Below are 225,968 nucleotides of genomic sequence, written 5' to 3' on the forward strand. Positions count from 1 at the left end.
TGCGCGCGCTCGCCGCGGCCCGGCGCAGCCTGCGCAGCCAGCTCTTCGCCTCCGCCTGCTACGTCAGCGGCGGGCTCGGCGGGGCGGCCGCGGCCGGCACGGTCGGCTCGGCCTGGGGCGTCGCCACCGCGACCGCCTGCGGCTCGGCCGTGTGGTGGCTGCAACTGCGCTCCGCCCTGCGCGAGCGCCACCAGAACCCCATCCCCGAAGTGAGGACCTCATGACCGCCCAACCCAGGCTGAGCATCGGCCTGCCCGTGTACAACGGCGAGGAGTATCTCGCCGAGTCGCTCGACGCCCTGCTCGGCCAGACCTATGAGGACTTCGAGCTGGTCATCTCCGACAACGCCTCGACCGACGGGACCCAGGAGATCTGCCGCAAGTACGCCGCGCGGGACCCGCGCATCCGCTACATCCGGCTGCCGAAGAACATCGGCGCCGCACCCAACCACAACTACGTCTTCACCCAGTGCCGCGGCGAGCTGTTCAAGTGGGCCTCGCACGACGACCTTTACGCCCGCAACCTGCTGCGACGCTGCGTCGAGGCGCTGGACGAGCGGCCGGACATCGTCCTCGCGCACTCCGGCCAGGCGGTCATCGACGAAGACGGGCAGGTGAAGGTCCCGTACGAGTACGGGATAGCCACCGACTCGCCGCGCGCACCGGAGCGCTTCCGCAGCTTCCTGTTCGAGCCCGGTGGCGACGACTTCTACGGGGTGATGCGGGCCGACGTGCTGCGGCGGGTGAAGCCGCACGACAGCTACCACCACGCGGACCGCACGTTCGTCGCCGAGATAGTCCTGCACGGACCCTTCCACCAGGTGCCGGAGCTGCTGTACTTCCGCCGCGACCACCCCACCCGCGCCGAGCGGGCGAACCCCGGCAAGCGCTCCCGGTGCGTCAACCTGGACCCGCGCCGGGCAGGCCTGCTGCACCCGACGCCCCGGCTGCTCGCCGAGTACGTCTGGGGCTTCGTCGCGGCGATCCGGCGGGCGCCGTTGTCCGCGGCCGACCGGCGCGCGTGCTATATCCATCTGGCCGCGTGGATGACCAGCCGGGTCCGGCCGGGCGCCGGCGAGCGGGTCGAGGACCGCGCCCCGGTCGACCCGGCCAAGCTGACGGTCTCCGTCGACGCCCTCGTCGCCGGGCGCGAGGGGCGGCAGGCGTGAACACCTCGACGCGGGTGGGGGTGTTCGGCCTGCTCGGCTCCGGCAACCTCGGCAACGACGGGTCGCTGGAGGCCGTGCTCGGGTACCTCCGCGCCGAGCACCCGGAGGCGGTCGTGGACGCGCTGTGCGGCGGACCCGAGGTCGTCGCGACCCGGTACCGGATCCCCGCGACGCGGCTGCACTGGTACCGCGGGGAGTACCGGACCGCGTCACGTGCGGGCGCGGTCGCGGCCAAGGGTCTGGGCAAACTCGTCGACGCCGTCCGCACCGCCGCGTGGGTGCGCCAACACGACGTGGTGATCGTGCCGGGCATGGGCGTCCTTGAAGCGACGCTGCCGCTGCGGCCGTGGGGCTTCCCGTATTCGCTGTTCCTGCTCTGCGCATCCGGCCGGCTGTTCGGCACCCGGGTTGCGCTGGTCGGCGTCGGCGCCGCCCCGATCGGCGACCGGCCGACCCGGGCCCTGGTGCGCTGGTCGGCACGGCTTGCCACCTACCGCTCGTACCGGGACGCCCTGTCCCGTGACGCGATGCGGGCGATGGGCGTAAACACCGCGCGCGACAAGGTCTACCCGGACCTCGCGTTCGCCCTGCCGACGCTCCCCGCGACCGGCCCCTCGGACCCGCCGGGGCCGGTGTGCGTCGGCGTCATGGACTTCCACGGCGGCAACGGCGACCGCGCCCGTGCCGAGGAGATCCACCGGCGCTACCTGGATGGGACAACTCGCTTCGTCCGCGCGCTGGTTGAGGACGGCAGGCCGGTCCGGCTGCTTACCGGCGACGCGTGCGATGCGACGGTGGTCGCCGCGATCCTCGACGCGGTGGACTCGCCGCTGGTCACCGCCTCCGAGGCGGCCTCGCTTGCCGACCTGATGAAGGAGATGGCGGCCGCCGACACCGTGGTGGCGACCCGGTACCACAACCTGGTCTGCGCGCTGAAGGTCGGCACGCCGACGCTCGCCCTCAGCTACGCGGCGAAGAGCGACGCGCTCATGGACCGGATGGGCCTTGGCGCGTACTGCCACCCGGCCCGCGAGGTCGACGCCGACCGGCTGCTCGAACAGTTCCGGGCGCTGGAGCAGCAATCAGCGCAGCTGCGGGAGGCCCTCGCCGAGCGGAACCTGGTCGCCACCCGGCAACTGGAGCAGCAGTTCAGCGACTTGACCGCCGCCCTGTTCCCGGCGAACGACCCCACACATGCCCACGCTCGGCAGGAGGCTGTATGAAAGCGACCGAAGTCCCGGAGATCGCCGGCGCGTACCTCTTCGAGCCGACGCCGTACGCCGACGAGCGTGGCTTCTTCTGCCGTACGTTCGACGCCGACGTGGTCCGATCGGTGGGCCTCGACCCGAGCGCCTTCATCCAGGACAGCGTGTCCCGCTCGGTCCGGGGCGTGCTGCGCGGCCTGCACCTGCGTTCCGGCGCGGGCGAGGCCAAGCTGGTGCGGTGCTCGTACGGGAGGATCTTCGACGTCGTCGTGGACCTGCGGGCGGACTCACCGACGTATCGCAACGTGGCCTCGTTCGAGCTGTCCGGCGAGACGCAGGTGACCCTGTACATCCCGGCGGGATGCGCGCACGGCTTCCAGGCGCTGACCGAGACCGCTGACACCTCGTACCGGATCGACCGCCCGCACGATCCGGCCGAGGACGTGACGATCGCCTTCGACGACCCGGAGCTCGCCATTGGCTGGCCGCTGCCGCCCACCTTGATGTCCCAGCGGGACCGGGAGGCGCCGAGCCTCGCCGAGGTCCTGAAGCAAAGGCCCTGAAGCAACAGTTCTTAAGAACAAGGAGAGTTGAGGTCGGCGTGGACCCCAAAGACACCGAAGACACCGAAGAGTTCCGCCTTCCTCGGTCGCGACAGGCGAACGAGCGGCTGCACGCCGTCATCCCCGGTGGCGCGCACACCTACGCCAAGGGCGACGACCAGTACCCCGAGAACCTGGCCCCGGTCATCAGCCACGGCCGCGGTGCCCACGTGTGGGACGTCGACGGCAACCGCTACATCGAGTACGGCTCCGGCCTGCGGTCGGTCAGCCTCGGCCACGCCCACCCGCGCGTGATCGAAGCGGTGCGGCGGGAACTCGACCGCGGCAGCAACTTCGTCCGGCCGTCCATCGTGGAGGCCGAGGCGGCGGAACGCTTTCTGGCCACGGTGCCGACCGCCGAGATGGTGAAGTTCGCGAAGAACGGCTCCGATGCCACCACCGCCGCGGTACGCCTCGCCCGCGCCGCCACCGGGCGCGCACGGGTGGCCATCTGCGCCGACCATCCGTTCTTCTCCACCGACGACTGGTTCATCGGCACCACGCCGATGTCCGCCGGTATTCCGGCGGCGACCAACGAACTCACCGTGGCGTTCCCTTACGGGGACCTGGCCGCCACGGAGGAGTTGCTGACCCGGTATCAGGACGAGGTCGCCTGCCTGATCCTCGAACCCGCCACCCACACCGAGCCCCCGCCCGGATACCTCACCGGCTTGCGTGAACTGGCCGACCGGCACGGCTGCGTACTGGTCTTCGACGAGATGATCACCGGCTTCCGCTGGTCCGAGGCGGGCGCCCAGGGCCTGTACGGCGTCGTCCCCGACCTCTCCACGTTCGGCAAGGCGCTGGGCAACGGGTTCGCCGTCTCCGCGCTTGCCGGGCGCCGTGAGTTGATGGAGCGGGGCGGGCTGCGTCACTCCGACGAGCGGGTGTTCCTGCTGTCCACCACGCACGGTGCGGAAACGCACTCCCTGGCAGCCGCGATGGCCGTGCAGACCACATACGTCGAGGAGGGCATCACCGCGCGGCTGCACGCCCTCGGCGAGCGGTTGGCCGCCGGTGTCCGCGACGCCGCAGCCGCCATGGGTGTCGGCGACCACATCGTCGTCCGGGGCCGCGCCAGCAACCTGGTCTTCGCCACGCTCGACGAGAAGGGGCAGCCGTCGCAGCAGTACCGCACCCTGTTCCTGCGCCGGCTCCTCACGGGCGGGATCCTCGCCCCGTCGTTCGTGGTGAGCAGCGCACTCGACGACGCGGACATCGATCACACCGTCGATGTGGTGGCCCAGGCATGTGCGGTGTACCGCAAGGCACTTGACGCCGGTGACCCCACCCCCTGGGTGGGCGGGCGACCGGTGAAGCCCGTATTCCGCCCCCGGGCGTGACGTGACGTCAGCGACGCTCCGACCGAACCATGTTGGCCCGCTGGTCGGCCGTCCGGTCGACCAGCCACGCGGTCGCCGGTACCACCGCCAGCGCGGTGCACCAGCCGCCGAGGACGTCGGTCGGATAGTGGGCGCCAAGGGCGACCTGCGCCCAGCCCATGGCGGCGCCGGCAACCAGCGCGGCGGCGAGCACGAGTAAGGTGCTGGCCGTCCTGCCGAGGCCGAGCCGGGCGGTCGCGGGCAGCGCCACCACGAGGGCGAGCGCGGTGAAGAAGGCGGTGTGCCCGCTCGGGTAGGACAGGTTGCCGTCGCCGTGGATGGTGCGTCCCACCAGGTGTTTGAGCAGCGTCGCCGTGCCCACGGCCATGGCGACCCCGGCAACGACGAGCACCGCTGCGCGAGGACGCCGAAGCAGGAGGCAGCCCGCCACGACGGCCGCGACCAGCATCGTCGATCCGGCGGGCTCCCCCAAGAAGTCCAAGGCCAGAGCGACGCGCCGCCACGGCGGTCGCACACTGTCCGCGGTCGGCTCGATGATCCACCTGTCCACCCTGCCGGGCTGGTCGTGACCGGCGTACAGGACACCGAGTAGCGCCACGACCAGCGTGGCGAGGGTCGCGATCACCCCGAACCACGCGCGCAACGATGGGGGCAGCACCGCGGGCACCCGCCGACCGGTCATACGCCCACCGCGTCCGGTCGGCGTGCGGTGGCTTGCCGTGATCGGCTCCCACGCGCAGGTCGGAACCGACAGCGCCAACTCCCCACCAACGAGCCCCCCGTCGTATCCGACTTGACCAGCACGGGAGCCATCAGCCTGTGGTGCAGCCCCGAACTCGCCAGCCTGTCCATCGCTCTGGCCAAGAGCATCACACTCAGTCTCTCCTTGTCACCCGAACCAACAACGCGGTCGTGCAAACCGCCGTCGGATGCCACTGCGGGCGGTGGCCGTGGAGTCGGTGGCGGGCCTGGACTACCTTGATCCCCATGGGTGACGACCAGATATTCCAGGAAGAGCCGCCCACGGCCATCGCCGCGCTCGCGGCGGAGCGCCGTCTGGGGGACAGAGTCCGAACGTTCGCCACCAGGCAGGGTTGGACGTACAAGAAGTGGCGCGACTGGCGGCTGTACCTTCACACCGAGGGTCTGGTCGTGACGGCGCCCAACGGCTTCCAAGCCGCCTTCGACTGGCAGAGCACGGCGGTCGTGGTGTACCGCAGGAACGTCAACGGCGGTGTGCGGGACGCCCGTTACACACTGATCCCGCCGGGCGGTGCCGCCGTGAACATCGGGCCGGGCGCGCACGCCATGATGAACCGTCACAAGGAGATGTTCGGGATCACCTCCTTGGTGACCGGCGCGCCGTTCCGGTACCCGGGCGACTGGGGCGACTACATCCAGCGCAACATCACCAAGGCGCAGTTGCGGGGTGTCGTCGAGGCCATCCAGTACGGCGAGACGGTGGACTTCGGCGCCATCCAGGCCGACCGGCACGGCCTGCGGGGCAAGAAGGGCTCGGCCGCCTGGGCGGACATCGCCGAACTGTCCCTGCACGACGGCCGGGTGAACTTCGTCGGCGCCGACAAGAAGGACGTACTGAACACCGAATACCTGCACTACATACTCAACGCCGACCTGTTCCTGAACCTGTGCCACAACTTGAAGGGCCGCCGCCTCTGACGGGTACTGAGGCGGCGCCTACAGCACGGAGCGGAGGAAGTCGAGGATCTCCGTCCGGGCGGCCTCGGCCTGCTGCTCCACGCCCGGCAGGGTGAGGAACGCGTGCCTCGCTCCGGGATATTCGGTCAGCCGCACGGATGTCCCGGCCGCGCGCAGTCGCTCGGCGTAGCGGCGGCCGTGGTCGGCGAGAGCGTCCTGGGTCGGTACCACCACGAGTGCCGGGGCCAGCCCGTTCAGATCGTCGGCGTAGAGCGGCGAGAGCGCGCGGGCGTCGGTTCCCGGGGGAACCGAGAGCCGCTGGACCAGGCGCAGTAGCGGCTCGGCGTGGGTCGGGCTGTGCCCGTACTCGACCATCGAGGCATGGTCGAACATCGTCCCGGTCACATCGACAGCGGGGTTGACCAGCACCTGCGCCCGCAGGCGCAGGCCCGCCTCCCTGGCCCGGATCGCTGTCAGGGCGGTGATCAACGCGCCGCAGCTTTCGCCGAAGACGGCGGTCCGCGCCGGGTCGATGCCCCACTGCGCCGCATGCCGCACCACGTGCTGAAGCACGTCCCAGCCGTCATCGGCGGCCGCCGACAGTGGAGATCGCTGGTCGAGGAGGCGGTGTTCGACCGAGACGACGACCGCGGGCAGTTGGGTGGCGAGGTGACTGCTGGTCCAGTCGCACTGCACCGCTGTGCCCACGAAGCCGCCTCCGTGCACATGGAGCACGAGGGGCAGATCGGCCCGGCCGACCCCTTCGCCGCCGTACTCGGCCGCCGGCCGGTACACCCGGACCGGCAGCTCGCGGCCGGGCAGCGCTATCTCCTGCCACTCGATCACGGCGTCCGGGTCCGGATGCCCGAGGATCGCCCGCGCCGCACTGGACGCCCGGAAACGGTTCTCCGCCTCGCGGTAGGCGGTCAGTTCCTCGGCCGTGATCGCCAGCCAGTCCGGCTCCGCCGGGCGCTGGGCGGCAGTGTCCTCGCTCATGTCTCCTTCTCTCTTCCACGGCCGGATGCCGGGGATGTCGTGGTGGTCATGCGTACGGGGGCGTACGGCTCAACCAGGGGTGCTGCCCCAGGAGTTGGGTCTCTCGGCAGGCTTGCGACCCCATTATGCACGCAGTGCGTGCAACAGCAAGCGCATGGGTTACGCTGGCTCCGGACGAGAGGGGCGAGATGACTGGCCGAAGGCGTTGGTCGACCGAGGAGATCCTGGACGCGGCGACGGAGTTGCTGCGCACGAGCGACGCCGAGTCGTTCAGCGTGCGCAAGCTCGCCGCAGCGCTCGGGACCGATTCCTCCAGCCTCTACCGGCACTTCCGCAACAAGACGGAACTGCTGCGGGCGGTCGCCGACCGGATCCTTCTGGCCGCCATGGACGGCCATCGCCCCGAGGGCGACTGGAAGCAGCGAGTCACCGCCCTGGCCCTGCGCCTGCGCGAGGCCTTCGGCGAGCAACCCCAACTCGCCGCGATCTGGGGACGCTATGCGTCCAGCGGCACCGGGTCCCGGTTGGTCATGGAGGAACTGCTGCAGGCCCTGCGAGCGTCAGGCCTGCCCGACGAGGAGATCCCGGCGCGCTACCACCGGATCGTGATCCTCCTCGCCGCATTGATCGCTTCCGACGCCGGGGTCAGCACCCTCGCTCCCGAAGAGTACGAACAGGGCGTGGAACTGTTCCGCGTCGCGGTACTGGGCGCGGACCCCGAACGCTTCCCCGCCCTGGCCCACTTCGCCCGCGACGTCCGCCCCCTCGGGGCAGACCGCCGCGCCGCGTTCGAAGACATCCTCGCCGCGCAACTCGCCCACATCGAGACTCAGATCCCCTGAATTCCCCAGCCGGCTCCCTGGCCCTGATCTCGTGGCGCTGGGGCACCATCGACCTGTTTCTCTCGGTCCGGGAGGCGGGTTCAGCGGGAGAGGGAGACGGCGAAGGGCTTGAAGCCGTGTCGGCGCAGGATGTGGGGCACGACCAGGATCATGGCCTCGGTGGCTCGGGCTGTGCTGATGCCTCCGAGGTCTTCGATCCATGCGGGCTGCCAGCCCAGGTCGGTGAGCAGGCCGGTGACGGTCTTCTTCGCGTTCTCGTCGTCGCCCGAGACATAGACGGTCGGCGGGGTGGCCAGCGTTTCGGGAGCGGTCATGACCATGAACAGCATCGTGTTGAGGGTCTTGACCACATGGGTGTCGGGGAGTGCGCGCTGAAGCTTCTCGGCGAGGCTGCTGCCGGGATAGCACAGGTCGCCGGGCAGGCCGTCGTCGGCGTCGCGGGTGGCGTTGGAGACATCGATGAGGATTTTTCCGGAGAGCTCGGTGCGCAGGCCGGTGAGGCGGTCCAGGGAGCTGTCGCCGGGTGTCGCGTTGATCACGATGTCCGCGGTGTGGGCGGTGGTGCGCTGGTCGGCGAAGGCGATCCGCGGGTCGACCCCGGCGGCGCGGGCGGCGGTGTCTTCCGAGCCCCGGCTGCCGAGGGTGACGTGGTGTCCCGCGGCGAAGAGCTTGCCGGCGAGGTTGGCCCCGACGCGGCCGGTGCCCAGGATGCCGATGTTGGTCATGAGACAGAACTCCTTGCGGTATCAGGTTTGCGGTATCAGGTGGGACGTGCGGGGCGTCCGGTCAGGCGATCGGCGACAGGACCTTGAGGGCGGCGGCATGGAGGCCGGGGGCGGCGGCCAGGAAGTCGCGGCTGCCCGTGTTCCAGGCTTCGCCCGCCAGGTCGGTGACGGTTCCTCCGGCTTCGGAGACCAGCAGGGCGCCGGCGACCAGGCCGGAGCGGACGTCGGAGAACTGCCAGAACGCGTCCATGCGTCCGGCGGCGACGTGGATGAGCTGCATGGTGGCGGGCACGGACACGCGCACGACCAGGCCGTTGATGAGCATGGCGGTGACGGAGTCACCGATCCGCCGGAAGGTTCGCTCGTCCTCGCCGGGCTTGGCCTGACCGGTGCCGATGAGCGCGGCGCCCAGATCGGTCTTGGCGGACACCTTCAGGGGCTGGCCGTTGAGGCGGGCACCGCCGCCGGCGACGGCGGTGTAGGTGTCGCCGGTCAGCGGCAGGTGGACAACAGTGAGCACCGGCTGGTTGTCGCGGACCAGGGTGGCGGTGACGGCCCAGTCGTCCATGCCGTGGACGTGGTTGATGTTGCCTTCGGCGGGGTCGACGACCCACCATTCCCCGGGCGGGAGCGCGCCGCCGGCCAGCTCGTCCTCGGCCCACTGCGACCCCTGCCGGGCCCGCAGCAGCGGTTCGCGCAGCACGTCCAGCACCGCGTCGTCGTTGGCGTGGATCTCGTCGACGACCTCGTCGAGGCTCACGCCTCGGGCGTGCGGGGTGTAGCGGTCGCGCAGCGTGACGCCGGCGGCCTTCACCGCGGCGGTCACCTCGGACATGAGCGTCGTACCGGCGTCGAAAGGCATGGGTGTAGCCATGGTGGACTCCCTGAGTTCTGTCGAAGCGGGCGGTCTGTCTCGCCCCCGCACTTCGAAGTTAGGCGGCCCATCGATTAACAACAAGTGCATGCTTTGCACTTGTAGAGTTACTGCCATGCAACTGGATCTGAATCTGCTCACAGCTCTGGACGCACTGCTGGAAGAGGGCAGTGTCGCCGGCGCCGCAGCCCGCCTCCACGTCACCTCACCGGCGATGAGCCGCTCCCTCGGCCGCATCCGCAAGGCCACCGGTGACCAGATCCTGGTCCGCACCGGCCGCAGCATGCTCCCCACCACCCGCGCGCTGGCCATGCGTGCCGAGGTCCACGCCCTCGTACAGCAGGCACACCGCCTTCTGTCCGCGGAGCAAGAACTCGACCTGGCAGCTCTGGACCGGGTGTTCACCGTGCGCTGGCACGACGCGCTGACTGCCGCCTGCGGCACCGCCCTGACCACGGCCGTCCACCACCAGGCCCCCGGCGTCCGACTGCGCCTGTCCGCCGAACCCGGCACGGACGGCCCCGAACTGCGCCGGGGTGAGATCGACCTCGAATCCAGCTCCAGCCAGCCGGCACTCCCTGACATCCGCCACCGTCTCGTCGGTAGGGACCGGCTGATCGTCGCCGTCCGCCCGGGCCACCCGCTCACCGAAACCCCGATGAGCCTGGAGCGCTACGCGGCCGCCGAACACCTCACCGTTTCGCGGCGCGGAAGTCTGCGCGACCCGGTCGACGAAGCCCTGGCCAAGCGCGGCCTGGACCGGCGCGTCGTCGCCGCCGGGCCCACGGCCGCCTTCGCGCTGCAACTCGCCCTCGACAGCGATCTGGTGGTGACCCTTCCCGACGCGGTCACCCGCGCGGCCCGGCACCAACTCGGCCTGACCACGCTGCCGCTGCCACTGCCGTTGCCCGATGTCCCGTTGTACCTGCTGTGGCACCAGCGCTACGACGACGACCGCGCCCACGCCTGGCTGCGCGAGCTGGCCACCGAAACCGTCCAGGCAGTGTTCGCACGACCAGACGCCTGATTGTCACAGCAACCCACCACCGATCTCCTGACCCGCCTCCAGCCGCCCCTGCATGCGTACGAAGACGTCTGCGAAGGGGCACCGTCCAGGCACTGGTGATCAACCCATGACAATCACCGGATCGAGTGGCCAGACCCCCAAGAGTGGTTCAAACGCAAGAGCGCAGCACTGGGGCCCGGCAGCATGGGCAAGCTCGATCCGATGCTCGTACCTTTGGAGGTTTGATGCGTGCAGGTGTCGTCGTCGCAGCGCACCCCGGTGTGGAGGATCTCGCCGTGCGGGCCGAGGAGTTGGGCTTGCACAGCTTCTGGGTCAACGACACCCCCATGGTCCACGGTGACCCCTTCGTTGCCCTGAGCCTGTGCGCGAAAGCCACCCGTCACATCAAGCTCGGTATCGGCGTGACCTCACCGGCGCTGCGCTCGGCCCCGGCCGCCGCGAGCGGGTTCGCCAGCCTCAACACCCTGGCACCGGGCAGGATCATCTGCGGGGTGGGCACCGGGAACACCGCCCGGCGCACCCTGGGCATGCCGCCGACCACGGCGGCTGCGCTGGAGAACTTCACCGCAACGCTGCAGGACCTGTGTGCCGGGCGCTCAACCGCGTACCGCGAAGGTGACCGAGTTCGCGACATCCGGTTCCTGCACACCGGCGCGCACGTGAACACCACCGATCCGGTCGAGTTCGTCGTGGCCGCGCTCGGGCCCAAAGCCGCCGCCGTCGCCGGCCGCCGCGGCGCCGGCCTCATCTCCTTCGGCCTGCTCGACCCCACCGCCTGGCACGCACTGCACGACGCCCGCCGCCAAGCCGCCCACGGCACACTCCACGGCCCCGACTCCCCCGCGCACTCCTACGTGGTCACCGCGCTCCACCTGCTGCGCGACAACGAGGACGCCCACGGCGACGCCGCCCGGGACGCGACAGGTCACCTCGTCCTGTCGCTGCTGGACTACGCCGCCGACACACCCGCCTTCGCCGGGCAACTAGGCCCCGACCAACGCGAGGCGGTGCGAGAACTCCTCGACCGGCGTGGCACCACCGCCACCGCGCCGGACCGGTACACCAAGCTCTACCCCAACTACCTCGGACGCATCGCACCACAGGACCGGGACCTGGTCCTGCCCTCGCTGATGAACACCCTGGCCCTCGTCGGCACCCGCGACGACCTCCGCACCCGCATCACCACCCTGGAACAGGCAGGCATCGACGAACTCCTCATCCAACCGGTGATCGACCCACCCACCGAGATGACCCAACTCACCGAACTCCTCACCTGAACGCCTGCCTACGAAGGGACGGCTTCAGCTGGGCTCTGGCAGCGATCACGGGGAGCTGTCACGGTCGGTGATGTGTGGGTCTGTCTGTGACTTCACAGCATTCCAAGGTCTATGGCCGGTGGACTTGGTCGTGTCGCGTGCTCGATGATCGGTTGGTGGAGAGAAATATCGATCTTGATCGAGCGGCTGCGCAGATTGTTGCTCGTCGGCAAGGATGGACGGCCGGTGGTCTCGTGACCGGTCCGCTCACCTGGCGGGATGAGGCTGGGGCATGGCCGCAGACGCTCGAAGAGGATCGTTCACGGGTGGCAGATCCCGACTCGGTCGGAGTCTGCATTACGGGTCCGGTGGATGCCGAGCTCTCTGTGGTGCTGTTCCGAGGCGGTTGGGCTGACGTGGACTTCCTTGCGGGACTTGCTGACGCGGTCGTGAGCGAGGCCCCAGACGTCACCTCGCCCCAGGTGTTCGGAGAGCTCCTCGACGACTACGTGTCCCGGACGTTCGGCGTGTCGAGTTCGGGTCCTTCCTCAGCGCCGTGAAGGCTGTCGCCACTCGCAAGCAGCGCCAGTGATATGGCGTCCGGGTCTCGGCTGTTGCCCGGGCGTGCTGCCGCCCATCGGACGCTCCCTCAAGTCTGTCGGGATCAGGCTGACCGGGTAAGGGACGTGAATTTCCCTCGCAGGACTTGCTGTTCGCGGGCATTGGGGTGGTCGTCGACGTCGCCGTGTGCGGCATCGGGGTGACGAACGTACGAGCTCGGGGCCGAGCCCACGGGGGGGGTGTCCGAGCTGCGGGCACCGGTCGGCTCGCATCCACGATCGGTACCCCCGGCCGTCTCGTGGACCCCGACGACCTGGCCACCCTCAGCCCGCTGATCACGCGCACCATACGCCGCTTCGGCGACTGGAACTTGGACCTCACCCCGCCCAAGTACGTCGTCGCGACGAGGTTGGACCTGGCCCCGGAGCGCTGTTCCCCACCACGCCGGTGTGACGCCTCGGCGGCCTGGCTAGGCTGAACGCATGACCGATGCGGAGGGACGGGTCGAGCCGTCCGGGGTGTGGGCCACGGCTGTGGGCGTGGCTCGGGTGAGGGCGATGGAGACGGCACGTGAGCAGCCGCTGTTCCGGGACCCGCTGGCGCTGGCCTTCGCCACGGCCGGCGGGAGAGGCCCCGGGACGCCGCCGCCCCCGCGCGCGGACGAGGTGGCGCGGCGCCGCTGGCTCGGCGTGGCCTTCTCGATCGTCATCCGGACGAAGTTCCTGGACGACCTGCTGGACCGGGCGGTCGCGTCCGGCGTCCGGCAGGTGGTGCTGCTCGGAGCCGGGATGGACAGCAGGGCCTTCCGGATGGACTGGCCTGCGGGGACCCGGCTGTTCGAGGTCGACACGGCCGAACCGCTGGGCTTCAAGGCCTCGGTGCTGCGTCAGGAGCGGGCCGTTCCGCGCTGCGAGCGGATCACCGTACCGGTCGACCTGCGCGAGGACTGGCCCCGCGCTCTGGCCGCGGCCGGGCACGATCCGGCGCAGGCGACGGTGTGGATCGCCGAGGGACTGCTGATCTATCTGCCCCAGGACGCGGTGCAGTCGCTGCTCGAACGGATCGGCGCGCTGTCCTCCGCAGGCAGCAGGATGGGCCTGACACTGGGCTCGCCCGGTGTGATCGAACGCTTCCGCGGGGACGCCGCTCCAGGGTCGGCGGCGTCGATGTGGGTCTCGGAGATGCCGGAGGACCCGGTCGGCTGGCTGGACGGCCTCGGCTGGGAGGCGGAGACCTTCACCCTGCGTGAGCGAGCCGAGGCCTACGGCCGTCCGGTGCTCACCCCGCAGCAGCAGGACGAGGGCACCGGCGGGCTGGTCTCGGCGGTGCGCGCGGCGCGCTGAGCACCTGGAGCTGACCGCGCACGTACGCCTTGAGGTCGTGGACGACGCGGACTGGGACGACGAGGAGCACCGCGCAGGGGACAGGAGCCCGTTCCACTATCGGCAGATCGTCGGACAGGCCGTCAGCCTCGCCGCCGCGCTGTCGTCGTTTACCGAGCGCGCCCGACACGCCCCGCGCCGCCTCCGCACCACCACCCGGCCCTGACTCCTGCCCCAGAGCCGGGGCTCAGCGCACCGGGAAGCCGAACGAGTAACCCTGATCCTTGAGCCAGGGAAGGATGCGGCGCAGGGCCGCGACGGTCTGGGTGCGGTCACCGCCCGCGTCGTGGAAGAGGATTGTCGGTCCGAGGTGCAGCTCCCGCTCGACGGTGGCCACGATGGCGTTCGTACCCGGGCGCTCGAAGTCCTTGGAGTCCACGTTCCAGCCCAGCGGTCGCATGCCCCGGGAAGCGGCGAGGTCGCGGCTGTAGGGGGTGAAGGCGCCACCGGGCGCCCGGTAGTACATCGGGCGTATGCCTCCGGACGCCTCGGTGATCATGCGTTCGGCGTCGAGTATCTCCTGCGACTGGTAGGCCTCGGGCTTCTTGTCCATGGTGGTGTCGTGCGACACCGAGTGGTCGCACAGCCGGTGCCCGGCGGCGACCACCTCCTTCACCAGGTCCGGGTGGGCCTGCGCCTGCGTCCCCACCATGCAGAACGTGGCCTTCACCCCGTACTCCCGCAGCACGTCGAGCACTTGAGGGGTCCAGCGGGGGTCGGGGCCGTCGTCGATGGTGATGTTGACGCCGCGCGTCCCCGCGTCCGAGGTGTGCACGATGGTCGCTTCGACCCGCTGGACGTCACTGCCCGGCGTGGCCGACGCGGCCGCCTTCGGTGACGAGTCGCCCGCGGCACCGGCCTGCGCCGTCCACACCGAGGCACCCGTGGCGAGCACCGCCACCCCGAGCGCCGACCCGACCACCTTGCCGTACCAGCCCCGCCCGCCACTGTGCCGTGCCATGTCCGCCCCTTACCTACAGTCCCTCGCCGATCCCCGGTCACCCTGTGACCACCTGGCAGGACGAGGGACGGAGGCCCAGGGATGCCTCTGTTACCGATCACGGACAATTTCGGTAGAGATCGCGGACAACTCTCCGCGAGCAGCGGCCGGAACCGGGCCAGTTGGCCCGATCCCGCCCCCGGCAACGCCCCTCCCCTCGACGGACACCCAGGCAGTACGCCCTACTCCGGCGCCTGAAAGCCGCCGATCTTCTGCTCAAGCAGTTCGGCCAGCCGCAGCGGGGTGCGGTCCTCGTACATCGGCCCGATGAGCTGCACTCCCACCGGCAGACCCTCGGGCGACCTGCCCGTCGGTATGGCGGTGGCGGGCAGACCGGGCATGGTGGCCACACCGGCCCAGACGAGCTGGTCGAAGTACGGGTACTCGACGCCGTCGATGTCGATCCGGCGTTCCCTCGGGTCGGGGTTGTGGTCGTGCGGGAACGCGGGAGTCGGCGTGATCGGGCACACCACGGCGTCGAACTCGGCGAACAGCTGCCGCCAGCCGTGGCGGTGGCGCTCGCGACGGTTGTTCGCCTCGATCCAGTCGCGGTGACTGAACACCATGGCACGCAGCATTGCCGCATCGAGACTCTGGTCGTCGGCGCTCAGTTGGGCGGCGCTGGTCCGCAGCTGCTCGTACGCTTCGACGGGAAAGCGTGCGACGGAGCCCGAGAACAGCAACTGCCGGTAGAGCATCGCGGATTCGGTCAGATCGGGCAGCAGCGGACTGTGCCGCTCGACGCGGGCGCCTCCGTCGACCAGCGCGTCGGCCACTCGGTTCACGCCCGCCCGCACAGCGGACCCGGTCGGAATGAACGGATGCTCGTCGAGGACCAGGACCCGGAAGTCGTCGAGCCGCTCGTGGCGCGCGGGCGGCAGCCTCAAGTCGTACGCCGCACCGTGTGTCAGCGGGTCCGGTCCGGCCATGACGTCGAGCAAGAGCGTGAGGTCGCGGGCACTGCGCGCCATCGGGCCGACGACGGCGAGGTCGGAGTCGACCGGCAGTGCCGGCGCGGGCGGCGGAACCATACCGCGCACCGCCGCGAGCCCGAGCGTCGGCTTGTGCGCGTAGACACCACAGAAGTGTGCGGGGGTGCGCAACGAACCAGCGAGGTCGGAGCCGATGGACAGCGCGCCGAATCCGGACGCCAGGGCCGCCGCCGATCCGCCGGACGATCCGCCCGACGTACGGGCGTGATCCCAGGGGTTGTTGGTGGTGCCATGGATCTCGTTGAAGCTCTGTATGTCCTGCAACCCCAGGGGCACATTCGTCTTGCCGAGCACCACCGCGCCCGCGGCCTTGAGCCGCGACACCTGCACCGCGTCCTCGGCCGGCATGAAGTCCCGGTGTTGCGGCATGCCCCAAGTCGTGGGCAGCCCTGCGATGTTGTACGACTCCTTGACCGTCACCGGAATGCCGAGCAGCGGCCGGTCCTCACCACGGGCGCGCGCCTGGTCGGCGTCGCGCGCGGCGGCCCGTGCACGGTCGAAGTCCGGCACACAGATCGCGTTGATCTCCTTGTCGTCCCGCTCGATACGGGCGATCGCCTCGTCGGTGAGTTCCACCGAGGTCACTTCACCGGCACGCAAGTCAGCCGCAAGTTCTTCGGCCGTCGAATATGTCCGCTCCATGAATCCGACCGTATCGGCCTGCCGAAGAGGGCACGAAATACCGCTTCACACAACGCCGGTGCCCCCGCCATATGGATTTTGCGATCCTGCGTCGCCGCATCGCGGAGGCACACCCGCGCTGTTCCGCCGGCGGTGAACTCCGGCCCGATCGGGCTCGACGATCACTACCCTCCCGTCTCATGACAACGATCACCACGCGCACGGTCGAATACCCGGCCGACGACCTCACGATGATCGGGCACCTCGCGCTCCCGGCCGGTGTCGACCGCCGGCCCGCGGTGCTGCTCGGACCAGAGGGCACAGGGCTCAGCGACGTCGAGCGCCGCCGGGCCGATGCGCTCGCCGAGCTGGGATACGTGGCGCTGGCCTTCGACCTCCACGGCGGGCGCTATCTGGGCGACCCCGAGGAGATGCTGGCCCGTTGCATGCCACTGCTCGCCGACCCCGACCGGATGCGGGGCATCGGCCACGCGGCGCTCGACGTGTTGCGCGCCGAACCGCGGACCGCCCCCGACCGGATCGCCGCCGTCGGTTACGGCACCGGGGGCGCGATCGCGCTGGAACTCGGGCGCGACGGCGTCGACCTGCGCGCGATCGGGACGGTCAACGCACTGACCACGGGCCGACCGGGCGAGGCCGCGCACATCCGTTGCCCGGTGTGGGCCGGGGTCGGATCGGAGGACCCGATCATGCCGCCCGCCCAACGGGAGGCGTTCACCGCCGAGATGCAGGCCGCAGGCGTCGACTGGCGCCTCGCGGTGTACGGCGGCGCACTGCACGCCTTCCACCACCCGCCGGTCGACCACACCGTGCGCCCCGGCGTCGGCCACCATCCACGGCACGCGCAGCGAGCCTGGCGCGACATCGTCGACCTGCTCGCCGAGTGCCTGCCCATAACGGAGTGATCCCCCCTGGCGTATCCCCACCCCACCGCCCCAAGCCCCTCGCGCAGCCCTATCGTTGGCTGATGCGCGCACACCATATTGACCGCCCAGCCGATCTCGACGTAGTACGTGAGTCCTATGACCGGGTGGCCGACAACTACGCCCACATGGTCCTGACGACGGGTATGGGCGACATCCGTACCCACCCATGGCTCAAGGCGTCGATCGACGCCTTCGCCGACACCGTGGGCGAGCTCGGGCCTGTCCTCGACGTCGGCTGCGGACCCGGAACGGTGACCGGCTACCTTGCCGAGCGCGGACTCGACGTATCCGGGGTGGATCTCTCCCCTCGGATGATCGAGAACGCGCGCCGTCTCCATCCGCAGTGCCGCTTCAGCGTCGCCTCCGCCACCGACCTCGACCTGGCCGAAGCGTCACTCGGCGGCGTGCTCGGGTGGTGGTCACTGTTCAACCTCCCCCGTGACGTCCTTCCGCAGGTTCTCGCCATGTTCGCGCGCGCGTTGAAGCCGGGCGGACACTTCATCACCGCGACGCACGTCGGCGACGAAGACCTGGTGCGCACCGAGGCCTACGGAGAGGTACCCGTTCGCTGGACGACACACAAATGGCGGCCGGAACAACTCGTGGACCTGATCGAGCAGGCCGGACTGCGCCCGGTCGCCGAACTGCGGCTCCCCGCCGATGAGCAGACCGGGCCTGGTGTGGTCGTCATGGCCAAGCGACCCGGCTGAGTCCCACGGGACGGCCTCGCCCTGCTGAGCAGGGCGGGCCGCGTACCCAACCGGCTACCGGGTCACCACTCCCGCCGGGACGGGACCGTAACCGGCGGGCCGGGTGGTGAAGGTGCCCCGGCCCTGGGTGCGGCTGCGCAGCCGCGACGCGTAGCCGAACAGCTCCGCCAACGGCACGCTCGCGGTGATGACCGCCGTGCCCGCCCGTGCGGACGATCCGCCGACCCGGCCGCGCCGGGCCGCCAGATCGCCGAGCACCCCGCCCACAGCACTGTCGGGCACGGTGACGGTGACCTCGATCACCGGTTCCAGGAGCACCATCGCACTGGCGCGCAGGGCTTCGCGCAGCGCTAGGCGGCCCGCGGTCCGGAACGCCATCTCCGAGGAGTCCTTGGGGTGGGTGGCCCCGTCGGACAGCGTGACCCGCACCCCGGTCACCGGATGTCCGCCGAGGGGACCCGCGGCGAGGGCGTCACGGCAACCGGCCTCGACCGCGCGGATGTACTCCTGCGGCACCCGGCCACCCGTGACGGTCGAGCGGAACTCGAACCCTTCCACGCCGGTGCCGCTGTCCACGGCGTCGGCCGCTCGTTCCAACGGCTCCACATCGATCACGACATGCGCGAACTGGCCCGCTCCTCCTTCCTGTTTGACATGCCGGTACAGCAGTCCGGACACCCCGCGCCCGACCGTCTCGCGGTAGGCGACCTGCGGACGCCCGACCCCGACCTCCAGTCCCTCGTGGCTGCGGCGGATCTTCTCCACCGCCACCTCCAGGTGCAGCTCACCCATCCCCGACAGCACCGTCTGACCGGTCTCGGGATCGGTGCGCACAGTCAGCGAAGGATCCTCCACCACCAACTGCGCCAGCGCCGAGGCCAGTCGGTCGGTGTCGAGGCTGCGGCGGGCCTCGACCGCCACCGAGACCACCGGGTCCGCGACCGTCGGCGGCTCGAAGACCAGTGGATGCGCCGGTGCGCACAAAGTGGCCCCGGCGCGGGCCGACTTGAGCCCGATCACGGCGACGATGTCCCCGGCCCGCGCCCGGTCCACCTCGGTGTTCCGGTCGGCCTGTACGCGCAGGATCCGGCCGATGCGCTCGGTGCGCCGAGCGGTCGCGTCCAGCACCGTGTCCCCCCTTCGTATCGTTCCCGCGTACACCCGCACGTAGGTGAGACGTCCGGTGGCGGTCGCGTTCACCTTGAACACCAGGCCCGCGAAGGGCTCGTCCGGGTCGGCGGTCCGCTCCCGCACCTCGCCGTCCAGGGTGCCCCGCACCGGCGGCATGTCCACCGGCGAGGGGAGATAGGCGACGACGGCGTCCAGGAGCGGCTCGATCCCCCGGTTGCGGTACGCCGATCCGCACAGCACGACAACTCCCTCGCCGCTCGCGGTGAGGTCGCGCAGCGCCGCGACCAACGTTGCCTGCGTCAGTTCCGTACGGGCGCAGAACTCCTCCAGCGCGACCGGGTGGAGCTCCGCCACCGACTCCTCCAGCAGTCGGCGCCGCCGCAGCGCCTCCTCCCGCAGGGGTTCGGGCACCGGCCCCTCCTGGTAACCGTCGCCGTCCGCACCCCAGTTCAGCGCGCGCATCCGCAGCAGATCCACCACTCCGGTGAACCCGTCCTCCCGGCCGATCGGCAGCTGCACGACGAGCGGAACCGTGTGCAGCCGGTCCCGGATCGACGCGACCGCCGTGTCCAGGTCGGCTCCGGCGCGGTCCAGCTTGTTGACGAACGCGATCCGGGGCACGCGGTGCCGGTCCGCCTGGCGCCACACCGACTCACTCTGCGGTTCGACGCCCGCCACGGCGTCGAACACCGCGATCGCGCCGTCGAGCACCCGCAGGGAGCGCTCCACCTCGTCGGAGAAGTCGACATGGCCGGGGGTGTCGATCAGGTTGATCCGATGGCCGTCCCATTCACAACTCACCGCCGCGGCGAAGATGGTGATACCGCGGTCGCGCTCCTGAGAGTCGAAGTCGGTGACGGTGGTGCCGTCGTGGACCTCACCCCGCTTGTGAGTGGTACCGGTCGCGAAGAGGACGCGTTCGGTGACGGTGGTCTTGCCCGCGTCGACATGGGCGAGGATGCCGAGGTTTCGTACGACGGCGAGCGCGGGGACATGGTGGGATCGGAGGTCGAGGTTGGTACGCACGGCCCGAGGCCTTTCGGAATGCTGAACACGGTGGAAATGGGCAGCGCGATTCCCGGACGTGTTGTGCCCCAAGTCTTAGACGGGGCAAGATTTTTGACGTAACGTCAGGTGTGTTTACGTCAGGCTGGCGCCGGACCACCGGCTCTGCCGGGTGAGTCCCGTGTGGGCAGGGGTCAGACGTACGTCGCGGGCATCCGGTGGCGGCCGCGCAGCCGGCACCGGGAACGCGTGGACACCAGGATCACGTCGTACCGCGACCGGGGAACAGCGACGGCGATGCGCTCACACATGCCGGGCTCCCCTCATTCGTCGACGTGCGGCCCCCGGGACTCCGTGGCCATGTGAGGCGAGTGTAGGGAGCGGGAGGCGGTTGCCGACACCGGTTTATTCGGCACAGCGGCTGTGCGAGGGCCGGATACGCCTCTGGTGCCGACGGTCGGGGCGCCGGACCGGCGAGGGCATGCAGGACGGCAAGAGTGCTGGTCAGGTGGTCCGAGGCGGCCGTTAGGGTGATCCGACAGATCATTTGAGAAAGGCCACGTGTGACCACGTCACGTCCCCACACCCTGTTCTCCTTCGGCACGCTGATGGACGAGCAGGTCCAGACCGCGCTCTTCGGCCATGCCGTGCCCACGTCTCCCGCGTCGCTGACCGGATACACCACCAGGCCCCTCCCGATCACCGACCCGTCCGTGATCGCCACCAGCGGCCTCGACGTACACCTGACCCTTCGGCGCAAGTACGGCACCGTGGTCGAGGGGGCGGTGCTGCACCTCACCGACGAGGACCTCGCCGCGGCCGATGCGTACGAAGTCGACGACTACGCTCGCCGACGGGTACGGCTCTCCTCCGGCGAGAGCGCCTGGGCCTACCTCGATGCCGACCCGCTGCGCTCGGCAGCGCGCATCGTGGTGGTCGGCGACAGCATCGCCTACGGACGCTGTGACCCGCGCGGCGGATGGACTGCCCGCCTGGCGGCGGACCACATCGCCGCGAACGAGGCCGAACACCGCGTCTTCAACCTGGCCATACCCGGCAGCACCCTGCGCGACGTCACCGAGCAGACCCCCGGGCTGCTGGCCGCCCGCCTGCCCGACACGCTCCTGGTCGCCGCCGGTATCAACGACTCCGCCCTGCCCGTCGCCGCCGCACAGACCGGTGATGACGCACTGGCGTACGTCGCAGACCGGCTCGGCGCGCTTGCCGCCACGGCCTTCAGCCACAACGCACGGCTCGTCGTCGCCGGACCCATCTGGCTCGATGAAGAACGCACCCGCGACTACGAGGGCCTGCGTTTCACCGAGGAGCGGGCGCTGGCCCTGCGTGAGGCCGCACGGTCCTGGTGCGAGGAGAACCACGTCGACTTCCTCGACCTGTGGGAGCCCCTGCGCAAGCGCACCGACCTGCTCGTCGACGGCCTGCACCCCAACCCCGAAGGCCACCGGGTGCTCCATCAGCACCTCGACACGCTCGGCCGCTGAACCGGAAGTGCCCCTCGATGGGCGCGCGGGGTGACCGGCGCCGCGCCGGTCACCCCACCGCCTGAAACCCCGACGTCCTACCGTAGAAGGCCGACTCCGCCTCTGGTCACCGGGCAGGAGTGGCGCGAGTGGTTTCGGGCAGATGCTGGTCGAGGATCCTCCGCAGCCGGTCGGTCCCGTCCGGCTTGTGCAGCGCGCGCTTGGGCACGAAGGTCATGCACCTCTTGTCGGCGGAGATCACCACGAACAGATGGGTGGTTTCCCGGTAGTAGGAGAACTTGGGCCAGCCGGAGCACCGGCGATCGTGCTGCGTGGACACGGTAAATCCGGTGGCGTCCACGATGACCCAACGCTGTCCCCCCGCTTGGGCACGCCGGTGGGCCTGGCGGGCCTGCAGGCGTGGCGCGATCACCAGAACGAACGTGAGGAATACCGCGCCGAACAACAGGGAGAACCAGTCCAGCTGGCCCTGGGGGTCGACCCGTAGGCCCAGCGCCACGAGGAGCAACCCGATACCGGTGAGGATCCACTTGCGGGGATGTGCTGCGCGGGCGGGGAGATCATTCCGTTCCGGCGCGATGCCCTGACAGTTCTGACGGTTCGACTGCACTCGGCAAGGCCCTCACCGCGCACGAGGCCTCCTCATGCACATTTCCTGTCAACATGCACGAACGGGCCAGGCGTTGTCGGTGCATGTCACATATTCCGCTGGCACCTTCCGCGGCAGCGGCACGACAGAGCACGCCCAAATCCGGACATACGGCCCCGGATACCCGACCCCTCCACCACTCCCACCCTCCACGCCACGGCGGCAAGCGGAGATGAAACCAGCCAATTTCATTCACCATTCATTAAATTCTCAACCCCCGTGACCTTGATCACCGCACAGATACCTGGCGACTACATCGATCGAAGGTAATGTTTCTTTCGTCAGATCGAACGGATAACAGATCCGCCGGTGACAGGAAGCAGAGCAGCCTGCCGCCCGCAGATATTTTCCGAAATGGACAGTCGACGCCCTGCCGAGCGGCCGGCTGTGTGCGGCCCAAAAGCGAAGCGTCCCGCGGAGGAATTAATGTTCGATGTACTCACGGATCTCCACGCGCTTTATCAGGAGCATGGGATCACGACGGGCAAGCTCTACCAGGAATCGATGCAGAACGCCCTGGGACCTCAGCTCGCCTATGCCACGCCGGCGATGTACGGAGTCACGGCGACGGTTCTGTCCAGCAGGCGGATGGTCGCCTACAATCTGACGCAGAACGCGATCGACGAGGCCAAGGGCGCCGCACGGATCCAGATCATCGCCGACCGGTATGCCGACCCCGAGTTCCACAAGAAGATGACCCGGCACGTGGGCGAGGAACTGAAGCATTCCAAGCAGTTCAAGGCCCTGGTGCAGGCGACCGGCTACGAGACGCTCGACGAGTACATCGAGAAGCAGATCGCGGAAGAGGTCCTCGACTTCGAGGACGGACTGAAGCCTTTCATCTGCCGGGTGCACTCGATCGAACTCAGGTCCTGGACCGTTCTGCGCATATATCAGCAGATCCTGCGGGAACGCCGATTCCCCGACCTTTCCGACGACGCACTCCCGGTCCTTGAGAACATCATGGCCGACGAGATCAACCACGTCGTCTACACCGGGGAGCAGATAGACCTCTGGCTGCGCGAGGACCCTGCGCTGCAAACAGTCTTCGACGAGTGCCTTGAGCACACCAACAGGGAGACCTGGCAGGACATCTCGTCGATGACCGCATGGCTGGCGACGAACTTCGAAGTCGTCTTCGGCGACTCCGACGTCAGCGCTGCGGATGTACCGAAGTCACGTTTCCTCGTGGGTGAGCTCACCCCCGACGTAACGCTGACCTGAAATGTATCCACGAAAGTGATGGGAGAACACCATGGCTACGCGTGACCAGCTCAAGAAGCGTCTCGAAGACGTTCTCGGTACCCGACTGAACATTGAGGGCATGGAGCCGCCGCGTCTTGTCCGCGCCAACTCCGCTTTCTCGAAGCGTCAGGCCAAGGACAGCCAGATCGTCGAAATCGACAAGTAGTCGAGGCATGGCCGGAAACTGATCCGACCGTGAGAGACAGCGCCCGTGCGACAGCGGAAAACGGCTGCCGCACGGGCGCCCACGTACTCTTTTCTGCTTACTTGCGTGCATGCTACGCTCAGATGTGGACAGCTATCTAGAGACTTTTCTGGACAATCTGTACGTCCAGGGAAAGCAACACGACGCGCAGTACGAGGACCGGCTGCTCCGGTTACGGAACGTGGAACCCGAATCGGCCCGATTGCTCCACTTTCTCGTGCGCGCGACCGGCGCACGCACCGCTCTGGAGATCGGGACGTCCAACGGACATTCCACCGCCTGGATCGCAGCCGCTCTGCCGGCCGCCGGAGGGCATCTGACGAGCGTGGAAATCCTGCCGGAGCGTTCGAGAGCAGCCGCCGAGAATCTGACGGAAGCGGGACTTCGCGACCGGGTCGAACTGCTCGTCGAGGACGCCTCCAAAACATTGGCCCGCAGCCCCGCAGACCACTGGGACTTCGTGTTTCTCGACGCCGAGCGAAAATACTACCCGGCGTATTGGCCGGAACTGCGGAGAACGATCCGGCCGGGCGGCATCCTCGCGGTCGACAACGTACTTTCCCATGCCGCGCAGGTGCGTGAATTCATCGAACTGGTGCAAGGGGACCCGGACATGACCACTACGACCGTTCCCACGGGCGCCGGGGTGCTGCTCGTACTGAAAGACGGGGCGGCCGCCGCGTGACCGAGCGCTTCGCCTTCTGCGAGACCGCCCTGTCGGGCACCGGCCTGCGGGCCATGGAGGCCGTCCGGGCCGACGGCGGCGAGGTGGTCTTCCTCGCCCGCGACCCCGAGTACTACCGGTCGCGTCACAGCCCCTTTCCGCCCGACACGGGACTGGTCGACCACACGGTCGTCTGTGACACCAACGAGGTGGACGCCGTCGTGGCGGCACTGTCGGGGCTCGATGTGACAGCGGTGATCTCCACGGGTGAGCACCATGTCCGGGTCGCCGCCGAGGCCGCCGCGCGGATCGGCGCGAGCGGGCTCGCACCGTCCGCCGCCGAGGCCTGCCGCGACAAGGCCACCACGTACGAGCGCGCCGCCGCCCGGGGAGTGCGGGTCCCCGCGCATCGGCGGGTGACCGAGGCCCGGCACGCCGAGACGGCGGTGCGCGGCCTGAGCGGCCCCTGGGTGGTCAAGCCGGCCGATGGAACGGGCAGTTCGGGTGTCGTCCTGTGCGACACCGACGCCGCCGTGGCCGCCGCCGTACGCGACGGCCTGCGCGAGCGGACCAACGCCCGCGGCCAGCGCCGTACGGGCGGCATGGTGGTCAGCGAGTACGTCGAGGGGCCCGAGTACAGCGTCGAACTGGTCGCGGCCGACGGGCGTTTCGCGGTGGTCGGTGTCACCGCGAAACGGCTGGGTCCCCACCCCCACTTCGTCGAGCTCGGCCATCTCTTCCCCGCCCCGCTCAACGGCGAAGAGGCGTCGGAACTTGCGCGTTTCGCCACCGGCGCGGCCGCCGCGGTCGGATTCGACACCGGTGTCGCCCACGTCGAGCTGCGGTGCGGGCGCTCGGGACCGGTGCTGATCGAGATCAACGCCCGGCCGCCCGGCGACCACATCACCGATCTGGTGACCTCGGCCACCGGCCTCGACCTGTGCCGCCTGCTGGTCCAAGCCCACCGGCCCGGTGACGGGGCGATCGCGGAGGTGGAGGAGGCGGTGACAGGGGCACGCGGCGCGGCGGCGATCTCGTATCTGCCGGTCGGCCGCCCGGGCCTGTTCGACACCATTGAGGGAAGTGACGCGGCCGAACGTGTCCCCGGGGTGCGGGAGGTGCGCTGCCTGGTGGGCCGGAACACCGTTCTCGGCGCGTCCACCGACAGCCACAGCCGGCTGGCCTACGCACTCGCCGCCGCGGGGTCACCCGCCGAGGCGCAGCGGGCGGCGGACACCGCCCTCGGCATGCTCCGCCCCGTCTACACGGACGAGTGCTCCCCCGCCGTCGGCCCCGGGGAGCGGAACCGGTGAGAGCACCACGCATGTTACGGGGGCTGCCGAGGGAGTTCTGGGTCCAGTGGTGGGGAACGCTGCTCAACCGGCTGGCCACGTTCGTCCAGCCGTTCCTCGTTCTCTACCTCACGACGTCGAGAGGGCTGAGCGTTCCGCAGGCGGGCATGGTCGCCGCGGTGTGGGGAGCCGGGGTGATCGGCGGAGCGGTGGTCGGAGGGTGGTCCGCGGACCGCATCGGGCCCCGCGCCACCGTCCTTGGGGGGATGTGTCTGTCCGCCGCCGCACTCGTGGGCCTGGGGACTGCCCGCGGGCTCCCCTTCCTGCTGGCGGCGGCACTGCTGGCGGGCGTGACCTCCAACATCTACCGGCCCGCCGCGGACGCGTTGGTCGCCGACATCGTCGCCCCCGCCGACCGCACCCGTGCCTTCGGTCTGACGTTCTGGGCCATCAACGCCGGGTTCTCGGTCTCCGCGGCCCTCGGCGGCTACCTGGCGTCCCTGGGCTACGGACTGCTGTTCGCGGTCGACGCGGCCACCTGTCTGGCCTGCGGTGTCCTCATGTACGTGGGTCTCCCCGAGCCCCAGCGCGCGGTGCGGCCGACCCGGCGCTCCGGCGGGTACCGCATGGTCTTCTCCCACACCACCGTGGTCGCCCTGCTGTTGCTGACGGCCGGATACGCACTGGTCTACGAGCAGGCGTACGTCGCCCTTCCGTTGGCGGTACGGGACGCCGGTCTGCCCACCGCGGCGTACGGAGCGGTCATCGCGGTCAACGGCGTGTTCATCATCCTCTTCCAACCGTGGATCAGCTCCGTGGTGGGGCGGTACCCACGGGGACGGGTCATGGCCGCTGCCACGCTGCTGCTCGGGACGGGCCTCGCCTGCACGGGTCTGGCCGACACCGTGTGGGAGTTCGGGGCGACGGTGGTGCTCTGGTCGCTCGGGGAGAGCGCGATGGCGGGGAACACCCAGGCCGTCGTGGCCGACCTGTCGTCCCCGGAAGCACGCGGCGCCTACCAGGGCGCTTTCACGATGGCGCGTTCCTGCTCCATGCTCTTCGGCCCGATGATCGGCGCCGCCGTCTACGCGGGACCCGGTCCCGGGGTGCTCTGGGGCGGCTGCCTCGTCACCGGCGTCCTCGTGGCGGCGGGCTTCCCCCTCGTGATGCGCCGGGCGAAGGCCGCCACCGTGCCCGAGGCGGCGGACCGTGTCGGGGTCGCCGGGGGCTGAGCCTTACGGCTGCCCAGCTGGTGTGGAGAGTGCGACGGGTGCGGGACGGTCTTGGCGGACCGTCCCGCGAACGTGTGCCCACGCCGCACGAAGTGGCGACGCACCGAGAAGTCGACGGCGGCGAGCGGCTCCCGACTTCTCAGAGAGCCCTGTCGACTCGATGGCCCGTGCACACCTTCGGCACGCTCTCCTTCACCCCGAGCAACCGGTAGTAGTTCGCCCCGAGGGCGATGTCGCGGAACGCCTCGTCGTTGAGCGCCTTGTTGATGCGGCTGGTGGCCTCAAGCTCCTGCTCATAGACCTGATAGTCCTTGTTCCGCGACGCCACGAAGTCGGTCCCGGGGATGGCTCTGGTGGGATACCGGTCGAGGAACGCGGCGTACTTCTCCCGGCCCCCTGGCTTGCTGAAGTAGTTGTCCTCCAGCACCCGCCAGCTGAGGTCCACCATGAGGTTGGGGTGCTCGTCGAGCAGCTTCTTCATGATCCCGATATGTCGATCGGAGTCCATCGTGGTCAGCTCCTTCGACAGCCCCATGTGCGCCCACACGACCTTGTTCCGCGGATAGAGCCTGAGCGTCTCCTCCATCAGGTGGAGGTACTTCGTCGGCTCCTTGTCGCTGCCGAGATCCGAGTGGATGGTGATCGGGATTCCACGGTCCCGCAGCACCTTCATCATCGGCGCCCAGTTCTTGATGTTCTCGGTCGTCGAGGGCTGATGACGGTTGGGGAACAACGCTTGCTTGACGAGGTTGACCTCGCCGGCCCACCGGAAGACTCCGGGAAACTCCTTGTCGTACAAGGCGATTCCGGACGGAATGGTCTCCGGGCGGTTCAGATCCATGAAGGTCATGGAGACGGTGAGTTCCGCGTCCTCGGACTTGTCCGCCACATAGTTCTCGGCGTTGACGAAGTCGTTCTTCATGCTCGGTACGACGGGAGTGCCGGGACAGTCCAGGTAGTACGTACAGCCGGAGCTCACCGGCAGCATCTGCCCGATGCCGAACATGCTCGCGTGCCGGACACCGCTCTTGTGCAGATAGCCGGTGAGTTCCTCGAAGGGGATCGCCTGGCCGCCGAACGGACGGAAGTGCAGATGGCTGTCGACCTGCGAGGTATACGGCTCTCTCGCCCGGTCGAAACAACCCGACTCCGCCACGGCCGAACCCGCCCCGGCGGGCGACGCTACGACCGCGACCGCCGTCAGCACAGCTCCGGCGATGCCGAGGCGCCTGGTGATGCGTAGTGTGTCGATGAGAACTCCCGTTGCCACATGCCCTGTTGAAAAGCCAAAGCCACGGCCGCCGGTTGACTCTCCGATCACCGGGCCCCCTGGACCGTGCCCACAGAGTGGACCGTGCAGCCCCACGCTCGATCACAACCACCCGATCGGGTCACCGGCAGGCGCCAGCCCTTCCCGTACGAACCGGTTGGCGGCAGTCCCCAAAGTCGCCCGACCTGCTCAATGAGAAGGCCGGTCTGGGGCTGACCGAGCGCGCAGAGCATCACGGCTGACTCGGCTGCTCTGCACGCAGCCCGGAGCTGGATGACGCCCCGGCGCCCCGGCCAGCTCCGTCCGGAGTCCGTCGACTTTTCAGGTTTCCGCCCTCGCGATGTCACACACCAGCGCTGCCGCGTGTCAGCGAGATGTGGGGGCGCGCAGCGATGCCGAGCCCCCTTCGCTCCGCAACATCCGCTGAACCAACACCGCACAGGAGTATCCGATGCCCATGACCTACGTCATCGTCGCCGTCCTCACCGCAGCCTGGGTCGGCTTCTCCGGTTTCTCCCTGCTGCGCCGGGCCGACTTCGTGACACAGCCGCTGGTCCAGTACGGCATACCGCGCACCTGGTGGACCCCGCTCGGCCTCGCCAAGGCAGCGGGCGCCACAGGCCTGCTGGTCGGTCTGGCGCTCCCCGCGGTCGGTATCGCGGCCGGAGTAGCCCTGGTGCTGTACTTCCTCGGCGCCGTCGTCGCCGTGCTGCGGGCACGCTCCTACGCGACCGTCGTCTTCCCCCTCCTCTACCTCGCGCCGGTCGTGGCCACCCTGAGCCTCGGCTGAGCCGCCTGACCCTCCACAGCAGGTCGAACTTCCCATAGCGTCGTGAAGTTCGGAGCGGCAACTTCTCCGGAGCGGCAACCCCGCGCCTGGTCGCACGTCGTACAGGGCAAGGGGGGTTCACCCCAGTCCCCACCGCATCAATCGGCCGCGGCCTGCTCGGGCAGGCTGCGCCGCCCCCCTCGTACGCGAAGCACCAAGAAAGGCGAAACGATGCCAGCCACACACCAGGTTTTCCCGGGCAGAATTGCCGCCGCGGCCGCCTTCCTGCTCAGTGCGGCCACGGCGGCGCTACTGCTGCCGACCACGGCCCTGGCCGCGGAGCCGGAGACCATCACCACGCATTCCGGCGCCACCACGCAACAAGAGCGCCAGCAGATCGACGCCTACTGGACCCCCGCACGTATGAAGCTGGCAGGTGCCCTGGTCCCCGAGGCCACCCCGCTGCCCGAGGACGACAACACGCCCGACGATCCGCAGCCGCTGCCCGCCGGTACGCCTGACCCGGGCGCCACTTGGCGGCACGGAGGCGCGGTGGACAAGAGCGTCGGACGGCTCTTCTTCACCTTCTCCGACGGCTACGACGGCAGCTGCACCGCGACGGTCGTCAACAGCGCGAACCGCAGCACCGTCGTCACCGCCGCGCACTGCCTGCGAAGTGTCGGGGCCCCCACCGCCGACGGCACCTGGAACCGCCACCTGTATTTCGTGCCCGGCTACCGCAACGGTACGAAGCCTCTCGGCGGCTTCAGTATCAAGTCCATGGTCACGTCCTCCCGTTGGAATACCGACCCGGCCAAGACGACATCGGAGGACATCGCAGTCGCTGGTCACGACGCGGCGTTCCTCGTCGCCAACCCCTCGGCCGAGGGACGGCGGATCGCGGACGTCACAGGAAGCCAGAACATCGCCTTCACCCAGCCGGTCCAGGACGAGTTCATCGACACCTTCGGCTACCCGAAGGGCAAACTCAACGACCCCACCGCCCCCTACGCCGGATCACGAATGATCCACTGCGCCGGACCCGCCCGGCCGGGCCCCAAAGCGCCCCTGCTGTGGGGCGAGCGCTGCGACATGTCCAGCGGAGCGAGCGGCGGCCCCCACTTCGCCCGGTTCAACCCCCGCAGCGGCATCGGCACCGTCGTCGGCGTCACCACGACCACCCACGAACTCGCAGGCGGCCCCGCACCCACCCTCTACGCCACACGCCTGGGTGACAGCGCCCACCGCCTCTACCGCTGGGCACAGACTCAAACACCCTGACCACAAGCGCCCGCCCCCTTGTGCGAACGCTTCCCTTCCGCCCAACTACCAAGCGGCGCAATCGAATTCATCCACACTGCCCAGCAGATGCCTTGTTCCACAACGGTGACATTGTCCAGGCAACGACCGTTGCGTCCAGGCTCTCTTCCCTTACGAACGTCCGCCGGACCGGTCGAGAGCCTGACCATTCTCAACCAGTCCGGCGGTGACCAGAGCGACCACAGGAGAGGGAAGCCATGATCATGCGTAATCGGCGTGCGGCACTGCGAGGGACGGTCGTCGGCACGGCGGCGGCCGCCACGATCGCCCTGGCGGCGGGGGGCGCCTGGGCGAAGTCGGACATCACGTTCACGGCCGGCCCGCACACCGCACGCCTCGGCTCGGCCATCCACCTCACCGGGCACGGCGGGGATGACAACTCCACCTACAACCGGTTCTGCGTGCAGCAGCGCTCGGGCTCCGGCGGGTGGGTGACCCTGCGGTGCTCGCACGGCGGCTACCACGGTGGCGGCAAACTGGACTTCACGGTGCGCGCGGCGCATCGAGGCCAGTGGCAGTACCGCGCCGTGCTCACCGAGGCATCCTCGCCGACGTCCAAGCACATCCGGGTACACCAGATCTCTCAGGTCAAGACGGTTCAGGTGCGCTGACCACCCGGCCACCCCGCCCGCATCACGCCGGAGAAGGTGGTGCGGGCGACCCCGCCGGGCGCGAGGCTCCTGGCGCTCTCGGGTCCCACGACGTCCATGCCCCCCTGCTCCCGAACCTCAGCCCCGCCCGGGCGTCTTGGGATAGGGGGCGGACAGGAAATCGGCGTCCTGGCGCACCAGACCGCGCGGCAGCCAGTACACCGCCTTATGCCGAGCAGCGCCATGGCCCGCGCGTACACGTGCCAGGCGTGGTAGCCGGAGAACCGGTTCATGGTGTGCACGCCGTTGTCGCCCGGCGCCCGGCGCGGGTCGTAGAGCGCGCCCTGCCCGAACTAGGCGAACGCGCCGACGAGACGGGGGGCGCGGCGCCGGTGGAACTGGTCGAAGACGCCGAGCTGCGCGCGCGACATCAGACGCAGCGGCTCGGCGACGGGTGCCGCCCAGTCTCGGAAGGTCCCCGGGTAGCCCGGCTGACGCTACCGGGCGAGCCCGGCGTCGAGGACCGAGCGTACGGTCGGGACCCTGCGGAGGGGAGGGCTCCGGCCCACCTACGTCACTTCTTGCTCAGGAGTCACCGAGGGAACCGATGAGCGGGTCGACCGGCCGCTCGAAGAACGTCTCCAGCACCACGGTCGCCTGGGTGCCGCTGACCCCGTCGATGGCGTAGAGGCGGCGCAGTACGTCCTGGAGTTGAACGGTGGTCGCGGTCCTCACCTTCACCAGCACGGAAGAACTGCCCGCGATGATGTGCGCCTCCAGGATCTCGGGGAGCGCGGCGAACGCCTCGGCCGAGTCCCCCATCCAGGAGGTCGAGTCCACCATCACGTACGCCAGGACTCCGCTACCCACCGCCGCCGGGTCGACGTCGGCGATCGTGCGGCGGATGACACCGCGCTCGCGCAGCTTGCGTACGCGCTCATGGGCGGCCCCGGCGGACAGGCCGACGGCCTCGCCCAGCGCGGCGTAGGACTGGGTGGCGTCCTGCTGAAGCTGCGCCAGCAGGGCCCGGTCAATGTGATCCACAACTCTCCATCCTGAACAACCTTGCAATGACCGTACCTCATCTTGCAATCTCTGCATCAAGCCGAAGATCATTCGGTTCCGATGATGGAGGGGGTCCGATGGCCGGCGAAAGCCCTGCGCTGTACGAGATGTTCGACGAGCGGTTCCGCAGCGGGCGGTGCATGAACGGTGACAGCGCCCTGGAGCTTCTGCACGCCGGCAGCCGCTGGGCGGAGGGGCCCCTCTATCTGCCCGCCTGGCGCCAGCTCGTCTGGAGTGACATCCCCAACGACCGGATGCTGCGCTGGGACGAGGAGAGCGGAGCGGTCGAGGTGTTCCGGCGCGCCGCCGGGCACACCAACGGCAACACCCTCGACCGCCAAGGCCGTCTCATCACGTGCGAGCAGGGCAACCGCCGGGTGACCCGGACGGAACACGACGGCACGATCACCGTCCTGGCCGACCGATGGCAGGGCAAGCGCCTGAACAGCCCCAACGACGCGACGGTGAAGTCCGACGGGTCCATCTGGTTCTCCGACCCCGACTTCGGCATCACCAGCGACTACGAGGGCCACCGCGCGGAGAGCGAGATCGGCGCCAACAACGTCTACCGCGTCGATCCCGACGACGGCGAGGTCCGCCTCGTCGCCGACTGCTTCGGAGCCCCCAACGGACTGGTCTTCTCCGCCGACGAGAGGCAGCTCTTCGTCTCCGACACCCGGGCGGGGTTTATCCGTGTCTTCGATGTACGCGAGGACGGCACGCTCTCGGACGGCGAGGTTTTCGCCGAAGCCGCGGGGCGGGAGAACGCACGCTTCGACAACCTCCGCTTCGACGACGGCGGCCGGCTCTGGGTGGCCGCGATGAACGACGGCGTGCACTGCTACGACCCCGACGGCACGCTGATCGGGCGGCTCGTCGTCCCCGAGACGGTCGCCAACATCTGCTGGGGCGGCGCCAAGCGCAACCGGCTCTTCATCGCCGCGCGGACCAGTCTCTACTCGGTCGTGATGGGCGTCACCGGCACCCACCCGACGGGCTCGGGCCGCAGGCCGGTGGCACTCACGGACGTGTGACGGGACCCCCGTGTCGGAGGGTTGCCGCACGCATCCGCACCGTCACCTGTACTTGCCGCGGATGCCCCAGAAGTCCTTGAGCAGCCCGTCGCTGTCGTGCGTACGTGCCCGTACGGATCGGCGCAACGGTGCCACGAAACCGGGCTGGCCAGTAGTGGAAACACAAGAGCGCCCGGCCGGGATGTCCCGGCCGAGCGCTCTCGTATACGTACTATCCGCTGGTGGCTCAGTACCAGTGGTGGGCCTGCCAGAAGTTCCACGCGCCGACGGGGCTGCCGTAGCGGGAGTTCATGTAGTCCAGGCCCCACTTGATCTGGGTGGCGGGGTTGGTCTTCCAGTCCGCACCGGCAGAGGCCATCTTCGAGGCCGGCAGAGCCTGGACCAGGCCGTAGGCGCCCGAGGAGGCGTTCGTGGCGGTGTGGTCCCAGCCGCTCTCGCGGGAAACGATGTTGTTGAAGGCCGCGAACTGCGCCGGGTCCTTGATCATCTGCTGGGCGATCGCCTTCTCGCTCTGCGGGGCCGCCTGGGCGGGAACCGTCGCGAGCAGGGAACCGGCGGCACCAAGGGCGACGACAGCACCAGCAAGAGTCTTCTTCGAAGCGGCGATGCGGCGGATGACGGAGTAGGACACGAACGGGCCTTTCGCAGGGGACGAGGACGGTCGCGGCATGCCGAAGGCATGCGTGAGCCACTCACGCGAGGGAGAGGGGTTCGTCTGCGGCGGGCGGAGTGCCCGTGCCGCTTGGCGACTCATCCAGTTCTACCGACGCACCGCCGGTCTGGCAACGACCCCTCCTACTAGGGGGTCTCGCAGCGGGGGCACACCGACCGCCGGTCGGCCAGCGAGGTATTTCTGCAGGTGAGAGGCGGTTTGAGTAGCGGGAATCCGGGTTGTCAGGGGCTACTAAACCCATACGTATGTGACGTGGGCCCTATGGGGCGAGTCACCCCCACACCGCCCAAATGTCACACGGAGTAGCACGTTGTTCTCTTTGGTGGTGAGGGTGAAACGACGGGATCGCTCTCGAATCGAAGGAGATGAGCGGACTGAATGTTGCTTTTCATGCCCACCGCAGTCGCTCTCAGTGACACGGAGCCCCTCAGTCCTGGCCGTCTCCACGTATGGAAGGGCGGCCGCGTGTCCAAGCCGGTGTATGGAGCGCACCCGCCGGGGCACTCGACGAGCGCACCCACGTCGCCGCGCGCGAAAACCAGTGGAACAGCGCCGCTGTGCGCCCTTACTGTGCTGCCGAGCCAAGTCGTCTAGGCAAGGACGTCCCTTGTACACCCTGTGAGACCTCCCGAGTGCTGATTGGTCGCGCGTCGCGCATATGCGCCGCGCTGCTTTTTGCTGCGGACTTCTCACTGAAACCGGTGTACTTCTGTGCTCAAAAACTGGGTGGTCATACCCACCTGCCTGCCGCTCGTCCTCCGCCGTTGCCATACCTGCGCGTCCGAGCGCTTCCGGGCGAACGGCAAGTTCCGTGTCAACGCACACCACAAGCTCCTCGACGCCTGGCTCCTCGTGCTCTGCACCTCGTGCGGGGACACCGCGAAGCTCTCCGTCCTGGAGCGGGTGAACGTGCGCTCCGTACGACCTGAGCTGCTGGACCGGCTGCACGACAACGACCTTGGCCTGACAGCCGAGTTGTTGCAGGACCCGGTCGTGCGGCGCCGTAATCGCATCGCCCTCGACTGGGCGGGCGCCTGGCGCCTCGACACCGGCGAACCGGATCACCTGGACCGCGAGGCGATCGACGTCTCGGTCCGCTTCGCGGCGCGGATCCCTGTCCGACCGGTGCGACTGATCGCTGAAGGCTTCGGTCTTTCACGGGCCGAGGTCGAGGGACTGATCACGGAGGGGAATCTCGTCTCGGCAGTCCGGCTGAGCTCCAAGCTCTCCGACGACTTCACCTTCACGCTCAAGCGCTGAGCCCTCCTCAGGACCAGGGCCCGTCCGGCACCAACCACCGGACGGGCCCTGGCCAACCGGCTCGGCGGAAGCGACAGTGGAGGCCGCGTTCGCACGCCGCCCGGGAACCCTCGTGGTCATCGCCCACCGCATCAGCTCGGCCCGCCGCGCCGAGCGCATCCTCGTACTCGACGGCGACAAGGCCCAGTTGGGCACGCACGATCAACTGGTGCGCACGTCCGCCCTCTACGCGAACCTCGTCGGCCACTGGGGCCCTGACGGAACCAAAAGTTCAACTCGGCGTCAATGCAAGGGTGTTGAAAGAGCTGGAGAGCTCTATTGACAGGCGTAACCAGGCATCCAAGACTTCCCGCAGTCGCGGATCCCCCGCGCCGTCGAACTCACGGAGGAACAGATGGTGAAGGTTTTCGGGCGCTACGCCCGCTACGCGATCAGCACGATGACCGCCGCTGTCTTCACGAGCGGCTGACATCCTGCACGGGTGATTGTCACTGACTGAACCCGAGCGGGTGGCCGGTACGTCACCGGCCACCCGTGCGATGCGCAGAGAGGCCGACGCGTGTGTTCGGAACCATGATCCGGCAGATCCGGTACGGCGCACAGATGCTGCGCGGCGGGCGGCTGAACGTGAGCGGTCTGCAGGCCACCGTCGCCGATCTGCGGGCGACCATCGAGGAGTTCGGCGAGCCGGGTGAGGAAGCCGCCGTGATGCTGCCGGGCGGCACGGAGCCGGATCCGGAGATCCAGCGGACGATGGCCGACCGAAGACTGAAACTGACGGTACGGCACGCCGCCGCTCACGTTCCGTACTACCGCCACCTTTTCGCCGAGCTGGGTCTCGACCCCCGTGACATCTCCCTAGACACGCTCGCGCTCCTCCCGCCGACGCCGAAATCGGCGCTGCGCGCCGCGTCGTCGGCCTTCGTCTCCGAGCGCTCCGAGCCGGTGCTGCTGGCCCAGACCACGGGGACGACCGGCACCCCGACGAGTGTGTGGTTCTCGCAGTACGAACTCGAACTCGCCGCCGCCCTGTCGGCCATGTCGTTCCTGATGGGCTCCGCCCTGCGCAGCAGGCACATCGTGCTGAGCACGATCAGCTCCCGGGCGACCCTGGCCAAACTCAACGTCCAGCGCGCGCTGGCGATGGTCGGCGCAGGGTTCATCGCCATGGGGACGGTGGACCCCGCGATCATCATCGACCGGCTCGCCACCCCCATGCGGCTGCCGGGCAAGGAACCCCAGGTCACTCATCTGATCGTGACCGCCTCAGGCCTCGGCGGCCTCGTACAGATCGCGGAACGCGACGGCTGGGACCCCGCCGACTTCGGTCTGCGGCAGATCCTCGTCGGGGGCGAGGTGCTCAGCAACCCGCTGCGCCGCCGCGCCGAGGAGGTGTTCGGGGCGCAGGTCACCGACACGTACTCGATGACCGAGACGATGCCGACCGCGGGGCTGGCCTGCGAGGAAGGGCACCTCCACCTCGCGGCCGAACAGGCCCACATCGAGGTGCTCGACCCGGTGACCCACACCCCGGCCGGGGCCGGCGAGGCCGGCACCCTGGTCGTGACGCCGTACACGCAGTACCGCGACACCACTCTCCTGCTGCGCTACGACACGGGCGATCTCGTCCGCCGCCTGCCGGGCACCGAGCTCCCCACCTGCTCCTTGCGCGGTATGCCGGCCACCTCGCGGATCCTCGGCCGGCACAGCAGCGGCCCCCCGCAGCTGACCCCTCGTGCCGTGCTCGACCGTCTCCAGGCCGAACGGGAGCTTCCGCTGCCGACCCGGTACGCGGTGTCGGGGAACCCGGACGGCCCCCGGCTGTACGTGGTCGCCGACCACCCGTCGGCGGCTTTGCTGGCCCGGATCGAGGAACGCCTCGACGATCTCCCGCTGAGCGGCGTCGTCCTGGTGGAGGATCCCGCCGAACTTCCCGAACCGTGCCGGGTCAGGGCCGACCTGCGCGAGCACAGTTTCGAGCTTCCGTCCCCGCGCCGCCACCCGGTACGGAGTGCTCCATGAGCAAGCTCGCCCAGGCCCTCACCCTGCTGGCCGCACTGGCAGCCGTCATCTCACTCGCCGCGCTGTACCTGCAACGCGTCCGCATGCCGCGCCCCCCGGTCGGCCGCTTCGTCCGCTCGGACATCGCGGTGATGACCGTCACCCTGGTATCGATGCCACTGGTCTACCTGCACCTGCCGCGGGTCCTGGTGGCCTGTGCGTTCGGAGCGGTCTTCCTGGGAGCGTGTTCACTGGCCCTCACCCCGGTCATGGGCGGACGGCGCAGCGCGGCCGTGACGCTGGCCCTCGGTGCGTTCATCCTCACCGCCCATCTGGCGGGATGGGTGCCCGCGCGGATCGCCGCGGGTGATCTGCTGCTGGCTCTCGCGGTGATCGCGGTCAGCAACCTGTGGGCCCAGACCGGCATGACCGCCGGCCAGGTCGCGGCCCTGGCCGCTCTCCTGGCACCGTACGACCTGCTGGCCACCGGGCTGACCTCGGTCACCGAGCACCTCGTGCACCACTTCGCGGGCATGCCGCTCGGCCCGATGCTCGCCGTCAACAACGGCACCTCGCCCATCGGGGCGGGGCTCGGTGACTGCCTGATGCTGGCGCTGTGGCCGCTCGTCGCCGCCAAGGCCTTCGGGCGAGCGGCCGGCTGGTACGGCGCGATCATCGGACTGTCCGTGGTGTCCGTGGTGCTCGCGGGAGCCGTCGGAGGCTGGGTCCACGGCGGTGTACCGCTCCTCACCGGGCTCGGCCCGTGCATCGTCGCGCAGTACGCCTACTGGCGAACTCGCCGGGGACCCGAGCGCCGGACCGTCGACTGGCGCGGCACTGGCGCCATGGAGCCGCCCGCCGACCCGTTCCAAGGCCAGGACGCGGCCGTCGCCCTGGCGATCGCCGACCGGCACCCCGACGGTGGATGGCTGGCCGTGAGCGACGGCCGTGTCGTCGGCCACGCCCCGTCCCCCGGCGGCGCACGCCGCTCGGCCCGCGAAGCGGGGCATACCGCGGTACCGGTGGTCGTCGCCGTGCGCCCACCCGGCGCGGCATCAGGTTGAACTACTGCATCCGGGGAGGCCCGGTGGCCGGTGATTACGGGACTCGGGTCAGCACACCCTGCTCGTCCATGGTGTAGACGCCCATGCCCACCCCGCCGAAGATCTGGTTTTTGAGCCACCGCTTCGACAGCTTGTGCAGATTGGTGTGCTGGCGTTCCCACGGCATGCTGTGGCCGGCACAGGCCACCTTGATCAGCATCTTGCCGGAGCCGGGGATGGCTTCGTACAGCGCGGGGACGGAGAACGTCAGCAGGGGGTCGGAGTTGGTCGAATTCGCCGTCAGGTCATGCTCCCCGTACACGATGCACACCTGCGGGCCTGATCCGCTCCCCAGGAGGCTCGAACCCACGGTGGTGTTGTTCCAGCCCCACCAAAGTGCGTTCCTGAAGCGGTTGACGCCTTCCGGGTAGGCGGGCGGGTTTCCCCAGGTGCGGCCGATCGGGTCGTTGTCCATGAGCGCGTCCCACACCACGTCGACCATGGCGGATTCGCGCTGGCCGTCGCACAACGTCTCCTTGTCCCAGGTGTCCACCAAGCCCTTCCTCGTGAGCAGGTTCGTGGGGAAGCCGGGTGCGGGCAGCGTGGTGGGCGGGTCGGTCCTGCCCGCGGGCGGAAAAATGGGCGCCAGCAGGAAAAGGTCCCGCACCACGTCGGAGTGCTTCGCCGCGTACGGCCCCATCGTGAACGCCGCCGCGGACCAGCCGATGAACGAGATACCGGCTTCGACACCGCGCAGTTGGAGGATGTACTCGACGACGGTATTGAGCTCGTCCCAGTCGCTCTGCGCGTTGTTCAGCTGGAACGGGTAGCTCGGGGTGCGCTTGCCGGCCAGCGGGTTGGGTTTGAGGAGCGACTCGTGCAGGGCGGGGTTGACGTTGCACGGGTCTTCCATCCTGGGGCGCGGCGACCTGCCGGAACCCTGGAGATCCATCACGAACACGTCATAACCGGCCTCGGCCAGCGCATCGGCCCAGCCATACGTCTTGTACTGGAGATCGAACCCGGCCAGCGCCGGAATACTCCTGCCGTGCAACATGAGCACGGCCCTGCGGCTGCCGGCCCCCAACGGCGTGCCATTGCGCTCCCGCACGAACAGCTCGACGTACTGGCCCTTGTTCGCGGGCACGGTCGAGATGTGCGGCACCGCATGGTCGATGAGGGTGATGGTCATGCCGTGCGCCTTCCGTCGGCCTCGATCCGGGACCCAAGCCCCGACCATGCCAGCATCGAAAAGATGCCCGCCCCCCGCCACCGCACGACCCCGAGCCTGCCCCATTGGGTGGGTCATGCGGTGTCCGACGGAAGTCGAAGCCGCGCCAGAAGGGCCCGTGCGGCGGTCAGTGCGCCTTCCTGTTGCACACGACCTGCCCGCCGCGTGGCCACGTACCGAAACCCGTGGTCGGGTACGTCTCCGGCGCCGTCAGCGCGACTTCGATACTGCGCGCCTCACCCCGATTGCACCAGGGGCTTACGAGCCGTCAGATCATCAGCAGGAGTCGTGTGTGTGCCACGAGCTTCCGGTTCACGCTGGTGCTCTGCACGAAAATCGTGAAGTCGTCGTTGTGGTCCGGCTTCACGCGGGCTTCCGCGTCCGGCAGGCCGAGCAGGGCTCGGGCCTCCGGCCCCGTGTACACCCGGTCCGTCTTCTTCTCCAGCACAGCGATCTGCTTGCGCGCCTGGATCTTCTCCGACTTGCTCAGTTGGTAGAACGCGCAACCCGTACGGTACGTGTGCCCGCACTCGATGACCCAGTCACGTATCGCCGCGTCCCGCGCCACCGGGATCAGTTGGTATTGGGACGGATCCACCGGAGTGAGACCGGCGGCCTCGATGGTGTCCTTGTTGACCGCCTCGGCACCCGTGGAGAACACCGCCCGCGATCCCCGGATGCCCTGGGCGCGGCCCACCATGAAGTTCTCGGTGGCCTGCTGGATGACCTGCCCGGCCTCCTCCAGACCCCGGGTGCTGGTGGCGTCCCAGATGGCGATGTTGTCCTTGGGGAAACCGCACTGCATGGCCTCGCGCTTGCCCATCTGGTCCGGCACCAGGACGGCCAGCGTCCAGTTGTCCTGCTGGGTCTCGATCATCTCGGCGACGGCCTTCACCAGTGCGCGCGGATCCCTGCTCGGGGCGTCCGGGCTGCGATGGCTCGCGTTCTCCTGCCCGTCGGTCAGCACGAACGTCAGGAAGCTGTGGTCACCGTACAGTTGAGCCGTCTGCGCCAGCTCCCGCTGCGACTTCAGCGCGGCCGCCAGCAGAGCCGTCATCCCACCGACCCGGTACAACTGCTTCAAGGACGGCATCCGCAGCACGTCCTTGTCGTAGATGACGCACTCCACCTTGTCCGCGAAGACGTACACCGTTACGCGGGTCTCCTGCTCCAACTCCCTGGACCGGCGGGCGAGATAGGCGATCTGCTGGTCGGCGACTTCGACGACCTTGCTGCTCAGGTGCGACATCGACGAGCTGGCATCCAGCACGAGAGCGACGTGGTTGATGTAGTTCTGGCTTCCGGACATGACAGGTCCCCCCTCTTTCCGACCGACTTGATACTTCGATCCTCCCACCCACCACTGACAATCGATCTTGACGACCGACATCCCCGCCGGGCTGCCATCGTTCACCCGTTCGGCTCGGTTGGCGGCCCGCGAACCGGGTACAGAACGCCCCGTCCCACCCCGCGCAACCCCCGGAGGCACCCGTGCCCGACATGAGCGGCCCCTACAAACCCGGCACCCCCTGCTGGATCGACCTGATGGTCCCCGACCAGCAGGCCGCCCTCGACTTCTACTGCGACCTCTTCGGCTGGCAGGGCGAGATCGGCCCGCCGGAGACCGGCGGCTACTCGGTGTGCGAGCTCAAGGGCAAGCCCGTCGCCGGGATCATGAAGGCGATGAACCCGGACGGCACCCTGCCCGACCCGATGCCGCCGACCGTGTGGACAACGTACCTGGCCACCGACTCCGTCGACGCCACCCTCAAAGCCGTCACCGACGCCGGCGGCTCGGTCATGATGGGCGCGCAGGACGTCATGGACCTCGGCCGGATGGCCGTCATCACCGACCCGACCGGCGCGGTCGTCGGTCTGTGGCAGGCCGGCACCTTCGACGGCGCGGGCATCGTCAACGAGCACGGCGCGCTCATCTGGAACGAGCTGAACACCGGCGACACCAGCGCGGCCGCCGACTTCTACGGGTCCGTCCTCCCGCTCGAAGCCGCGCCCACACAGATGCCCGGCGCCGAGGGGTACATCGAGTTCAAGGTCGACGGGCGCTCGATCGGCGGGATGATGGACCTCGCCGCCCTCCCGCCGGGCGTGCCGCCGCACTGGATGCCGTACTTCTGCGTGGACGACGTCGACAGCATCCAGGCCGCCGCCGTGCATGCGGGCGGATCGGTCCGCGCCCCGGCGTTCGACATGGCCGCGGGCCGCATGGCCGTCCTCGCGGACCCACAGGGCGGCGGCTTCGCCGTAATCAAGGCCCACGCGCCGGAACAACCCGCGTAACCCCGCAGACCCGGCTGCCGGACTCGTCCCCGCCGCCGTCCCGGAGCGTACGGCCCCGGGACGGCGGCGGCTGCCGCGCCTCCGTGCTCTCTCAGCCGACGTGAAGGATCCGCAGGCGATCGAGGTCCGCCGGATCTCGGTCAACTACCTGGACGGGTGCCCACGCCCATTGCCACACGCTGATGCCCGGCGTGCGGGAGAAGCGGATCGGCCCCCGGGTGCCTTCGACCGCGACGCGCGGCCAGGACTCGGCGATGCGCGCCCGGTCGACGCCCTGGGAACGCAGTACATCGGCGAGAACGGTGATCGTGTCGTAGCCCTCGAAGGCGACGAACGAGGGTGCTTGGGCCAGCCGCTCGCGCAGGGCCGTCTCGACGCGTACGCCGAGTGGGCCAAGGCGCTGGGGCAGATAGCGCAGGAAGGGGATCGCGGCGCCGTCGTCGCCCAGCAGCGCCGTCCATTCGGCGAACTCCGGCTGCCCGGCCGGAGCACCGATCAGGATCTCCGCGAGGCGCTGGTCGCCGCGGACGGCCTGGACGATCGGTACGGCTGGCTCCGGGTGGCCGACCAGAAGGAGGAGGGCTGTGGCGCGTTGGTCAACTAGTGCGTCGCACACGGCCGTTGGGGTGAGCGCGCGCATGTCGAGGTCGATGACGGTGCCGCCGCGTGGAGCGAGGTGGTCCCGCAGTATGCGGGTCCCGGATGCCCAGTAGACACTCGGATCGGCTGCCACGGCGATGCGGCGGTGGCCCGCGCCGAGGAGGAAGTCCGCGTAGATCTGCCAGCCGTGGGACTGTGCCGGGGCGAGGCGCGCGACCCATTGGGTCGGCTGTTCGGTGAGCGCGTCGAGAACCGCCGACGAGCAGAGGAACGGCAGGCCGAGTGCGTCGGCCCTGGCGGCGGCCGCGCGGGCGACGACGCTGTGGTACTCCCCCGCTATGGCGGCCACGCCCAGGCGGGCCAGTTCGTCCACGGCCGCCGCGGCCCTCACTGGATCAGCCGCGGTGTCCCGGACCACCAACTCAAGCGGTCTTCCGCCGATCCCGCCGGTGTCATTGACATCGCCGACGGCCAGCTCAAGTCCGGCGAGCAGGTGTCGGCCCGCCTCGACCCAGCCGGGCCGAGTCAGCGGAACGAGAGCGCCGATCCGGACCGATGATCCGTCAGGCCACTCCGCTCCAGGTGGCGATGGCAGCGTATGCATACGGTGGCGTCTCCCTCTCGCTCTCGGGTATGACCGCCGTCAGTAGGTGGGCGGGTCGTCGTGCAGCAGCCGCTGGAAGAGGTGGTGGTCGCGCCAAGCGCCGTTGATGTGCAGGTACTTGGGCGCCATGCCGTACTGCTCGAATCCCGCCTTGGCGAGCACTCGCTGCGAGGCGGTGTTGTCGACCAGGGTGCTCGCCTCCACACGGTGCAGCCCGAGCTCGTCGCGGGCGATGCGACAGACCTCCTGCACGGCGGCCGTCGCCAGTCCCCGGCCCGCCCACTCCTGGTCCACCCAGTAGCCGAGGCCTCCGCTACGGAACGGGCCGAGGGCGATGCTGCCGAGGTTGATGCCCCCGACGGGCGCGCCGGTTGTCGTGTCGATCAGTACGTACGGCCGTACGCGCCCGGCCTCACGCTCCGCGAGCAGTCCGCCGATCCTGTCGAGCTGGCCGTGCTCGGTGTAGAACTCCTCGGGCCGGTACGGCTCGAAGGGCCGCATGGACCCGCGGTTGCGGCGCAACGTCTCCGCCAGACCTGCCGCGTCCGCGAGTGTGACCTCGCGCATCTCCACCCCGTTGATCACCATCCGGGCAGCATACTGACCGGGGCCTGCGGGCCCTTTCCGGGGCTGGCCCGGCGCCGGCCGTGGTGGGGCCGCCACGCCCGTTCCTGACGGGGCCGGTCCCTCTGCCCCGCCCGTTTCGTACGCTGGCTGCATGCGCATGCGCCCCACTCTGAGCTGGACCCCCGACGCGAGCCTGCCGCCCGGCACCACCGATCTGGGACCGGTCGCCGACGCGCTGGGCACCGGCGGTGTGCTGGTGCTCAGCGGAGCCGGTCTCTCCACGGAGTCGGGCATCCCCGACTACCGGGGCGAGGGCGGCAGCCTCAGCCGGCACACGCCCATGACCTACCAGGACTTCACCGGTGGCGCCCAGGCCCGGCGCCGGTACTGGGCCCGCAGTCACCTCGGCTGGCGCACCTTCGGCCGCGCCCGGCCCAACGCCGGGCACCGTGCCGTGGCCGCGTTCGCGCGGCACGGCCTGCTCAGCGGTGTGATCACCCAGAACGTCGACGGTCTGCACCAGGCCGCGGGCAGCGACGGCGTGGTGGAACTCCACGGAAGCCTCGACCGGGTCGTATGCCTCTCGTGCGGCGACTTCAGCCCGCGCCGTGAGCTCGCCCGGCGGCTGGAGGAGGCCAACGCGGGCTTCGCGCCGGTCGCCGGAGGAATCAACCCCGACGGCGACGCCGACCTCACCGACGACCAGGTCGGGGACTTCCACGTGGTGCCCTGCACCGTCTGCGGCGGCATCCTCAAACCGGACGTGGTGTTCTTCGGTGAATCCGTTCCGCCCCAGCGGGTCGCGCACTGCCGCACGCTGGTGGGCGAGGCGACCTCCGTGCTGGTCCTGGGCTCCTCGCTCACCGTGATGTCCGGGCTGCGTTTCGTACGCCAGGCCGCCCAGGCCGGGACACCGGTGGTGATCGTCAACCGGGACCCGACCCGCGGCGACCAGCACGCCGTCACCCGGGTCGCGCTCCCCCTGGGAACAGCCCTCACCACCGTCGCCGAGCACCTGGGCATCCCGGCGGACGACCCGGCGACGGTCTGACCCTGGCTACAGGGCCTCACTGGAGGCCGACGAGGTACGCGTCCAGGACGTCGTGGGCCGTCTCCGGGGTGAGGTGGCCGATGAGGACGTGGGTGGTGAGGCCGTCCGCGAGGGCGAGCAGGGTGCGGGCCGCGCGGCGGGCGTCCGGCTCGTCGGCCAGGGCGGCCGCCTCCGCCATCAGAGTCGTGAACATGTCCTCCAGCGCCGCGTAGTTGGCCCGCAGGATCGCGGCGAGGGGTTCGCTGACAGCCGCCTGCGCGAGGAAGGCGAGCCAGACGCGGGCCTCGGCCCGATGCTCCGCCCGTAGCAGCGATACCTCGGCCGCCGCGTGGCCCAGTGTGGTGCCGGCGGACTGCGCGGGGCTGCGCAGGCGCCGGGCCCGTACGCGGTCGGCGACGCGTTCGCCCACGTATCCGAGGGCGAAGACGAGCATCTCCTCCTTGGTGCGGAAGCAGCGTTGGACCGCGCCCATCGACACCTGCGCCCGCGCGGCGACATCGCGCAGCGTGACGCCCTCCAGGCCCTTCTCGTCGGCCAGTCTGCACACGGCCTCGGCGATGACCTGCCGCCGCGCCTCGTGGTCCACCTGCTTCGGCACCCGGCCCGCCTTCCCTTGACCCGCCATATTCCGATGCGCTCGCATCGGATCCCAGTCTACTATTCCGATGCGCTTGCATCGGAACGGCCGTCGCGGCGTGAGGAGAGGAACGGACATGGTCATGCGAACGCCCCGGCGGGAGAACCTGTGGCAGCTGTCGGCCACGGAGCAGGCGGCCGCTGTACGCGGAGGCGAGGTCTCGGCCGGCGAGCTCGTCGACAGTCATCTGGAGCGCATCGCCGAGGTCAACCCGCGCGTCAACGCCGTCACCCAGCTGCTGGCGGACCGCGCCCGCGAGGCCGCCGTCGCCACCGACCGCGCCCGCGCCGCCGGACAGCCGCTGGGGCCGCTCGCGGGCGTGCCGTTCACCGTGAAGGAGACCACGCCCATCGAGGGCGTACCGACGACGTTCGGCTCGCCGCGCTTCCGCGACCTGGTCGCCACCGCCGACGCCCCGCCCGTGGCCCGGCTGCGCGCGGCCGGGGCCATCCCCATAGGGCACAGCAACATGCCCACCCTCGTCCTCGCCGGCATGCACACCCGCAGCGAGCTCTACGGCGACACGCTCAACCCCTGGGACGCCTCCCGCACCCCGGGCGGCTCCAGCGGCGGCGACGCGGTGGCCGTCGCGACCGGCATGGCCGCGCTCGGCCTCGGCAACGACTCCGGCGGCTCGATCCGCGTCCCCGCCCAGTTCTGCGGGGTGACCGGCCTCAAGCCGACCCCCGGGCGCTTCCCCGCCGACCGCCGGGTCATCGGCCCCCAGGACCCCGGACCTGCATCCCAACTCCTCGTCACCGACGGCCCGTTGGCCCGCACCGTGGCCGACCTCCGACTCGCGTACGAGGCACTGGCCGGCACCGACCCGCGCGACCCGTGGGCGGTGCCCGTACCCGCGTACGGCGAACCCCTCGCCGCACCGGCGACGGTGGCGGTCGTCACCGATCCGGGCGGGCACGGGGTCCATCCGTCGATCGCCGCCGCTGTGGCCGTGGCCGCCGAGGCGCTGGCCGACGCCGGGTACACGGTCCGCGAGGTGGCGGACGTGCCACGGCTCGACGAGACCCTGGAGGCGTACATGGGCATTACGCTCGCCGAGTTCGCGCCGAACTGGCCGGTCGTCCGCACCCTGCTGGGTGAGGGCGGCGATCGCTACATCGCGATGGTGATGGCGGACGCCTCCCCCGCGACCGCCGACGAGGTGATGCGGCTGATGGGGACGTGGCTGGGCATCCGCCGCTCATGGGCCGAGTTCCTGGACGCCCATCCGCTGCTGCTGGGGCCGGTGTTCACCGAACCGCCGGTCGAGCCGGGGCTGGAGTCCCGCGACCGGGCGGGCCGCGACCGGGTCGCGTCGGCGATGCGGCTGTGCACGGCGACGAGCTTCGCGGGGCTGCCCGCCGTCGCCGTGCCCACCGGCCTGGCCGACGGACTCCCCGCCGGGGTGCAACTCGTCGGCCGGCCCTTCCGCGAGGACCTATGCCTGGCGGCGGCCGCCGAGATCGAGTCCCGGGTGGGGGTGCTGACACCGGTCTCGTAGGGCTTCGCGACGCCGCACGCCCGACGGAAGCCCTGCTACCGGGGCTTCCGTACGGCGAACTCGTTGCCGTCGGGGTCGAGCAGCAGCGTCCGGCCGCCGTCGCCCTCGCCTGTGTCGATGCGCGTCGCGCCGAGCGCGATCAGGCGGTCTACCTCTGTCTCCCAGGAGGCGTCGGCAGGGAGTGCCAGCTCGAAGTACAGCCTGTTCGTGCCCGTCTTCGGCGCCACCGGAGGACCACCCCACGTGATCTTCGTGCCACCGTCGGGCGATTGGATCGCGGTCTCCTGGTCCTGGTCCCAGACCAGCGGCCACCGCAGCGCCTCGCTCCAGAAGTAACCGACTTCCCGCGTACCGTCGCAGGACAGTGCTCCGATGAAGCCGGTGTCGGCGAGGAACTTGTTGCCCGCCTCGATGACGCAGAACTCGTTGCCGTCCGGATCGGCGAGCACCACATGCCCCTCTTCCGGGAGTTGGCCCACGTCGATGTGTTTCCCGCCGAGTTCCAGCGCCCTGGCCACCGTCTGCTGCTGACCCTCCGGGGAGGTGCTCGTCAAGTCGAAGTGCGCCTGGTTCTGACCGGTCTTCGGCTCCTGGCTCGGCAGGAAACGGATGCGGAACCCGGCGGCATCAGGGGGCAGGATCGCGACATCGTCTTCCGGCCCGTCGGCCAACTCCCAGCCCAGGACCCCGGACCAGAACCGTGCGAGGTCCGACGGCCGGGTCGCGTTGAAGCAGATCGCGAACAGATGACTGGTCATACCCCGTGCATCTCCGTTCCACTGACGATCGATGCGGTGCCCCCCGACCCGCCCTGCGAGCGGAGCCTAGGGGTGGCCGTGCGGCACCCGCATCCGAATTTCCGCTGTGGTGCATCGCGACAGGGCCCCGGCCGACGGTGTCGTCGGCCGGGGCCCTGTCACAGCTCCGCTGCGTCAGCCGTCGTTCTCCGCCGACGGGATGTACGCGCCCGGCACATCCTTGGGCGCGTAGATCTTGTTCTCGCCGGGATACGGCTTCGTCCACCCGTGCGTCTCGTACCACGTGAAGTGGTTCATCTGCTCAGGGTTCGCGAAGTCGGGCCTGGCGTCCGGTCCGGTGAGCCGCTGGTGCGACTTCCAGGTCTCCCATTGCGCCGCGAGCTGCTGCTTGTCCGCCGGCACCTTCGCCGACGGCACGACCGCCGCGCGCGGATTCTGCGCCGCCGCCTTGTCCTCGCCGCAGGTGGGTGGGGTCGTCAGACCCGCCGTCAGCGAGGTGCGGTTGGGCAGCGCGGTGAACGGGGTGAAGTCCGGCTTGCTGGTGAACGCCGCGGCCATCGGACTGGCCGCGCTGTCCTTCTGGTTCATCGGGTGGGTCCCGAGGATCTGCTCGATGGTGCGGATCATCGTGATCTGCGAGTAGTAGTGGCTGTCGACGGCGCCGTGCTTGGCCCAGGGGCTGATGATCTGGATCGGGGCACGGTGGCCGTCGACGTGGTCGAGGCCGTTCTGGGAGTCGTCCTCGACCACGAAGATCGCGGAGTCCTTCCAGTACGGGCTGTGCGAGATCGTGTCGACGAGCCGGCCGGTGGCGAGGTCGTTGTCCGCGACCTGGGCGGCCGCACTCGGCGGTCCACCGGTGTGGTCGCTGGAGAGCCAGAACATGTTCAGGTTCGCCGGACCGTGCTTCTCGAAGTCACGCTTCCAGATCTCGTACCGGTAGATGTCCGGGACGCTGGTGTCGAACTTCGCGAAGCCGGGCACCGACACGGCGTTGAGCGACGGGATCGGCGAGGACGAGGTCAGGGGGTAGGCGGTGTCCTGCCCGGTCGACCGCATGTTCTTGGTGTCGCAGTACAGGTTCTGCCAGCTCGCGTCCGCCGGCTTGGTCAGGAACTGGTGGAACTCTCCGAAGTCCCGTACGGACTTGCCTGCGGCCTGGGCACCGGTCCACAGGAAACCGGTCCGCTGGTGGCCGAGGGCGTCGTCCTCGGTGTCGTAGCTGCGCTCGTACTCACCGGCCTGCGACTCGGTGTACTCCGGGTCGTCGGCCTGCATCAGCCAGTTGTGTCCCTCGGCGGAGTTCGTGCCGATGTCATACGTGTTGTCGTACAGCCCGAACTGCCGTGCCAGCGCATGCTGGTTGGGCGTCACGTTCTCGCCGAACTCGGTCAGTGCAGGGTCGCCGTTGCCCTGCGGCATGTCACCGTAGACCTGGTCGTAGGTCCGGTTCTCCTTGACGATCAGGAAGACGTGCTTGATCGTCGACGGGTCGCCGAGCCGCACGGGAACGGGCACCGGCTGCGCGTGGCCCTTGCCCGCCGCGACCGAGCCGGCGGTCCAGCCGTTCTGCTGGAAGACCTTGGCCGTCTCGGACTTGATGACGCTGTCCTTGGGCAGCAGGAACCGCTGCAGGCTCGATGTCGTGTCGTGGGTGCCGTGTCCGGCGCTGTTGGCCGGGCGTCGGGCGTCGATGCCACGGGTGTTGGAGACCCACACCTCGTTGCCGACGGTGGCGATCTGCGCGGGGAAGTAGTCCGTGGGGAGCAGCCCGACGTAGCTGACCGGCTCCTGCGGAGTGGTGTACCGGTAGACGGCGACGGCGTTGGCGCGGCCCAGCGTCACCAGCAGGCGGCCGTCGCGGGAGAACGTCACCGCGTTGGGCTCGTAACCCACGGACGCCTCGGGCCACGGCTTGGTGGAGATGGTCTGGACGACCTTGTTCTTCGCGGTGTCGATGACCGAGACGTCATTGGTGGAGGTGTTGGCGACGAACAGCGCGCCCTTCCTGGCGTACAGGGCGGTGGGGTGCAGACCGACGTCGATGCTCGCGACGGCGGCGGTCGGGTGCGCCAGATCGATGACGCTGACCGTGCCGGTGGTGGTGGCCGCGGTCACCGGGTCGGCGGGCACCGGGGTGTTGTACGAGTTGATCGTGGTGTCGCCGGGCTTCGCCGGGCGCCCGCCCTCGTTGCTGACGTACAGCTTGGAGCCGACCTTGACGATGTCGCGCGGGGCGTTGCCCACGGTCCAGCTCTGCTGGACGGCGCCGGTCGTGGCGTTGAGGGCGACCACCCGGTTCTGGCCGTTGACCGCCGCGTACACGGTGGAGCTGTCGGGCGAGAACGCCGCCGCGCCCACCAGCGCGTGCTTGAGCCCGTCCGCCGGGATCTTGACGGACACGGGGGTGGCGAGGCTGCCGTCCGGTTTCACCGTGAACTTGGTGTAGCCGTCGGTCTGACCCAGCCAGAGCTGCTTGCCGTCAGGCGAGTACGTCGGGCCTTCCTGGCCCACGTCGTTGCCGCTGATGCGCAGATCCGCCGAGGCGGAGTCGCCGATGAGCTGCTGGACCTTCCCCTTCTTCAGGTTCACGATGTCCAGCGCCATCCCGCCGTCGGCGACCGAGGCCGCGAGGTGGGTGCCGTCCGGGCTGACCGTGGACGACATGATCTTGCCGTTGTTGATGACGAGACGGCTTCCGTACGGGGCGATGTACTGGTCGCTGGAGACGACCTGGCCCTGACGGGTGACCTGGCCGACCTGATCCGTGCCGAACTGCGTCGTCTGGGCGAAGGCGGTGCCGGCGAGTGCGAGGGCGACAGCGGCGATGCCCGCCGTTGCCAGGGGTGTTCGGCGGCCGACGCGTCTGCCGATGCGTTTGCCGACAGAGCCGGAGCGCCCCTTCTCGGCACTCCGACGACGGCGGGTGACCTGCATGGACTCATCCCTTCGGGGTGGCGGAGAGCAGCTCGACATTGCCGTCGAACTGCCAGAGGGGGTTCGGCGCGTCCCCGGTCGCGGTCCGCACCAGGAAGTAGCCGTTCACTTCCTTCGGCCCGTCGCCGTCGGCCACGAACCGCCCGTCCGCGGCGACGTCGAGTTGGTAAATGGCCTGTCCGGTGGTCGCGATGCCGGGGAGGTGCCAGGAGACGACACAGCGCCAGTCGTTGCCCGGCCCATGGGCGCCGGAACTGACGTTGCCCTTGGTGCACGCCGCCGTGGCCTTCAGCTGCGCCTCGGTGACGGCGGGACGGTTGAGCTGCTCGGTCTGGGTGCGATAGAGGTGGGCGAATGCCGCGGCCACCGAGCGCTGTACCTTCTCCTGCTCGATGCCGGAGCCGGTGGCCGTCGTGGCCGCGGCGACGACGGCCACCGTCCCGGCGAGCAGCCCGGCGAACGGCAGGACCGCGACGCCGAGCGCGCGGCGCCCCGGCCCGTCGTGCGCCGGGTTGGTGAAGTCGCGCCGTACGAAGAGGAGATAGGCCAGCGCGGTCGCGGTCGCGGCCCACAGCAGGGCGACCGCGACGCCGATCAGGAGCGGGCCACCCTGCACCGGGCTGGTGAACAGACCGTTCCAGGCGATGAACGCGTAGCCGGGCAGGGCGAGGCGTGCGGCTACGGGCAGCGGCAGTATCTGGGCGAGTTGCATCGCCAGCGCGACGAGCACCGGCAGCAGCAGCCCCATCGGGGAGCGGCCGAGGGCGACGGACCCGAGCAGCCCGATCGCGGCGAGGGCCAGGGTCGGGGCCAGCACACAGAGCCAGGCGAGCAGCACCTTCCCCGCGGCGTCCGACGAAGTCACCGTGTGCCCGTCGAGGCCGACCAGCGGATGATCGCCGACCGCCGCGAGCCCGCCGACCGTACTGGAACAGGCAAGTCCCACCACGAGCAGCACGATGACGGTGAGACCGGCCAGCGCCTTCGCCGCGAAGATCCGCCGGGGCGAGCGCACCGCCACCAGGAGGTGGCGCCAGGTGCCGAGCCGGTCCTCGGAGGCGAACACGTCACCGGCGACCACCGAGGTCAGCAGCGGGAGCGCCCAACTCCCCGAGAAGCCGAGCGTCACCAGCGGTCCGGCCCACCCGGTCGCGTGCATCCAGCGCCCGAAGAGCGTGTCCGTGGGCAGCGTGCTCTGCTGGGCCACCGCGGCGACGAAGACGCCCGGCACGATCCAGCAGGCGAGAACCAGCAGGCGTACGCGCCACTGCGAGACGAGCTTGACCAGCTCGAAGCGGTACGCGCGCACCACCGGGACGCGGCGAGCACCGGGAACAGGATGGGCGGCGACAGCCACGGTCATCGTCCGGCCTCCTGCGGCTCGGTCCGCGACTCTTGTTGTCCTTCGACGGTCGGTTGCTCGATGAAGGATTCGGTGAGGGACAGAAACGCCGTTTCGAGCGGCGAGGCCACGGGCGCGAGCTCGCGCAACGCGATGCCCGCATGGACGAGCCGCCTCACCAACTCGTCGAGGGCGGGCACCAGAGCACGCACCACGAGCACGCCGGGGTCGTACCGCCTCTCGACGTCGTCGACGGTCCGTACCCCGTCCGTCTCGGCCGCCAGCCGACGAGCGGTGTGCGGGTCGGAGGTGAGCAGCCGGTAGTCGAGTTCACGGTTCTCGGCGGCCAGCTTGCCGAGCGGGCCGGAGAAGACGACCCTGCCGGTGGCGAGGATGGTGACCTCGGAACACAGTGCCTCGACGTCGTCCATGCGGTGGCTGGAGAGCACGACACCGGTGCCGTTGGCCGCGAGCCGGGTGAGGACACCGTGTACGTGTCTCGTGCCGGCCGGGTCGAGGCCGTTGGCCGGTTCGTCGAGTACGAGCAGTCGGGGCCTGGTGAGCAGTGCGGCGGCGAGTCCGAGCCGCTGGCGCATGCCGAGCGAGAAGCCGCGGGCCCGGTCGTCGGCGACATCGGTGAGCCCGACCTCGTCGAGCACGGCGTCGATCCCCGCTGTGCGCGCGTCGTGGCCGCGCAGGGTGGCCAGCGCGGCGAGGTTCTGCCTGGCGGTGAGCGAGGGGTAGAGACCGGGCCCGTCCACGAAGCCGGCGACACCGTCGGGCGCGGCGAGCCCCCGCCCGACCCGCGTCCCCAGGATCTCCAGGCGGCCGCTGTCGGCGACGGCCAGTCCCAGCAGGAGCCCGAGCAAGGTCGTCTTGCCCGCGCCGTTCGGTCCGACCAGGCCGTGGATCTGACCCTGCGCCACATCCAGATCGACGCTGTCGAGCGCGATCACGTCGCCGAAGCACTTCGTGATCCCACGAGCCTGGAGCGCCAGCAGTGTGTCCATGAGCCCCTTCTTCCGGGAGTACCCCCAACAGAACATAGGGACGGCACACGACGCGGGCAGGGGCTGCCGGTTGAAGGACGAGGGAACGGAAGGCGACCGTCATCTGACGCGCCGACAGCGAACGGGCTCGTGAGCCGGTCCAGGCAAGCCCACTCCCCACTCACGGGGTGTACACGGCATCGCTTCCGTACAGCTGCCGGGTGAACGCGGACACATAGGTGTGCCGGTCCGAGCCGTCCAGGTTGTACGTCAAGTAGACACCGTAGCCCCCGCTGACGGTCCGCCTGGCCAGGCTCGCCGCAGTGCTCGACGACGTCGATCCGAAGTCGATGGCGGCCGGTGACAGGTTGGCCTTCGGCAGGGCGATGCCGGGCACACCCCAGGTGCCGTAGTACGGGTTCCAGGCGTAGGTGAACTTCGACGAGATGTCCACGCCGCCGTAGGACAGCCTCGTCGCCGACGGGCCGATGTTGTAGAGCGAGATCAGCTTGTTCGGCATGTTCTCGCGCAGCGCGGAGACCAGGTACACGAACGAGCTGTCGTTGGGCTGCCCGGTGCCGTTGTTGCCGTATTCGGCGTACTCGTCGTCGAAGTCGATGCCGTCGAGTCCGTACGTGCTCACGGCGTCGGACAGCTGCTTGGCGAACGTCGAAGCGGCCGCGCCGGAGGGGAAGTTGGCGAACCCGGCGCCCTGGTGGTTGCCGAGCACCGACAGCATGACCTTGATGCCCTTCGCCTGCAGCGGGCGGATCTGGGTCGCCGCGTTGTCGAGGACGCGCTGCACGTTCGGGTTGAAGTACAGGTACGCCGACTTCGTGGCGGTGTCGTAGTTGATGTTGGCGGCGAACACCACGGCGATGTCGAAGACGTTGCCGCCGCCGTTGGCCAGGCTGTACTTGCCGACGTTGAGCATGCTGTCGCTGTTCACCTCGATGTAGGCCACCGAGGTCGGCCCCCGCTTCTTCGCCGCGGGTGCCCCCGCCGCGGAAGTGGTCGCCGTCGCGCCGACCGCCAGTGCGGCGGCTGCCAGGAGTGCGAGTGCGGTCACCCGTTCTGTGCTGCGGCGTGATGTGCGCATTGCCTATCAGCCTCCCGTCGCATGGCGTGGGCGCCCACTCCGGCCCGACCGGAGCGTGACATACCACGGACCGGCCTGGAAAGGGTGCCTCGCCACCTCGCCCGCCCGCGCAGAGCGGACGGGCGAGGTGGAGCGAGCAGGATCGGCTGCGTCTGAGGACCTCAGTAGGCCGTGGTGACCGTGACGCCGCTGAACGCCGTCTGCGCGTACAGGCTGATGTACCGGTATCCGGCCGTGGTGTTGGTGACGGTGATGCTTTCGGTGTTCCCGGTGTTCGTCGAGCGGGCGGTGTACGCCGACGGGGTCGCCCAGTTGTCGGGGTTGTAGTAGAGGTCGGCGTTGCCCGTACCTCCGGCGGTCGTGACGTGCAGGGTCACGGTGCCGGCCGGCAGGTAGAGGTACAGGTAGTCCAGGTCGCCCGCGTTGGCCGAGCGGCCGGAGCGCGAGCAGTTCTGGCCCAGGGCGCGGGTGTCGGCGCCGGTGCAGGCCGGCAGGGCACCGCTGAGGGTCACGGACTTGGTGGCGGTGGAGGTCAGGCCCTTGGCGTCGGTCACGGTCAGGGTGATCGTGTACGTGCCGGGGGCGGTGTAGGTCTTGGACGGGTTGGTCGCGGTGGACGTGGTGCCGTCGCCGAAGTTCCACGAGCGCGCGGTGATCGTGCCGGCGGTGTCGGTGGACTTGTCGGTGAGGTTCACCGTCAGGCCGTTGACGGCGGCGTCGAAGGCCGCGGTCGGGCCGTTGCCCGTGGCGCCGCAGGCTCCGGCGGCACACGCGTCGAGCCAGCTGTTGAAGTCGGCGTCGTAGCGGGTGCCGATGCCGGTGTTGTAGACCGCGTATCCACCGGCGTAGTCACCGGTGCGGAACTTGGCCAGCATGTTCTGCACGTCGGCGGGGTGCTTCTCGACCATGTAGCGGGTGGCCAGGTAGCCCCACGGATACGTGCGGGTCAGATCCGAGTTGGCGTAGGTGCTCTGCCACAGGGTGCTCAGTGCGTAGGTGTGCTGGGCGGCGTCGGCGATGGCCTCGGTGTCGGGCAGGCCGCGGTAGCTGTAGGAGACGTACTCGGCGAAGCCCTCGATCCACCAGATGTCCGGGACGGCCTGTCCGGCGTTGAAGTCGCCGGCCATGTCGTAGCGGCCGTCGAGGTAGTGCGTGTACTCGTGGTTGAGGTTCCAGATGTCGCCGGGGAAGCCGTCGCCCACGCTCTTCACGTACGAGAGGAAGCGGGCCTGGTTGGCCGGGTCGGAGGGGTTGCCCTCCAGGTACTCTCCCCCGTTGTTGGTGCTGTTGCCGAAGATCCAGCCGGAGTACGTCTGGTAGTCCTTGGGGCTGGCGAACGTCACGATCTCGATGTTCGCGTTGTGGTCGTCGGCGACCGGGCCGTTGTCCTTGACGATGGAGTGGAAGTACGCGTCCTGGCCCTGGAGGCTGGTGCAGGCCGCGGTGAGGGCCGCGTTGGTCAGGGACTGGGCGCGGAAGGTGTGGGCGGCGTCGCAGTGGTACGTGATCGGCAGCGCGGCGGTCGTGAGCTGGCCGACGAAGTCGCAGGTCCCGTAGGACGAGCACTGGGCCTTGTCGTACGCGTCGGTCATCGCGGCGACCCCTACCCACAGGGGCGCGGTCGCACCGGTGATGGCCGAGTCGCCGAGCAGCCCCTTGACCAGCGGCCTGACCTTGGCCTGCAGCGCCGGGGTGTCGAGGAAGCGCGCGGTCTCGGTCCCGGCGTTGGAGTCGAGGTAGAACCAGTTGTCGTTCAGCTTGGCCAGGTGGTTGTGCGCGAACGTGCTCAGCGTGTCGATGATGCTCGGATCGGCGGTCACCGCCGTGATGAACGCGGGGTTCCAGTGGCCGCGGAAGATCGGGGTGAACACGTCGTTGACGGCGGTGTCCATGCTCCAGTACGCGTCGTAGGAGCTGTTGTAGCCGTTGAGCACCTTCTGATACGTCTTCAGATAGCGGGCCTGCTCGTTGGCGCTGTCCGTCAGGATGATGACCTCGCCCATGACGTCACCGTTGGCGGAGCTGACGTCCATGAAGTGCGAGGACACGAAGAAGGTGTCCAGCGCGGCCTCGGTCGCCGAGGCGAGGGTCGCGCCGTACGGCCCGACGTCGGAGGCGTGGTTGTACTGCACGTAGTAACCGGCGCGCAGGAACAGCACGAGCTGTGCCACCTGGGTGGAGTTGTCCCCGGGGTATGTCCGCGCCGTGTTCTGGAACGCGTTGGCGATGGTGACCATCTGCGCTTCACTGAACACGTTGTGGGCGTCGGTGCCGGTCACGGCGAACAGCGTGTTGACGCAGTCCAAGGTCGACGCCTGCACGAAGGCGACCAGGGCCGATCCGCTGCGGCTGCCGAAGTCGGCCGGGGTGCAGGAGGCCGCGGTCAGGCCCTTCCCATGGCTCGGCTTCGACGGGGCGGTGCGGGACGGGACCGGGTTCTGCGGAGGCCGGTGCGTGGCGTCGACCGGGGTGCGGCGTTCGTCCGCGCGGTCGGACACGGCCGCGGCCGAGCCGACCGGCGGCGGGGCAGTGTGTGCCTTGGGCTGGGCCGCTCCGCCATTCACGGGTCGCGGGGCCGACCCTCGGTGATCGTCCGCAGCGGCGCGGCCCGCCTGCGCGAACATGGCTATCGACAGGCACAGGGCGAGCGCGAGTATGAGCAGGCCGCCGAGTCTTCCTCTTGGCCGTATTGGTCGTACTGGTGGGGTGTTCACGTGCCGCCTCCCAGCGGAGTGAAAGCCGCGCTGCGACGCGCGGCGGTGGGGGATCCCGCAGGCTGCCCGGCCCGCCCGGCCCGCCGCCCCTGTACGTACGGGCGTGTCCGGGCAGGCTCCGATGACCCGCGGGCCGTGCTGATCCGTTGGCTTGAACGCGACTTGCGGTGGTCGCAGCCGTAAAATTGCACATGTCACATGGCTTGTGAAGGGAGCGCGGGTAAACCGGCGGCAATACCTGGCAGTTGGGGTCCCGCCGAGGCTGCCCGGGGCAGCTGTGAGGAGGGGACCAGAGGGGAGGAACGGGGCGAGGGCTGTCAGATGGGGCCAGCCGTGAAAGGCTCGGCGGATGGACTACGCGTGCGATGCCCCACCCGTTGACCGTGAGCTCGTGGACTTCGCCGTTCGCCTGGCCGGCCGTGCCGGGCAGATGTCGGCGCGAGGCTTCTTCAGTGAGGGCTGGCACGGTCATCTCAAGGAAGACGGCAGCGAGTTCACCGACATCGACGTGGCGGTCGAGGAACTCATCAGGGACGAGTTGAGCCTCCACGTGCCGGACGACGGGGTCTTCGGAGAGGAGGGAGGCGCGACCAGCGGGTCATCAGGACGGCGATGGATCATCGACCCCATCAACGGCACGAAGTACTTCACGCACCGGGTACCGCTGTTCTCGAACGATCTCGCCTACGAGGACGAGCACGGGCCTGCCATCGGCGTGATCAACATGCCCATGCGTCAGCAGATGATCGTGGCGGGTCGCGGTCTGGGCTGCTGGGTGCTGCCCGGTCCGGACCCGGATCTGCGGACGGGCCACCGCGCTCGGGTCACGGAGCGGACCAGCCTGGGCGGGGCGTGGACGCTGATGCACAATCCGGCCGGATGGCCGGAAGAACTCCTTTCCGCCCTCCACCGCCGGGTCCTCCTGGTGCCCTCAACAGGCATGATCGCGGCCCTTGTGACAGGCCGCGCCGATGCGGGCATCATCGCCGGCCCGCCGATGGGCTACGAAGACGTCGCCCCCATGCCGGTCATCGTCACGGAGGCAGGCGGCCGGGTGACCGACCTGGGCGGGGCGTCCGTACTGGAGGGCGACATGTCGGTGCTGGTCACCAACGGCGGACTGCACGACGAGTTCCTGCAACTGGTGAAGGGCTTGCCACGCAGTCGCGACTATCGGGCCCTCTTGCACGGTGATTAGCAACTTCGGCATTCTCTGAGGTCTGCGGCGCTCACATCAAGATGCGTACATACACCCGGTCTCTGATGGTGCCTCAACTCCGAACGGAGTGGTGACGCCCACCACCCAATGCCCGTCGAATGTGTCTCTCCCGAGGACCATACGACTGCACGCAGGGCGGTCTCACCACCCGCGGTACGCGTGCGCGGCCCGCCACCACGACCGTGCTGACCGAGTGAACGCGATCGCCGGAACCCCCACCGGACCTGCGCTCCCCGCCCCGCTCGACGGCACGACCTACACCGACAGCGGCCTGGCCTCCACCTATACCGTCGCCCCCGTCGACAACTCCGTTACGGTCGGCCTCCGTTCAGCCCCTGTGACGGCTACGACCACGACAGCGACAACGCCCCTGGCGAACTGCTGGACCACGGACAACGTCTCACACAACCTGGCCGGGCGGTCGTACTTCGTCGGCGACAAGGGTTACGCGATCGGCACCGGGCAGTACACGGGCCCCACACCCCCGACGGAGCCGTACCGCACTGCTGACGAGAGAGCGGGTCCGCGCTCTCCGCATCGGCGCTTCCGGGCGCTTGCGTCGAGATCGAGATGGCGGTCAAATACTGAAGGTGACTGCCATTGGTGGGCGCGGCTCCCCATGCGCCGGGGCCGAAGAGTGCTCAAACCCTCTCGAAGAGCTTTCGCTCGACCAGCTGCATCAGCGCGGGAGCATGAAGTGGCGCACGTATCCGGCGGATGTCCTGCCCCTGTGGGTGGCGGAGATGGACGTCCCCCTCGCGCGGCCGGTCGTCGACGCGCTGCGCGAGGCCATCGACGCCGGTGACACCGGATACCCCGCCGGAACCGAGTTCGCCGAGTCGGTGGCCGGTTTCGCCTCGCGCCGCTGGAAATGGGACGGGACGGCGGTCGACCGGACCGCCGTCGTCCCGGACGTGATGATGGGCGCGGTCCAGGTGCTGCGGCTGATCACCGACCCCGGCGACCCGGTCATCGTCAACTCCCCGGTGTACGCGCCCTTCTACGCCTTCGTCACTCATGACGACCGCCGGATCTTGGAGGCACCGCTCGGGCCCGATCTCCGCATCGACCTCGACACGCTCGACGAGACGTTCCGGCGCACCCGGCAGCAGAGTGGCAAGGGCAAGATCGCCTATCTCCTCAGCAGTCCGCACAACCCCACCGGCACGGTTCACACCGCCGGGGAGCTCGCCGCCGTGGCGGAGTCGGCCCGACGGTACGGAGTCCGTGTCGTCGCCGACGAGATCCACGCGCCACTCGTACTGCCGGGCGCCGACTTCACGCCCTACCTCAGCATGCCCGGTGCCGAGGACGCCTTCTCGCTCATGTCGGCGAGCAAGGGCTGGAACCTCGCCGGAATCAAGGCGGCGCTCGCCATCGCCGGGCCCGAGGCCGCTGCCGATCTGCGCCGGATGCCCGAGGAGGTCCACCACGGCGCCAGCCACCTGGGCGTCATCGCCCATACGGCGGCCTTTCGCCACGGGGAGAAGTGGCTCGACGCGTTGCTGGCAGGGCTCGACGCGAACCGAGCCCTGCTGGGTCGGCTCATCGCCGCGCACCTGCCCGGGATCGGCTACGCCAGGCCGGAGGGAACGTATATGGCCTGGCTCGACTGCCGGTCCCTCGGCCTCGCCCCGGAAGTGGGCTCCACGGACCTCGCCGTCGTCACCGACCTGGCGGGCCCCGCACGGCTGTTCCTGGAGCACTCCAAGGTGGCTCTCTCCTCCGGCCACATCTTCGGAACGGGAGGAGCCGGGCACGTCCGGCTGAATTTCGCCACCTCACAGTCCGTCCTCACCGAAGCGATCACCCGAATGGGACGCACCGTCGCCCACCACACGCGCTAGCCGAACAGGCCCCGCCTCGTCATGGTGTGGCACTGGCCGAAGGGTCGATCCGCTGGAGCATCTGTTCCATGACGGGGATGGGCAACTCCGGGTGCTGGGCGGCTGTTTGTGCGGTGTCGGTGTCCCGCAGCAGCCGGATCAACACCCCGGCGGGCAGTCCGGGATACCGGGCGGCCGCGTCGCGTACGCGCTCGCGCGGGTCGTCGAGCAGCCGAACGGCCGACTCGGGTGTCAGCCGTGGGTCGGACGCGGCCCGGTGCCGTACTTCCTCATCGCTGTCCCGGCTGAACCTCTCCACCAGCTCGGCCGTCGACTCCGGGTCGTCCAGGGCCAGTTGACGTATCCGCGCGTTCGGGTCGTCGGCGTAGCGGAGCAGGTTGCTACGGGGGAAGTTGGGGTGGCCGTGCGGGCGGTCGGGATTGCTGAGGCTGCCGGTCCACCACCGCCATACCCGCAGCAGCATGTCGGCGGGCGCGTCGTCACAGGACTCCGCGAGGAAGAGCTGGACGACGCGGTCGTCGTCGCGGGCGAGGAGTTCGACGACGTCCGGCGGCAGGTGCCGGGCCCGGGCGACGCTTCTGCGTACGAGGGGGTGGGAGGAGGCGGCCAAGCGGCGCATGGCGCCGGGATCCTCGTGCAGTGCCATGACCCAGTCAAGTGGGTAGGAGTGAACGCGCGGGTCGAAGTCGACGGGGATGGCCGCCCGCTGCTCCTCGGTGAGGTCGGAGCGTCGGGCCACCACGGAACGGACGGTCGCGTCGGGGTCCCGGGCGAGGAGGCCGACCAGGTCCGGGTCCAGATGTGGGTTGCCGGCGAGGGCGCGGCGCTGGGCCGGTTCGCCGTGGTGGGCCAGGTGTTCGGCGAGGTCGCGCTCCAGGCGGCAGGTGTCCACCGCGCGGTCTTTGAGTCCTTCGGTCTCGAAGACCGACCGGGGCATCGGGTGCTCCTGGTGGTACTGGAACAGCGCCTCGACGCGAACCTTGCCGGAGGGGTCGTGGAGAAGTTCGCGCCGAGCCGGAGTGTCCAGATGAGGCCAGGCCCTAGGGCAGGCGGAGGCCCGTACGGACGCGTCGTCGTCAGCGGCCAGGGCGGTCACCATAGGTAGGGGCAGTCCGTGCAGGCGAGCCGCCTCCTTACGGATGTGGGCGCGGGAATCGGCGGCGAGCTGCTCGTACGCGGTGTCGGTGAGCTCGGCGCGCCGATCCGCCGCGAGCAGCGTGAAGATCCAGCGGTGCCGGGGTTCCTGCTCGCCCAGGATCAGACGAGCCCACTGCTCCGGCGTGAGATACGGCTGGGCTTCGGCCAGCAACTGCCGCACTTTGCGGTCCGGGTGGACGATGGCCGCCTCGACGACCGCTGGCGGCAGACGGCGCCACAGGAGGTAATGCGACAGCCCCAGGAGACGGGCGCGCAGCTCATCGGGGGTGGCCGGGTTGAGTGCCAGCCCGTGCGCCCACATCTCACGCACCCTCTCCGACGGCCCCGGCCCCTGGAACAGCGACGCCCAAGCGGCTGCCGCCTCGTGCGGGCTCTCCTGGCACGCCGCCCGAGCGGCTGCCTCCTGCCACTCTCGGACGCGGTCCACGGCGATCAGCCGGACCTCGCCTTCTCCCGTGGTCACCCCCAGCAACGTGTCCCCGTCGATGGAGAGGGTGACGAACTCCGGCTGCCCGGGCCGCTCGCCCAGCACCCCGGCGAGGTCCCACTGATCCATGAGCCGCACCCGCGTCCAGCTCCTGGCCACGCAGCCTGTCCCGTTGCCCGCGACGTCGACGAGGAAGACACCGTTTTCACCGAGGATCCCGCTCGCGGCCGCGAGTCGGTGCCACTGGGCGTTGAGCTCGGCGACCAGGTCAGGTCGGTCTGCCCTCACCTTCACGGTCGGCGTCGCTTCACCGGCGACGACCGGGCTCCACGCGGCCCGGGGCGGCAGTACGTCCTCGGTCTTGCCGTCCCCCACGATGTGCAGCCCGGCATGCCGCAGCAACTCCCTGAACTTGTCTCTCCCACCCGTCATGAGAGCTCATCCTGCCCGAGTCTGTTCCCTGTCGGGTCGGCGCCGTCGCCCAGGATCTCGCGCCGGACGGGGTCGACCGCGACCGGCCCGGCCTGCTCGGGTCGGCGCGTGCGGACCGGGGTGAACAGCGCCAGCACCGCGGTGAGCAGACAGCACGCTCCGGCTGTAAGACACACCGCGCCCGTGCCGTACCGCTGCGCGGCCCAGGTGAGGACGGCCGCGCCGATGGGGGCCGCCGAGTAGTGGATGGTCCAGAAGGCCGAGGTGACGCGGCCGAGCAGGTGGTCCGGGGTCACTTCCTGCCGCAGCGACATCGAGCAGGTCCCCGACACACTGACGCATCCGAGGAACACGGCGCTCAGGGCCGCGATGCCCGCCACGCTCGCGGCCGAGCCGATCGCCGCCAGGGCGAGCCCGCAGACCGCGACGCCGCCGGTCCAGGTCACGCCGAAGCCGAGCCGGTGGCGGATCGGGGCGACGAACAGCGCCCCGACGACGGTGCCCAGAGCGCCCACCGCGAAGACGGTGCCGACCGCGCCGTCGCCCTGGCCGAGGTCGTGCTTGAGGTGATAGATGATCAAGTCGTTGAGGCCGAGCGTCAGAAAGCTGAAGACCGACAGCAGAATTGTCAGGCTCCGCAGCACCGGATGCCGCCGCAGGAACGACACCCCGGCGGCGAACTCCTTGCCCATCGACTCCCGCCGCGGGCCCTCCGCCGCGTCACCGGACGGCTCCGCGCGGTCCTTGAACCGTACGAAGTGCAGACAGGCGGCCGACACCCCGAAGCTCACCGCGTCGACGGCGACGGCCGCCGCCGGGCCCAGCCAGGCCGCCACCACACCCGCGAGCAGCGGCCCGACGACCCCGGCCGCGGCGGCCGTCGCGTTCAGCCTCCCGTTGGCCTCCGTGATGCGGTCGCCCGGCACGAGCGCCCGTACGGCGGTGACATACGTGACGGAGAACAGCATTCCGACGGCCTCGGCCAGCGGAAGGACCACGTACAGCAGCCAGATCTGCGGGCCGAGCGCCCACGCCAGCGGTATCAGCGCGTACAGCACCAGACGGACCAGATCACACACGATCAGGAGCTTCCTGCGGTCCAGCCGGTCGACCACGACCCCGGCGAACACCCCCGCGCCGACCGCGGCCGCGCCCGCCGCGCCGGTCAGCAGACCCATCTGCGCGACCGAACCCGTCGCGTGCAGCACCAGCAGCGGCAGAGCGATCAGAGCGAACGAGTCACCGACGACGGAAAGCGTCTGCGCGGCCCAGAAGACGCCGAAGTCACGGTCGCGCCACAGCGAACGCGAGCAGGCCGACGGGGGCTCGTCACCGGGGAGTTGAGGCATTCGGGGAGGGTAATACGCGACGTGCGCGAAGTCCCGGCATTTTCCCCCGCCGACGACTGTCGTGGATCCGAAGTCGCTCGGTGGGGCCGGGGCGTTGTCAGACCCGTGTGCGAGCGTGGGGGTATCGGGACTCGTACGGAGCCCTTCGGATCACTGTTGGAGGGGGCACGGTGACAGTGCAGGATGACGGCTGGACCGGTATGGGCTGGGACTGGACGAACCACGACGACATCCGTCAGCGCCTCGACCAGGGCGCCGACCCGGAGGCATGGAGCGGGGGGCGGCCCCTGCACCGTGCGGCGGTGCTCGGCTCTGCGGAGGTTGTCGGGGAGCTGGCCCGGCGGGTGGCGGACGTGGACGCGCTGGAGAACGGCGTAACGGCGTTGTGGGAGGCCGTCGTTGCCAGGCAGCCGGACAACGCACGGGCCCTTGTCGCCGCCGGGGCCGATCCGTGGCGACCGTCGATCGCGGGCTGGTCGCCGGGGCGGCTGAGCCTGGCCGGGCCGACGCCAAGGCTGTTCACCGTGCCGGCCGGTGAGCGCCTGACCGATACGGAGCGCGCGGCGGCCGAGGAGGCCGCGCGGCTCATCGGCGCACTGGGCAGCTTCTACTACGAGGGCACGGGTCTGGCCTGTGTGGCCGGGATCGACGCGGCCGAAGCGATACGCCGCCTGGAGGCGACGCCGGCGCAGGACGAGGTTGTCGACGAGGTGTTGGAGGATCCGTACGCGTACGAGATGGACGAGATCCTGCCGATCGTCGGTGTGACGTCCGTGCCGGGTGGCTGTGTCGTGACCCAGCCGTGGGGGTACGCGCCGCAGATGCCGGGCGTGCTGACCCGGCTGTCCGCCGGGACCGTCTGCTACGGCCTGTACGCCAACCCCAAGAGCGGCAACCAGGGCAGCATCGCCCGCGACGGGTCCATAGACGGCTGGGATCTGCACCCGGGCGGTGGTCCCGATGTGGGCGACTCCCGCGAGGCGGTCCTTGCCTCCTACCTCTACCAGTACAACGCGGTGGCCTTCTCATGCTCCTTCGCAGGGCTGCGCCTGACCGATGCCCGCGCGGTCATCGGACCGCCCGATCTGTGGGTCCAGCTGCCACCCCACGACTACTGGAGCCACTGACCGGCGAGTGGCGGGCGACGGCGCCCCAGCCGCTCTCCAGGAGGTCGAAGACACGCGTGACGGCCTGGCGGGGATCCGCGCAGCCGCGAGCGGCACGGGGCGCCTCCAGGGCGAAGTGGGCCAGGGCGGCGCAGATCGGGTCGTCGGCCGGAAGTCCGCTCTCCTCGGCGATCACACGCGCGAGGGCGTTTTCATGGCGCAGCCACATGCCCTGGGCGTAGTCACGCAGGGCAGGGGTGCTGTCCACGAGTTCCGTGAACGCGCTGAAGTCGGCGTCGCTGTCCACGGCTGCGATGCGGTGGCGCAAGGCGTGTTCGCGCAGGGCCGCCGGGATCGACTGGCCTGCGGGTCGATCGACCACGGCGGCGAGCAGGCGGGCTTCCTGGTGGGCGTCTTCGTCGAAGACGAGGGCTTCTTTGACCGGGAAGTGCTTGAACAGGGTCGTGGTGGACACATCAGCGGCGTCCGCGATCTCGCGGATGCCGACCTGCTCGTATCCGCGCTCAAGGAAGAGCCGCAGAGCGGCCTCGGCCAGGGCTCGGCGGGTGGCGGCCTTCTTGCGTTCGCGACGGCCCTCCGGGGCCTTCCCCGCGGCGGCGGTCGTGGTGGTCTCGCTCATACAAGGACCGTACACCCTTGGGTTGCTCAACTTCAAAAGTTGAGTCGTTGCACTTATTGAGCCGGTGTGCTCTTCTGGAATGGCGGCAGCCCGGCACAGTCCGGCCCTTCCGCGTCCTCTCCCTCTGCCCCGAAAGGCTCGATCAGCCATGCCCACTCCCCGCATCGCGATCATCGGCGCCGGCCCCGGCGGTCTGACCTGCGCCCGCATCCTCCAGCAGCACGGCATCACCGCGGCCGTCTACGACCTGGACGCCTCCCGTAGCGTGCGCAACCAGGGCGGCACCCTCGACATGCACCCCGACTCCGGCCAGCACGCCCTGCGCGAGGCCGGCCTCTGGCACGACTTCCTCGCGCAGGCCCGCCCCGAAGGTCAGCAGATGCGCCTGGTCAGCCGCGACGGCCGCATCCTGTTCGACGCGATGCCCCCGGAGGCCGACACCACCGAGGGCAACCCCGAGATCGACCGCGGACAGCTCCGCGACCTCCTCCTCGACTCCCTCAAGCCCGACACCGTGCGCTGGGGGCACAAGCTCACCCGCGCCGAACCCCTCGGCGACGGCACCCACCGCCTGCACTTCGCCGACGGCAGCACCACCGACGTCGACCTCGTCGTCGGAGCGGACGGCGCCTGGTCCAAGGTCCGCCCCCTGCTCTCCGACGCGACCCCCCGCTACACCGGCGTCACCTTCGTCGAGACCGGCCTCGACGACGCGGACGCCCGCCACCCCCGCCTGGCCGAACTCACCGGCAACGGCACGATGATGGCGCTCGACGACAACCAGGGCTTCGTCGCCCAGCGCAACAGCGGCGGCCACATCCGCATCTACATCGGCATGCGCACCGCACAGGACTGGCACGAGCAGGCGGGTCTCGCCCTGACCGACACCGCCGCGGTCCGCGAGGCACTCCTCAAGAAGTTCACCGGCTGGAGCCCCGACCTGCTGGGCTTCATCACGGACACCGACACCGGCTACACCAACCGGCCCCTGTTCGCCCTGCCCGTCCCCCACACCTGGACCCACACCCCCGGCGTCACCCTCCTCGGCGACGCCGCCCACCTCATGTCCCCCTTCTCCGGCATGGGCGCCAACCTGGCCATGCTCGACGGCGCCGACCTCGCCTACACCCTCATCGAAGCCCCCACCGTCGACGACGCCCTCCGCGCCTACGAAACCGTCATGCTGCCCCGCTCCGCCGAGGCAGCCGAAGGAGCCGCGGAAGGCATCAACGGCGCCTTCTCCCCCGACAGCGCCACCCAGACCCTCGCCCACATGACCCAGCGCCACTGAGAAGTCGCCTACGCAGGGGCGCCGTTGGGTTCTCGTGCGGGGCGGGTACTCCTCCCCCGCCCGCGCATCCGACGCTTTGCGTGGGCGCGGCATCAAAGACGGCCAGGCATGACACGGGCTCAGGGGCGGGCGGCCGCGACCAGGGCGTCGGTCGTCACCACCCGGGCGAAGCCCCCGCCGTGCAGCGAGACGGCACTCGCCCTGGCCAGTTCGTCGGCGGTCAGGCGCCAGCCGTTCGGGCCGGTCAGGTCGAAGGTGTGGGTGGCGTCGAGGGCGACCAGCACGTCGTACCCCAGGTTGCCGCCCATACGAGCCGTGGTCTCCACGCACATGTTGGTCTGGATGCCCGTCAGCACGACCTGGGTGATGCCTGCCGCCTTGAGCCAGTCGCCAAGGTCGGGGGTGCCGTAGAACGCCGAGTTCACGGACTTGGTGACGAGCAGCTCCGGCGCGCTGCCCTTGCCACGCCGCTCCTCGACGTATTCCTTGAAGGCGTTGCCCTCGTATCCGGGCCGCAGCGGCGAGCCGGGCTCGACGGAGTCGTGGCGTACGAAGACGACGGGCCGGCCGGTGTCCTGCCAGGACGCGATCAGGGATGCGATGTTCTCGTCGGCGGCCGGGTTGTTGCGCGGGCCCCAGAACTCCGACTCGTCGAAGCCCTTCTGCACGTCCACCACTACCAACGCCGCGTTCTGTGTGATCTCCATACCTACGATCCTGCCGCCCCGCGGGTCCGGCTCACAGGAGACGGAAAGACAGCGATCGATGATTTACTGCCAGCATGACCCGACCGGCACCGGCCCATCGCATCGCCCTGCTCGCCTTCCCCGGCATCCGGGCCTTCGACGTCTCGGTGATCACCGAGGTGTGGGGTGCGGACCGCACCGACCGCGGGGTGCCCGCGTTCGAGCTGCGCCGGGTTGCCGTCGGCCCCGATCCAGTGCCGATGCGTGGCGGGCTCGCGCTCACCCCGGACCGCACCCTCGCCTGGTTGCCCCGTGCCGAGCTGATCCTGGTGCCGGGTCTGGACGACCACGTCACCCCGGCGCCCGAGCCGATGCTCGCGGCGCTGCGCCGCGCCCACGCCCGGGGCACCACCATCGCCGCGCTGTGCGGCGGCGCGTTCGCCCTCGCGCAGGCGGGGCTCCTTGACGGCCGCCGGGCGCTGACCCACTGGGCGCTGGCCGACCTGCTGCGCGCCGGGCACCCACGGGTGCGGGTCGAGGCGGACGCCCTGTTCGTGGAGGACGGCAATCTGTGGACATCAGCCGGCACCGCCGCCGGCATCGACCTGTGTCTGCACCTGGTGCGCACCGCACACGGCGCGGAGGCGGCCGCGGCGATCGCCCGCTCCATGGTCACCGCACCGTTCCGGACCGGCACCCAGGCCCAGTTCATCGAGCATCCGACCCCACACGCCGACCGCGATCTGGACGCGCTGGCCGAGGTGCGCGCCTTTGCCCTGGCGCACCTGCACGAGCCGCTCACCGTGGCCGCGCTCGCCGCCCGCGCCGGAATGTCCCCGCGCTCGTTCGCCCGGCACTTCGCGTCGGCCACCGGGACCACCCCGCTGCGCTGGCTGCTCGGCCACCGCATCGCGGCGGCGCAGAAGCTCCTCGAACGGACCGACCTCCCCATGCCGGAGATCGCCCGCCGGTCCGGTTTCGGCAGCGAGGTCACCATGCGCCAGCACTTCGCGTCGCACCTCGCCACCAGCCCACACGCCTACCGGACGTCGTTCGCCGCACCGGGCACGCGCGGCTGAGATCCGTATCGCTCGGGATGGTGGGGGCGCGCGGCTTGACCGGTAAGGCCCTCCGCTTCTTCCCCCGGGTGCTTGCACCCTTTCCTGCAGGGCCGCAGAGAAGGGGGGTCGCCTCGTGCGCATCGCCGAAACCAGGAACAAGTCAATTGTTTCCCGGCATCGATCCCTGAGCGAGCTGCCGATGTTCGGTGACTACGTCCCCGAGGAGCGCTGAGAATGAGTACCTATCGAGTGGTGCAAGTGGCCGCCGCGAACGGCCCGTTCGAGCTCACCGAAGGGGAGGTGGTGCAGCCTGGTTTCGGCCAGGTCAGGATCGCGGTGGAGGCGTGCGGTGTCTGCCACACCGACGCCCTGTTCGTGAGCGGCGCGATTCCGGGCATATCGTTCCCCGAAGTACCGGGGCACGAGATCGCGGGCCACATCGAGGAGTTGGGCGAAGGCGCGCGGGACCAGGGCTGGCAGGTCGGCGACCGGGTCGCGGTCGGCTGGTTCGGAGGCAGCTGCGGACACTGCAGGCCGTGCCGGGAAGGCGACTTCATCGTCTGCCGAAACCTGAAGGTCCCGGGATGGGCGTACGACGGAGGGTTCGGCGAAAAGGTGATCGCGCCGGTCGACGCCCTGGCCCGCATCCCCGACGCGCTCGCGGCGGCCGATGCCGGACCCATGGCCTGCGCGGGCGTGACCGTCTTCAACGCCCTGCGCCGCAGCGCCGCCCGGCCCGGAGATCTCGTCGCGGTGCTCGGTCTGGGCGGCCTCGGACATCTCGGCGTGCAGTACGCCACCGCGATGGGATACGAGACCGTGGCGATCGCCCGCGGCCCCGAGAAGGCCGGCTTCGCCAAGCAACTCGGCGCCCACCACTACATCGACAGCACCTCCGCCACCCCGGTCGCCGAGGCGCTGCAGTCCCTCGGCGGCGCCAGGGCCGTACTGGCCACGGCCGGCAACTCCGACGCCATCACCGCCACCGTGAACGGCCTGGCCCCGCGCGGGGAACTGGTGGTCATCGGAGCGGACACCACCCCTCTGGACATCAACCCGAACCAGCTGCTCACAGGTCTCCCCGTCATCCGGGGCCACGCGAGCGGCACCGCGCAGGACGTGCAGGACACCATGGCCTTCAGTGTCCTGCACAACATCCGCCCCATGACCGAGACAGTGCCACTGGACCGCGCCGAGGAGGCGTACCGGAAGATGCTGGCCGGCAGGGCCCGCTTCCGGATGGTCCTCACGACCGGCTGACACCCACTCGTCACCACGGGATGGGCTGCGGGCCCAGAGGCAGGGCGGGCGGTATCAGACCTTGACCTGGTTCGGTATATGTCTCACACCGTCAGACGCGAAGTGGAACAACCGTCCCCGCTCACTACCGCTGTCCCCCCACCCTCAGTGAGGCCACCCCCACCAGCGGCCCCGTCACCGGCAAATGCGGCTGCACGGGCGGGCGGGGCACGCTAGAACTGACTCATGGACGACGAGCAGCGTTTGCCCGGCGGCAGGACAGTGGGAGCGGTGCGCCGCGGTGACGCGGTCCACCGGCCCGTCCAGCCGTGGACGCCCGCCGTGCACGCGCTGCTGCGCCATCTGGAGGCGGTCGGGTGGGAAGGCGCGCCTCGGGTCCTGGGAATGGACGAGCAAGGGCGTGAGGTCCTGACCCACCTCGACGGCGAGACGGCGGGCGAGGACCTGCCCTGGCCCGCCTGGGTGTACTCGGACACCGCGCTGGAGGACGTCGGCCGGTGGGCCCGGAGGCTGCACGATGCGACCCGGTCCTTCGTCCCGCCACCGGATGCGCGCTGGCTCGCCGGGCAGACGTGGCGGCCCGGCCTGGTCATCGGCCACCATGACGCCGCCCCGTGGAACGCGGTCTGGCGCGACGGGAGCCTGGCGGGCTTCTTCGACTGGGACACCGCCGGCCCGTCATCGCGTGAGTTCGACCTGGCCTTCATGGCGTTGACGTGGGTTCCCCTGCACGCGCGCGGGTTTGCCGAGCGGACCGGCTTCACCGCCTTCGAAGACCGCTCCCGACGGCTGCACCTCCTGCTCGACGCGTACGAGTACGAAGGCGACCGCTCGGCCTTCGGAACCGTGGTCGCCGCGCGGGCCAGGACCAACGCCGAGGTCATCCGCCGCATGGCCGCCGACGGCGACCCGGTCTACGTCGCGCTGGAGCCGGTTGCCGCCGAGCTGGACCAGGCCGCCCGTGAAGTCGCCGCACTGCCCGCCACCTTCTGGCTGCGCCCGGACCGAGGCTCCAGCACGTTCCATGGACCAGATGACGGGCCCGAGTAAGCGATCAGGATGCGGTGCAGTCGACCGAATCGAGGAGTGCGAGCTCTTCCTCCGTCAGATGCAGGGCGCCCGCCGCCAGGTTGTCGAGGAGGTGGTCCGGGTTGCCCGTTCCCGGGATGGCCAGGACGTGTTTGCCCTGGTGCAGGGTCCAGGCCAGGCGTATCTGCGAGGGTGACACTCCGTGCGTACGGGCGACGGTGAGGACCTGCTCGTGCTCGGTGTGGACGGCACCCGCTTCGCGTCCCGCGCCGGCGATGGCGAAGAAGGGCACGAACGCGATGTCGTGTGCGGCGCATGAGCGGAGCATCTCCGCGCCGCCGCGCGCGTCGATGCCGTAGCGGTTCTGGACACACACCACCGGTGCGATCGCCCGGGCCTGGGCCAGGTGCGCGGGGCGGGCGTTGGAGAGGCCGAGGTGGCGGACGAGTCCGGCGTCACGCAACTCGGCGAGGGCCCCGAAGTCCTCACTGATCGAGTCCTGGCCCATGACCCGCAGGTTGACCACGTCGAGGTGGTCGCGGCCGAGCTGACGCAGGTTCTCCTCCACCTGGCCGCGCAGCTGGTCGGGCCGCGCCCGGTCGGTCCACTCGCCGCACGCGTCCCGTACGGGCCCGACCTTGGTGGCGATGACCAGGTCGTCCGCGTACGGGGCCAACGCCGAGTTGATCAGCTCGTTGGCGGAGCGCAGCCGGGAGAAGTAGAACGCCGCGGTGTCGATGTGATTGACGCCGAGGTCGACCGCCCGGCGCAGTACGGCGATCACCTGGCCGCGATCGCGCGGGGTGCCCTGGTGGAAGGCGGCGCTGCCGGTCAGGCGCATGGCACCGAAACCGATCCGGTTGACGGTGAGGTCTCCGAGCAACCATGTGCCTGCGGCCCCCGCACGGACTGTCTCCGACGTCATCTTTTGCATCCACTCCTCTGGAACAACCCTCGCCCCGTGACGGTTTGAAGCGCGGCAGGGGTGGAGTATGCCCAGGTCAGAGTGGCGACGAGAAGGCATCACGTGGCAGAGGAATGTCACAGTGAAACCGGGAATCCTCGCATGGCACACCGGGTTGTTGATGATGACGCTTCATCAGGAGCCAAGGCCGTTCAGAGCACGCTGCCCGGCCCGCATGGCCAAGGAGTGGTTGAGACGGAACAGTGGCCGTGCCAGGGGCATCCAGCGTCGCAGTGCGGCCTTGCGGACCACGACGTGCTCGGTGAAGTGGGCCATGCAGCCGTGCGGTTCGCCTGGCTCCACGGCCCAGCGGACGCTGCCCGTGATGTCACCGTCGAGCGTCGCTTCCAGGACGCGCTCGATCGAGTCCTCGACGACCGCCGTCAGACGGGTCGTCAGTGAGTAGGGAAGGGTGGACCTGATGACCAACTCGCATTCCCGTTCGCCGGCCCGCCTCACGGAACGGATGCTCGGCCACCACGTGGCGTAGTCCCCGACGTCGGCGAGTTTCGCGTACATCGCGTCCGGCGGGAGCGGTGCCTTCCAGCGGCCGGTGAGGCGGATGTCGTGACGGTTCACACGGTCCTCCCGTTCGGCAGTGGGACACGAGGAGCGGGCAGGTGGCTGCGGGTCCGGGCGAAGAATGCGACCGTGCCGAGCAGCCACATCGCGAGGAACCAGGCGGGGCCGAGCAGCAGATGACCGTACGGAGTGTCCGTGGACGTGAACCCGGCCGTGAAACCGACCTGTGTGGGGCCGTATGAGGGAAGGAACTGGAGCCCGCCCCTGTCCGCCGCCCGGTTGCTGATGGGGTTCTGCAGCATGGTGTCGAGCAGGCTGGCCATGATGATGACGAAGAGACCGGCCAGTTCGTTGCGCAGGAACGCGCCGAGCAGGATGCCGATTCCGCCGTAGCTGAGGGCGGCGGTGAACAGGCCGAGGGCGAGGACGAGGAGCCGGACCGGATCCCAGTACCAGCACACCACGGCGGTGGCGTACGCGGCGATGAGTGCGGACGCGGTGGTCATCGCGATGACCTTGGCCACCAGGAGACAGGCGCGTGAGTATCCGGCGAGCGCGAGTCTGCGGTCGAAGGCGAGGGCTTTGAAGGTGGTCATGAACATCATGAACCCGACGATGAGCGTCACCGTGTTGATGGCCCCGGACACCATGGTCAGGTGATTGCCATTGACGGTCACGGTGCGTCCGGTCGCACGCAGCACGAAGCTCACGGGTTCGGGGGTGACGAACCAGTGCTCCAGCGTCAGCCAGAGCGGGATGTAGACGACGATCAGCACAAGAGCCAGCCGATTGCGGGCGTGTTCGAGCAGCGCGAAGCCGACGCCCGTGCGGAACGCTTCCCACACCCGGCTCACCGCACGGCTCCCCGAGCGCCGACCGGGCGGCCCTCCTCGTGCCACAGCGTCGTCACGCCGTCCCGCAACCGGTGGACGACGTCGAGGCGTTGGGTGTCCCAGGCCAGGTGCGACACCACGAGGATGCAGCGGCCCCGGTCGCGCAGCCGGGCCGCGACGTCCCAGAACTGCACGTACGTCTCCCAGTCGAAGCCCTGGTACGGCTCGTCGAGCAGCAGCACGTGAGGGTCGTGCAGGAGCGCCAGGGTGAGGTTCAGTTTCTGCCGGGTTCCTCCGCTGAGCTGCTCCACGCGCGTATGCCGGTACTCGGCGAAGTGCAACTCCTCCAACAGCTCCTCGGCGCGGCCGGTGCCCTCCAGCCGGTAGGCGGTCCGGAACCAGCGCAGATGCTGGTCGACGGTGAGCGCGTCGTTGAGCACCGCCTCCTGCGGGCAGTACCCCAGCGAACCGTGGCGCTCCACTTCGCCCGCGTCGGCGGCGATCTGCCCGCACAGCACGCGCAGCAGGGTGCTCTTGCCCGAGCCGTTCTCCCCCACGACCCCCGTCAGAGTGCCCGGTTCGAGGCGGAACGAGACCCCCTTCAGGACGCGCCGTGACCGGTAGGCCTTGTGTACGTCGTGCACGCGCAGGGTGTACGGGGTGGGCGGCACGGTGGGTCTCCTCCTCGTGCGCGGGACGGCGCGCGGGTTCGTGCAGGGCTGTCCCGTTTCGTACAGAGCTCTTCCGTGTTTTCCGTGTCAACGTCTGCGGCGCGACAGACAGTCGATGAGCGCCTGCCATTGCTGCCGGACGCTTTCCGGGTTGCCCACCTCGTCCAGTGCGGCGAGGGCCGACGCCACGTGGTGGCCTGCCGCCTCCTTGGCCAGCTCACGGCATCCCGTCGCCTCCAACAGGCGCATGACTTCTGGGATTTGGGCCGGGGACAGCGGTGCCGAGTCGAGCAGGTCGGCGACGCGCAGGCCGTCGGCGGTGCCCGAGCCGGCGGCGAGGACCAGCGGCAGCGTCTTCTTGCCGCGGAGCAGATCCGCGCCGACGGGTTTTCCGGTGAGCGAGCTGTCACCCCACAGACCGAGCACGTCGTCGAAGATCTGGAACGCCACGCCGAGGTCGCTTCCCGCCGCCCGCAGGGCGCGCACCATGTGCGGCGGCGCGTCCGCCAGCACGGCGCCGAGGGCCGCGGCACAGCCGAAGAGCGCACCGGTCTTGCCGCGCGCCATCCGCACGTACTGGCTCTGGGACGTCTCCCGCGGCGGCCGGTGTTCCAGGGCGAGGTCCTCCGCCTGGCCGTACACCATCTGCTCCGCGGCGACGGCGAGCTCTTCCGTGGCCGCGTGGGCACCCGGCACCTGGGCCCGGACGACCGTGGCCACGGCCTGGACGATGAGCGCGTCCCCGGCGAGCACGGCGGCGCCGGTGCCGAATCGGGCCCATGCGGCGGTTTTGCCCCGCCGCTCGGCGTCGCCGTCCATGACGTCGTCGTGGAGCAGGGAGAGCTGATGCACGAGTTCCACGGCCGTACCGGCCACGGCGGCGAACCGCTCCGGCGCGCCGACGGAGCGGACCGACAGCAGGGCGAGCGCCGCCCGGACCCGCTTGCCCGCCCGGGACACCGGCGCCGGGGAGTCGCCGGTGTCCCACCCCAGGTGGTAGCGGCACACCGTGGCCACGGACGGGTGCAACCGGTCCACGGCCGCGCGCAGCGTGGGCTCGACGAGCTCCGTCCCACGCTGCAGGAGCTCCTCGCCTTCCGCCCTGGTCCCGGACCCGTCCAGCAGGCCGACGCCGTGCGGCGGAATATGTGTCATCGAACCCTTGCCCCGTCCAGTGGTCCCTCGTGATCGCCTCGGCCCCTCGGCTCGCATAACGACGGCGACGATCACGGGTTGCGGCCCGGGGCGGCAGGATCGGGTCATCCCACGATCACCACACACGCGATGACGGCAGGGTCACCCGTTCGAGGGGGCCGGGTGGCTCCCGAGGGGAGGGTGGCCAAGAGTGGGCCGGGAGTGGGGGTGACTTGGAGCCCGTCTACTGATGAGGAGGCGCGTCATGCGCCGTTGCGCCACCGTCGTCGCGATCGCCCTGTGCGGGGCAGTCGCCGCGGGAACCACGGGACCTGCCTTTGCGGCCGCCACGCCCGAGCCCCCGCCCACAGGCGGGAATTCGCTGAGGCAGGACCGCCGGGACGGCGACGACGACAAGACCGAGCTGGCGACGTGGATGGCCGAGCTGGACAAGCTCATCGCGGACGAGAAGAAGGACATGGAGGCGGACGTCAAGGACGCCAAGAAAGACGCCGAGGAAGCCAAGGACGACGCGCAGAAAGAGATCGCGGAATTCAAGAAGGAGATCGACGCACTCCGGAAGGAGTTTGCCGACCTGATCAAGCAGCTGACGCCGAACGCGGCGGTACCGCCGAAGCCCTGAACCCCGAGCCCGCACGCCGCGGCCTGACCGCCCGCAGGTCTGGTACGTCAGGAGACTGCAGATATGGGCGTGTCCGGTGAGTCCCGGCGGACCTGTTGGGCATCGTCTACTCGTACGGCGGTGAGCCAGACGGGTCGGAGGCGGCATGTCCTCTGGGGATGCGGGAGAGCGGGGAGCGATGTTGAGGGTGCGGCGGTGGGTGGCTGGTCTGGCCGCGACGGTTGCTGTCACGGGCGCTGCCACGGCGGTCGCCATGGTTCCGGCGCAGGGATCTGCTGCGCATACGCAACGGGCGACAGTGGCGATGGACGGGGGACGGCAGTCCTCGGGAGGTGCCCGGCTCCCGCTGGCGATCGCTCATCGGGCCGGTACCGCGGACTTCCCGGAGAACACCGTGCGGGCGATCGACGGAGCGCTGGCCCACAAGGTGGACATGATGTGGCTGAGTGTGCAGGTGAGCCGGGATGGTGTCCCTGTTCTCTACCGGCCCGCCGACCTCGCCGCGCTCACCGACGGCTCGGGCAGCGTCGCGGACATGGACGCCGCGGAACTCACGCGTCTGAACGCCGGCTACCAGTTCAAGAACACTGCGGGCGAGTATCCCTACCGGGAGCATCCCACCCCGATGCCCACGCTGGAGGAGGCTCTGCGGCGTATCCCGCAGCGGATGGGCGTACTGCTGGACATGAAGTCGCCCGACCCCCACACCCTGGCGCCCGCGATCGCCAAAACACTCGACGCTCTGCAGAGCGAGGGACGCGGGGAGTGGCAGCGGGTGCGTTTCTACTCCACCGAGAAGCGCAACCTCGATGCCATCGCCACCTACCCCCGGGCGCAGCTGTTCGAGGAACGTGACACCACCCGCACACGCCTGGTCACCTCACGTCTGACCGGCGACTGCGTCGATGCACCCCGGTCGGGAACATGGGCCGCGTTCGAGTTGCGCCGTGATGTGACGGTGACGGAGAAGTTCACCCTGGGCGAGGGCCGCAGCCCCGTCAAGGCCCTGATGTGGGACCGAACCACCTCGGCCTGCTTCCACACCCACCCCTCGGTCAAGACCGTACTGATCGGCATCGACACCAAGAACGACTACGCAACCGCCACGAGACTGGGCGCCTACGCCGTCCTGGCCGACTCCCCCGAGCGAATGATGAGGATCAAGAACGAGGCGGCGGCGGCACCTCGCTGACGCGTCGGCAACACACCCGAGTTCACCAACAGGCCTACCGTCGGCAAACGCGTTTCGGCCACGCCAGCGCTGGGGTGATCTCGCTCTACCGCCGGCGCCCGCTTACGAAGGCGGCCCGCGGATCCTCGATGCGGACCTGCCCTGGGGGGGACAACGGGTCGATGAATACAGCCGGTTGGGGCACCTCCAGCAGGAGGTCTGGTGCAGCGCCGCGTTGATCCTTCGGGGGTTCATGCGGCCTTGAGTGGGCTGACGTCGTAGGTCCAGCGGTGGGGGCTTGGCGTCGTGTTCGTCGTAGGCCATGACTAAAGTGGCGCTCGACGATGCCGGTGAAGGGAACCCCACGCCGCACGACATAGTCCCGGCGGATGACTCCGGTACCTCGCGGGGGCTACGAACGACACACATCTATGGGCTGATTCGATACGGAGCCGCGGAACCTAGCGTCGATCTCATGAAACGCAATCGCCGTATCAGCGCCGTCGCGGCGCTGGCGCTCGCCGCCCTCGTCACCGGAACCGGCGCCGGGTTCGCCGCCACGACCACACCGTCGGCCACACCGGTGGCCACGCACGCGTTCGACACCGCACCGGCCACGGCCACCGCGCCCACGCGGTCCTTCCACGGCACGCTCCCCGCGCCGACCGGCCCCTACGCCGCCGGCGAGGACGTCATCCACCTCACCGACACGAGCCGCCCCGACCCGTGGGTGCCGTCATCCGGCCCCCGCCAACTGACCGTCACGATGGTCTACCCGGCCGTCCCCGGGACCGGGACTCGGGCCCCTTACATGACCCTCGGCGAGGCAGCCGGAGTCCTCCAGCACCGGAAGATACAGGCGAGCTCCGGCATCACCCCCCAGACCCTTTCCAGCGTCACCACTCACGCCTTCGACGACGCGCGGCCGCAGCACGGCAAGTATCCGCTGGTGGTCCTCTCAGCCGCGGCCGAGAACCCGCGCATGACGCTCACCTCGCTCGCGACCGACCTGGCCAGTCACGGCTACGTCGTCGCACTCGTCGGCCACACCTACGAAGACAGCGGCGAGACGCTGGCGAACGGCCAGACGCCGCCGTGCGCGATCTGCGATCACCCGGAGCAGATCGACTTCAACTTCGAATCCGCCAGCCGCGCGCGGGACGTGTCCTTCGTGATCGACCAGTTGACGCATGGCAATACCGCGTGGCGCCTGGCACACCTCATCGACAAGCACGAGATCGGCATGGCCGGACACTCCCTCGGCGGAGCTGCGGCCGCCGCCACGATGATCGCCGACCCGCGCGTACGGGCCGGAGTGGACATGGACGGCGCCTTCTTCCCGGCCCCGATGCCCGGCCAGATCAACCGGCCGTTCCTCATGCTGGGTCGAGCCGACCACTCGCCCGGCGACCACGACACCACATGGGAGCAGGCATGGGCCGCCCTCGGCGGCTACAAGAAGTGGCTGACGGTCTCCGGCGCCGACCACTTCAGCTTCGCCGACCAAGACGTGCTTCAGGAGCAGGCCGGCTTCCCGACGCCGCCCCTCTCCCCGGAACGCGGGGTGGCGATCACCCGCGAGTACGTGACAGCGTTCTTCGACCAGACGCTGAAGGGGATCCACAGTCCGCTGCTGGACGGCCCCTCGCCGAACAATCCGGAAGTACTCTTCCAGCACTAGTGCAGCGCCGCGTTGATCGAGCAATAGTCGATACCTGTGGATGTCGAAGCGCCCCGCCAGGTGCAGGCGGGGCGCTGGGTCGTGCGAAGAGGCTCAGATAGCCCAGAGGGTCGGGCCGTCCTGCCCCCTGCTCGCCTCGGTCGGGTAGATGTAGGCGTAGTCGATGTTGCACGGCATGTACCAGCCGGCGTTGTTGTAGCCGGACTGGGTTATGTCGTTCCAGTTGACCCTGTAGGTGTGCCCGCAGTAGTCGTGCGCCACAGCGTAGAAGCGTTCGTCGGTGGTGGCGTTGCCGTTGCCGACAACCCAATAGACATGGTTGGTGCCGGAATCGCAGATGTAGTACTCGGCCCCGTAATAGCTGTGATACGTCTGCGTGCACCCGCCGATGACGGCGGCACTCGCGGTGCCTGCGGTGCCGACCACTCCGGCGGCTGCCAGTCCGAGCGCGGCGACCGTGCCGGCGATACTCTTGAGACGCATGCGTTTCCCCCTTCTCGGCAGGCCACGGGCGCGGCCCAGCAGGATGCTAGCGGCGGTGAGTGGTCTGCACTAGCGATGCACGCGTTCGTCCCGTTCGGCGGCCAACTCGGCTATGTATTGGCCGACTTCCGTCCCCAGCGCGGCGAGCATGCGCCTGGCGCCGGCTCGACGAGCTCAAACACCATGGCGAGGGCTGCGGCGCAGGATCCCGCGCCCTCGGTGACCTTGGTGCGGAGTCCGACCGTGGCGAAGGTGGACTCGATGGGGTTGGTGGTCCGCAGGTGGATCCAGTGCTCGGCGGGGTAGTCGATCCAGCCCACTCCCCCGCCGCGCTCTGCCTAGTTCACCGTCAACTCCGCCACTCCCGGGTGCGTCTTGGCCTCCGCGTCACCGCGCACCGTGACCCGTACGTACCGTGCGAGTCGCACATCGCCGGCCACCGCGCGCTGCCAGTGCCGCCCGTCGAGGGAGAGCTCGATGCTGTAGGCGGTGGGCTTGGTGGTGGTCCACGTGGGGGTGACCTTCTTGATGGGGACGGGCCTGGTGAGGTCCGTCGTCAGTTGGCCGCTTGCGCCGTCCGGGACCCAGGCCGTGGCCGTGTTGCCGTCGACGGCGGCGTTCGCGTACATGCCGGGTTGTTCGGACGAGGCCGTGGCGGTGGTGCAGCGGGCCGCGTTGGTGGTGGGGGTGAGATCGGGGCGTCGGGTCTTGAGGACGGCCGGGGCGTTCTTGCTGACGATCTGCTCGCCCTGCGGGGTGTCGAGCGTCATCGGCGCGCCGGCGGTGAGGCGCACGGTGGTGCGGTGGGCGCCGAGTTCGATGTCGTAGGTGCGGCCCTGCCAGGTCAGGCCGTGCAGGGTGACGCCGCGGTCGAGCTGCGGGGGCAGCATCGGGTCCAGGTGCAGGCGGCCTTCGCGCATCCGCATACCCGTCAGGCCGTTGGTGAAGACCTGGAGGAAGCCGCCCTTGCCGGTGAGGAAGTCGTGCGCGGGCGAGCCCGCCAGGGGGTCCTGGGCGCCCGCCTTGTCGCCGCGGGCCTCCGAGAACTGGCCGAAGGGGCCGCGTACGAACGGCTTGATGGAACGCTCCAGGTAGGTGTACGTGGAGCAGCCCGGCTCGCCGATTCCGGCGGCGTCGATGGCGTGCACCGAGTCCGTCATGGCCGGGCCGTCGGGGTCGGTGCGCTGAGCGTAGTAGTCGAGGGTGGCGGCGTCGGCGCCCTTGGGCATGGGCCACTCCAGCGGGTACATCAGCAGGACCGTGTCGGCCTGTTTGATGGTGCTGCCCTTGTAACCGTCGTACTGCTGGAAGACCTTGCTCTTCGCGTCGTACGGGATCCGGATGCGGTCGGCGATCGCGTTCCACTCCGCCGGGGCCCGCTTACCGAGCAGTTCGGCGGCGCGGGTGGCGTGGCGCAGGGCGGTGGCGGCGCCGGCGTTGGTGAAGACCGCGTCGTCGACGCCGTTGCTGTACTCGTCCGGCCCGGCCGTGTTCTTGATCGAGTAGCTGCCGTCCGTGTTGCGGCTGACGCGGCCCGCCCAGAACTCGGCGATGCCCTGCAGCACCGGCCAGCCGCGTTCGCGCAGCCACCGCGTGTCGTTGGTGGCCAGGTAGTACTGCCAGGTGGCCAGGGAGATGTCGGACTGGAGGTGGATCTGGGTGCGGCAGTGCGGCGGGTCGACGCTGTGGCACTCCTGCGCCAGATCGCCCGAACTTCCGCTGTTCCAGGGGTAGAAGAGCCCTTGATAGCCGAGTTTGCGGGCGTTCTCGCGTGCCCCCGCGAGGGTCCGGTAGCGGTAGTCGACCACGGTCTTGGCGAGTTCGGGCCGGGTGGCGAGCAGGCCCGGGTACATCCAGGTCTCGGCGTCCCAGAAGACGAGGCCCGCGTAGTTGTCGCTGGTCAGGCCCGTCGGAGCGATGCTGTTGGCCGCGCCTTCACGGGTGTTGGAGAGCAGCCCGTACTGCGCGGACCGCACCCACGACTGCATCTCGGGCTGCCCGGCCACTTCGATGTCGCTGCGCCACAGCCGCGACCAGGCGGCGGTGTGCGAGCGCAGCAGGGCATCCCAGCCACGGTCCGCGGCACGCTGCGAGGTGGCGGTGGCGTCCCGGCGCGGTGCGCGCGAGGTCAGCGCCGTGTCTACGCCGACGTACTTGGCGAAGTCGTACGACTGCCCGCTCCGGACCGCAAGAGTGAGACCCTGATGAGTCGTCATATCCTTTGTCTGCTTGGCCTGTTGGGCCTTGGCGGCATGCGCTCCGCGTCCGGCGCGCAGGGTGGAGACAACGGCTCCGTCCACGTTCGTGCCGTCCGTACGGAACGCCACATCCATGCTCGGCGCGACCTGCCCGCCACTGCGGTTCCCGCTGGTCCGGTCACCGCCGCCGGTCTGCTGCATACGCCGCGCGCCGCGGCCGTCCAGGACGTCGGTGACGGCCGCCTCGCCGCTCCAGTGCGGCGTCATGGTCATACGTACGGCGCCGACGTGCGGGTTGACGCGGTCGGCGAGTACCTCGTACACGAGGTCGGTCCGGCGGCCGTCGGCGGCGGTCCAGGTCAGCGACGTACGCACCACGCCGCAGTAGAGGGACAGCGACTGGCTGTAGTGGGAGATCCGGCTGGGCGACGTCGAAGAGTTGAAGGTATCGCCGTGCGCTCCACCCGTGGTGACGGTGAGTCCGGTCCAGGTGGGCAGCGCCGCGACGGCCTGCCGGTCCCCGGCGGTCTGCTTGTTGTGCGCGTACAGGCCGGACACGAAGGAGCCGTCGTAGCGCGGGGTGAACAGCGGCCAGCCGGTCTTGGCCGTGCTGTCGGCGTATCCGGCACCGTTGGGCGGCACGCGCTGGCCCAGGTAGCCGTTGGCCACGAAGGCATGGTGGGTATCCGCCGCATCGATACGGGTGGTGCCGAGGGTCCAGCCGTCGCTGTCGCGGCAGTTCGCGGTCGTGGCGGCGGTGTTCCGCGCCGGCTGCGAGGCCGCCGACGGCACGGAGGTGACGAGCGCTCCGGCCAGCAGCACCGCGGTCAGCCGGGCGGCACGCGGCCGCACACCGAGGGAGTACGTCATTGTTCTCCGTCACTCTGGTTCGCCTGCGAGGGTCCAGGGACCATAAATTTCCTGAACGATCCACGTCAATAGCTAGGCATTATTAATCAAGTTCCGAATACATGAGGTCTGCGACGTGGGCTTGGTGGCGTAACCGCCCTGTGGCCCGAAGGTGAGAGGTACGGGTGAGAAGAACGGGGTGGTGAGAGCAGCGCACTGCCTCACCACCCCGCCGATTGCGGCGTTTAAGCCTCAGGCCAGCATGTTCTCGATGAGCTCGGCGGCGCGCGAGGTGCCGCCTTCGGCCCGCACGTCGACGCGCAGCTGCGCCGAGCGCCGAGCGACCTCGGCGTCGGTGACCAGGTCGTTCAGGGCCGTCCGCAGGGTCTCGGCGGTGGCCTGCGCGGTGTCGATGCGGCGGGCCACGCCGAGTTCCACGAGCCGGTCGGCGTTCATGAACTGGTCGGCGGCCTGCGGCACGGCGATCATCGGGACGCCTGCCAGCAGTCCTTCGCTGCAGCCGCCCATGCCGGCGTGGGTGACGAAGGCGTCCGCCTGCGCCAGGATCGCCCGCTGCGGGACCCACGAGTGCACCTCGACGTTGGACGGTATGTCGCCGAGTTCCCGCAGGTCGGTGTACTTGCCGATCGTGAGTACGACGTGCCAGCCGGGCAGGTTGCCGTAGGCCGCCAGGCACTGGCGGTAGAACTCCGGTTGCCGGGTGAACGCCGACCCGAGGGAGATCAGCAGTACGTTCTCCGCGTCCGCCGGACGGGTCCAACCATCCCCTCCCGCAGGCATGTCGAAGCACGGCCCGACGAAGGTCACCGTGTCGGTGTCGACCTTGTCGGCGTGAGGCTGCATCGCCCGGGTGATCAGCGCGAGGGCCCGGGCGGGAGGGCCGCGGAAGTCGTCCACGTCGGTGGTCGAGGCCCCGCAGTCGGCGAGCCACTGGGCGAACTTCGCCTGGAAGGCGTCGGCGCCCGGCAGTTGGCGCAGGTAGGCCGCGACGTCCTGGGCGTAGCCGTCCCAGCCCACGAACGTCGGGGACAACTGCATGACGGGCCGCTCCTGCGATTCGGCGAGAGCGCGCGCGGCGTACGCGCCGATGTCGTACAGGTACAGGTCCGCCGGGTCGTGGTCGTAGGCGGCACGCAGCTGCGGAAGTGCCTGGACGGCGTCGTCGAGGAAGAGTCCCATCGCGGCGATGGGGTCGTCGGGCCAGTTGTTGTCGGCGACCGGCAGCACAGAGGTGCAGGGGACGAATTCGGCGCCGGTGGCCGTGATCAGATCGGCCACCGCCGGGTCGTTGGCGTACGTCACCCGATGGCCGCGGGCCACCAGCTCGCGGATGACCTCAAGGCTCGGCAGGACGTGACTGACGATGGGGATGCCGACCATCGCGATATGGGCACGGCGACGGAGCACGGAAGGCATGGAGGACACCGAGGATCAACTCACTTCAGGTCTACGGCGAAAGGGACACGGCAAGCCGACGCGTCGACCGCTCCGAATGGCTCGGTCGTCGGCGCGCACATGGGCATGCGGGAGGGAGGCCGGGGCACCTGCCCCGACGGTGTCAGCCGTAGATCTGAAGGAAGTGCATGGCCGCGACTCTAGCCAGCCCTACACGTGCGCGCACCTCGATTTCGGCCCTTCAGGCGTCTCCGGGCGCGGCGGCTTCGAGGTCGGTGATGCTGCCCGACATGATCGTCCGTACGTGCTCGGTGATGTGCTCCGCCGGCCAGTCCCACCAGGCCACGGCCAGCAGCCGGGCGATGTCCTGGTCGTCGTAGCGGGTGCGGATGAGGCGGGCCGGGTTGCCGCCGACGATCCCGTAGTCGGGCACGTCGCCGGTGACCACCGCGCCGGAGGCGATGATCGCGCCGTGTCCGATCCGTACACCGGGCATGACCGTCGTGCCGTGGCCGAACCAGACGTCGTTGCCGACGACGGTGTCCCCTCGGTTGGGCAGGCCGGTGAGCAGGTCGAAGTGCTCGGACCAGGAGCCGCCCATGGTGGGGAAGGGGAAGGTCGAGGGGCCGTCCATACGGTGGTTGGCGCCGTTCATGAGGAAACGTACGCCCGTCCCCAGCGCGCAGAACCTGCCGATGATCAGCTTCTCCGGCCCGTAGTGGTAGAGCACGTTGCGCGTCTCGAACGCGGTCGCGTCGTCCGGGTCGTCGTAGTAGGAGTACTCCCCGACCTCGATCAGCGGGGACTTCACCAGCGGCTTGAGCAGCACCACCCGCGGCTGCTCGGGCATCGGATGCAGGACCGTCGGGTCGGCAGGCACGGGCATGGCGCGTTCCTTCTGGGGTGCGTGTCGGTATCCGCTCCATGGTCGCGGCAACGCGCTCGCCGGAACATCGATTTTGCTCGGGACCGGGCCCATTCGCCGGCGCGAACACCCCGTGGGCCCTCTGTGAGATACCAGTGAAGTGTCTGTGTAAGGTGCGATATCTGCGGCGCGGTACAGACCAATCGCGCCCTTTCGCGACCAGCCGGGGGGCTAGTTCATGAAGTTCGTCCAGCGGCGTGCGTTCCAGCGCGCACTCGCCGCCGCCATCGCCACGGCGATGGCCACCACCGCCGGGACCGCGTTCGCCGCCGGGAACCCGGCCGACGCCAAGGAGCAGCGCGCCGAGGCCGAGGCCCAGCACCGGACGCACGGCCCCAAGGGTCTTGCCGCCCCGCGCGCCGCCGCGCAGGGCCGGGTGGAGACGCCCACGTTCGCCATGACCGCCGTCGACAAGCGGACCGGCAACCTGTACCTGTACTTCCCGAACCGTCAGGGTGGCTTCGACGCCCGCTACGACGTCGGGGTCGACTACAGCTTCGCCGCGTTCGAGGCCGACGTCGACAACGACAAGGACGGCCACAGCGAGAGCACCTGGCACATCGACAAGAACGGCCAGCTGACCTACACCTACCACACGTCGGAATTCGACCTGGGCAACAAGACCATCGGTGGGGGCTGGCAGATCTACGACAAGGTCCTCTCCCCCGGCAACCTCGCCGGTGCGGGTGAGGCCGACATCATCGCCCGCGACAAGGCGGGGGTGCTGTGGCTCTACCTGGGCTACTCCGACGGCCGGGTCACCGCCCGTACGAAGATCGGCGGTGGCTGGGGCCAGTACACCGAGATCGCGGGGCAGGGCGACCTGAACGGCGACGGGCTCACGGACATCGTCGCCCGCGACAAGGACGGCGTGCTCTGGCTGTACACCGGAACCGGAGACCGCAACGACCCGTTCAACCGGCGTACCAAGATCGGCGGCGGCTGGAACGCGTACAACCGGATCCTGTCGGTGGGCGACCTCGACGGCGACGGCCGCTCCGACCTCGTCGCCCGCGCCAACAACGGCGACCTGTACCGCTACTCCGGCAACGGTGACAGCAGCGACCCGTTCGACAACCGCGTCAAGATCGGCTGGGGCTACAACATCTACAACCTGCTCTGACCGGACAGGGGTGGCCCGCGGGGCGCCGACGGCCGGTCTGACCGGCCCGGTGCGCCCCGCGGGCACCGCGTTCCCAGAGCGCTCATACTGCCGGCTGGGTAACGTCGTCATAGACCCACTTGGGAGACGGATCGCGTCTCGGACCTGCAGGCCTGGGCCTCTCAAGAGCACAGTTACGAGGTCCCGGAGTGGATCACACTCCCGGTCACAGGGGGGTGCGAGGCGTATCTGGCGTGGGTGGTCGACCAGTCGACGCCGCAGGCTTCCGCGTAGCGCCGCGCGCTGCGAAATGCTCAAGCGGCTGGTGACTTCGACCGGTCAGGGTGACGTTTCCCGGTCGCTGCCGCGCTCGCAGAGGTACGTCTCCAACTCGGCGGCCCCGGACATCATCGCCCGCCCCCGGGCGGAGAGTCGGCCGCGCCAGTCGTCGAGTGCGGCCTCCAGCGGTTCCAGGCCGCCGGCCGCCCGTACCTGGGCGATCAGCGGGGCGATCTGCTCCAACAGGTAGCCGCCGCGCCTGAGTTGGTGGGCCAGTCGAGCGTCCCGTACGTCGACCTCGTCGTAGACGCGGTACCCGGTCCGCGGGTCGCGGCGCGGGCGCACCAGTCCCGCGTGCTCCCATTTGCGCAACGTCGCGGGCCGGATGCCGAGCTTCTCCGCCAGCGGCCCGATGAAAGTGCGCTCGGGCCCGGACCCGGTGTCGGGGTGGGGCGCCGCCTGACCCTCCAGGTCACTGAGCGCGCGCTCCACGGCCTGGAGGGTCCGGCGGTCGTCGAGGAGTTGGGCGTGGCTCTCGTCGATGAGACGGAACGCCTCATCCACCGCGTCCTGGTTCACCGCCCGCATGATCGACGTCGCCGTCGGGTGACCGTGGCCGGGCAGCAGCGCGAGGAACGCGCGCAGGGCCCGGGCGTGCAGCGGCGTATAGGTGCGGTAGCCGTGGGGTGTGCGACCGGCGGCCGGAAGGATGCCGGCCTCCTCGTAGTTCCTGACCGCCTGCGTGGACAGACCATGAACGCGCGCCAGATCAACCGGCCTCAGCCGCTCACCACTTTGAAGGTTTCGTCCCACGTTTTCGACAATAGCGGGGCGACAGCATGAAAAGTTTCAAGCGAAGGTTCAACGATACCGTTGAAGGTATGGCGACTGACATCAAAGACACCGCCCATTCCGTTGAGGCTGCCGCCGTCATGAGGCTGTTCCGGACCCGGCCGCGGTTGCTCGCCCTGGGTGAGCCCACCCACGGCGAGGACACGTTGCTCGAACTGCGCAACGAACTGTTCCGGCACCTTGTCGAGCAGGAGGGGTACCGGACCATCGCGATCGAGAGCGACTGCATGATGGGCCTGGTCGTGGACGACTACGTCACCTCGGGCACGGGCACCCTCGACGACGTCATGGAGCGCGGCTTCAGCCACGCGTGGTTCAACGCGTCCGCGCCCAATCGCGAGCTGGTGCGCTGGATGCGCGCGTACAACGAAGGCCGGCCCGCGTCCGAGCGGCTCCGCTTCGCCGGGTTCGACGGCCCGCTGGAGATGACCGAGGCCGCGAGCCCCCGACAGGCCCTCACCGCACTCCACGGCTACCTCTCGGCCCGGGTGGACGCGGACCTGCTCCCCTGCACCGCACAAACCCTCGACCGTCTGCTCGGCGCCGACGACCGGTGGACCAACCCCTCCGCGATGATGGACCCGGCCCAGTCCGTGGGGCAGTCGGCCGAGGCCGGTCAACTGCGGCTGCTCGCCGACGATCTGGTGGCGCTGCTCGACGAGCAGACGCCCCACCTGATCATGACGACTTCGCGGGACGACTGGCGTCGTGCGCGTCTGTACGGGCGCACCGCCACCGGCCTGCTGCGTTACCACCACTGGATGGCCGACACCTCACCGGCCCGTATGACGCGGCTGGTGGGCCTGCGGGGCCAGATGATGGCCGACAACCTCCTCGCCCTCGCCGAACGGGGCCCGGCGCTGGTCCACGCCCACAACGGCCATCTCCAGCGGCACAAGAGCACGATGCGGATGGGCGGGATGCCGCTGGAGTGGTGGAGCGCCGGCGCGATCGTGAGCGCCCACCTGGGCGAGGGGTTTGCCTTCCTGGCCACGGCCCTGGGCACGATCCGGCACCAGGGAGTGGACACACCACCGCCGGACACCGTCGAAGGCCTCCTGTACGCGCTCCCGGCGGACCACTGCGTCATCGACGCCCACCAGCTGGCCACCACCCTCGCCGACACAAGGCCCGCGCCCCGCGTATCTCCCTGGTTCGGCTACGCCCCGCTCGACCCGGCCCACCTGACGGACACCGACGGGATCGTGTTCGTCAAGGACGTCCCGCAGACATAGCGCTTGCGGTGGGGCAACCGGTGGCGCTCGGTGTGACCGGTCGATTCAACCGGCGGGACTCGCCGCCTGAGCCCGGGGTTGAGGACCATCGGAACGAAACCCGGCGCGAGGGCGTGTCCGGTGCTACCGGTGGTGGGGCGGGTGTGGTGGCGGGGTCGGGATGGTGGCGATGCCGGGTGCGGTCTCGGGCCAGACCAGCAGGAGGGGGCAGGGGGCGTGGTCGACGATGAAGCGGCTGGCGGGGCCGAGGCTGCGGGGTCCGAGGTGGGTGCGGTCGCCGTCGCGGGCGAGGATGAGCAGCTCGGCGCCTTCGGCGGCGGCGACGACTTCCCGCTCGATGCGGCCGGTGCGCTCGGTCCGGGTGCACTCGCGGCCCAGGCGCTGCGCGGCGTCGGTCAGGAGCCGGCCGGCGGAGGCGGCCGCCAGCTGTTCGACGCGGATGCCGGGGTCGCGTTCGGGGTGGCCGCGGCCGAGCAGCCCGGCGAACGCACCGTGCGCCGCGCCCGGGACGTCGGCCGGGGTGACATGGAGCAGGACGACGTCTGCGCCCTCGGGCACGTGGGCGCGGGCGGCGTCCACGCAGGCGGGCCAGGTGCCCTCGACGATCCAGACCACCACAGCCATCCGGTCAGCCTCCTCCGATCGCGGTCAGCGATACCCACAGTGCCAGTACCGCGGCGCCCAGGCTGGCCGGTACGGCATACAGGCCGAGCCGGGTGAACTCCTTCAGCTCCACCTCGGCGTCGTGCGCGTGCACGATGCGCCGCCACAGCAGGGTGGCCAGCGAACCGGCGTAGGTGAGGTTCGGCCCGATGTTCACCCCGAGCAGCACCGCGAGAACGGCGCCGGGCCCGGACGGGGCGGTCAGCGGCAGCAGCACCAGCACCGCGGGCAGGTTGTTGATCACGTTGGCCAGGACGGCGGCCAGCGCCGCGATGCCCAGCAGCGCGGCCAGGCCGGTGCCGCCGGGGATCAGGCGGCCCAGGGCCGTGTCGAGACCGTTGTCGACGACGGCGCGGACCACGATGCCCAGGGCCAGGACGAAGGCGAGGAACGGCACCGCACTCGCGCGCACGATGGCGGTGGGAGTGGTGCGGCGCTTGGCCAGGGCGCGGACGGCGAGGACGGCGGCGCCCGCGAGCGCCGCCCAGGCGGGATCGATGCCGAGCGCGGAGGTGAGGACGAACCCGGCCAGCGTGCACGCCACGGCGGCCAGGGCGAACACCGGCATCTCGCGCGGCTCCGCGGTGGCCGGCGCGGAGGCGCCGGCGTCCAGGTCGGTGGCGAAGAACCGGAGGAAGACGACGTACTCGACGCCGATGGCCACCAGCCAGGGCAGCACCATCAGGGCGGCGAAGCGGGTGAAGCTCAGCCCGCTCGCGGCGAACGCCAGCAGGTTGGTCAGGTTGGAGACCGGCAGCAGCACGGAGGCGGTGTTCGACAGGTGCGTGCAGGCGTACACGTGCGGCCGGGACCGGGCCCCGAGCCGGGCGGCGGTGGCGAACACCACCGGGGTCAGCAGCACGATGGTGGCGTCCAGGCTGAGCACCGCGGTGATCACCGAGGCAAGGGCGAACACCTGCACCAGCAGGCGGCGCGGCCGTCCCGCCGCGGTGCGCGCCATCCACGCCCCACACGCGTGGAACAGTCCCTCGTCGTCGCAGAGCTGGGCCAGGACCAGCACGGCCGCCAGGAACCCGATCACCGGACCCAGCCGGGCGGCCTCGTCGGCGGCGTGGTCGAGTGAGATCGCCCCGGTGGCGATGACGAGGCCGGCGGCCGGGACGGCGACGACGGCCTCCGGCCAGCCGAACGGGCGGATGACCGCGCACGCCAGCACGACCACAAGAAGAACGGCGGAGAGTGCCTCCGCCAGCGCAGTGTTCACCGCGCTATCTTCTCCGACCGGGCCGTTCGCGACCGGGGCCGGTCGGCCGGGGAATCGCCGCGGTCTCCTCGGCTTCGCCCGGCGCCCGGTACAGGGAGGCGGCAGCGGGAAGCTCAGCCCGTCGCCTGCCCTGACCAACGAACCTGCCGGTGACCCGTGTTGGAGTCACCTCCTGCCGACTCCCTGGTGGTCAACGGTCTTGGTGCGGTGTCCGGGGCCCCCGGGCCGGCGGTGACCCGGCCGAGGTTGCTCAGGGCGCACTCCGCCTGGCCCTGCTGCCGGACGACGGCCCCACCGGTGGTTTCTTATCCTGGGACGGAACGCCCGTGCCCTGGTGATGGCGAGACCTCGTTGATGGGCGGCGTCACTCCGCGATGAGTCGGGCTAGCGCGCCACGCGGTAGCGGAGGTGGACGACTTTCGAGCTGAACGTGCGGGTCTCCACGAGTTCGAGATCCACCCGGCGCTCATGCCGGGGAAAGTACGGAATGCCGCCGCCGACCAGCACCGGGTAGACCCTGGGCCGGTACTCGTCGATCAGGCCCAACGCGGCCGCCTCGGCGGCGAGGGTCGCGCCGCCGATCGCGATGTCGCCCTCCCCCGGCTCGGCTCGCAACCGCTCGATCTCCCGCGCCAGGCCGCCGGAGGCCAGGCGGGCGTTGCCCTGCACCGCCGACAGCGTGGTGGAGAACACCACCTTGGGAAGCGGCTTCCAGATCGCGGCCCACTCAAGCATCGAGTCGTCGAGCGATGGATCCTGGTCGGCGGTCTCCCAGTACAGCATCGTCTCGTACAGCCGACGTCCCATCAGATGGACGCCGACCTCTCGGATCTCGTCGGTGGCGAAGCGGAAGATCTCCTCGTCGGGCGCCGTCCAGTTGAAGCCGCCGTCCGGCCCGACGATGTAGCCGTCGAGTGAGATACCCATCGAATAGGTCACGCTGCGCATCGAAAGTCCTCCTTGCTTACGGGTTCGACAGTACGACCGCCAAACGCCGCAGGACTCATCTCGGCTCGCCGGATCCGAAGTTCCACACCAGGAAGCCCATCCACCCCGAGCCGAAGGACGCGCCGCCGAACACACTGGGTGCCCGTCTCGGGGCAACCGGATGACACGTCGCCGGTTCGCGTCGCATGCGAACAATACGTCCCCGTCACCTTCCCCCCACACTCGACACGAACTCGATCAAACGTGCGATCGAGCGCGCCTGAGCAGGGCCACTGCTCCCTCGGGAAGGAACCCACGCGTGTTCAAGAGAATCGCGCTGCTGGCCGCAGCGCTCGGGCTGCTCGCCGTACCGATCACAGGGACGGCGTACGCGCAACCCGCCAGTCCGGGACAGACGTCCGTGGCGGCCGCCGCTCCGCTCACGGCCCATCCCCCGGTGTCCCCGGCCGCAGTCACCGCACTGAAGGGCATGACCCCGGTGGCCCCGGCGGACCTCGCCAAGTTGCTAGCCAAGGCTTCCGGTTCCGCCATGGCACCCACGCTGCGGACCGACGGCGTCTACGACCACATCACCAACTACAACAGCAACCAGTGTCTGGCCGTGCCCGGCGGGAGCACCGCCCAGGGCACCGGGCTCATCCAGTGGCCGTGCGGCAATTGGCGCGACCACTTCTGGTCCGTGCAGTACCAGTTCACGTCCGGCGGCTTCTACTGGTACCACGTCGTGAACCTCAACAGCGGGCAGTGCCTGGCCGTGCCCGGCGGCAGCACGGCGCAGGGCACCCAGGTCATCCAGTGGCCGTGCGGCAAGTGGGCCGACCACTACTGGGCGTTCGCCACGGACAGGGCCGGCGTCACACACATCGCCAACGGCAACAGCGGACAGTGCCTGGCCATACCCGGCGGCAGCACGGCACAGGGCACCAAGGTCATCCAGTGGCCGTGCGGCCAGTGGAACGACCACTACTGGTACTGATCAGCCCCACCTACGACCTTCGGGCCCGCGCCCGAAGGCCGTCAATGCGGCGAGTGCGCGCGATGAGTTTTCGCCGACCCGGGAGTCACCCCATGTACAGGCGCATTCCGCTTCGTACGTGAAAGGCAGAGCCATGGGCAAACTCATCGTTACCGCGTTCGTCACCCTGGACGGTGTCATGCAGGCCCCTGGCGGGCCGGGTGAGGACGTCGACGCGGGCTTCGAGCACGGCGGCTGGCTGGTGCCGTACGCCGACGACGACTTCGGGAGCCTCATGACGAGGATCTTCGAGGAGACCGCCGACCATCTCCTGCTCGGCCGCAGGACGTACGACCTCTTCGCGTCCTACTGGCCGCTGGTCACCGACGAGAACAACCCCATCGCCGTGAAGCTCAACGCGATGCCCAAGTACGTCGCCTCGCGCACCCCGCGCACACTGGAGTGGCACAACTCCCATCTGCTGGAGGGCGAGGCCGCGGAGTCGATCGCCCGGCTCAAGGGGGAGCTCGGCGGCGTGATCATGACGCAGGGCAGCAGCGACCTCATCAGCACCCTCCAGCAGCACGATCTCGTCGATGAGTACCGACTGCTCGTCAGCCCCGTGATCCTCGGCACCGGCAAACGGCTCTTCAGCGGGGGCGCCACCCCGGTGGCCTGGACGCTCACCGAATCCCGTGCCACCGGCTCGGGCATGCAGTACTGCGCGTACGAACGGGCAGGGAAGCCCGAGTACGGATCCTTCGCGCTGGAAGAGCAGGAGTGAGGAGGCCCCACGCGGAGCCTGGCATCCCAGTTGCCCTCCCCACTGGGCGATCTGCGACAGCCGCCTTGGCCGCGCCGGTCGTGACTGCCAGACTGCGCCGGTGAACATTCGGGGGGATGGGCGGGTCGGTCCGCAACAACCGTTCGTGTTGAGGCCGTTCGCGTTACAGCCGGTCGCGTTGGTGGCGGCTGTTCTCGCCGCGGTATTGGTCGCGCTGTCCGGGCGGTACGGCTTTCATCGCGACGAGCTCTACTTCCTGCTCGCAGGCCGCCATCCGGCCTGGGGCTACGTCGACGAACCGCCGCTGACACCATTGCTCGCCCGGGCCGGTAGCGCCGTCTTCGGCGCGAGCCCGACGGGTCTGCGGGTCGTCCCGGCGCTGCTCTCCGCATGCTCCGTGGTGCTGACCGCCCTGCTGGCCCGGGAGCTGGGGGCCGGCCGTGGCGGGCAGATCTTCGCAGCCGGGTGCTGCGCCTGCTCCGGGTACGTCCTGGCCATCGGCCACTTGCTGTCCACCAGCACCCTCGATCTGACCGCCGAGCTGGGCGTCCTGCTCCTGACGCTGCGGCTGCTGCGGACCCGGGACGGCCGCTGGTGGCCGGCCCTGGGCGTGGCGGTCGGGGTGACGCTGCTGAACAAGCAGCTCGTCCTGTCCTTGCTCCTCGCCCTGCTGCTGGGTCTGCTGCTGGACCGCCCCTGGCGTGAACTCGCGCGGCGTCCCCGGCCCGGCAGCGCACGGCTGCTGCTCGGACCGCTGCTCGCACTGTTCCTCGCGCTCCTCATCACCGCACCCACACTCTGGTGGCAGGCCACGCACGGCTGGCCCGAGCTGAAGGTGGCCCGGGTTCTCAGCCACATCAGCGGCGTGTCGGGACGGCTGCTCTTCCTGCCGCTCCAACTGCTCCAGTTCTCCCCGGTCCTCGTTCCCGTCGCGATCGTGGGCCTGCGGGGGCTGCTGCGCGATGACGAGCTCCGCTGGGCCCGGCCGCTGGCGCTCGCCTACCCGGTGCTCTGCGTCCTGGTGCTCATCGGCGGCGGCAAACCGTACTACCCGCTCCCGCTGCTGCTCGCCGTGACGGCGGCCGGCTGCGAACCCGTCGTCCGCCGTGCGCGCCGGTCCTGGCGAACCCTCACACCCCTGCTTCTCCTCGCGGCGGCCACCAGCGCACTGGCCGCCCTGCCCGTACTGCCGGTCCCGGCGGTCGCCGTCACCAACGCCGTCGACATCGACCAGGGCGAGCAGGTCGGCTGGCCCCGATTCACCCGTACCATCGCGACCGCCTGGACCGCGATCCCCGCAGCACAGCGCACCCACGCCGTCCTGCTCACCTCGAACTACGGCGAGGCAGGCGCGCTCGCCCGCTACGGACCCGCCTACGGGCTTCCCACCGTGTACTCCGGTCACATGAGCCTGTACGACTGGGGCCCACCCCCGGACAGTCACGACGGCCCCGTCCTGCTGGTGGAGCAGGCCAACGGCCACCAACTGGAACAGCACTTCACCAACTGCCGCACCGTGGGCCGGATCGACAACGGCCACGGCATCAGCAACGAGGAGCAGCACGCGAAGGTCGTGCTGTGCGATGGCGCCCACCAGCGGTGGTCCGCGCTCTGGCCGTCATTGCGCCAATACTGACCCGCCGTCATCCATGCGGTCAGGCGGGCGGCCGGATCGACAGTGCGTGGTGGAAGACGTCGCGTGGGTCCCAACGGGCCTTGATCTGTTGGAGGCGTGGGTAGTTGTCCTTGTAGTAGAGGGTGTGCCAGGGGACGCCGGAGGTGTTCCACGTGGGGTCGGCGAGGTCGGTGTCGGGGTAGTTGATGTATGAGCCGTCACTCACCGCGCCGGGTACGGGGACGCCACCCGTGTCGGCGTACACATCGCGGTAGAAGTTACGGACCCAGGCGAGGTTGGTGGCGTCGGCGGACTCGGCGGACCAGATCGTCTGGTAGACGGCCTTCATGATCACGTCGCGTTGGGCGACGGCGGTGGCGTTGGACGGTACGGCGCCGACTTGGCCGCCGTATCCGACGAGGAGCATGCCACCGCCCGGCGTGCCCGTACTGTTGGTCAAGTTCCGGTAGATGGCCGCGAGTTGTGCGCCGGTGAACGAGCGACGCAGATAGCCTGCCTTGATCTTGTAGCGGCGGGTGCCGACGTTGCCGGGCTCGCCGGTGCCCGGCCAGGTGGTCGGGTGCAGCCAGGGCATCGTCAACGGGGTCACCTTGCCCGCCAGACCCGTATCCGCCGTCACCGCTTTCACGAAATCGGTGACCATCCCCGCGGCGTTGGGGATGTCCGCGTCGATCTGAACGGTCATCAGGAAGCCGCCCGCGCTGTGGTGGGTCGGGATGAGGATCGCGTACAGACCGGCGTACGGCGAGTCGGGCGCGCTATGACGTTCATGCCAGGTTCCGAAGTTGTGCAGCAGCCTGGTGAACGCCCGCTGGGTCATCTGCTCGTCCCAGGCCCAGTTGACCAGGACCGCGAGTTGTTCGCGCGGTGCGGACGGCAGGAGCTTGGACGGGTCACTTCCGCTCGCCCCGGGTGAACGCAGCCAGTACCGGGTGACCACCCCGAAGTTCCCGCCGCCCGCGCCCGTGTGCGCCCAGAACAGGTCGCGGTGCGGGTCGTCCGGCTCCCGCGTCGCCACCACGGCGCGGGCGGTGCCCTCCCGGTCGACCACCACCACCTCCACGCCGTACAGGTGGTCCACCACCGATCCGTACCGGCGCGACAGCGGTCCGTACCCGCCACCGGCGAAGTGCCCGCCCGCGCCCACCTCCGGGCAGCCGCCCGCGGGGATGGTCACGCCCCAGCCCTTGAACAGTGTGCGGTAGACGTGCCCGAGCGTGGCTCCCGGCTGCACCGAGAACGCGCCGCGCGCCGCGTCGTAACCGACCGCGTCCATGGGTGACAGGTCCAGCAGCATCCGCACGGCCAGGTCGGCGGTGAAGTTCTCGAAGCAGTGCCCGCCACTGCGGACCGCGACGGTGCGTCCGGACCGTACGGCATCCGTCACCGCGCGCACCACCTGCTGGGTCGAACCGACGACACGGATCTCGTCCGGCCGCCCCACGAAGCGGAAGTTGTTGCCGCGCAGGAGGCTGTCATACCGGGTGTCGCCCGGCCGGACCGTCACCGGCCCGAACCCCGTCCCCTCCTCCGTCACCTCCCCGGTATCCGCCGAAGCCGACGGGCCGACGAAACTCGCGGCCGCAGCCACCGCCCCCGCCGCCAGCAGCCCACGCCGACTGGGCAGGTCGAGGTTCGATCTGTTCAACACGACCTCCTGGATTGGTGACGCCCGACAACTCCCCATCACTGCACAGTCCTTGACGGTCCATCATGACCCAGCTCGCGTCCTGACCCAACCCGCAGGGATACGGCGAATAGAGGGCCACCCCTCAGCGGTCGTGACCGCCGGACGTGTCCCCGGCTGGGTGTCCACGGGTCGCGTGATCTGTGTGGTCGTGGCCGGGGTCGGGGGCGCCTCCCATCATGCGGAGCATGGACGGCCCGCCGGTGCGCCAGAAGCGCACCAGGAGCGCGGCGGCCAGGACAAGGAAGGCGATGTTGAGCCAGGTGGTGTAGTTCCAGCTCACACCCTCCATCGGAACCTTCGCGTCGGCCTGGTCGGGGATCAGACCGAGGCCGCCGAAGGTGAACTCGACGATGTACCCGGCGACGACCATCGCCACGTAGAAGGTGCCGAGCAGGAAGGCGGCGGTCCTGGCGCCGTAGTACTTCCGGTAGATGTTGAGGATCGGCAGGATCAGCAGGTCGGCGAAGATGAAGGCGACCACACCGCCGAAGCTGATGCCGCCCTTCCAGAGCACCACCGCCAGCGGCACGTTGCCGATGGAGCACACGAAGGAGGCCATCGCCACCAGCGGGCCGACGATCGGGCCCCACAGCTTGGCGGCGAGGGGGTGGCCGTCGAAGAAGAAGGTGCGCCAGAAGGAGTCGGGAACCCAGGCGGCGATGGCGCCCGCGATGAGCAGGCCGACGATCAGGTCGCGTACGATCGCCGCCCACTCCATGACGAAGACGTGGCTGGTGGCGGTGAAGCCGTCGCGCGAGAACAGGCGCCGGACGAAGGAACCCTCGCCGTGAACGGACATGTCCATCGCGGCGTGCCCCTCCATCGACCCGGCCAGGCCCCGTTCGGCCTGCTCGCGGGCGGCCCGCAGGAGTCCGTCGCGCAGGAAGAGCCGGAACAGTACCGCCAACAGGACGATCATGATGGGGCCGCCGACGAATTCGGCGGCGGTGAACTGCCAGCCCATCAACAGGGCCAGGATCACGCCGAGTTCGACGACCAGGTTGGTGGAGGCGATCTCGAAGGCCATCGCGGCGGTGAAGTTCGCGCCCTTGCGGAACAGCGAGCGGGCCAGCGCCACGGCCGCGTACGAGCAGGACGAGGACGCCGCGCCCAGTCCGGCGGCGACGGCCAGGGTGCGGGGCCGGTCATCGCCCAGGAGCGAGACCACGGTGGATTTACGGACGACGGCCTGAACGACGGCGGACAGGGCGAAGCCCAGAATCAGGGCCCAGGTGATCTCCCAGGTCATGGATCCGGTGATCGACAGTGCGTGCAGTACGGCGTGCATCTGTGAAGCCTTCCCGGCGAAGGTGAGGCGCGCGGCCGACGGACACGCCGTCTTTCGGGTACGGGTCCGTCCGGCCCGGAATTGCGGGGCGCCGCCGTTGCGGGCGGCGCCCCGCCGGGGATCAGCCGACGCGCAGCGTCAGGGCGGCGGTGTGGAGCTTGCCGCCGGTCCGGAACTGCAGGAACAGCCGCCAGTTTCCTGCGGTGGGCAGTTCGGCGTGGAAGGACAGGTCCGGACCGCCGTTGTCGCCGGTCACCTTGGTGGTCGGGTGCAGATGGGCGAACGCGGCGTCGCCTTCGTGGAAGGCGGTCAGGTGCGCGTACGTGTCCAGGTACGGCTGGAGGTCGGTGACGGGCTTGCCGTCCTTGGCGATCGACACGGTCAGCGGGTGCGCCATGCCCGCCATGAGTTCGCCCTTGACGGTGACGGTGTACCCGTCGACCTCCGTGCTGGTGGCCGGTGCGGGCAGCGGGGTCTTCGCGGCGTCGCCGGGCACCGTGACGGTGCGCGAGAGCACGAAGTCCTTGCCCTTCGCGGTGCCCGTGTTCGGAGTGAAGGAGGTGAACATGCGCCACGAGCCCGGGGCCAGGGCGGACAGGTCCGCGCTCCAGGTGCCGTCGGCGGCCATGGTCGGGTGGAGGTGCTGGAAGCCGGTCAGGTCGGAGCGGACGGCGTAGAAGTGCATCCGCTTGGTCTGGTCGACGGCGAAGTCGGTGACCGCCTTGCCGTCCGGGCCGGTCACCGTGAAGCGGTACGGGGCCTGCTTGCCGCCCGGCAGCGTGGTGTCCTTCGAGGTGAGGCGGTAGCCGTCCTTACTGTCGGACAGGCCGTTGCCGGACGCCATGTGATCCATGCCGGGCATGTCGCCCATCGACGGCGACCCGCTGGGCGAGGACGACGCGGAGGACTTGCTGCCGTGGTCCATGCCCGGCATGGACGACGAGTCACTGGAGGAGCCGCAGGCGGCCAGCGTCAGCGCGAGTGAGGCTGCGGCAGCTGCCATGGCGATCGCGCGGCGGCGCGCGGTGAAACGGGAAGCGGAGAACATGGCTGGGGTCTTTCCGGTGAGCGCACCACACCGGTGGCGCGCGGAGACAGTGAGGGCACGTCTGCCGGTCCCGGCCGATGACCGGGGTCCGACGTGCGCCTGTCACGTCCGCGCGATGCACACCCGCAGCAGATGATCCCTTCCGCCGGTCGGTGGCCCGCGCCGCCGACTTCCACTGCCTGCCCGCAGCCGGGCCAGCACCCACGCGATCAACAAGGTGATGGCGGCTACGGCCATGAGACCCGGCGCAGGCAGGGAGATCCGCTCCTGCGCTGGGGTCGATACGCAGAGCGCGCCGTGCATCGCCATGCCTTCGGCGGCCTGGACGGTCGGCCCCGGACGATGCGTGGCCAGTACGTGGGCCATCGGGGAGGCGTCATGGCCGGTGGCCATCGGCGCCGGGGCGGTCATGGAGCCGTGGCAGCCCTCGGCGGCACTCGCCGGGGCGCCATGCATGAGAAACAGCCCGAACAGCACCGCGCACACCGCCAGCAGCCGGGCAATGCCCCGCCCGCTCGCCGGTCCGCTGCGCACGTCCCGTCCCCTTTCGTCGCCAATGCCCTGGGCGCATCGCCAGCGCCCGTCACACACTATACCCAGGGAGGGTATCTCTCGCTTCGCGTGCGGCTCTCGGTCAGTCCGCGGACAACGCGGGCACCACGCTCGCGGCCCCCGGCTCCTCCTCGCTCGGCGAATCGCCATCGCCGGAGTCCCGGCGCAGCACAGCGGTGGCGATGTCCAGGAAGTCCGCTGCGGGGCCGGAGCAGTTGGTCTCGGGTACTGCCAGGCAGGTCTCGACGGGCAGGCCGTCGGTGACCGTCAGGTAGACGAGGTCGGGGCGGGAGTACGAGTGCGCGATGCTGGCAGGGATGAGCGCGATCCCTTGGCCGGAGGCGATGAGCTCGAACTTCTCATCCAGCGAGAACGTCCGCCGTGCCCTGACATCGAGGATCGGCTCGCCGTCGAGGTCGGCCGAGGTGAGGGCGCTGCGGCCGGCCAGCGGATGCGCCACCGGCAGGCACGCGACTTTGGTCTCATGACCGATGGGGACGGTGCGCAGCCCCGAGTCGTCGAAGGGGCGTCGGAGGTATCCCACGTGCGCGCGACCGTCACGGAGCGGCGCGTCCCGTTCCGACCAGGGCAGCGGAAGGACATCGATCTCGACGTTCGGATTGCTCACCGTGAACTCCCGGATCGCGTCCGACACGTGCAGGCCGGACGAGAAGGCTACGACCAGCCGCTGCTCGCCCCGCCGGGCCTCGTGCACGCGCCGCAGCGCCACGTCCACCACCGTGGTGATTCTTGACGCCTCGTCATACAGCTTCTTCCCCGCAGCGGTCAGCTCGACGCTGCGCGTGGACCGCGTGAACAGCGGGCACCCCAGCTCCTGTTCGAACGCGCGGATCTGCCGGCTGAGGACCGGCTGAGCGATGAACAGCGCCTGAGCCGCCCGGCCGAAGTGCCGGTGCTCGGCCACCGCGACGAAGTAGCGGAGCTTTCGCAGATCCAGATCCATGCCGTAACGGTATCAATGCGTTCCGAAGGGTATTGGACGCCCGGGCGGCCCACTCGGAGACTTGCATCACCGGCTCGCACGTTGACGCCGAGGCTCCCCAACCACACCACCAGACAGCCGTGTTGCTCTTCGATGCAACCTTCCACCGACGGCCATGAACGACGCTTCACCACAGTCCTGACGCCCTGACCATGCAAGGAATCACATGAACGACACCCGCAGGACCGCCCTCATCATCGGGGCCTCACGGACCCTGGGCCTCGGGCTCGCCGCCGAATACCTCCGGCGCGGCTGGGACGTCATCGGCACCGTCCGAGGCAGCCACCGCACCGGCCTCCACGACCTGGCCGACACATCCGAAGGGCGGCTGACCGTCGAGTCGCTGGAGATGACCGACCCGGAGCAGATCTCCGCACTGCGCGACCGCCTGGCAGGGCGCACTCTCGACCTGCTCTTCGTCAACGCCGCCATCACACGCGGCGACATCCCGATCGGCGACGTCCCGACGGACATGTTCACCGAAGTCATGATCACCAACGCACTCAGCCCGATGCGCGTCGTGGAGTCCCTTCGCCCACTGGTCGCGCCGACCGGGACCATCGGCGTCATGTCCTCCGACCAGGGAAGCATCACCCTGAACACCGAAGGCGGGCAGGACCTGTACCGAGCCAGCAAATCTGCGCTGAACCAGTTCATGCGCGGCTACGCCGCCCGCCACGCCGAGGACACCCGGACGCTGCTGCTCATGGACCCGGGCTGGGTCCGCACCGAACTCGGCGGACCCCACGCAGAGCTCAGCGTGGAGGAGAGCATTCCCGGGGTGGCGGAAACCATCGAACGCCACCGGGGGAAGCCCGGCCTCCAGTTCCTCGATTACCAGGGACACGTCGTGCCCTGGTAGGCCAAGGCCCCGCTACGCGGCGGCGAGCCCTCAGTGCGTGACCCCGTCACGGCGGCCCGTACGTATGCCTTGCCGCAACATCTCCGCCGCCCCCATCTCCCGGTACCTTCGCACCAGTTCAGTCAGCAGCCGCTGCGTCTCGTCTCCGTCCGGCGTATGGATCCACATCTTGGTACCGGGCTCGGCGGCCATCGTGAACCCGTTCGTGATCACGTTCAGCACCTCGCCGTCCACGGTCCAGAACGACTTGCGCCGGGTGTCCGACGCGGCGACCTCGTGTCTCGCCCACATGTCGGCGAAACGCGGACTCGCCTCGGAGAGCCCGCGTACGAACTCCGCCCAGTGCGCATCCCGCAGCCGACGGCCCGACTCCGCCCGCAGCTGGGCCACCATGAACGCGGTCTCCTGCTCCCACTCGACCAGCGGTTGCCGATGCTCCTCGACGGTGAACAGGTGCCACAGGACGTTCCGTTCCGAGGGCGGCAGCAGCACGATCGCCGGGTCGAGCGCCGCGTACGCGTCGTTGAAGGCGAGCACGTCGTAGCGGGCGGACACGACGCTCGCCGGGAACGGGGTCAGCGCGTCCAGAATCGTCTGGATCTCGGGCGGCTGCGGATGTCCCGCCGATGCGGCCGGTGGCACGCTCGGGACATCCGCCAGCCGGTAGAGATGGTCGCGCTCGGTCCGGTCCAGCTTCAGGGTGCGGGCGATCGCGTCGAGCACCTGCACACTCGGGTTGATCCGGCGCCCCTGTTCCAACCAGGTGTACCAGGCGACCCCGATCCCGGAGAGCTGCGCGACCTCCTCCCGGCGGAGCCCCGGCGTACGGCGCCGGATGCCGGGCGATATACCCACGTCCTCCGGGGTGATGCGCTCGCGGCGGACTCTGAGGAAAGCGCCCAGTTCGAGGCGGCGCCGGGCCTCGCCGACGTGGTTTTCAGACTTCACCGCCCCAGTGTGCAGGACGCTGCCGCAGCGGAGCCGGATACCGTCAGTACCGGGATGACTGGATGCCTGGTACCCCCAGGTGAGTATCAGGATCATCGCCGCCATGAGTGAGACGACACAGACCCGGGCTGTCATGGCTCCACCCGGAACCGGCACACCGGCAGCCTCCGGCACCGCCGCACAAGACCGTCGGAACAACCGCATGCTCGGCGTCATGCTGGGCGCGGTCTTCATGGCCCTGCTCGACTCGACGATCGTCAATGTCGCGGCCCCGACCATCCGTACCGACCTCGGCACCACAGGGTCGGCGCTCCAACTGATCGTCTCCGGCTACACCATCGCGTACGCGACGCTCCTCGTGACGGGTGCCCGGCTCGGTGCGCGCAACGGCTTCCGGGCCATGTTCCTGTCCGGCCTCATCACCTTCACCGCGGCCTCGCTCGCCTGCGGCATCGCGCCAAACGCGCCGACCCTGATCGGCGCCCGCGCAGTGCAGGGCGTCGGCGCGGCGGCGATGATGCCGCAGATCTACAGCCTGATCCAGCTCAGGTTCCAAGGGGCCGCGCGCGCCCGGGCGTTGAGCCTGTACGCGGCGACCATCGGCCTGGGCGTGGTCGTCGGCCAGGTCGCGGGCGGACTGCTGGTCAGCGCCGATCTGTTCGGCAGCGGCTGGCGTCCGGTGTTCCTGGTCAATGTGCCGGTCGGCGCGGTACTGGTGATCGCCGGGCTGCGACTGCTCCCCCAGGACAAGCCCGCCCACCCCAAGGGCCTGGACATCGCCGGCCTGCTCACCCTGACGGCGGCACTGCTGCTGCTCGTCGTGCCGCTGGTGATGGGCCGTGAGCAGAACTGGCCGCTGTGGATGCGGATTTCCCTTGTCGCATCCGTCCCCATGCTGATCGTCTTCGCTCTCGTCGAGCGTACGGTCGAGCGCCGTGGCGGTGCGCCACTGGTGCCGGGCCGCGTCCTCAAGACGCCCGGTCTGGTCTCGGGTGCGACCGCGATGTTCTTTGCGATGGCCGGTTACGCGGGATTCCTCTTCTCCTTCTCGCAGCACATGCAGTCGGGGCTGGGCGAGTCCGCGACCCGTACCGGCCTCACCTTCGCGCCGCTCGCCGTCGGTGTCGCGACCGGCAGCCTCACCTGGCAGAAGGTGCCCGGACGCCTGCATAGGACGTTGATCGCCACCGCGTGCGTGGTCGCGGCCGTCGGCTACCTCGGCATCGGCTTCACCATGCGCTCGGGCGGCCACGGCGGCTTCGCCCTGCCGGTACTGCAACTGGTGGTCGGCACCGGCATGGGCTTCATCACCAGCCCGCTGCTGACCGTGTCACTGGCCAGGGTCGCCCCGGCCGACGCGGCCGACGCCAGTGGCGTGCTGACCACCTCGGCCCAGATCGCCCAGGTGCTCGGCATCGCGGTCTACGGCAGCGTCTATCTGAGCACCGCCGACCACCACACACCGAACGCGTCGGCACACGCCATCTTCGTCACGGCGATGCTCATCGTCATCGGGGCCCTGGCCAGCGCTCTCGCGGCGCTGAAGCTGCCGCGCAAACAGATGCCGCAACCCTCTCGGCGGTGACCGGCAACCCAGCCGTCATCGTGCGTCGCGTATCCCGAGAACGTATGTCGCAGTCAGCGCAACGGCACGGTCTTCGTCCTGGGACAGCTCTGCGAGCGCACGTGACGCGGTGGTTCCCGGGATATCCGCGAGTGCCTGCGTCAGGCGTCGACGTGCGGACGGTTCAAGGGGGTTGTGGGCGAGGCAGTCGACGAGACCGGTGGCGATCCGGTCCGCCGACGCGGGACAACTCGCCAACGCGCTCAGCGCATCGGCCGCATCGGCGTCGTGCGTCGCCTCGACGATCATGTCCATGAGCGTCGGGACCGCGTCGGCCACTCCACGTGCGCCGAGCGCCAGAGCCGCATATCTGCGGACCACGATGTCGGGGTTCGCGAGGGCGTCCCGCAGCAGTGCGGTCGCCTCGCCGTTCGGCATCTCGGCGATGGACTGGACGGCACGTTTGCGCACCTCGGCCACCGGCGAGCCGAGGCCCTGCGCCAGCAGCGCCAAGACGTCGTCACCTGATTGCGCCAGCGCCCACCGAAGGGCTCCGGCGACGTTCGGGTCCGTCTCGCTCAACACCGCCTCGACCAGGGCTTCCACAGGTACAGGGACCTCTTGAACCGAGGACAAGGCCGCACGCTGACGCTTCGCGGCGCTCTCCGATCCCAACGCCTGGAGGAGCGCGACAATTTGGAGGACGTCCTCCCAGCCGTCGGGTTCCGCGGCCCCGATCCGACGGAGTCGTGTGAGCAGCGCCGTCTCAGCCGCGATGCGTTCTCGCGTCTGGCGGATGAGGTCGTCGACGAGCTCCGAGGGCGTGAAGCCGGGATCGTCCAGCGCGTACCCGACTTCACGCAGCGACAGCCCCAATGACCGCAGGCTCTCGATGTGGAAGATCCGCCGAATGTCGTCGCCGGAGTACTCCCGATAACCACCCACGGTACGACCCGTCGGTCGCACCAGGCCGAGCGAGTCGTAATGCCTGAGCATGCGGGCGCTGACCCCGGACCGTCGTGCCACGTCACCGATCAACACTGCCCCTCACCCCTCCTGGCCGGTCGTGCCGAGGGCCATGATGCGCTTCGCCTCCTCGATCGCGAACTCGAACCCGGCCTCCGGGTCGCGCAACAGCCGTCCCGTGGCGATCCCGTGCGTACGCACGCGAGGGTCGAGATCCGTCACCGCAGTGCGCAGAGTCGGCAGAATCACCTCACCGAGCGCGATCAGCGCCCGGCTGAGGCTCAACTGCGTCTCACGCTCGCCGCGCCCGAGCTGCGCCGCCAACACACCTGCCAACTCGGCCTCTTCGCCTTCGGGCACGAGCACGACAGCTGCCCGCCAGGCGCTCCGGGCCACCTCGTCGTCGGCGTCGGACAGCAGCTCCCGCGTGATCGCCGGCCACGCCCGCCGATCCCCGATCTTGGACAGCGTGTGCAACGCCTGGCTCCGCGCCTGCGCACGCTCCGAGCGGAGTTCATCGATGAGCTTGGGAACCGCCATTGCTGCTGGGTGGCGGGTGAGTGCCCACGTCAGCATTTCCCGCACATGGAACTCGGGCTCGATCGCGCATCGTTCGATGAGCTTGTCGATATACGCCGGGTCAGGGGCGGTGCCGACCGCCAGCGCAGCCCGCAGCCGTACTGACGAATCGGCGCCCTCCAGTCCCTCAAGAACTCGCAACGTATCGGTGTCCTGTGTCGGCATGGCCATCGGGACCACCTCCTCGGCCACAGTGAAAACCTTGTCACTGTGTCAAGGTCAAGCAGGGCCACACAGCCCCTTGCTTCGAGGGCTTCCAGGACCGCTCCCCTCTGCCCGCCAGGGAGCCCGGGCCGACCGTACGTCGGCCCGGGCGCCCCGGTGGGACTCACAGGTTCAGGGGTTCACCACGCTCCAGCGCTCGGCCTCGATGTCGTTGCACGAGGCGAGCCTGGCGTTGCCGCTCACGCCTGACGGGCCCAGCAGGCACAGGTGGTTGGCCTCGTTGCGGTAGCGGACGGTGCCGTCCGCGTAGGTCTCGGCCAGCCAGCGCTGACCGGCCGCGTCGACGCCACGCGCCTCGTCACACGCCTGCAGCATGGCATCCGTGAGCTCGGTGGCGTGCTCGTCCCGGGAGCCCAGGCACCGGTTGTCGCCGTCCAGGCTCTTGATGCGCACCAGGTTGTCGGCGGAGTCGATCCGCTGGATGTCCCAGCCGTAGTCCTGCCGCTCGTAGGCCAGCCAGTAGATCCACCACCATCCGGGCGGAGTGGGCCGGGTGTAGACCGGGGTGCCGGGCACCGAGCCGGACCGCCGCAGGCGGCCGCCGAACGCCAGGTTCTCCAGGCGTACGTTGCCGGCGGTCGTCGGCCAGTCCTTGGGCAGCGAGGCGGAGGTCTCCCACCACCGCTGGGCGGGGTCCTCCGAGCACGGTTTCACCGTCACCTCCTTGTTGGACGGGGTCAGGCACATCCCGGGGAAGGCCACGTTCTGCCAGCGCTGCGGCCCGCCGCTGTCACCGTTCCACGCCGGGTCGTCCTCAAGGTGGCTGATCGTCCACTGCGACCGCGGATCGGCACAGTCACCAGCGACGACCTGCGAGGACGTGTCCCGGCGGGTACCCGTCGGGGCGGCCATGCAGTGTTTCGTGACGCCGTTCCGCACGTAGTGGGTCTGGGATTCGCCGTCGGTGTACATGCGCCAGATGTCTCTGCCGTCGTTACCGGGACTGGCGACCGCCATCGTGCCGTTCGGGTTCTCCCGCACCGAATCGCCGTTGGACAGGGTCACCCTGGTGGCGTAGGCGCGTGACGGGCCGGTGGGCGCGACAGGCGGTGGTGTCCGCGAGAAGGTCACGGACACGTGGTCGGATCCGGCACCGTTCGAGCGGTGCGCGGTGAAGCCGCCGGGCAGGCCGCTCGTGACCGCGTAATCCAGCTCGCTCGGGCCGCTTGTGCCGATGAACGTCGGCTGCTCGGTGCGCAGCAGGGCCTCGCCGGGGCGCAGGTGCAGCGACTGGCGGGCCTGCTGGTTGTCGCGGTTGAGGATGTTCACGTTGTAGTCGCCGGCCAGGACCCAGTTCCGGCCGCGCTGGTCGCGCCTGGCCATGAAGTTGCGGACCTGGTCGAGCAGTCCGGGCCTGCCCTGGCGTCCGGTCACGTCCTCGCCGCGGGCGTGCGTGTTCCAGTACCAGGTGTTCCCGAACCGCAGACCGAGCAACGGGCGGGCCCGGTAACGGTTGTTGGGGGCGTTCGGGTTCGGGTCGTAATAGGGGTTCTCCAGGACGCGGACCTCATGGGCCTGGGTGTCGGTGACCGTCGCCAGGTTCATCTGGCCGCCGTCCCACGTGTCCTCGTTCGTCGCGCCGATCCTGCGGGGGTCGGTCTGCAGGAAGTACACGAAGCGGTTGGTGTGGTTCGGACCGCCCGCCCACTGCGAGAGCGTGTAGTTACTCGGTTGGGGGTTGCGGCTCGGAACGATCCGTATCTCCCGGTAATTGGTCCGGTGCTCGTCCACCGCCGTAGGCGGCCCGCTGCCGGCTTCCTGCAGCATCACCACCGGGTAGCTCGCGACCAGAGATCGGATCTCCGAAGTCCACCGCGAACCGTTGTCCGCGCCGTGCATGTTGTAAGTGGCGAACGGCGACGTGCCGTCACGTTCCACCGCCTGCGCGGGCGCAGCGGTCAACGGAACGGCCAGCAGGGTCGCCGCCGCGCTCATGACGGCGACCACGGTGGTGATCCACCGCCCTGACCGTCGTCGCGTTCTCGTGGTCCCTAAAGTCTGCGGATGGTTGTCTCTACGTAAATTCAACGATCAAACCTCTCCCATTGCCCCCGCGCCGGGTGGCGCGGGGGGACTGCCCAGCCCGCCGACTGCCCGTGGCGGTCTGTCAGTCAGAGGAGACGGAAGATCGACCTCACGCGGTTCAGAGCCCCATCGGTATCCGGCCTCCCTCCCGCGCCCCGCGTCCCATGCCGGTTGTCACGCAGCCGGCCAGCACGAATGGAACGGCGAAGTCCGTACATGCGCTCGGATCGGCCACTCGACGCCACGCCCCCGGACCGTCCCGACGAAACGCCTCGACCTGGCGATACGCAACGTCGAGCCGAACTCCCAAAAACCGAGCCGACGTTGTCCTTATTCGGGGTCTTGACGAATCGATGCCCCTCCACCGCTGGCCCATTCCGTCCGAAGTCGTCCAAGACGGGCCGAAACCCTGGTGGGACACCCCGGGAACCGGCAAGGCTCATGCCCGAACCACATGTGCCTCCGGCGCACGGCTGGAGGAAGTGACGGGGAGGGGAAACAGCATGAGGATCGGCAAGCGGATCGCGTCCGGCGCGACGGCGCTCGCCCTGGCCGGGGCGGGCGTGATCGGCCTGGGAGCAGGCTCGGCGAGCGCCAACTCGTCGATCTGCACGGGCTATCGCACCACTTACGGGGCTATCGTCCGCTTCTGCGTGTACGCCTCCGGCACCGGTGCGGAGATGGACTGGAACATCGACACCTCACTCGCGTCGACGGACGAGCGGATGTACTTCAATCTCACCTCCAGCTGCTACGGCACCAATGACACCGTGAACGACTTCCAGCAGCGCAGCGGCAGGCTGATCGTGTCGTGCACCCCACCGTTCAAGGGCTCGTCGTACTCGACCGAGTCCGGGCGGCTGACCGGCAGCGCTTCCACACCCTGGATCTACTAGTACTGCAACGGTGTCTGCCGTGACGGGTGGGCAGTTTCGGGTGGTGTGTGGCCGCGTCGCTCGCAGTGGCTGATGCGGGCCTGGAACTGCCGTCGCCGTCGCCAGTGCATCCGTTTCCGCTTTCCCGGTGTCGGGTTCGCGGGCCCGCAGGACGGTGAGGCAGGCGCATGGCGAGGCGCCTCGTCCGCGACGGCGTCCAGCGCTCTCCTGAGTGTCACCCGGCGAAGCGGAGTTCCGCTCGTGGCCGTCGCGGAGAGCGCACTCGGCGGCGGGTTACGCGGCGACGGACAGGTGACTGGTGAGCTGATCGGGTCGGACCCCGGTGCCGGGACCCGGCTCAGCGTCCGCCGCCCGTCCCGCCTCGGTCCAGGACGCCCTCGACCGCAGTGAGGAGCCGCTCCCCCGCACGGTCGACGCTCCCGTTCTGAGCACTGATCTGAGCGCCTTCCATGAGGAAGGTGATCTCCGCGGCGGCCTCTTCGGGGGCCCGCACACCCGCCCTCTCACACATGCCCGTGAGCCGGCGCAGTTGGGTGGCCTTGTGGTCCTCGATCAGTCGGCGGGCCGGGTGTTCCCGGTCGGGCAGGCCCGCGATGGAGTTGACGAACGGACAGCCCCGTCGCGCGATGTCCGGCAACCCCTCGGCGATGAATCGCGTCACGGCGAGGACCTGGGCACGGCCGTCGACGGGGTGCTCGGCCTCCGTCCGGTCGAAGGCGGTCGAGTACCCCGCCGCGACGATTCTCAGCCACTCCTCGATCAGGGCGTCCTTGGTGACGAAGTGCCGGTACAGGGCCATCTTCGTGGTCTTCGCCCGCTCGGCGATGGCCTGGACCCCGACGGCCCGGACGCCCTCGCGCAGGAAGAGCTCCTCGGCGGCGTCGAGGATGCGCTCACGCGGGGGCAGGCGGGCCACTCTCGTGTCCCGGCCGGGCCTTGGGGGGCTGCTCGCCATCTCCGCCTCACTTCGGTCACCGTCGCCGACCTCTCCCCACCGATGCTACGTTACCGACCGACCCCGAACGATACCGATCGGTATCACGCGGGACCGATCGGACCACCGAGAGGACCGAGCGACTTGAAGCTGCACGAATACACCCGGTACGACGCCGTGGGGCTGGCCGGGCTCGTCGCACGAGGAGACGTCACCGCCGCGGAACTCGCCGCCGCGGCCCAGGACGCGATGACCGCCGTCAATCCCCACATCAACGCCGTCGTGGAGAGCTGGCCGGCCGAGGACGCCCCGAGCCCGGGCAGCACAGCACTCGCCGGCGTCCCGTTCCTCATCAAGGATCTGGCCGTGGCCATGAAGGGCAAGCGCGTCGAACTGGGCAGCCGCCTCGCCGCCGGCAATGTGGCAGCGGCGGACTCCTTCCTCATGCGACGGTTCAGGCGGGCCGGCCTGGTGACGCTGGGCCGTACGGCGACCCCCGAATTCGCTTACAGCACCACCACGGAGCCGGTCCTCCACGGAGCGGCCCGCAACCCCTGGGACCTCACCAGGACGCCGGGCGGGTCCAGCGGCGGGTCGGCCGCGGCCGTCGCCGCCGGCATCACCCCCCTCGCCCACGCCACCGACGCGGCCGGCTCGATCCGCGTCCCCGCCGCCAGTACGGGCCTGTTCGGACTCAAACCCACCCGCGGCCGCGTCTCCATGGGCCCGGACGCCGACGAGGTCTTCAACGGCTTGGCCGTGCACGGCGCCCTCAGCCGGACCGTACGCGACAGCGCGACGCTCCTCGACCTGATCCAAGGCCCCGAAAGCGGCGATCCCTACTTCGCGGCACCTCCTCGACGCCCGTACGCCGAGGAGAGCACCCTCGACCCCGGGCGACTGGACATCGGACTGCTCACCACCCCCTGGAACGGACGCGCCGTGGAGCCGGCCGTGCACGAGGCCACCCTCACCGCCGCCCGCCTGCTGGAATCACTCGGCCACCGGGTCGAACCCACCGACGTGAACCTCGGAGTGAGCTGGGAGGAATTCGTCCTCGCCAACGCCCGGCTGTGGACAGCGAACCTGGTGACATGGATCGACGGCTTCGCCGAGGCGTTCGGCCGCCCCGTCGACGAGACGACCGTCGAGCCCGAGATGCTGGCGAGCTACACCTGGGGACGTCGGGTGAGCGGTGCGGAATTCGTGCATGCCCTCGATGTGCGCAACCGGGTCGCCCGGTCGATCGGCGCGTACTTCGACCGTCATGACGTACTGCTGACACCCACCCTTCCCGAACTTCCCGTAGCCATAGGCACCTACCACCACGGCGCGGAGGGGACGGACGGCCGGGGCTGGCTGGAGCACCTGTTCCACAGGTCGCCGTTCACCGCGGCCTTCAACGTCGCCGGCACCCCCGCCATGTCGGTGCCACTGGCGGCCGATCCGGCCACCGGCATGCCCATCGGCATCCAGTTCGCCGCCGGGTACGGGCGCGAGGACGTTCTCTTCCGCCTCGCCGGCCAACTGGAGAGGGCCGCCCCATGGGAGCGGCGCACACCCCCCGTCTGGGTGGGACATGCGACAGGTGGCGCACGTGCGGCGGCGGGCGCCGGCGCGGGGCGCCGTTAGCGCCCGAGCGGCTTCGGCGTCCGTCACCCGGTAGGGGCTACAACACGCGCGGCTCGCTCCTCCTAGCGGTTCGCCGGGATTCGCCGGACGCCCACATCGTCGGCGGTCTACTGTGCGGACACGCCGCGCTGCCCGCCGCGGTCGCATGAGGAGGAAACCTGTGTCATCACCTTGTGACCCCCAGCACGCTCCCGCCGGCGATGTGGGCGGAGCGCTCATGATGGTCGACTCCCGGCTCAAGAGCGTCCACGCCGACAAGGCCGGTACCGACCCCGAACAACAGGCGCTGATCGACCAGTACATCGCGTCCCTGGGTCCCACGGGAGCCGATGACCTGCTGGACGGCGCGTGCACGCTCATCTTCATGTTCATGAAGTGGCTGCGGATGGCTTACGAGGACCACGACAAGGACGTCATCGAGTACGTGGTGCCCAACCTCGTCGCCACGCTGCGCAGGTTGCCCAAGAGCGTCCGCCCCGAGGCCATCCCCACCATGGCCGGACTGGTCGTCGCCGCGGGCACCGACCTGAGCCCCAGTCTGTGGCGCAAACAGTACGGAGACTGGACCGGGTTCGAGATGACTCCCCTGGAAGCCACCACCTTCCTGCTCGCGGAACACATCAACCGCCTCACCGAAGACCCCGACTTCGCCACCCGGATGATCACCGAAGCACTGTCCCGGGCGGACGAGTCCTGACGCCGGCGAGTACGACGAGTCTCAGCGGCAACTCCCGAACCGGGCGACCGAAGGAGCCGGAGCGATGAGCCTCGGGAGCGATGTCCACTACCGGCAACATGTCCTGCCGTACTACCGGGCGTTCGGCTCACGCTTCGGGTATGCGACGCTGCTCGGTCGTACGCGCCACTTCGGCTGGTACGAACCGGGCCACTCCCCCTGGGGATTCACGGCAGCCATGCGGCGCATGGAACTCGTCGTGGCCCGGAAGTTGGCCCTGCCCGCGGCGTCCGAGGTGCTCGATGCCGGGTGCGGGGTCGGCGACACGGCCCGCACGGTCGCCCGGGCGAGCGGGGTGTACGTCACCGGGATCGACGGCATCGAGCCCGACGTCGCCATCGCGCGGCAGCGGTCGGCCCGGGCCCGCGAGTCGGGTGGGCGCACGCGTTTCCTCGTGGCCAACTATCACGCCCTCCCGTTCGCCGACGCCTCCTTCGACGGCGTCTACACGATGGAATCCTTCGTCCACTCCCCCGACCCCCGACAGGGACTCGCCGAGTTCTTCCGCGTCCTGCGCCCTGGCGGAAGGCTGGTGATGTCCGAGTATTCGAGCACTCCCCAGGCCCATCTGCTGCCTAGGGCACGGTCCGCGCTGCTCAGGGTCTGCGAGCTCTCCGGCATGCCGGGCATGCTCACGATGACCCACGGGCACCTGGAGCTCCTTCTCCGGCAGGCCGGATTCGTTGTCGAAGCGGCCTACGACGCGACGGAGAAGGTCCTGCCGATGCTGCGGTGCTTCTCAGTGCTCGGCCGACTGCCGTATACGGTCGCGCGTGGCGTGGGCCGTGGCGACAGCCTGGTCAACGCGATGAGCGGGGTGGAGATGTACCGGCACCAGGAGACTTGGCGCTACAACATCTGCGTCGCCACCAGGCCATGACGTACCTGCGGCGCCCCCTCTCACGGGTGGTGCTGGAACGTGACCTCCGGGTTGGCCGACGACGGGCCGTCGAGCAGGGGCTGGGGACGGCCCTTCAGATGGAGGTCGAAGAAGGCGGCGACGTAAGCGCGGGTGATCTCCGCTGAACGCTCGCCGGAGATGGTCGCGCCCGGGATCGGGATGTTCAACTGCCCGGCGAGGACGGGCAGATCGGTGAAGCTGATGTGATCGGTTCCTGTGACGGTCAGCCAGCGCTTCCAGCCGTCGAGATTCGTCCAGGCCCGGTCCCAGGAGTGGTCCTCGCCAGGGGCGTGCCCGGACTGGGTGCCGAGCAGCAGGAAGGGGCGGTGGTCCAGGCCGGTGGCGGGGATGGGGATGTCGAACGTGCCGTCCATGTCCACCCCGGCGCGCACCCGCTTGTCGGCGGTCATGGCCGAGGCGGCGGCGCTGCCACCGACGGAGTGGCCCGCCATGCCGATACGGTCCCGGTCGATCATCTGGCGGTATCGGCAAGGTGAATGACGACTCGTCAGCTGGTCGATGACGAACGAGACGTCCTTGGCCCGGCTCTGATTCACCACCGGCCACCCGCCCGGGATGTCGTCGCACACGACGCAGCCGAGGGTGCGACCGTCGGGGAAAGTGGTTCCCGAGTCCTCGTAGGTGTGGTTGACCAGCGCGACCACGTATCCACGGCTGGCCAGGTCCTCGGCAAGGCTGGTGAGGGTGGTGCGCGGCATGGTGAAGCCGGGTGAGAGCAGGACCAGGGGGAAGCGGCCGTGCGCCGGGCGGGCGTCGCTCCGCGCCCAGGAGCGGGTGCCGCTGAGCGTCTCGGGCGGGATACCGGCTCCCGGCACCTGCCGCTCAAGCAGCAGCGCCGCCTCCTGGGTGGTCATGTAGGGCGCGGGGTCACCGGTCCCACGCCGCGCGGGGTAGAACAGCGACACCATCAACTGGCGCGGACCGGCGGCAGGAACCCACGGGTCCGGCCGACCCGTGTCCACCAGGTGCAGTGTGCTGAGGCCGACCGCGTGCGCGCCGGTGGGACGAGGGAGCTCCAGCTGCACACCCACGCTCGCCGAGGCAACGGACCGGGTGGTGGCAGGGGCCGGGGGCTCGGCCTGTGCCGTGGCGACCGGCAGAATCATCGGCAGGGCGAGCGCGAGAGCGAGCACGCCGGGTAAGGCGATGCGATGAGTTCGGACCATGACGTCAACGTAGGGCCCGCCGTCTGACGTGACATCAGCACGGCGATGTACCGCAACGGCTCGACTCCCCTAGGGATTTGCCAGGAGGACTCCCTGATGATCGCGATGGCCCCTGGATGATGCTGTTCAGCTCCCTGGCCGACCCATCGTGAGGCGACCGGCCCTTCGCAGGGCGCAACCGTACGCGAGGTCCGGTCAGTCGGCCGGTCAGGCGCGGCAGCGCAGCATCTCCAGCGGCGGGTGCGCGAGGACGTCGGTCCAGAAGTCCTTACCGAACTCACGGATGCCGGCTTCGGACACTTGCAGCGGAACCCACTCCACCTCGCTGAACCCGGTCGCCCGCAGACACTCCTCGTAGACCTCGCGGCGCGGGGCCGAGCTGACGATGCTGATGGGCTGCGGGTCGAGGAGCGCCGTGACCCGTACCTTCGGCCCCGTCTCGATCTCACCGGCCGGCTCACAGCGGAACCCGTACGTCTCCAGGGACGCACAGTCGAACTGGTAGTCGGGCCTCTGGGCAAGCACGAAGAACTCCCCACCCGGCACCAGGCTCCGGTGGATGTTGCGGCACATCCGCTCCATCTCCGCGATGTCCCTTGCGTAGTTGAGGCACTGCACTCCCAGCGCGACATCGAAGCGCCGCTCAACAGACCGCAGTTCGGCCACGTCACCGACCTCGTAGCGCACGCCCAGCGGGTCACGCTGCTCGATGTCCCGCGCGGCGGCGATCATCTCGACGGAGATGTCGACACCGAGGACATCCGTGGCGCCGCGCCGCTTGAACTCCCGGCTGTAGAAACCGGTGCCGCACGCCAGGTCGAGAACCGACTTGCCGCTCACGTCCCCGACCATGCCCAGGAAGCTCGGCACCTCCCCGAAACGCATCAGCGGCAGGGCCTTGAACCCCTCGAATGCCTCACCGATCTCGTCGTACTGCTGCACGCTCACGTGCTACCCCGTCCTGTGGTCCATCCTGTACGCGGCCACACCGACCCTCCGGAACCAGAGCCGCGCCGAGCCGCCGTCGTGGCAGAAAGTCTCCCCCCGCCCTGTCCGGACGCCGTACTGGCAGATGACACAAAGAAGTTGACCGGGTGACCCTCGTATCAACCAACACAGAAAGCCCCCGTTCTGGTCAGCTGGACGAAGAAATGGAGCGCGTCCGCCTCCCGTCCACCGAGACGCCACTGACAAACCGGCTCCACGCGAGGCGTTGACCCCCGCCGTTCACGCCCTGGCCCTGGCAGGCGGAAGGTCAAGCTCTGGCGGCAGGCCTGGGCGTGGGGCTACCGTTGCGGACGGCATCGATGGCGTGGATCAGGGGGTAGGCCGTGGTGACCATGATCGTGTTTTTCGGGTTATTGCTGACGCTGGTGGTGTTCCTGAGTGTCGTGGTGGTGCGGCGGGGCCGCAGCCGTACCGAGAACGCCGACGGGCTTCTCATCGAGCAGCAGCGGCGGATCTACGCGCAGACTGCCCGGACGTCCTTCAACTCCCTTGCCGTCCACAACTCCCCGCCGACCATGAGTGATCAGTACGAACACTGACAGCGCCCGCATCCCCACTACGCTGCATCGTCACGGCGTTCCCACTGCCGGACGTCCTGGCGTGCTGGCCGACATCGTCATCCGTCGAGCGCCCGGGTCTCATCCGGACCGGACTCAACAGCGGTGACCAGCTTGCGCAGCAGGTCGGCGAGTGTCTGCTTCTCCTCTGCCGTCAGCACCGAGAGCAGTGCGCCCTCGTCCTGTTCCTCGGAACTCGCATGGTGCTCGAAGGCGTCGTAGCCGGCGGGGGTGAGTTCTACGCGTACCCGGCGGCGGTCGGCCGGGGCGTTCGTCCGGCTGATCAGTCCGGCCTCCTCAAGCGGCCCGAGCCGTACCGACAGTGCGCCGCGGGTCAGGCCGAGCATGTCCGCGAGCTGTGACGGGCTGGCGGCGTACGGCGGACCGAGGCGGCGCAGCATGAGAAGGATCTTGAACTGACCGTGTTGCAGCCCGTCGGAGTCCAGGGTGTCCCGTCGGGCCTGAGCTGCGTGACGCGCCAGGATCGCCAGCCGGGCGAAGATCGCCTCCTTGACCGGGTCCATCCAGTGGAGTTCCTTCGACCAGAGCGTGACGTGCTGGTCGACCGAGTCCCGCATCCGTACCTCCGAAGTAGTTTTCTTGTGGATACTTTTTCGGATAACTACCTTCCCCGCCATGACAATCACCGCGAAGGACACGAGTACCGACAGCACTGCAACCCCGGTCGGCATCCCGGTGGCCGAGGTCGTCCTGGCGGCTCGTGAGCTGGCCAAGGGCGGCCGGTGGCACACCGCCGCGCGTCTGCTGGATGCGACAACGGCAACGGACATACCGGCGCGCGCCCTGCTCGCTCTGGCGACTGCCGAAGTCGCCCTGGAAGGCGACTGGTTCGGTGGTACCAGCATGGCGGCCGGACGCCTGGCCGCCGCGCAGGAGGTCTTCGAGGTCGGGGACGTTGCTCCCGCCAGCCGCTGGGACCTGGCCTTCCTGCGGCTGAGGCACGAGTACTCCGGCCAGATCGTCGGCGCCGGAGGGTGGCAGTTGGGGCCGGAGGGCAAAGATCCGGAAGTGATCGCGGACCTCCGCCGCCGCGCCGACGATCTGCGCCACCAGGCTCCCGATGAAGTGCGTCGCGGCTGGGCGGAGATGTACCTCGGTCTGATCGCGGACAACCTGTTCGCGGACCGCGACGCCGCACCCGCCCACTACCGGGCCGCGCTCGACGCCGGCGAGGCCGGTGACGACCTGCTCGCCCGCGAGGCGTTGCGCCACCTCGGCGACCATGACCACGACGACGGCGACGACCAGTCGGCGCTGGAGCGCTGGAGGCGGGCGGCCGAACTGGGCGCCCGCGCCGGCGCAGTCCCCGGCACCCTCTCGCAGCAGGTGTTGCTGGCAGTCCTCGCCCGCGACAGCGGCGACCAGGCCGGAGCCACGGCACTGGCACGTGAGACAGCCCGCTGGGCGGGAGCCCTGGGCGCTACACACATCGAGGCCCAGGCCATCGGTTTCCTCGACGGCGCGGACCCAACCGCACCGCCGGAGAACCGCTCCTGACCGCGCCGAGGGGCGTTCAGTCGCGATAGGCGGCAGTCGCAATCTCGACGAACGAGCGGACCAAGGGATTCGTATCGCCCTCGTTCCATGCCACCACCACCTGGCTCGGTGCCATGTCGGTCACTGGGACCACGGTGAGCCCGTCTCCCGGCTCGTGGCCCAGGACGGTCACACCCACCGTGCCGTTCCAGAGGACGGCTTGTCGGCATTCCTGGACGGCGCGTACCACCGGACCCTCACGGGATTCCCCACCGTTCCAGTACAACTGCCAGATGGGGTCGGTGCCTTGAGGGAACAGGAACCATCGGCGGTCGGCCAGGGCGGCGAGGGTCAGGCTGGCGCGGCTGGCCAGCGGATCGTCGGCGCGCAGCAGCGCGCCCACCGGGTCGGCACGCAGTTGACGCACGCTCAGGCCGGTCTCGTTGAACGGCCCGCGGGTCAGGGCGATGTCGACCAGACCGGCGTGCAACCCGCAGGTGGGATCGGTCAGATCGGTCTCGCGGATGCGGACTTCGACGCTCGGGTGCCGCCGATGGAAGGCGTCGGCCAGCCGGGTCGCGCTCGGGTCGGTGCTGTCACCGAGGATACCGATGGTGATGGTCGCAGCGCCGGCCGCAGCGGCCACACGTATACGTACCCGCTCGGCCCGGTCGAGCAGTGCGCGCGCCTCATCGAGCAGCACCGTGCCCACCGCGGTCAGGGTGACACCGGCGGAAGTCCGGTCGAACAGCGCGGCGCCGAGCTCGGTCTCCAACTGCTTGATCGCCCGGCTCAGTGGCGGCTGGCTCATATGCAGCCGGGTGGCGGCCCGGCCGAAATGGAGTTCCTCGGCGACCGCCACGAAGTAGCGCAGCGTGCGTAGTTCCACGCTGCAACGATACCCGTACGGTATCGACGTCGGAGAACGGGTCTTGGACAGTCGCGGTGCTCCGGCAGTGGAATCGGAGCATGACAGACGAACCGAAGGCCAGCGAGCCCACCGTCGACCCCGCCGTATCGGTGGTCGGTCCGGACGACGGTGAGACGATCTTCCTGGGCACCACGCGACTGCGCGTCCTCGAAGACGGCAGCAACACCGGACACCGCCTCGGGCTCGCCGAGTCGGTCCTGGCGCCGCACACCCCCGGACCGCCGCAGCACCGCCACGCCCAGCACGACGAGGGTTTCTACGTCATCTCCGGCACGGTGCGGTTCACGGTCGGGGACAAGGACTACGACGCGACGGCGGGCACGCTCGTGATGGTCCCGCCCGGAGCCCCGCACACGTTCGCCAACACGACCGACCAACCGGCCGTCATGCTCAGCACGTTCACACCGGACCTGTACGTGCAGTATTTCCGGGACCTACGCGACATGATCGCCGCCGGCCAGGCGCTGACTCCCCAGGCGACCATCCAAACGATGAGCCGTTACGCCACCGAGCCCGCCACCGACTTCGCGCAGAACTGAAGGGAGTCACCTGCGGATGTTGGTGTGATGCCTCGCGGCCGCCCGGCCCGGTCTGCGCCGGGCGGCGTTTCTGCTGCTCAGTCTGAGGACGCATGGCACCCTGCCACTACGCGAGGGAAGATCGGGGCATGACGATGATCAGGTTGACGGGGATGCGGCGCGGAATGCTGCCGATGGCGGTACTGGCCGTGCTGGCGGCGGGATGCGGGACGCAGAAGTCCGGGGACGTCGGCGACGCGTACCGCAGTTCGCATCCCACGCCGACCGGGATTTCGACACCGAGCACACCTGCGGACTTCACCTGCCCCGGCGAGAGCCCCATGCCGACGCCGGCCGCGACCGCTTCGGTCACGGCCGCGCCCGGCGATCACTATGCCGAGAACCACGGCTTCAGGGTGCCCTTCGAGTTGCACGGCAAGCACCGTTGCGACGGGCTCGCGGCCATCAAGCGCGTCAAGAGCGCGCTCGAACCGCTGCGCAAGCAGCGTGACTTCGCGCCCGAGCACACCCTCAGCGCGCTCACCGGCCTGGGCTACCCCACGGAGAAGGTGCGGACCTACCAAGACGGTTCGGGCGTCGGCTTCCTCGTCGAGGCCGACCCCTGGCCGGTCTGCGTGGAGGGCACGATGAACGACGCGACCACCCGGGCGGACGCGTTCGGCGGTTACCCCGACCACAGCGGCTGCGAGACCCCGAGCGGTGGCCACTGAGAAATTTGCGTGCCGTCCACTCGGGGGACATGCAGACTCGCCCCATGGCGGACATGCAGGTGTTCCGGGACGCGATCAGTGAATGGGCGAGCGGCGGTTCCGGCGAATCGGCGAGTGAGCTGGCTGGGCGGCTGCGGGTGCGGAGCGCGGTGCTGCTGGAAGGGCCCAGTGATCTCGCGGCCGTTGAGGCGTTGGCCGCACGTCGTGGGCGGGATCTCGCCGACGAGGGGGTGTGCGTCGTGTCGATGGGCGGGGCGATGAGCGTCGGCCGCTACGCCGGCCTCCTCGGGCCGCCCGGCCTCGGCCTGCGCCTGGTGGGGCTGTGTGACGAGAACGAGCAGCCCTTCTACGAGCGCGGCCTGGCGCGGGCAGGGGCGCCGCACGAAGGGTTCTTCGTGTGCGTGAAGGACCTGGAGGACGAGCTCGTCCGCGCACTGGGCACAGGGCGAGTGGAGGAGATCGTCCGGGCCGAGGGCGACCTCCGTGCCTGGCAGACCTTCCTGCACCAGCCCGCACAGCACGGTCGGCCCCGGCACCAGCAGTTGCGGCGCTTCCTCGGGACGAAGAAGGGCCGCAAGATCCGCTACGGCCGCCTCCTCGTCGAGGCCCTCGGCCCCGAACAGGTACCGGCCCCGCTCGACGATCTCCTCAAGAGCCTCTGACCGACGCGCGAGAGGGGCGCACAATTGCCGGGCGCGGGCCAGTAAAGTAGCGAGAGGGAAACAAGGGCGCTTGACTAGGAGATCGCGCTGCGCTGGTGCGCCCCTTTCCAGCGATAGTCAAGGCCTCACCAAGCGTGCTGATGAAATCGTTCCGCTCGTCGCGCACGGGGGGTTGAGTTCATATTCCGCACGAACCTGTGGTCCGGACCTGGTAGGCCGAAACATTCCCCTCTTGGTCCGATTGTCGGATAATCCTATAACGTTCGCCATCCTTGCCAGCCCCACTTGACCTGCGCCTACCTTTGTCCCTGGCCGCCTCCCGACTTCCCGGGCGGTGGTGACGTTCAGTCAGAGGGAACAGAAGGAGTCGTTATGAAGAAGGCGTACGAGGCGCCGACGCTCGTCCGGCTGGGTTCTTTCCGGAAGAACACGGGGCTTCTGGGACGTCACGGAAACGACCGCCTCATTCTCAGCAAGAACTGACGGTCGACGGTACGTCCATTCGACGTCATGACTGACACGCACGCAGGTGCGAGTCCGGGCCGCGGCGACATGCATTTCGCGGTCTTTCCGGACCGCGAGGACACGGCCGCCGCGGCCCGCCTCTTCGCCCGCCCCGGAACTCGTACCCTGCCCTACGCCTCGGGTCGTCCCTGGCTGATCGGCCGGTGGCACGACGACGAGCTCGTGACCGCCCAGGCCGGTCCGGCAGCCCTCGCCGCCATCGGCTGCTGTCCGCTCGACACCACTCAACTACAGCGTCGCGCCGCACAGTTGCGGGACCTCGCCCAGCTCGACGCACTGGCCCGCTCCACTCCCGGCAGCTTCCACCTGGTGGCAGCGCTCGACGGACGGCTCCGGATGTACGGCACCGCCTCCGGACTGCGGCTCGTCTTCCACGCGGAGATCGACGGGGTGTGCGTCGCCGCCACCCGCGCCGACGTACTCGGCGCCGCCCTCGGCCGGGAACCGGACGCGGAGCAGGTGGCGGTCAGGCTGCTGTGGCCGATCCCCCATCCCATGCAGGAGGCACCGCTGTGGCGAGACGTCACCGCCGTGTCCCCGGAGGACGCCCTCGTGGTCGCGGCGGACGGCCGGGCCGCCCGCCACTCGCGCTGGTGGACTCCTCCCGAGCCGGTACGGACGCTCACCGCCGGCGCGGACCTGGCCCGCGACGCACTCGCCGACGCCGTCAACACCCGTACACAGCAAGGCGGCACCGTCAGCTGCGACCTGTCGGGGGGCCTGGACTCCACCTCCGTCTGCTTCCTCGCCGACCGCTCACCCGCCCATGTCGTGGCCAGCACTTGGCCCGGACGCGACCCGGCCGACACCGATCTGCACTGGGCCCGGCAAGCCGCCGAATTCATGCCGGAGGTCGAACACGTCGTCTGGGACGCCGACGCCTCTCCGCTCGTGTACACCGATCTGCTCACCATCGACGACCTGCTCGACGAACCGACCATCGGCGTCATGGACCGCTCACGCGTGCTGCACCATCTGCCCGGTATGGCCGAGCGGGGCAGCCGACTGCATCTCACCGGTATCGGCGGCGACCATGTGGCCTGGTGCTCCGAGGCGTACTACCACCGCCTGCTGCGCACCCGCCCACTGTTCGCCCTGCGGCAGCTGCGGGGCTTCCGTGCCCTGTGGCAGTGGCCGCTCGGTGGCACGGCGCACGTCCTGAGCGATTCACGGCCGTACGGGAAGTGGCTGGCGGAGACAGTCGGACGGCTGCGCGATCCCCTTCCCGCGACCGTCGCCGGCGCGCTGGGCTGGGGCGGGGAGCCGCGCCTGTTCGACTGGGTGACACCCGAGGGCGAGTGGCTGGCCGCTCGGGCGCTGCGCGCGGCGGCCCAGGACGCTCAGCCGCTCCACCGTGATCGCGGTATGCACGCCGATCTCGAACAGATCCGCTCCTGCACCCGCATCATCCGCCAGTGGGACGTGATGGCCGCCAAGGCCGGTGTGCCGATGGCGTCGCCGTTCCTGGACGACCGTGTCATCGAGGCGTTCCTCGCGGTACGGCCCAGTGAGCGTGTGTCGCCCTGGCAGTACAAACCCCTGCTGGGCGCCGCCATGCAGGGCGTCGTACCGGACGTATGTCTGCGGCGCAGCAACAAGGCCGCCGCATCCATGGACGCCTCCAACGGGCTGCGCGAGCACCGCGCCGATCTGCTGGCTCTGTGGGAGGACTCACGACTGGAACGCCTCGGCCTGGTGAACGGCGACGCGCTGCGCGGCCTCGCCCGGCGACCCGCGACGCCCGGACTCCAGCACGCCATCCTCTACTCCACGATCGCCACCGAGGTATGGCTGCGCGGTCTGCCGCGCGGCGCGAAGGCCGGGGCGACCACCTCCACCTGACCCTTGAGCGAAAGGTACGTACACCATGGCACTGCGGTTCGGCCCCGACGTCTCCACCGCGCACACCGACTACGGAACCGTCCTCCTCGATGAACGCAGCGGCCAGTACTGGGAGTTGAACCCCACCGCCACGCTGATCATCGAGACGCTGCTCGCGGGCAAGGACGAGGCGGCGGCCACGGACGCGCTCGTCGTGGAGTTCGACATCGACCGCGAGCGGGCGCAGCGGGACGTCACCGAGCTGGTCTCCGAACTGCGCGCCTCTGGACTCGCCGCATGACCACACCCAGCGCGCTGGAGCGCCCCGCCGGTGTGCCCTTCGCCCGGCGACTGGGCGCCCGACTGGTCCTGCTGCCCGCCGTCGCCCTCTCCTTCCTGCCGCCGCGCCGCATCCGCGCCATCCTCAACCTCGTCCGCCGTGGCGCCGCGCCCGCGACGGCCGTCCAGGCGAAGAACGCCCGCGACGCGATGTGCGCCGTGAGCCTGCTCTGCGCCGCCCCGCGCGGCTGCCTGCCCCGCTCCCTGGGCGCCGCACTCCTGTGCCGGCTTGGCGGCAGCTGGCCCACGTGGTGCACGGGGGCGCGGGTCGTACCGCCCTTCACCGCCCATGCCTGGATCGAGGCGGACGGCCGCCCCGTAGACGAAGGAGTGCCCGACGACTACTTCACCCGGCTGATGGCGGTCACCCCGGTGGGCCGGCCCGCTCGATGACCCGGTCCGACGGGGAGGCCCCCGACCGTACGACCCGGGGCGCGGTCGCCGCCATGTTCCGGCTCACCGCCGGACACCGGGGCGCCATGGCGCTGGCCACGGTGCTCACCCTGGTGGGCTCCGCCCTGGGGCTGGCCCAGCCACTCGTCGCCAAACGCATCGTGGACGCGAGCGGCGCGGGCCGGACGTTCTGGTCGCTGCTGGCGCTGCTCGGCGCGCTGTTCACCGTCGAGGCGGTGACCGGGGCCATCGGCCGGTTCCTGCTGGAACGGATGGGTGAGGGCATCGTGTGCCGGCTGCGGCACGGCCTGGTCAGGCATCTGCTCCGGCTGGAGATGAAGGAGTACGACCGGCATCGCACCGGCGACCTCATCTCCCGGGTCACCGCCGACACCACCCTGATGCGGGAGGTGGTGGCCCAGGCGCTGGTCGACCTGGGGACGGGGGCCGTCGTATCAGCGGGCGCGATCGCCCTGATGATGTGGCTGGATCCGCTGCTGCTGCTTCTGGTCGCCCTCACGGTGGCCGCGGCCGCGGTGATCGTGGCCTCTCTGCTCAAGGGCATCAGGGCCGCGTCCGAACGCATCCAGAACTCGGTCGGCGCCATCGCCGCCGAACTGGAGCGCGCACTGGGCGCGTTGCCCATGGTCCGGGTGCACCGGGCGGAGGAGCGCGAGGCGGCGCGGATCGGCGAGCGGATCGACCAGGCGTACAGCGCGGGGGTACGGACCGCTCAGCTGGCCTCGGTGATGAGCCCCGCCGTCGAACTGGCCGTCCAGGGCTCCTTCTTGCTCGTCCTGGTCATCGGCGGTCTGCGCGTGAACAGCCACACGGGCTCGCTCGGCGACCTGGTCGCCTTCCTGCTGTACGCCTCGTATCTGGTCCTGCCCTTGTCGTCGGTCTTCCGGGCCGTCGGTCTCATCCAGCGCGGTATGGGTGCCTACCAACGGGTGGCGGAGGCACACGACCTCCCGACGGAACCGGAGCAGCCCACCACCACCTGCTCGATCGCACACACCCGGCCCGCGTCGCAGCCGACGGCAGCACTCGCCCTGCGGGACGTCCACTTCGGTTACGAGCCGGACCGGCCCGTACTGCGCGGCGTCTCCTTCACCGTCCCCCATCGTCAGCAAGTCGCCCTGGTCGGACGGTCAGGAGCGGGCAAGAGCACCCTCTTCGCGCTGGTGGCACGGTTCTACGAACCGGATGAGGGAACCCTCCTGTTCGACGGCCGGCCCACGACCGAGCTGAGCCGCGACCGGTGCCGGGCGCGTATCGCCGTCGTCGACCAGAACACCCACGTCGTGCACGGTTCCCTGCGCGACAACGTCACGTACGCCGTACCAGACGCCAGCGACACCGAGATCGGCCGCGTCATCGAACTCGCCCAGCTGGAAGGGGTCGTCCGGCGTCTGCCCGGCGGTCTGTCGGGCGTGCTCGGCGAGCGTGGCGCGACGCTCTCCGCAGGGGAACGGCAGCGAGTCGCCCTGGCCCGCGCGCTGCTGGCCCGCCCCTCTCTGCTCCTGCTCGATGAACCGACCTCACACCTCGACGCCATCAACGAGGCAGCACTCACCACGGTCATGCGGGATGCCGCCCAGGAGTGCGCCCTTCTGGTGATCGCGCATCGCCTGTCCACCGTCCGGCATGCCGACCGGATCGTCGTCCTGGAAGGCGGCCGAGCCATCGCCTGCGGGCGCCACGAAGAACTGCTCACCACCAGCCCTGCCTACCGCAAACTCGCCGCCGGCCAAACTCTCACACCCGGAGCCGCGTTGCCTTCCACCGCCTGCCGATGCTGGCCACGCCCGGAAAGGAGTGGCCAGCATCAGTGAGCCGGGTGCAAACAGATTCACCCTGCCGGGAATCCGATGCCCGCCCGGAAAACGGCGGTATCCGTGAGTGGATAATCAGTGAAAATTGCCATCCCGGGCGACCAGCCCGTCACATCGTCACAGAATTTCGATGGAGTTGACCTTCGGCGGACGGTTCGGGAAGGTGATCTCGTGCCACCGCTCGATCTTCACCGAATCACCGTTGGCGTCGTAGTAGATCAAGTCGTTGTTCCCCGTGGAGATCTTGTCGACCCACCACCCGCCGAAATCGGTCCTCCCCTTGTTCGCGTAGCAGTCCACACTGTCTCGCCCATTGCTGTGCGACCAGATCTTCAGGAAGTTTTCCCCACCGCGGCAGGCGACGTGGTCAATGGCGAAAGCGTTACCGGTCGGCATGGCCATGGTGATCGCGGCAGTTGCGGCGAACGCCACGGCCGCGGAACGCGCGACCTTCTTTGTTTTTGAGATCACAAGTTCTCCTAAACTCGAATATCGAATCGGGAGTTCACTTCGCGACGACCGCGCGGGCGGCGTGATGCTGAACACGCATCACCATGCCCCCGTAATGCGGCCATCGCGTCGTCTCGCGCTTGCACAACGACGATCCTATAAAGCGGCTGTACAGGGCAATCTGTTTAGTGCCGCCCGGCCGAAATGCGCCCCCGAATGTCCAGATCTGGGTACATGTCAGGGAGTTGACAGGTTTAAGCCCGCGCCAACTCCGCTTCCTGTCACCCCTGTCGAGCAGGATGGCGCCGGGGTCGGGGCCGAGCCCGGCCGCCTCGGCCCGTCCAGCATCTTGACCGAGGACGACGCCGGAGTCCTTCCAGCTCGGTGAGCTTCACCCGTAGTTGCGCAGTTCGGGCCAGATCGTGCCCCAGGGGCGGAGGGGGTCAATGCAGACGTAGACGTGGCCGCCGGATTCGATGGTGTGGGTGCCGCCGAGGGTGGGGAGGGTGGCGACGGTATGGACGGTACGGAAGTACTGGCGGAGGTGGGTCTCGTATCCGGGTGCGTGGTCGGGGCCGGGGGCGATGGCCACCACGGTTGTGGCGTTCGGGTTGCCGGGGCCCCACCACCAGTCGGTGTTCTGGGAGCTGACGGCGGTGGGCAGTCCGGTTCCGCGGCCCAGTTCGTTGATGGCGCCGGCCTCGCTGTAGTCCGCGGCGAAGATGACGGCGTTCGCGCGCTGCTCGGCCGGAAGTCCGTTCCACACCTGCCGTACGGTGCCGACCAGTTGGGGCCATCCCTGGGTCTCCCCGGAGATCGGGCTGATGCCGTAGGTCCAGGCCGTGGCGGAGGCCGGCAGCACCGGGAGGACGACCACGGCTGACAGCGTGGCCGAGACGGCGGTTCCGATCATCAGGTCGCGCAGCCGCCCCGGGCGGGCGTGCAGCCAGCCGTCGAGGTCAACCGCGCCGGCCGCCAGCAGGCACACGTACAGTCCGGCCAGGTAATAGACCTGCGCTCCGGTCGTCGCGGCGAACAGGACGAACAGGACGGCGTAGGCGATCACCAGGCAGCGCCACAGCGGTCGGCCGGAGCGCCACAGGAACCGCAGGCCCGCCAGCCACAACAGCGTCATCGCCAGGCAGGACATACCGAGTTGTCCCACGATCCACGTGAGGATGTTGGCCGGGCCGCCGTGTTCGCGGTTGAGCGCGTGGGTCATCTCGAACATGGCCCAGCCGTGGTGAGCCTGCCACCACAGGTCGGGCAACACCGCCAGAGCGGCGATCGCCGCGCCCGCGAGCAGCCGGCGGTCGGCCGCGGTCCGCCGGGCCGGGCCGAGCAGCACCGCGGTCAGCAGGACGGCTGCGAAGATCGCCGCGAGGTGGTTGAACTCCGCGCCGACGCCGACCAGCGCTCCGGCGGCGATCCACCACCGCGTGTCGCCGGTGCGGCCGATCCGCACGACCACGCAGGCGATTGCCGCCCAGGCCAGCAGTTCGAACGAGGTCGTGTTGGCGACGTGCGCGCTGCCCAGGAGCACGGGCATGGTACCCGTGGCGATCGCCGCGAGCAGCTGCGCGCGTCGCGTGCCGCCGAACTCCCGTGCGGTCAGGGCACCCACGACCACCGTGCCTGCGGCGGCCAGCGCCGGCCACAGCCGCAGTCCCGCCTCCGAGACCCCGAAGAGGGACAGCGAGAGCCTGGCCATCAGCGGCGCCAGTACCGGCTGGTCCACGTAACTTGCCTGCAGGTGCCGGGCGCAGTCGAGGAAGTACAGCTCGTCGCGGTGGAAGCCGTAGCGCTGGGACAGCGCCATCAGCAGCGCGAGGACCGTCCCCGCGACGGCGAACACCCGCCGGTCCAGCGGTGCGATCCGCCCGCCGTCCTCCCCGGCCCGCGCCTCATGTCCCGCGTCCACCAGCCCTGCCGCGCTCATATGCTCGTCTTCCGGATCGTGGCGAAGCCGCTGACGAGCAGTACGGCGCAGGCAAGGGCGAGGACGCTGGTGAGGCCGGTGGCGGTGCCGAGGTGGTGGCCGATGTCCGTCCAGGAGTGCGTCCAGGTCGCGACGAGCGCGGCGAGCGCCAGTGTGCCGAGCTGTGCCGCGCCGAAGGCCGTGATGCCGGGCAGCCCGGCGCGGCGGTGGATCAGGCCGTAGCACATCCCGTAGGCGAACATCAGGAGGAGCGTGAGCGTCGCCGTGAGCCAGCACAGGTACCAGGGGCCGTCGAGCAGGTGGGAGACGCCGAAGTAGTCCATGGCGATGCCCCAGCCGCCGGTCGCGCCTTCCAGGGCCCGGCCGATCGCGATGACCAGTCCGAAGCAGGTGGCCAGGGCGAGGGCCAGCGTGGTGGCGGCGCGGAAGTAGCTACGCCGACTCACGCCGAGGGCGAGGGCGAAGGGCAGCGCCCGGGAGGCCGACTGGGCTCCTACGCCGAGCATGGCGAGCGGGACCGCGATCAGGCCGGCGACCCAGCGGTGGTCGCCGTGGCCGGCCGGGATGAGCCGCAGGATCACCACGTCGAGGACGAAGCTGACGGCAGCCCATGCCCAGGGCAGCACCAGGTAGGTGACGCGGTCGAGGAGCAAGTAGCGGACGACGGTGAGGGTCGGGGTGGGTGGTCGCATCAGGGTGTCCTCGCGAGCAGGTCGGAGCCGTCGTGGTGCTCGGCCGCGAAGGCCGCGAGCTGCTGGAGCGTGACCTGCTCCAGGCGCAGGTGCAGGTGGTGGGCGAGTTCGCGGTCGCGTGCGTCGAGCCGGCCGACCAACACCGCCGTGGTCTGGGCACCCATCGAGCGCCGGTTCAGCGTCGCGCGGCCGGCGATCAGCCGGTCCACGTTGCCGGCCCGGCCGGTGACGGTCGTCGCGGTGCCGCGCAGGTCGTCGGCGGGCGCGTCGAGGACGAGCCGGCCTCGGTCAAGGACCAGGACCCGGTCCAGCAGCTCGGCGGCCTCGTCGATGAGGTGGGTCGAGAGCACGATGCACCGCGGGTGGGCGGTGTAGTCGGCGAGCAGTTGGTCGTAGAAGAGAGCGCGGGCGACCGAGTCCAGGCCCGCGTACGGCTCGTCGAACAGGGTGAGTTCGGCGCGGGCGGCCAGCCCGATGGTGACGCCGAGGGCAGTGCGCATGCCGCGTGAGAGCTTCTTGATCGGCCGGGTCGGCGACAGCTCGTACGCGTCGAGCATCATGCCGGCCAGTTCGGCGTCCCAGTTCGGGTACAGCAGCGACGCAGCCCGGACCGCGTGCCGCACCCGCAGGTCGGGGTAGGTCTGGTCCTCGCGCACCAGGATCATCCGGCGCAGCACCGCGTCGTTCTCCAGCGGCCCGGCCCCGAACACCCGCACGCGTCCGGCGGTGGCGAACTCCTGGCCGGCCAGGATGCGCAGCAGCGTGCTCTTCCCGGCGCCGTTGCGGCCCAGCAGTCCGGTGATGCACGGCGTGCCGATGTCGAAGGTGACATCGGTCAGCGCCTGGTGACCGCGGTAGCGGCGCTCCAGGCCGGTGACCGAGATCGTCGGCGTCACGCCTTCGCCTCCGTCGTCTTTGCTCCCGTCGTCACCTCGACCGAAGCCAACTCCTCGCGCACCAGCCCGAGCAGTTCGTCAAGGCCGATCCCGAGCCTTGCCGCCTCGACCACCAGCGGGCGTAGGTAGCGGTCGGCGAAGTGGCGCCGCCGCTCGTGTACCAGCCGGTCCCGCGCCCCCTTCGCGACGAACATGCCGACGCCCCGTCGCTTCTCCACCAGACCCTGCTCCGCGAGCACGGTGAGGCTGCGCGCCGCCGTGGCCGGGTTGACCTGGTAGAACGCCGCGATTTCGTTGCTGGACGCGACCCGCTCTCCCTCGCCCACCGTTCCGTCGGCGATCTGGTTCGCCAACTCGGCAGCGATCTGGGCGAAGATCGGGCCGTCGCCGTCAAGCAGTGACATCATGCCTCCATTGCTCTACTGGTTCACTACCTTACTCATGAACCAGTACACGAGCGCGCGGGGAGGCGGACGCTTGACCCTCACCCGGCGTGTTGCCGCGTCGTCACTGGTGTGGAGAAGCGCCTGACCGTGGGGCGGTTGGCCGTGCTCGGGGTCCATCTGTTCCGGATCGAGTGTGTGTGACGCTCGGTCAAGTACCAGGACATGCCGGTCCGCGCCTACGCCACCGGCGCGGATCTCCGCCTCGCCGTCGACCGCGCGCTCACGCAACGAGCCAGGGCGGCGGATCAGACCGGGCCTTACATCCAAGATCGCTTAGCTGGATGAGACGCGCTCGACTTCCCTCAGCTGGGTGGCGTCGATGCGGCCGTCCTCCAAGGAGAGGAGCCAGGGCAGCAGTTGTGGAGTGGCGTGCAGCTCGTCGTAGAAGCCGAGATGGAGGTCGGCGAGCTCATCTTCGACAAGCCAGTAGTCGAGCGCGTCGCTCAGATGCAGGTCGGCCGCCTCAGTGCGGGTTTCGGCCCACAGGTCCAGCCAGGGGGCAAGGGTGCCCGCGGTGACCGCGAGTGCTTCCAGGACATCGGTGATATGCCCCGTAATCGGGCGGGAGTGCAGGACGGAGCGCCACCAGGCGTGCCAGACCTCGTCCAGGGCTATTTGTTCCGGCGCCGGCCAGTTGCGCCACCCGGCGGCGAGCAGCCGCGAGGCGACCAGGCCGTGGTCGAGCTGGTCGGCGATGAGGAGGCGGACGATGCGGGGCATCAACCGGCGGTACAGGCCGGGGAAGTTGTCCCAGTGGTCGGGCGTCTTGAGCGCGACGGAGAAGAGCAGCTGGTCCGGCACCCGGTGCACGGGCTCGCCCAGGACTTCGAGATCGGCTTCGGTGTAGCAGTGGGTACAGCCGCCCACCGAGAACGGCAGCCCGGAAAGCGGTGCGGAGGCAACGTCCAGGGCCTCAAGTGCGTCCTGGAGTTGCTGCTGCGGGTTGGTCATGGATGTGCCTGACGAGACTCCGTCCGGACACGCCGGAGAAGAGCGCGACGCTACCACGGGCATGGCTCCACCCAACTACTGGACGACCGTCTCCCCAAGCCGCACGGCAAATCACCAAGACCGCTCAGAAGGAAATCCCAGACAGCTTGGACAACCTCAGCAGCTCGGGGTTGCTGCGGCGATGCAAGGACGAGAGAACCCGGAACACCTCCCGGCCCATCGGATGGATGCGCGCGAACTGGGGGGCCACGGCCCAGGCCATCGACAGGTTTTCCAGGGCTCCGTCACGGTCCCCGATGTCGAGCCGTGCCCGCGCCGCGTTGATGTACGTCGGGGCCACGCGGGTAGGAGGCATCCCTTCCAGGGCGGCCGCTAGGTCATCTGTCAGAGCCAGAGCCTCACGAGGCCTACCGAGATCCACATTGGTGGCCAACCGATGCGTGAACACGTTCTGAGGACCGACCGTCAGGCCGTGTACGTCCAGCTCACGACTCATCCCCTGAGACGTGGCCAGCGCGGACCGAATGTGCCTTCCGCCTCTCGCTTGGCCTCCTTCTTGTCCCTGAGCCTGCCCGCCAAGGTCATTCCTCGAAGGTTGAGGATGCACACGGCAATGTCACGGTCCGTGCTGTCGAGCTTCTGCTGAGCCTCTGCAATGGACCTGTCCACAAGGCTCAGCCCTCGTTCAACGTCACCGAAGTTCAGGTAGGTGCCCGCACGGTCCCGAGCTGCCACAGCCACCCCCAAGGGGTTTGACTTCTCCTCGACTGCCCACCGCTGGCGAGTGACGGCAAGCTCGGCCATGTCCATCCAGCGGTGCCGCGCAGCAAGCCAATAGACGGTGCTGTAGGCGTCTGCCAACACCATCCAGGACTGCGCCGTGTTCACGGCGTACGCGTTCGTCGTAGCGTCCCTGAGCAGTTTCGGAAGCATGGTCAGCAGGCTCGAGACGTCGACCTTCTTCCGGTACCTGTCCGCCGCCCCCATGTCGGCGCTCAGCCTGCTCTCCTCTACTGCCTCGCGACCCGGCAGGTCGTAGTCCCTGATAGCCGCCCGCAGGTCTTCCAAGGGCTGCTTGGCGCCCCGTGTAACAGGGGTCGTCCCCATGACCTCAGCCATGGACAGTCCCATGGGTTTGCCGACGGCAGCCGCGACGGCAGGTGTCAGAGCCCGGTCTCCTACCTCGATCTTGGACAGGAGAGAGACTGAGATGTTCGCTTTCTTAGCCATCTGCGCCTGTGACCAACCGCGTTCCTTTCGGAGCGCTGCCAGGTTCGCGCCGGGGGCGAGATCAGTGCTCATGGGCTCAGTCTTCCTCGCGGATAGGGGTCCTGTCAGCCATCGTCACAGGCGACACGGGTGTCCGCAGGTCCGTTGTGCAAACTCCGTGCAAGTTCCCCTGCACATAGAGGCGTTGACTGGTTGTACGAGCCAGTCAACGACGGAGTGATAAGGCGGGCGGGATGAGACAGGCAGCGGAGTGGAAGCCCGGTGCGGCAGTGTTCGACAGGGGTTCGCAGATGGTCGGGGTCGTCCACGAGCAACGAGGGCCCAAGGTCACCCTGAAGCGACCTTCCGGGCTGAGGTGGGATACCCGTGTCGTAGCCCTCCGTGAAGCGAACGACCGGGAGAAGATTCAGCTCGCAGCCCTCGCGAGGCACAGCCGGAACATGCGTGACCTCGCCGCCTTTAGGGGCAGGGGATGAGCCGGTTACTCGGCAAGTGCAGTGCACCACTCCGACAGCAGTAGGAGGAGACGCACGATGAGCACAGTCGTTCAGACGCGGACCCGTGATCCGCGAATCATCCTCAACGCGGTGCGTGAACGTGTCCCGCAGTTGGTCGCGGACGTGGGCGTGGCCGACCTGTGGGAACGGGAGGTCGCGCTCCTGCTGCGAGACAGCGTGGAAGTTCCCAGCCTCGCTGAGCGCATCCTCGGACAGGGCATCGCGTACCTGATCACCGCCATGGAATGCCCTGGCGTGGACATGGGCGTCGGCAAGACCGTGGACGTAGGTGTCCATCAGCTCATCCTCGACACCCCGCTCTACTTCGCCCTGTGCGAGGAGTACAACGGCGGACGGTACAAGCACCACGCGCCGCTGATCGAGCGCCGCCGGGACGGCACCGTGATGCGCACGGCCGAACTGCTGCGCAAGAACGGCTTCACCGTCGATGCCGAGCTGTGGGCGGTGGACGCGTCCGACTGCTCGCCATGCGACGACAAGGTCCCCGACAGCCACTGACACGGCACTAGAGTGCCCTCGCCCCCAGACTTCGCACGAGGGGCGGGGGCACCCCCTTGCCCGCCCGACACGGAGGAAGTCCCGTTGCCTGCCCAGCACAACATCGACAGCGAACGCGAACTCTGGGACACCTTCGCGGAGAGCACCAAAGACAAGGTGTTCGACGCCGACCCCGTCTTCTGCTGGACGCAGTACTCCGGGCACGGACCGGGCCCCGAACTGCTGGGAGACCCCGCAACCGTGCTGGAGATCGGATGCGGCACGGGGCGAGCACTCGCCTACCTCGCACAGCGAGGGGTGAAGGCAACGGGTGTGGACCTCTCGCCCGTCATGGTCGCCAACACCACTGCGAGGTGGGGTCCGTTGGGGGCACGGTTCGTCTGCGCCGAAGTGCTGGACCATCTGAGCGCCACCACGGACACGTACGACGCCATTTACTCGATCTTCGGGGCCGTGTGGTTCACCGACCCGCAGAAGCTGCTCCCGCTGATCGCCGAACGGCTGAACCCTGGCGGAGTCCTGGCGTTCTCCCACCCCCCGGCCATCCCTGGCGCGTACGGGCCACAGGGCATGTACAAGGGCGGATTCGCCGGGAAGGCGATGTTCACCTACCGCTACAGCTACACGCCCCGCAAGTGGCACAACCTACTGACGAAGGCTGGCTTCACGGGCGCCGAGGTGACGGTTGTCGATGCCCCCGAGCCCGATCACATCGGCACACTCATTGTGCACGCCACCCTGTGAACGGGCCCATGTCCCGTACCTCCTAGCCGCCGTGGCCAGATGGGCACGGTTGTGAGCGCCCGGAGCCGCTTTGAGGGCGGCACGGCGCCGATAGGTGTGCTGTCTCACGAGGTTGGTGCCTGAGGCGGCCGCGGAGGACGTGGAGGACTGGGAAGAGTGGCGGTTTTGCGGGGTGAGCCACCGGTCTCCTAATGTTCAGGCCCATGGCACTGGAATGGGAACAGATCATCGTCGACTCCGCCGACCCCGTCGCTCTCGGGCACTGGTGGGCCGAGGCCCTCGGCTGGGTTGTGGTCGACGAATCCGAGGAAATCATCGAGATCCGGCCTGAGCCGGACCGGATGCCGGGCCTGCTCTTCGTGCCTGTCCCCGAAGGCAAGACGTCGAAGAACCGGCTCCACCCCGACTTCCGCCCCGACGACCAGGAGGCCGAGGTCGCCCGGCTGCTCTCCCTCGGTGCCCGGCGCGTCGACACCGCGCAGGACGGGCAGCACTGGGTGACCCTCCTCGACCCGGAGGGCAACGAGTTCTGCATCCTGAGTGAGCCGAAGAGCTGAGCGCGGACCGGGCAGTTATCCGGGGTCCCGAGCCGGGGCCCCGGCTCTCTGGCTGGTCCGTGCCCCGTACGGACCTGTGCGGGGACGCCCGAAGAGGCGCGATTCCAGGCTGAGGGCATGGAGTTCCCCGTAGATGTGGCGCAGCGCGACCCTCGCGAACACCGTCCGTCTGCGGGCTGCCGCCCGCCACTGGCGCGGTACCAACCTCATACGACAGCACGGTTGGGACGATGCGTCCCCGCCCCGCGTTCTGCCTCCCAGCGAGGGGTGGCAGGCCGTATCAGCTCGTACGGGTCACACACCGCAGCGCCGACCCGGTCACCTCGCACCCCGGGCCGACGAGGACGCAAACCGCCATGAGGGTCGCGGCCGGCCCGGCCCCCGTTGAGGGTGTTCCCCCTCACCGTGACCGGCCGCGAGCTGTCGATGTCCACCCCGTTCGATGGACAAGCTTCTTGATGAGTGCGGCAACGGCGTCTCAGCCCTGGTACTGCTCCCCTTCCCGTGCCCTGCCGAGCTTTCTCGTCAACACGCCTGTCCAGCAACCCATTTGGACAGGTCGGGACACCCTGGGACGGGTTGGGGCGAGCTCGATGGCGAGCGGCGGGTCCGCTACGTATGAGATGTGGTGGGCCTGTGGGCGCGGACGATGGCCGAGTGCATGCCGTCGGCGACCGTGTGGGTGGGGGTGATCTCGATGCCCGTGAAGCCGGCCGCCTCCAGGCCCGCGCGGTATTCGGCGAAGGACAGGGCTCCCGCGATGCAGCCGACGTAGTCGCCGCGCTCCCCACGCTGTTCGACGGTGAGGGTGTCGTCAGCGACGATGTCGGTTACACCGATCCGGCCGCCGGGCTTGAGCACGCGGAAGGTCTCGGCGAAGACGGCGGGCTTGTCGACGGACAGGTTGATCACACAGTTGGAGATCACCACGTCGACGGTGTGCGCGGGCAGCGGGATCGCCTCGATCGTGCCCTTGAGGAACTCGACGTTCGTCGCGCCCGCCTTCGCGGCGTTGGCGACGGCCAGGGCGAGCATCTCGTCGGTCATGTCCAGCCCGTACGCCCTACCGGTGGGGCCGACGCGGCGGGCGGAGAGCAGGACGTCGATGCCACCGCCGGAGCCGAGGTCGAGGACGCGTTCGCCCTCGCGCAGCTCGGCCACGGCGGTCGGATTGCCGCAGCCGAGAGAGGCGGCGACCGCTTCGGCGGGCAGGGTGTCGCGCTCGTCGGCGGCGTACAGGGTCGAGCCGAAGTTCTCGTCGATCTCGACCGGCTGCGGCCCGCAACAGGCGGTGCCACCCTCGGTGACCTTGACAGCAGCAGCCGCGTACCGTCGGCGGACGGTCTCACGCATGCCGTTGGACTGATCGCTCATGGCTCACTCCCCTGAACAGCCTGTATTGAGCTTCATCGATTCAACCTTGCGCCTTGAATCGACAAACGTCAACATAGAAGTATGTCGAAACAAGAGCTTGAGGTGATCGGCCAGGACGCCGCCTGCTGCCCCGGCCTGTCCGTCGCGCCGCTGGGCGAGGACCGGGCGGCCGAGCTGGCGAAGGTGTTCAAGGCTCTGGGCGACCCGGTCCGGCTGCGCCTGATGTCGATGATCGCCTCGCGCGGGGAGGGCGGCGAGGTCTGTGTATGTGAGCTGACCCCGGCCTTCGACCTGTCCCAGCCCACGATCTCCCACCACCTCAAGCTGCTGCGCCAAGCCGGGCTCATCGACTGCGAGCGGCGCGGGACCTGGGTGTACTACTGGGTGCTGCCCGGCGTCCTGGACAATCTCGCAGCGTTCCTGACCGTCCCACAGCCCGCCGGAGCCACCGCGTGACCGCGCCGATCGGCCGCCGCGTCGCCGCCGAGGCGATCGGGACCGGGCTGCTGGTGGCCGTGGTGGTCGGCTCCGGCATCCAGGCCACCGAGCTGTCGCACGACGTCGGCGTGCAGTTGCTCGCCAACTCCCTCGCCACCGTCTTCGGCCTGGGTGTACTGATCGCCTTGCTCGGGCCGGTCTCCGGCGCGCACTTCAACCCGGCCGTCACCCTCGCCGCCTGGTTCACCGGCCGCCGCACTCCGGACGGCCTGACTCTGCGGGACATCGCCGCGTACCTGCCCGCCCAGATCGCGGGTGCGATCGGCGGGGCGGTCCTGGCCGACGCGATGTTCGCCAAGCCGCTGGTCAGGCTCTCCACCCACGACCGGTCCGCCGGCCACTTGTGGCTCGGCGAGGTCGTCGCCACGGCCGGGCTGATCCTGCTGATCTTCGGCCTGACCCGGATCGGCCGTGCCACGCTCGCTCCGGCCGCGGTGGCTTCGTACATCGGGGCCGCCTACTGGTTCACCTCCTCCACATCGTTCGCGAACCCGGCGGTGACCATCGGCCGGGCCTTCACCGACACCTTCGCCGGGATCGCGCCCGCCTCCGTCACCCCGTTCATCGCCGCCCAGTTGCTCGGCGCCGCGCTCGGACTCGCCATCGTGGCCGCGGTATACGGCCCGAACACCGCCCCGGCACACCGTGAGATCGGCGTCCCGCGCAGCGAACCCGAACCCGCAGCCTCCTGACACACCCCCCGAGAAAGACACCCACCATGAGCACTCCCGCCTCGCGCCCGTCGGTGCTGTTCGTCTGCGTCCACAACGCCGGCCGCTCCCAGATGGCAGCCGCCTTCCTCACCCACCTCGCGGGCGACCGCGTCGAGGTCCGCTCCGCAGGCTCCGCCCCCGCCGACACCGTCAATCCGACCGTGGTCGAAGCGATGAACGAGGTCGGCATCGACATCTCCGCCCAGGCCCCGAAGATCCTCACGGCGGAGGCCGTCCAGGCGTCCGACGTCGTGATCACCATGGGATGCGGCGACGCGTGCCCCGTCTTCCCCGGCAAGCGCTACCTCGACTGGCAGCTCGACGACCCGGCCGGACAAGGCGTCGAGGCCGTACGCCCCATCCGCGACGCGATCGAGACACGCGTCCGCGCACTGATCTCGGAAGTGGCGCCCGGCTGACGGCTAGACCCACTCCGCTCGACCACGCTCAGGACAGGATCGACCTGGTGCAGAGGAAACACCCTTCCCAGTGCGGCAGCGCACTGAGGATCCGGTGTTGTACGCATGAGGCCATCGCGCGTTCGTCCGGCCCGGGGAAGACTCCGCCGAGGTGGGTGTCGTCAGCCGGTACGAAGGACTCGACCATGGCCTTGAACTGGTGCAGGTAGTCACGGGCGAAGGGTGGGTCGTAACCCAGCTCGCTCCAGCGATGGCCGCTCAGCGCAAGCGTCGTGGCACGCAGTACGAAGTCCTTCGACCGGGCACGTTCCGCTGGAGTCGTGCCCCATGCGATGTCTTCCAGGTCGAATCCGACAGCCCCTCGGCCCATCACGTTCTGGTCCTGAAGAGTCAGCAGAGACGCGAAGCGGTAGTCCCACACGTCATCGGCGAGATCGGACACCGCCAGCATCAGCACGTCGATGAACACCTCTGTGCCGCCGTTGGACAGGTCCAGGCTCGTGCCGCCACCACCGAATACGTTCCCCACGCGGCCACGGTACGACACCTCGGTCGCATCACTGGACAGAAAGGTCTGCCCGGCGTGGGGCGAATGCCGCTCGGGTGGCGAAGGACCTTGATATGGCGGCCAGTTGGGAGGCCTCGGCGTCCGTTCCCACCTCCCCTCCCTCGGCATCGGCTTCTAGTGGCAGAGGACGGTACCCGGGCTCCGGCGCCAGGACGGGCGAGTCGGCTGTCGTCTTGTCCAGCGCCGCCGCGATGGCCGCCGCCCACTCGGCGGCCGTCACCGGCTCCGGCAGTGTTTCCATACACGGGCGCAGCAGAAGCAGCCCGTCGTGGATTTCGATGACCCGGCGGTAGAGGGCGAAACGCACTGCGCTTGGGGTGAACTGACGGATACGTATACCGTGCCGGGGCGACTGAAGCGCGATCTCCGGGAACTCCCGATGCAGCGCGGACCACAGCGGGTTCAGCGCCCGGTACGTGCGGTACGACCACCACCAGTGCCGCAGCGGAGTCCAGGCGGAGGTGCTGCCTCCGGTGATGGCCAGGGTCGCGCAGAGCAGGCCCAGGACGGTGGAGACGGTGTCCTCGCCGTCGGTCTGGCGCCCGGTGAACAGGGCGAGCCGGATGTCGTCCAGGCCCCACGCCGTCCACACCACGCCCACGGCCACGCCGCCGCAGAACAGCCGCAGCCCGACGCGCTGGACACCTGGCCCGGCGCGTCGGGCTCTGCGCAGGGTCACCCGCACCAGTGCCACCAAGTGCCAGGCCGGGAACAGGGTGATGACCGTGTTGTACGCGGCCAGGAACGGACGCCGACCGACATCGACGAAGAGTTCTCCGGAGGCGTGCTGGAGATCGGCCGCCGAGAAGAGCACCACCATGATGAGGAGGGTCAGCGCGGTGGCGATGGCCTGCCGCCGCACCGATCGGGCGGCCAGCAGGCCCAGGCAGGAGACGGCCAGCATCCGCAGTTGATCGCCCATCAGCATGGGCAGGCCCGGCAGGGCGATGGTGTGCTCGACGGCCCGGGCCGTGGCGGGGGCGAGGACGATGAGGGCGATGCCGAGGCAGAAGACGGAACGGTGGACATACCGCTGGGCGGCGGTCGCCTGACGCTCGCCGCGTACGGTGTTCCACCGGTACGCACCGAACACGCACAGGGCCAGCCCGACGAGGCACTGGAGGAGATCGGTCATGGCCGCCTCCGTCGGGGTGCGGGGCCGAGGAAGGGATCCGGGGGCTGCTCACGAAGATCCCACACCGCACGCTGGATGATCAGCGAGGCCAGTAACTCGGCTTCCTGCTCCTGCGGTTCGGTGTAGACCGTCCGGCCCAGGACCCGGTGCACCAGCTCGTCCGCGAGGTGCGGCGTCAGTTCGGTGGAGAGTGTGCCGTCGTGGCCGCACAGGAGGTGGGACAGCTCGTGCACGAGGATGTGCTGGCGGTGGAGCGGAGAGGTGTCCTCCGCGTAGGCGATGTAGTCGGCCTGGTCCGCACTGACCAGCAGACCGCAGGGCACCCCGGGAGTCCACGGGATCGGCATGAGCTCGATCGGTCTGCCGCGCTGTTCGGCCGCGTCGGCGATGAGCTCGACCGCGTCGAACGGAACGGGGAGTTCCAGTGAGGCGGCGATGCCCCGGCACCGTCGCAGCAGGTTCTTGGCCGCAGCGGATGGGTGGACTGCCCGGTCGGCACCCCAACGGCGGTGTCTCACCGCTCGGTTGACCTGCGACGATCGGCCTCCCGGCGGGCGATGGACTCGATCAGGTCGCGTACGGTGCCGAGTCCGTCGGGGGACAGATTGACCGCGCGCAGGGCGACATCGCGTACACCGGCGTCCCGCATGGCGGAGAGCAGGGCGACCTCCTCGGAGATCCGGGCGCTCTCGGCGTCGTCGAAGAAGTACGCGACCGGCACCTGGAAGAACGTGGCCAGCGCCTCCAGATGCCGCTTGGTGGGGTTGTCCCGGCGGCCCGTACGCAGCTGCCACAGATAGGTGGCCGAGAACGTCTCTCCGCTCGAATCGCGGCAGGCCCGCGCGACGTCCTCGTTGCTGTACGGAGTGCGGTCCGGGCGGCGTACCGCCTGGAAGAGGGCCTCTATTCGCTCGGCCAATGACTGGGTTCCGGCCTCCGGCACTGCCCCACCTCCGTTCTGTAGCGGCATAGTAACCGACCTCCCACCCTCGGCCAGGGGCGAGCCGACGGCAACGACATGAACTGAGATGAATGAACTGGCCAGCTTCTTCACACCAGTTGACACCTGTTGGATCGGTCGGCCAAGCTTCGAAGCGCTTTGGGCGCCTGATCCGATCGAGCCTGACCAACTTCGATCGAGCGCCCCTCCGACGCACGCTCGCGAACGAAGGAGCACCACATGAGACGCACTGTCGCCGCCTTATTCACGGCCCTGCTGGCGATCTTCACCGCTGCCGCCCTGCCCGCCACCGCGCATGCCTCAAGCCCCGGTTCCTGCTCCACCCACTACGAGGGCCCGTACGGCAGCGCCTCGTGCACGGGAGTCGACCCGAGCGTCCAGTGGCGGGCCGTGGTCGGCTGCTTCTACCTCGTCGACGGCCAGCCGTACCCGTTCACGGTGCTCGGCAACGTGATCACCGGCAACGGCACCTCGGTCGGCGGTTGCACGGGCGCCTCCTGGGCGACCAAGCACATCTCGGCCGAGGTCGTGGGCGTGGCCGGCCGCCAGGGCCGTCTGGTGGGCTACGGCGGCAAGTGCATGGACATCGCCAGCGGGAAGACCACGGTCGCCACCCCCGTGCAGATCTACGACTGCAACGGCACCGGCGCCCAGTGGTGGACGCTGGGCAACGACCACAGCGTGCGCGGCCTCGGCATGTGTCTGAACGTGGTGTGGGGGAGCAGCGACAGCCCCAACGGCACCAAGGTGGAGATCTACGACTGTGTGGGCACCCAGGGTGAACAGTGGATCCCCCAGCCGGACGGATCGCTGAAGAACGTCCTCACCGGCAAGTGCCTCGACGACCTCGGATTCAGCACCGCCAACCGCACGCAGCTGGGCATCTGGGACTGCAACGGCCTGGCCAACCAGAAGTGGGCGCTGACTCCCTGACCCTCTGACCTCTGATCAGCCGTTCGACGTGGGGCCGCCTTCTGGGCGGCCCCATACATGCGTTTCCGGACCCGAGCAGTCCGGTCGTCCCAACGGTCCCAGGGACGCTGTAGGGACGCTTGGGACGCCCGAACTCGCGGGCCAGAAGGTTAGCTTGCGGTGACCTCGCAGACCCGTCGCTGTACGCGGGTGCGTCGGTCGCCGACCACCGGAGTCTCGACGGCGTCGTGCGCACGGCACCGGGGTGCCGCCCCCCTCCCCCGGACCGTCGCCGCGACGCGCCGTCTTTCTCCTTCTCACGACGTCCTGACCACGACCTCATGACTCACCATCACGCGTCGCCGTGGCGCGTGCACGTACGAAATCGGAGATCTCCTTGAGACCTCGCAGAACCGCCCGTAAAGCGCGGGTGCCCGTGCTCGCGTCGGCCGGTCTGGCCATGGTGGCCGGGCTGTTGCAGGGCACCATGGCCTGGGCCGGGCAGTCCGATGCCGCCGGAAGTCAGCCCCCGGCGCCGGGTGCTGCCGCGCCCAACACGGTGGCGCCCGAGCAGCGGGGCGATGCCCTCGGCAAGGACTGGAAGAAGTCGACCGACCGCGCCTGGACGACGGCCGGTGACGCCACCGGATTCCACGTGCTGGTCGCGGACGCCAACGCGGGCTACACCTGGCGGACCGTGGCGACGCTGTCGGAGCCGGGCCTCGATACCGATCAGTGGATCGGCAACGCGTGTGTGACCGGCTCGGGCAAGCGGGCCGTGGTGGTCTACGCACCCCGCGCGTTCACCAACCGCGACGACCTCTTCGACCGGGGTGCCTTCACGGCGGTCGTGGACCTGCAGTCGGGGAAGGTGACCAAGCTGGCGCTGAACGCCAGCCTGGCCTACTTCGACCCCGGTTGCGGTGCGGGTGAGACCGCCGTGGTCACACAGGCGAGCGCCGACGGCAACAGCGAGCAGACCCAGTTCCAGACCGTCGACGCCGCCACCGGAAAGATCGTCTCCACTGGGACGGTCGACGGCCAGGCGACCTCCGCGGTCCCGGTCGGCAAGGACGTCATAGCCGCCGCCGGGTCGCACCTCGTCAAGGTCGGCCCGGCGGGCAAGGCGGACGTGGTGGCCACCACGCACGGCACCGCGACGCGACTGCACCCGGACGCCGACGGCAACGTCGCCTTCCTGGAGCCCGCCAAGGGCGGCAAGGTCGACGTCCAGCACCTTCGGGGCCGTACGGTCAAGACCCTGGCCGTCGGCGCCCTCGGGCAGGTCGGTCTGGTGCAGGGCGCGGCCGGCAAGGTCTTCGTGACCGGCAAGTCCACGGCCGCGGGCGACCTGCCCTCGACGATGCGCCGCGTCACCGAGGCACCCGCCCAGGCGGAGCTGTCGACCAACGGCCAACTGGCCGTCGTCCAGGCCGTTCCCCAGCACCTCGCGGACAAGGTGGCCTCGCCGCTGATGCGGGCCAAGGCCCCGGTGGCCGAGGCCGTCGAGATCAAGGCGACGGCGACCGCCACCGACAAGCCGCTGGCCTTCACGGTCGCCACCCAGCAGACCCCGGCCCAGGCCGACACGGGGGCGAAGCCCTCGCCGCTGCTCCCGTTCATCGCGGGCGGCCGCAGCACCGTGAAGAAGGCGCTCGCCGCGTCCGGCGCCAAGGCCGCGGCCTCGGGCGACCCGGCCACCGACCCGGTGGACGGCGACCGTTACTGCGCGGTGCCGCGCAACGACGTGAACACGCAGGTCTACCAGCCCACCCCCAACCAGGTGGAGTGGGCGGCCGACATGGCCATCCGGGGCCTGCTGACCTCGGACCACGCCAACCGGCCCGCCAACTGGCACAACTCGGGGCTGCCGGCCTGGTCGCCGCAGGGCATGTTCCCCTCGCACCCCCTGGTCACCGGCGGCCGGATCCCGGCGCAGGTCATGCTGGGCATCCTGACCCAGGAGTCCAACCTCTGGCAGGCCAGCTCGCACGCCGAGCCGGGTGAGTACGGCAACCCGCTGATCGGCAACTACTACGGCACCAACATCTACGCCGGCACGACGGGGTACGACCCGAAGCGCATCTGGAAGATCAACTGGGACAAGGCCGACTGCGGCTACGGCATCGGCCAGGCCACCGACGGTATGCGCATCGCCGGGCACCCCAAGGAAGGGGAAGTGCTCCTTCCGCCGGACCAGCAGCGGGCCGTCGCCCTGGACTACGCCACCGGTATCGCCTACTCGACGCGCATCCTGCAGGACAAGTGGAACGAACTCCACACCGCCGGTACGCAGATCAAGCTGAACGACGACGACCCGACGCGTCCGGAGAACTGGTTCGCCGCCGTCTGGGACTACAACGCGGGCCTCAACGTGCGGGGCAGCAACCCGGACGACGCGTCGGCCTGGGGACTCGGCTGGGCCAACAACCCCGCCAACCCCAAGTACCCGGCGGACCGCGGCGCGTTCCTCGACAACAACCACTACGCGGACGCCGCGAAGCCGCAGAACTGGGCGTACGAGGAGAAGGTGATGGGCTGGGGCGCGTTCCCCATCGACACCGGCCACTCGTACGACGACAACGGCAACCCGAACAAGGGCAACACGCACGGCTTCTCCTCGGCCTGGTGGTCCAACGCCATGGAGCGCACCTCCTCGGTCAAGCCGCCACTGTCCGCGTTCTGCGACACCACCAACGGGTGTGACTGGGCCAACCCGCCGGTCTGCCACACCGTCTCCTGCTACAACCAGCACTGGTTCCGCCACGACGTCACGTGGAAGAACTGCGGCAGCAAGCCGGCGCCCCCCAGCGGGCTGGCCAATGAGTGCGGCAACGAGTACCTCACGTACAAGACCGTGCGCGGCGAGCCCGGTGACGCCCATCCCAAGCTCGGCCCCTGTGACGCGAACGCCCTGCCCAGCGGCACCGTGATCGTCGACGACGAGCCCGACGGCGCACCGCAGAACCGCTGCGGGTCCCGTGGCTGGTCGAGCAACGGCTCCTTCTCCTGGGAGTTCCGCACGGACGACGAGGGCAAGTACGAGGCCAAGGAGGACCTCCACCAGATCGGCGGCGGCTTCGGCGGCCACTACTGGTTCTCGCACGCGCGTCAGCCCAACAACTGGGACAACTACCTCACCACTAGCGGTACGTGGACGCCCAATCTCGCCGATCACGTCTACAAGGTGCAGGCGTTCGTCCCGTATCCCTCGCACACCACGAAGAGCGCCCACTACGAGGTCACGGCCAAGGACGGCAAGACCCATGAGCGGATCGTCGACCAGTCCAAGGCCAACAACGACTGGGTGACCGTCGGCTACTTCCAGCTGGGTTCCAACGCCAAGGTCTCTCTCACCAACGTCACCGGTGACTCCACCTCCGGTGAGCTGGACGTGGCGTACGACGCGCTCGCGTTCGTCCCCGTGGACGGCACGTACGAGCACCACACCTTCGACGCGGCGGCCATCTTCGAGAGCAACCAGAACCTGGACACCGACACCCCCTGGCTGATGAAGACGCCCATGCGGACGCGTCAGACCATCTACGACTGGGCGCACTCGCGCACGGCCGGCGGTACGACCTTCGACAACCAGTACAAGCTGGTCGGCCTGTCGAACTTCCAGGTCTGCAACGGTACGTACAACGACCTCTGCCTCGGCGGCAACACCTCCGCCGCGATCAAGTCCTGGCAGTCCGACGTGGACGCGGCCGGAACCGACCCGAACGCGCATCCCTCGCAGGCCGACTGGCTCGGCTTCGCGATTCCCGCGCCGCCGTCGACCATCAACGAGCACACCTTCGACGAGGACCGCTCGTACAAGATCAAGACGCACATCGACGCGTCGTACGTGGTCGGCCCGGATGGAAAGATCATCCCGGGGACCGAGGAAGTGGTGGACTCGGGCCGGACCGGCAACACCGAGATCGCCCCGTTCGCCCGTAACTTCATCCAGGCGACGGTCAAGGACTACGGCTCGCTCGGCGTCACCCTGCCCGACCTGTCGTTCGACGCCAAGGACGGCAACGTCACCGGTCAGACCACCCATGTGGCCAACCCGCTGGAGACCGGCCTCACCCCCGGACAGGCCTACCGTTCGGGCCAGCAGCCGACCACCATCGACTCCACCGGCAAGTGCGTGACGACCAAGTTCGTCAGCGGCGGCAGCATCGGTTACCGCCCGCTCGACGAGGCGCCCAACACCGACACCAACATGAACGCCTGGGTGAACAAGCTGAAGAGCCTGGCCGACCAGCGGCAGATCCCGGTCGAGGTCGCGGACACCGCGGGCGACATCTACAGCCTGTTCTTCCGCTCGCCCGCCCTCGACGGCGGCGGCAACCCCCAGGGGTCGCTGTTCAACATGGCGCCGCCGATCTGGCAGAACGTCAGCATGGCCTTCTGCGGTGGCGGCACCGTCAAGCCCACCAGCGCGGCCAACATCGACGACAACCCGACGACAGGGCTCGTGTACCAGAGCTACATGCCCAACCTGTACCTCTACCTCGACGGCCACATGGTCGACGAGACCGGGCAGCCGGCGAACGGGCCCGTGCAGCGCGGTGACTTCAAGTCGTTCTCCAACCTGCCGCTCGGCGACGACCACCACACCGGCTACGGCTCCTGTGGAACCGAGGTCAAGGGCAACGGTGGAAACCCCTGGAGCCTGAAGGCCGTGCCTTCCGGCTTCCCCGGAGGCACCCCCAACATCCCCATGTTCTGCGATGACGGGAGCCACTCCAGCAGCTGATGTCCCGGCCCCGGCCAGGTCCGCGATCGCGGGCCCGGCCGGGGCCTTCGCCCGTGCCCACGAAGGAGGATGCGGACCATGGTGCGACACCTCACGTTGCCAGGGCTGCTGGTGGCGCTACCGCCCCTGCTCTTTCCCCTGGCCGTGACCCTGCCGTCCGGTCTCCCCGCCGACCAGGTGGTCCTCGCCTCGACGATCGGCCTCTTCCCGGCGGTACTCTCCGCCTGGCTGGCGAGCCGGGTGCTCGCCCGGCACAGCCGTCTGCGCCATGCGGCTCTCACCGGGTGCGTCTCGACGTCCCTGTTCGGGTGTCTGATCGTGGGCTCCGTCTATTACGGGTTGGTCTTCGCGCCCTTCCTCGTGCTCCTCTTCGGCCTCCTCGGCCTGCTCAGCCTCCGGGGCACCTGGACCCTGGCCCAGGGCAGAAAACGGGGAGCGGTGAGCGCTTCCCTTCCGCTGTGCCTCATCGCAGCCTTCGGCCTGCATGTGTCCACCGGCGGAGCGGCGGGGAGGCTCGTCCACCTGGTCGGCTGGACGTGCCTGGCCCTCGCCGTCCTGATCTGCTCGCTGACACTGCTGGCGCCCGAAAAGCGCAGCTGACGGACCCGTTTTCTACGGCTCGACGCTGGCGATGGGCGAGCACTCCAACTGCTTCTGGCTCGGTATCGCCCCGCACACCGTGATGGAGCTGGGCGGCGCGTCGTCCGTGACCGCGAGCATCCGGGTGTAGGTGTCCCGGTCCGTCCGGATCGTGGCCTCCTGCTCCAGACCGGTCCGGTCCTTGATCGTGACGACGTCCCCGACGGCACCGTTCTCGATCCGCCCCCACACCGCATGGCAGGCGGGGCTGTACCGCAGCTCGATGTGCATACCGCGCAGCCACGTGTCGTGCGCGGTGTTCGCGTCCCACTGGCAGTCCATGGACTGCGGATCACGGCGCAGACAGGTGTCCCCGGAACACCGCACCTGGACCTTTCCGGCTGCGGGCACCACCTTCCCCTGGCCGGTACCCGACGCCTGGTCGCCGGAGGTGCCGTCGGACGCACCGTGCGAGCCGGATCCCACCCCGCCCCCCAGGGCCAGCACCGCGGCGACCGCACCCATCACCGCGCCCGACGCGATGTAGCCCACGGCCCCCAGCTTGCGTCGCCAGGCGGGCCGGATGACGACCCGGCGCCGGGCGAGCACCGGCGGGATCCACCGGGGTGCGCGGCGCACGGCCGGGTGCGGCTCCTCGGCCGCCTGCGGCGGTTCCGGCGCCTCCGAGGTCTCGGCAACGGGTGCCGATGTCACGGGCTCGGGTACGTACGCCTCGTCGGCGGCCGGTTCCTCGGCCGACGACTGCCCCACCTGTACGAGCAGATCGAGCAACGGTTGCGCGTCCGCCCCGGTGGCGGCCGCGAACTGCTCGACGGCGACCTTCGAAGGCAGTTGCTTCCCGTTCAGGAATCGCTCCCAGGAGGAGCGGCTGTAGTGCGTCCTGTCGGCCAGCTGTCCATAGCTGAACCCGGACTCCTGCTTGATCCGGCGCAGTTCCGCAAAGAGCTGTTCCTGTGTGTACACAGGCGCATTGGTCTGATCGGACATGTGCCTCCCCCGTCATTCACTCGCGGCGGACGGCAACTCCCCTGGCCGTCCGCGCGGACCATAGAGTAACCGGACCGCTGACCGGTTTACGGACGCCTACGACACCCGTCCCACCACGGTCGGACCCGGTCCCGCCCAAGGGCCGACTCCGTCATTTCTCTCTGCCGAACAGCCTTGATTCGCAGGTGCAGTAAGTAGGTGGCCCCCGCATGCGTCGTACGGAATTCCTTTCGGCTGGACGGCTGAGTGCCCAGTGCCACCGGTTCGTTCCGGTCCGGGTGGATTCACCGTTTTGCCTCCCGCAGGTAGAACCGGCGACCCGCCCGTTCCGGCGTTGCGAGCCCCTGGGACGCGTCCCACGGGCGTCCCGGGCCGTCCCGCACCGCACCGGGACGACCACCGGGTCGCCGTGAAGGGGTGGATCGGTCCCGAATATCTGGCAACGCCACGGCCGCCGCCGAGCCCAGGGAAAAGATGCGGCACTTCGGTTGCATATCCGCACATGAAAGTGGTTCTTCCGCCCTCGATGCCACGTTCTCTCCAATCGGCGCGGCAGCCGATCAAGGGGATTCCGCCCGGGAGTTCCGAGGCGCGGCTCCGCGAGGTTCCGTACATGACGGAACACGGCGCGGTGTGTGGATCACCACACTCCCGCGCCGCGCCCGAGCCCGCCGTCAGATGAGGGACGTCCCTGGTCTTCGCGGCGCGGCGTCCCATTGCCCAGGTCAGCGCCGTGCGGAGGGCCGGGACGGTCCGGGACGGCCTCCGGACCTGCCCACGTCGGGCCTATCGTCGTCGAACACCCCGGTCCACGAGCAGCGCGACGAGACGACGTCCGCGCCCGTATGAGGTGCCCTCAGATCACCGCCACGGGCATCACACGCACCCCTGCAGTTAAGGAACTCATCATGGCTATCCCCCTCACCGCCCGCCGGGCCGCGTCCATCGCCGCCGTCCTGGCCGGACTGACGGCCTCGGCCGTACCCGCCCACGCCGCCACCACGACCGCTCCCTCGTGCGCGCGCATCTGTGTGCTGGACGCGCGGAGCGGGGCCCACCCCGACTATGACCGCCTGGTGCTCGACCTGACCAACAACGGCGCGCCCCCGACGGTGCACGCACGTGTCTCTGCCGACGGTTCGTACCACGTCTACGCCAGTGACGACGACAGAAAGCTCGCGATCACCGGCAAGTCGTATCTGTTCGTCGACATCGCCCCGGCCGACGTCACGTCCACCGGTCCCGACGCCTACACCAGCCCCGTCGTGCAGCCCGTCTCCCTGCCCTCCCTCAAGGGAGTTCAGCTGGCGACGGCAGGGGGCTTCGAGATGGACCACACCACGACGTTCGGCCTGTCCCTCGGTGACTACTCCAGCTACAAGGTCTTCACCCTGACCTCGCCGAACCGCGTCGTCGTCGACCTCTACCACTGACCCTTTACGGAGCAGTCACCGATCGGACGACGTGAAGTGCATCTGCGGCAGAACGGGCACGGCTCCCCAGCTGTTGAGCGAGATGTCTCCTGCCTCAACTCTTCCATCTGGGGAGTGCGGGGCCACTTGCGCTGAAGGACCAGTTCCAGAACCGGGCGCTTCCCGCGTCGGGTGCGGCGCGTGATCTAGCGATACGATTGTGATGTACCTCACCTTTGGATGAAGGGTGCGGGGCCATGGGCGTATCCGAAGCGACACCCGTCACGGACAGCGGCCATCCCGGCTTGAGGCGAGAGATCGGCTTTGTCGGGCTGATCTGGGCCTCGGAGGGATCGATCATCGGATCGGGCTGGCTGTTCGGCGCACAGAAAGCGCTGGGAGTGGCCGGACCGGCCGCGATCATCTCCTGGGGAATCGGCAGCGTCGCGATCTTGATCCTGGCGCTGGTGCACGCGGAGCTCGGCGGTATGTATCCGGTCTCCGGCGGAACGGCCCGCTTCCCGCACTACGCGTTCGGCGGGGCCGCCGGAGCGTCGTTCGGATGGTTCTCCTGGCTCCAGGCGGCCACGGTCGCACCCATCGAGGTGCTGGCGATGATCACGTACGGCCAGCACTACTCCTGGGCGAAAGGCTGGCTGAAGGTCAAGGGCGGCCAGGACCTGCTGACCGGTTCCGGGATCGCCGTCGCGATCGTGCTGATGGCGGTCATCACCGCCATCAACTTCCTCAGCATCCGGCTGCTGGCACGTACCAACAGCGCGGCGACCTGGTGGAAGGTCGGCATCCCGCTGCTGACGATCTTCGTGTTCGCCATCATCGCGTTCCACGGAAGCAACTTCACCGCCGCCGACGGCTTCAACCCCTACGGCGCGAAGGGCATCCTGAGCGCGGTCTCCACCAGCGGCATCATCTTCGCGCTGCTGGGTTTCGAGCAGGCCGACCAGCTCGCCGGTGAGAGCGCGAACCCGAAACGCGATATTCCGCGTGCGGTCATCGGCTCCATCGTGATCGGCGCGATCATCTACATCCTGCTGCAGATCGTCTTCCTGGCGGCGCTGCCCGCCTCGCAGGTCCAGGGCACCTGGACCACCGCCGCGTTCAACACCCTGACCGGCCCGTTCGCCCAGCTCGCCACACTCATCAGCCTGGGCTGGCTGGCCACCATCCTCTATCTGGATGCGGTGGTCTCCCCTGCCGGTACGGGCCTGATCTACATCACCGGGTCCTCCCGGGTCTCCTACGGCCTCAGCCGTAACGGCTATGTGCCGCAGGTCTTCGAGAAGACCACCCGGCGCGGTGTCCCCTGGCCCGGCCTCATCGCCGCGTTCGTGACCGGCTGCATCTGCTTCCTGCCGTTCCCGAGCTGGCAGTCGCTGGTCGGACTGATCACCAGCGCCAGCGTACTGATGTACGCCGGTGCGCCGCTGTCCTTCGGCGTCTTCCGCAACCGTCTGCCGAACGCCGACCGTCCGTACCGCCTGCCCGGCGGGTCCTGGATGTCGCCACTGGCCTTCGCCGTCGCCAACCTGCTGATTCTGTGGTCGGGTTGGCAGACGGACTGGAAGCTGGGCGTGGCGATCCTGATCGGTTACGTCATCCTCATCGCCAACCGCGTCTTCAAGATGAACCCGATCCAGCCCCAGCTCGACCTGAAGGCGGCGCAGTGGCTGCCCGTCTATCTGATCGGCATGGGACTCATCGTCTACGCCAGCGACTTCGGCCCGCTGAAACACCCGTGGTTCCCGCTGTGGTGGGACATGGCCGTGGTGGCGGCGTTCAGCCTCGTCATCTACTACTGGGCGCTCGCGGTGGCCCTGCCGACCGAGAAGATCCAGCGGATGATCGACCAGGTCGTCGTTCCGGAGGAAGCCGACATCAAGTGATCGCCGTCGAGGGCCCCACCGGCAGTGCGCCGAAGTGGGGCCCTCGATCTTGGTGAGGTCGCCGGCCTCAGGCAGCGCGCAGTTCGCTCACCGCGTCCTTCGACAGACGGGCACGGACCAGGGCGGCGGCCAGCCGGGCCAGTTCCTCCGTCTCCACCAGCCGCCCCAGACCGCGCGGGGTGTGCGGCAGTCCCAGCGACGCCGCGGTCTCACAGGTCCGGTCGTCGAAGAAGGGACGCAGCTCGGGCCAGACCTGCTGGACCTCCCGGCAGAAGATGTCCGCGCCCACCGGGCCGATCCTGGGGACCTCCTGCAACAGCTCCCGCACCGCGGACGGCTCCCTGTCCGCTTCCTCGCGGAGATTGCGCAGATCGCCCTTCCAGCGGTCGAGTACGAGCTCGGCACCCTCGCCGAGCGCGGTCGCGGTGCTCTCGTCGTACCGGACGTAGTGGGCACGGCCCAGCGCGTCCACCCGGTCCTGCCAGCGGGAATCAGCCATCGCCCGAGGAGTGCGCAGCCCGGCGCCGAAGAGCTCCCTGGCGGCAGCCGTCGCGATGTCCGCCTTGATGCGGATCGAGCAGAGCACGGTGAGCACCAGCAGTTGGTACAGCGGCGCGGGTGTGTCGCGCAGCGTGATGCCCGCCTCGTCGGCGTACGTCCTTCCGTATGCGCGCAGCAGGCGCGAGGTCAGCTCCTGGGTGTTCATCGGGCCTCTCATGCCGCCTTGGCGTGATGGTGGAGCAGCCGGTGGCTCTCGGACAGTTCGTCGCGTTCCTGGACCTCGGTGAGGCGGATGCCGATGTGGTAATCCTGGACCAGCATCCAGCCCAGGAAGCCGGCGGCAACCGTGCACACGACTCCGGCGGAGGCGAGCGCGAGCCCGAGGGTGGCGCTCTTGGCCGGACCGTTCCAGTGGCCGGCGTACACACCGAGGCTGATCGCGAACAGCGCCAGCGCCGTGACGTTCAGACCCGCGTGGGCCAGCCCGACGCTCCTGGCTCCGGACGCGCGCGGCCCCCTTGATCGCGCCGTAATTCCAGGGTCCTCCGGTGCGGGAGTGCACACAACTACGTGACCGCCACCCGCCACGCTCCGTATCCGACCACCTCCGTTCCGGCGCGTCTCCTCCACACCCGCGTGCGCTTCCTCGCCTCCGACCTCAATCGGCGCCGCCATCGCAGACGTACACCAACAGGCAGTCATGGAGCAGGCGTTGAGGGCCGCCGGTCACCTCGGCCGACAGCTCGCCCCTGATACGCACCCACACCTGACTCCGGGGCGACCGCAGCGACGGATCCTTCTCCGTGTCGAAGCTCAACGGCCCGACGAACGCAGCTCGTACGGCGTCCCGAGGGGCTGCGTCACCGTGCCGAACGCCTTGGTCAGCCGCTCCTCGTAGGTCTGCAGGCTCTCCGGGCCCGGCACGGGCGGCGTCGGATCCTGGTGGTCGAGGCCCGGCTCGGGGCGGTGGAATGAGGCGGTCAGGGAGAACACCTCACGGCCGCGCTGGGTCGTACGGATTCGCCGGGTGGCGAACGAGGCGCCGTCCCGCACCCGCTCGACGTGGTGATCGAACGGCACGGTCGGCATGGCAGGCCGGACGAAGAAGCCGTGCACCGAGTGCACCGGCAGCTCACCGGACACCGTGCACCCGGCCGCGGCCAGCGCCTGCGCGGCCGAGTGCCCTCCGTACACCGGGGAGGTCTGCTCCCGGGGAGGGCGCCCGACGAAGCGGTCCTCACCCCCGTCCAGGGCGGCACCGAGATCAAGAAGGCCGAGCAGGTCCGGCGGCGTACGTTCCTGGTCCATGGAGCCCACTTCACCTCGGCGGGACCGAACGGGAGCCAGCATCTCCACCGCGCCCCGGGCCCTCAACCGAACCGCCTTAAGGAGCAGCCGAGTTGACGCCGAGGGGTGAGGGTGCCGGGTTGACCGCGCCGGGGCGGCGGCGCATGCGGGAGCCGGGGCGCCCACACGGAAGGGGGGCGCCCCGGCTCTCACAGGCAGCGGCGTCAGTTGTGGCCGGCGTCGCTCTCGCGCATCATGCGCTCGGCTTCCTCGCGCTGCTCGTCGGCCTGCCGCCGGGCGTCCCCGGTGTTGCCGGAGATCTGCTCCCTGGCCTGCTGGGCCTTCGCCCGGGCCTCGTCGGCCGCCTGCGCCTTGTTCCGGTTCTTGTCAGCCTTGCCCATGGAGATTCACTCCTGATGCGGGTGTGGGGATGGGGGTGGAACTCCTTCACCGTGACACGACCCCTCACCCACCGCACGCCCGACGGTCACGCACCGTGACCCCAGCCGTCAGGCGACGGAAAGCCAGCCTGCGATCACCTGAAGTTGCCAGGTCGCCGGGGGTGTGCAGCGGTGGGATCCTGGAACAGGGACTTATCACCCCCGAGGAGGCACTCATGCGTAAGGTTGCCGACTGCCGGGACTACCCCAGCGAATCCAACTGCAGTCTGACGATTTCCGGCGAGGAAGAGGAAGTCGTCCGGGCGGCCGCCGAGCACGCCGCATCGGTACACGGCCACACGGACAGCCCCGAACTGCGCGAAGAACTGCGGAAGATGCTGAAGGACGAGGTGGCCGTCTAGACAGATCACCCTCGCGTATCCACCTACTTGTGGACCGCCGCCCCGTCCACAGACGCCCGCAGGGTCCGTACGAACTCGGTCGGCTCCGGCCAGTCCTCGTGGGCCGGGCGGCGCTGAGCGAGACCGGGCTCGTCACCCCGGGCCAGCAGCTTCTGGCACTCCTCGCACAGATAGCAACGCCCGGGCAACACGAAGGCCGCCTGCGGGCCGGGAGCGGCGAGCCGATAGCTCCACACCACCTCCGCCCGTCCGCACACCAGGCAGGACTGATCGCCCCAGGTGACCCCGGGCTGCGGGGGGTCCGCGTCAGGACGGTACGAGCCGTGGTGTTCGCTCATCTGGGCCCCACAGAAGAAGGATTCAGCCACCCGTGCCGGTCGCGGGGGCCAGCTTCCAGGTGCCGGAGTAGTTACGGACGTCCCAGCCCCGGTATTTCACGGTCACGACCGGAGAGTACCCGGGCCAGCTGATGTGGTACCCGACCATGGGGAACTTGACCCGGGTGGACTCGTTCACACCGAAGCCGCGGTTCAGGTCGTACGCATACGTGCCCCTGGACGCGTAGACGGGAGCTTCGGAGTGGTGGCCGTCGGCCGTAGCGTCCTTGGTCTCGCACGTCCAGTCCGTGTCGTTGGGGACGTTGACCCCGCAGTAGTAGTCGTAGCTGAACGAGTACGGGTCGCCGGCCCAGTACTGGGTGAACAGGCCCACCGCCCAGCGGCGTGAAGACCCGCCGAACAGGGTCTCCTTCATCTGGATGCGGACCAACGCCTCCACGTTGCAGCGGCCGTTGACACAGCGGTCGAGCTTCGCCACGCCCATGTCGGACCGGTAGTGGTAGTCGTCGATCTTGTTGTTGCCCTGGAGGGTGTAGCCGCGCGGTGTGTCGGTATGGGGTTCGACGACCCGGCCGTCGGTGGTGGTGACACTCCCGTCCGCCGCCGCCCGCGCCGCCTCGCTCCGCGTCGAGCCGTTTCGTGCCGGCGTGGTGGTGACCTGCCCGGTGTCCACCCGGGTGACGAGCGCCGAGCCGTCGCCGAAGCCCATCTCCGTCTGGTAGTACGCCGCCGGGTGGGCGCCGCCGCCCGCCGGGGCCGCGTGCGCGGACGCGGGACCGGCGACGAGCAGTGCCGAACCCATCGCACAGGCGGCTGCCGTGAGTTGCACGGGGCGGGATCTGCGTAACCGAACCATCGATCCTCCTGAGGATCGCGCAGGGGTAGGTGAGGTGCCCGTGGTTCCGCGGCGCATCCTCGCATGGTTGCGCAGGCATGGAAACGTACGTACGGGAACTCGGGCGCCGCGTTCCACTTCAGGCACGCCCTGACGGAAAAACTACGTCGCAAAACGACTTCCACGGACGGGAGTTGGTCCATACGGTCGCCTTCGGCAGTTGTTATGACAACGTCAAGGAGGAACAGCATGAACAGCAACCTTCGTGCGGCGGCCGTCACGGCGGCACTGGTCACCGGGCTCCTCGCAGCCGGCGGCGCCGCCACGGCGGCCGAACGCATCGACTCGCAGCACCTGGCCGCACACCTACAAAAGGCGGTCGCCGCCGAGCAGGAGGGCGGCGCGACGACGACGGGCGGGCCCATCCTGGGTGTGCTCACGAGCCCCGACGCCGCGCACTCCTGACCGGGACGGAGGTGTGCACCGTGGACAACCCCGGTGAGGACCACGTCAATTGGTGCCCCAGTGGGGACGCCGAGCGTCCGGAATCCGTCGTCCTGGGGGTCAGATCCGGGGAGAACGGCCAGGTCGTCTATCTGGCCGAACCGGTGCCGGCATCGGAGATCCTCCCCACCATCCCTGACGGCATCGCACCCAACCGGGTACTCCGCTTCGCCTCGCACTGCGTGTCCGACTGCGCGAACCGGGACGGCGACGCCTGCGGCCTGATCGAGCGCATACGTACGGTGCCGTCGCCGAATACCCCAGCAGCGGTACCCCGGTGCCACCTCCGCCCACACTGCAAGTGGTGGAACCAGACAGGAGTGGAAGCCTGCCACCGCTGCCCCGCCCTGGCCACCCTCAACTCCCCCGACGACGAACTCGCCACGCTCGTCGCGGATCCGTCCACCACCGTGGAGCAGCTGGAGAACTGGATCGCCGCGGCCGAGTGAGCCATGGGCAGGGCGACGCTCATCGAGGTGTTCTGAGCCCGAGGTCGCGCTTGAAAAGCTCGATCACTTCGTAGCAACGGCGATCGACCTCGGCCACCTCCTCCTCAGCACTGGCACCGGCAGCTCCAACATGCGTGCACCTACGAGTTCCGCTCCCGTAGCCCTTCGGCGAACCTGCGTGCCGCCTCCAGATCGGTGGCATCGGGACGTCCCTTCCTGATGCCGCCGACGGGCTTGAACGGGAGCCAGGTGTCCCATGCGCGACACGTGAAGGTGTCGACCACGTCGAAGCCCTTCTGCCCGAGAAGCCCCGCGAGCGGGCGGGTGAAGGGACGCAACCGCACTTCGGGAAGCCCGCTGGTGGCGAACACGAACGCCCTGCCCCGCTCCTCTTTCGGGAGGGACTGGACGAACTCGCGCAGCCGTGGATGGAAGGCCGTCGAGAAGATCCCCGACCCGAATCCCACGAGGTCGCAGGCGGCGAGCTCCGCCCTGTCGATCTGCTCAGGGGCGATCACAGGGGCCTCCAGAACGTTGCCCATGACGTCGGCGATCCTCTTCGTGTTGCCGTGCGACACGGAAACACACACGATCATGGCCTTCATAGCGATGCTCCTCTCACTGCGGACACGTATGGGACAGCGCACGATCCCCGACCGTGACACCGAACGGCTGTGGCCTCCGTCACGTAACGGCTGTGGTGTCGGGATGGTAGAAGTTGACATCAGTGTCACGTTCCCGTCGCCGTGATGGCGTCATGTGAGGTGTGGAATGCGGATCGGTGAGTTGGCCCGGCTCAGCGGTGTGAGCGAGCGTTCCCTGCGCTACTACGAGACACAGGAACTGCTGCGCGCGGAGCGCACCCCCGGCGGCCACCGGGACTACGGCGAGTGGGCGGTCGACCGCGTCGTACGCATCCAGACGCTGTACGCCGCAGGCCTGAACAGCAGGAAGATCGCCCAACTGCTGCCGTGCATGAGGGATGCGGACGGCCGCCCGAACGAGATCGCCACCCCGGAGCTGGTCGACGAGCTGACCGCGGAGCGCGACCGTATCAACCGCCTGATCACCGACCTGGTCCGCTCCCGCGATGTCCTGGACGAAGTGATCGATACGGCGTCGGAGAGCGCGAGCACCGACGCGGCTTCACCCACGCGTTGACGCGGAAAGCTCGCAACACGCTGATGATGCGTGCTTCTTGGGGCGTCCTCAGCTGGCAACTCGGGCCGACGTCCTGGAGCAACCACCCGGGGGTGGCTGAGGATCACGATTCGTACAGTTGCCGAGTTGACCGCTAAGGTGCCAGGTCACGACCGCACCCCGTTCGATCCACGGGCCGGTCAGGGCTCTGCCGCAGTTGGTGGCACCTCCACCGCTGCCGTGCCGGTCTCTGCCTGCCCACGCCCTGCGTATACGGGGGCGGTCCTCACGGCGGGGCAGCCGGCCCCGGCCGACGGGTCAGGAGGAACGAGTGGCACAGATCATCGCCGAGGTCTCGCGGACGTTCAACGAGTTTCTGCTCTTGCCGAACCGGACTCGAACCGACTGCTCGGCTGCGACCGTTGACCTGCGCACACCTCTGGTGCGGCACATCCGGGGCGAGGCGTCAGCGATCGAGCTGCAGTCACCGTTCACGTCCGCGATCATGCAGGCTGTCAGCACGCCTGAACTCGCGATCGCGATCGCCCGCAACGGCGGTCTGAGCTTCCTGCACCACAACCAGTCGATCCAGGACCAGGTCGCGGCCGTCCGCCAGGTGAAGAACTTCAAGGCGGGATTCGTCACCAGCGACACCAACGTCCGCCCCGACGACAGCCTGGGCCTCCTCGTCGACGTCATGCGGCGCACCGGTCACAGCACCGCCGCGGTCACCCACGACGGGACCGCCACCGGCCGCCTGCTCGGCCTGGTGACCTCGCGGGACTTCCACCCCCAGCGCCATGACCTGGACGGACCGGTCAGTGGCCGGATGACCGCGGTCGCCGAACTGGCCCATGCCGGGCCGGACATCACGCTTTCCGAGGCCAACGCGCGGCTGTGGGACGAACGGCTCGACTGCCTCCCGGTGTTGGATGCCGAGGGTCATCTTCAGCATCTGGTGTTCCGTTCCGACTACACGGACAACAAGCGCTTCCCGAACCAGCTCGTGGACGCCGCCAAGCGTCTGCGCGTGGGTGCAGGTATCAACACCCACGACTACGAGGAGCGCGTCCCGGCCCTGCTTGAGGCCGGCGCGGACGCGCTGTGCTTCGATTCGTCCGACGGCTACAGCGACTGGCAGGCGCAGGCCCTGACCTGGGTGAAGAAGCACTATCCGGAGATCCCGGTCGGCGGCGGCAACGTGGTCGACGGCGAAGCGTTCACCTTCCTCGCGGAGGCGGGGGCGGACTTCGTGAAGGTCGGAGTCGGCGGTGGCTCCATCTGCATCACTCGCGACCAGAAGGGCATCGGCCGCGGCCAGGCCAGCGCCGTGCTGGACGTCGCGGCAGCCCGGGACGCCTTCCTGGAACGCACCGGCGAGTACGTGCCGATCTGCTCCGACGGCGGCCTTGTGCACGACTACCACGTGGCCCTGGCGCTGGCGATGGGGGCCGACTTCGTCATGATGGGGCGTTACTTCGCCCGCTTCGACCAGGCGGCCGGCGCGAAGCTGCCCACCCGTGACGGCTTCGTCAAGGAGTACTGGGGCGAGGGCTCGAACCGGGCCCGCAACTGGCAGCGCTACGGCCAGGGCGGTCAGGGGCTGGTCTTCGAGGAAGGCGTGGACGGCTACGTCCCCTACGCGGGCGACCTCAACGAAGGGCTCGCCCTGACCGTCGCCAAGCTCAAGACCACGATGGTCTCGTGCGGCTCCGCCACCCTGCCGGAGTTCCAGTCCACGGCCCGCCTGACCCTCGTCTCGGACCAGAGCTTCCAGGAGAGCCACGCCAACGTCACCCTGCGGGACACCCCGACAACGGCCTCCTGACAAGCTGCCAGGTAGGGGCATGGGCTCGTACAGGTGAGTACGAGCCCATGTAGAGGTGAGTACCCGCGCCCATGCCCCGACGGTGTCCCCCGCATGAGGATTTTGTAGAGCCTCCGATGGAAGGAACACCGTGAACCCCAGCAGCTACGCGACCCTGTACAGCCCCTACCAGCCGCCGCAGCGCCGCCCCCGCCGAGGGCGGACCGTCGTCATTGTGCTGGCCTGCGTGCTGTGGGCCGTCACGTTCGGCTCGCTTGCCTGGATCACACTTCTGGTAGGCATAGTCACACTTTGGGGCGCGGCGGACGGCGCGCCGGTCGGGGACTTCGTACTGACCTACTTCGGGATCATCATCGGTGCCGCCGGCGCGCTCGCCGCGCTGGCCTTCGCTCCCGGCGTCCGCCGCCTGGCCCCGGCGAGCCGTCTGCTTCTGCTGGGCGCCGTGGCATGCCCGGTGCCCGCCTTCTACGCGGCGCTGATCGGCTGACCACGGCTTTGCTGCTCCGCCCGTTGGTTCGAGCTGTTCGGGCGGTACGTGCGCGTGGCTCTTCAGCTGGAACACCGTCGCCCGGTGCGCACGTCCCGCCTGGGAGCTGTTCGTCGCGGCACGGTCGTCGCGGCCCTGGCGCTGTCGTTGACCGCCCTGGGCGGAGGAGTACAGCAGGGCTTCGCCGCCCAGAGTCACACCGGCCCGCACCACGTGAAGGCACAGCGATTTCACGACCAGATGCGTGAGCTAAGGCCGGCGATCGCCTCACCGCCCTGCTGCGGGTGCACATCCTCACCGCGGCCGACATCCGTCATCGAGCAGCTCCCCAACCAGTTCCGCTGACCCGGCAGCGACGGCCGCCGATCTCACCGGCTCGATCAGCGGTGCACCGGCAGCGGCCCACGCTCACTCCCCGCACGAGGCCTGCCGGGTACGGCTGACGATTGTCGGGGGTTCGGCGGTGTGGGCCTCGTCGCCGACTCCCAGAAGGAGATCAGGGCCCGCGCGGTGTCGGCGGGGTTCTCCACGTTGGGAGAGTGCGCGCTCCCGGTGATGACGGCATGGCGGGCACCCAGCCGTGCGGCCATTTCGCGTTGCCAGGGGACGGGCCACGCATAGTCCTCCTGTCCGCAGACGACCATCATCGGCAGTGCCACCGCGGCGAGTTCGTTCACCCGGTCCGGCTCTGTCATGAGTTGACGGCCGGTCACCATCAGCTGCTCGGGGACGGTGTTGATCCAGCGTCGTCGCAGAAAGTCCGCGGTGTGATCGCTCGGGCGATCTCTCTCCTCCAGCTTCTGCATCTCATGCCACAGTTGCTCTTTGCCGAGTACGGGTAGCAACTCGACAAGGAGTTTGATGCGTTTCTGCTGCTCCAGCTGGATCGCGGCCGGGCCCGTACTCATCAGGGTGAGCGAGGCCCACGGGCAGGAGGAGACGGTGGACAGCACGGCTGCGCGAGCCGTGAGTCCGCCCATGGAGTGTCCCAGCAGGTGCAGGGGAGTTTTTGAAGCGGTGGCCTCGGAGATCGCCACACTCATCGCCAGTACGTCGGCAGCCAACTCGCCCTGGGCGTAGGCCTCTTCGCTTCGCGGGCCGGGACTTTCATGCTGACCGCGTCCGTCGACGGCGACGGTATGGATGCCTGCCGCGCTCAACGGTTCGAGCAGCGGTAGAAAGTCCTCTTTGCTGCCCATGAAGCCGGGCAGCATGAGCACGCGACCCATGTGAGGCACGCTGTCGGGCGGCACACACTCCAGGACCGCGAAGGAGCCCCGGCTCGTTTCCATGCGCCGGACGCGGGCGCGAGGCGGCAGTGTGAGGTTGGGTGGTCGACTCATGGCGGGAGACTAGGGGAACGAGGCCGCCCGGCGACAACGTGCCTCCACCGCCCCGCCCCTCATGTCGTCGCTTTAGAACTCCTGGAAGTTTCGGTTGAGGAGCTGCGCCTGAACGTCGACAGGCAGAAGCTGGACGCCCTCGTGGAGCTGATCAGCGCCATCCGGTCCTCCCACGACGAGATCGATGCGTGGCTTGCCGCTGCGGAGAAGGCCTTTCCGGTGATTCAGGACCACGGCTTCGGCTCGACCGGCGCCGAGTGAGGCACGGGCTTCGTCAGGCGCCGCCGGCAGACGATGCAACAGGCGAGCTTGAGGAAGGCTTCATGGGTGTCGTCGCGGATCTCCCACCGGATCAGCAGGCGGCGGAGCCAGTGCAGATAGGCGAATGCGAGCTCCACGACCCAGCGGCGGGAAGGCGTCGCGCTGCGCCTGACGGCCCCGCCGTCCGACGAACTGGCAGTCGAGGCACAGCGGCTCGGCATGCGGCAGAGCCCGCAGCCGAACGAACGGGGCGTCAGCGCATGCCGCCGGAGGCGAGGATGACGTCCCCGGTGATCCAGCGCGCGTCGTCGGAAGCCAGGAACGCCACCAGCGGGCCGTAGTCGTCGGGGGTGCCCGTCCGGCCCAGCGGGGTGTCGGCGATCGCCTGTGCTTCCTGGGCCGAGCCGGGGAATCCCATGGCCCTGGTGCCTTCGGTGTCCGACGGTCCGGGCATGATCGCGTTGACCCGGATGCCGCGCGGGCCGAGCTCCTTTGCCGCAACGATGGTGAACGCGTTGACGGCGCTCTTGGACGCGACATAGAGCGAGGCGTACGACGGGTGGGTGAGAGTGCCGGCCGTCGAGACGTTGATGATCGACGCGTTGTCGATGTCGTCCTGTGCGACCAGGGCCTGGGTGGTGAGGATCGGGCCCAGCAGGTTCGTGGTCATCTCTCGCTGGAACTCCTCTTCGGTGATGCCCGACAGCGGCCCGAAGTTGGCGACGGCCGCGTTGTTCACGAGCACGTCGACCGGCCCGTACTCCTCGCGTGCTCGATCGAACAGGTGGCGCACGTCGTCGCCGCGGGTCACGTCCGCCCGGACCGCGATCGCCCGGCCGCGCTCGGCGGTGATGTCCGCGACGACCCGCTCGGCGCCCTCGGCGTCCTCCCGGTAGTTGACCACGACGGCCGCACCGGTCCCGGCCAGTGCCTTGGCGATCCCCGCGCCGAGTCCCTTCGACGCACCGGTGACGATCGCCGTACGCGCGTTGTTGCTGCTCACAGTGACTCCTCGAACGTTAGTGCTTGCAGGAGTCACCGTAGGAAAGCTGGTCACTGCGAGGAAGTACGTACTTTTTTGTAACCTCATAGCGTGATGGAAACTCAGCAGGTCGCGACGGCCGCCCGACTCCTGGCCCACGACACCTTCGACAACAAGTGCGTACTCAGGCCGATCATGGACCAGACGACAAGCCGCTGGGCGACGCTGATCATCTCGGCCCTCATCGCGGGCCCGCACCGCTTCGCGCAGTTGCACCAACGCGTCGGTGGCATCAGTCAGAAGATGCTGTCGCAGAACCTCAAGGCACTGGCCCGGGCCGGTCTCGTCGACCGCCATGTCGCGCCCACCAATCCGCCCCAGGTCACCTACACCCTGACAGAGCTCGGTGTCAGCCTGGCCGGGCCGCTGACCGAACTCATCCAGTGGTTCGGCCGCCACGGGGACGAACTCCTGGCCGCGCAGGAGGAATACGACACCCAGCAGGCTCCGCCGCGCACGTAACGGCTGCGGCGTGGGCCGGCGTGATTCGGGTGCGGTCGGCTTCGGTGCGCCAGCAGACTGTCGGCATGGATACGTCTTGGCTCGGCGTTGCCGGGGCAGCTGTGGGAGCCGCTGTCACCGGGGTCGTCCAAGCGCAGGTGCAGCGCAGAAGCCAGGTCACCTCCGTGAAAAGTTCAGAGGGTTTCGCAAGGAGCTGTCCGCATTCCTGGCCCTCGCCTCAGTAGATCTGAGTCAGAATCTGCCGACGTCGCCCGGCGGCTGACGCCTGCAACTGGCCCTGACAGAGCCTCTGGACGTGGCGGTGGGCGGTATTTGTCGTGGTCGTAGCCGCGGTCGGCGAAGAGCATGTCGGGGCGCCCGGACACCGGTCTCGTTCCAGGCCGCCAGGCACCGCCAGCAGGTCATGCCCGAGCCGAAGCCGAGCTCCTGCGGCAGATACTCCCACTGGATGCCGGTATGCAGGACGAACAGGATCACACCACTTTCGTTAGAGCCGGGTTAGTGCGCTCACACCACAAGCCCGAGTTCTCGCCGTGCACGGGTGAGGAAGACGCGGACAGGACGTGTGTTGCGGTGGGGTTCAAGGGCAACCGTCAGACCGCGCACATAGCCGCGGGCGCGGTTCGAGTCGACGCGCCGGAGGATGTCGACCGAGCGATGTCCGAGCGCCAGGGCCTCGTCGAGCTCACCGTTCTGCAGGTGGGCTGTGGCGACAACCGACAGCCGCATTCCGACCGAACGGGTGAAGTCGTCGGGTGCCATGGCGGTGGCCTGCTCGTTCCAGGTGAGGCACGCGCGCACATTGCCGAGGTCGCGGTAGACCTCGGCCGCGTCGGATGCCAGTCGGGGGTGGGTCAGGAAATCGATCCACCGTGGGGCGTCGTCCTGTTCCGATGCACGCTCAAGCAGACGTTCCGAGGTGGCCACGGCCGCCGACGCGGAGCGGGCGTCGCCGGCCCTGGCATGCGCACGGGCTTCGACGAGCCGAGTGAAGGCCAGAACCCGGGCCTTCACTCGGCTTCCACCTTCCTCAACAGAACCTTGTGTCAGATCGAGGGCAACGGCAGGGCAGTCTCGGAGGGTTGCCAGCAGCGCCATCGTGGCGAGTATGTAGCAGCTGAGGTCGGTGTCGTCTGCCTGACGGGACCAGCTCAACGCACGGTCGAAGTGGTGGAAGGCAGCACCGTGCCGACCGACGTCGAGCGCGGCCCAACCCGCCAGTCGCGCCAATTCCGCGCTTACGGAACACAGTTCGCGCTCCGTCCCCGAAGTGAGCCGGCCACTGAGCAGCGGCACGGCCCCTTTGTCCAACAGGTGGAGGGCTGAACCCGCTTGTACGCTCCCCCCGCCGTGGCGCGAGTCGTCACGGCGGACGGCCTCCGCGGCCTGCCGTAGAGCCGCCACCTCGCGTCGGCCCACACGGCGCCTCGAACGAGTGGCGGGTGCGCCGGCCAGGGCCGAGAGGGCAATGGAGCCACTTGCTCCTGAAAGCAGTACGCGACGATCCACGATGCCGACCTCCTGTCGGATTGCCGTTCCTCACTACCCATGACAGCGGTCATGCGGCTGCCAAGTACCGCCCCAGTCCGCGTACTTCACGGAGATAGGCCGCGACTTCCTTCTCCCGCGGCCACGGCGTCAGTGATGCGGTGTAGATCTTCAGGTAGTCGAGCCCGCGTACGCTCTGCAGTCGCGAGAACAGCCGTAGGGACTCCCGGCCCAACCGCAGGCTGTGGTCGAGGTCTCCCGACTGTGCGTGAGCGGTCGCAAGTACGGACAGACGGATTCCACGCGATCGTGTGTAGGCGTCTCCTGGCATTTCACCCAGCGCGTGCCATGCGAAAGTCGCCCGTGGAAGTCTCAGGTCCCGAAAGATCTCAGCCGCGTCTGTGATGATCCTCTGTCGGCTGAAGAAATCGATCCAGGGGCGCTCACCGTTGCCTTCGCGCGATCCACGTTCCTGAAGGCGCTCTGCCAACGCCAGGCAACTCGATGCCTGGCGGGCGTCTCCTCCCTTGGCGTGCGCCCGGGCCTCGATCAGCTTGGCGAATCCCAGCACCCTTGGATCCGCGGAAGGAACGCGCTCGAACGCGCCCTGGGCCATGTCGATGGCCTCGGAGGTGAATCCGCGCATCATGGCCTGCATGGCCATGGTGCTGAGGATGTACGAACCCAAATGCACATTGCTTCCGGCCTTGGCCAGGCGCAGTGCCTGGATGTAATGACGCTGCGCCACCTGGTGCTTTCCGGCGTCGAAGGCCGTCCACCCCGCGAGCCGGGCCATTTCACCGGTCACGGAGAACAGTTCACGCCCATCGCGTTCGGTGAACCGGCCGCTGAGCAGGGGCGTCACCCGCTCGTACAGATACGTGGTGAGCGATTGGGACTTCCATGCCGCACCCCCGAATCGGGAGTCCCACAGCCGTGCCGATTCAGCTGCTTCGTGCAACTCCTCGATGTGCGAGGGACCGATCGTGATGCGTCCGGAGGACGAGTCCAGCGGCTCGGACGGATTGACCAGCCATCGTGTCACCGGCTCCGAGAACGCCGAGGCGACGAATGGCGAGGTGGTGAGAAAGTCCCGGCGGTTCAAAGTACTCCAATACGACGAGGCTTCGGCGAGTGCTTCCTGCTGGTTCCTCGGGAAGCGCAGTCCGGAATCCTGGTCGATCCGGCCGCCCCACTCCATGCCGATTTCGTCCAGGCCAACCGGCCGGCCCAACCCTTCCGAGAGTACGGCGCATATATGCCGCGGCACGGGCCACCGCGGCCGAACGCCCCGACGGCACCAGTTCGCGACGGAGGTGTGCGTGTAGTCGCAGGCGATCCCCTGTGATTGGCAGATTTCATTCAGCCGGTGGGCGAGTCTCTTGTGACTGATCCCCGATGCGGTTATCAGACTCTCCAGCTGGGCATTCTGCTGACGTTTGGGGTCCTTCAATTCCGCTACACCCGTCACGTCCGCCACACTCCTTCTGGGCCGACTGCGTCTGAACACCAGGATAGCCACGCGGAGTTGGCATGAGCCGCCCTCACGACATATGAGCCCCCCTGTGAGCCCTGCCCCGACCTCGGCCGCCCCTGGTCCCCTGTCGAAGTGGAAGGCCGTGGAAAGGGGATGCTCGAATGACACGAAAACACCGTGTACGCAGCCGCGTCACGGAAAGCAGGAAGAGCGATTCCGCTCGCTCCCGAAGCCGGTCGGCTCATGGATCCGAGCTGCTGACCGCTCTGCTCTGTGCCTACGTCCCCGTGGTGCAGGAGTTACCTTTCCTGCCCCAACGGGTGGCCGACATCCTGGCCCTGTTCGGCATACTGCTCATGCTTCTCCCCTGCGGAACCGGCCGCTTGCCCGACGGCAGTGAGCAAATCGCTCGTCGGGCGCCCCGGATCCGGCAGCGTCGCCCTCGGGTGAGGCGCGGTTCTCCTGACCGGGTGGGACGCCGTCTTCGTGCAGCACGAGGACGTGCAGGCTCAGTCCCGGCTGCCGGCCGCGTCAGCGGCGTCCCGCGCGGGTCAACGCGGCCTCGGCCTGAGCGGCCATGTTGGCGACGAGATCGGTCGCCGAGGGCAGGTCGTTGATGAGGTCGACGGCCTCGCCCGCCCAGACCGGCCGCGGGGGGATCGCGCCGCGCGCCACGTCGTCCTGGTAGTCCTGACGGGCTTGGGGGTCGGCGGCGAGTTCGGCCTCCCGGCCGCGCCAGCGGTCGAGGTAGGGGTGGCCGAGGGTGCGGGCGAGGTACTTGGACGGCCAGCGGGAACCGCGCGCGATGTCCAACACCCTGCTGAGCTCGGTGTCCTGCCCTCGCCCCTCGACGATCGCCCGGGTGATGGAGGGATCGACCAGGGCCTCGGTGGTGGCCTGGAAGCGGGTGCCGACGAGCGCTCCGGCAGCGCCCAACACCAGAGCCGCCGCCACACCGCGTCCATCGGCGATGCCGCCCGCCGCCAGTACCGGCACCGGATCCACGAGATCCACCACCGCGGGCACGAACGGCAACGTGGACCGCCCGCGCGCGGCTCCGTGCCCGCCGCTCTCGGTTCCCTGCGCCACGATCACATCGGCGCCCAGGTCCGCGGCCTGCCTGGCCTCCTCCAGATCGGTGACCTGGAGGATCAGCAGGGCCCCGGCCCGGCGGACCTGCTCCGCGTACGGGCTCGGGTCACCGAAGGACAGCATCACCGCCCTGGGCCCGTAACTCAGCGCCAACTCCACGGCGGCGAGATCGATCCCCCAGGTCAGGAAGCCGACACCCCACGGCCTACCGGTGTCCGCGACGATCGGCACCTCACGTGCCAGCCACTCCGGATCCCCGTCCCCGCTGCCCAGAATCCCGAACCCGCCACCACGGCAGACGGCTGTGGCCAGCGCACCACCGGCCGAACCACCCATCGGCGCGAGCGCGATCGGGTATCGCACGCCGAACATGTCGGTGAACGCCGTCGACAACACCATCGCCACCCCATCGTCATTCCGTAGGCCTGCGTGCCTGTTCCGCCCGCGCCCCCGCCGAGGCGGGGGCGACATGAGCCTTACGGATGACGATGTCAGACGCGGTCGGCCGCGATGAGGAGGTAGTGGAAGCTGCCCTCGCGGTACGCGGTCAGGAACGGGTCCTCGACGCCGGTGGCGAGGGAGGACTGGGCGCGCAGCTCCCAGTACGGGATCGTGGCGGCCGTGAGATCGACGACGTTCATGGGGACGAGACCGTTGGCGGCCATGGCCTTGAAGTAGGCGCTGCGCGGGTGGATGTTGCACGTGTAGTGCTCGTCGATCCGGCTGACCGCCTTGGAGCGGCCACCGGTCACGTCGTTGTAGCAACCGGTGATGACGACGTAACGACCGCCGAAGGCCAGCTGGCGCGCGTGCTCGGCGAAGAGCTCGAACAGGTCCACGTACATGGTGGACTCGTTGTTCCAGATGCCCTGGAAGGCGCCGGTCGGGAAGCCGGTGTCCAGCATGTTGCGGAAGTGGTAGCGCACCTTGTCGTCCACACCGCGCTTGCGGGCCTCGCCGTTGGCGAAGTCGACCTGGGACTGGGAGATGGACACACCGTCGACCTGGCAGCCGAAGCGCGCGTTGGCCATGATGCTGGAGCCGCCCCGGCCGCAGCCGGCGTCGAGGAGACGGTGCTCGGGGGCGATGGGTCCGAGGTGGTCGAGCAGGACGTCCGCCTGCGCGGACTCCAGCCGGTGCAGCTCCTCGATGATGCGTGCGTCGCGGGTCTCCTGCGGGCCTTCCAGCACCGAGGGGTCGTAATCGCCGATCCCGTAGTGGTGGTGGTAGAGGCCGTCGACGTCGCCCAGGCTCAGGTTGACCGGGTCCTTCTCGTTGTTCCAGTACTCGGCGACGGACTTCTGGTAGGCCGTGCGCAGCACCGGGGCGGTGGAGGAGGTGGGCGTGGTCGTCATATGTGGACTCCTTGCTGCATGCGGGGATGACCGCGTCGGTGATGACAAAAACAAAGTCGGTGATGACACAGGAAGGTGGGCTCAGGCCTCGTTGTAGCGCAGGCTGCCGCTGTGCCATTCGCGGTTGCCGCCGAGCCAGGCCCAGACTCCCGCGAGGAAGCGGCACAGTTGAGGCGATCCGGCGACGGCGAGGGCCGCGGCCTCCGTCTCGAAGGTGCGCACCAGCTCGTCGTGGATCGCCACGCTCCGCTCGACCGCCTCGCGCGGTGAGCACCGCTCTTCCTCGGCGATCACGGTGGGCAGGTTGAACTCCACGCCGGAGGAGTGGTGCTCCTTGGCCATCGAGTACAGGTCGTTGACGAGCGTGCTGGCCGTGGCGGCCATCGTCACGGCCCGGCGGACCCGTGGGTCGCCGTACTCGGAGGCCGTCAGCGGCTGACCACCGACCACGTCGACGAGTGCGATACAGGGCAGGAAGCTGTTGATCTGACGGTGTGCCAGATACTCGCGGACGGTGGGCATATACCCACGCGAGCGCCAGGAGCCCTCCTGCCCGTACCCCACGAACAGCACGGCGACCTCATGGCGGAGCCTTGCCACCTGGGAGGAGTCCGCATACGTGGACAGGTCCCGCAGCCCCGCCCGCAGGGCGACCCGTACGGGGTCGTCGCGCATGTCCTGCTCCCACGCGGACGCGTAACCGCCCGGCAGGTGGGCCGGGTCGAGCGCCGCGTAGGCGAGACCGAGGTGCGAGCCGAGGAGTTCGGGCCGCGACCCCATCGTCTCGTCGTCGCAGTAGTAGTCGTCGGTGGCCCACTCCGCCAGCGCGCACTTGGCCGCGGCGAGGAGCCGCTCCGGGTCGTCGCTGTCGGGGTGGGCCAGCATCATCAGGCGCCCGAAGTCGGCCGCGCGTACCCGGTCGAGGCGCCCGGAGTAGAGCCCGATCTCCTCGGCCCAGTCCACCAGCCGGTCGTTGACCTCCTGGCCGAGCGCCGGGTCGTCCCGTATCGCGGGCGGACAGTACAGCTCGGGGACACCGCCGGCGCGCTCCGCCGGGGCGTCGTCGGCCGGTTTGCGGGCCGCGATACGGGCGGCGGACGTGCCCAGGCCCGTCGGCCCGGTGGGCACGAGGGTGCCCACCGGCCGGAAGGCGGATCCCGGCAGCGCCTGCGGGGCCGAAGGACGGATTCCCTCGCTCTGGGTGAGGAGCGTGGCGACGAGTCGCGCCACCGGGTGGCGAGCCGCGGGCGCGGTCATCCGGGACAGCTGTGACACCGGTTCTTCTTCTCCGTTCGCGCCGTTGACGTCAGGTGGGGGTGCGGTGGACGTCAGGACGGGCTGTGGAAGACCTCGACGTTCTCCAGAACGCCGAGTGCGTCGGGCACGAGAACGGCCGCCGAGTAGTAGGTGCTGACCAGATAGGAGATCAGAGCCTGGTCGTTGATGCCCATGAACCGCACGTTGAGGCCGGGCTCGTACTCGTCGGGGATGCCCGTCTGGCGCAGGCCGACGACGCCTTCCTCGGCCTCGCCCAGGCGCATCGCGAGGATGGCGGAGGTGCCCTCGTCCGAGACGGGTATCTTGCCGCAGGGCAGGATCGGTACGCCGCGCCAGGCGGGCACCGGGTGGCCGTTCATGTCGGCGGTGTCGAACGACAGGCCCCGCTTGTTGCACTCGCGGCCGAAGGCGGAGATGGCCCGGGGGTGCGCGAAGAACGCCTTCGTCCCGCGCCGCATGCTCAGCAGCTCGTCCATGTCGTCCGGAGTGGGCGGACCGGAGTGGGTGGAGATGCGCTGGCTGTAGTCGGCGTTGTGCAGCAGGCCGAACTCGGGGTTGTTGACCAGCTCGGACTCCTGGCGTTCGCGCAGGGCCTCGATGGTGAGCCGCAGCTGCTGCTCGATCTGGTCCATCGGGTCGTTGTAGAGGTCAGCGACCCGGCTGTGCACGCGCAGGATCGTCTGGGCCACGCTCAACTCGTACTCGCGCGGGTCGAGTTCGTAGTCGACGAAGGTCCCCGGGATCACCGGCTCACCGGTGTGGCCGGACGCGAGGGCGATGTTCGCCTCGCCCCTCTTGTTCTGCGGCCGCGTCTTCTCGGCCTGACGCCGCCGGACGTGGTCGCGCAACCCGTCGTGGCGGTCGGCCACTTCCTCGTACGCGGCACGGGGCAGGGCCAGCACCGTACACGCGGTCATCGCGCGCGCCGTGAAGTCCCACTCCCCCGGCTCCTCGGCCACCGCCTGCCCGCCGAAGAACCCGCCGTCGGACAGCACACCACGGCGGGTCTCCTCGCCGTAGCTTCCGGTGCCGACCTTCTCGACCTTGCCGTGCACGATCAGATACACGTGGTCGACGGCCCCGCCCTGTTCGGCGATCAGCTGGCCGGGTCCGTACTGCTGCTGACGGCACCGGTCGGCGAGCGCCCGCAGCGCCCTGTCGTCCTCGAACCCCCGCAGCAGCGGGAGTTCTCCCAGCTCAGCCGGTACGACCCGGACCGCGCTCCCCTCCTGGACGAAGGTGACCCGGCCGTCGCCGACCTCGTACACCAGGCGCCGGTTGACCCGGTACGCGCCGCCCTTCACCTCCACCCAGGGCAGCATGCGCGTCAGCCACCGCGAGCTGATGCCCTGCATCTGCGGGACGCTCTTGGTGGTGGTCGACAGGTTCCGCGCGGCGGCGACACCCAGGCTGAGCTGTGCCCGCCCGGCCGGCCCCTCAAGCTCCTGCCCGTACGCTCCGGTCGACATCCTGGTCCCTCCCATTGGGGCGCATGCGTCAAGAAGGAGCCCCCGGAGTTACCCGATCGGGTGACAAGAGGCTCCTGGGGCGCAAGTGAACCAGCGGGTATTGATGTTGGTCGAGACGGCGGATGACATACCGACGGGTTTACGCCACCGACTGCATGGCCTGTCGCGTCACGCCATCCCGAAATGGAGTGACCAGGGCGCCGGTTATGCTCAATTTACCGATACTTTGATCAAGCTGTTGTGGGTACGGCACGGGGGCGGAGACGGGTGCGCGCGCTGTCGGCGAGGTGGCCGATAATGGACGATCAAGATCCGTTTCCGCCCTCGGTGGAGCGCGCGCGCAACAGCCGTCTCCGGGGTGCTGACCTGCGGCGACATGCAAGGTGACAGGGGCCGCCGCTGGCTGGCCGCGCCGGGTTGGACCGGCCTCGCGGTATGTCGCCGCCTCGTCGACCTCACCGCGTACGACGACCTCCACCACGGCATGGTGCCGCCGACCTGCAACTTCACCCGCCTCGATCAGGACCTCTCGATCAACGTGGTCCACGGCCGCCCGTTCAAACTGGAGGGCGAGCAGGTCGTCGCGGTGAAGAACTCGGCGGGATTCGGCGGCCACAACGTGGCCCTGACCTTCAGGGGAGTCCCGGCGGGGAGGTGTCAGCCTGAGTCCCGGTAACGGGGGCTGCGGCGATGCCGCTCCCGGGCGCCCGCCATCCACGCCATGACCCCGGTCAGATGTCCGGCTGCCGACGCGACGCGAAAGCGACGTGGCTGCGCCTCCGGACGGGGGAAACCCCGCGAAGTCTCTCCACGCGCAAGGGAGAGGTGGAATCCTGGTTTCTCCGGTGTCGGTCGCACGATCCACGGGGGAGCCGCATGGCCGAGGTACGGATCATGGTAGGGAGCGCCGCCGGCGCCACGGCTCTGAGCGGGTGGTTGCTCCGCGATCCGTCGGTGGGTCGTTCGGGCGTCACCATCAGGACCGCGGTTTCCTCCAAGCCACCTGCTCCGGGATCGCCCCCGCCCGCCCCCATGGGTTCCCTGGACACGATCACCGCTGTCGCGGACAGCGCGGTGGGGCTGCTCGGGCTGTTGGTCACCACGGCCGCCTGGCGGCGCCCGCGTGGTGCGCCGACGCCCACCGTACGGATCACCGAGAGCGACGGCACCGTGCTGGAGGGGACGGCCGAGGACGTGCTCCGGGTGCTCCGGGCCCGCAGGGAGCAGGAGCCGTCCGACACATGACGGCTCTGCTGTCCGACCCGGCGGCGTCCCGGGCGGTATTGATCGGCATCCCCACGTATGCCGCAGACGGTCGGCTCGCCCAACTGCCCGCCGTGGAGCGGAATCTCACGGCGCTGCGCGACGCGTTGTGCGACGACGCTGTCTGGGGACTGGCCCCCGCAAGCTGCCAGGTGCTCGGCAGCGAAGCCGACGGAGTCGACGTGATGCGGGCCATCGATACCGCCGTGCACGCGGCCACCGACACGCTGCTCGTCTACTACGCCGGGCACGGGCTGCTGCACCCCGACCGGCCGACCGAGTTGCATCTCGCGCTGCACGACTCCAACGAACACCAGATGTGGCGGGCACTGCCGTACGCGCACATCCGTGACGAGGTGCGTGCGGCACACCGGCGGCACGGGCTCAAGTGCGCCATGGTCCTCGACTGCTGTTTCAGCGGAGCCGCCGTCGAAGGAGGTATGAGTTCCCGCGAGACGCTGTTGAAACAGGCCGCCGACATCGACGGCGTCTGTGTACTGACCTCCAGCGCGGCCACCGAAGTCGCCTACTCGCTCGCCGACGAAGAGTTGTCCGCCTTCACCGGAGCCCTGCTCGGGCTCCTGCGGACGGGGGTGCCCGACGCGGGCCCGGTACTCGACTTCGGGACGGTGCACGCCTGGATGCATCAGACGCTGAGCACCCGCGAACACCCGCAGCACCCCCAGATCGGGGCCCACAACTCGGGTGAGCGTATCGCCGTCTTCCACAACCCGGCGTACGACGACCCGACACCGCAGGACTTGGGCCGCAGCACCGACGCGCCCGGGCCGCTGCCCGCCACGCGGTTGTTCGGCCGGGACCGTGAGCTGCGGGAGTTGACTGCCGAGGCCCTGCGGGGGCCCGGCGTCCTCGTCATCCACGGGCCTCCTGGCGTGGGCAAGTCGGCGCTGGCGGCAGAGCTTTACCGGCGGCTCAGGGCGCATGCAAGTGCCGACTTCCCCCTCGTGCTCCTCGACGATGTCACGGACGCCGCTGAGCTCACCCGGATCGACACGACCGACGTGACCGCGCCCGACGCGCTGGTCGTGGTCACCAGCCGTGCCTCGCTCACCGACGCGATGCCGCAGACGCCGCACCACGTACGCCGGTACGCGCTCGCTCCGCTGGAGATGGCCGACGCGGTGGCGTTGCTCCAGGACATCAGCGGGCTCATCGGGCACGACGGCGAACTCGCCGAGATCGCCGAGTTGTTGAGCTGCTTCCCGCTCGCCCTGCGCCCCATCGCCGCCCGACTGCGCCGTACCCCGCCCGACCTGTTGTTGGACGCCATGCGGGAGTCGGACCGCCCGTTGCAGCACCTGCACTCCGACGACGATCGGGTGCGTACGGCCTTCACGGTGTCGTACGAGGCACTCAACGACCAGCAGAGAGAGGTGCTCCAGCACTGTGCCGGTCACCCCGGTCCGGACTTCGACCGGCGCTCGGCCGCCGCCCTGTGCCAACTGCCGCCGGGCATCTGCGGATTGATGCTGGAAGAGCTCGTCGACGTGGGGCTTCTGCAACGCGCCAACGGCCGCTATGCCTTCCACGACCTCTACCGCAGCTATTCGCGCACCACACCCGAGGCGGAAGTGCTGCGGCGGACCTCGCTGTATCTGCACCTGCGCCGCTGCCTGGGTCCCGTACGCGAGGACGACACACGCACCGCGTGGCGGGCCTCCGCGCTCGGTGAGCTACGCGCGGCGGCACGGGCGGCGCGTGCGGACCGGTGGAACCTCGCGACCGAGCTGAGCTGCGACGTGGCCGACGCCTTGCACGCGGAGCAGCGGACCGAAGAGGCGCGGGAGGAGGCCGAGGCCGCCTTCCGGTACGCGACGGACAGGGGCGAGGGCACCGGGATCGCGCGGGCCCGGGCGGCGCTGGCCCGCCTGGGCGCACAGCCCGGACCCGCACAACCGGCAGATCACGCCCCCTCGGCCACGCGCGAGGACGTGGCCGCCGAACTCGTACGCGCGGCCGAGGCCGCACCCGGTGGCGGGGCCGAGCGCGGTCGCCACCTCATGGCGCTGGCCGAGCGGGCGCTGGCCGCCGATCTCGTCGACGAGGCCATGCGGTTCCAGGCCGAGGCGCGCTCCTGTGTGGAAGCGGCCGACGACGAGGCGCTGTTGGCCGAGTGCCTCGTGGGCGAGGCCGCGTTACGTATATACGCCGGGCAGCATCCGGACGCGGTGGAACCTGCCCGGACGGCGGCACGGTTGCTGGACGACCGGGGCGATCAGGAAGGCGCGGCCCATGCCCACGCGACGGCCGCCGAAGCTCTCCGCAAGGCCGGAACTCTCCTGACGGCCCGTCACCATGCTGCTCTGGCGCTCGAACGCTTCGAAACGGTGGACGACCCGGCCGGGCTCGGTTACGCGTACCGCCTGATCGCCAAGATCGAATGGGCGCTGGGAGACCACGAGCACGCCCGCCGACTCATGCACAAGGCGCACGAACTACGACGTGGCTCCGGCACCGAGGAGGGTCCGTCGACCCAGTCCATCGCGCATCCGTCGTCCCGAGCGATCCGAACGGGCCACCGGAAAAGCCCGGCCGCCATGGAGTCCATTTGCACCGTGGCGGAGCCGCCGGGCGCGTAACCTGCTGCGCAGCGCATGCGGCACGCCCGTTGCGCACACGTCCCATGCCCGGAGCAGGAGTTCAGCCATGTCCTTATTCAGACCCCTGTCCATAACCGGCCCCTCGCGCTCGCGGCGCGCGCGAGCCGCTGTCGTCGGTGCTGTCCTCGCGACCGCCCTCACGCTCGCGGGGTGTCAGGACGGCACCGCCCCCAAGGCCTCGTCCCCTGCCGTGTCTTCCCCGACTCCCGTGTCGTCCTCGGCCGCGCCTGCCGCAGCTCCCGCCGACTCCCCCACCCCGTCGCCGACCCCGAGCCGGACGAGCACGAAACCGCACACCCCGGCGCCCGCCCCGCCGAAGTCGCATACCCCCAAAGCCCCGGCCCCGAGCACGAAACCGACCGGCTCTGGCGACTGCGAGATCGTGTCCAACGCCGGGAACTGCTACAACGCGGGCCAGTTCTGCCGTAAAGCCGATCTGGGCCGGTCCACCCACGCCGCGAACGGGCGCGAGATCTCCTGCCGGATCGTCAGCGGCCGCCCGCACTGGCAGTACTGACAACTCTCGCCACCGTTACATCGACCCCTGGGAGGTCGGGGGCGGGAGGGTGGCCCAGAAGTCGCACTGATGGGCCGCGTCGAAGTCGGTCCGAGGGGTGATCGCGTCGGGGACCAGGGAGAGCGTCAGGTAGGGGTCAGCGGTGGTGGGCGTCCAAGTGGCAGGGTCAGGGGCCCCGTTGGCGGCGAAACGCGACCACAGGGTGGTCATCGTCTGCGACAGCCGGGTCTGCGCCGGGTTCAACTTCACGTCTCCCGCCGGCAGATAGCCGAACAGGTACGGAATCTCGGCGCCGTGGTAGGCACCCAGCGGGAAATCCGGGTGCATGTTGTACAGCATGGGCGCGGACCGGTCGGCGAACTCGTAGGCGTAGACGCGGCCCGGTGCAGCGGTGGCCAGGTGCCGGGCCGCCTCCCGGGTGGGGCAGGCCACGAGGTAGTCGCCGAACGCGGCCCCGAACGCGAGGCGGTAGTCGTTGCCGTACCGCGATGCCGGATACCGCGCGGCGACCTTCGGGCCGTTCGTCTTGAAGAGGTCGGAGAGTACGAGGGGGTAGGTGAGCGCGTTCAGGTGCACCCCGGCTGACTCGACGATCAGGGTATCGATGGTGCCCTCGTCGAGGCCGTTGCCGATCAGCGTCGGCACCTTGGCGTACTCCCCCGCCGCGATGGCCTGTCCAGGCGCTACGGGCAGCACCGGTGTACCGGACACCGGCCACCAGGGGGCCGCGCCGCTGGTGGGTACCTTCAGCAGTTGGGCGGCCGACTTGGCCCGCAGGCACGCCACGATCGCGGGCGCACTGCCCAGGCACCCCGCCCCCGTGGCGAAGGCCCTGCCCGTGGCGGCGGCCTCGGCGGCCGGACGGGACGCCACGCCGCACGGGGCGCTCTGGATGACGGCACGCGCGAACAGGCCCCGCGAACCGGGTGCGGCCAAGTGCCCGCACACGCTCAGGCCGCCCGCCGACTGACCGGCCGCCGTCACGTTGGCGGAGTCTCCACCGAAGGCCGCCGCGTTCGCCCGGGTCCAACGCAGCACCGCCTGCTGGTCCATGAGGCCGTAGTCGCCGGATCCGGTGTCCGGGGCCTCGGCGGTCAGCCCCGGATGGGCCAGGAATCCGAACGCGCCGAGCCGGTAGTTGGCGGTGACCACGACCATGTCGCCGGTGCGGGCCAGCCGGGACGCGTCGTAGTGGGCGCCGCTCCCGGAGACGAACGAGCCGCCGTGGAACCACACCAGGACCGGTTTGCCGCCACTGCCGCCCGGCGGGGTGAAGACGTTCAGATAGAGGCAGTCCTCGTTGGTGACCTCCGGGTTGCCGAGCACCGGCCGGGCCTGCTGGGCGCAGGCACCGGCGAAGTGACTGGCGTCCCGCACTCCGGACCACGCGACGGCGGGCTGTGGCGCTCGCCAGCGCCGCTCCCCCACCGGCGGCGCGGCGAACGGCACACCGAGGAAGGCGCGGCCCCCGTCGCTGACCACTCCGCGTACTGCTCCCGAGTCAGTGGTGACCACCGCCGGGTCGCCCGGTGCCACCTGATCGGGGACTCCGACGGCAGGGGCGAGGAACCCGAAGAGTCCGAGGAGAGCGGGGACGAACAGGCTGCGTGTAAAGGCCATGAGGAGTCTCTACCCGTGGCCGGGCAGGTTGCTTTCGCCCGGAAGGGGGCACACACGACCGATCGTGCACCCTCGCACCCGGTCATCCCGGGAACGGACCCGCCACCGGCGGGAACGACGCCCTGACGACCATGCCGCCGTTCTCGCCCCGGGCCAGCGTGAACTCCCCGCCCAGCTCGGTCGCCCGCTCCCGCATCGACCGGATGCCCACCCCGTCGCCCGTACGGTGTTCCACGATCCCGTACCCGTCGTCGCTGACCTCGATCGTCACCTCCTCCGGCACCACCCGCACACTCAGCACGGCCGCAGTCGCCCTGGAGTGCCGTACGACGTTGTTCAGCGCCTCGCCCCCGATGAGGTAGACGGCCACTTCCACGGCGGCCGGCAGTCCTGGCAGCGGGTCGGGGGCGAAGCGCACATCCACCGGGAGCCGTTGCCCGAACCGGTCCGCGAGCTGCCGCAACGCACCGCACAGCCCGTTGCGGTCCAGGGCGGCCGGTGCCAGGCCGGCGGAGATCCGGCGCAGCTCCGCGATGGCCTGCCCGATGCCCTCGGAGGCCGTATCCAGCGGCTGAGCGGCCTTGGAGTCGTCCGGTACGGCGTAACGCGCGGTGTCGATCTGGAGCCGGGCGCCGGACAGGGCGGGGCCCAGGCTGTCGTGCAGGTCGTGCCGCAGGGTGCGGCGCGCCTGTTCCCGGGTCACCACCATGCGTTCGCGGGCCGCCCGCAGGTCCTCGTAGAGGCGTACGGAGGCGAGCGCGGGGGACGCCTGGTCGGCGAGGAACCGCAGGACCTCCATGTCCTGGCGGTCCAGAGCCCGTTGGCCCGCCCTCGGGGCGACATGCAGATGACCGACGACATTGCCTTCGTACGTCAGGGGGAATCCGTACGAGTCGGACACCGGCTCCCCGGCGGCGGCCAGGGTGCGCGGGCCGCTGCGGGTGTCGACCACCACTTTGGCGCCGGGCAGGTTGAGGGTGGTCACGACGGTGTCGCACAGCAGACGTGGGGCCTGGGCGGGTGGGGCGGCCTGGCTGAGCCGCTGCGAGAGCGCCCGGACCACGTGGTACGGGCGGGCGCGGTCGCCGTAGTAGATGCGGTCCACCACCCGTACGGCCAAACGCGCGCAGGGGTAGAGCAGAGCCCCGGAGGCCAGACCCACCGCGCCCGATACGAGGGCCTGGGTGCTCAGGCCCCCGGGGAGTGCGCGCAGGACCAGCAGGGAGACGACGGTGTACACGGCGATCAGGGCCGCGGTGAGCAGGAGGGAGGCGAGCATCTTGCGGGTGGCGCGGTCCAGTTGGCCGGAGCGGTCGCGGCTGATGCCGTAGATCGCACAGAACGGCCAGAGGAATGCCACCGCGTACGCGTAGGTCCACAGGGCGCCGGTGGGCGGGGCGAGGCGGCCGACGTAGAGGAAGACGAGCCAGATCACATACGGCAGGACGGGAATGATCTGGCGCCGGTCGGGGGTGCGCCACCAGCGCACCGCCATGACGGTGAGGCCGATCAGCAGAAAAACCGTGATGATGTCGAGGACGGGGAGGTGGGAGACGAACGCCGTCCTCACATGCCCCCACGCGCCGCCGCTCAGCGGGTCGGGAAGGCTGTAGTTGCTCGGGGGGTCGGTATACGCGGGCACCAGACTCCACACGGCGGCGAGGACCATGTAGGGCCGCCAGATCCAGTGCCGGGGCAGTTGGCCGCTGGGCAGATACAACGGCAGCACGTAGAAGGTGAAAGCCGCCAGTGCGAAGGAGAGCCGCGAGATGATGGCCAGGGCGATGTCGACGCCGTACGGAGGGCCGGTGGTGGCCGCGAGGAGAAGGACGGCCTCCGAGAAGACGTTGGCCGTCCCTGTCACGACCAGCAACGGGCCCAGGACACTGCGAGGTCGGTGGGCCGTCATGAACGCGCCCAGCAGCACGACTCCGGTGGAGGCCACGGCGGGGACACCGCCGGGAACGATGTACGGGATGAGCTTCGCGTCGTCGAGGTGGGCGAGGGCGAGGACGGCCCAGGTCACGGCGGAGGCGAGGGTCAGCCCGTACGCGACGAAGGCCGGAGTGGAGCGCCCGCCCCGCACGGCTGCCGCATCGTCCATCACAGCGCCTCCTTCAGTCCTCGTCCCCCAGGCCCGCGTCCCGCGCCCTGGCCACGGCCTCGGCGCGGGTGGTCACCTGGAGCTTGTCGAAGATGTGCGTGACGTGGTTGCGGACCGTCTTCTCGGACAGCACCAGTTCGCGGGCGATGCGTCGGTTGTCCAGGCCCCGGGCGATGAGGTCCAGGACCTCCGCCTCGCGCGCGGTGAGCGCCGGGAACAGTTGCTCGGCGTCGTGGCGTCGGCCCTCGACCAGCAGTGAGGTGAGACGGGAGGCGGTCTGCGGGCCGAACACCGCGCCGCCGGCAGCCACCGTACGGACCGCGTGCAGCACCTCCCCCGCACCCGCGCCCTTGACCAGATAGCCACGGGCACCGGCCTGGAGGGCGGCCAGCAGGCTCCCGTCGTCGTCGGACATGGTCAGCATCAGTACCGGCAGCCCGGGATACAGCCCCAGCAGCTGCCGGGTGATGTCGATGCCGGAGGCATCGGGCAGGGACAGGTCCATGACGACGACGTCCGGTTGCTGGCGCGCCACGGCCTCCAGCGCCTCGCCGCCCGTGGCGGCCTCGGAGACGACGTCGGCGCCGCCGGTGCTCTCCAGGGCGGCCTTCAGGCCGCTGCGGAACAACGGATGGTCGTCGACGATCAGGACACGGGGCATGGTGTCGTCCTCGTCTTGTCTCACAGCCCGACGTTAGAGCCTGTCCGGGGCGATCTCTCGTTTTGTTGCTCGCCCCGGACGGGGCTCAGGCCGTGTGGGTACCGGTCATCAGCGCGGCCATGTCCTCCGGCGAGATCCACGACGGCGGGGGCGGCTGGCCCCAGCTGAAGAAGCTCTCGTTGACGTCGAAGACCTCCGGGTCCCACAGCTGGTCGTCGACGATGCAGTCCATGTCGGAGTAGTACTCCGTGAAGTTGCCCGCCGGGTCCTTGAGGTACCAGAAGAAGTTGGACCCGATGTGGTGGCGGCCGAACCCCCAGATATGGCGTTCGGGATGGCCCTCCAGCATGGCCATGGCGCCGCGCCCGATGTCGTCGACGTCGTCGACCTGCCAGGACGTGTGGTGCAGGAAGGGCACGGGCGCCCGCAGAACCAGCAGGTTGTGGTGGTCGGTGGTGCAGCGCAGGAAGGAGCCCGCGTCGCCCAGCGAGTCGCTGACCTTGAAGCCGAGGCCGTCGCCGAAGAACGCGGCCGTCGTGCGGGGATCGGGGGTGCCCAGGACCGCGTGCCCCAGCTTGCTGGGCCGCACCCGGTCGGGGCGCAGGATGCCCGGCGCTCGACCGGCGGTGCGTTCGAAGCGCCCCGGTCCGTTGTACGGGGTGGGAGGCGTCGGCTGCGGAGTGGGGCGCGGCTCCACCTGGAGCACGGCCCGGGCCCCGGTGACGGGGTCGGCCGCGATCAGACTCGGCCCGTCCCCACGGGTGGCGGCGATGCCCATGCGGCGCAGCCGGGTGAAGGCGGCGTCCAGGTCGTCGGTGTCGTCGACACCGACGCGCATCTCGATCAGCCGCCGAGTGGGCGCCCGCACGATCCGCAGCTGGCGGCCACCGTCGCGGGTGGAGAACCACCCGTCGTCGTGCGAACGCAGACCGAGTTCGGTGTAGTACGGCGCTGTCGCGGCGGGGGCGGGGACCCCGATGGTGACGGAGGACAGACGGTGCAGTGACATGGTGGGTCTCCTCGGGCGGTGTCAGGGCAGGACGGCGGCGTCTCTGCCCGCGCGCAGGGCCTGCGCGACGATGGTCAGGGTCGGGTTGACGGCCGCGGACGAGGGGAAGAAACCGCCGTCGACGACGAACAGGTTGCGTACCTCGTGGCTGCGGCAGTACGGGTCGAGGACCGAGTGGGCGGGGTCGTGACCGGCGACGGTCGTGCCGCACTGGTGGCCGGTGTGCTCGATGCCCATGCGGTGGGTCAGGACCAGCGGGTAACCGGCGCGGCGCATCATCCGTGCCCCTTGGCGCACCAGACGCCGGTGGGCCCGGGCGTTGACCGGGTGCCAGTCGAGGGTCATCCCTCCCCCGGACCCGAGCAGCACGCGGTTCTCCGGCCGGGGCAGGTCCTCCGAGATCAGCCACCAGTCGACGCTGCGGTCCGCCAGCTCGCCCAGGACCCGGCGGGGCACGCGCGGGTGCGCGGTCGCCATCGCCGCCGGGTGGACCTTGCCCATCAGCTGGAGGTTGCCCAGCGGATGGGGGGTGTGGTCACCGGCCCGGTAGAAGTCGTTGACGGCGAGAGTCTTCTGGAAGACGGACGGGTTGCGGTGCCGGGGGTCGACGGCCATCAGCATGCTGTTGTGATGCAGCATCAGATTCCGCCCGACCAGACCACTGCCGTTGGACAGCCCATCCGGGTGGGCACTGCTCGCCGAACGGAGCAGCAGCGCCGCCGAGTTGACGGCACCGCACGAGACGACGACAGTGCCCGCGACGATGGTGACGGGGTGGCCGTTCCGGTGCGCCTCGACGGTGGTGACGATGCCCCCGGACGGATCGGTGCACAGCCGCGAGACGTACGTATGCGTGAGCAGCCGGACCGTCGGTGCGCGCAGTGCGGGGCGCAGGGCACGGGTCTCCGCGTCGCTCTTGGCGCCGACCCGGCACGGGAACCCGTCGCAGGTGTCGCAGCGCACACACGTCCCGCCCTCGGCCAGGTCGACGCCGAGTTCCAGGGGATAGGGGTGGAGCCCCTGGGCGCGCAGACGCTGCTCCAGCTCGGCGATACGGGGCGCGTGGGCGACGGGTGGATGGGGGTAGGGGCCGGACCGGGACGGCTCGGTCGGGTCGTGACCGCACTGGCCGTGCACACGGTAGAGCCGCTCGGCCTCGGCGTAGTACGGCTCCAACTCCCCATAATCGAAGGGCCAGGCCGGGGAGGTGCCGTCCAGGTGATCGACCGCGTCGAAGTCGCTCTCGCGCAGCCGGGGCAGACTCGCCCCGTACACCTTGGTGGTGCCGCCGACGTAGTAGTGGGCGGCGGGGGTGAACGCCGTTCCGGCGGTGGTGTGCCAGGTCTCGGCGTTGCGGTAGCGGGCGTCTGCGAACACCGCCTGCGGCGACCAGTTGGCCTCCTCGCGCGGCAGGAAACCGCCGCGCTCGACGACGAGGACACGTGCGCCGGTCCCGGCAAGGGCCCACGCCATGGTCGCTCCCCCGGCGCCGGAGCCGATGACGACGATGTCGGCGTCGTAGCGGGTGGCGTCGTCCCGGACCACCGGCGGGGTGCCCGGTCCCCAGATCCCGGTCATGTCCCTCTCCCTTCGTGCGGGGCCTGCGGCTGATAGAGGCGTACGTCGGTGTGGTCCTGGTAGGGCTGGTGGTCGGGGGCGTGGACGAGTTCGAGGTGCTGGCCCCACGGGGTGGTGAAGTACACCCAGCGGGTGCCGCGAATCGGGCCTTCACCGACCTGTTCCGGCTCGCCGAGCACCCGTACACCCGGCGTGGCGGCGAGGTGACGTATGCAGGCGTCGAAGTCGTCTGTCCAGAAGGCGAGATGGTGGCCGCCCCAGTCGCTGTTGCCGGGCATCCGCTCGCGTCGGCCGGGGCCGGTGTACTCGAAGAGTTCGAGGTTGAGGGTGGGGCCGAGGCGCAGCATCGCGATGTGTGCGGTGGAGCGGGGGTGGACGCCGAGGTGCCGGTGCATCCAGTCGCTGTCGGGGGTGGCGATGGGTCCGGTGCGGTACGCCGTTTCGGCGCCCAGCACCTCGGTGAAGAAGACGACCGCCTCGTCGAGGTCGGGCACGGTGAAGGCGATGTGGTGGACGGCACTGAGGCCGGGGGCGCGCGTCGTAGTGGCTGTGGTCATGTCCGGTCCTTGGTCATGTCGGGGGTACGGGGCGGGAGTTGGCGGGTGACTGCCAGTGGAGTCACGGTCAGGCAGAGCAGTTCGGCGCCGTCCGGCCCGGCCCGCAGGGTGATGTCCTGTGCCGTGCGGGCCAGGATCAGAGCGCCGTCGCCGAGCGCGGTGCCGGTGACCGGGGCGCCGGGCCAGTGGGCGGTGAGCGGGCCGCGCAGGACGTACCAGGCCGCTTCGGTGCCGGACCGGCCGACCAGGTCGTAGTGCACGTGCGGCGCCAGGCTCACCCGGTCGACGGCCTCGCACTCGCTGTGCAGCATGCCGCGCCGGGCCAGGCAGCGGATGCGGATGGGTGTCCGGCCGCCGCTGTGCAGGGTTGCTGTCCGTCGGCTCGCGTTGACGATCACGGCTGCTCCTCTCGCGGGACGTCGAGGACGGCGTGGAAGTACTCCAGTCCGTCGAGACCGGCTTCTACGCGGGCCTCGGTGCCCAGGGGCAGGGTCACGGAGACGCCGGGAGCGAGCGCCACACTCGTCGCGCCGACCCGGGCCGTACCGGCGCCGTCGGTCACGTAGACGGTGTGCTCGACATCGCGGGCGGCGAGCTCGGCCGTTTCGACGGGGAGCAGACGGGTCACACGCACGGTGCGCAGGGGGCCGCTGAGCACGGTGGCGGCGTCCACCGGCCCCGTTCGGTACAGGTCGGCGATGACCGCGTCGGTGTCGGCTGTGTGGTGCATGGCGGTGTCCTTCGGATAGGGCGTATCTGCGGGTATTTCGATGACGAGCCAGGACAGCGGCCGCCGGCCGGTGTTGCGCAGTGCGTGGCGACGGCCGAGCGCGGTGAGAACGGCCGTGCCGGGGCGGACGGGGTGGGCCCGGCCGTCGAGGGTGATCTCGCCGCGCCCCCGCAGGACGAAGTACAGCTCCTCGGTGCGGGAGTGACGGTGTTCCCCGCTGACGCCGCCCGGCGGCAGCCAGGCCCACTCGACCGCTTCCCACCGGCCGTGCAGCCCGGTGCGCCGAGCCAGGCACGTCCAGCGCGAGAGGCCTTCGGCGGCGTGCACTCCGTGTACGTCCGCCGGTTCGTGGACGTCGGCGACGATGACTGCTTCACGCATGACCGTCCTCCTTGTCTGCTGTGTGATACAGCGTCAGACTCAGTGCGGCGTCGGCCAGTTCGCCGGGTGTCACGTCGTCGACGAAGACGGCGTCGCCGATGCCGAGGGGGAGCGGAAGCCGCTGGCTGCCGTCGCGATGGCGGACCGTGTCGGCCAGCGCCTCGCCCAGCACGCCCGGTTCGCACAGCCGATGCCATACGGGCAGGCCGAGCCCACACATCACGTCCAGGATCCGGCGGCGCTCCCGGGGCAGGACCAGGCCGCGCTCTTCGGCGATCACCGTGGTCAGTGCCATGTCGAGGCAGACCGCCTCGCCGTGCAGCAGTTCGGGCAGGGCGCGCATCTCCAGCGTGGGACTGAAGGAGTGGCCGTAGTCGACGACCCGCTCCAGCTCGCTCTCCCACAGGTTGCCCTGCAGTTCCTCCAGCATGCCGTGCACCGCCCGGCCCAGCACCTCCCGTACGACCGGGTCGAGGCCCCGGTCGCCCTGGAAGTGCTCGTCGACCAGTCGGCCGCCGTGGTTCTCCAACAGGCCGAACAGATCACGGTCCTTGATCAGGGCGATCTTGAGGATCTCGGCCATGCCGTTGCTCAGGTGCCGCCGGTCGAGGGTGGCCAGGAAACGTGGGTCCAGGAGCGTCTGAGCGGCGGGGTGATAGGTGCCGAGCCGGTTCTTGTAGGGCCCGAAGTTCACACCGGTCTTCGCACCGACACCCGCGTCGACGAGCCCGATCAGTGTGGTGGGGACCCGTACGTACGGAGTACTGCGGCGGTAGAGGCTGCACGCCAGGCCGACGACGTCCATCAGCACGCCGCCGCCTATGGCGACGACCGGCTCGCTGCGCCGGGCGATGCCGAACCGGTCCATCGCCTCGGTCACCGAGAAGACGGCGTCCATCGTTTTCAGCTGTTCGTGCGCGGTGAGCACATGGATCTCGTAGTCCAGACCGCGGGCCTCCCCGTAAGCGCGGAGGCGGTCGCCGTACAGCTCGTCGACGGTGGTCTCCACTACGAGGAGGCGGCGAGGCGGCACGGGGTCGCCGTCGGGCACTCCCGCGCCCACGAGCGCGGGGTTGCGCGGGTCCAGTACGTCCGGAGTGAAGCCCACCTCGTAGCGGACGGGCTTGGCGGTGCTCACGGTCCAGGAACGGACCGGCTCGCCCGAGGTGAACAGGCCGTGGGGGGAACGGGGGGCCAAGGTGGTCACGAGTGGTCTCCTCACAGAATGCGCGACCCCGGTCGGGGCCGGATCGGAACGTCTTCCACCACGTTCGGACGCCCGGCGCCCCGGGCACATGAGGCGCCGGTCCCGACCGTGTCCCGGCCGGATCCCGGCCGCCGGGGACGGGCCACCAGGCCGTCCGTCGCCCCGCCCAGGGCGGCCCGCAGGACGTCCTCGTCGACCGAGATGACGGTGTGACCGCCGGATACGTGGGGCTCTCCCAGGGCGTCGAGGAGCACCATGCCGACGGTGCCGTTCGCCGTGTGCCGCAGGGCCCTCAGCACGTCCTGCGCGGTGACGGGTGAAGGAAGGAGGCCGGGAGCACCCCAGCGCCCCAGCAGTTCCCGGTGCGCGGCCTCCCCCGCCGCGTCGAGCAGTCCCATCCGGCGGGCGCACCGGGCCGCCACCAGCAGGCCCTGGGCGACGGCGTCGCCGTACCGCAGGGCGCCGACCCCGAGCGTGCGCAGGGCGTCGGCCACCACATGCCCGTACCGGAACACCCCGGCCGGACCGTCCTCCAGCGGGTCGTAGCAGGTGAGAGCGGCACGGACATCGGCGCACAGGGCGATGAACGAGGCAAGCTCGCTCCGGTCGTACCTGTCGTCCGGGCGCAGCCGGGCGCTGACCTGGTCATACGCGGCCGGGCACACCGACAGCACATTCCTGACCAGCGCATACAGCCCGGGCCGCACGGCATTGGGCGCGAGCGTGTCCAGGAACTCCAGCTGCGCACGCACCAGAACCGGCACACGGCGCGGCCCGTCGGGGCCCACCAGCGAGAGTGCGGTGTCCAGTACGGCGGGCAGAGTGGTCGGCAGCAGAAGAGGGCCCCGGCGGGTGTGTGCGGCCGGGCGGGCGGCTGCCTCAAGGACGCTCGTACCGCCGAGAGCGACGATCACGGCGTCGGGAGAGATGTCGCCCGGACCGGACGCCCATGCCAGCTGGGTGGGTGCGGCCGCGCCGAGGTGGTGCAGGACGCGGTCGACATGCGCCGCCGGGACACCACGGTCGGACACGAGCAGGAAACGTTCCGCGTCCAACTGCCGGGCTGTGTCCGTCAGTTCGCACCACGAGGTGGCGCCGGCCCGTACCTGGAGGGGGAAACGGGCCGGACCGGAGCCGATGCTCCGGTCGAGGGCTACGGATGCGGAGGAGGCGCACATGAGGGGACTCGCAGACCGGGCGCTGCCCGAGGGGTGATCGATGCCCCTTCAGCGTCGGTGTGCCCGGGCCCCGTACACATGAGGCGGCGGCCCCGTCTGGGACCCATCGTCGGGTCCCGGATGCCGACGGTACGGGGGCGTGACAGCCGCACGCCGTCGGGTCTTCGCCCAGCCGGTGTGTCATGGCCATCGGCGGCGGGGCGTCACGTCCTCACTCGCGTGTTCCTGATAGGCAGACGCGGTGAGCAACCCCGTATCCGCGCGCCTAGCGGACGACGTCAGCCCTGGCCGGTACGACACCGGGCGCGGCCTCCCGTTCGCCCTGGCCGCCTACGCGTTCACCGTCGCCATGTGCGGCACGACGCTGCCCACTCCTCTCTACGCCTTGTACCAGCAGAAGTTGGGCTTCTCCTCGTTCATGGTGACCGTGATCTTCGCGGTGTACGCCGTCGGTGTCATCGTGGCGCTGCTCCTGCTGGGGCAGCTGTCGGACTCCGTGGGCAGACGGCCGGTTCTGCTGGCCGGGCTGGTGCTGTCGGCGATGAGCGCGGGGTGTTTCCTCTTCGAACGCGGGCTGCCGGAACTGTTCGCGGGCCGAGTGCTGTCGGGGCTGTCGGCCGGGCTGTTCACGGGGACGGCGACCGCCGCCGTGGTGGAACTCGCCCCTCGGCGGTGGGCCGCGTCCGCCACACTGGTCGCCACCGCCGCCAACATGGGCGGCCTGGGCAGCGGCCCGCTGCTCGCCGGTCTGATCGCGCAGTACGCGCCCGACCCGCTCCACCAGGTGTTCCTCCTGGATCTGGTACTCGTGGCGGCGGCCGTGATCGGTGTGCTGCTGATCCCGGAGACGGTACGGGACCGGCACGGCAGGCCGCGTGGCCCCCGGCGGCTGCGCGTACCGCCGTCGGTGCGCCCCGCCTTCGTACCGGCGGCCATGGCCGGATTCGCGGGGTTCGCGACACTGGGCCTGTTCACGTCGGTGGCACCGAGCTTCCTCAAAGAGGTGGTGGGGGTGGGCGATCCGGCGGTGTCCGGCACGGTGGTCTTCCTGGCCTTCGCGGCATCCACGGCCGGTCAGTTACTGATGGGGCGGGTCGGTGTGCACCGGGCGCTGCCGTGGGGATGCGTGGTCCTCGTGGTGGGCATGGCGCTGGTCGCCTCCGCGCTGCTCGCGGCCTCGCTGCCACTGCTGATCGCGGGGGCGCTCACGGCGGGCGCGGGGCAGGGGCTGTCGTTCCGGGCCGGGGTCACCACGGTGAGCCAGCGCAGCCCCGCCGAGCGACGGGCGGAGATCACCTCCGCGTTGTTCGTCGTCTTCTACGTGGCGATCTCGATTCCCGTGGTCGGAGTGGGCATCATGGCGGTCACGCTGGGGCTGCGACAGTCGGGGTTGATCTTCAGCGGATGCGTCGCACTGCTTGCGGCCACCACGGCGGCGCTGCTGTGGCTGCGACCGGTGGAGCCCAGCGCTTGAGGAGGACGAGCAGGTTCCTCCTTTGCCGCGACGCGGAGTAATTCGGTTGACCTGACCACGGGTCAACGCTGCACTGTGGCGGGGCACTACGCGGGGTGGTGCCGGTATCGCTGGAGGCAGCGGCAGCAATGGAGATACGTTCCACGACCGACCAGGACCTCGACGTCTTCGTCGACACACTCCATACCGCGTTCGGGCGCTTCCCGGAGACCCCGGCCGAGGACGGCGGCGGGGTCTTCTGGTCGGCGTTCGAAATGGACCGCAACCTGCTGGCCGTGACGGCGGACGGGCGGCCCGTCGGCACCGCTGGTGCGTACTCCTTCGAGCTCACCCTGCCCGGTGAGATCGTCGTCCCGACCTCCGGGGTCACCGGCGTCGGTGTCCTGCCCTCGCATCGACGCCAGGGCGTGCTCACCGCGATGATGCGGCATCAGCTCACCGAGTTGCGTGCCCGCGGGGAGTACCTCTCCGTACTGCTGGCCGCCGAGGCCGTGATCTACCGCAGGTTCGGCTACGGACCGGCGACCTACACGGCGCGGCTGACGGTGCCGCGCCACCAGGCGACCCTCGCCCTTCCCCGGGCGCGCGGAGCGGCCGACGCCCCGGCGACCGGCTCGATCGAGGTGCTGCGGCGTGCCGAGTGCGGCGAGATCCTGGAAGAGGTCTACGACCGCTACCGCCGCGCCCAGCCCGGCGCGCTGTCCCGGCCGCACCGCTGGTGGTCCTCGGGCGCGGGCCAGCCGCCGATCTCTCCGGCGCCGCGCTACATCGCCGTCCACCGTGACGCCGACGGCGTCCCGGACGGGTACGCCAGCTACTCGCTCGGCGAGTCCCAGACGTTGACCGTCGACGAGACCATCGCCACCGACGACGCCGTGTACGCGGCCCTGGCCCGGTTCCTGCTCGGCCACGACCTGGTCACCCAGGTCGTGTTCAAGCACGTCCCGACCGGGCACCCGCTGCGTTGGCAGTTCGAGGACTTCCGCGCCGGAGAGGTGAGCGGCGACACCGACTGGCTCTGGGTGCGGTTGCTCGACGTGCCGCGTGCGCTGACCGCGCGCGGCTATTTCCTGGACGGCGAGCTCGTCCTCGACGTCGACGACCCGTTCCTCGGCGAACACGGCCGCCACCTGCTGACCGTCAAGGACGGGAAGGCCGACTGCGTCCCGACGGACCGCGAGCCCGACCTGTCCCTGGACGTGAGCGACCTGGGCTCGATCTACCTCGGCGGCACCGCCCCGAGCACGCTCGTACGTGCCGGACACATCCGGGCCCACCGCCCGGGCGCGGCCGCCCTCGCCGACGCCCTCTTCGGCGCCGAGCGCTCCCCGCACTGCCTCCACTGGTTCTGACCGCGAGTTGGTCGTACGGACGCGGGTTCCGCCCGCACGACCGATGAGTTCCGCCTCGCCGCGTCGTCTGCACAGGGGGAACGTCCCCGACGACGAGGAGCGTGCACACCGTGGACCAGGAGAACGTGAGCGCCACCCTGACTTTCGCGGTGTCCGCCGCGCGGGTGTTCGCGGTGCTGGCGGACCCGACGACCCATGCGGCGATCGATGGCACCGGCTGGGTCCAGGAAGCCGCCGACACGGCGCCGCTGACCGAGGTGGGGCAGATCTTCCGGATGGACATGTACCACCCCAACCATCCCGACGGTGACTACCAGACGGTCAACAAGGTCCAGGTGCTCGACCCGCCGCGCACCATCGGCTGGCTGACCGGGCAGGACAAGGGCGACGGTGACCTGGAGTTCGGCGGCTGGGTCTGGCGTTACGATCTCGCGCCGCTCGGCCCGTCCGAGACCGAGGTCACGCTCACCTACGACTGGTCGGCGGTGCCGCAGTACATCCGGGACCGCGGCATCCCGTTCCCGCCCTTCGGCCCCGAGCATCTGACCAACTCGCTGCACCACCTGGCCGGGCTGGTCTCCGGCAGGTGACGCCGTCGACCTGACGCTGTAGAGGAGAGACCGGCAACCCTCAGATCTGGGGGTCCCCCGGTAGACGCCGACCGTGGTGTCGGCGGGTATCTCGCTCTCCCCGTACACCCCCGGCGACGCCTACGCCTCCACCGGCCCGCTGAACCACAACGGTTTGACGTCCGCCTCGCGCCGAACGCGGCTCGTGCACAGGATCCGGCCGACCGGCTGAGTCGGGAAGTGTCCCCGGTCGGCATCCCGGGCAGGCAACTTCTGGTCCCCGCCACGAGGCGGGCGGCATGGGGCAGTTCATCGTGTGGCAGCCGAAAGTGAGGCGGTCCCGTGTTGTACGCATTCGGCTTCGAGCGGGTCGGTGTCGTAGTCGGTGATCTCTACTTCGTCAATCCCGAACCCGAGCCAGGACAGGAGGGTCCCGAGCGGGGAGTCCGTATCGAGCTGCGGATGCTGGAGCCGGGCGAGTTGAAAGGGTCCATCTACTCCGCGCGGCCCATCATGATCGACCGTCCGCTGTGGCGGGGCGACCTGCTGGAGTCCGCGGACGGCCCCTTCGCGACCTTTGACCGGACGCACCATCACCCGAGGTTCCGCGCGTGGGAACCCGGCCTTCGGGTCTTCGTCGAGCAGCTCACCGCAGACCCCTTGGGCTGGGTGGCAGAGCGGCTCTGTGACCTGGACGGGCTGCTCAAGGAGGCGGGAGTGGCCCCGGACGAGGTGGGGCCGGCGGACTCGGTGGACCTGCGTCGTACGGTTCCGCAGATCATGGACGCCATCAACCTGCTCCTTGAGGGGATCCGCGACGGCCGCCTGGCCCAGCCACCGGGTGACGAGCCGGTCACCGAGGCCCGGCGGGGCTGGCTGTAGCTGACGCCGGGTCCGGGTGTCAGTCCACAGTGAGTGGGTGCCCGCCCGCCGCTGATGGGCGGGCAGGCACCCGCGGTGTACGCCGAGACGGGGGACCTCCGCGTAGACCGCCACCGGCGACCGGGCCAGGAGAAAGCCGCTTCGCCGGAGCATGGGGCTCCAACGAGCGTGGCAGCCACCGCCCACGGCACAACAGCACCCCCTCAGCCAACAACTCCCGGACCGTGGCCGACGGGCGACGGGTCCCGCCGATAGGCCCGGTGCCGCGCCCGCTCTCTCGCCGCGCGCGAACTACGGTCGGCACCGCCGACAGACTCCCGGCCGGACGTCTGCGTCGTCACTGCCCGGTTCGCGGCAGATGCTCCTTCGCGTCGTCGTACGCGCCGTCGCCGGCAGGCTCGGCCGGGGCATAGACCAGGTGCAGCACTCCGGTCTGGAACGCCTCGGAGGAGATCAGCCGCAGCGGGATCGGGCTCTCGCCCTCGTCGAACAGCCGCATACCCTTGCGTACCGCGAGAGGGTGCACCAGCAGATGCAGCTCGTCCAACAGCCCGGCGGCCAGCAGTTGGCGGACGACCGAGATCGAGCCGCTGAGGGAGATGTCTCCGCCCGACTCGTTCTTCAAGGCGGTGACGGCGTCGACGAGGTCACCCTCCAACTGCTCCGAGTTCCGCCAGGTGAACTCAAGCTTCCGGTTCGACGCGACGATCTTGCGGGCGCCGCCGAGCGTCTTGGCGAAACCGGCGTCCTCGCCGCCCGCCACCTCCCGCTCCGGCCACGCCCCCGCGAAGCTGTCGTAGGTCTTGCGACCGAACAGCACGGTGTCGGCCGCGCCGAGCATCGCGCCGACCGCCTCGCCCATCTCGTCGTTGAAATAAGGGAAGTGCCACTGGTCGGGGGCCTCCACCACCCCGTCGAGCGAGATGAACAGGCCGGCCGTGATCTTCCTCATGATGTCCCTCCCAGGCGACCGCGCGGTGCGGTCTGCCGCTAGTAAGACGGGGGGAGCGGGAGAAACTCATCGGTGTGCCAAGTGCCGCTCCGGGCGCCGCGCCTGATCACCCCATCCCGAGCACCCCGTCCTCAACCCCTCTGCCACACTCACCCCATGGCTGAGAACGACAGCGACCGCGGCTATCTGCTGGACAACCGACAGTCCGAGGCGGGTGTACGGTTCCGCGCCCTGGGCGAGTTGTTCGACCCGGTGACGTTCCGGCACGTCGACCGGCTCGGGATCGGTGCCGGTATGCGGTGCTGGGAGGTCGGGGCCGGCGGAACGTCCGTACCTCTCGGGCTAGCGGAGCGAGTGGGTCCGACCGGTACGGTGATCGCCACCGACATCGATGTGTCCTGGACGCGGGGTATCGCCGACGGGGTGATCGAGGTGCTGTCCCACGACGTGGCGGCCGATCCCCCGCCGCCCGGCGCCTTCGATCTTGTGCACGCCCGGCTGGTCCTGGTGCATGTCACCGACCGCGCCGAGGCACTGCGCCGGATGGTCCAGGCGCTGCGGCCCGGTGGGTGGCTGCTTCTGGAGGACGCCGACCCCATGTTGCTACCGCTGGTGTGCCCTGACGAGTCGGGTCCCGAACAGCGGCTCGCCAACCGGTTGCGGTCCGGCTTCCGTACGCTGATGGCCGCACGCGGCGCGGACCTCGCGTACGGGCGGACCCTGCCCAGGGTGCTCCGCGAAGCCGGTCTGGCCGATGTGCAGGCCGACGCGTACTTCCCCATCACCTCCCCGGCCTGCGCCGTGCTCGAAGACGCGACGGTGCGACAGGTCCGCCACCATCTGGTCGCGCAAGGCCTCGCGACCGACGAGGAGATCGACAGCCACTTGGCCAACGTCGCCGCCGGCCGACTCGACCTGGCCACCGCCCCGATGATCTCGGCGTGGGGCCGCCGCCCATAACCCTCCTTCCCGGCCGACTCGCGACACGTTCGATTACTGTGATCACTTCATCAGCAGGAGCGACCAGGGAGGGGCGTCGTGCGTACGGCACCGGTGGCTGTGACGAGGGCCGTTACAGGGGTTTTGGCGTGCGTGACGGCAGGTGCCGCCGTGGTCGGCTGCTCCGGGGGCGGTACGGGGAAGGGGCGCTCCGCCGAGGAGTTGCTCCGTGACGCGAACAGCACGATGGGCGCGCTCCGTTCGGTGACCATCGACTCCAAATCCACCGGTGGTACGTGGGGCACCACCTCCAGCCACCACACGACCGACCTCAAACACACCTGCGCGACCAAGACGACCTGGGCCTCGGGCGCCGTCTTCGAGCAGATCCGGATCGGCGACACGGATTACGCCCGCCCGAACGCCGCGTACCTCAAGGCGGCGGGTCACCCGATGACGGGTGCGCGGCAGCAGTCGCGGTGGGTGAAAACCCTCACCAGCGAGGCGACGCCCGGGGACGGACTCGTCGAGTGCACCCGGGAGTTCGCCTCCTTCGGCAAGGCGCGGCAGAGCGACCCGGTCGACGTCGACGGCACCCGCACGATCCCGCTCCAGGTGACGGACGATGCGGACAAGGGCGGAACGTACACCTTCTACGTCGCCGCCGAGGGCAAGCCGTACATCCTCAAGGTCCTCTACAAGGGCGCCAAGCTCCAGAGCACCACGTCGTTCAGCGCCTTCGACAAACCGCTGGACGTACGGGCTCTGGCGGCGACCGAAGTGGTCGACATGGGCTAGCTCGTCGTTCATCCCGACCGGCCCGGCTCACCTGCCAGGCAGCCCGGCCGCAAGATTCTTCTCGGCCAGGGCTTCGATACGCGCTGAGCGCACGGTCTGCGTGACCTTCGGCGGCTGCACTGTGACCGACTCGCCATACCCCTGAAACTGGAAGTCGACGGGTTGAGGCGCGACGGTCGGCATGTCCACGGTGAGCCTCCGCATGTAGGGCGTTCCGTCGGCCTTCACGTAGACGGTCACCGAGTTCCCCTGGCCGCCTTGCCGCAGCGGGACGAGGCGCTCGCCCTGCTCGGTGATTTCCGTGTCGCGGACGGCGCGCCGGCCGGGTGTGGCCATCTGGTCGGCGAGCTGACGCACGGCCGTCAGGGCGCACAGGTCGGCCATGCTTCGGTGAATTCTCCCCTTCGGGCTCAACTCCAGCCATTTACCGCTCAGTTCCTGCTTCAGCTGTACGCCCTCCGGGCTGACGGCGCCGATGTCCAGGAGGTCGTCACTCCAGTTCATCCAGGTGCGGCCGCCGCGCTCGACGGCGACGTGGAAAACCCTGTTCTGGGCCGTGACACGGCAGTTGTCGTCACGATCAACGGAGATGTCGACGCGGCCTCCCATGGCCACTGCGGAGTCGGCCGAGACTCGTACCGACGAAGCCGCCTTGAACAGTTGCAGGGACTGCGACAAAAGCTCACTGTCCGCACGCCGCCCGTTCTCGCCCGCGCTGCTCGCCCCGCCTTCGCAGGCAGTCAGCGTCAGCACCGCCCCTGCCGCGCCGAGTATCGCGAACCGCTTTGCCCTGCTTGTCACTAAAAACCCACTCTTTTTATCAAAATACGTGCGGTTGCAACTGTAGAGGGAGGGCGTTCGGCACAGTCCACGGGGTTCTGGCGGCGGCAGTCGCCCGCGGTGCACGGGGCGCCGTGGGCATGGGTGCGTCAGTACGCGCGCGGCGGGGTGATCAGCACGCCGTTCCGGCACCGCGTACGCGAACTCCAGGCTGCTCCGGCTCACCGTGCGCGGAACAGCGCTGCCCCGCCGTCACCGACTTCGGCCTGACCGTGGACTCCACCGGACAACACGCCTGGTGCGGCGAGCCGGACAACCTCCTCAACGCCGTCAGCCGCCCCACCACGCCCACGGTATGAGGGCTTGGCCGCCTGACCACAGCCGAGAGGCGCGCACGCATTGCTGTCTGGTGCCGTCCTGCCGGAGCGGCGCGCGGCGGCCACTCCCGCACGACGGCGGCTTCCTGGTCACCGCCACCCTCCCGACCGCCACACCCTGACCGACGGCGTCAGCGCGGCCACTTCTCCGGAGTGGAGGGTGTGTCCACCCGGCAGACAGCGGGCGTGCCCGGCCCTGGGGACTTCCCCTCGGCGACCACCCGGACCCCGTCGAGCAGGATGCGGCAGGAGACCACCCCGTCCGCAGCGGGAACCACCTCCACCCGCGCCTCCTTGCCGACGTTCACGAACACCTCGGTGCTCCAAGGGAGTTGTACGGGACCGGTGCTCTCCTGCGCGTACTGCGACTTGTAACGGTCGGGGTTGTGCCCGTACCGCACATCGGTGGCCCGGGGCCCGCCGCCGACCGCAGCTCCTTCGTACGTGAGGAACCAGGCGCTCCCCGCCGTGTGCCCCTTGATCCAGAACGCGATCTCCCGGGACCAGATCAGCCCGACGGCCACCAGGACGGCGAAGCCCAAGCCGATCACGACGAGCAGGACGCCGGCGCGGGAGGTGCGGTGGGGAGGGTGGGGTGCGTGTGCCATGGGGGAACCTCGATCATTCCCGGGAGGGGATTTGTCAGCATTTGCGTACTTTACGCTGACGCTGGTCGGTCGGTGGGCAGGGCCGGTGGTCAGCTACCGCCACCTGCCGCCAGTGCTTCGCGTGCGCGGGCTATGTCCGGGGCGAGGGACTTCGCGTCGGGTACCGGCGGGAGCATGTCGGCGTCGCGGAGTCGCTGGGTGAGCTTGTCCAGGTATTCCTGGCGGTCCTCGCGGGAGTGGCTGGGGCCGTGCAGGGCCGCCTGCCAGGACTCGTCCTTCCAGCGGTCGATGTCGACCTCCTGCTTGATGAACTCCTCGTTGTACTGCCTGGCGCGCTCCACCAGGGCGTCGCGGATCGCGGTGTCGAACCGCTGCCGGATCTGCTGCGGCAGCCCGTCGATCCGCCCCTCGGCGGCGCGCTCGGCGCTGCGCGTCAGCAGCCGCTTGGCCGAATCCGAGGCACCACCGCGCTGGATCTCGGCGATCTTCTCGGCGGTGTTGTGCAGCACCACCGCCTTCTCCGCCTCCAACTGCTGCCGCTCGGCCTGCGCGGCCGAGGCGACCAACTTCGGCAGGCCCTGCTTGCGGAAGTCCGCGAAGGTCTGCCCCCACGCCTCGTCACGCGCCTTCTGGAACACCGTGATCGAGGGAATCTGCGCCTCCTGCCACTTCGCGGTGAAATACCGGGCGCCGTGCAACGTCAGCCCGGCCGGCCACAACGGACTCACCAGCAGCGCGTCGGCCCCGAAACAGGCCGCGGTGTCATCGGCGTCGAACCGGCCGTGGTCGCCGTTGGCCGCGGCCTGCGTGCCACAGCCCACGAACGGGACGATCGCGGTGAGAGCGGCGGCCTTGTCCAGACTGGTGGTGTCCTCGGCGAAGGCGTCGTACACACCCTTCGCCCACAGCGCGCCTCCGGCCACGACCAGCGCTCCCTTGGCCGTCCCGGCGGCCGACTTCAGCCCCGCCCTCAGCTTGACCTTCGCCTCGGGCGACAGTCTCGTGTACTGCCGGATCCGGGCGTGGACATCGGCGGGCGACAAGGTCTTGCCGTCACGCGCGACCACCTTCAGCCCGTACTTGCCCGCCAGTTCCCCAAAAACCTTCTCGACTTGCCCCGCCTCCAGCTCTTCCAACGCCTGACCGCTCGGCTTCTCCTCCGTGGGCGCGGTGGTCCCGCACAGGTTCACGGAACGCTTGGCGCGGCCGCCGGAGCCGCTGGGAGAGCACGGCATACGGGCGGGGACGAAGCCGGGATGGTCCGCGTCGAAGGCGTCGTTGACCTGAAGGCTCTTGATTCGCTTCCCGTCCACCGTGAATTCGCCCCTGGCTATCACGGCCTCGGACCACGTGCCGATCTTTCCGCTCTCGTCCACCTCGGCCACGCGCTCATAGACCTGGGCCGAGTGAATGTTCTGCGGATCGATCTTCCGGAACGCCGCCCACTCCCGCTGGCCGAACTTCTGCCGTACGGAGGGCTTGTCCGCCACACCTTCCCGCTGTGCGGCGTCCTCGACGGAGACCATGTTTCCCTTGGTGGGCTTGATGATGTAGACGATGCCCCGGGAGACCGCGAACTTCCGCACCTTTCCGTCCGCGCCTTGCCGGAATTCATATCCGTAGGCGGCCGGCTGGTTTCCCGTTCCCAGGGCGAACTGCTTGGCGGTCGCCAGGTTCTCCGTGGTGGAGATGTACGGACTGATGTTGCGCTCGCCGCCCTGCAAGTGCCGCTCGATGGAGAAGTCCAGGGACTGGGCCTCATCGGCCAGCCGTGCGTGCATGCCTTCCTTGAAGGCCCGCTCGGGATTCGGCTCGGTATAGCGGTCGGACGACTCATAGGCCGGGTTCTTGGCCAGCGGCTCCTTCGGCCAGAGATTGGCCCCGCGATAGACGAAGTCCGGCAGAGTGCGCGATGCCACCATTTCTTGCATCGCGGGCGGTACGGGTTGGGCCTGGGCCACGGAGAGATCCGCGGCGACGACGACTGAACTCAGGAGCAGGACATGGGTGGTTGCAGCGGTCCAGCGAAGACGCATGACAAACCTTCCGGTCTTCCGGGCGATATCGGATGCCGGGATTTCATCACCCGGCGCCCATGCGCCACACGAGGCCGAAGTCCTCAAACGGAGGACCTACTCCCCGCAACCAACTCGGCCGCCACACCGTCCCCGCGCCGCTCCAGCCGCTACACCATGCGGCCCGGTGCCACATCGTGAAACACCCGGACCGACTGTCACACCGCTGTGCGACACTCGGCGGCATGCTGGGTGTAACCGATCTTCCGACATACCTCATGGGCCTGGTGCTGATCATTCTGGCGCCCGGGCCCAACTCGCTGTACGTGCTCTCCGTCGCGGCCCGGCGTGGAGTACGGACGGGGTATGTCGCGGCGGCGGGGGTATGGACCGGGGACACGGTGCTGATGACGCTCTCCGCGCTCGGGGCGGCGTCGCTGCTGCAGACGACGCCGCTGCTGTTCGCGGTGGTCAAGTACGCCGGTGCCGGGTATCTCTCCTGGATGGCGATCGGCATGCTGCGGCAGGCACTCGGCATGTGGCGTGCCCGCCATGCGTCACCCGGGGCTGATGCGGCCCCCGGCCCCGAGGGCGAGGCCACCGAGGTCGCCGTCGAGCGCCCGTACCGGCGTGCGCTGATGCTCAGCCTCTTCAACCCGAAGGCGATCCTGTTCCTGGTCTCGTTCTTCGTGCAGTTCGTGGACCCCGGGTACGCCTATCCGGCGCTGTCCTTCCTGGTGCTCGGCACACTGCTGCAAACAGCGAGCTTCCTGTACCTGTCCACGCTCATATTCAGCGGCACCCGCCTCTCCGCCGCCTTCCGCCGCCGCAAGCGGCTGTCGGCCGGAGCAACGTCGGCGGCGGGTGTGCTCTTCCTCGGCTTCGCCGCGAAGCTGTCGCTCAGCGGGGTGTGACGGGGGCGGCGGCTACTGCTGGTGCCACCGGTCGTACTGGTCGGAGGGATCGCAGGGCGTCGTCTGCAGAAGGGTGCCGTTGCGCACGCTCGGCGTGGACAGGCAGAGCCCGCTCGACGCGTTCTGCCATACGTCGTACCAGCCCGAGGGCGGCCCGTTGGGGTTGTCCGCGAAGAAGACGTTCCACTGCTGGGTGGGGTCGGCAGCGTTGCAGAACGCCATGACGACCGTTCCCGGCCCGGAGGCGGGCGCCGTGATGCAGCGTCCCGTGTGCTGGTTGGTGAAGGTGAACAGGCCGGTCTGGGTGTTGAACCCTTCGAGCCACTTCTGTTCGGAACCGCCGGTGCACGACCACATCTGGAGCTTCGCGGCGTTTTCGGTCGCGTTGTCGAGACAGTGGCTCGAATTCCAGACGTTGATCGGGCTGAAGCCGTCGGCGTGCGCGGGTGCACCGGTCATGGCGATGACCAGCACCGCGAACACGGCCGTGACGAGCGCGAGCAGGCTGCGTCGTCCGGATCTGGGTCTACTGCGGGTGTCTCGCTCGAAGATCACTGGCGTTTCCTTCCGGGTCAACGTGGTTTCCCAGGGGAAGGTGCTGCGGGCCCATGCGGTGTGGTCGGACACCTGGCGGGCGCAGGACGCACGCTACTCGGGACCGGAGATCCTAGAAAGCGCGAATGCGTACGTCCGCTCCACCGGGCAGCCCTGGGCTCACCAGATCAGGCCGGTGTCCAGACCCGCATGGGTCTGGTGGTGCGACGGCTCGCCGTCAGCGGTGAGCGTGAAGCGGTCGACCTGCAGGTTGCGGACGTGGCAGGCGAGCGTGTCCATCGTGGTTCGCCGGAACAGCACCCCGTGTACCTGCTGAAGGAAACTTCCATGGGACACCACCAGGACTGACCGCGCCGGGAGGGCGAGGACCGCGTGCCGGAAGTACCGGGCGCGCTCGCGGAGTTGAGTAAGTGTCTCGCCTCCGGGCGGGTCAACCGAGTGCCGTACTCCGCCTGCGTCGACGTACGTGATCCGGGTCGCAAAAGCAGCGACTTGCTCCCTGTCCAGACCTTGCAGCACGCCATAGTCGCGCTCGTGACAGCGCGCGTCGATCGCGATGTCGCGTTCCGGCAGGCCCGTGAGAAGAGTCGCGGTATGGATGGCGCGGCGGGCGGGAGAGGACAGGACGACGTCCGCGGACAGTACGCCATGGGCTGTGACGAACCGACGTACGGCGTCGTGCCCTTCGGCGGACAGCGGTTCATCCAGGCGCCCCGTGATGACACCGGCGGTGTTGTGGGCGGTCAGCGAGTGCCGCACGGTGGTGAGCGACCGCACTCCGCCTGCGGTCACAACACCCGTCCACGTAACAGCTCGTTGGTCCGCATCACCGAGCTGAAGTCCTGGTACGGGCCGACCTTGAGGTAGTCCAGATCCCATGCCGCCGCGACATGGCTGATCAAGGGGCTTCCCGTCTCCACGGAGCGGGCCGAGGCGATGAGCGGCAGACCGAGCTCGCGGGCCAGAGAGGCGAACCGGTGCGCCCCGGTCAGGCTGCCGATCTGATCGGGCTTCAGCAACACCCCGTCCACATGTGTCGCTTTGGCCGCCAGCTGTGCGGGGCTGGTGGACGTGAAGTTGTCGCTCAGCAGACCGCAGCGGGAAGGGCGGACGGCGTGGAACGCTGCCCAGCCGTCGATGTCGGTCTCGGCGAGGGGGTCTTCCAGCAGCACGATGTCGAACCGGGCGACCAAGTCGAGCCAGTGGCCGATGAGTTCGTCCCGGTCCAACCGTGCGCCGCTGACCGGCAGCGCGTACTTGTCGCTGTCGAGCCAGTCGCCGGCACTAGCGTCGATCATGATGCCGAAGGTCTCGGCGAGCCCGGCGCGCTCCAGCAGTGTGGTCACCAGCGACAGTGCGGCCTCGTTGGGATCGAGCCCGAGATCGTGCACCGGGTTGCCGCCGACTTCGCGCAGCGGGAAGCCGGTCAGCGCGGCACGGGCGTCGGCGAGCAGGCGGCGGTAGCCGTCGATCGCGGCCACCGGATCGTCGTGCCGGGGAACAAGTAGGAACTCGGTGAAGTCGCTGGTCACGGGGAGGCTGTAGGCGTGAAGACCGCCGTTCAGCAGGTTGAGGAGCAGCTTCGGAGGCCGTCGCGTTCCGGTGGTGACGTTACGGAATCGGGCCTCGAAGAAGGCGGCCGAGAGTGCGTAACAGGCCGTACGGCCCCAGTGGGAACGGTGGTGGTCGAGGACCTCGTCGAAGGAGACCTGACCGAACGCCCCGCCGCTCAACACCCGTTGAGCCTCCGCCACCACACGCTGCGCCTCGCCAGGACTCCCGACCGCACCGGTCTCGTACATACTCGGTGTATCGGCCCGGGGAGCAGCGCCCTGCCCAGTTCGCCCATCGGCGAGGCGGACCGTGAACTCAGGTATCCACTCCAGATGGGTATTCAGAATCATCCGGCAGCCCACACCGGTCACGACGGTTTCCTCGTCCGGAAACGGTGGCACGAGCACGCCGAATCCTCCGCTACAGCCAGCTGATACGGGCACGGTCGAGTCGCTCCCAGTCCGCAGGACGGGCCTGTTTCCCGCTCGCCGCGGTATCGATGAGCCGCTGTACGACGGTCATGATCTCGGGGGTCGCGTCGCACAGGTCGCCCGCGTCGTGCGGGCCGATCTCGTCCACTGCCACGCCCGCCTCGGCCAGCAGGTCCTCGGGGTGGGACAGCTTGCCGGTCAGCCAGCCCACGGGGTCGGCGGTCAGTTCGTCGGTGAAGACGTCGTCGACGGGGCCCCAGCCGTTGAACCGTGGATGGTAGTGCGCACGGTCCAGGCTGCCGGGCGGGCTGGACACGGACTCCAGCAGGTCCGCCCTCCACAGTGGCCGGTGCACCGCGATGGGCGCCGCCCGGTACAACGACCCGCCCCAGTCCCCCGGTTCGAAGAATCGCACCTCGACCCGCACACCGCGCTCCGGCCCCTCCCGTCCTGGCGGCAACGAGGGATCCATCAGATACAGATCGCTCACCGCCACACCGATCCGCTCGAAACCAAACGCGTACAGCACGAGACCTCCGGTGCGGGAGCACGGTGGGCGGGACTGTCCGGGACGGCTACACGGCTACCCACGGCACGACGCCACGAAGCGGGACGGTCACGTCGGCAGTGCTTTCCGGACAGGCCCGGACCACACCCCGGCTCAGAAGACGAAGTAGCTCGTCCCGAACGTGTTCGCCGACTGTCCGGGGTCCACCTCTGCCGTCACCGGACCCTGACAGTTCGGCCCTGCGTGCACCATAACCAGCGAGTTGGTGTAGTTCCGGAGGGAAACCGGCGACGATGTCGCGTAGCAGCCCCGCTGCGGGTTCTGGTGCGGCACACCGTTCACCACCAGGAATCCCGTCGCTGCCTGAGCGGGAACAGCGAGCGCAAGCACACCGGCAGCAGCGAGCATGCCGACCCCCGCGATACGACGACGCATGACTGTCCTCCCAACCGGGGAAGCACAGCCGGAAGCGGCCACTCCCCCACAGACCATGACTGACCCTCACATCCTGCTCTTGCCAGGACGGACACCGCCATCCCTAGAACAGGGGGTAGTACCCGGGGAGTTTCCAAGCTAGTCGTCCCGCTGAGGGGCGGCACCGACGAGCAGCGCGACCAGGCGCACCGCCTGCTCACTGGCATCAGGCGCGTCTGTCCAGCTGGCCATCAGGAGGTGGTGGACGGTTCCGACGAGCGCGAGGGCGATCGAGGGGGTGTCGGTGGCGGCCGGAAGGCGTCCGAGGTGCCGCTCGGCGTCCAGGTAGGCGGTGATCGCGTCCTGGATCGCGGTGAAGCCCGGTGCGCCGGCCTCCAGGGCCCCGCGAATCCGGAAGGAGGCGGCGGGGCGGGTCATGGCCAGGCCGATGACCGCGGGGTCCAGGGAATTCAGGAGTGCCAGCGCGACCGTGGTGAGGTTGTCGGCCACGGTGGCCTGACCCGCTCGGTCAGGAAGCCCGTCGGCCTGTCGTGCGGTACGCGCGAACCGGTCGAGGACCAGCTCAGCGACGAACTCGTCCAGGCCGTCGAAATGCGTGTGCAGCAATCCCTTGGCACACCCCGCCTCGCCAGTGATCGCCCTACTGGTCAGCGCGGCCGGACCTTCACGGGCCAGGACCCGCTCCGCGGCATCGAAGAGCCGCTCGCGAACATCGGGGATCGCTACTCCACGCGGTGACATCGGCCTCGCCTCTCCTGGTATGGCTCATACGGGTGTTACGGCGTCGCGGCCCGCTCCGGCGCACAGGGGATTGCCAGTATGGGCGCGCGCCCATACTGTTTGGGCACACGCCCATACTAGTTCCGGCACGCACCGCATCCACCAGGAGGCCTCGCATGCAACACATCGTCAACACCGACCAGGCACAGGCGTGGAACGGTTACGAGGGCGAGCACTGGGCCCAGAACCAGGACCGCTGGGACGCCGTCAACGCCGGGTTCAACGAGCCCCTGCTCGACGCCGCCGCGATCCAGGAGCGCGACCGCGTCCTGGACATCGGCTGCGGAAACGGGTGCACGACCCGACTGGCCGCCCGCCGGGCCCCCGACGGCCGGGTCCTGGGTCTGGACCTCTCGGCACCGATGCTGGCGCGCGCACGCGAGAGCGCGCAGCGCGAGCAGATCCCCAACGTGGCCTTCGAGGAGGGAGACGCCCAGGTCCACGACTTCGAGCCGGGCGCGTTCGACGTCACGATCAGCCGCTTCGGGGTGATGTTCTTCGCCGACCCCTTCGCCGCGTTCAGCAACATCCGGCGCGCCTTGCGCCCCGGTGGCCGTCTGGCGTTCATCTGCGCGGCCGGGGCCGAGGACAACGAGTGGCTTCAGGCCGTCGCGGCACTGCGCGACATCCTGCCCGTCGGAGAGTTCGGCACACCGGGAAGCCCCGGAATGTTCTCGCTGGCGGACCCGGACCGCACCGGCCAAATCCTGTCCGCCGCCGGGTTCGAGCACATCGATGCCGTGCGCGTCGAGGCGTACGGGACGTGGGGGCGCAACGCCGCCGACGCGGCCTCCTTCCTGCTGACCTCCGGCCCCGGACGCCACCTGACCAGCCAGGTCGCACCAGAGGTCCAGGACCGGGCCCACCGGACGCTCGCCGACATCCTCAGCACCCACGAGGAGAACGGCGCACTGCGACTGCGCGCCCCCGCCTGGCTGATCACTGCCAACTGCCCCAAGTAGGCGGCACTTTCACAGCCGGGACTAGCCCTCCCGCGCCGCCGAGGTGAGCGACATGTCCGCGTAACGATCGCCCGCGACCCGGCCCGCAATCGGCTCCAGGAGTGCCAGCTCCTCGGGGGTCAGCGTGATCCGGGTGGCCGCGGCGTTCTCAAGGAGGCGAGTGCGCTTGCGGGTGCCGGGGATCGGTACGACGGTCAGGCCGTGCACCTGGGCCCGGTGCTGCACCCAGGCCAGGGCGATCTGCGCCGTGGTGGCGCCGTGATCGGCTGCGATCTTGTGCAGAGGCGCAAGCAGAGCCGCGTTCGCCCGTGCGTTGTCGCCGGTGAAGCGCGGCAGCAACTGCCGGAAGTCGCTGCTGGAGAGCTCCGTGCTCGCGTCGGTGAACGCGCCGGTCAGAAAGCCCCTGCCGAGCGGCGAGTACGGCACGAAGGCGACACCGAGTTCGGCGGCGGCGCCCACCGCGCTGCGCTCGACGTCCCGGCTGAAGAGCGACCACTCCGTCTGCAGCGCGGTGATCGGATGCACGGCGTGCGCCTCGCGCAACTCGGCGCCCGTGACCTCGCTCAGACCGAGGTGCTTGACCTTGCCCTCCCGTACGAGTTCGGCCATGGCACCGACCGACTCGGCGAGCGGGACGGCGGGGTCGCGGCGGTGCATGTAGTAGAGGTCGATGACCTCCACGCCCAAGCGGCGCAGGCTCGCTTCTACTGCCTTCTTGATGTACGCGGGATCGTTGCGGATGGCCCGGTAGCTCGGGTCGTCCGCGCGGTACTCGATGCCGAACTTGGTCGCCAGAGTGATCTCGTCCCGGTGCGCGGCGACGAACGGTGCGAGGAACTCCTCGTTGGCGCCCACGCCGTACATGTCGGCGGTGTCGATCAGGGTGACGCCCGCCTCGACGGTCGCCTCCAGGGTGTCGCGGGCCGTCGCGGTGTCCGTCTCCCCGTAGGCGGCGCTGATGCCCATGGCACCGAAGCCCTGGACCCCGACGAGGGGGCCGCCGGTGCCCAGTTCGACCTTGCGGATCTGCTCGATGGTGTTGCTCATGATGGCGCTCAGGCCCTTTCCGGCGCCTGGTGGGCGCCCGTATAAAAGTCGATCTTGGCGTCGAGTACGACGAGGGTGTCCGTCAGCTCCGCGACCCGCACGAGGACATCTCGCCGGGTCTGTTCGAGGATCTGCCGCCGCTCGTCGTAGGTGTCCTCGCCCTGGCGGACCAGCTCCGCGAAGTGCACCATGTCGGCGACCGGCATACCCGTCAGCCGCAGTCTGCGGACGAAGGAGAGCCAGTCCAGGTCCCGGTTGCTGTAGACGCGTTGGCCGGTGTGCGACCGCTCCACGTCCGGCATCAGACCTATCTCCTCGTACCAGCGCAGCGTGGGCGCGCTGAGCCCGGTGTACGCCGCGACCTCGCGGATCGTGTAGCGGTCCTGGCCGTCGGGGCGCGGATGGTCCGACCCCGCGACCACACAGGCGTCCACGGGCGGGGACTTCACGGGGGTGCTGTCGATCGCCGTCATGTCGGCAACGTTAGAACCTTCAAGCGCACTTGAAGCAAGCCCCGCCCATGAAACCCGCACGTCATCCCTTGCTCGCCGCAGGTTCCGGCACCGGAACCACATTCCCCGCCGCGTTGCAGCGGACGGTCCAGATCGTGTCGATCCCCTTCTCGTGGACCCGTACGTCCACATCAGGCGGTTGTCTGCCACCGGGCACCTGGGCGTTGGCGGCGGTGCAGATGATCTGGGTGAGGCCCAGACCGCCGCCGCTCATCTTCGCGACCGGCACCGGAAGGTAGAGATCCACCGCCCCTTCTCCGGCCTTCGCCACCAACTGCCCGTACATCGGCGGCACTTCGGTGATGAGACCACGAGCGCGTTCGGCGTCGTCGGGGCCTTCGAGGAGCAGATCGAGCGCCTGTTGGGGACCGACGGGAGTCGTGGCGTGGCGTGCGACCGCCTGGACGCCGTACGGGCTGACGAAGTAGACCTGCGCCTGGTACGACACGCTCCCCGGCTGCCGCAGACCCGACGCAGGCGCACCGGCCGGGACCGGGCCGGTGGGACTGATGCCGCAGCCCGCCAGACAGGCCGCGAACAACACAGCGGTGAGGCAGGTACGACGCCTCATGATGGCCCCTCCTGTGAGTCCCCCTGCGCGGGGCGGGACGGCAGCGTGACCGTGAACACCGCTCCCCCGCCCGGCAGGTTGGCGGCGGTCAGGGTGCCGTGGTGCAGACGCACGTTCTCCCGCGCGATGGCGAGCCCGAGGCCGCTGCCCTCGGAGCGGGCACGGGCAGTGTCCGCCTTGTAGAAGCGGTCGAAGACGTGCGGCAGGACGTCGTCGGGGATGCCGGGGCCGCGGTCGGCCACCTCGATGACCAGGGTCGCCCCGGTGGCGGACGCCCGGACGGTGACGGGTGCGGCGCCGTGCCGCAGCGCGTTGGCGATCAGGTTGGCCAGGACGACGTCGATCCGGCGCGCGTCGATCCGTATACGTACGTCCTGTGCCGGAAGCTCGGTGGTCACCTCTTCCGGCTCCCGCCAGCCGCGCAGGTCGAGCGTCTTGTGCACGAGCGTACGCAGGCTCACATCGTCCAGATGCAGGGCCGCGGCGCCCGCGTCGAAGCGTGAGATCTCCATCAAGTCCTCGACCATACGGGCGAGTTTGCGGGTCTCGTCGCTGATGAGCTGGACGGCGTCGGCGGTGTCCGGGGGCAGGTCGCCGGAGCGGGCGTCCTCGTCGAGGACGTCGGTGACGGCCGCCATCGCGGCGAGCGGGGTGCGCAGTTCGTGCGAGACGTCGGCGGCGAACCGGCGGGCGTTGGCCTCCATGCGCCGCAGTTCCGCGTCGTCCCGCTCCAGCGCGCTCGCCATGGTGTTGAAGGTGCCGGTCAGTTCGGCGAGTTCATCGCCGCCGGTGACGTCCAACCGTGTGTCGAGGGCGCCCGAGGTGATCTTCTCGGCGGCCGTACGCAACTGTCGTACGGGACGCAGCACCCGGCGGGCGGCGAGCAGCGCGGGAACGACCGCGAGGGCGAGCGCCGGACCTGCTCCCGCCCAGGCGGCGGTGACCAGGGCGGAGATGTCGGCCCGCTCGGCGCGCAGGGAGAGCACGGCGTAGACGACAAGGCCGGACGCCCTCCCCGTTCCCTTGGCTCCCGTGCTCTGGTTGTCGTAGGCGATGGGCATGCCGATGAGCAGCTGGGGGCCCTCGGCCGCCCGGCCGACGCGCTCGTAGAACGTGGCGCGGCTGTCGTGAACCGCTTCGCGCAAGGAGTCGCCGACGGGGCCCGCGGTGCCGATGAGAGGCCCGCCTGCACGGGAGACGGCGGTGTGCCAGCCGCGTGCGCCTCCGGCGCGGTCCAGTTGGAGCGAGAAGTTGCGCAGGTCCGTGTCCGTGGGGTCGGTGGGCAGGTTCGGGGCGAGCGAGTCGATCTGGAGTCGCAGGTCGTGGACGACCGTGTTCTGGGTGCGGTCCAGGATCCCGTTGCGGGCCTGCCGGAAGGTGAGGGCGGCGGTGATCAGCGCGCTGAGCGCGGAGACGACGAGGAACGCGACGATCAGGCGCGTCCGCAGACTGCGGGGAACCGCGAGCTTCATACGGGTACCGGGCCGAAGCGGTAGCCGAACCCCCGCACGGTCTGCACGTACACCGGGTGGCGCGGGTCCTCCTCGATCTTGGCGCGCAACCGCATCACACAGGCGTCGACCAGGCGGGCGTCCCCGTAGTAGCTGTGCTCCCAGACGTCCTCCAGGAGCTGTCGGCGGCTGAAGGTCTGCTGCGGGGCGGCGCTGAGGAAGAGCAGCAGTTTCAGTTCGGAGGGTGCGAGCGGGACATCCTTGCCGTGCTTGCGTACGAGCAGTGCGCCCCGGTCGATCTCCAGGTCGCCCACCACGGTGGGTCCCGCCGGGACGTCCGCGTCGGTCTGGGACGGGGCGACACGGCGCAGGACCGCGCGCATGCGTGCCTCGATGAGCGCACCGCTGGCGGGTTTGACCACGTAGTCGTCGGCGCCGGCCTCAAGGCCGATCACCATGTCCATGTCGTCGCCACGCGCGGACAGGATCACGATGGGGAGCTGGCTGGTCTCGCGGATACGGCGGCACACCTCCAGACCGCTCATGCCGGGCAGCATCAGATCGAGGAGTACGAGGTCCGGCCCGAAGGCGGCCAGCGCCTCCAGACCGTCCTCGCCGGTGCCGACCGCCTCGGTCTCGTGCCCGTGGCGGCGCAGGCCCAGGACGACACCTCGGCGCACGGCCGGATCGTCCTCGATCAGTAGGACGCGCGTCATGAACGGGGTCCCTTTCGCAGCATTTCGCAGGGTGCATTCGGAGTACTTCGCCGAATTGGGTATTTCTATGGAATAGCCTGCGGCTTTCGTTCGCAGGCCGCTCGCGCGGGCTTACCCCAACTGGTCGATGTCGACGGTGCCCGCGCCCGGCACCGGAACCGGGATCGCCGCCCACAGCGCGGCCCCGACGAGAGCCAGCGCCACGATCGTGATCAGCCCCCGGTGTCCCCGCGCCCACCCCGACCGGAACCGGACCGGGTCCTCGACCAGCCGTTTCGTGGCCGCAGCGGCGGCGAGGGACACGGCGATCGCCGCAGCCGTCGCACCCCAGTCGCCCAGCGCGGACAGCCGGGGCAACAGCAGCAGGTATACGGGCCAGTGCCATAGATACAGGCTGTACGACAGCTCGCCCAGGCGGCGTGGCAGGCGGCTGCCCGCGATCCGGGCCGCGCGGGTGCCGGGCACCTGCGCCATCAGGACGATGAGTACGGCCGCAGCCAGTGAGTGCAGGAACAGTCCGCCCTTGAAGAGCATCGGCGCCTTCTCGCCGTCGGTCATCGCCCACGCCACCGCGAGTCCCATCGCCAGGACCAGACAGAGCGCGTCGGCCGCGCGGCGCGGCACCCGGGCGGCGAGGCCCCGTACGGGCGCGGTGGCCGCGAGGGCTCCGAGCAGCAACGCAACCGCCCGGGTGTCGGTGCCCTCGTACGCGCGGGTGGTGTCGATCGCCGCGCCGAGCGAGACCATCAGGGCGCCCGCCGCCACCGCGCCCGCCCCGGCGACTGCGGCCACGACGCGCTGGGCGTGCCGCCCCCGGGCGGCCACGGCCACCACCAGCGGCCAGGCCAGATAAAACTGCCACTCGACGGCGATGCTCCACAGGTGGGCGAAGACGCGGGTGTCGGAGGCGTTCCAGTAGCCGATCTGTTCGGTGATGTAGTGCCAGTTGACCGCCTGGGCCGCGACCCAGGGTGTGTCGTCGAGCGCGAACCGCAGCTGCGTCACGGAACCGAATGCCCAGGTCAGCGCCATGGTGGTCACGACGACACAGACGAGCGCGGGCAGCAGACGGCGGGCCCGGCGGACCCAGAACACACCCGGCGCGATCCGCCCACCGTTCGCCGCATCGCTCAGCAGCAGCCCGGTGATCAGGAACCCGGACAGCACGAAGAAGAGGTCGACGCCCAGGAACCCGCCGCTGAGGTGCCCGGCGTGGAAGAGCAGTACGGCCGCGACCGCGAACCCTCGCAGCCCGTCGAGAGCGGCGATGTGCGCACGGCCCGACCCACCGGTCCGCGCCGCACGGTGCCGGGCCGACACCGCACGACCGCGCACCGGCGCGAGAGCCCCGAGGAGAGAAGCAGGCATGGGAACGCGGGCCCGTCAGCTGCCGCAGTGGAGCTTGCCGTACCGGTCGTCACCGGTCCACGAGCCCTTGGCCCATGTGTCCACGGACGCAGGCGTGAACCCGGCCTGCTTGCCGAGCTCCGCGGTGAACCACTTGGCGAAAGTGGCCGCCCCCTGCTGGCAGTTGTGCACACCGTCCGAGGACCGCAGGGCCTTCTTGGCGGCGGGATCGGTGCCCCACAGCTGGGAGGCGTCGAGGAACACCGCCGCGCCCCCGCTGTTCTTGGCGACCTCCGAGGCCGTCTTGGCGGCGGTACGCATCTGTGCCTCGTGCTGCTTGTACGGGCCGTCGCCGATCGTGACCGGAGGCGACGGCACCATCACCAGCTTGGCCCCGGCGTCCTTGACGGTCTTCACGAGCTTGTCGTAGGCGGTGCGCTGCTGGTCCGCGCTGCCCCAGTCGTACGTGGTGACCTGGTAGGCGACTACGGTGGGGTGGAACGACTTGATGTTCGTGGCCAGCTGCTTCCACGTATCGGCGGAGATCATGCCGGTGATCTCCTCGCCGCTGTCGACGACCGTGCCGCCGCCGTCGGACGAGGAGTCCTTGAACTCCACGCCGCTGGCCTTGAGGGCCGCGCCCAGAGCGGGGGCTTCCGCACCGGCGATCGAGTCGCCGATCCACAGCACCTTCGAACCGGTGCTGGTGTCGTTCTTCGCCTGCGCCTTGGCGCCGGAGTCCCCTCCGGAATCCTTGCCCTGGCCGCCGCAGCCGACCATGGCGACGCCGAGCACAACGGCCGCGGCCACCGTACGCACGGTGTATCGGGACAGACGACGGGACGGGTGGTGCCCGGAACGGGCCGAGTTGTTGCTGTTCATGGCCCCAGCAGACCATCACGTGCACCGCGGATCGCCCGCCGTCATCGTTTGCTCATAAAACGGAGAAGAGGCGCTCATATCTCCGTCGCGCACCCCACCAACGCGATCGGCTGAGCTGGTGTACGACACCGCCGGCGGGCGTCCGTTTCATCCGTTCGGCGAGCGTCCTTCATCTGCTGTCCGCCGGACGTTTCCCTTGCCCCACGGGGTTGTTCTTCTGCCGCTGTGAGCCTTCGGGCGATTCCGAGAGCCCAGCGGTAGGAGAACAGCAGTGAGTCAGCCGGCACGCAGGACAGTCCTCAAAGCCTCGGCTGCGGCAGGAGTGTTGGCGGCCGGTCCGGCCTCCACCCTGCTGTGGACGCAGCCCGCCGTCGCGGACGCGCCGGGCGCCGAGCAGATACACCTGGCCTACGGTGAGGAGCCCTCGCGGGAGATGACCGTCTCCTGGGCGACCGCCGCGTCGGTGCGCCGGCCCCGCCTGCGCCTCGGCCGCCCCGGCGGGGACTTCGGGCGTACGGTACGGGCCGAGACCACCACGTACGTGGACGGCCTCAACCAGGTGGAGACGTACACCCATCGGGTGCGGCTGCGCGGGCTGCGGCCGGACACGGAGTACGTGTACGAGGTGCTGCACGACGGCTCCGCGCCCCGCCGCTCCACCTTCCGCACCGCGCCCGCGCCGGGCCGGGTGCCGTTCCGCTTCACCAGCTTCGGCGACCTCGGGGCCGGTGACCCCAAGTGGAAGAAGTCCGCGGTCAACGGGGCGGTCGCGGTGCGGCAGGTGGAGCGGTTCAACCCGCTCTTCCACCTGCTCAACGGCGACCTGGCGTACGCCAACAACAACCAGGAAACCCAGCCGCAGTGCTGGGACGCCTTCATGAACAACATGTCGGTGTCCGCCGCGAACCGCCCCTGGATGCCGGCGCCCGGCAACCACGAGGTGGAGGCGGGCGGCGGCGACCTCGGATACGCCTCGTACGCCACCCGCTTCGACCTGCCCGACAACCACACCCGTGACTACTGCGGGAACTGGTACAGCTTCCAGGTCGGCTCCGTGCTCTTCGCCGTCCTGGACGGCAACGACCTCGCGGTGGAGGACGACGCGAGCATCGACCCGGCGACCGGGCAGTCCGTCTACATCAGCGGCTACAGCGAGGGTGCCCAACTCCGTTGGTTGGAGCGGACGTTGGCGCGGGCCCGGGCAGGCCGGAACGTCGACTGGATCGTGGTGTCCCTGCACCAGTTCGCGATGTCGTCCTCCGCCGCCAGCCATGGCGGCGACATGGGACTGCGCGAGCAGTTGCTGCCGGTCCTCGACCGGCACGCCGTGGACCTGGTGCTCTGCGGCCACGACCACGACTACGAGCGCACCCACCCCGTACGCGGTACCGACCCGGGCAGCCTGCTGCGCCCGGCCGTCGTCGACGACCGGCCCGACGACATCGACACCTCCAAGGGCACCGTCCACCTCATCCTGGGCGGCGGTGGCACCGCCTCGCACGACGACACGTATCTGACGGACCCGGACGGCGGCGTCCCGGACGCCTTCGTGCGCACCCAGCGCCTCACGTACAAGGCCGACCCGGACGCCAAGGAGAAGGCGACCTGGTCCGCGGTGCGCGACCCCGACCAGACCTACCCGTACGGCGTCGCGGTCTTCGACGTCGATCCGGGATCGCTGATCGGCGGCCGCACCACGATCACCGTCAGCTACTACCACACCCCGACCGCGACGGCGGCGAACCCGGACCCCGCCCCGGTCCTCTTCGACCGCTTCCGCATCCACCGCAGGCGACGGGACACCCACCACGTATACGACTCGGCCTCGCACTGAGCAACCAACCTGGTTCCAGGACGAGTTCGTCGCTCGTGAGACGGGTGTCTCATACCCTCCGGTAGCGGGTGAGGACGCCGGGGCCGACCTGCTCGACGTCCAGGAGCTCCAGGTCGGCCCGGGGGCCTTCGACGGGGAAGAGGCGACGGCCGGCTCCCAGGACGGTGGGGAAGGTCAGCAGCCGGTACTCGTCGACCAGGTCCGCGGCCCGCAACCGGTCCGCGATGCCGAGGCTTCCCAGGACGAGCACGTCCCGCCGCTCGCTCCGGACCGCCTCGACCAGGTCGCCGTCGAGGACCGTCGAGTTGGGCCAGACCGACGTCTCCAGGTCTGTCAGGGTGCGGGAGGCGACCAGTTTCGCCGCGGCGTTCATCCGCCGGGCGAACGGGTCCTCGCGACCGGGCCAGATCTTCGCGAACAGCTGCCAGGTGACGCGTCCGAGCAGCAGCACCCCCTCGTCCAGCGCGGAGCCGAGGCGGAACCTGTCCTCCGTCCCGACCGCCTCCCCTCCGTGCCGGAACATCCAGCCGCCCAGCGGCGTGCCCTGCGACCCGTCCGGGTCGGACACGACCCCGTCCAAGGTGATCAGATCGACGACGATGACACTCATGCGGGTGTTTCCCTTCGGTTGGTGTTCGCCGGTACATACCGGCGGCACCGCCCCGACTCATCGCTCCCGGCGCAATTCGTCCTTACGAATCTCGCGCGGCAGGTCGAAGGCGTCGAAGACACCCGGATCGGCGAACACGATGTTGCGCGCGACCCGCCCCGCGGTGACGGTGAGGACTTGCAGGGTGTTCAGCTCGTACGCGCCGCCGGGCTGCGGGGCGTAAGCGGCGAGCGCGGGCTGCCCGTTGGCGGTCAGCGCCCGCATGGCCCAGCCCGTGCCGCGCAGGGCGAACACCCGCTCCAGGAACCGGCCGTACGCGCCGCTGCCCCGGTACCAGAGCGGCACCGGCGGCATCTCCAGCACCGCGTCGTCGGCCAACAGCCGCACCAGGGCGGGCACATCGGCCGCCTCGAACGCCCGCATGTACCGCTGGACCACCGCACGCACCTCGGGGTCGTCCGGCTCGGTGACCGCATCGGCATCACCTACGTCGGCGAGGACCGCGCGGGCGCGCTGCAGGGCGCTGTTGACCGCCGCGACCGTGGTGCCGAGTTGTTCGGCGACCTCGGCGGCGGAGAAGGCCAGGACATCGCGCAGCACCAGCACCGCCCGCTGCCGCGCCGGCAGATGCTGCACCGCCGCGAGCCACGCGAGCCGCAGGTCGGCCCGCACCTCGGGGTCGAACCGCGCGTCGGGGAACGGTTCCAGCCAGGGCACGTCGAGCGCCGGTGCCAGCGGCGCCCAGGGGTCGTCGCTCGGCGCTCCCAGTCCGGAGGGCAACGGGCGCCGACCGCGCCCCTCCAACGCGGTCAGACACGCGTTGGTCGCGATCCGGTACAGCCAGGTCCGCACCGACGCCCGCGCGGGGTCGTAGCGTTCCCGGGCCTTCCAGGCCCGCAGCAGCGTCTCCTGCACCAGGTCCTCGGCATCGTGGAACGAGCCCAGCATCCGGTAGCAGTACGCCGTCAACTCACCCCGGTACGCCTCGAAGTCCACCAAATCATCATGCCGCAAGCCCGCCTTGGCAGCGCTTGGGACGAGGCCCCGGCACAACGGGCGCACCCAGGCGTGCGCCTCAACTCACCGCACGCCTCACGAGTGCGCCGAGCCGCTCCTCCACCTCGGCCGTCACCTCGGTCAGGGCGAACGCGTTCGCCCACATCGTGCCCTCGTCCAGCTTCGCCTGGTCGCTGAAGCCGAGCGTCGCGTAACGCGTCTTGAACTTCTCCGCGCACTGGAAGAAGCAGACGACCTTGCCGTCAAGGGCGTAGGCGGGCATCCCGTACCAGAGCTTCGGCGCGAGCGTCGGGGCGTTGGCGGCGATGACGGCGTGGACACGCTCGGCCATCACGCGGTCCGAGTCCTGCATCTCGGCGATCTTCGCGAGCACGTCCTGCGCGGCCTGGGCCGCCTTCTCCTCGCGCGAACTGCGGCGCGCCACCGCCTTCAGCTCTTTGGCGTGGTCCTTCATCGCGGCCCGTTCCTCGGGCGTGAAACCCTCGTACGTACTGTCGCCGGTGCTGCTCATGCTGATCTCCCCCGTAAGGATCTGATGTCCGGGATCTTGAGAGGGGACCTTAGCGGGGCCCACTGACAACGGGGTTCATGCGCACCGGTGACCAGCACAAACAGCAGCCCTACGAGATGGCCGGTCGGTACTCAGGGCTGCATCAGCGTGCGCGCGTCGGTGTTCGCGCCGCAGAGCACCACACAGACCTTCTCTCCGAGAACCTGCTGGTCGGCGGTGAGCAGGCCCGCCAGCGCCGTGGCCGCGCCGTGCTCCACCGCGATCCGCCGGTCGTCCCACAGCGCCTGGCGGGCGCGGACGATCTCGCTGTCCGGGACGAGGACGGAGCGGACGCCGTCGTGTTGGGCGGCGGCGAGGGCCATCTGTGAGGTGCGGCGGGCGCCGAGGGAGTCGGCGGCGATCGAGTCGACGGGAACGTCCACCACGCGGCCGGCGTCGATGGCGGCGTTCAGCGCGCGGCAGTTCTCCGGCTCGACCGCGACGGTACGGATCCCGTGGTGACGGGCGGCCGTGGCCACCCCGGCGAAGAGGCCGCCACCACCGACCGCGACGACCACGGTGTCCAGGTCGGGGATCTGCCGGTGGATCTCCTCCAGCAGGGTGCCGGCCCCGGCGGCGATCAGCGGGTGGTCGTACGCGTGGGAGGCGAGCGCACCGGTTGCCGTGGCGAACTCCTCGCACGCCGCGAGCGCCTCCGCGTACTCGGCACCGACCAGACGCACGTCGGCGCCGTAGCCCCGGAGCTTGGCCACCTTCACCGGCGGTGCGATGGTGGGCAGAAACACCGTGGCACGCACACCCTGCTGCTGGGCGGCCCAGGCGCACGCCAGACCGGCGTTGCCGCCCGACGCGATGGTCACCCCGGCCTCGGGCAGGGTGCCCGCGTCACGGTGGGCCTGGATGAAGTTCTGCGCGCCACGGGCCTTGAACGAGCCGGTGTACTGCATGAACTCCAGCGCCAGCCACACCTGGTCGGCAGTGCCGATCGCGCCGTGCTCGACCGCGGCGAGGGTGACGGGGCGGACGCGCCCGGTGATCCGTTCGGTGGCGGCCTTGATGTCGCCGTACGTGAGCTGATGCACTTCGTTGCTCCTGCGCTGCGATGAGGTGCCGACTCTCGATGCTACGGCGTCGGCCATGTGACGCGGCTCACCAGGAAAGGGTGACAGGATGCTGTCGCATACGACTGCGATGGTCGACGGCATGACGATCACCGATGAGGACTGCCTCGCCGAAACCCAGGCGTTCAACAAGGAATTCGAAGCCGCCGCCGCGAGCCGCCCGGCGCGCGAACAGACGCCGGACGCGGCCCTGTTGGCCACACTGCGGCGCAACCGGCTCGCCGGCGACACACCACCGGTAAGGCTGCCGCACGGCCAGGACCGCGTCGTTGCGGGCGGGGTGAAGGTACGTGTCTTCGTGCCCGACCACGTCAACGGCGTGTATCTGCACATACATGGCGGCGGCTGGGCGTTCGGGTCCTCGGACGGGCAGGACGAGAGACTGTGGCAGCTCGCCGAGCGGGCCCGGCTGGCCGTGGTCAGCGTGGAGTACCGCCTCGCGCCGGAACACCCCTTCCCCCCCGGGCCCGACGACTGCGAAGCGGCGGCCCGGTGGCTGGTGGACCACGCCGCTGCCGAGTTCAGCACGCAACGGCTGCTGATCGGGGGTGAATCGGCCGGTGCCCACCTGAGTGTCGTGACGCTGCTGCGCCTTCGTGACCGACATGGCATCACCGGCGCGTTCCGGGCGGCCCACCTGCTGTTCGGCTGCTACGACCTGTCGATGACGCCGAGTCAGCGATCGTTCGGATCGAAGCGGCTGCTGAGCAACACCGAATCCCTGCGGCGGACTTACGAGTTGTTCACGCCCGGCACGGACGCCGAACAACGCCGCGATCCCGAACTCTCACCGCTGTACGCCGACCTTGCCGGTCTGCCGCCCGCCCGGATCGTCGTCGGCACCGAGGATCCGCTGCTGGACGACTCGCTGTTCCTGGCCGGGCGGTGGCAGACGGCAGGCGCGCCTGTACAGCTCGGTCTCGTCGCCGGCGCGATGCACGGCTTCACCTTGTTCCCGCTGACCGTCACCGAGCGGGAACTGCGGCGCCAGTGTGACTTCCTGTCCACTGCGGGACGGTAGCGTCGCCGCCGACGAAGCCTCGGCACTCGCCGTCGCCCTCGCCGCGACCGACGCGTCCGCCCCGTACGCCGGGGCGGCCCGCACGGCGGCCCAGAAGATCGCGGCCTCGGCATCCGGCCCCGCCTCGGCGGCGGCACAGGAACTCGCCGCCCGGATCGTCGCGTTGCCCTCGCCGTCCGACTCCACGGTCCGCACCGCGGTGGAACAGGCCCTCACCACCCACACGGTGCTGCGGCTGTCCTACATCGACGCGGCGGGACACGAAAGCGACCGCGAGGTGGAACCGGCCGGACTGCTCACCGCCGACGGCCGCTGGTACCTCATCGCCTGGTGCCGCACGCGACAGGCCGGCCGGGGCTTCCGACTGGACCGCATCACAGCGGCGACTCCCACCACGGAACCGGCGCACTCCCACGACCTGACCGACCTGCTGCGCGCGTCCGCCGCAGCGGGCGCGGTGCGGCCCACCGCACTGGCTCCGCTCACGTCCTCCGCTTCGAGGAAGGGAAGCAGAAGAAACACCCGCCGCTGAACCGCTAAACCCTCGCTTCCGGCCTCGCCTCGGACGCCACCGCAGCGGCCGTGTCCAGCGGGTCGCGTACGGGGCGGCCGAGGAGGTCCGCGAGGTCAGGGGCGGTGACGTCGAGGAAACCGTGCCGGATGCCGGTCGCGATCGAGGCGAGCATGGGCGGCTGGAACGGCAGCAGACCCGGCGTGTCGTCGAGGAGCCTGCGCCGGTACTCGCCCAGGCCGATGGTCCGATGCCGGACACTGAGCCGATCGGCCACCTGCCCGGCCGTGATCGGCGTACCGACGAGGTCATACGTACGTCCGTGCGCACCGTGTACCCGACCGTCCCGGCCCAGGTCGACTACCGTCTGACCGAGACCAGGACCGGCCTGACCCACCTGGTCAAGGCACTGGCCGACTGGTCCCTCGCCCACCGCGCCGACATCGCCGAGGCACGCAGTGCGTACGACCGAACGCACCCGGACCACGACATCCGCTGACGACAACCGTCAGCCGACGAGAACACGAAGGGCTGTCTCCTGGCGCGATCGCCGGGTCGCGGTCACGGTCATCGGCCGTCGGTGGTCACCGCGGTTGCTGTTCCGCGATGACCGCCCAGTCGTCCGCCCCGTGGCCGTCGGCGACGGCCTGATCGAAGACAGCCCGCAGCAGCTGACCGATCGGGAGCGGAATGTCGTGGTCGATCGCAGCGTCGAGCGCGAGGTGGAGGTCCTTGCGGCCCAGGACTGTGGTGAATCCGGCCGGCTGGTAGCGCTGTTCGGCGATCATCGACCCGTAGCCCGCGTAGACGGCTCCCGGGAAGAGTGTCGAGGTCAGCAGTTCGACGAACTGTCCGGAGTCGACACCGGCGCCCTCCGCGAGGCTGACGGCCTCGCCCAGTGACTGAATTGCGCAGGCGATCAGATAGTTCCCGAGGATCTTCACGATGTTGGCCTGCTCCGGACGGTCGCCGAGTCGCCAGGTGCGCGAGCCGATGACGTCGAAGAACGGCTGCGCGCGGTCGATCAGCCCGTCTTCACCGGCCGCAAGGATGTTGAGTGCTCCGGCTTCGGCGACCGGAACACGGCCGAAGACCGGTGCCGCGACGTACCCGATACCGGACTCGGCGTGCGCCGCGCCGACCCGGCGGGCCAGCCCGGCACTCACCGTGGCGAGGTTGACGTGAACAGTCCCGGCCGGGATCTGGGAGAGGACACCGGAGTCCATGAACGTCTCGGCGACGGCCCGGTCATCGGAGAGGACCGAGAAGACCATCGGCGAGTGCATCGCCTCTGCGACCGAGGCGGCACGACGGGCACCCGCCGCAACCAGTTGCTCCGCCTGTGCGTCGGAGCGGTTCCACACCACGACGTCGTGGCCGGCCTTCAACAGGTTGCGTGCGATGGGTTTCCCCATCGCTCCCAGACCGATGACCGCGATGCTGCTCATGCAGAGACACCTCTTTCACTGAACTGCCTAAGACAGTTCAAGAATGCCATGGAGTTACCATCACGTCGAACCGCCTAAGAGGGTTCTACGGGTGTTGTCGCTCACTGCGGAGGCTGGAAATGACCGAGGACGTACGACGGGTGTTCCGGATGGACAACGAGGTCCTGGCGTTCCGCTTCACTGCCACCGTCAGCGAGAGAGCCAACATGGAGCCGAGAGAGCGGCTGACAAGCTCCGCACGACTGACGATGTGGCTGCAGGCCACAGGGTTCGACGTCACCGGCGTGTCGCCGGACGATCTGGAGGACGCCGTCGAACTCCGTGAGGCGATCTACCGCATCGGGTCGGCGATCGCCGCAGGTGAACAGCCAGATTCAAAGGACGTCCGCACCCTCAACACGGTCGCTGCCGCCGGGCACGCGAAGGCCGCGCTGGAGCACGAACGCGCAGAATGGCACCTGACGGACACGACCCCTGTCGGTGACGCCCTCGGCGTCCTGGCCACGGATGCCATCCGCATCCTCGGGGGCCCCGATCGCGGCCGCATCAAGAACTGCGAAGGCCCCGGATGCGCGGGGCTCTATCTCGACACCAGCCGCGGAGCCAACCGCCGTTGGTGCTCCATGAACACCTGCGGCAACAAGGTCAAGAAGTCACGACTCGCCGCGAGCTGACCCGACGGTGCCGCGCATACCTGTCGGGGGCTGACCCCACGTTCCTCGGCGATCCGGGCGAAGGCGGCGTCCGACGCACCCAAACCACCCGCGCGGCAGATTCCTCCCAGTGGGCTGCGGGGTCCGACTCATTCTCTCAACTCCCTTACCGGCACCACGTTTCCCGGTGGAGACGGTTGGACAGGACCCGGCAGGCCGCAGGTCCACGCGGCTGGTTCTTCGGCGAGGGGGTCTGGTGCGGATCGCGGTGACGTACAACCAGCGGCGTGACGAGGATCCGTATCGGCGGGGGTTCACCCCGGTCGGGACGGTGCGGGCCGTCGTGGACAGCGTGCGGCATCTCGGGCACCGCGCGGTGTTGCGCGAGGTCGGTGCGCCGCTGGACGAGACCGCGCGGTGGCTGCGGCAGGTCGGGCCGGATCTCGTGCTGAACCTTGCGGAGGGGCGGGGCCACCCGTGGCGGCAGTCCGTGGTCCCCTCGCTGTGCGCGGACTTGGGTCTGCCGTACACCGGTTCCGATCCGGCGGCCTTGTACCGGGCCCTGGACAAGAACCTCACCAAGACGATCGCCGCGCGATGCGGTCTTCCCACGCCGGACTGGCTGTTCTTCTCCGACGCCGACGAGGTGTTCCGCGCGGACAGCGACGCGTTTCCCTTGCCCGCAGTGGTGAAGCCGAACTTCGAGTCCAGTTCGCTGGGTATCACGGCGGACTCGTACGTCACCCGGCCCGAGCAGGCCCGCGTACAAGCGGTGCGTCTGCTGGCTCAGCATCCGTACGGGGTGCTGGTCGAACGCTATGTCCCGGGCCGGGACATCACCGTTCCCTACCTGGAGGCCGTCAAGGACGGTGCCCTCACGCCCGCCGAGCATGTGCTGCTGTCAGGGACGGAACCGGGCAGCATGTTCGACTTCGCGCGCAAGGCAGCCCCGGGCGAGCACATCCGCCTGGACGTCCCGGCCAAGGTGGACGACGGCATCGGCGACCGCGCTCGGACGATGACCGTCACGGCCGTACACGCCCTGGGACTACGCGACTTGGCGCGCGCCGACTTCCGTCTGGCTTCGGACGGGGCGCTGTACCTCCTGGAGGTGAACAGCCTGCCGACCCTCACCCCCGGCGGCGTGATGCACAAGGCCGCAGCCCTGGCAGGACTCGACCCCGTACACGGAGTACTCGACGCGGTGCTGACCTCCGCCCACGCGCGACACGACGACGGCCGGTTGATGCCTTCCCGCCCATGAGGCGTCGGTGGCGAACTCAACCTGGATATCCGCGAGGAGCGTCGTTGCGAAGCCTCCAGATCTCCTTCCACTGCCGCTCGTTGTGAGCCACCAACAGCGGGTCGCGCTCATCGGCCCGCCGTTCCGCGAGGCTGACCCCGCATCCCCCGCACAGCTGGTGGACGGAGTGGAGACCGTCATCCCAGTCGCTGGTGTTGTCCCGGCTTCCGCATACGCGACACATCAGCGCGGGAGCGTCATCGAGCGGGACCGATGAACGCAGCACCCGCTCGACCACCACCGGCAGTGGTTCATCGGGGTGGTTTGTGGGATCGGGACAATACGCGATGTTCCCCCACCCACGTTGCCAGCCCCGCCAGGACTCGTCCAGCCTCACCTGACGAAAGCCACGCGCCTTGTCCGCTCGGCGCCTGGCGGCGTAGACACGCTCGTCGGCGAGCCAGAGCTGCCGGGCCTCGTGCAGCTCCTCGACCGCGCGTACGACCGAGTTCGGATCCTTCTCCAGATTCCTGGGGATCCCCGCACTGACGCAGAGGTGGTGATACGTGGCCCGGAAGCCGTAGGGCGCGAAGTGGACCAGGCACGACCGCAGGTTGCTCAGCCGGGCGTACGCCGGAAGGCCCTCGTCGCAGGCCCGTCGGCGGTGCGTGGTGAAGCTGCTCATCCCCGGACGCTACGGCCTGCCCCGCACACCTCGCACCTCACTTTGGGAGCCGCCCGGACATACGCGGGCCCGGCCCGGGTGATCCCGGGTCGGGCCGAGTGCGGTGTGCGGTCAGTCGAGGGCAGCGGCGAACATGCCGGGCTCGTAGGAGCCGCCCTTCTGGTGGACGATCACGGCGAGCCGGTTGGCCGCGTTGATCAGGGCGACCAGGCAGACCAGCGCGGCGATCTGGTCGTCGTCGTAGTGCTTGCGCACCTGCGCCCAGGTCTCGTCGGACACACCCTGGTGGGCGTCGGCGAGGCGCGTGCCCTCTTCGGCGAGTGCCAGTGCGGCCTGCTCGGCCTCGGTGAACACGGTGGACTCGCGCCAGGCGGCGACCAGGTTGAGCCGGACCGCGGTCTCACCGGCGGCCGCGGCTTCCTTGGTGTGCAGGTCGATGCACCAGCCGCAGCCGTTGATCTGGCTGGCGCGCAGCGACACCAGCTCCTGCGTGGACTTCGGCAGCGGCGACTGGCTGATCACCAGACTGGAGTTGGCGAACCGCTTGGTGAACTTGGCGGCGAGCTCGTTGTCGAACAGGTCGAATCGCGCGTTCATGACTTCGTCCTCACTCGTGGTGTTGCGATGAACGACCACAAGATGCCGACGGCCCGCGCCCTGTGACGGGTCGTCAGTGTGACGTGTGCCACCGCCCACAGGTGTCACAAAACTGCGGGGACCGGTGTCTTGTGCGCGTGGCACCATCGAGAGCGGACAGGCAGGAGCAGCCGGTGAAGAGCGAGATCAGTGAGCAGAACCTGCGTACAGAGGACGCCCGGGGCATACGTACGGACACCGCCACCGACGCGTTCGTCGCCCATCGCAACCTCCTCTTCACCGTCGCCTACGAGATGCTCGGCTCGGCCGCCGACGCGGAGGACGTACTTCAGGAGACCTGGCTGCGGTGGGCCGGGGTCGATCTCGACGCGGTGCGGGATCAGCGTGCGTATCTGGTCCGGATCACCACCCGTCAGGCGCTGATCCGGCTGCGTACGCTCGGCCGCCGCAAGGAGTCCTACGTCGGCACCTGGCTGCCCGCGCCGCTGCTCACCGTGCCCGACGTGGCCGAAGACATCGAGCTGGCCGACAGCGTCTCGATGGCGATGCTGCTCGTACTGGAGACGCTGGCGCCGACCGAGCGGGCTGTGTTCGTGCTGCGCGAGGTGTTCGACGTCGAGTACGAGGAGATCGCCGAGGCCGTCGACAAGAGCCCGGCCGCGGTCCGCCAGATCGCGCACCGGGCACGTACGCACGTAGCGGCGCGCCGACCACGCGGGATCGTTTCCCGGGCCGAGACCCAGCACGCGCTCGACGCGTTCCAACGGGCCGCCGCCACAGGTGATTTGCAGGGCCTCCTCGACATCCTCGCGCCGGACGTCGTCTTCATGGGCGACGGCGGCGGAGTCAAGCAGGCCGTCCTGAACCCGGTCAGGGGTGCCGACAAGGTGGCTCGTCTGCTGGCCGCCGGTCTCGGCAAAATCACCGCGTCGTCGCTTCGGCCCGAGCAGGTCAACGCCTACCCGGCACTGGTTCTCCGGCTCGACGGCGCGATCGACACCGTCGTGGCGGTACGCATCGACCACGGCCTCATCACCGGACTCTACGCCGTACGCAACCCCGAGAAGCTGTCGCACATGCAGCGGGAGACGGCCCTGCGCCGCTGAGCCCGGGCTCTTCCTGAACCGGCATCCGCTCCAACACCCCCGAGCCATCGAGAAGATGCACCGAGGGCCCCGGCAAACGCCAGGGCCCTCCTCTGCCTTCCCGACCTTCGTCACGCCTCCGCGACGGCCTCCAGTGGACTCAACGCGGCTGCCCGGCGGGCCGGTACGGCGGCCGCGAGCGCGCCGATAGCCAGCGAGACCAGGCACAGGAGGAGCAACGGACCCCACGGCAGCGCCAGGGAGTACTGCTCCAGCGCACCATTGGCCAGCGAGCCGACCGCCCACGCGCCGAACACTCCGCCCACCAGGCCGAGCAGGGTGCCGAACGCGGCGACGGTCACCGCTTCCAGGCGGATCATCCGCCGGATGCCGGCGCGGTCCATGCCGATGGCGCGCAGCGCTCCGATCTCGCGGGTGCGTTCCGAGACCGACATGGCCAGGGTGTTCACGATGCCGAGCGCGCCGATCACGGCGCCGATGGCGAGCATCCCGTACATCACGTTCAGCAGGTCGGCCATGGTGCCGGCGGCCTCGTCGACGAGTTGCCGCCGGTCCTGCACCTTCAGCAGCGGGCTGTTGCCGACGGCGGCGCGCAGCTGCTCCTCGGTGGTCTTCGAGACCGTGCCGTTGTCGGTGCGGACAAGGATGCGTTGGACGGAGCCGGGCATGAAGCTGTTCTTCGACACCTCGGTACGGGCGCCGAGCGCGTCGTGGGCGATGGGGTTGTCCTTGTAGACACCCACCACGGTGTACTTCTTGAACTCCTGCTTCAGGCCGATACGGGCGTTGAGTTGGCCGCCCGACGTCACACCGTTTTTCCGGGCGACGGTCTGGGAGACCGCGATCCGGCCCGGCCCGAGGTCCTTGACGGACCCGCTGACGAAATCGAGCTTCATGACGTCGTTCACGGTGTCGGGGTCGACGCCGGAGATGTCCGCGGCACCGCCGCCGGTGAACAGGCTGGAGTCCGTGACGGCGCTCGCGGTCCGCACCCCGGAGGTGTCGGCCACCCGCCGTACGGCGGCCGGGTCGACGCCGGTCGTAGTCGTACGGGAGCTGATGACGTAATCCGCGCCGAGCCCGGCCGCGGCCTGGCGGTCGAGGGCCTGCCCGGTGGAGTTGCCGATGACGGCGAGCCCGGCGACCAGTGCGGTGCTGATCAGCAACGTGGCGGCGGTGGCAGCCGTACGGCGCGGATCACGCAGGGCGTTCTCCTGGGCGAGCCGGCCGACGACCCCGAAGCGGCCGGTCAGCCGTCCGGTCAGCCGGATCACCGGGACGGCGAGCAGCGGCGCGAGGACGATCAGGGCGACGACGAGAAGAGAACAACCGAACATGGCGCTCTGCAAGTTCGCCTCCGAGGCGTCCTTCGCGCCGGAGAGCGACACCAGCCAACCGGCGCCGATGACAAGCAGGCCGAGGCCCACCGCGCCACGGATCCGCGAACGCGTGGCAGAGGGAGGCTGTTCCGTCGTACGCATCGCCTCGACCGGCGCGATCCTCGCCGCCCGGCGGGACGGCAGCCACGCGGCGAGCACGGTGACACCCACGCCCACCGCGAGCGCCGCCATGACAGAGCTCGGGCCGATCACCAGGGGGCCGTGGGGCAGTGTGTTCCCACCGGTGCTCAGGACATCGGGCAACACTGAGGCGATGCCGAGGCCGAGCACAAAACCGACCGCCGATGCGACGAGACCCACCAGCAGGGCCTCCAGCAGGACCGAGCGGGCCACCTGGCGGCGCGAGGCGCCGATCGCCCGCAGCAGCGCGATCTCACGGGTGCGCCGCGCCACCAGCATGGTGAAGGTGTTGACGATCAGGAACGAGCCGATGAACAGCGAGACCCCGGCGAAGACCATCGGCAGCTTCTCGTAGCCCCTGGTCAGCGTGTCGACGAGGATGGCCTGCTGGGCCGCCTGCCCGGCGCCGGTGGTGGCCTCGGCACGGTCGGCCGGGAGCATGTCGGTGACCCGGCGGGAGAGTTGGAACTGGTCGGTGCCGGGCGCGGCGGACAGATCGATGCCGGTGTAGTGGCCCGGAGTCGCGAACAGCTTCTGGGCGGTCGCCTTGTCGAACAGCGCGAGGGTGCCACCGGCGGTCACCCGGGTGTCCTTGGTGCTGACGATGCCGACGAGCCGCTTGGTCATGACCGGGCCGTCGGTGGCCAGCGTGATGGTGTCGCCGATGCTGAAGTGCCCGGCGGCGGCGGTGCCTTGGTCCACGGCGAGTTCACCGCTGTGCCTCGGGGCGTGGCCCTTGAGCAGCGGGTAGCGGCTGTCCTTGCCGTCCGCCCCGGGTACGTAGGCACCGGCCGGGTTCGCCCCCGGCTTCACCCGCAGCGGGGTGCCGTCCGCCGCGTTCAGAGCGGCCGATCCGTCGGCCGACGGTCGTACGGTGGCGACACCGGGCACGGCGGCCAGTTTCCGCACGAGCGCGTCGTCGAGCACGCTGGTCTGCGGGTCCGCAGGGGTCCCGGACGGGGACGCCTTCGCGGTGACGGTGACCGCGATGTCGGCGAAGCTCTTCGACGCGGCGGCGCGGTGGGCCTCGGCGGTGGAGTCCGCGAAGACGAGGGTGCCACTGACGAACGCGACACCCAGGCAGACCGCGAGGACGGTCATGATCTGACGGGCCTTGTGCGCCAGGAGGTTGCGCAGGGCTGTTCTCAGCATGGGATCTTTCAGGGACGTGGGCTCGCCGGAACGGATGCGAGCGGGTGGCGGGTTCGGACCTGGGGCGACGAGGTGACGGTGCGTCAGCTGGTGCGCGACCTGGCGTCGAACTGCTTCATCAGGTCCAGCACCCGGTCCGGGGTGGGATGGGTCATCTCGTCGACCAGGCGGCCGTCGGCGAGGAAGACCACGCGGTCCGCGTACCCGGCGGCGACGGGGTCGTGGGTGACCATGACCACGGTCTGGCCGAGTTCGCGCACTGACTCACGCAGGAAGCCGAGGACTTCGGCCCCGGCGCGCGAGTCGAGGTTGCCGGTGGGCTCGTCGCCGAAGATGATCGCGGGCTGCGAGGCCAGGGCGCGGGCGACCGCGACGCGCTGCTGCTGTCCACCGGAGAGCTGCGCGGGCCGGTGGCCGAGGCGCTCGGAGAGACCGACCATGGCGACCACGCGGTCCAGCCACTGCCGGTCGGGGCGGCGTCCGGCGATGGTCAGCGGCAGCGTGATGTTCTCAAGCGCCGTCAGTGTCGGCAGCAGGTTGAACGCCTGGAAGATGAAGCCGATCCGGTCCCGGCGCAGCTGGGTGAGCTGCCGGTCGTTGAGCCTGCTCAGCTCGGTGGTGCCGATGCGGACGGAGCCGGAGGTGGGGGTGTCGAGACCGGCGGCGCAGTGCATCAGGGTGGACTTGCCGCAGCCGGACGGTCCCATGATCGCGGTGAACTCCCCCTCGCGGAAGTCGATGCTCACCCGGTCCAGGGCGACGACCTGCGTATCGCCGCTGCCGTAGACCTTGCTCAGGTCGGCGGTGGCGGCCGCGACCCCGGGCGTGAGGTGCATCGCGTGCGGGGCAAAGGGGGTGACGCTCACAGGGACTCCTCTTCAAGTGCGGAAATGCGCACTTCAAAGGGTGTCCGGGAAACGTATCGGGGCCTGGGCGGCTGTGTATCGGCGGCCGCTCCGCTGCGTAGCAGTTCTGTAGGGGCTGCTACGAAGACGTCAATCCGGCAGGCGCAGGGTGGCGACCGCGCCGCCGTCCGGGGCGTTGTCGAAGCGCAGCTCGGCGCCGAGAAGCCGGGCCTGTCCCAGGGCGATGGTCAGGCCCAGGCCATGGCCCGAGCCGCGTTCCGTCGCACCCGTCTGGAACCGGCGCGGCCCGTGGACCAGCAGGTCCTTCGGGAAGCCGGGGCCGTGGTCGCGTACGACGACCGTACGTCCCTCGACGGTGACCTGCACCGGGGTGTCGCCGTGCCGGTGGGCGTTGACGACGAGGTTGCTGACGATCCGCTCCAGGCGGCGCGGGTCGGTCTCCACGGTGAAGTCCGCACCCTGTGCGTCGCCGACGGTGACCTCGGCGTCGAAGCCGGTACGCGTCACAGCCTCGCGGACTACGGCGCCGAGCGGCACCCGGGCGCGCACGGGTTGTTCGGCACCGGCGTCAAGGCGGGAGATCTCAAGGAGGTCCTCGACCAGGCCGCGCAGATCCCGTACGCGGGCACGGAGCAGATCCTCCGTCTCGCCGGGCGGCAGCAGGTCGACGGCGGCCAGCAGACCGCCGACGGGCGTACGCAACTCGTGGGCCACGTCCGCGGTGAACCGGCGCTCGGTGCGCAGCCGTTGACCGAGGCTGTCGGCCATGAGGTCGACGGTGGCAGCGATGTCGGCCACCTCGTCGTGGCCCTTGGTGGGCCCGGTCCGGGCGTCCAGGTCACCGGCGGAGATCCGGCCCGCGGTCTCCGAGACGCGCCGCAGCCTGCGGGCGAGCAGCCCGGCCCCGTACACCGCCAGAGGTGTGGCCGCCGCGAGCGCGGCCAGCGAGGCCACCGTCATGGTCATGTCGAGCTGGCGCAGGGTGTAGAGCTCGCTGTTCATGTTGACCTGGAAGGCGAGCACCGGGCTGCCCGGACCGGCGGTCCGCTGGGCGGCCCAGAAGCTCGGCCCGTCATTGCCGTCGACGTGCCCGTCGTAGGCGGTGTGCCGGTCGCCGTCGACCGGGTGGCGCAGTGCGGCGGGCAGGTCGGGCGGATCGAGGTGCGCGCCGTCCGCCAGCGTTCCCGTACTCCGGTACACCTCCATGGCCGAGTAGACGCTGTTGAAGGCCCGCGCCTCGGCCCGGTCGCGGATGTCCTGCTCGATCCACAGGTGCACGAGCACACCCACCGCCGCCACGACCAGGCATGCCGTGGCCGCGGCCAGCGCGGCGATCTTCCACCGCAACGAGGCGCGGGCCGACCACAGCCGGTGGAACATACGCACCGGTCTCAACGCCTGAACTTGTAGCCGAAGCCGCGGACGGTCTCGATCCGCTCCCGCCCCAGCTTCCGGCGCAGCCGTTGCACACACAGATCCACGACCCGACTGTCGCCGTCCCAGCCGTATTCCCAGACGTCACGCAAAAGGGTGTGCCGCTCCAGGACGACGCCCGGGTGCGCGGCGAACTCAAGGAGCAGTTTCAGCTCGGTCGGGGTCAGCGCCACCGGGCTCCCGGAGATGGACACCTCCATGCCGGCGGTGTCGATGGTCAGGTCCCCGAAGACCAGCACCTCGCCCTCGGAGGGCGACCCCGTGTCCGCGGCGTTCTCGGATCCCGGAGCGGTCGGCGCGTAGGTCGCCCGCCGCAGCAGCGAGCGGATACGTGCCACGAGTACGTACGTATCCACGGGCTTGACCACGTAGTCGTCCGCCCCGGCCTCCAGACCGGCGACGACGTCGAGCCCGTCGCCGCGGGCGGACATCATCAGGACGGGCACCAAGCTTGTCTCCCGCACTCTGCGGCACAGCCCGATGCCGTCGAGACCGGGCAGCATCACATCGAGAATGAGCAGGTCGAAGCCCTCATCGCGGTCCCGGAAGAGCTCAAGCCCTTCGAGCCCATCGGCCGCGGCCGCCATCTCGTAGCCGTAGCGCTCAAGGGCGACGGTGAAGGACCGCCGCATCAGCTCGTCGTCCTCCACCAGCAACACACGAACAGGCCGCGAAGGTGCCCCAGCGGGGGCGGACGAGGACACGGGCGGATGACTCCTGTCAGAAACGGTCCGGGCGGGCGATCCCGGCGGTACTCGCGTGCGGCCGGCGACCCGAAGGGAACGATACGGCAGAGACCGGACGCGGCGACGGCGTCACACGTGTGAACACGCAACCCGTTCCGGCGGGCACTACCCAACGCGAATGCCCAGGTCAGACGGGGTGACACCGCCTCGGACGGCCGGTGGAACCACGTCACTCCGGCTCCCTGTGAGGCCCCTTCGCCGTGGGTCGACGCGCTGATTCGATGGACAACCAAGCGCTTCCTGATACCTACCGGATACAAATGTCGACGTCGATCTCGATACGCGGCCGTGGACGACGAGCGTGGGGACCTCGATCTCGGGCAGGCGCTCGCGCCAGCGGGGTGTGCAGTCCAGCCTGGAGAACACCATGCCCATCTGGTTGGCCATCTGGACCGCGGGTGCGGTGCCGGGCGTGCGGTCCCAGATGCGGGCGCCTCCGGATCCGACGTCGTCGACTCCCCGCTGTCGCGCAGGTCGTAGCGCACCACACGGCGCCCGCCGGCGGCGAGGCGCTCGCACAGCGCGTCGGGCCAGGAGAGCATCGTCGTCCCGCCCGCGAGCAGGACGAGTGGCGCGTCGTCGTCACCGAACGACTCGGTGCCCAGGGCGATCTCATCAGCGATGATTCGAGTCACGCCAGGGCAGACCCGATTCACCGCCCGAACTCATCGCTCACGCACGAAGCGTGTGTGGTGCGCAATCGCACGCGCTCTCCGTGAACCCCGTCCCCGCCCGCCACGGCAACGACCCCGGTCGTCAGTTCCCGTGGCCGCGCGCACCGGCGACGAATCGGTACGCTTGCGGGCATGTCCGCTGCCCCAGTACGTGTACGTTTCGCTCCTTCTCCGACCGGCATGTTCCATGTCGGTGGAGCCAGGTCCGCTCTCTACAACTGGGCCGTCGCACGGCAGTCCAACGGGAAGTTCGTCCTGCGGATCGAGGACACCGACACCGCGCGCAACAAACCCGAGTGGATCGACGGCATCATCAACGCCCTCGCCGCCATCGGGATCTCCGAGACGGACCCCGCGTTCGAAGGCCCGTACTTCCAGTCGCAGAACGCCGACCGGCACCGCGAAGCCGCGCAGCAGCTCTACGCGGCCGGTCGCGCGTACTACTGCGACTGCACACGGGAGCAGGTGCAGGAGCGGACCGGGTCCCAGCAGCTCGGCTACGACGGCTTCTGCCGCGAACGGGGGCTGGAGTACGCGGAGGGGCGGGCGTTGCGGTTCCGTACTCCCGACGAGGGCGCGACGGTCGTAGTGGACCTGATCCGGGGCGAGCCGAGCTTCCCGAACTCGGCCATCGAGGACTTCGTGATCGCTCGCGGTGACGGCTCCCCCGTGTTCCTGATCGCGAACGTCGTCGATGACCTCGATGAGGGGATCACCCAGGTCATCCGGGGCGAGGAGCACCTGTCCAACACGCCGAAGCAGCAGTTGCTGTGGCAGGCGCTCGGCGCCGAGCCTCCGGTGTGGGCGCACCTTCCGGTCATCGTCAACGAGAAGCGGCAGAAGCTGTCCAAGCGCCGCGACAAGGTGGCCCTGGAGGACTACCTCGCCGAGGGGTTTCTCCCGGCGGCGATGACCAACTATCTGATGCTCCTCGGCTGGGGTCCGGGCGACGACGTCGAGCTGCGGCCGTACGACGAACTGGAGCAGAGGTTCCGCGTCGAGGACGTCAACACCTCCCCCGCCTTCTTCGACATCAAGAAGCTGACCGCGTTCAACGGTGAATACGTACGGGGGC

Annotated in this window: 219 protein-coding genes and 7 pseudogenes (1 of these 226 running past the window's edge); 102 read left to right on the forward strand and 124 right to left on the reverse strand. The window is 69.5% G+C overall.

The features are described 5' to 3' along the window. The 5 genes and pseudogenes from BG418_RS09685 to BG418_RS09705 all read left to right on the forward strand — a co-directional run. Positions 1 to 224: pseudogene (locus BG418_RS09685) on the forward strand (hypothetical protein); the annotation flags it as partial. Beyond that, positions 221 to 1,168, forward strand: a complete 948-nt coding sequence (locus tag BG418_RS09690) for a glycosyltransferase family 2 protein (protein ID WP_188273345.1) — start codon at positions 221 to 223, stop codon at positions 1,166 to 1,168. The pseudogene BG418_RS09685 and the gene BG418_RS09690, both read left to right, overlap by 4 nt. Continuing rightward, positions 1,165 to 2,391, forward strand: coding sequence for a polysaccharide pyruvyl transferase family protein (locus BG418_RS09695; RefSeq protein ID WP_317453583.1), 1,227 nt, complete (start codon positions 1,165 to 1,167; stop codon positions 2,389 to 2,391). Before BG418_RS09690 ends, BG418_RS09695 begins: the two co-directional genes overlap by 4 nt. Beyond that, positions 2,388 to 2,936, forward strand: a complete 549-nt coding sequence (rfbC, locus tag BG418_RS09700; protein WP_188273346.1) for a dTDP-4-dehydrorhamnose 3,5-epimerase — start codon at positions 2,388 to 2,390, stop codon at positions 2,934 to 2,936. Before BG418_RS09695 ends, rfbC begins: the two co-directional genes overlap by 4 nt. A gap of 38 nt (positions 2,937 to 2,974) precedes the next feature. Continuing rightward, a complete protein-coding gene (locus tag BG418_RS09705; protein ID WP_188273347.1) occupies positions 2,975 to 4,318 on the forward strand; it encodes a glutamate-1-semialdehyde 2,1-aminomutase in 1,344 nt (447 codons plus the stop codon). A 7-nt stretch (positions 4,319 to 4,325) separates the two neighbouring features. Here the strand turns inward: BG418_RS09705 and BG418_RS09710 are convergent, their stop codons facing one another. Continuing rightward, positions 4,326 to 5,000, reverse strand: coding sequence for a phosphatase PAP2 family protein (locus BG418_RS09710; RefSeq protein ID WP_188273348.1), 675 nt, complete (start codon positions 4,998 to 5,000; stop codon positions 4,326 to 4,328). A gap of 305 nt (positions 5,001 to 5,305) precedes the next feature. Here BG418_RS09710 and BG418_RS09715 point away from each other — a divergent pair, with 305 nt between their 5' ends. Then, entirely contained in the window at positions 5,306 to 5,998 is a 693-nt protein-coding gene (locus BG418_RS09715) for a DUF6585 family protein (RefSeq protein ID WP_188273349.1), read from the forward strand. Positions 5,999 to 6,016: 18 nt separating this feature from the next. On the opposite strand, the gene BG418_RS09720 is transcribed toward BG418_RS09715, so the two are convergent. Beyond that, complete coding sequence (locus BG418_RS09720) at positions 6,017 to 6,973, reverse strand: alpha/beta hydrolase (RefSeq protein WP_188273350.1); 957 nt, start codon at positions 6,971 to 6,973, stop codon at positions 6,017 to 6,019. A gap of 188 nt (positions 6,974 to 7,161) precedes the next feature. On the opposite strand from BG418_RS09720, the gene BG418_RS09725 reads away from it, so the two are divergent. Further along, complete coding sequence (locus BG418_RS09725) at positions 7,162 to 7,815, forward strand: TetR/AcrR family transcriptional regulator (RefSeq protein ID WP_188273351.1); 654 nt, start codon at positions 7,162 to 7,164, stop codon at positions 7,813 to 7,815. An 80-nt stretch (positions 7,816 to 7,895) separates the two neighbouring features. On the opposite strand, the gene BG418_RS09730 is transcribed toward BG418_RS09725, so the two are convergent. Further along, positions 7,896 to 8,540: an NADPH-dependent F420 reductase gene (locus BG418_RS09730; protein ID WP_188273352.1), complete on the reverse strand. Its 645-nt coding sequence runs from the start codon at positions 8,538 to 8,540 to the stop codon at positions 7,896 to 7,898. 61 nt (positions 8,541 to 8,601) lie between these two features. Continuing rightward, on the reverse strand, positions 8,602 to 9,414 hold the full coding sequence (locus BG418_RS09735) for an inositol monophosphatase family protein (RefSeq protein ID WP_188273353.1): 813 nt from the start codon (positions 9,412 to 9,414) through the stop codon (positions 8,602 to 8,604). A 115-nt stretch (positions 9,415 to 9,529) separates the two neighbouring features. On the opposite strand from BG418_RS09735, the gene BG418_RS09740 reads away from it, so the two are divergent. From BG418_RS09740 to BG418_RS09760, 5 genes are all read left to right on the forward strand, one after another. Further along, complete coding sequence (locus BG418_RS09740; protein ID WP_188273354.1) at positions 9,530 to 10,441, forward strand: LysR family transcriptional regulator; 912 nt, start codon at positions 9,530 to 9,532, stop codon at positions 10,439 to 10,441. Positions 10,442 to 10,665: 224 nt separating this feature from the next. Continuing rightward, positions 10,666 to 11,718, forward strand: a complete 1,053-nt coding sequence (locus BG418_RS09745) for an LLM class flavin-dependent oxidoreductase (RefSeq protein ID WP_188273355.1) — start codon at positions 10,666 to 10,668, stop codon at positions 11,716 to 11,718. Positions 11,719 to 12,556: 838 nt separating this feature from the next. Continuing rightward, positions 12,557 to 12,736, forward strand: a complete 180-nt coding sequence (locus tag BG418_RS09750; RefSeq protein ID WP_188273356.1) for a hypothetical protein — start codon at positions 12,557 to 12,559, stop codon at positions 12,734 to 12,736. A 4-nt stretch (positions 12,737 to 12,740) separates the two neighbouring features. Continuing rightward, positions 12,741 to 13,601, forward strand: coding sequence for an SAM-dependent methyltransferase (locus BG418_RS09755; protein ID WP_188273357.1), 861 nt, complete (start codon positions 12,741 to 12,743; stop codon positions 13,599 to 13,601). Between the two features lie 37 nt (positions 13,602 to 13,638). Then, the gene (locus BG418_RS09760) at positions 13,639 to 13,806 is read left to right on the forward strand and encodes a hypothetical protein (RefSeq protein ID WP_188273753.1); all 168 of its coding nucleotides are present in this window, start codon (positions 13,639 to 13,641) and stop codon (positions 13,804 to 13,806) included. A 21-nt stretch (positions 13,807 to 13,827) separates the two neighbouring features. Here BG418_RS09760 and BG418_RS09765 read toward each other — a convergent pair whose 3' ends face one another. Continuing rightward, entirely contained in the window at positions 13,828 to 14,601 is a 774-nt protein-coding gene (locus tag BG418_RS09765; protein ID WP_188273358.1) for a polysaccharide deacetylase family protein, read from the reverse strand. Between the two features lie 221 nt (positions 14,602 to 14,822). After that, positions 14,823 to 16,274 carry an amidase gene (locus BG418_RS09770; RefSeq protein WP_188273359.1) on the reverse strand — a complete coding sequence of 484 codons (1,452 nt, stop codon included), beginning with the start codon at positions 16,272 to 16,274 and terminating at the stop codon, positions 14,823 to 14,825. A gap of 179 nt (positions 16,275 to 16,453) precedes the next feature. Between BG418_RS09770 and BG418_RS09775 the strand changes: the two genes are divergently transcribed. Both BG418_RS09775 and BG418_RS09780 read left to right on the forward strand, forming a co-directional pair. After that, positions 16,454 to 17,179: a dienelactone hydrolase family protein gene (locus BG418_RS09775; RefSeq protein WP_188273360.1), complete on the forward strand. Its 726-nt coding sequence runs from the start codon at positions 16,454 to 16,456 to the stop codon at positions 17,177 to 17,179. A 62-nt stretch (positions 17,180 to 17,241) separates the two neighbouring features. Further along, positions 17,242 to 17,910: a class I SAM-dependent methyltransferase gene (locus tag BG418_RS09780; RefSeq protein WP_188273361.1), complete on the forward strand. Its 669-nt coding sequence runs from the start codon at positions 17,242 to 17,244 to the stop codon at positions 17,908 to 17,910. Between the two features lie 54 nt (positions 17,911 to 17,964). Here the strand turns inward: BG418_RS09780 and fusA are convergent, their stop codons facing one another. Next, entirely contained in the window at positions 17,965 to 20,067 is a 2,103-nt protein-coding gene (gene fusA, locus BG418_RS09785; RefSeq protein ID WP_188273362.1) for an elongation factor G, read from the reverse strand. Positions 20,068 to 20,609: 542 nt separating this feature from the next. Between fusA and BG418_RS09790 the strand changes: the two genes are divergently transcribed. Then, entirely contained in the window at positions 20,610 to 21,548 is a 939-nt protein-coding gene (locus BG418_RS09790) for a GDSL-type esterase/lipase family protein (RefSeq protein ID WP_188273363.1), read from the forward strand. Positions 21,549 to 21,654: 106 nt separating this feature from the next. Here the strand turns inward: BG418_RS09790 and BG418_RS09795 are convergent, their stop codons facing one another. Beyond that, positions 21,655 to 22,056 carry a YcxB family protein gene (locus BG418_RS09795; RefSeq protein WP_188273364.1) on the reverse strand — a complete coding sequence of 134 codons (402 nt, stop codon included), beginning with the start codon at positions 22,054 to 22,056 and terminating at the stop codon, positions 21,655 to 21,657. Between the two features lie 567 nt (positions 22,057 to 22,623). Here BG418_RS09795 and BG418_RS09800 point away from each other — a divergent pair. From BG418_RS09800 to BG418_RS09820, 5 genes are all read left to right on the forward strand, one after another. Beyond that, positions 22,624 to 23,421 (forward strand): hypothetical protein, encoded by a 798-nt coding sequence (locus BG418_RS09800; RefSeq protein WP_188273365.1) that lies wholly within the window; start codon positions 22,624 to 22,626, stop codon positions 23,419 to 23,421. 31 nt (positions 23,422 to 23,452) lie between these two features. Next, entirely contained in the window at positions 23,453 to 23,608 is a 156-nt protein-coding gene (locus BG418_RS09805) for a hypothetical protein (RefSeq protein ID WP_188273366.1), read from the forward strand. Between the two features lie 124 nt (positions 23,609 to 23,732). Then, the gene (locus BG418_RS09810) at positions 23,733 to 24,332 is read left to right on the forward strand and encodes an O-methyltransferase (RefSeq protein ID WP_188273367.1); all 600 of its coding nucleotides are present in this window, start codon (positions 23,733 to 23,735) and stop codon (positions 24,330 to 24,332) included. Then, positions 24,329 to 25,624 (forward strand): ATP-grasp domain-containing protein, encoded by a 1,296-nt coding sequence (locus BG418_RS09815; RefSeq protein ID WP_188273368.1) that lies wholly within the window; start codon positions 24,329 to 24,331, stop codon positions 25,622 to 25,624. The genes BG418_RS09810 and BG418_RS09815 overlap by 4 nt, the downstream gene beginning before the upstream one ends. Next, positions 25,621 to 26,835, forward strand: coding sequence for an MFS transporter (locus tag BG418_RS09820; protein WP_188273369.1), 1,215 nt, complete (start codon positions 25,621 to 25,623; stop codon positions 26,833 to 26,835). Before BG418_RS09815 ends, BG418_RS09820 begins: the two co-directional genes overlap by 4 nt. Positions 26,836 to 26,974: 139 nt before the next feature. Here BG418_RS09820 and BG418_RS09825 read toward each other — a convergent pair whose 3' ends face one another. Beyond that, positions 26,975 to 28,105, reverse strand: coding sequence for an amidohydrolase family protein (locus tag BG418_RS09825; RefSeq protein WP_317453584.1), 1,131 nt, complete (start codon positions 28,103 to 28,105; stop codon positions 26,975 to 26,977). Between the two features lie 451 nt (positions 28,106 to 28,556). Between BG418_RS09825 and BG418_RS09830 the strand changes: the two genes are divergently transcribed. The 3 genes from BG418_RS09830 (at position 28,557) to BG418_RS09840 (ending at position 30,805) form a co-directional block, all read left to right on the forward strand. Beyond that, positions 28,557 to 28,895 carry a DoxX family protein gene (locus BG418_RS09830; protein WP_188273370.1) on the forward strand — a complete coding sequence of 113 codons (339 nt, stop codon included), beginning with the start codon at positions 28,557 to 28,559 and terminating at the stop codon, positions 28,893 to 28,895. A gap of 210 nt (positions 28,896 to 29,105) precedes the next feature. Beyond that, positions 29,106 to 30,155 (forward strand): serine protease, encoded by a 1,050-nt coding sequence (locus BG418_RS09835; RefSeq protein ID WP_223184618.1) that lies wholly within the window; start codon positions 29,106 to 29,108, stop codon positions 30,153 to 30,155. Positions 30,156 to 30,391: 236 nt separating this feature from the next. Then, positions 30,392 to 30,805 carry a hypothetical protein gene (locus BG418_RS09840; RefSeq protein ID WP_188273371.1) on the forward strand — a complete coding sequence of 138 codons (414 nt, stop codon included), beginning with the start codon at positions 30,392 to 30,394 and terminating at the stop codon, positions 30,803 to 30,805. A 564-nt stretch (positions 30,806 to 31,369) separates the two neighbouring features. Here BG418_RS09840 and BG418_RS09845 read toward each other — a convergent pair. After that, positions 31,370 to 31,828, reverse strand: a complete 459-nt coding sequence (locus BG418_RS09845; RefSeq protein ID WP_188273372.1) for an Lrp/AsnC family transcriptional regulator — start codon at positions 31,826 to 31,828, stop codon at positions 31,370 to 31,372. Between the two features lie 98 nt (positions 31,829 to 31,926). On the opposite strand from BG418_RS09845, the gene BG418_RS09850 reads away from it, so the two are divergent. Further along, positions 31,927 to 32,883, forward strand: a complete 957-nt coding sequence (locus BG418_RS09850; protein ID WP_188273373.1) for an SMP-30/gluconolactonase/LRE family protein — start codon at positions 31,927 to 31,929, stop codon at positions 32,881 to 32,883. Positions 32,884 to 33,109: 226 nt separating this feature from the next. Here the strand turns inward: BG418_RS09850 and BG418_RS09855 are convergent, their stop codons facing one another. Next, a complete protein-coding gene (locus BG418_RS09855) occupies positions 33,110 to 33,553 on the reverse strand; it encodes a transglycosylase SLT domain-containing protein (protein WP_188273374.1) in 444 nt (147 codons plus the stop codon). A gap of 714 nt (positions 33,554 to 34,267) precedes the next feature. Here BG418_RS09855 and BG418_RS09860 point away from each other — a divergent pair. The 4 genes from BG418_RS09860 to BG418_RS09875 all read left to right on the forward strand — a co-directional run bounded on the left by BG418_RS09860 (position 34,268) and on the right by BG418_RS09875 (position 37,881). Further along, positions 34,268 to 34,816 (forward strand): DUF1062 domain-containing protein, encoded by a 549-nt coding sequence (locus tag BG418_RS09860; RefSeq protein WP_188273375.1) that lies wholly within the window; start codon positions 34,268 to 34,270, stop codon positions 34,814 to 34,816. 76 nt (positions 34,817 to 34,892) lie between these two features. Then, complete coding sequence (locus BG418_RS09865) at positions 34,893 to 35,138, forward strand: hypothetical protein (protein WP_188273376.1); 246 nt, start codon at positions 34,893 to 34,895, stop codon at positions 35,136 to 35,138. Positions 35,139 to 35,389: 251 nt separating this feature from the next. Further along, complete coding sequence (locus tag BG418_RS09870; protein ID WP_223184620.1) at positions 35,390 to 36,838, forward strand: phenylacetate--CoA ligase family protein; 1,449 nt, start codon at positions 35,390 to 35,392, stop codon at positions 36,836 to 36,838. Next, positions 36,835 to 37,881: a hypothetical protein gene (locus BG418_RS09875; RefSeq protein ID WP_188273378.1), complete on the forward strand. Its 1,047-nt coding sequence runs from the start codon at positions 36,835 to 36,837 to the stop codon at positions 37,879 to 37,881. Before BG418_RS09870 ends, BG418_RS09875 begins: the two co-directional genes overlap by 4 nt. Before the next feature lie 34 nt (positions 37,882 to 37,915). Here the strand turns inward: BG418_RS09875 and BG418_RS09880 are convergent, their stop codons facing one another. Further along, complete coding sequence (locus BG418_RS09880; RefSeq protein ID WP_188273379.1) at positions 37,916 to 39,052, reverse strand: alpha/beta fold hydrolase; 1,137 nt, start codon at positions 39,050 to 39,052, stop codon at positions 37,916 to 37,918. A 307-nt stretch (positions 39,053 to 39,359) separates the two neighbouring features. Continuing rightward, positions 39,360 to 40,400 carry a VWA domain-containing protein gene (locus BG418_RS09885; protein WP_188273380.1) on the reverse strand — a complete coding sequence of 347 codons (1,041 nt, stop codon included), beginning with the start codon at positions 40,398 to 40,400 and terminating at the stop codon, positions 39,360 to 39,362. Positions 40,401 to 40,591: 191 nt separating this feature from the next. Between BG418_RS09885 and BG418_RS09890 the strand changes: the two genes are divergently transcribed. After that, complete coding sequence (locus BG418_RS09890) at positions 40,592 to 41,389, forward strand: VOC family protein (protein WP_188273710.1); 798 nt, start codon at positions 40,592 to 40,594, stop codon at positions 41,387 to 41,389. A gap of 91 nt (positions 41,390 to 41,480) precedes the next feature. Here BG418_RS09890 and BG418_RS09895 read toward each other — a convergent pair whose 3' ends face one another. Both BG418_RS09895 and BG418_RS09900 read right to left on the reverse strand, forming a co-directional pair. After that, complete coding sequence (locus BG418_RS09895) at positions 41,481 to 42,593, reverse strand: ABC transporter substrate-binding protein (RefSeq protein WP_188273381.1); 1,113 nt, start codon at positions 42,591 to 42,593, stop codon at positions 41,481 to 41,483. Between the two features lie 39 nt (positions 42,594 to 42,632). Next, positions 42,633 to 43,181 (reverse strand): GNAT family N-acetyltransferase, encoded by a 549-nt coding sequence (locus BG418_RS09900; RefSeq protein WP_188273382.1) that lies wholly within the window; start codon positions 43,179 to 43,181, stop codon positions 42,633 to 42,635. Between the two features lie 130 nt (positions 43,182 to 43,311). Here BG418_RS09900 and BG418_RS09905 point away from each other — a divergent pair, with 130 nt between their 5' ends. Continuing rightward, on the forward strand, positions 43,312 to 44,211 hold the full coding sequence (locus BG418_RS09905; RefSeq protein WP_188273383.1) for an NAD-dependent protein deacetylase: 900 nt from the start codon (positions 43,312 to 43,314) through the stop codon (positions 44,209 to 44,211). 16 nt (positions 44,212 to 44,227) lie between these two features. Here BG418_RS09905 and BG418_RS09910 read toward each other — a convergent pair whose 3' ends face one another. Beyond that, the gene (locus tag BG418_RS09910) at positions 44,228 to 44,809 is read right to left on the reverse strand and encodes a TetR/AcrR family transcriptional regulator (protein ID WP_188273384.1); all 582 of its coding nucleotides are present in this window, start codon (positions 44,807 to 44,809) and stop codon (positions 44,228 to 44,230) included. Positions 44,810 to 44,924: 115 nt separating this feature from the next. Here BG418_RS09910 and BG418_RS09915 point away from each other — a divergent pair, with 115 nt between their 5' ends. Beyond that, entirely contained in the window at positions 44,925 to 46,349 is a 1,425-nt protein-coding gene (locus BG418_RS09915) for an amidase (RefSeq protein WP_223184622.1), read from the forward strand. A 35-nt stretch (positions 46,350 to 46,384) separates the two neighbouring features. On the opposite strand, the gene BG418_RS09920 is transcribed toward BG418_RS09915, so the two are convergent. The 6 genes from BG418_RS09920 to BG418_RS09945 all read right to left on the reverse strand — a co-directional run bounded on the left by BG418_RS09920 (position 46,385) and on the right by BG418_RS09945 (position 56,098). Then, positions 46,385 to 47,107 (reverse strand): VOC family protein, encoded by a 723-nt coding sequence (locus BG418_RS09920; RefSeq protein ID WP_188273385.1) that lies wholly within the window; start codon positions 47,105 to 47,107, stop codon positions 46,385 to 46,387. 174 nt (positions 47,108 to 47,281) lie between these two features. Beyond that, positions 47,282 to 50,044 (reverse strand): bifunctional YncE family protein/alkaline phosphatase family protein, encoded by a 2,763-nt coding sequence (locus BG418_RS09925; protein ID WP_188273386.1) that lies wholly within the window; start codon positions 50,042 to 50,044, stop codon positions 47,282 to 47,284. A 4-nt stretch (positions 50,045 to 50,048) separates the two neighbouring features. Then, positions 50,049 to 51,407 carry an ABC transporter permease gene (locus BG418_RS09930; RefSeq protein ID WP_188273387.1) on the reverse strand — a complete coding sequence of 453 codons (1,359 nt, stop codon included), beginning with the start codon at positions 51,405 to 51,407 and terminating at the stop codon, positions 50,049 to 50,051. Beyond that, positions 51,404 to 52,396, reverse strand: coding sequence for an ABC transporter ATP-binding protein (locus tag BG418_RS09935; RefSeq protein WP_188273388.1), 993 nt, complete (start codon positions 52,394 to 52,396; stop codon positions 51,404 to 51,406). Before BG418_RS09935 ends, BG418_RS09930 begins: the two co-directional genes overlap by 4 nt. Positions 52,397 to 52,556: 160 nt before the next feature. Beyond that, a complete protein-coding gene (locus tag BG418_RS09940) occupies positions 52,557 to 53,474 on the reverse strand; it encodes an endo-beta-N-acetylglucosaminidase H (RefSeq protein ID WP_188273389.1) in 918 nt (305 codons plus the stop codon). A gap of 161 nt (positions 53,475 to 53,635) precedes the next feature. Then, positions 53,636 to 56,098: a collagenase gene (locus BG418_RS09945; protein WP_188273712.1), complete on the reverse strand. Its 2,463-nt coding sequence runs from the start codon at positions 56,096 to 56,098 to the stop codon at positions 53,636 to 53,638. A 481-nt stretch (positions 56,099 to 56,579) separates the two neighbouring features. On the opposite strand from BG418_RS09945, the gene BG418_RS09950 reads away from it, so the two are divergent. Both BG418_RS09950 and BG418_RS09955 read left to right on the forward strand, forming a co-directional pair. Next, on the forward strand, positions 56,580 to 57,386 hold the full coding sequence (locus tag BG418_RS09950) for an inositol monophosphatase family protein (RefSeq protein WP_317453586.1): 807 nt from the start codon (positions 56,580 to 56,582) through the stop codon (positions 57,384 to 57,386). A 713-nt stretch (positions 57,387 to 58,099) separates the two neighbouring features. Then, on the forward strand, positions 58,100 to 59,254 hold the full coding sequence (locus BG418_RS09955; protein WP_188273391.1) for a MalY/PatB family protein: 1,155 nt from the start codon (positions 58,100 to 58,102) through the stop codon (positions 59,252 to 59,254). Positions 59,255 to 59,273: 19 nt separating this feature from the next. On the opposite strand, the gene BG418_RS09960 is transcribed toward BG418_RS09955, so the two are convergent. Beyond that, on the reverse strand, positions 59,274 to 61,271 hold the full coding sequence (locus tag BG418_RS09960) for a PE-PGRS family protein (protein ID WP_188273392.1): 1,998 nt from the start codon (positions 61,269 to 61,271) through the stop codon (positions 59,274 to 59,276). Continuing rightward, positions 61,268 to 62,620 (reverse strand): MFS transporter, encoded by a 1,353-nt coding sequence (locus BG418_RS09965; RefSeq protein ID WP_188273393.1) that lies wholly within the window; start codon positions 62,618 to 62,620, stop codon positions 61,268 to 61,270. Before BG418_RS09965 ends, BG418_RS09960 begins: the two co-directional genes overlap by 4 nt. A 200-nt stretch (positions 62,621 to 62,820) precedes the next feature. Here BG418_RS09965 and BG418_RS09970 point away from each other — a divergent pair, with 200 nt between their 5' ends. After that, complete coding sequence (locus BG418_RS09970; protein WP_188273713.1) at positions 62,821 to 63,747, forward strand: ankyrin repeat domain-containing protein; 927 nt, start codon at positions 62,821 to 62,823, stop codon at positions 63,745 to 63,747. Here the strand turns inward: BG418_RS09970 and BG418_RS09975 are convergent. Beyond that, positions 63,689 to 64,366 (reverse strand): TetR/AcrR family transcriptional regulator, encoded by a 678-nt coding sequence (locus tag BG418_RS09975; protein WP_188273394.1) that lies wholly within the window; start codon positions 64,364 to 64,366, stop codon positions 63,689 to 63,691. The two genes, BG418_RS09970 and BG418_RS09975, sit on opposite strands and share 59 nt — an antisense overlap. 148 nt (positions 64,367 to 64,514) lie before the next feature. Between BG418_RS09975 and BG418_RS09980 the strand changes: the two genes are divergently transcribed. Further along, positions 64,515 to 65,657, forward strand: a complete 1,143-nt coding sequence (locus BG418_RS09980) for an NAD(P)/FAD-dependent oxidoreductase (RefSeq protein ID WP_188273395.1) — start codon at positions 64,515 to 64,517, stop codon at positions 65,655 to 65,657. 119 nt (positions 65,658 to 65,776) lie between these two features. Here BG418_RS09980 and BG418_RS09985 read toward each other — a convergent pair whose 3' ends face one another. Next, positions 65,777 to 66,364, reverse strand: a complete 588-nt coding sequence (locus BG418_RS09985) for a cysteine hydrolase family protein (RefSeq protein WP_188273396.1) — start codon at positions 66,362 to 66,364, stop codon at positions 65,777 to 65,779. 74 nt (positions 66,365 to 66,438) lie between these two features. On the opposite strand from BG418_RS09985, the gene BG418_RS09990 reads away from it, so the two are divergent. The 3 genes from BG418_RS09990 to BG418_RS10000 all read left to right on the forward strand — a co-directional run bounded on the left by BG418_RS09990 (position 66,439) and on the right by BG418_RS10000 (position 69,714). Beyond that, complete coding sequence (locus tag BG418_RS09990; protein WP_188273397.1) at positions 66,439 to 67,422, forward strand: GlxA family transcriptional regulator; 984 nt, start codon at positions 66,439 to 66,441, stop codon at positions 67,420 to 67,422. Positions 67,423 to 67,638: 216 nt separating this feature from the next. Further along, a complete protein-coding gene (locus BG418_RS09995; RefSeq protein ID WP_188273398.1) occupies positions 67,639 to 68,664 on the forward strand; it encodes an alcohol dehydrogenase catalytic domain-containing protein in 1,026 nt (341 codons plus the stop codon). Positions 68,665 to 68,889: 225 nt separating this feature from the next. Continuing rightward, entirely contained in the window at positions 68,890 to 69,714 is an 825-nt protein-coding gene (locus tag BG418_RS10000) for a phosphotransferase (protein ID WP_188273399.1), read from the forward strand. 4 nt (positions 69,715 to 69,718) lie between these two features. Here the strand turns inward: BG418_RS10000 and BG418_RS10005 are convergent, their stop codons facing one another. The 5 genes from BG418_RS10005 to BG418_RS10025 form a co-directional block, all read right to left on the reverse strand. Further along, positions 69,719 to 70,618, reverse strand: a complete 900-nt coding sequence (locus tag BG418_RS10005) for an oxidoreductase (protein WP_188273400.1) — start codon at positions 70,616 to 70,618, stop codon at positions 69,719 to 69,721. Between the two features lie 174 nt (positions 70,619 to 70,792). Further along, positions 70,793 to 71,236 carry an SRPBCC family protein gene (locus BG418_RS10010; protein ID WP_188273401.1) on the reverse strand — a complete coding sequence of 148 codons (444 nt, stop codon included), beginning with the start codon at positions 71,234 to 71,236 and terminating at the stop codon, positions 70,793 to 70,795. Beyond that, positions 71,233 to 72,033, reverse strand: coding sequence for an ABC transporter permease (locus BG418_RS10015; RefSeq protein ID WP_188273402.1), 801 nt, complete (start codon positions 72,031 to 72,033; stop codon positions 71,233 to 71,235). The genes BG418_RS10010 and BG418_RS10015 overlap by 4 nt, the downstream gene beginning before the upstream one ends. Continuing rightward, entirely contained in the window at positions 72,030 to 72,683 is a 654-nt protein-coding gene (locus tag BG418_RS10020; RefSeq protein ID WP_317453588.1) for an ABC transporter ATP-binding protein, read from the reverse strand. Before BG418_RS10020 ends, BG418_RS10015 begins: the two co-directional genes overlap by 4 nt. Positions 72,684 to 72,770: 87 nt before the next feature. Then, a complete protein-coding gene (locus BG418_RS10025) occupies positions 72,771 to 73,838 on the reverse strand; it encodes a polyprenyl synthetase family protein (protein WP_188273403.1) in 1,068 nt (355 codons plus the stop codon). 244 nt (positions 73,839 to 74,082) lie between these two features. Here BG418_RS10025 and BG418_RS10030 point away from each other — a divergent pair, with 244 nt between their 5' ends. From BG418_RS10030 to BG418_RS10040, 3 genes are all read left to right on the forward strand, one after another. Next, positions 74,083 to 74,460 carry a hypothetical protein gene (locus BG418_RS10030; protein WP_188273404.1) on the forward strand — a complete coding sequence of 126 codons (378 nt, stop codon included), beginning with the start codon at positions 74,083 to 74,085 and terminating at the stop codon, positions 74,458 to 74,460. Between the two features lie 304 nt (positions 74,461 to 74,764). After that, a complete protein-coding gene (locus tag BG418_RS10035; RefSeq protein ID WP_188273405.1) occupies positions 74,765 to 75,652 on the forward strand; it encodes a glycerophosphodiester phosphodiesterase family protein in 888 nt (295 codons plus the stop codon). A 454-nt stretch (positions 75,653 to 76,106) separates the two neighbouring features. Further along, positions 76,107 to 77,312, forward strand: coding sequence for an alpha/beta hydrolase (locus BG418_RS10040; protein WP_188273406.1), 1,206 nt, complete (start codon positions 76,107 to 76,109; stop codon positions 77,310 to 77,312). 93 nt (positions 77,313 to 77,405) lie between these two features. On the opposite strand, the gene BG418_RS10045 is transcribed toward BG418_RS10040, so the two are convergent. The 5 genes and pseudogenes from BG418_RS10045 to BG418_RS10065 all read right to left on the reverse strand — a co-directional run bounded on the left by BG418_RS10045 (position 77,406) and on the right by BG418_RS10065 (position 83,144). After that, the gene (locus BG418_RS10045) at positions 77,406 to 77,795 is read right to left on the reverse strand and encodes a hypothetical protein (RefSeq protein WP_188273407.1); all 390 of its coding nucleotides are present in this window, start codon (positions 77,793 to 77,795) and stop codon (positions 77,406 to 77,408) included. Between the two features lie 134 nt (positions 77,796 to 77,929). Then, positions 77,930 to 78,100, reverse strand: a pseudogene (locus BG418_RS10050) (IS256 family transposase); the annotation flags it as partial. 33 nt (positions 78,101 to 78,133) lie between these two features. Continuing rightward, entirely contained in the window at positions 78,134 to 80,863 is a 2,730-nt protein-coding gene (locus BG418_RS10055) for a discoidin domain-containing protein (RefSeq protein ID WP_188273408.1), read from the reverse strand. A 231-nt stretch (positions 80,864 to 81,094) separates the two neighbouring features. Continuing rightward, a complete protein-coding gene (locus BG418_RS10060; protein WP_398998230.1) occupies positions 81,095 to 82,279 on the reverse strand; it encodes a macrolide family glycosyltransferase in 1,185 nt (394 codons plus the stop codon). Positions 82,280 to 82,499: 220 nt separating this feature from the next. Further along, on the reverse strand, positions 82,500 to 83,144 hold the full coding sequence (locus tag BG418_RS10065) for a CatB-related O-acetyltransferase (protein ID WP_188273409.1): 645 nt from the start codon (positions 83,142 to 83,144) through the stop codon (positions 82,500 to 82,502). A 217-nt stretch (positions 83,145 to 83,361) separates the two neighbouring features. Here BG418_RS10065 and BG418_RS10070 point away from each other — a divergent pair, with 217 nt between their 5' ends. Beyond that, positions 83,362 to 84,306, forward strand: a complete 945-nt coding sequence (locus BG418_RS10070; RefSeq protein ID WP_188273410.1) for a VCBS repeat-containing protein — start codon at positions 83,362 to 83,364, stop codon at positions 84,304 to 84,306. Positions 84,307 to 84,444: 138 nt separating this feature from the next. Then, positions 84,445 to 84,579 (forward strand): annotated as a pseudogene (gene cutA / locus BG418_RS10075) (divalent cation tolerance protein CutA); the annotation flags it as partial. Positions 84,580 to 84,624: 45 nt separating this feature from the next. Here the strand turns inward: cutA and BG418_RS10080 are convergent. Continuing rightward, positions 84,625 to 85,377, reverse strand: coding sequence for a TioE family transcriptional regulator (locus BG418_RS10080; protein ID WP_188273411.1), 753 nt, complete (start codon positions 85,375 to 85,377; stop codon positions 84,625 to 84,627). 68 nt (positions 85,378 to 85,445) lie between these two features. On the opposite strand from BG418_RS10080, the gene BG418_RS10085 reads away from it, so the two are divergent. Continuing rightward, positions 85,446 to 86,651 (forward strand): erythromycin esterase family protein, encoded by a 1,206-nt coding sequence (locus BG418_RS10085; RefSeq protein ID WP_188273412.1) that lies wholly within the window; start codon positions 85,446 to 85,448, stop codon positions 86,649 to 86,651. A 123-nt stretch (positions 86,652 to 86,774) separates the two neighbouring features. On the opposite strand, the gene BG418_RS10090 is transcribed toward BG418_RS10085, so the two are convergent. After that, positions 86,775 to 87,275, reverse strand: coding sequence for a universal stress protein (locus BG418_RS10090; RefSeq protein ID WP_188273413.1), 501 nt, complete (start codon positions 87,273 to 87,275; stop codon positions 86,775 to 86,777). 4 nt (positions 87,276 to 87,279) lie between these two features. After that, on the reverse strand, positions 87,280 to 88,539 hold the full coding sequence (locus tag BG418_RS10095) for an SLC13 family permease (protein WP_188273414.1): 1,260 nt from the start codon (positions 88,537 to 88,539) through the stop codon (positions 87,280 to 87,282). A gap of 218 nt (positions 88,540 to 88,757) precedes the next feature. On the opposite strand from BG418_RS10095, the pseudogene BG418_RS39755 reads away from it, so the two are divergent. Beyond that, positions 88,758 to 88,877, forward strand: a pseudogene (locus BG418_RS39755) (short-chain dehydrogenase); the annotation flags it as partial. Between the two features lie 46 nt (positions 88,878 to 88,923). On the opposite strand, the gene BG418_RS10100 reads toward BG418_RS39755, so the two are convergent. Continuing rightward, positions 88,924 to 89,487, reverse strand: a complete 564-nt coding sequence (locus BG418_RS10100) for a dihydrofolate reductase family protein (protein WP_188273415.1) — start codon at positions 89,485 to 89,487, stop codon at positions 88,924 to 88,926. Positions 89,488 to 89,785: 298 nt separating this feature from the next. Here BG418_RS10100 and BG418_RS10105 point away from each other — a divergent pair, with 298 nt between their 5' ends. The 3 genes from BG418_RS10105 to BG418_RS10115 all read left to right on the forward strand — a co-directional run bounded on the left by BG418_RS10105 (position 89,786) and on the right by BG418_RS10115 (position 92,862). Continuing rightward, a complete protein-coding gene (locus BG418_RS10105; RefSeq protein ID WP_188273416.1) occupies positions 89,786 to 90,463 on the forward strand; it encodes an RICIN domain-containing protein in 678 nt (225 codons plus the stop codon). Positions 90,464 to 90,596: 133 nt separating this feature from the next. Further along, positions 90,597 to 91,226, forward strand: a complete 630-nt coding sequence (locus tag BG418_RS10110) for a dihydrofolate reductase family protein (protein WP_188273417.1) — start codon at positions 90,597 to 90,599, stop codon at positions 91,224 to 91,226. 145 nt (positions 91,227 to 91,371) lie between these two features. After that, positions 91,372 to 92,862 (forward strand): glycosyltransferase family 39 protein, encoded by a 1,491-nt coding sequence (locus BG418_RS10115; protein WP_317453589.1) that lies wholly within the window; start codon positions 91,372 to 91,374, stop codon positions 92,860 to 92,862. Positions 92,863 to 92,881: 19 nt separating this feature from the next. Here BG418_RS10115 and BG418_RS10120 read toward each other — a convergent pair whose 3' ends face one another. The 5 genes from BG418_RS10120 to BG418_RS10140 form a co-directional block, all read right to left on the reverse strand. Further along, positions 92,882 to 94,513: an FAD-dependent oxidoreductase gene (locus tag BG418_RS10120; protein ID WP_398998238.1), complete on the reverse strand. Its 1,632-nt coding sequence runs from the start codon at positions 94,511 to 94,513 to the stop codon at positions 92,882 to 92,884. Positions 94,514 to 94,634: 121 nt separating this feature from the next. Further along, positions 94,635 to 95,840 carry a permease gene (locus BG418_RS10125; RefSeq protein ID WP_188273419.1) on the reverse strand — a complete coding sequence of 402 codons (1,206 nt, stop codon included), beginning with the start codon at positions 95,838 to 95,840 and terminating at the stop codon, positions 94,635 to 94,637. A gap of 121 nt (positions 95,841 to 95,961) precedes the next feature. Continuing rightward, positions 95,962 to 96,888 carry a hypothetical protein gene (locus BG418_RS10130; protein ID WP_188273420.1) on the reverse strand — a complete coding sequence of 309 codons (927 nt, stop codon included), beginning with the start codon at positions 96,886 to 96,888 and terminating at the stop codon, positions 95,962 to 95,964. A gap of 102 nt (positions 96,889 to 96,990) precedes the next feature. After that, positions 96,991 to 97,422, reverse strand: coding sequence for a hypothetical protein (locus BG418_RS10135; protein ID WP_188273421.1), 432 nt, complete (start codon positions 97,420 to 97,422; stop codon positions 96,991 to 96,993). Between the two features lie 100 nt (positions 97,423 to 97,522). Continuing rightward, positions 97,523 to 98,404, reverse strand: a complete 882-nt coding sequence (locus BG418_RS10140) for a LysR family transcriptional regulator (RefSeq protein ID WP_188273422.1) — start codon at positions 98,402 to 98,404, stop codon at positions 97,523 to 97,525. 205 nt (positions 98,405 to 98,609) lie between these two features. Between BG418_RS10140 and BG418_RS10145 the strand changes: the two genes are divergently transcribed. Further along, a complete protein-coding gene (locus tag BG418_RS10145; RefSeq protein ID WP_188273423.1) occupies positions 98,610 to 99,305 on the forward strand; it encodes an SDR family NAD(P)-dependent oxidoreductase in 696 nt (231 codons plus the stop codon). A gap of 30 nt (positions 99,306 to 99,335) precedes the next feature. Here the strand turns inward: BG418_RS10145 and BG418_RS10150 are convergent, their stop codons facing one another. Further along, a complete protein-coding gene (locus BG418_RS10150) occupies positions 99,336 to 100,253 on the reverse strand; it encodes a helix-turn-helix transcriptional regulator (protein ID WP_317453590.1) in 918 nt (305 codons plus the stop codon). A gap of 103 nt (positions 100,254 to 100,356) precedes the next feature. Here BG418_RS10150 and BG418_RS10155 point away from each other — a divergent pair, with 103 nt between their 5' ends. Continuing rightward, on the forward strand, positions 100,357 to 101,838 hold the full coding sequence (locus BG418_RS10155) for an MFS transporter (protein WP_188273424.1): 1,482 nt from the start codon (positions 100,357 to 100,359) through the stop codon (positions 101,836 to 101,838). Positions 101,839 to 101,853: 15 nt separating this feature from the next. Here the strand turns inward: BG418_RS10155 and BG418_RS10160 are convergent, their stop codons facing one another. The 3 genes from BG418_RS10160 to BG418_RS10170 form a co-directional block, all read right to left on the reverse strand. Next, positions 101,854 to 102,858 carry a HEAT repeat domain-containing protein gene (locus BG418_RS10160; protein ID WP_188273425.1) on the reverse strand — a complete coding sequence of 335 codons (1,005 nt, stop codon included), beginning with the start codon at positions 102,856 to 102,858 and terminating at the stop codon, positions 101,854 to 101,856. 6 nt (positions 102,859 to 102,864) lie between these two features. Further along, a complete protein-coding gene (locus tag BG418_RS10165) occupies positions 102,865 to 103,533 on the reverse strand; it encodes a HEAT repeat domain-containing protein (RefSeq protein ID WP_188273719.1) in 669 nt (222 codons plus the stop codon). 165 nt (positions 103,534 to 103,698) lie between these two features. Beyond that, the gene (locus tag BG418_RS10170; protein ID WP_317453591.1) at positions 103,699 to 105,534 is read right to left on the reverse strand and encodes an endonuclease/exonuclease/phosphatase family protein; all 1,836 of its coding nucleotides are present in this window, start codon (positions 105,532 to 105,534) and stop codon (positions 103,699 to 103,701) included. 581 nt (positions 105,535 to 106,115) lie between these two features. Between BG418_RS10170 and BG418_RS10175 the strand changes: the two genes are divergently transcribed. Next, on the forward strand, positions 106,116 to 106,508 hold the full coding sequence (locus BG418_RS10175; protein ID WP_188273426.1) for a hypothetical protein: 393 nt from the start codon (positions 106,116 to 106,118) through the stop codon (positions 106,506 to 106,508). 337 nt (positions 106,509 to 106,845) lie between these two features. On the opposite strand, the gene BG418_RS10180 is transcribed toward BG418_RS10175, so the two are convergent. Then, complete coding sequence (locus BG418_RS10180; RefSeq protein ID WP_188273427.1) at positions 106,846 to 107,463, reverse strand: TetR/AcrR family transcriptional regulator; 618 nt, start codon at positions 107,461 to 107,463, stop codon at positions 106,846 to 106,848. Positions 107,464 to 107,586: 123 nt separating this feature from the next. Here BG418_RS10180 and BG418_RS10185 point away from each other — a divergent pair, with 123 nt between their 5' ends. The 3 genes from BG418_RS10185 (at position 107,587) to BG418_RS10195 (ending at position 110,690) form a co-directional block, all read left to right on the forward strand. After that, a complete protein-coding gene (locus BG418_RS10185; protein ID WP_188273428.1) occupies positions 107,587 to 109,074 on the forward strand; it encodes an amidase in 1,488 nt (495 codons plus the stop codon). Positions 109,075 to 109,234: 160 nt separating this feature from the next. Further along, positions 109,235 to 109,771: a hypothetical protein gene (locus tag BG418_RS10190; RefSeq protein WP_188273429.1), complete on the forward strand. Its 537-nt coding sequence runs from the start codon at positions 109,235 to 109,237 to the stop codon at positions 109,769 to 109,771. A gap of 64 nt (positions 109,772 to 109,835) precedes the next feature. After that, entirely contained in the window at positions 109,836 to 110,690 is an 855-nt protein-coding gene (locus BG418_RS10195; protein ID WP_188273430.1) for a class I SAM-dependent methyltransferase, read from the forward strand. 20 nt (positions 110,691 to 110,710) lie between these two features. Here the strand turns inward: BG418_RS10195 and BG418_RS10200 are convergent, their stop codons facing one another. Continuing rightward, positions 110,711 to 111,898, reverse strand: coding sequence for an alpha/beta hydrolase (locus BG418_RS10200; RefSeq protein WP_223184626.1), 1,188 nt, complete (start codon positions 111,896 to 111,898; stop codon positions 110,711 to 110,713). A gap of 207 nt (positions 111,899 to 112,105) precedes the next feature. Further along, positions 112,106 to 112,846, reverse strand: a complete 741-nt coding sequence (locus tag BG418_RS10205; RefSeq protein WP_188273431.1) for a class I SAM-dependent methyltransferase — start codon at positions 112,844 to 112,846, stop codon at positions 112,106 to 112,108. A gap of 392 nt (positions 112,847 to 113,238) precedes the next feature. Between BG418_RS10205 and BG418_RS10210 the strand changes: the two genes are divergently transcribed. Then, complete coding sequence (locus BG418_RS10210; protein ID WP_223184670.1) at positions 113,239 to 113,445, forward strand: hypothetical protein; 207 nt, start codon at positions 113,239 to 113,241, stop codon at positions 113,443 to 113,445. A 77-nt stretch (positions 113,446 to 113,522) separates the two neighbouring features. On the opposite strand, the gene BG418_RS10215 is transcribed toward BG418_RS10210, so the two are convergent. After that, positions 113,523 to 114,041, reverse strand: coding sequence for a MarR family winged helix-turn-helix transcriptional regulator (locus BG418_RS10215; protein ID WP_188273433.1), 519 nt, complete (start codon positions 114,039 to 114,041; stop codon positions 113,523 to 113,525). A gap of 58 nt (positions 114,042 to 114,099) precedes the next feature. Here BG418_RS10215 and BG418_RS10220 point away from each other — a divergent pair, with 58 nt between their 5' ends. Then, positions 114,100 to 114,981, forward strand: a complete 882-nt coding sequence (locus tag BG418_RS10220; RefSeq protein WP_188273434.1) for a hypothetical protein — start codon at positions 114,100 to 114,102, stop codon at positions 114,979 to 114,981. A 16-nt stretch (positions 114,982 to 114,997) separates the two neighbouring features. Here BG418_RS10220 and BG418_RS10225 read toward each other — a convergent pair whose 3' ends face one another. After that, positions 114,998 to 115,849 (reverse strand): LysR substrate-binding domain-containing protein, encoded by an 852-nt coding sequence (locus tag BG418_RS10225; RefSeq protein ID WP_188273435.1) that lies wholly within the window; start codon positions 115,847 to 115,849, stop codon positions 114,998 to 115,000. Between the two features lie 80 nt (positions 115,850 to 115,929). On the opposite strand from BG418_RS10225, the gene BG418_RS10230 reads away from it, so the two are divergent. The 8 genes from BG418_RS10230 (at position 115,930) to BG418_RS10265 (ending at position 122,715) form a co-directional block, all read left to right on the forward strand. Then, positions 115,930 to 116,430: a cupin domain-containing protein gene (locus BG418_RS10230; RefSeq protein ID WP_188273436.1), complete on the forward strand. Its 501-nt coding sequence runs from the start codon at positions 115,930 to 115,932 to the stop codon at positions 116,428 to 116,430. Between the two features lie 128 nt (positions 116,431 to 116,558). Further along, positions 116,559 to 117,140 carry a hypothetical protein gene (locus BG418_RS10235; protein WP_188273437.1) on the forward strand — a complete coding sequence of 194 codons (582 nt, stop codon included), beginning with the start codon at positions 116,559 to 116,561 and terminating at the stop codon, positions 117,138 to 117,140. A 44-nt stretch (positions 117,141 to 117,184) separates the two neighbouring features. Further along, on the forward strand, positions 117,185 to 117,802 hold the full coding sequence (locus BG418_RS10240) for a TOPRIM nucleotidyl transferase/hydrolase domain-containing protein (protein WP_188273438.1): 618 nt from the start codon (positions 117,185 to 117,187) through the stop codon (positions 117,800 to 117,802). 372 nt (positions 117,803 to 118,174) lie between these two features. Then, positions 118,175 to 118,285 (forward strand): keywimysin-related RiPP, encoded by a 111-nt coding sequence (locus BG418_RS10245; protein ID WP_188273439.1) that lies wholly within the window; start codon positions 118,175 to 118,177, stop codon positions 118,283 to 118,285. A gap of 27 nt (positions 118,286 to 118,312) precedes the next feature. Beyond that, positions 118,313 to 120,169: a lasso peptide isopeptide bond-forming cyclase gene (locus BG418_RS10250; protein WP_188273440.1), complete on the forward strand. Its 1,857-nt coding sequence runs from the start codon at positions 118,313 to 118,315 to the stop codon at positions 120,167 to 120,169. A 25-nt stretch (positions 120,170 to 120,194) separates the two neighbouring features. Continuing rightward, positions 120,195 to 120,449 (forward strand): lasso peptide biosynthesis PqqD family chaperone, encoded by a 255-nt coding sequence (locus tag BG418_RS10255; RefSeq protein ID WP_188273441.1) that lies wholly within the window; start codon positions 120,195 to 120,197, stop codon positions 120,447 to 120,449. Further along, on the forward strand, positions 120,446 to 120,880 hold the full coding sequence (locus tag BG418_RS10260) for a lasso peptide biosynthesis B2 protein (protein ID WP_188273442.1): 435 nt from the start codon (positions 120,446 to 120,448) through the stop codon (positions 120,878 to 120,880). Before BG418_RS10255 ends, BG418_RS10260 begins: the two co-directional genes overlap by 4 nt. Then, complete coding sequence (locus tag BG418_RS10265) at positions 120,877 to 122,715, forward strand: ABC transporter ATP-binding protein (protein ID WP_188273443.1); 1,839 nt, start codon at positions 120,877 to 120,879, stop codon at positions 122,713 to 122,715. The genes BG418_RS10260 and BG418_RS10265 overlap by 4 nt, the downstream gene beginning before the upstream one ends. A gap of 117 nt (positions 122,716 to 122,832) precedes the next feature. Here the strand turns inward: BG418_RS10265 and BG418_RS10270 are convergent, their stop codons facing one another. The 8 genes from BG418_RS10270 to BG418_RS10300 form a co-directional block, all read right to left on the reverse strand. Further along, entirely contained in the window at positions 122,833 to 123,186 is a 354-nt protein-coding gene (locus BG418_RS10270; RefSeq protein WP_188273722.1) for a beta/gamma crystallin domain-containing protein, read from the reverse strand. A gap of 370 nt (positions 123,187 to 123,556) precedes the next feature. Next, a complete protein-coding gene (locus tag BG418_RS10275) occupies positions 123,557 to 125,104 on the reverse strand; it encodes a glycosyltransferase family 39 protein (protein WP_188273444.1) in 1,548 nt (515 codons plus the stop codon). Beyond that, entirely contained in the window at positions 125,101 to 125,796 is a 696-nt protein-coding gene (locus BG418_RS10280) for an ABC transporter permease (RefSeq protein ID WP_188273445.1), read from the reverse strand. Before BG418_RS10280 ends, BG418_RS10275 begins: the two co-directional genes overlap by 4 nt. Further along, on the reverse strand, positions 125,796 to 126,692 hold the full coding sequence (locus BG418_RS10285) for an ABC transporter ATP-binding protein (protein ID WP_188273446.1): 897 nt from the start codon (positions 126,690 to 126,692) through the stop codon (positions 125,796 to 125,798). Before BG418_RS10285 ends, BG418_RS10280 begins: the two co-directional genes overlap by 1 nt. After that, the gene (locus BG418_RS10290) at positions 126,689 to 127,099 is read right to left on the reverse strand and encodes a GntR family transcriptional regulator (RefSeq protein ID WP_223184627.1); all 411 of its coding nucleotides are present in this window, start codon (positions 127,097 to 127,099) and stop codon (positions 126,689 to 126,691) included. Before BG418_RS10290 ends, BG418_RS10285 begins: the two co-directional genes overlap by 4 nt. A 312-nt stretch (positions 127,100 to 127,411) precedes the next feature. Beyond that, entirely contained in the window at positions 127,412 to 128,089 is a 678-nt protein-coding gene (locus tag BG418_RS10295) for a hypothetical protein (protein WP_188273447.1), read from the reverse strand. 124 nt (positions 128,090 to 128,213) lie between these two features. Continuing rightward, positions 128,214 to 128,429: a hypothetical protein gene (locus tag BG418_RS39760; protein ID WP_223184628.1), complete on the reverse strand. Its 216-nt coding sequence runs from the start codon at positions 128,427 to 128,429 to the stop codon at positions 128,214 to 128,216. A 152-nt stretch (positions 128,430 to 128,581) separates the two neighbouring features. Further along, entirely contained in the window at positions 128,582 to 129,391 is an 810-nt protein-coding gene (locus tag BG418_RS10300) for a helix-turn-helix domain-containing protein (protein WP_223184629.1), read from the reverse strand. Between the two features lie 461 nt (positions 129,392 to 129,852). Here BG418_RS10300 and BG418_RS10305 point away from each other — a divergent pair, with 461 nt between their 5' ends. The 3 genes from BG418_RS10305 (at position 129,853) to BG418_RS10315 (ending at position 131,636) form a co-directional block, all read left to right on the forward strand. After that, positions 129,853 to 130,335, forward strand: a complete 483-nt coding sequence (locus tag BG418_RS10305; protein ID WP_188273448.1) for a hypothetical protein — start codon at positions 129,853 to 129,855, stop codon at positions 130,333 to 130,335. A gap of 84 nt (positions 130,336 to 130,419) precedes the next feature. Next, on the forward strand, positions 130,420 to 131,079 hold the full coding sequence (locus tag BG418_RS10310) for a bifunctional 2-polyprenyl-6-hydroxyphenol methylase/3-demethylubiquinol 3-O-methyltransferase UbiG (protein WP_188273449.1): 660 nt from the start codon (positions 130,420 to 130,422) through the stop codon (positions 131,077 to 131,079). A 203-nt stretch (positions 131,080 to 131,282) separates the two neighbouring features. Beyond that, positions 131,283 to 131,636 (forward strand): VOC family protein, encoded by a 354-nt coding sequence (locus tag BG418_RS10315; protein WP_223184630.1) that lies wholly within the window; start codon positions 131,283 to 131,285, stop codon positions 131,634 to 131,636. A gap of 612 nt (positions 131,637 to 132,248) precedes the next feature. Here the strand turns inward: BG418_RS10315 and arsM are convergent. Next, complete coding sequence (arsM, locus tag BG418_RS10320) at positions 132,249 to 133,010, reverse strand: arsenite methyltransferase (RefSeq protein ID WP_188273451.1); 762 nt, start codon at positions 133,008 to 133,010, stop codon at positions 132,249 to 132,251. 81 nt (positions 133,011 to 133,091) lie between these two features. Between arsM and BG418_RS10325 the strand changes: the two genes are divergently transcribed. Genes BG418_RS10325 through BG418_RS10335 form a run of 3 tightly spaced genes read left to right on the forward strand, consistent with a single transcriptional unit; the run spans position 133,092 to position 134,640 of the window. After that, a complete protein-coding gene (locus BG418_RS10325; protein WP_188273452.1) occupies positions 133,092 to 133,466 on the forward strand; it encodes a helix-turn-helix transcriptional regulator in 375 nt (124 codons plus the stop codon). Beyond that, entirely contained in the window at positions 133,463 to 134,200 is a 738-nt protein-coding gene (locus tag BG418_RS10330; RefSeq protein ID WP_188273453.1) for an aquaporin, read from the forward strand. The genes BG418_RS10325 and BG418_RS10330 overlap by 4 nt, the downstream gene beginning before the upstream one ends. Positions 134,201 to 134,226: 26 nt before the next feature. Next, positions 134,227 to 134,640 carry an arsenate reductase ArsC gene (locus BG418_RS10335; protein WP_188273454.1) on the forward strand — a complete coding sequence of 138 codons (414 nt, stop codon included), beginning with the start codon at positions 134,227 to 134,229 and terminating at the stop codon, positions 134,638 to 134,640. 28 nt (positions 134,641 to 134,668) lie between these two features. Here the strand turns inward: BG418_RS10335 and BG418_RS10340 are convergent, their stop codons facing one another. Genes BG418_RS10340 through BG418_RS10355 form a run of 4 tightly spaced genes read right to left on the reverse strand, consistent with a single transcriptional unit; the run spans position 134,669 to position 137,286 of the window. After that, positions 134,669 to 135,169, reverse strand: a complete 501-nt coding sequence (locus BG418_RS10340) for a hypothetical protein (RefSeq protein WP_188273455.1) — start codon at positions 135,167 to 135,169, stop codon at positions 134,669 to 134,671. Between the two features lie 28 nt (positions 135,170 to 135,197). Continuing rightward, complete coding sequence (locus tag BG418_RS10345) at positions 135,198 to 136,343, reverse strand: MAB_1171c family putative transporter (RefSeq protein WP_188273456.1); 1,146 nt, start codon at positions 136,341 to 136,343, stop codon at positions 135,198 to 135,200. Further along, entirely contained in the window at positions 136,340 to 136,861 is a 522-nt protein-coding gene (locus BG418_RS10350; RefSeq protein WP_317453592.1) for an ImmA/IrrE family metallo-endopeptidase, read from the reverse strand. The genes BG418_RS10345 and BG418_RS10350 overlap by 4 nt, the downstream gene beginning before the upstream one ends. Beyond that, positions 136,858 to 137,286, reverse strand: a complete 429-nt coding sequence (locus BG418_RS10355) for an XRE family transcriptional regulator (RefSeq protein WP_317453593.1) — start codon at positions 137,284 to 137,286, stop codon at positions 136,858 to 136,860. The genes BG418_RS10350 and BG418_RS10355 overlap by 4 nt, the downstream gene beginning before the upstream one ends. 237 nt (positions 137,287 to 137,523) lie before the next feature. Here BG418_RS10355 and BG418_RS10360 point away from each other — a divergent pair, with 237 nt between their 5' ends. The 3 genes from BG418_RS10360 (at position 137,524) to BG418_RS10370 (ending at position 143,566) form a co-directional block, all read left to right on the forward strand. Beyond that, positions 137,524 to 138,237, forward strand: a complete 714-nt coding sequence (locus BG418_RS10360) for an RICIN domain-containing protein (protein ID WP_188273458.1) — start codon at positions 137,524 to 137,526, stop codon at positions 138,235 to 138,237. 376 nt (positions 138,238 to 138,613) lie between these two features. Continuing rightward, entirely contained in the window at positions 138,614 to 142,966 is a 4,353-nt protein-coding gene (locus BG418_RS10365) for a hypothetical protein (RefSeq protein WP_188273459.1), read from the forward strand. A gap of 78 nt (positions 142,967 to 143,044) precedes the next feature. Continuing rightward, positions 143,045 to 143,566, forward strand: coding sequence for a hypothetical protein (locus BG418_RS10370; RefSeq protein ID WP_188273460.1), 522 nt, complete (start codon positions 143,045 to 143,047; stop codon positions 143,564 to 143,566). A 12-nt stretch (positions 143,567 to 143,578) separates the two neighbouring features. On the opposite strand, the gene BG418_RS10375 is transcribed toward BG418_RS10370, so the two are convergent. Further along, entirely contained in the window at positions 143,579 to 144,553 is a 975-nt protein-coding gene (locus tag BG418_RS10375) for an XRE family transcriptional regulator (RefSeq protein ID WP_188273461.1), read from the reverse strand. Positions 144,554 to 145,461: 908 nt separating this feature from the next. On the opposite strand from BG418_RS10375, the gene BG418_RS10380 reads away from it, so the two are divergent. Next, complete coding sequence (locus BG418_RS10380) at positions 145,462 to 145,986, forward strand: hypothetical protein (RefSeq protein WP_188273462.1); 525 nt, start codon at positions 145,462 to 145,464, stop codon at positions 145,984 to 145,986. A 236-nt stretch (positions 145,987 to 146,222) separates the two neighbouring features. Then, the gene (locus BG418_RS10385) at positions 146,223 to 147,869 is read left to right on the forward strand and encodes an APC family permease (protein WP_188273463.1); all 1,647 of its coding nucleotides are present in this window, start codon (positions 146,223 to 146,225) and stop codon (positions 147,867 to 147,869) included. Positions 147,870 to 147,936: 67 nt separating this feature from the next. On the opposite strand, the gene BG418_RS10390 is transcribed toward BG418_RS10385, so the two are convergent. The 4 genes from BG418_RS10390 to BG418_RS10405 all read right to left on the reverse strand — a co-directional run bounded on the left by BG418_RS10390 (position 147,937) and on the right by BG418_RS10405 (position 150,058). Further along, positions 147,937 to 148,575, reverse strand: a complete 639-nt coding sequence (locus BG418_RS10390; RefSeq protein ID WP_188273464.1) for an endonuclease — start codon at positions 148,573 to 148,575, stop codon at positions 147,937 to 147,939. 8 nt (positions 148,576 to 148,583) lie between these two features. Further along, on the reverse strand, positions 148,584 to 148,934 hold the full coding sequence (locus BG418_RS10395; RefSeq protein ID WP_188273465.1) for a DUF2231 domain-containing protein: 351 nt from the start codon (positions 148,932 to 148,934) through the stop codon (positions 148,584 to 148,586). Between the two features lie 249 nt (positions 148,935 to 149,183). Then, positions 149,184 to 149,678, reverse strand: a complete 495-nt coding sequence (locus BG418_RS10400; protein WP_188273466.1) for an acyl-CoA thioesterase II — start codon at positions 149,676 to 149,678, stop codon at positions 149,184 to 149,186. Between the two features lie 203 nt (positions 149,679 to 149,881). Beyond that, positions 149,882 to 150,058 (reverse strand): hypothetical protein, encoded by a 177-nt coding sequence (locus BG418_RS10405; protein WP_188273467.1) that lies wholly within the window; start codon positions 150,056 to 150,058, stop codon positions 149,882 to 149,884. Positions 150,059 to 150,273: 215 nt separating this feature from the next. Between BG418_RS10405 and BG418_RS10410 the strand changes: the two genes are divergently transcribed. Next, positions 150,274 to 150,459, forward strand: coding sequence for a DUF1059 domain-containing protein (locus BG418_RS10410; RefSeq protein ID WP_188273468.1), 186 nt, complete (start codon positions 150,274 to 150,276; stop codon positions 150,457 to 150,459). 23 nt (positions 150,460 to 150,482) lie between these two features. Here BG418_RS10410 and BG418_RS10415 read toward each other — a convergent pair whose 3' ends face one another. Continuing rightward, entirely contained in the window at positions 150,483 to 150,797 is a 315-nt protein-coding gene (locus BG418_RS10415; RefSeq protein WP_188273469.1) for a hypothetical protein, read from the reverse strand. A gap of 22 nt (positions 150,798 to 150,819) precedes the next feature. Next, positions 150,820 to 151,626 carry a hypothetical protein gene (locus BG418_RS10420; protein ID WP_188273470.1) on the reverse strand — a complete coding sequence of 269 codons (807 nt, stop codon included), beginning with the start codon at positions 151,624 to 151,626 and terminating at the stop codon, positions 150,820 to 150,822. A 255-nt stretch (positions 151,627 to 151,881) separates the two neighbouring features. On the opposite strand from BG418_RS10420, the gene BG418_RS10425 reads away from it, so the two are divergent. Next, positions 151,882 to 152,097: a hypothetical protein gene (locus BG418_RS10425; RefSeq protein ID WP_188273471.1), complete on the forward strand. Its 216-nt coding sequence runs from the start codon at positions 151,882 to 151,884 to the stop codon at positions 152,095 to 152,097. 20 nt (positions 152,098 to 152,117) lie between these two features. After that, positions 152,118 to 152,585, forward strand: a complete 468-nt coding sequence (locus BG418_RS10430; RefSeq protein ID WP_188273472.1) for a hypothetical protein — start codon at positions 152,118 to 152,120, stop codon at positions 152,583 to 152,585. Between the two features lie 140 nt (positions 152,586 to 152,725). Here BG418_RS10430 and BG418_RS10435 read toward each other — a convergent pair whose 3' ends face one another. Continuing rightward, positions 152,726 to 153,190 carry a flavodoxin family protein gene (locus BG418_RS10435; RefSeq protein WP_188273473.1) on the reverse strand — a complete coding sequence of 155 codons (465 nt, stop codon included), beginning with the start codon at positions 153,188 to 153,190 and terminating at the stop codon, positions 152,726 to 152,728. 166 nt (positions 153,191 to 153,356) lie between these two features. Here BG418_RS10435 and BG418_RS10440 point away from each other — a divergent pair, with 166 nt between their 5' ends. The 3 genes from BG418_RS10440 to BG418_RS10450 all read left to right on the forward strand — a co-directional run bounded on the left by BG418_RS10440 (position 153,357) and on the right by BG418_RS10450 (position 156,040). Further along, a complete protein-coding gene (locus tag BG418_RS10440; protein ID WP_188273474.1) occupies positions 153,357 to 153,746 on the forward strand; it encodes a MerR family transcriptional regulator in 390 nt (129 codons plus the stop codon). A gap of 310 nt (positions 153,747 to 154,056) precedes the next feature. Next, a complete protein-coding gene (locus BG418_RS10445) occupies positions 154,057 to 155,553 on the forward strand; it encodes an IMP dehydrogenase (protein WP_188273475.1) in 1,497 nt (498 codons plus the stop codon). A 130-nt stretch (positions 155,554 to 155,683) separates the two neighbouring features. Next, positions 155,684 to 156,040, forward strand: coding sequence for a hypothetical protein (locus BG418_RS10450; protein WP_317453594.1), 357 nt, complete (start codon positions 155,684 to 155,686; stop codon positions 156,038 to 156,040). Between the two features lie 380 nt (positions 156,041 to 156,420). Here the strand turns inward: BG418_RS10450 and BG418_RS10455 are convergent, their stop codons facing one another. Both BG418_RS10455 and BG418_RS10460 read right to left on the reverse strand, forming a co-directional pair. Continuing rightward, positions 156,421 to 157,383: an alpha/beta fold hydrolase gene (locus BG418_RS10455; RefSeq protein ID WP_188273476.1), complete on the reverse strand. Its 963-nt coding sequence runs from the start codon at positions 157,381 to 157,383 to the stop codon at positions 156,421 to 156,423. Between the two features lie 514 nt (positions 157,384 to 157,897). Continuing rightward, the gene (locus tag BG418_RS10460; RefSeq protein ID WP_317453595.1) at positions 157,898 to 158,647 is read right to left on the reverse strand and encodes an SDR family oxidoreductase; all 750 of its coding nucleotides are present in this window, start codon (positions 158,645 to 158,647) and stop codon (positions 157,898 to 157,900) included. A 93-nt stretch (positions 158,648 to 158,740) separates the two neighbouring features. Here BG418_RS10460 and BG418_RS10465 point away from each other — a divergent pair, with 93 nt between their 5' ends. Further along, positions 158,741 to 159,148, forward strand: a complete 408-nt coding sequence (locus BG418_RS10465) for a helix-turn-helix domain-containing protein (protein WP_188273726.1) — start codon at positions 158,741 to 158,743, stop codon at positions 159,146 to 159,148. Positions 159,149 to 159,508: 360 nt separating this feature from the next. Here the strand turns inward: BG418_RS10465 and BG418_RS10470 are convergent. The 7 genes and pseudogenes from BG418_RS10470 to BG418_RS10500 form a co-directional block, all read right to left on the reverse strand. Then, positions 159,509 to 159,622: pseudogene (locus BG418_RS10470) on the reverse strand (transposase); the annotation flags it as partial. A gap of 33 nt (positions 159,623 to 159,655) precedes the next feature. Beyond that, a complete protein-coding gene (locus BG418_RS10475; RefSeq protein WP_223184631.1) occupies positions 159,656 to 160,444 on the reverse strand; it encodes a sporulation protein in 789 nt (262 codons plus the stop codon). A gap of 262 nt (positions 160,445 to 160,706) precedes the next feature. Further along, positions 160,707 to 162,116 (reverse strand): sporulation protein, encoded by a 1,410-nt coding sequence (locus tag BG418_RS10480; protein ID WP_317453596.1) that lies wholly within the window; start codon positions 162,114 to 162,116, stop codon positions 160,707 to 160,709. Positions 162,117 to 162,644: 528 nt separating this feature from the next. Then, on the reverse strand, positions 162,645 to 163,604 hold the full coding sequence (locus BG418_RS10485) for a nitronate monooxygenase family protein (protein ID WP_188273479.1): 960 nt from the start codon (positions 163,602 to 163,604) through the stop codon (positions 162,645 to 162,647). Between the two features lie 92 nt (positions 163,605 to 163,696). Continuing rightward, complete coding sequence (locus BG418_RS10490; protein ID WP_188273480.1) at positions 163,697 to 164,560, reverse strand: geranyl diphosphate 2-C-methyltransferase; 864 nt, start codon at positions 164,558 to 164,560, stop codon at positions 163,697 to 163,699. 81 nt (positions 164,561 to 164,641) lie between these two features. Continuing rightward, positions 164,642 to 165,835, reverse strand: coding sequence for a family 2 encapsulin nanocompartment cargo protein terpene cyclase (locus BG418_RS10495; RefSeq protein ID WP_317453597.1), 1,194 nt, complete (start codon positions 165,833 to 165,835; stop codon positions 164,642 to 164,644). Between the two features lie 53 nt (positions 165,836 to 165,888). Continuing rightward, the gene (locus BG418_RS10500; protein WP_188273481.1) at positions 165,889 to 167,307 is read right to left on the reverse strand and encodes a family 2B encapsulin nanocompartment shell protein; all 1,419 of its coding nucleotides are present in this window, start codon (positions 167,305 to 167,307) and stop codon (positions 165,889 to 165,891) included. A gap of 376 nt (positions 167,308 to 167,683) precedes the next feature. On the opposite strand from BG418_RS10500, the gene BG418_RS10505 reads away from it, so the two are divergent. The 4 genes from BG418_RS10505 to BG418_RS40490 all read left to right on the forward strand — a co-directional run bounded on the left by BG418_RS10505 (position 167,684) and on the right by BG418_RS40490 (position 171,708). Beyond that, positions 167,684 to 167,983 (forward strand): hypothetical protein, encoded by a 300-nt coding sequence (locus BG418_RS10505; RefSeq protein WP_188273482.1) that lies wholly within the window; start codon positions 167,684 to 167,686, stop codon positions 167,981 to 167,983. 218 nt (positions 167,984 to 168,201) lie between these two features. Next, the gene (locus BG418_RS39770; RefSeq protein WP_223184632.1) at positions 168,202 to 168,552 is read left to right on the forward strand and encodes an effector-associated constant component EACC1; all 351 of its coding nucleotides are present in this window, start codon (positions 168,202 to 168,204) and stop codon (positions 168,550 to 168,552) included. Then, positions 168,549 to 171,170, forward strand: coding sequence for an ATP-binding protein (locus BG418_RS10515; protein WP_188273484.1), 2,622 nt, complete (start codon positions 168,549 to 168,551; stop codon positions 171,168 to 171,170). The genes BG418_RS39770 and BG418_RS10515 overlap by 4 nt, the downstream gene beginning before the upstream one ends. 403 nt (positions 171,171 to 171,573) lie before the next feature. Next, positions 171,574 to 171,708 (forward strand): hypothetical protein, encoded by a 135-nt coding sequence (locus BG418_RS40490; RefSeq protein WP_262928568.1) that lies wholly within the window; start codon positions 171,574 to 171,576, stop codon positions 171,706 to 171,708. Between the two features lie 15 nt (positions 171,709 to 171,723). On the opposite strand, the gene BG418_RS10520 is transcribed toward BG418_RS40490, so the two are convergent. The 10 genes from BG418_RS10520 to BG418_RS10565 all read right to left on the reverse strand — a co-directional run bounded on the left by BG418_RS10520 (position 171,724) and on the right by BG418_RS10565 (position 182,733). After that, the gene (locus BG418_RS10520) at positions 171,724 to 173,328 is read right to left on the reverse strand and encodes a carboxylesterase/lipase family protein (protein WP_188273485.1); all 1,605 of its coding nucleotides are present in this window, start codon (positions 173,326 to 173,328) and stop codon (positions 171,724 to 171,726) included. Between the two features lie 82 nt (positions 173,329 to 173,410). Continuing rightward, positions 173,411 to 175,432: a GAF domain-containing sensor histidine kinase gene (locus BG418_RS10525; RefSeq protein ID WP_188273486.1), complete on the reverse strand. Its 2,022-nt coding sequence runs from the start codon at positions 175,430 to 175,432 to the stop codon at positions 173,411 to 173,413. Positions 175,433 to 175,445: 13 nt separating this feature from the next. Next, the gene (locus BG418_RS10530; RefSeq protein ID WP_188273729.1) at positions 175,446 to 176,093 is read right to left on the reverse strand and encodes a response regulator transcription factor; all 648 of its coding nucleotides are present in this window, start codon (positions 176,091 to 176,093) and stop codon (positions 175,446 to 175,448) included. An 85-nt stretch (positions 176,094 to 176,178) separates the two neighbouring features. After that, entirely contained in the window at positions 176,179 to 177,102 is a 924-nt protein-coding gene (locus BG418_RS10535; RefSeq protein WP_188273487.1) for a VOC family protein, read from the reverse strand. A 21-nt stretch (positions 177,103 to 177,123) separates the two neighbouring features. After that, positions 177,124 to 178,680 (reverse strand): GMC oxidoreductase, encoded by a 1,557-nt coding sequence (locus tag BG418_RS10540; protein WP_188273488.1) that lies wholly within the window; start codon positions 178,678 to 178,680, stop codon positions 177,124 to 177,126. Then, the gene (locus BG418_RS10545; protein ID WP_188273489.1) at positions 178,677 to 179,237 is read right to left on the reverse strand and encodes a VOC family protein; all 561 of its coding nucleotides are present in this window, start codon (positions 179,235 to 179,237) and stop codon (positions 178,677 to 178,679) included. Before BG418_RS10545 ends, BG418_RS10540 begins: the two co-directional genes overlap by 4 nt. Continuing rightward, positions 179,234 to 179,635, reverse strand: a complete 402-nt coding sequence (locus tag BG418_RS10550) for a cupin domain-containing protein (RefSeq protein WP_188273490.1) — start codon at positions 179,633 to 179,635, stop codon at positions 179,234 to 179,236. Before BG418_RS10550 ends, BG418_RS10545 begins: the two co-directional genes overlap by 4 nt. After that, positions 179,632 to 180,348, reverse strand: a complete 717-nt coding sequence (locus tag BG418_RS10555; RefSeq protein ID WP_188273491.1) for a cupin domain-containing protein — start codon at positions 180,346 to 180,348, stop codon at positions 179,632 to 179,634. Before BG418_RS10555 ends, BG418_RS10550 begins: the two co-directional genes overlap by 4 nt. Further along, positions 180,341 to 181,555 carry a sedoheptulose 7-phosphate cyclase gene (locus BG418_RS10560; RefSeq protein ID WP_317453598.1) on the reverse strand — a complete coding sequence of 405 codons (1,215 nt, stop codon included), beginning with the start codon at positions 181,553 to 181,555 and terminating at the stop codon, positions 180,341 to 180,343. The genes BG418_RS10555 and BG418_RS10560 overlap by 8 nt, the downstream gene beginning before the upstream one ends. An 11-nt stretch (positions 181,556 to 181,566) precedes the next feature. Further along, entirely contained in the window at positions 181,567 to 182,733 is a 1,167-nt protein-coding gene (locus tag BG418_RS10565; RefSeq protein WP_188273493.1) for a hypothetical protein, read from the reverse strand. Between the two features lie 349 nt (positions 182,734 to 183,082). On the opposite strand from BG418_RS10565, the gene BG418_RS10570 reads away from it, so the two are divergent. From BG418_RS10570 to BG418_RS10585, 4 genes are all read left to right on the forward strand, one after another. After that, positions 183,083 to 184,207 (forward strand): MFS transporter, encoded by a 1,125-nt coding sequence (locus BG418_RS10570; RefSeq protein WP_188273730.1) that lies wholly within the window; start codon positions 183,083 to 183,085, stop codon positions 184,205 to 184,207. A 128-nt stretch (positions 184,208 to 184,335) separates the two neighbouring features. Then, positions 184,336 to 185,559 (forward strand): GNAT family N-acetyltransferase, encoded by a 1,224-nt coding sequence (locus tag BG418_RS10575; protein WP_188273494.1) that lies wholly within the window; start codon positions 184,336 to 184,338, stop codon positions 185,557 to 185,559. 110 nt (positions 185,560 to 185,669) lie between these two features. Then, positions 185,670 to 186,149 carry a polyketide cyclase gene (locus tag BG418_RS10580; protein WP_317453599.1) on the forward strand — a complete coding sequence of 160 codons (480 nt, stop codon included), beginning with the start codon at positions 185,670 to 185,672 and terminating at the stop codon, positions 186,147 to 186,149. 321 nt (positions 186,150 to 186,470) lie between these two features. Next, a complete protein-coding gene (locus tag BG418_RS10585) occupies positions 186,471 to 187,010 on the forward strand; it encodes a hypothetical protein (protein WP_188273496.1) in 540 nt (179 codons plus the stop codon). 337 nt (positions 187,011 to 187,347) lie between these two features. Here BG418_RS10585 and BG418_RS10590 read toward each other — a convergent pair whose 3' ends face one another. After that, the gene (locus BG418_RS10590; RefSeq protein WP_188273497.1) at positions 187,348 to 187,962 is read right to left on the reverse strand and encodes a dihydrofolate reductase family protein; all 615 of its coding nucleotides are present in this window, start codon (positions 187,960 to 187,962) and stop codon (positions 187,348 to 187,350) included. 156 nt (positions 187,963 to 188,118) lie between these two features. Here BG418_RS10590 and BG418_RS10595 point away from each other — a divergent pair, with 156 nt between their 5' ends. Beyond that, positions 188,119 to 188,922: a methyltransferase domain-containing protein gene (locus BG418_RS10595; protein WP_188273498.1), complete on the forward strand. Its 804-nt coding sequence runs from the start codon at positions 188,119 to 188,121 to the stop codon at positions 188,920 to 188,922. A gap of 132 nt (positions 188,923 to 189,054) precedes the next feature. Next, on the forward strand, positions 189,055 to 189,699 hold the full coding sequence (locus BG418_RS10600) for a hypothetical protein (protein ID WP_317453600.1): 645 nt from the start codon (positions 189,055 to 189,057) through the stop codon (positions 189,697 to 189,699). A gap of 27 nt (positions 189,700 to 189,726) precedes the next feature. On the opposite strand, the gene BG418_RS10605 is transcribed toward BG418_RS10600, so the two are convergent. From BG418_RS10605 to BG418_RS10615, 3 genes are all read right to left on the reverse strand, one after another. Next, entirely contained in the window at positions 189,727 to 190,452 is a 726-nt protein-coding gene (locus BG418_RS10605; protein ID WP_188273499.1) for a hypothetical protein, read from the reverse strand. Positions 190,453 to 190,987: 535 nt separating this feature from the next. After that, positions 190,988 to 191,464 (reverse strand): hypothetical protein, encoded by a 477-nt coding sequence (locus BG418_RS10610; protein WP_188273500.1) that lies wholly within the window; start codon positions 191,462 to 191,464, stop codon positions 190,988 to 190,990. Positions 191,465 to 191,553: 89 nt separating this feature from the next. After that, positions 191,554 to 193,500 (reverse strand): hypothetical protein, encoded by a 1,947-nt coding sequence (locus tag BG418_RS10615; RefSeq protein WP_188273501.1) that lies wholly within the window; start codon positions 193,498 to 193,500, stop codon positions 191,554 to 191,556. A 224-nt stretch (positions 193,501 to 193,724) separates the two neighbouring features. Here BG418_RS10615 and leuE point away from each other — a divergent pair, with 224 nt between their 5' ends. Then, positions 193,725 to 194,393 carry a leucine efflux protein LeuE gene (leuE, locus tag BG418_RS10620; RefSeq protein ID WP_188273502.1) on the forward strand — a complete coding sequence of 223 codons (669 nt, stop codon included), beginning with the start codon at positions 193,725 to 193,727 and terminating at the stop codon, positions 194,391 to 194,393. Between the two features lie 12 nt (positions 194,394 to 194,405). Here the strand turns inward: leuE and BG418_RS10625 are convergent, their stop codons facing one another. The 6 genes from BG418_RS10625 to BG418_RS10650 form a co-directional block, all read right to left on the reverse strand. Beyond that, a complete protein-coding gene (locus BG418_RS10625; protein ID WP_317453601.1) occupies positions 194,406 to 194,948 on the reverse strand; it encodes an RICIN domain-containing protein in 543 nt (180 codons plus the stop codon). A 159-nt stretch (positions 194,949 to 195,107) separates the two neighbouring features. Then, positions 195,108 to 195,740 (reverse strand): histidine phosphatase family protein, encoded by a 633-nt coding sequence (locus BG418_RS10630; RefSeq protein WP_188273503.1) that lies wholly within the window; start codon positions 195,738 to 195,740, stop codon positions 195,108 to 195,110. Then, entirely contained in the window at positions 195,737 to 196,750 is a 1,014-nt protein-coding gene (locus tag BG418_RS10635) for an enolase C-terminal domain-like protein (protein ID WP_188273504.1), read from the reverse strand. The genes BG418_RS10630 and BG418_RS10635 overlap by 4 nt, the downstream gene beginning before the upstream one ends. A 172-nt stretch (positions 196,751 to 196,922) precedes the next feature. Then, a complete protein-coding gene (locus tag BG418_RS10640) occupies positions 196,923 to 197,462 on the reverse strand; it encodes a hypothetical protein (RefSeq protein WP_188273505.1) in 540 nt (179 codons plus the stop codon). A 132-nt stretch (positions 197,463 to 197,594) separates the two neighbouring features. After that, entirely contained in the window at positions 197,595 to 197,876 is a 282-nt protein-coding gene (locus tag BG418_RS10645; protein ID WP_188273506.1) for a hypothetical protein, read from the reverse strand. A 138-nt stretch (positions 197,877 to 198,014) separates the two neighbouring features. Then, positions 198,015 to 198,617: a TetR/AcrR family transcriptional regulator gene (locus BG418_RS10650; protein WP_188273507.1), complete on the reverse strand. Its 603-nt coding sequence runs from the start codon at positions 198,615 to 198,617 to the stop codon at positions 198,015 to 198,017. Positions 198,618 to 198,772: 155 nt separating this feature from the next. On the opposite strand from BG418_RS10650, the gene BG418_RS10655 reads away from it, so the two are divergent. Then, the gene (locus tag BG418_RS10655; protein ID WP_188273508.1) at positions 198,773 to 199,618 is read left to right on the forward strand and encodes a class I SAM-dependent methyltransferase; all 846 of its coding nucleotides are present in this window, start codon (positions 198,773 to 198,775) and stop codon (positions 199,616 to 199,618) included. A 21-nt stretch (positions 199,619 to 199,639) separates the two neighbouring features. Here the strand turns inward: BG418_RS10655 and BG418_RS10660 are convergent, their stop codons facing one another. From BG418_RS10660 to BG418_RS10690, 7 genes are all read right to left on the reverse strand, one after another. Further along, the gene (locus BG418_RS10660) at positions 199,640 to 200,665 is read right to left on the reverse strand and encodes an aldo/keto reductase (protein WP_188273509.1); all 1,026 of its coding nucleotides are present in this window, start codon (positions 200,663 to 200,665) and stop codon (positions 199,640 to 199,642) included. An 8-nt stretch (positions 200,666 to 200,673) separates the two neighbouring features. After that, positions 200,674 to 201,138, reverse strand: a complete 465-nt coding sequence (locus BG418_RS10665) for a MerR family transcriptional regulator (RefSeq protein WP_188273510.1) — start codon at positions 201,136 to 201,138, stop codon at positions 200,674 to 200,676. 61 nt (positions 201,139 to 201,199) lie between these two features. Beyond that, entirely contained in the window at positions 201,200 to 201,748 is a 549-nt protein-coding gene (locus BG418_RS10670; RefSeq protein WP_188273511.1) for a hypothetical protein, read from the reverse strand. Continuing rightward, complete coding sequence (locus tag BG418_RS10675) at positions 201,745 to 203,220, reverse strand: sensor histidine kinase (RefSeq protein ID WP_188273512.1); 1,476 nt, start codon at positions 203,218 to 203,220, stop codon at positions 201,745 to 201,747. Before BG418_RS10675 ends, BG418_RS10670 begins: the two co-directional genes overlap by 4 nt. Then, on the reverse strand, positions 203,217 to 203,915 hold the full coding sequence (locus BG418_RS10680; protein ID WP_188273513.1) for a response regulator transcription factor: 699 nt from the start codon (positions 203,913 to 203,915) through the stop codon (positions 203,217 to 203,219). Before BG418_RS10680 ends, BG418_RS10675 begins: the two co-directional genes overlap by 4 nt. Positions 203,916 to 204,026: 111 nt before the next feature. After that, on the reverse strand, positions 204,027 to 205,283 hold the full coding sequence (locus BG418_RS10685) for an acyltransferase (protein WP_188273514.1): 1,257 nt from the start codon (positions 205,281 to 205,283) through the stop codon (positions 204,027 to 204,029). 15 nt (positions 205,284 to 205,298) lie between these two features. Continuing rightward, a complete protein-coding gene (locus BG418_RS10690; protein WP_188273515.1) occupies positions 205,299 to 206,144 on the reverse strand; it encodes an SGNH/GDSL hydrolase family protein in 846 nt (281 codons plus the stop codon). A 271-nt stretch (positions 206,145 to 206,415) separates the two neighbouring features. Here BG418_RS10690 and BG418_RS10695 point away from each other — a divergent pair, with 271 nt between their 5' ends. Beyond that, the gene (locus BG418_RS10695) at positions 206,416 to 207,978 is read left to right on the forward strand and encodes a metallophosphoesterase family protein (protein WP_188273516.1); all 1,563 of its coding nucleotides are present in this window, start codon (positions 206,416 to 206,418) and stop codon (positions 207,976 to 207,978) included. A gap of 49 nt (positions 207,979 to 208,027) precedes the next feature. On the opposite strand, the gene BG418_RS10700 is transcribed toward BG418_RS10695, so the two are convergent. From BG418_RS10700 to BG418_RS10715, 4 genes are all read right to left on the reverse strand, one after another. Next, entirely contained in the window at positions 208,028 to 208,588 is a 561-nt protein-coding gene (locus tag BG418_RS10700; RefSeq protein WP_188273517.1) for a dihydrofolate reductase family protein, read from the reverse strand. A 57-nt stretch (positions 208,589 to 208,645) separates the two neighbouring features. Next, complete coding sequence (locus tag BG418_RS10705) at positions 208,646 to 209,602, reverse strand: sigma-70 family RNA polymerase sigma factor (protein ID WP_188273518.1); 957 nt, start codon at positions 209,600 to 209,602, stop codon at positions 208,646 to 208,648. A gap of 61 nt (positions 209,603 to 209,663) precedes the next feature. Then, positions 209,664 to 210,116, reverse strand: a complete 453-nt coding sequence (locus BG418_RS10710) for an iron chaperone (RefSeq protein ID WP_188273519.1) — start codon at positions 210,114 to 210,116, stop codon at positions 209,664 to 209,666. 131 nt (positions 210,117 to 210,247) lie between these two features. After that, positions 210,248 to 211,198, reverse strand: coding sequence for a threonine/serine dehydratase (locus BG418_RS10715; RefSeq protein ID WP_188273520.1), 951 nt, complete (start codon positions 211,196 to 211,198; stop codon positions 210,248 to 210,250). Positions 211,199 to 211,319: 121 nt separating this feature from the next. Here BG418_RS10715 and BG418_RS10720 point away from each other — a divergent pair, with 121 nt between their 5' ends. Both BG418_RS10720 and BG418_RS10725 read left to right on the forward strand, forming a co-directional pair. Next, positions 211,320 to 212,258 carry an alpha/beta hydrolase gene (locus BG418_RS10720; RefSeq protein ID WP_188273521.1) on the forward strand — a complete coding sequence of 313 codons (939 nt, stop codon included), beginning with the start codon at positions 211,320 to 211,322 and terminating at the stop codon, positions 212,256 to 212,258. Continuing rightward, the gene (locus tag BG418_RS10725) at positions 212,230 to 212,790 is read left to right on the forward strand and encodes a WYL domain-containing protein (RefSeq protein ID WP_317453602.1); all 561 of its coding nucleotides are present in this window, start codon (positions 212,230 to 212,232) and stop codon (positions 212,788 to 212,790) included. Before BG418_RS10720 ends, BG418_RS10725 begins: the two co-directional genes overlap by 29 nt. 4 nt (positions 212,791 to 212,794) lie before the next feature. On the opposite strand, the gene BG418_RS10730 is transcribed toward BG418_RS10725, so the two are convergent. Beyond that, entirely contained in the window at positions 212,795 to 213,046 is a 252-nt protein-coding gene (locus BG418_RS10730; RefSeq protein ID WP_223184635.1) for a hypothetical protein, read from the reverse strand. Between the two features lie 45 nt (positions 213,047 to 213,091). On the opposite strand from BG418_RS10730, the pseudogene BG418_RS10735 reads away from it, so the two are divergent. Beyond that, a pseudogene (locus tag BG418_RS10735) lies at positions 213,092 to 213,268 on the forward strand (winged helix-turn-helix transcriptional regulator); the annotation flags it as partial. Positions 213,269 to 213,353: 85 nt separating this feature from the next. Here the strand turns inward: BG418_RS10735 and BG418_RS10740 are convergent. Further along, the gene (locus BG418_RS10740; RefSeq protein WP_188273523.1) at positions 213,354 to 214,217 is read right to left on the reverse strand and encodes an NAD(P)-dependent oxidoreductase; all 864 of its coding nucleotides are present in this window, start codon (positions 214,215 to 214,217) and stop codon (positions 213,354 to 213,356) included. 119 nt (positions 214,218 to 214,336) lie between these two features. Here BG418_RS10740 and BG418_RS10745 point away from each other — a divergent pair, with 119 nt between their 5' ends. Further along, complete coding sequence (locus BG418_RS10745) at positions 214,337 to 214,891, forward strand: ABATE domain-containing protein (RefSeq protein WP_188273524.1); 555 nt, start codon at positions 214,337 to 214,339, stop codon at positions 214,889 to 214,891. Between the two features lie 235 nt (positions 214,892 to 215,126). Then, positions 215,127 to 216,134 carry a hypothetical protein gene (locus BG418_RS10750; protein WP_188273525.1) on the forward strand — a complete coding sequence of 336 codons (1,008 nt, stop codon included), beginning with the start codon at positions 215,127 to 215,129 and terminating at the stop codon, positions 216,132 to 216,134. 16 nt (positions 216,135 to 216,150) lie between these two features. On the opposite strand, the gene BG418_RS10755 is transcribed toward BG418_RS10750, so the two are convergent. Together BG418_RS10755 and BG418_RS10760 are read right to left on the reverse strand one after the other, a co-directional pair. Beyond that, positions 216,151 to 216,798, reverse strand: a complete 648-nt coding sequence (locus BG418_RS10755) for a hypothetical protein (protein WP_188273526.1) — start codon at positions 216,796 to 216,798, stop codon at positions 216,151 to 216,153. 111 nt (positions 216,799 to 216,909) lie between these two features. Continuing rightward, the gene (locus BG418_RS10760; protein WP_188273527.1) at positions 216,910 to 217,395 is read right to left on the reverse strand and encodes a carboxymuconolactone decarboxylase family protein; all 486 of its coding nucleotides are present in this window, start codon (positions 217,393 to 217,395) and stop codon (positions 216,910 to 216,912) included. Positions 217,396 to 217,568: 173 nt separating this feature from the next. On the opposite strand from BG418_RS10760, the gene BG418_RS10765 reads away from it, so the two are divergent. Then, positions 217,569 to 218,501, forward strand: a complete 933-nt coding sequence (locus tag BG418_RS10765) for an RNA polymerase sigma-70 factor (protein WP_188273528.1) — start codon at positions 217,569 to 217,571, stop codon at positions 218,499 to 218,501. Positions 218,502 to 218,611: 110 nt separating this feature from the next. Here BG418_RS10765 and BG418_RS10770 read toward each other — a convergent pair whose 3' ends face one another. The 5 genes and pseudogenes from BG418_RS10770 to BG418_RS40820 form a co-directional block, all read right to left on the reverse strand. After that, positions 218,612 to 221,173: an ABC transporter permease gene (locus BG418_RS10770; protein ID WP_188273529.1), complete on the reverse strand. Its 2,562-nt coding sequence runs from the start codon at positions 221,171 to 221,173 to the stop codon at positions 218,612 to 218,614. A gap of 83 nt (positions 221,174 to 221,256) precedes the next feature. Then, a complete protein-coding gene (locus tag BG418_RS10775) occupies positions 221,257 to 222,009 on the reverse strand; it encodes an ABC transporter ATP-binding protein (protein ID WP_188273733.1) in 753 nt (250 codons plus the stop codon). Positions 222,010 to 222,168: 159 nt separating this feature from the next. Beyond that, positions 222,169 to 223,419, reverse strand: a complete 1,251-nt coding sequence (locus tag BG418_RS10780; protein WP_188273734.1) for a HAMP domain-containing sensor histidine kinase — start codon at positions 223,417 to 223,419, stop codon at positions 222,169 to 222,171. A gap of 11 nt (positions 223,420 to 223,430) precedes the next feature. Further along, entirely contained in the window at positions 223,431 to 224,132 is a 702-nt protein-coding gene (gene cseB / locus BG418_RS10785; protein WP_317453603.1) for a two-component system response regulator CseB, read from the reverse strand. Between the two features lie 369 nt (positions 224,133 to 224,501). Then, positions 224,502 to 224,854, reverse strand: a pseudogene (locus tag BG418_RS40820) (alpha/beta fold hydrolase); the annotation flags it as partial. A 219-nt stretch (positions 224,855 to 225,073) separates the two neighbouring features. Between BG418_RS40820 and gltX the strand changes: the two are divergent. Next, positions 225,074 to 225,968, forward strand: the 5' portion of a protein-coding gene (gltX, locus tag BG418_RS10790) for a glutamate--tRNA ligase (RefSeq protein ID WP_262928573.1). Its footprint extends 473 nt past the window's final position; 895 of the gene's 1,368 nt are visible here — the first part of the coding sequence; the start codon lies at positions 225,074 to 225,076; the stop codon falls past the right edge of the window.

It is taken from the genome of Streptomyces sp. CBMA152 (assembly GCF_014596475.1).
In the GTDB taxonomy this organism is placed as follows: Bacteria; Actinomycetota; Actinomycetes; order Streptomycetales; family Streptomycetaceae; genus Streptomyces.

Excerpts from the sequence above, each read along its gene's own strand:
- BG418_RS09690 (WP_188273345.1), top strand. The coding sequence starts at position 221 with ATGACCGCCCAACCCAGGCTGAGCATCGGCCTGCCCGTGTACAACGGC.
- rfbC (WP_188273346.1), top strand. The coding sequence starts at position 2,388 with ATGAAAGCGACCGAAGTCCCGGAGATCGCCGGCGCGTACCTCTTCGAG.
- BG418_RS09710 (WP_188273348.1), bottom strand. The coding sequence starts at position 5,000 with ATGACCGGTCGGCGGGTGCCCGCGGTGCTGCCCCCATCGTTGCGCGCG.
- BG418_RS09715 (WP_188273349.1), top strand. The coding sequence starts at position 5,306 with ATGGGTGACGACCAGATATTCCAGGAAGAGCCGCCCACGGCCATCGCC.
- BG418_RS09720 (WP_188273350.1), bottom strand. The coding sequence starts at position 6,973 with ATGAGCGAGGACACTGCCGCCCAGCGCCCGGCGGAGCCGGACTGGCTG.
- BG418_RS09725 (WP_188273351.1), top strand. The coding sequence starts at position 7,162 with ATGACTGGCCGAAGGCGTTGGTCGACCGAGGAGATCCTGGACGCGGCG.
- BG418_RS09730 (WP_188273352.1), bottom strand. The coding sequence starts at position 8,540 with ATGACCAACATCGGCATCCTGGGCACCGGCCGCGTCGGGGCCAACCTC.
- BG418_RS09735 (WP_188273353.1), bottom strand. The coding sequence starts at position 9,414 with ATGGCTACACCCATGCCTTTCGACGCCGGTACGACGCTCATGTCCGAG.
- BG418_RS09740 (WP_188273354.1), top strand. The coding sequence starts at position 9,530 with ATGCAACTGGATCTGAATCTGCTCACAGCTCTGGACGCACTGCTGGAA.
- BG418_RS09745 (WP_188273355.1), top strand. The coding sequence starts at position 10,666 with ATGCGTGCAGGTGTCGTCGTCGCAGCGCACCCCGGTGTGGAGGATCTC.
- BG418_RS09755 (WP_188273357.1), top strand. The coding sequence starts at position 12,741 with ATGACCGATGCGGAGGGACGGGTCGAGCCGTCCGGGGTGTGGGCCACG.
- BG418_RS09765 (WP_188273358.1), bottom strand. The coding sequence starts at position 14,601 with ATGGCACGGCACAGTGGCGGGCGGGGCTGGTACGGCAAGGTGGTCGGG.
- BG418_RS09770 (WP_188273359.1), bottom strand. The coding sequence starts at position 16,274 with ATGGAGCGGACATATTCGACGGCCGAAGAACTTGCGGCTGACTTGCGT.
- BG418_RS09775 (WP_188273360.1), top strand. The coding sequence starts at position 16,454 with ATGACAACGATCACCACGCGCACGGTCGAATACCCGGCCGACGACCTC.
- BG418_RS09780 (WP_188273361.1), top strand. The coding sequence starts at position 17,242 with ATGCGCGCACACCATATTGACCGCCCAGCCGATCTCGACGTAGTACGT.
- BG418_RS09800 (WP_188273365.1), top strand. The coding sequence starts at position 22,624 with ATGTTCGATGTACTCACGGATCTCCACGCGCTTTATCAGGAGCATGGG.
- BG418_RS09805 (WP_188273366.1), top strand. The coding sequence starts at position 23,453 with ATGGCTACGCGTGACCAGCTCAAGAAGCGTCTCGAAGACGTTCTCGGT.
- BG418_RS09830 (WP_188273370.1), top strand. The coding sequence starts at position 28,557 with ATGCCCATGACCTACGTCATCGTCGCCGTCCTCACCGCAGCCTGGGTC.
- BG418_RS09835 (WP_223184618.1), top strand. The coding sequence starts at position 29,106 with ATGCCAGCCACACACCAGGTTTTCCCGGGCAGAATTGCCGCCGCGGCC.
- BG418_RS09840 (WP_188273371.1), top strand. The coding sequence starts at position 30,392 with ATGATCATGCGTAATCGGCGTGCGGCACTGCGAGGGACGGTCGTCGGC.
- BG418_RS09850 (WP_188273373.1), top strand. The coding sequence starts at position 31,927 with ATGGCCGGCGAAAGCCCTGCGCTGTACGAGATGTTCGACGAGCGGTTC.
- BG418_RS09855 (WP_188273374.1), bottom strand. The coding sequence starts at position 33,553 with ATGCCGCGACCGTCCTCGTCCCCTGCGAAAGGCCCGTTCGTGTCCTAC.
- BG418_RS09870 (WP_223184620.1), top strand. The coding sequence starts at position 35,390 with ATGATCCGGCAGATCCGGTACGGCGCACAGATGCTGCGCGGCGGGCGG.
- BG418_RS09875 (WP_188273378.1), top strand. The coding sequence starts at position 36,835 with ATGAGCAAGCTCGCCCAGGCCCTCACCCTGCTGGCCGCACTGGCAGCC.
- BG418_RS09880 (WP_188273379.1), bottom strand. The coding sequence starts at position 39,052 with ATGACCATCACCCTCATCGACCATGCGGTGCCGCACATCTCGACCGTG.
- BG418_RS09885 (WP_188273380.1), bottom strand. The coding sequence starts at position 40,400 with ATGTCCGGAAGCCAGAACTACATCAACCACGTCGCTCTCGTGCTGGAT.
- BG418_RS09890 (WP_188273710.1), top strand. The coding sequence starts at position 40,592 with ATGAGCGGCCCCTACAAACCCGGCACCCCCTGCTGGATCGACCTGATG.
- BG418_RS09895 (WP_188273381.1), bottom strand. The coding sequence starts at position 42,593 with ATGCATACGCTGCCATCGCCACCTGGAGCGGAGTGGCCTGACGGATCA.
- BG418_RS09900 (WP_188273382.1), bottom strand. The coding sequence starts at position 43,181 with ATGGTGATCAACGGGGTGGAGATGCGCGAGGTCACACTCGCGGACGCG.
- BG418_RS09905 (WP_188273383.1), top strand. The coding sequence starts at position 43,312 with ATGCGCATGCGCCCCACTCTGAGCTGGACCCCCGACGCGAGCCTGCCG.
- BG418_RS09915 (WP_223184622.1), top strand. The coding sequence starts at position 44,925 with ATGGTCATGCGAACGCCCCGGCGGGAGAACCTGTGGCAGCTGTCGGCC.
- BG418_RS09920 (WP_188273385.1), bottom strand. The coding sequence starts at position 47,107 with ATGACCAGTCATCTGTTCGCGATCTGCTTCAACGCGACCCGGCCGTCG.
- BG418_RS09925 (WP_188273386.1), bottom strand. The coding sequence starts at position 50,044 with ATGCAGGTCACCCGCCGTCGTCGGAGTGCCGAGAAGGGGCGCTCCGGC.
- BG418_RS09930 (WP_188273387.1), bottom strand. The coding sequence starts at position 51,407 with ATGACCGTGGCTGTCGCCGCCCATCCTGTTCCCGGTGCTCGCCGCGTC.
- BG418_RS09935 (WP_188273388.1), bottom strand. The coding sequence starts at position 52,396 with ATGGACACACTGCTGGCGCTCCAGGCTCGTGGGATCACGAAGTGCTTC.
- BG418_RS09940 (WP_188273389.1), bottom strand. The coding sequence starts at position 53,474 with ATGCGCACATCACGCCGCAGCACAGAACGGGTGACCGCACTCGCACTC.
- BG418_RS09945 (WP_188273712.1), bottom strand. The coding sequence starts at position 56,098 with ATGTTCGCGCAGGCGGGCCGCGCCGCTGCGGACGATCACCGAGGGTCG.
- BG418_RS09955 (WP_188273391.1), top strand. The coding sequence starts at position 58,100 with ATGAAGTGGCGCACGTATCCGGCGGATGTCCTGCCCCTGTGGGTGGCG.
- BG418_RS09960 (WP_188273392.1), bottom strand. The coding sequence starts at position 61,271 with ATGACGGGTGGGAGAGACAAGTTCAGGGAGTTGCTGCGGCATGCCGGG.
- BG418_RS09965 (WP_188273393.1), bottom strand. The coding sequence starts at position 62,620 with ATGCCTCAACTCCCCGGTGACGAGCCCCCGTCGGCCTGCTCGCGTTCG.
- BG418_RS09970 (WP_188273713.1), top strand. The coding sequence starts at position 62,821 with ATGGGCTGGGACTGGACGAACCACGACGACATCCGTCAGCGCCTCGAC.
- BG418_RS09975 (WP_188273394.1), bottom strand. The coding sequence starts at position 64,366 with ATGAGCGAGACCACCACGACCGCCGCCGCGGGGAAGGCCCCGGAGGGC.
- BG418_RS09980 (WP_188273395.1), top strand. The coding sequence starts at position 64,515 with ATGCCCACTCCCCGCATCGCGATCATCGGCGCCGGCCCCGGCGGTCTG.
- BG418_RS09985 (WP_188273396.1), bottom strand. The coding sequence starts at position 66,364 with ATGGAGATCACACAGAACGCGGCGTTGGTAGTGGTGGACGTGCAGAAG.
- BG418_RS09990 (WP_188273397.1), top strand. The coding sequence starts at position 66,439 with ATGACCCGACCGGCACCGGCCCATCGCATCGCCCTGCTCGCCTTCCCC.
- BG418_RS09995 (WP_188273398.1), top strand. The coding sequence starts at position 67,639 with ATGAGTACCTATCGAGTGGTGCAAGTGGCCGCCGCGAACGGCCCGTTC.
- BG418_RS10000 (WP_188273399.1), top strand. The coding sequence starts at position 68,890 with ATGGACGACGAGCAGCGTTTGCCCGGCGGCAGGACAGTGGGAGCGGTG.
- BG418_RS10005 (WP_188273400.1), bottom strand. The coding sequence starts at position 70,618 with ATGACGTCGGAGACAGTCCGTGCGGGGGCCGCAGGCACATGGTTGCTC.
- BG418_RS10025 (WP_188273403.1), bottom strand. The coding sequence starts at position 73,838 with ATGACACATATTCCGCCGCACGGCGTCGGCCTGCTGGACGGGTCCGGG.
- BG418_RS10030 (WP_188273404.1), top strand. The coding sequence starts at position 74,083 with ATGCGCCGTTGCGCCACCGTCGTCGCGATCGCCCTGTGCGGGGCAGTC.
- BG418_RS10035 (WP_188273405.1), top strand. The coding sequence starts at position 74,765 with ATGGACGGGGGACGGCAGTCCTCGGGAGGTGCCCGGCTCCCGCTGGCG.
- BG418_RS10040 (WP_188273406.1), top strand. The coding sequence starts at position 76,107 with ATGAAACGCAATCGCCGTATCAGCGCCGTCGCGGCGCTGGCGCTCGCC.
- BG418_RS10045 (WP_188273407.1), bottom strand. The coding sequence starts at position 77,795 with ATGCGTCTCAAGAGTATCGCCGGCACGGTCGCCGCGCTCGGACTGGCA.
- BG418_RS10055 (WP_188273408.1), bottom strand. The coding sequence starts at position 80,863 with ATGACGTACTCCCTCGGTGTGCGGCCGCGTGCCGCCCGGCTGACCGCG.
- BG418_RS10060 (WP_398998230.1), bottom strand. The coding sequence starts at position 82,279 with ATGCCTTCCGTGCTCCGTCGCCGTGCCCATATCGCGATGGTCGGCATC.
- BG418_RS10065 (WP_188273409.1), bottom strand. The coding sequence starts at position 83,144 with ATGCCCGTGCCTGCCGACCCGACGGTCCTGCATCCGATGCCCGAGCAG.
- BG418_RS10070 (WP_188273410.1), top strand. The coding sequence starts at position 83,362 with ATGAAGTTCGTCCAGCGGCGTGCGTTCCAGCGCGCACTCGCCGCCGCC.
- BG418_RS10085 (WP_188273412.1), top strand. The coding sequence starts at position 85,446 with ATGGCGACTGACATCAAAGACACCGCCCATTCCGTTGAGGCTGCCGCC.
- BG418_RS10090 (WP_188273413.1), bottom strand. The coding sequence starts at position 87,275 with ATGGCTGTGGTGGTCTGGATCGTCGAGGGCACCTGGCCCGCCTGCGTG.
- BG418_RS10100 (WP_188273415.1), bottom strand. The coding sequence starts at position 89,487 with ATGCGCAGCGTGACCTATTCGATGGGTATCTCACTCGACGGCTACATC.
- BG418_RS10110 (WP_188273417.1), top strand. The coding sequence starts at position 90,597 with ATGGGCAAACTCATCGTTACCGCGTTCGTCACCCTGGACGGTGTCATG.
- BG418_RS10125 (WP_188273419.1), bottom strand. The coding sequence starts at position 95,840 with ATGCACGCCGTACTGCACGCACTGTCGATCACCGGATCCATGACCTGG.
- BG418_RS10130 (WP_188273420.1), bottom strand. The coding sequence starts at position 96,888 with ATGTTCTCCGCTTCCCGTTTCACCGCGCGCCGCCGCGCGATCGCCATG.
- BG418_RS10140 (WP_188273422.1), bottom strand. The coding sequence starts at position 98,404 with ATGGATCTGGATCTGCGAAAGCTCCGCTACTTCGTCGCGGTGGCCGAG.
- BG418_RS10145 (WP_188273423.1), top strand. The coding sequence starts at position 98,610 with ATGAACGACACCCGCAGGACCGCCCTCATCATCGGGGCCTCACGGACC.
- BG418_RS10155 (WP_188273424.1), top strand. The coding sequence starts at position 100,357 with ATGAGTGAGACGACACAGACCCGGGCTGTCATGGCTCCACCCGGAACC.
- BG418_RS10165 (WP_188273719.1), bottom strand. The coding sequence starts at position 103,533 with ATGGCCATGCCGACACAGGACACCGATACGTTGCGAGTTCTTGAGGGA.
- BG418_RS10175 (WP_188273426.1), top strand. The coding sequence starts at position 106,116 with ATGAGGATCGGCAAGCGGATCGCGTCCGGCGCGACGGCGCTCGCCCTG.
- BG418_RS10180 (WP_188273427.1), bottom strand. The coding sequence starts at position 107,463 with ATGGCGAGCAGCCCCCCAAGGCCCGGCCGGGACACGAGAGTGGCCCGC.
- BG418_RS10195 (WP_188273430.1), top strand. The coding sequence starts at position 109,836 with ATGAGCCTCGGGAGCGATGTCCACTACCGGCAACATGTCCTGCCGTAC.
- BG418_RS10200 (WP_223184626.1), bottom strand. The coding sequence starts at position 111,898 with ATGGTCCGAACTCATCGCATCGCCTTACCCGGCGTGCTCGCTCTCGCG.
- BG418_RS10210 (WP_223184670.1), top strand. The coding sequence starts at position 113,239 with ATGATCGTGTTTTTCGGGTTATTGCTGACGCTGGTGGTGTTCCTGAGT.
- BG418_RS10215 (WP_188273433.1), bottom strand. The coding sequence starts at position 114,041 with ATGCGGGACTCGGTCGACCAGCACGTCACGCTCTGGTCGAAGGAACTC.
- BG418_RS10220 (WP_188273434.1), top strand. The coding sequence starts at position 114,100 with ATGACAATCACCGCGAAGGACACGAGTACCGACAGCACTGCAACCCCG.
- BG418_RS10230 (WP_188273436.1), top strand. The coding sequence starts at position 115,930 with ATGACAGACGAACCGAAGGCCAGCGAGCCCACCGTCGACCCCGCCGTA.
- BG418_RS10235 (WP_188273437.1), top strand. The coding sequence starts at position 116,559 with ATGACGATGATCAGGTTGACGGGGATGCGGCGCGGAATGCTGCCGATG.
- BG418_RS10240 (WP_188273438.1), top strand. The coding sequence starts at position 117,185 with ATGGCGGACATGCAGGTGTTCCGGGACGCGATCAGTGAATGGGCGAGC.
- BG418_RS10245 (WP_188273439.1), top strand. The coding sequence starts at position 118,175 with ATGAAGAAGGCGTACGAGGCGCCGACGCTCGTCCGGCTGGGTTCTTTC.
- BG418_RS10250 (WP_188273440.1), top strand. The coding sequence starts at position 118,313 with ATGACTGACACGCACGCAGGTGCGAGTCCGGGCCGCGGCGACATGCAT.
- BG418_RS10255 (WP_188273441.1), top strand. The coding sequence starts at position 120,195 with ATGGCACTGCGGTTCGGCCCCGACGTCTCCACCGCGCACACCGACTAC.
- BG418_RS10260 (WP_188273442.1), top strand. The coding sequence starts at position 120,446 with ATGACCACACCCAGCGCGCTGGAGCGCCCCGCCGGTGTGCCCTTCGCC.
- BG418_RS10265 (WP_188273443.1), top strand. The coding sequence starts at position 120,877 with ATGACCCGGTCCGACGGGGAGGCCCCCGACCGTACGACCCGGGGCGCG.
- BG418_RS10275 (WP_188273444.1), bottom strand. The coding sequence starts at position 125,104 with ATGAGCGCGGCAGGGCTGGTGGACGCGGGACATGAGGCGCGGGCCGGG.
- BG418_RS10280 (WP_188273445.1), bottom strand. The coding sequence starts at position 125,796 with ATGCGACCACCCACCCCGACCCTCACCGTCGTCCGCTACTTGCTCCTC.
- BG418_RS10290 (WP_223184627.1), bottom strand. The coding sequence starts at position 127,099 with ATGATGTCACTGCTTGACGGCGACGGCCCGATCTTCGCCCAGATCGCT.
- BG418_RS10295 (WP_188273447.1), bottom strand. The coding sequence starts at position 128,089 with ATGACCAACCCGCAGCAGCAACTCCAGGACGCACTTGAGGCCCTGGAC.
- BG418_RS10300 (WP_223184629.1), bottom strand. The coding sequence starts at position 129,391 with ATGAGCACTGATCTCGCCCCCGGCGCGAACCTGGCAGCGCTCCGAAAG.
- BG418_RS10305 (WP_188273448.1), top strand. The coding sequence starts at position 129,853 with ATGAGCACAGTCGTTCAGACGCGGACCCGTGATCCGCGAATCATCCTC.
- BG418_RS10315 (WP_223184630.1), top strand. The coding sequence starts at position 131,283 with ATGGCACTGGAATGGGAACAGATCATCGTCGACTCCGCCGACCCCGTC.
- arsM (WP_188273451.1), bottom strand. The coding sequence starts at position 133,010 with ATGAGCGATCAGTCCAACGGCATGCGTGAGACCGTCCGCCGACGGTAC.
- BG418_RS10325 (WP_188273452.1), top strand. The coding sequence starts at position 133,092 with ATGTCGAAACAAGAGCTTGAGGTGATCGGCCAGGACGCCGCCTGCTGC.
- BG418_RS10335 (WP_188273454.1), top strand. The coding sequence starts at position 134,227 with ATGAGCACTCCCGCCTCGCGCCCGTCGGTGCTGTTCGTCTGCGTCCAC.
- BG418_RS10345 (WP_188273456.1), bottom strand. The coding sequence starts at position 136,343 with ATGACCGATCTCCTCCAGTGCCTCGTCGGGCTGGCCCTGTGCGTGTTC.
- BG418_RS10360 (WP_188273458.1), top strand. The coding sequence starts at position 137,524 with ATGAGACGCACTGTCGCCGCCTTATTCACGGCCCTGCTGGCGATCTTC.
- BG418_RS10370 (WP_188273460.1), top strand. The coding sequence starts at position 143,045 with ATGGTGCGACACCTCACGTTGCCAGGGCTGCTGGTGGCGCTACCGCCC.
- BG418_RS10375 (WP_188273461.1), bottom strand. The coding sequence starts at position 144,553 with ATGTCCGATCAGACCAATGCGCCTGTGTACACACAGGAACAGCTCTTT.
- BG418_RS10380 (WP_188273462.1), top strand. The coding sequence starts at position 145,462 with ATGGCTATCCCCCTCACCGCCCGCCGGGCCGCGTCCATCGCCGCCGTC.
- BG418_RS10385 (WP_188273463.1), top strand. The coding sequence starts at position 146,223 with ATGGGCGTATCCGAAGCGACACCCGTCACGGACAGCGGCCATCCCGGC.
- BG418_RS10390 (WP_188273464.1), bottom strand. The coding sequence starts at position 148,575 with ATGAACACCCAGGAGCTGACCTCGCGCCTGCTGCGCGCATACGGAAGG.
- BG418_RS10400 (WP_188273466.1), bottom strand. The coding sequence starts at position 149,678 with ATGGACCAGGAACGTACGCCGCCGGACCTGCTCGGCCTTCTTGATCTC.
- BG418_RS10405 (WP_188273467.1), bottom strand. The coding sequence starts at position 150,058 with ATGGGCAAGGCTGACAAGAACCGGAACAAGGCGCAGGCGGCCGACGAG.
- BG418_RS10410 (WP_188273468.1), top strand. The coding sequence starts at position 150,274 with ATGCGTAAGGTTGCCGACTGCCGGGACTACCCCAGCGAATCCAACTGC.
- BG418_RS10415 (WP_188273469.1), bottom strand. The coding sequence starts at position 150,797 with ATGAGCGAACACCACGGCTCGTACCGTCCTGACGCGGACCCCCCGCAG.
- BG418_RS10425 (WP_188273471.1), top strand. The coding sequence starts at position 151,882 with ATGAACAGCAACCTTCGTGCGGCGGCCGTCACGGCGGCACTGGTCACC.
- BG418_RS10435 (WP_188273473.1), bottom strand. The coding sequence starts at position 153,190 with ATGAAGGCCATGATCGTGTGTGTTTCCGTGTCGCACGGCAACACGAAG.
- BG418_RS10440 (WP_188273474.1), top strand. The coding sequence starts at position 153,357 with ATGCGGATCGGTGAGTTGGCCCGGCTCAGCGGTGTGAGCGAGCGTTCC.
- BG418_RS10455 (WP_188273476.1), bottom strand. The coding sequence starts at position 157,383 with ATGAGTCGACCACCCAACCTCACACTGCCGCCTCGCGCCCGCGTCCGG.
- BG418_RS10465 (WP_188273726.1), top strand. The coding sequence starts at position 158,741 with ATGGAAACTCAGCAGGTCGCGACGGCCGCCCGACTCCTGGCCCACGAC.
- BG418_RS10485 (WP_188273479.1), bottom strand. The coding sequence starts at position 163,604 with ATGGTGTTGTCGACGGCGTTCACCGACATGTTCGGCGTGCGATACCCG.
- BG418_RS10490 (WP_188273480.1), bottom strand. The coding sequence starts at position 164,560 with ATGACGACCACGCCCACCTCCTCCACCGCCCCGGTGCTGCGCACGGCC.
- BG418_RS10500 (WP_188273481.1), bottom strand. The coding sequence starts at position 167,307 with ATGTCGACCGGAGCGTACGGGCAGGAGCTTGAGGGGCCGGCCGGGCGG.
- BG418_RS10505 (WP_188273482.1), top strand. The coding sequence starts at position 167,684 with ATGCAAGGTGACAGGGGCCGCCGCTGGCTGGCCGCGCCGGGTTGGACC.
- BG418_RS39770 (WP_223184632.1), top strand. The coding sequence starts at position 168,202 with ATGGTAGGGAGCGCCGCCGGCGCCACGGCTCTGAGCGGGTGGTTGCTC.
- BG418_RS10515 (WP_188273484.1), top strand. The coding sequence starts at position 168,549 with ATGACGGCTCTGCTGTCCGACCCGGCGGCGTCCCGGGCGGTATTGATC.
- BG418_RS10520 (WP_188273485.1), bottom strand. The coding sequence starts at position 173,328 with ATGGCCTTTACACGCAGCCTGTTCGTCCCCGCTCTCCTCGGACTCTTC.
- BG418_RS10525 (WP_188273486.1), bottom strand. The coding sequence starts at position 175,432 with ATGGACGATGCGGCAGCCGTGCGGGGCGGGCGCTCCACTCCGGCCTTC.
- BG418_RS10530 (WP_188273729.1), bottom strand. The coding sequence starts at position 176,093 with ATGCCCCGTGTCCTGATCGTCGACGACCATCCGTTGTTCCGCAGCGGC.
- BG418_RS10535 (WP_188273487.1), bottom strand. The coding sequence starts at position 177,102 with ATGTCACTGCACCGTCTGTCCTCCGTCACCATCGGGGTCCCCGCCCCC.
- BG418_RS10540 (WP_188273488.1), bottom strand. The coding sequence starts at position 178,680 with ATGACCGGGATCTGGGGACCGGGCACCCCGCCGGTGGTCCGGGACGAC.
- BG418_RS10545 (WP_188273489.1), bottom strand. The coding sequence starts at position 179,237 with ATGACCACAGCCACTACGACGCGCGCCCCCGGCCTCAGTGCCGTCCAC.
- BG418_RS10555 (WP_188273491.1), bottom strand. The coding sequence starts at position 180,348 with ATGCGTGAAGCAGTCATCGTCGCCGACGTCCACGAACCGGCGGACGTA.
- BG418_RS10565 (WP_188273493.1), bottom strand. The coding sequence starts at position 182,733 with ATGTGCGCCTCCTCCGCATCCGTAGCCCTCGACCGGAGCATCGGCTCC.
- BG418_RS10570 (WP_188273730.1), top strand. The coding sequence starts at position 183,083 with ATGTGCGGCACGACGCTGCCCACTCCTCTCTACGCCTTGTACCAGCAG.
- BG418_RS10575 (WP_188273494.1), top strand. The coding sequence starts at position 184,336 with ATGGAGATACGTTCCACGACCGACCAGGACCTCGACGTCTTCGTCGAC.
- BG418_RS10590 (WP_188273497.1), bottom strand. The coding sequence starts at position 187,962 with ATGAGGAAGATCACGGCCGGCCTGTTCATCTCGCTCGACGGGGTGGTG.
- BG418_RS10595 (WP_188273498.1), top strand. The coding sequence starts at position 188,119 with ATGGCTGAGAACGACAGCGACCGCGGCTATCTGCTGGACAACCGACAG.
- BG418_RS10610 (WP_188273500.1), bottom strand. The coding sequence starts at position 191,464 with ATGGCACACGCACCCCACCCTCCCCACCGCACCTCCCGCGCCGGCGTC.
- BG418_RS10615 (WP_188273501.1), bottom strand. The coding sequence starts at position 193,500 with ATGCGTCTTCGCTGGACCGCTGCAACCACCCATGTCCTGCTCCTGAGT.
- leuE (WP_188273502.1), top strand. The coding sequence starts at position 193,725 with ATGCTGGGTGTAACCGATCTTCCGACATACCTCATGGGCCTGGTGCTG.
- BG418_RS10635 (WP_188273504.1), bottom strand. The coding sequence starts at position 196,750 with ATGTACGAGACCGGTGCGGTCGGGAGTCCTGGCGAGGCGCAGCGTGTG.
- BG418_RS10645 (WP_188273506.1), bottom strand. The coding sequence starts at position 197,876 with ATGCGTCGTCGTATCGCGGGGGTCGGCATGCTCGCTGCTGCCGGTGTG.
- BG418_RS10650 (WP_188273507.1), bottom strand. The coding sequence starts at position 198,617 with ATGTCACCGCGTGGAGTAGCGATCCCCGATGTTCGCGAGCGGCTCTTC.
- BG418_RS10655 (WP_188273508.1), top strand. The coding sequence starts at position 198,773 with ATGCAACACATCGTCAACACCGACCAGGCACAGGCGTGGAACGGTTAC.
- BG418_RS10660 (WP_188273509.1), bottom strand. The coding sequence starts at position 200,665 with ATGAGCAACACCATCGAGCAGATCCGCAAGGTCGAACTGGGCACCGGC.
- BG418_RS10665 (WP_188273510.1), bottom strand. The coding sequence starts at position 201,138 with ATGACGGCGATCGACAGCACCCCCGTGAAGTCCCCGCCCGTGGACGCC.
- BG418_RS10670 (WP_188273511.1), bottom strand. The coding sequence starts at position 201,748 with ATGAGGCGTCGTACCTGCCTCACCGCTGTGTTGTTCGCGGCCTGTCTG.
- BG418_RS10675 (WP_188273512.1), bottom strand. The coding sequence starts at position 203,220 with ATGAAGCTCGCGGTTCCCCGCAGTCTGCGGACGCGCCTGATCGTCGCG.
- BG418_RS10680 (WP_188273513.1), bottom strand. The coding sequence starts at position 203,915 with ATGACGCGCGTCCTACTGATCGAGGACGATCCGGCCGTGCGCCGAGGT.
- BG418_RS10685 (WP_188273514.1), bottom strand. The coding sequence starts at position 205,283 with ATGCCTGCTTCTCTCCTCGGGGCTCTCGCGCCGGTGCGCGGTCGTGCG.
- BG418_RS10690 (WP_188273515.1), bottom strand. The coding sequence starts at position 206,144 with ATGAACAGCAACAACTCGGCCCGTTCCGGGCACCACCCGTCCCGTCGT.
- BG418_RS10700 (WP_188273517.1), bottom strand. The coding sequence starts at position 208,588 with ATGAGTGTCATCGTCGTCGATCTGATCACCTTGGACGGGGTCGTGTCC.
- BG418_RS10710 (WP_188273519.1), bottom strand. The coding sequence starts at position 210,116 with ATGAGCAGCACCGGCGACAGTACGTACGAGGGTTTCACGCCCGAGGAA.
- BG418_RS10720 (WP_188273521.1), top strand. The coding sequence starts at position 211,320 with ATGACGATCACCGATGAGGACTGCCTCGCCGAAACCCAGGCGTTCAAC.
- BG418_RS10740 (WP_188273523.1), bottom strand. The coding sequence starts at position 214,217 with ATGAGCAGCATCGCGGTCATCGGTCTGGGAGCGATGGGGAAACCCATC.
- BG418_RS10745 (WP_188273524.1), top strand. The coding sequence starts at position 214,337 with ATGACCGAGGACGTACGACGGGTGTTCCGGATGGACAACGAGGTCCTG.
- BG418_RS10755 (WP_188273526.1), bottom strand. The coding sequence starts at position 216,798 with ATGAGCAGCTTCACCACGCACCGCCGACGGGCCTGCGACGAGGGCCTT.
- BG418_RS10760 (WP_188273527.1), bottom strand. The coding sequence starts at position 217,395 with ATGAACGCGCGATTCGACCTGTTCGACAACGAGCTCGCCGCCAAGTTC.
- BG418_RS10770 (WP_188273529.1), bottom strand. The coding sequence starts at position 221,173 with ATGCTGAGAACAGCCCTGCGCAACCTCCTGGCGCACAAGGCCCGTCAG.
- BG418_RS10775 (WP_188273733.1), bottom strand. The coding sequence starts at position 222,009 with ATGCACCTCACGCCCGGGGTCGCGGCCGCCACCGCCGACCTGAGCAAG.
- BG418_RS10780 (WP_188273734.1), bottom strand. The coding sequence starts at position 223,419 with ATGTTCCACCGGCTGTGGTCGGCCCGCGCCTCGTTGCGGTGGAAGATC.